Source organism: Pseudomonas sp. FR229a, from assembly GCF_030209115.1.
Lineage (GTDB): Bacteria > Pseudomonadota > Gammaproteobacteria > Pseudomonadales > Pseudomonadaceae > Aquipseudomonas > Aquipseudomonas moraviensis_A.
Genome location: NZ_JARVSP010000022.1, coordinates 57,672 through 224,399 on the forward strand (window position 1 = coordinate 57,672; position 166,728 = coordinate 224,399).

A 166,728-nucleotide genomic window follows, 5' to 3' on the forward strand; every position below is an offset into this window, starting at 1 on the left:
TGACCCGCACGCAGAACTATTGCAAGGAAGCGCTGCGACAGGGCCGCGATCACATCGTCGACTATCGCGTCATCACCGCCGACGGCCGCTGCCTGTGGGTGCGCGACATTGTCAGTCTGATCGAGCATGGCCACGAACCGGTGATGCGCGGTTTGATGATCGACATCAGCGAAATCAAGCGCACCGAAGAGGCGCTGCGCCTGTCGGAACAGAAATTCGCCTCGGTGTTCGAACAGTGTCCGGACATTCTGGTAATTGCGCGGCTGTCCGACGGCTGCTTGCTCGAAGTCAACGAGGCCTTCGAAGAGCAGATTGGTCTCAGGGCCGAGGACGTGATCGGCCAAACCGCCACCCACCTCAATATCTGGGGCATTCCCGGCGTCGGCCCGGGCCTGTTGCAGCGCTTGCAGGCTGGCAGCATTCGTAATCTGGAGATGCCCTTTCGCCGCAACAACGGCCAGGTATTCACCGGGTTGATTTCCGCCGAGCCCTTCGACCTCGACACCACCCCGGCGCTGGTGGTCGTGGTGCGCGACATCAGCCAGCTCAAGGAAACCCAACAGCAACTGCAGACCTCGGAAGAGAAGTTTGCCAAGGCCTTTCATGCGTCGCCGGACGGTTTGCTGCTGTCGCGCCAAAGCGACGGCCTGTTGTTGGAGGTCAATGAAGGTTTCAGCCGCATCACCGGTTTCAACAGCGCCATGTCAGTGGATCGGTCAACGCTGGATCTCGGGATCTGGGTCAACCTCAACGAACGCAAACAGATGCTCGACCTGTTGCACCGCGACGGTTTTGTCCGTGACTTCACCTGCCATATCCGTCGCAGTGACGGGCAGATTCGCCTGTGTGAAGTCTCCAGTCGCCCGCTGCCGATCGGCGACGAAGACTGCATGCTGACCATCGCCCGGGACATCACCGAGCGCCATCTCATGCAGGAAAAACTGCAGCAGGCGGCGACGGTTTTCGAAAGCACCGCTGAAGGTGTACTGATCACCGACACCCAGCAACACATCAGCGCGGTCAATCGCGCCTTCACCGAAATCACCGGCTACAGCGAAAGCGAGGCGCTGGGCCACACGCCACGGCTATTGGCGTCTGGGCTGCACGACAGCGCGTTCTACGCGGCGATGTGGCACCAATTGACCGACGAGGGACACTGGCAGGGCGAGATTTCCAACCGGCGCAAGAACGGCGAGCTGTACCCGAGCTGGCTGACCATCAGCGCCGTGCGTAATCGCGACAAGTTCATCACCCACTTCGTCGCGGTATTCGCCGATATTTCCAGCCTCAAGCACGCCCAGGCCAAGCTCGATTACCAGGCTCACCACGACCCGCTGACCGGCTTGCCCAATCGCACTTTGTTCGAAAGTCGCCTGCAAATGGCCTTGACCAGCCAACAGGAAAATGGCGGCCAGGGCGCGGTGCTGTTTCTCGATCTGGACCGCTTCAAGCACATCAACGACAGCCTCGGCCACCCGGTGGGCGACCTGTTGCTCAAGGGCATCGCCGTGCGTTTGAAGGAACAGTTACGAGATATCGACACCGTCGCCCGATTGGGCGGTGACGAATTCATCATTTTGCTGCCGGGCTTGCAGCAAGCCAGCGACGCCGACAACATCGCGACGAAACTGCTCAACTGCTTCGGCGCGCCGTTCCAGGCCGGCGAACACGAGTTCTTTATCAGCGCCAGCATCGGCACCAGCCTCTATCCACGCGACGGTTGCGACGTGGCGACGCTGGTGAAAAACGCTGACGCGGCGATGTACCGTTCCAAAGCCAAGGGACGCAATCGCGTCGAAAGCTACACCCGCGACCTCACCGCCCAGGCCAGCGAACGCATAGCACTGGAACACGAACTGCGCCGCGCCATCGAGCGCGACGAGCTGTTTCTCTACTATCAACCGAAAATCAGCCTGGTCGACCACAGTCTGGTGGGCGCCGAAGCACTGATTCGCTGGCGTCATCCGACCTTCGGCGAAGTGCCGCCCGAGCACTTCATTCCTCTGGCCGAAGAGAACGGCATGATCCTGCAGATCGGCGACTGGGTGCTGGAAACCGCATGCCGGCAGATGTTCGAGTGGAACCGGATTTATCAACCGCTCGGCCCGCTGTCAGTGAACCTCGCCGGAGCGCAGCTGCGTCAACCGAACCTGCTGGTACGCATCGAGCAACTGCTCAAGGAAAACCGCCTCAGGCCGGATTTACTGCAACTGGAAATTACCGAGAATTTCATCATGAGTCAGGCCGAAGAGGCGCTGGCGGTGCTGCACCAGCTCAAACACCTCGGCGTACAGCTGGCGATCGACGACTTCGGCACCGGCTACTCCTCGCTCAGCTACCTCAAACGCCTGCCGTTGGACATCCTCAAGATCGATCAGTCTTTCGTCCGCGGACTGCCCGACGATCCCCACGACGCGGCGATCGTACGCGCCATCATCGCGCTAGGGCGGAGCATGCAATTCACGGTGATTGCCGAAGGCGTGGAAACCCAGGCGCAACAACAATTCCTCGCCGCGGAAGGTTGTGAACAGATCCAGGGCTACATCGTCAGCCTGCCGCTGCCACCGGACGAATTCGCCTCCACGTTTCTGCATGTGACCGTATCGGATTTTTCGGATAGCACAGCCGCGAAACCGTCGCTATAATCCGCGGCCTACTGAGGGCCTATAGCTCAGTTGGTTAGAGCAGAGGACTCATAATCCTTTGGTCCACGGTTCGAGTCCGTGTGGGCCCACCAAATTGAAAAGCCGCGCCAAATGCGCGGCTTTTTTGTGGGCGAGTGGTTGGGTTGCGTCTTGGCGTGCGCAATGTTCGGAAGACCTGACCAGAGCTGTAGGAAAGATCCGAAGCTGCGGTTTTGAGCGGTAAGACGTCTGTTGATGATGTCTTCGCAGGGATACTCTCGAGACGTCGCTGCTTATCAGCGACCGGGGCTTGGAAATCCGTACAAATCAATACGTCCGGCGACAGTAACAATGGAATGGAAAGACCTGATAATTGGCGGACGCAAATACTGCATGGCGCATTTACAACCCTTCGAACTCGCATTTGAAGTGGCTGAGCAGCAGCTGGTTGTCAGGTTTGAATTCGGGTTCCACTGTTTTACCGATGACAAAGGTCACGGCCAGCCACTAAGACACAGGGGAGAAGTTCGGTATTTTTGTGCGGACCGCCACCACTGCAGCAGCCAGATTACGGATTACTTGCACAAACGCTTTTTCAAAGGTCTGGCTGTGCCCTTCTACGTAGAAAACAGTCAGCGCTATTACTGTCTGGACTTGCATGACTACGCGGTCTTTTTTTCTATCAGCAAGCCGCAGCACTCAACGAACCGTCTCAAACTCCGGATCATTTCCGCCTATGAGGTCGCTGAGTGGGGGCGGTCGAAGCTGCCGAAAGGAAAACCACATAACGTCCGCTACATCCTGGAAATGCGAAACGCGGGAAAGTCCATTTGAGAGAAAGCAAAAAGCCCCGACGCATGCACATCGGGGCTTTCTGTAAATCTCAATATCGGCCTGTCCTTTCACGGTTTCCCGCTTATCCCGCTCACTGGCTAGGAGTAGCTTGCGCCACCGAAATCAACACCCTTTGCTTGCAAAGTTCCGGTCTGTGCTGACGTGCCGATGATAGCCCTTGAACCTGACAAGAGCAACCGTCACGGCCGCCAACTCCCCCCCATCAACCGATGGTGCTGCGAGTATGCCCAATGCAATTGACCCTGTAACATCCGTAATCTCACCGCCCCACGCCAATGGAGCCTCCCTTGCCAGACACCCCCCCCCCCACCCTCGACGCAATCGATCGCCAGCTGATCGCCGCGCTGCAAATCAACGCTCGCGAAAGCGTGGCCATGCTCGCCCGTCAGCTAGGCATTGCTCGCACTACGGTGACGTCGCGCCTGGCCCGGCTGGAAAAAGCCAAAGTGATCACCGGCTATGGTGTGCGCCTCGGTCAGCGCGTGGTCGATGGTGGCTTGCAGGCCTACGTCGGGATCAAGGTGCAGCCGCGCTCCGGCAAGGATGTGTTGCGGCGCTTGAGTGCGATGGCGCAGGTGCAGCAGTTGTGTGCGGTGAGTGGCGAGTTTGATTATGTGGCGTGGTTGCGCACTGATTCGCCGGAGCAGCTGGACCAATTGCTGGATCAGATTGGCAGCGTTGATGGGGTCGAGAAGACCACGACGTCGATCATTTTGAGCAGCAAGATTGATCGGGGGCAGCCGGTTTAAGGTTTTGATCGAGGTTCTCGGGTGAATTTCAGAGCCTCTCCGCGAGCAGGCTCGCTTCCACATTTTGGTCGGTATGTAGTCTCAGCTCGTCATATTGATCGCTAATCTGGCAAAACGACGACACATTGCGTCTTATTAACGCGCTCCACGCTCCCTAGAATGGCTGGCATCTTTTCCTATACTCAGACGCGAATCCTGCGTCGGGTCGCCAACAAGGTCAGCCATGAACACGAACAATCGTCATCCTGCAGACGGGAAAAAACCAGTCACCATTTTCGGTCCGGACTTTCCGTTCGCGTTTGACGACTGGATCGAGCATCCGGCGGGTCTGGGCAGCATTCCTGAGCACAATCACGGCGCTGAAGTGGCGATTGTCGGCGCGGGTATCGCCGGGCTGGTAGCCGCTTACGAGCTGATGAAGCTCGGTTTGAAACCGGTGGTTTACGAGGCGTCCAAACTCGGCGGCCGTCTGCGCTCGCAGGCCTTCAACGGCACCGATGCCATCGTCGCCGAACTCGGCGGTATGCGCTTTCCGGTGTCTTCCACGGCGTTCTACCACTACGTCGACAAGCTCGGCCTCGAAACCAAGCCTTTCCCCAACCCGCTGACCGGCGCTTCGGGCAGCACCGTGATCGATCTGGAAGGCGAAACCTATTACGCCGAAAGCCTGAAGGATCTTCCTGCATTGTTCCAGGAAGTTGCCGACGCCTGGGCGGATGCGCTGGAAGCCGGTTCGCAGTTTTCCGATATTCAACAAGCCATTCGCGACCGGGATGTGCCGCGTTTGAAAGAACTGTGGAACAAGTTGGTGCCGCTATGGGACGACCGGACCTTCTATGACTTCGTCGCCACCTCGAAAGCCTTCGCCAAACTGTCGTTCCAGCACCGTGAAGTGTTCGGCCAGGTCGGCTTCGGCACTGGCGGCTGGGATTCGGACTTCCCCAATTCGATGCTGGAAATCTTCCGCGTCGTGATGACCAATTGCGACGATCACCAGCACCTGGTAGTCGGCGGCGTCGAGCAGGTGCCGCAAGGCATCTGGCGTCATGTGCCGGAACGCTGCGTACATTGGCCGGCCGGCACCAGCCTGAAATCCCTGCACCGTGGCGCGCCGCGATCCGGTGTGAAGAAAATTGCCCACGCGCCGGAGGGCCGTTTCGCCGTTACCGACAACAACGGTGACACCCGTGAATACGCCGCTGTGCTGACGACTTGCCAAAGCTGGCTGCTGACCACGCAGATCGAATGCGACGAAACCCTGTTTTCGCAGAAGATGTGGATGGCCCTCGACCGCACGCGCTATATGCAGTCATCAAAAACCTTCGTGATGGTCGACCGGCCATTCTGGAAGGACAAAGACCCGGAAACCGGCCGCGACGTAATGAGCATGACCCTCACCGATCGCCTGACCCGTGGCACCTATCTGTTCGACAACGGTGACGACAAGCCGGGGGTGATCTGCCTGTCGTACTCGTGGATGAGCGACGCGTTGAAAATGCTCCCGCATCCGGTGGAAAAACGCGTCGAACTGGCCTTGAACGCGTTGAAAAAGATCTACCCGAAAGTCGACATCGCCGCACGCATCATCGGTGATCCGATCACTGTGTCGTGGGAAGCCGATCCGTATTTCCTCGGAGCCTTCAAAGGCGCCCTGCCCGGCCATTACCGCTACAACCAGCGCATGTACGCGCACTTCATGCAGGACGACATGCCGGCCGAGCAGCGCGGAATCTTCATCGCCGGCGACGATGTTTCGTGGACACCGGCATGGGTCGAAGGCGCGGTGCAGACATCACTCAACGCGGTGTGGGGCATCATGAAACATTTTGGCGGCTCGACACATAAAGAGAACCCGGGCCCGGGTGATGTGTTCAAAGACATCGGCCCTATCGCCCTGCCCGAGTAAGAGGATTCCCCGATGCGCGTAGCCGTTTACCAATGTCCACCGTTGCCACTGGATCCCGTCGCCAACCTGCATCGCCTGCACCAGGTGGCGATGGAGGCCAAAGGCGCCGACCTGCTGGTGCTGCCGGAGATGTTCATCACCAGCTACAACATCGGCGCCGAAGCGGTCAGCACGCTGGCCGAGGTTTATAACGGTGAATGGGCGCAGCAGATCGGGCGCATCGCCAAGGCTGCGGGTCTGGCAATCGTTTACGGTTACCCGGAGCGCACCGCCGACGGGCACATCTACAACGCCGTGCAACTGATCGACGCCCACGGCGAGCGCCTGTGCAATTACCGCAAGTCGCATCTGTTCGGCGACCTTGACCGGTCGATGTTCAGCCCCGGCGAAGCAGAGTTGCCGGTGGTTGAGCTGAACGGCTGGAAGCTCGGTTTCCTGATCTGCTATGACCTGGAGTTCCCGGAAAACGCTCGTCGTCTGGCCTTGGCCGGCGCCGAGCTGATTGTGGTGCCGACGGCAAACATGATTCCGTTCGACTTCGTCGCCGACGTCACCGTGCGCGCCCGCGCCTTCGAAAACCAGTGCTACGTGGCTTACGCCAATTACTGTGGGCATGAAGGCGATATTCAGTACTGCGGGCAAAGCAGCGTGGCCGCACCGGACGGCAGCCGCATCGCCCTGGCAGGTCTGGACGAGGCGCTGATCGTCGGTGAACTGGACCGACAACTGATGAATGATTCACGCCAGGCCAACCGCTATCTCAGCGATCGCCGTCCCGAGCTTTACGGCGCGCTGAACCGTCGCTAATCCGCTAGCATGGGCACTTCACTGTTCTGGAAGTGCCCATGCCTGCACCGACTCGTCCCCTCCCCCACACTGAAATTCTGGCTAATGGCTTGCGCGTGACCCTGCGCCACGTGCCCGGCCTCAAGCGCAGCGCTGCCGTATTGCGCGTAGCGGCCGGCAGCCATGACGTGCCGTTGGCATGGCCGGGGCTGGCGCATTTTCTTGAACACCTGCTGTTTCTCGGCACCGAGCGTTTTCCGACAAACGAAGGGCTGATGGCCTACGTGCAACGTCACGGCGGGCAGGTGAATGCCAGCACCCGCGAACGCACCACGGACTTTTTCTTCGAACTGCCCGTGCCGTTGTTCGGCGCAGGGCTTGAGCGTCTGTCAGACATGCTCGCCCGGCCGCGTATGAATCTGGACGATCAACGGCGTGAACGGGAGGTGCTACAGGCAGAATTCGTCGCCTGGTCGCAAGATCCGACCGCACAGCAGCAATTTGCCTTGTACGACGGTTTACCAGAGCAGCACCCGTTGCGCGGGTTTCATGCGGGCAATCGGCGCAGCCTGCAGGTGGATTCGCCGGCGTTTCAAACGGCACTGAAGGGTTTCCATCAAAGGTTTTATCGCACCGGGCAAATGCACCTGAGTCTGGTTGGGCCGCAGAGCGTCGATGAGCTCCGAGAGCTGGCGCAGCAATTCGCAGCGGTGTTGCCGGTTGGGGATAAAGTTGCCCAAGCCACACCGCTACCGCTGACAGTGAAAAGTTATCAACAGGTCGGCGCTCACGCGAACCTGTTATGGGCCTTCGACGACTTACCCGAGTCATCCGCGGAGGCGATGGCCTTTCTCTGTCATTGGTTGAACAGCGCAAAACCTGGTGGGTTGCTCGCGTACCTGCATCAACAGAATCTGGCTGACAGCCTGAAAGCCGTGCCGGTTTATCAATTTGCTGGGCAGGCGTTGCTGCATCTGCAACTCAATGCCGGTGGCGACCGCTTGCATGCCATCAACGAACAGCTGCTGGACTGGCTGAGCTTCTTCGCCCAGCAGGACTGGACGCCATTGCGCGAGGAGTACGCCGCCCTGCTTCAGCGCCAACAACACGTCAGCGGAGCTTTGCAACTGGCGCGGTTCGACGTTGAGCAGCAAGCATTCGGCCTGTCCGAATCGGGTGCCGCCGCACTTGAGCACATTCTTCGCGAAATCGGTGTTGTGGATAACTTCAGCAATCATTGGCGCCTGCCCGCGGCCAATCCTTTCCTGCGGGCCAGTGAACCGCTGGCCAACGCTGGTCTGATTCGCGGCCAGACCAGCGCCCACCGTGGCCTGCGCACGTTCGCCCAGGATCGCTCGCGCAGCCGCCGGGAACGCTCGCCGATGCATTTCAGTCAGGCGTTGCCGGACAACAGCGATGAAGGCGTAATTTATCTGCGTTGGCAGGTCGAGGCGGCGGCCAGCGCTGATCTGCGTTCACGATTGCAACGCAGTCTGCGCCAGACACGACAGGATGCGTCAGAGGCCGGAGTGGATCTGTCTTTCAGTGCTGCGGGCAACCAATGGCTGCTGAAAATGACGGGGCTGCAAGAATCCATGCCCAGCGTCCTGGAGTATGCGCTGAAATGTCTGACGACTATTGACGCCGATTCGCCGCGCGACGAGACACAGATACCCTCGATGCCGCTGCGCCAATTGCTTGAAGCGTTACCGCAAACGTCCCTGCCCACGATTGAAGCCAGCGATGACGCCAAACGCCTGTGGACAACTTCGCGCTGGGACGGCCTCGCCCTTGGGCTCGACCAACCAACCCAATCAGCCATGGGCCTGGCGCTCAGCCGCATTCCCGGCACGCCCGACAATCAGCTGCCGATTACTCTGCACAACAATGCCGAGTACCGCTGGAGCCGAATCGACACGGCCTCCACCGAACATGCCTTGCTGCTCATCTGCCCGACCGCCAGCCATGACATCGCTGATGAAGCCGCTTGGCGCCTGCTCGCACAGCTGTGCCAGACGGCGTTCTACCAGCGCCTACGCGTCGAACTGCAATTGGGTTACGCCGTGTTCAGTGCGTTGCGCCAGTTGCACGGGACGACTGCGATCGTCTTCGCCGTGCAGTCGCCTGCAACCCCGGTGGTCACCTTGCTTGAACACATTCAGGATTTCCTCAACGGCGTTCCAGCCCTGATCGAAACGCTCGGTGACGCCAGTATCAAGCAGCAGCGCGAAAGCCTCGCCGAGCAATTCAGTGGTGCCACATTAGCCACCAGAGACGCTGCCGAACTCCTGTGGCAGGGCAAACTCGCCGGCCATTCGTCGGATTACCGTGAGCAACTGGTCGCAGCGATCAATCAACTGGATACGCGAGACCTGCTGACCGCTGCGCAACGCCTGATCAATGTCGACGGCGGCTACCATTGCCTGGCCAATGAACCAATGCCCGGCGCGCCGTGGCAGGCGGCAAACTGATCATTACCGAGGCTGCAAGGAGCTTTCTCAAAGATTCACGGGTCATTACGCTGAAATTTTGAGTAACATAGCCGCCTAACTAATTGGAACATCATCGCGCTGCCGTGGACTATACCTATGGATAGCGCTATCCCAACCCACAGAAGGAGACACCTCATGGCCTGGACCAAACCTGCTTACACCGACCTGCGTATCGGCTTCGAAGTCACCATGTACTTCGCCAGCCGCTGAGTTCTGCTTACGCAGGATTGCAGTGCAACGCCTCGGCTCGCCGGGGCGTTTTATTTTCCGCGTTGAAATGATGGAGCGTTCATGTTCGTCCAGATTCTGGGTTCGGCCGCCGGTGGCGGTTTTCCGCAGTGGAACTGCAACTGCGTCAACTGCGCAGGCTTTCGCGACGGCAGCCTGAATGCCAAGGCGCGTACCCAATCGTCCATCGCCATTTCCGCTGACGGCGTGAACTGGGTGCTGTGCAATGCCTCGCCGGACATCCGCGCGCAACTGCAAAGCTTCGCCCCGATGCAGCCAGGTCGGGCCCTGCGCGACACCGGCATCAGCGCGATCATCCTGATGGACAGCCAGATCGACCACACCACCGGCCTGCTCAGCCTGCGCGAAGGCTGCCCGCATCAGGTCTGGTGCACGGACATGGTTCACGAAGATCTCAGCACCGGTTTCCCCCTGTTCAAGATGCTCACCCATTGGAACGGCGGGCTGGACTGGAACCGCATCGAACTCGACCAGAGCTTCACCGTAGCGGCCTGCCCGAACCTGCGTTTCACCCCGCTGCCGTTGCGCAGCGCCGCACCGCCGTATTCGCCGCATCGTTTCGATCCGCATCCGGGCGACAACATCGGTCTGATCGTTGAAGACCTCAACACCGGCGGCAAGCTGTTCTACGCGCCAGGGCTGGGCAAGGTCGATGCGCCGTTGCTGGAAATCATGGCGGGCAGTGATTGCCTGCTGGTCGACGGCACGCTGTGGGACGACGATGAAATGCAGCGTCGTGGCGTTGGCACCCGCACCGGTCGCGAGATGGGCCACCTGGCGCAGAATGGCCCCGGCGGCATGCTCGAAGTGCTGGAGCAGTTGCCCGAGCAGCGCAAGGTGCTTATCCACATCAACAATACCAACCCGATTCTTGACGAAGATTCGCCGGAACGCGCGGAACTGGCGCGGCGTAATGTTGAAGTGGCGTTTGATGGCATGAGTATTGTGTTGTAAGCCGTAGATACCGATGCGCGGCCCTTCGCGAGCAGGCTCGCTCCCACATTTGGAATGCGATCAACCTGTGGGAGCGAGCCTGCTCGCGAAGAGGCCAGTGCAAACAGAAAAGATTTCTAGGGTTGTTCCCCGGAGAACAAACATGACTGATACGCCAATGTCCCCGGCCGAATTCGAAGCGGCCCTGCGCGCCAAAGGCGCCTACTACCACATTTACCACCCGTACCACGTGGCGATGTACGAAGGCCGCGCCACCCGAGAGCAGATTCAGGGCTGGGTCGCCAACCGCTTCTACTATCAGGTGAACATTCCCCTGAAAGACGCGGCGATCCTCGCCAACTGCCCGGACCGCGAGATTCGTCGCGAGTGGATTCAGCGCCTGCTCGACCACGACGGCGCGCCCGGCGAAGACGGCGGCATCGAAGCCTGGCTGCGCCTCGGCCAGGCTGTCGGCCTCGACCCGGATCAATTGCGCTCCCAGGAACTGGTGCTGCCCGGTGTGCGTTTCGCCGTCGATGCCTACGTCAACTTCGCCCGTCGCGCCAGTTGGCAGGAGGCCGCCAGCAGCTCGCTGACCGAACTGTTCGCGCCACAGATCCACCAGTCACGCCTCGACAGCTGGCCGCAGCATTACCCGTGGATCGACCCGGCCGGTTATGAATATTTCCGCACCCGCCTCGGTCAGGCGCGACGCGATGTCGAGCATGGGCTGGCGATCACCCTTGAGCACTACAAGACTCGCGAAGGCCAGGAGCGCATGCTGGAAATTCTCCAGTTCAAACTGGACATTCTTTGGAGCATGCTCGATGCCATGAGCATGGCCTACGAATTGAACCGTCCGCCCTATCACAGCGTGACCGAGCAACGGGTCTGGCATAAAGGAATCACCTTATGAGTTTCGATCGCAGCAAAGTGCCGAACTGGCGCCCAGGCTACCGCTTTCAGTACGAGCCGGCGCAAAAAGGCCATGTGTTGCTGTACCCGGAAGGCATGATCAAGCTCAACGAGACGGCCGCGCTGATCGGCGGCTTGATTGATGGCGAACGCGATGTCGCGGCGATCATTGCCAGACTCGACGAGCAGTTCCCCGGCGTCCCCGAACTCGGTGACGACGTCGAACAATTCATGGAGGTTGCCCGTGAGCAACACTGGCTCACCCTTGACTGATCTGCCGGCAAAACCTGAAATCGGCCTGCCGCTGTGGTTGCTCGCCGAGCTGACCTACCGCTGCCCGCTGCAATGCCCGTACTGCTCCAACCCACTGGATTTCGCCGAGCAGGGCAAAGAGCTGACCACCGAACAGTGGATCAAGGTGTTCCGCGAAGCGCGGGAAATGGGCGCGGCGCAGTTAGGCTTTTCCGGCGGCGAACCGTTGGTGCGTCAGGACTTGGCCGAACTGATCGGTGAAGCCCGGCAGTTGGGTTTCTACACCAACCTGATCACCTCCGGCATTGGCCTGACCGAGCAGAAAATCAGCGACTTCAAGAAGGCCGGGCTCGATCACATCCAGATCAGCTTCCAGGCCAGTGACGAGCAAGTGAACAACCTGCTCGCCGGCTCGAAAAAAGCCTTTGCGCAGAAGCTGGAAATGGCTCGTGCGGTGAAGGCCCACGGCTACCCGATGGTGCTGAACTTCGTTACCCACCGGCACAACATCGACAAGATCGACCGCATCATCGAGCTGTGCATTGCGCTGGAGGCCGACTTCGTTGAACTCGCCACCTGCCAGTTCTACGGCTGGGCGCAGCTCAACCGCGTCGGCCTGTTGCCGACCAGGGAGCAACTGGTGCGCGCCGAGCGCATCACTAACGAATACCGGGCCAAACTGGAAGCCGAAGGGCATCCGTGCAAGCTGATTTTCGTCACCCCGGACTACTACGAAGAACGCCCGAAAGCCTGCATGAACGGCTGGGGCAGCATCTTTCTGACCGTCACTCCAGACGGCACGGCCCTGCCCTGCCATGGCGCCCGCCAGATGCCTGTGCAGTTTCCCAACGTGCGCGATCACAGCATGCAGCACATCTGGTATGACTCGTTCGGCTTCAACCGCTTTCGCGGTTACGACTGGATGCCCGAACCCTGCCGCTCTTGCGACGAGAAAGAAAAAGACTTCGGCGGCTGCCGCTGCCAGGCGTTCATGCTTACCGGCGATGCCAGCAATGCCGACCCGGTGTGCAGCAAGTCCGAACATCACGGCGTGATTCTCAAGGCCCGCGAAGAAGCCGAGACCGCCACTCAAACCATCGAACAATTGGCCTTTCGCAATGAACGAAACTCACGCCTCATCGCCAAGGGCTGAGCCTTTCAGCGCCGCCCAAGCTGTTGCCGCCGGAACCGACTTCGCGGAGCTGCAGCTCGGCGTCCACGGCCTGTTCTGGAATGAATATCGCCCAGAGGATGCCGCATGCCGAATCTGGCATTGGCGCGATGGCTTGGCGAAATGCCTGACGCCGGATGGCTTCAGCGTGCGTAGCCGCGTGTACGAATATGGCGGTGGCGCGTTTTGTCTGACGCCTGACGGCGTGGTTTTCGTCAATGAAGCGGATCAGCAGTTGTACCGACAGCCACTGGGTGGCGAGCCGGTCGCGCTGACGTCCACTGACTGCCGCTACGGTGAGCTGCAATTTGCCGGTGGCCGGGTGTTGGCGGTTGAAGAGCAGCAGGATCGGCATCGGCTGGTGGCGATTGATCTGGCGACCGGAATGCGACAAGTGCTGGCGGAGGGAGCGGATTTCTACGCGGCGCCAACGTTGAGCACGGATGGTAAGCGACTGGCGTGGATTGAGTGGAGCCGGCCGCATCAACCATGGACTTCGACCCGTTTGATGGTCGCTGATGGCGATTTTTCTTCGCCTCGCTGTGTTGCCGGTGAGCAGATGGAGGAGTCGATCCAGCAGCCGCGCTTCGACGCCGGTGGGCGGCTCTGTTGCCTGACGGATCGTAGCGGCTACTGGCAGCCGTGGATCGAAACGTCTGATGGCTTGCGGGCACTGGCCAGTGCCGCGGCCGATCACGCGCCCGCGCCTTGGCAGCTTGGCGGCTGCACCTGGCTGCCCGTCGGTGATCAATTTCTGGCCACTTGGAGCGTGGATGGTTTCGGTCGCCTGGCCCTTGGCGATGAAGATTTCAGTGCGGGCTACAGCCGCTTCCGCCATTTGGCGATGGATCAACAGTTCGTCTATTGCATCGCCGCATCACCGGTCAGCCCGTCGGCAGTGATCGCCATTGATCGCGTCTCTCATGCAGTAAAGGTATTGGCCGGCGGCGTGGCCCCGTTGCCCGCCGAACGCATCAGCCGTCCGCAGACCTTGCGTTATCCCAGCGGCTCGGGTGAGGCGCACGGTTTCTTCTACCCGGCCATGAGCGGTGAAGCGAAACCGCCGCTGGTGGTGTTTATCCACGGCGGCCCGACGTCGGCGTGCTATCCGATGCTCGACCCGCGCATCCAGTATTGGACGCAGCGTGGTTTCGCGGTCGCCGACCTCAACTATCGCGGCAGCAGCGGCTATGGTCGCGAGTATCGGCAAGCACTGCATCTGCGCTGGGGCGAGGTGGATGTCGAGGACGCCTGCGCGGTGGTCGATTACCTTGCCGGACAGGGCTTGATCGATGGCGACCGCGCGTTCATTCGCGGCGGCAGTGCGGGCGGGTACACGACACTGTGCGCACTGGCGTTCAGACAGGTCTTCCGCGCAGGCGCCAGCCTCTATGGCGTCAGCGATCCGGTCGCTTTGGCCCGAGCAACACACAAGTTCGAAGGCGACTATCTGGACTGGCTGATCGGCGATCCCGAACGCGATGCCGAGCGCTACGCCGCCCGCACGCCACTACTGCACGCAGAGAACATCCGCGTGCCGGTGATTTTCTTTCAGGGAGAACTGGACGCGGTGGTCGTACCGCAACAGACCCGCGATATGGTCGCGGCGCTGGAGCACAACGGCATTGCGGTGGAAGCGCATTACTACCCCGAAGAGCGCCACGGCTTTCGCCGCGCCGTCAATCAGGCGCACGCATTGGAGCAGGAGTGGACGTTTTATCGGCGGGTGATGGGGCTGGTTTAGTGAAAACCGTGTCGCGCCTTTCACGAGCAGGCTCTCTCCCACAGAGGACTTGTGTACACCACAGATCCAGTTTGAGAGCGAGCCTGCTCGCAAAAGCTATCTGATAGACGCTACCGGACTCAACGCTTGGCGATGATATACACCGCATGCACGATTCCCGGAATGTAGCCGCACAGCGTCAGCAGAATGTTCAGCCAGAATGCCCCGCCAAATCCGACCTGCAGAAACACGCCCAGTGGCGGCAACAGAATAGCGATGATGATACGAATGAAATCCATGGGGCAGCTCCTGAATGGGGGTTGGCTCACTTGAGCCATACAAGCTAATCGACCTGCGCCGTTCGTCAGGGTTCAGTGCAATAGCTGCTTCAGGCTTAGGCCAGAATTTTCAACCCGTGTTTTTGTACGATACTTAGTAGCTTGAGCGCCATACCGCTGGGATGTTTATCGCCCGATTCCCACTGTTTGACCGTCGATGCACTCGTGTTGAGATAGCGTGCAAACACCGGCTGGCTGACCTTGTTACGCTCGCGTAGCGCTTTGATCTCGTCGGCCGGGATAGCTAAGGGAACCGAAGCCAGACAGGATTCATCGAACTCCCGCATCGTAGCTTTACTGATTGCCCCGACAGCAAGCAACGCCCCGGCCGATTCGTGTATGGATTCAAAGACTTCACTTTTGAATTTCTTACTCATGACATATCTCCACAAATTCCTTCATCGCCAACAAGTCTCTGATCTGCACTTCAGTCAGCTGTGCATAGGCCTTTGCCAACCTACGTAAATCCTTCAACTCAATGGGGGTGATATTGCTTTGATCCTGCTTGGCGAAAAGCACTTGGTAGATCCAGTAATGTCCACCTTTTGCCAAAACAATCGAACGGTGGCGGTTCGCATTCAGTCGTTTCTTCCAAACGCCTCCGCCAAGATCGTCCGCCTGTCCCTGAAGCATTTGATGAAACGCTCTCTGTAGCTCTTCATCGCTGATCCACGCCCTGCTGGCCTGGAGGGCGAATCGTTTGGTCTTGAACAGCCTAAATGACATAGGTATCCCTTCCTGAAACATACCACTCAGTGGTACAGATCGCCAAAACAGTTTTCGCTGATTTTGAGCAGCCCGAGCGAGCATCCCTTGCTGGCGCTCTCTAAAAGACCACCCGCAGTTCGATCTCTCAAGCCCTAAATGCTGGCTGCAAAACCCGGCCACAAAAAAACGCCCCACGCCAAAAGAATCAAGCGTGGGGCGTGCGTTATACCGCGAGACGGTTCGGGTAATCGGTGGGGCAGTTCAGCTCAGACGGCAATGCCCTTGCGGCACTGCAATTGAGCGGTGCGTACTCGCGAGAAAGCGCGGCCCAGGCGCAAAAGCATTTCGTCGATGTTGGCTTTGCTGACAGTGAGGGCCGGGGTGAAACGCAGGCAGTCGGGTTGCACGGCGTTGAGTATCAGGCCTTCGTGCAGCGCAGCGTGAACAACGGCATCGGCGCACTCTGCCGATAACGTCAGCCCATAGAACAGGCCCTGGCCGCGCAGTTCGCCATGGCCGTAGCGGTGCGCCAGTCGCGCAAGGCCTTCGCGCAGATGCCGGCCGTTGTCGTTGACCTGCTGAAGGAAGCTGCGGTCGTGCACGCTGTCGAGTACCACCAGGCCGGCTGCGCTCATCAAGGCGTTGCCGTGATGGGTGCCGCCCAGTTCGCCGACGGCGAAACAGCAGGCCTTGCCCCGCGCCAGCAACGCTGCCAGTGGCAAGCCGCCGCCAAGGCCTTTGCCGAGCACGACGATATCGGCGCGAATGCCGTAGGACTGTTCGGCGAGCAAGGCGCCGCAGCGGCCGATACCGGTCTGTACTTCGTCGAGAATCAGCAGAATACCCAACTCGCGGCACAGTCGCTCGACGCCTTTGAGGTAATGCTCGGTCGCGGGAATAACCCCGGCGTCGCTCTGGATCGGTTCAAGCATGATCGCGACGGTCTGCGCGTCGACCGCTGCGTGCAGGGCCGGCAAGTCGTTGAATGGCACCTGATCATTCGTCGCCAGACTGCGACCATGGCAGCCCTGCTGCGCCATGATGATCCGCGAAGCGCCGCCGCGATGCAGTTGGCCCCACTTGCGTGCCAGTCTGAGCGCCGCCTCACAGGCTTCGCTGCCGCTGTTGAGCAGATAAGCCTGATCGCTGTGGGTGCTGGCACACAGGCGCTCGGCGAGGCTGAGCATGCCGAGATTGTGCAGCTTGAAACCCGGATTGATCAGCGCCTGCGCCTGACTGGCAATGGCTTTGACCAGCGCGGTAGGGCTGTGGCCCAGGCTGTTGGCGCCGCCGGCCTGGGAAAAGTCGAGATAGGCGCGATCGTTGCTGTCCCACAGCCAGGAACCCTGGCCTCGAACGAAGACTTGGGGCGGCCGTTCAACACTGGACATCAGACGAGCGGCATGTAGACGATCGGTCATTGCTGAGGACTCCGCCTCGAATGCAAGGTCATCAAGATCTGGCGTGTGGCGCCGCAAACTGAACAGATTCATCCGCAAATACCTCGCTGGAGGTATTTTGAACTGCCTATGTAAACACTGGCGAAGCGCAGGTCATTCATCGCGTATTTTCGGCCCTGAAAGCCTTGGGATTGCGGTTAGACTAGGCGCACCCGCGTCTGCGGGCCATTTCGATTTCCGAGCTATTTCAATAAGCATTACTTATGGATTTCAAACAACTGCGTTATTTCGTCGCGGTCTACGAAGAGGGTCATGTCGGCCGTGCGGCCGAACGGCTGTCGATCTCGCAGCCGGCACTGTCGCAGCAGATTCGTCAGCTTGAGCAGAACCTCGACGTAACGCTGTTCGAACGCAGCAGCAAACGCTTGCTGCCGACCCTTGCCGCTCACACGTTGTACAACCACGCGTTACCGCTGCTCGATGGCTTGCAGCGGGCGCGCGAGGCATTGGGCAATTTCAAGGGGCAGGCGTTGCGGACCCTGGCGATCGGTGTGCTGCAAACGGTGCACACCAGCCTCGTGCCGCAAATGCTCGAGCGTGTGCGCAAGGCGCAGCCGCATCTGGTGGTACAGATCTATGAGCTGACCGGGCTGGAGATCGAACGGCGCCTGCTCAATGGTTCGCTGGACATCGGCATCAGTTATCTGCCGCCGCGCCAACCCGGGCTGCACGGCATGTTGCTGTACGAGGACGAACTGACGCTGGTCATCCCGGCGGATCATCCCTTGCGTGATTTCAAGAAAGTCTCGATGCGCCAGGCTGCTGAACTGCCGATGCTGCTGCTCGGCGAAGAGTTCCAGATCCGGCAGATCTGGCAGGCACAACTGACCAGCCTTGGACGCCGTCCGCAGGTGCAGGCCGAGCTGAACAATATGCTGGGTATTCTCGACAGCCTGCCGCACACCAAACTGGCAACGGTGTTGCCAGGACGCTCGCAGAAGGAATACGACGATGAAGATTTGCTGTGGAAACCGCTAAGCGAACCACGCGTGCCCCTGAAAGTCGGCCTGGTGTGTCGCGATGTTCAACGCCAACAGGCTTCGTTGGCCCTTTTGCGGACATTGCTTGAAGAGGTCATCGACCGCGAAGTGCAACGGCCGCTGGATCCGCTCGCCTGAAACTTTTCTTCAGGCAAAAGAAAACCCCGCCGAAGCGGGGCTTTGCAGACTGTTTCCCTGACATCCATTTCACTCCGCCACCCTGGCAGAATCCTACGTGTCCGTGTTGTTTACTTTGCGCTTCCTGCGCGACGTCCATGAAATGTAGATTAGCCGTGGATCCAATGTACGCATATGGGAGAACAGCAGCACGTCACGTAAGCAAATGCTTACATGACGCGCGCGGGATCAGAACTGTGCAGCATCGAGCAGGAAAAGCGACTCGCTACCGGCTTTGACCGACGCGCTCAGCGAGTGAATACGCGGCAAAAGGCGGGCGAAATAGAAGCGTGCGGTGCCTAGCTTGCTCGCATAGAAATCGTCCTGCGCTTCCTTGCCCAGTGAGGCCTTGGCCATCAACGCCCACATGTAGGCGTAAGCGGTGTAGCCGAACGCTTGCAAATATTCGACCGAGGCCGCGCCGATTTCGTTCGGATTGTTTTTCGCCCGGTCGAGCAGCCACGCGGTCAGCTCGTCGAGGGTATCGACGGCATCGTTCAGTGGCTTGGTGAACTCGCCAAGATCGGCGCTGGCGGTTGCGGTGAAATGACGGATCTCATCAGCGAACAGCTGGTAGAACGCGCCGCCGCTGCCGACGATCTTCCGCCCGACCAGATCCAGCGCCTGAATGCCGTTGGTGCCTTCGTAGATCTGGGTGATGCGCACGTCACGCACCAGTTGCTCCTGGCCCCACTCGCGGATGTAACCGTGGCCGCCGAAGATCTGCTGGCCGTGAACGGTGGTTTCCAGCCCCAGGTCGGTCAGGAAGGCTTTTGCCACCGGCGTCAGCAACGCGACCAGATCTTCCGCGCGCTTGCGGGTGGTCGCGTCTTCGCTGAACTTGGCGGTATCGAGTTGCATCGCCACGTAAGTGGAAAACGCACGGCCGCCTTCATTCGAGGCTTTCATGGTCAGCAGCATGCGCCGCACGTCCGGGTGGACGATGATCGGATCAGCGACTTTGTCCTTGTTCTGCGCACCGGTCGGCGAACGGCTTTGCAGACGGTCGCGCGCGTATTCAACAGCGTTCTGATAGGAGCGCTCGCCGGTGGCCAGGCCCTGAATGCCTACGCCCAGACGCTCGTAGTTCATCATGGTGAACATCGCAGCCAGGCCTTTGTTCGGCTCGCCGACCAGATAGCCCACGGCTTCGTCGAAGTTCATAACGCAAGTCGCCGAGGCCTGGATGCCCATCTTGTGTTCGATCGAACCGCAGTTGGCCGGATTGCGCGCGCCGAGGCTGCCGTCGGCATTGACCATGAACTTCGGCACCAGAAACAGCGAAATGCCTTTCGGACCCGCCGGGGCGTCCGGCAGTTTCGCCAGCACCAAGTGGATGATGTTTTCGGTGAGATCGTGTTCGCCACCGGTGATGAAGATCTTGGTGCCGCTGACCTTGTAGGAACCGTCGGCCTGAGGTTCGGCCTTGGTGCGAATGATCCCCAGGTCGGTGCCGGCGTGCGGCTCGGTCAGGCACATGGAACCAGCCCAGATCCCGGCGTACATGTTCGGCAGGTACGCGGCTTTCAGTTCTTCGCTGGCGTGGGCATTGATCGACAGGCAGGCGCCGGCGGTCAGCATCGGGTACAGACCGAACGCCAGGCTGGCGGAGTTGACCATCTCTTCGACCTGCGCCGACACGGCTTTGGGCATGCCCATGCCACCGTAGGCCGGATCACCGCCGACGCCGACCCAACCGCCCTCAGCATATGTCTGATAAGCCTGTGGGAAACCGGCCGGCGTGGTGACGACACCATCCGCCCAATGGCAACCTTCCTCGTCAGCGGCACGGCTCAGTGGCGCGATGCTTTTGCTGGTGACCTTGCCGGCCTCTTCGAGAATCGCTTCAACGGTTTCGGCGTCGACGGTCTCGGCCAGCGCCGGCAGCTCGGCCCAGAGTTTGGCGACTTCGAACACTTCATTGAGGACGAAGCGCATATCGCGCAGCGGCGCTTTGTAGTCAGCCATGGCAAACCTCGCAAGATCTAAACAGGTGGTTCGTGGAATGATGTTTTCGTTGATCCGGAGTGTAACCCAACAACTTTTGCGACACATAGGGTCAACCGGTGACTGATTTGTTATTTTTAGTCACCACAAAAAAGATCGCAGCCTTTAGCGGGTCCTACAGATAAAACGCGATCCCCTGTAGGAACTGCCGCAGGTTGCGATCTTTTGCTTTTACCTAAAGCGCAAACGACTCCGCTGGCAAAGTCATCAAGCAATCACTCCCCGCCTCGATCGCCGACTGATGCGCAGCCGTACGCGGCAACAGGCGCTTGAAGTAAAACTCGCACGTCGCCAGTTTGCCCTTGAGGAAATCAGACTCACCCTCGCCTGCGTCCAGCTGCGCCTGCGCGACCAGCGCCATGCGCAGCCACAGGTAGCCAAGGATGATGTAGCCGCTGTACATCAGGTAATCCACGGACGCGGCGCCGACTTCATCCGGGTTTTTCATGGCGGCCATGCCGACCTTCATGGTCAGGTCGCCCCACTGTTGATTGAGCCCGTTGAGTTGCGCGACGAAGCTGCCCAACTGCGCATGGTCGGCGTTCGCTGCGCAGAACTTGTGGACGATTTTGGTGAAGCCGCGCAGCAACTTGCCTTGGCTTCCCAGCACTTTGCGCCCGAGCAAGTCGAGCGCTTGAATGCCGTTGGTGCCTTCGTAGATCGGCGCGATCCGGCAGTCGCGTACCAGTTGTTCCATGCCCCACTCACGAATGAAACCGTGGCCGCCAAACACCTGCATGCCGTGGTTGGTCACTTCCAGCCCGGTGTCGGTCATGAACGCTTTGCAGATCGGCGTGAGGAACGCCAACAAGTCTTCGGCCTCCTGACGTGCCTGGGCGTCGCTGCTCAGGTGCGCGGCATCGAGCATCTGCGCAGTGAAGTAGGTCAGCGCCCGATTGCCTTCGTTGAAGGCTTTCATGGTCAGCAACATGCGCCGCACGTCGGGGTGGACGATGATCGGGTCGGCAGGTTTTTCCGGGGCCTTGGCGCCGCTCAGCGCGCGCATTTGCAGGCGGTCGTTGGCGTATTTGATCGCGCCCTGAAAACTAGCCTCGCCCAGACACAGGCCCTGCATGCCGGTGCCCAGCCGCGCGTGGTTCATCATGGTGAACATGCAGTTGAGGCCCTTGTTCGGCTCGCCGATCAAGTAACCCGTGGCGGCATCGAAATTCAGCACGCAGGTGGCCGAGGCCTTGATGCCCATCTTGTGCTCGATCGAGCCGCAGGAAACGCCATTGCGCTCCCCCGCTTCGCCTGCTGCATCGGGGAGGAACTTGGGCACGATAAACAGGGAAATGCCTTTGGTCCCGGCGGGTGCGTCCGGCAGCTTGGCCAATACCAGATGGATGATGTTGTCGCTCAGGTCATGCTCGCCGGCGGAGATGAAAATCTTGCTGCCGGTGATCGCGAAGCTGCCTTCAGCCCGAGGCACCGCACGGGTCTTGATGATGCCCAGATCGGTGCCGCAGTGGGCTTCGGTCAGGCACATGGTGCCAGTCCACTGGCCAGCGGTGAGTTTGCTCAGGTAGGTGTCTTTCTGCTCGGCGGTGCCGTGGGCGTGGATCGCCGACATCGCGCCGTGAGTCAGGCCCGGGTACATGCCCCACGACGTGTTACTGGAGCCGACCATCTCGCTGATCACCAGCCCCAGCGAACTCGGCAGACCTTGGCCGCCGTAAGCTGGATCGGCCGCCAACCCGTGCCAGCCGGCCTCGACATAGTGTGCGAAGGCCTGCTTGAAGCCTGTAGGCGTTGTCACCACGCCATTGTCGAAATGGCAGCCCTCTTCGTCGCCGCTGCGATTGAGCGGGGCCAGCACGTTCTCGCAGAACTTCGCGCCTTCTTCGAGGATCGCGCTGATCATGTCCGGGCTGGCGTCATGCGCGCCGAGACTGGCGTAGCTGGTGTGGAAGTCGAAGACGTGATCGATCAGAAAGCGCATGTCGCGCAGGGGGGCTTTGTATTCGGGCATGGTGGCTTCTCCGTCAGCAGATTTCACCAACCTACTGCCGGCCATCCCACCCGACAATCACTGTGCGGGCGCTGAATGCGCCGTCATCACTCAACCCGCAGCGGTGTCCATGCGCACCGCGCCACGACGGTTCTGTCCGAATGCCATGACGCAGTTACGCCCGGCGCCCTTGGCGCTGTACAACGCCTGGTCGGCGGACTTGAGCACTTCTTCCGGAGTACGCTGCTCCACGCGTTCGGCGACGCCGATGCTTACCGTCACCGACACGGCCGAGGCCCCGGAACCACTGCGCCGCTGGCGACCTTGCTGGTCATCCTGCGGGCGGTTTTCCTGGTTGCGCAGCTGAATGCTGTAAGACGCGATCGATTCACGGATCACTTCCAGGTGCGGCATGCATTCCTCAAGGGTTTTGCCTGCGAACACCAGGGCAAATTCCTCACCGCCATAGCGATACGCCCTACCGCCACCGCTGATTTTCGACAGCTTACTGGCGACCAGCCGCAGGACCTGATCGCCGACATCGTGGCCGTGGGTGTCGTTGAATTTCTTGAAATGATCGACGTCGCTCATCGCCAGCACATAATTGCGCCCGAGGCGTTGCATACGTTCGTTGAGCGCGCGTCGACCCGGCAGACCGGTGAGTTCGTCGCGGAAGGCCATTTGATAGGCCTCATGCGCAACCGCGGCCGCGATCATCAGCATTACCTGGCTGCACATGATGTTGAGGGTGAACGGCAGAATGAACGTCTTCGGCAGCATCCAGAATACCCCGAGCAAGCCGACCAGTTGCGCCGCGTGCAAGGGACGCGGGTTGCGCCAGTATTGCCAGGCCAGCAACAGGAAGGCCGAGATGAACACCGGGTAGGACAACTGGATCAGGCTCATCCATGCGCCGTGCAGCGCCGGCCAGCGGATCTCCGACAGCCACAGCAGCAGCGCCTGTGGGTAACTTTGTTCCAGGCCCAGCGCCACGCTGCCAAATGCCAGCAGCACAGCGAACCGCGCGACCATGTCCTGAAACAGATGGGTACGTTCCTGCCATGCCGCGAATAGCCCGAACAACAACGGCAGCAACAGGCAGACCAGATGGAACACCACCGCAGCGTCTTCGCGCACCTTGCCGTTGTCGCGGTAAAAATCGGTCTGGGTGTCGAGCAGGAAGTAGGCGATGTACACCGTCAGCATCAGGAACAGTTCGCGCTGACGCCGGTACACCGCGCAATACGCCCCGCCAAGCAGAAGAACCAGGGTCGGCAAGACGTTGAACAGGGACGTGAAGAACACGCTGAGGTCTTTGACGTACGCAGCCGCCAGCCCCGCGAGCAATAACAGCAGTGATGGCAGGAAATGGCTGAAACGTACAGCGGAAGAACGCGGCAAGGGTAAGCTCCGACCCGTCATAGCAAAGAGATGGCATTGTGCCTGCAAAGTGCGGCCAAGCCCATACAATGTGATCCAGATCACACACGGTCTCTGTAACGGCCGGAAGCTCGACTATCTGAGCGATCCGCAAACAAAAAAACCGCTGCCCCCTAGCGGGAACAGCGGTTTTGGCAGACTGCGGTAGGGCTTAGTAGCCCAGTGCGAAGTCCTCTTCCTTCATGTCCATCAGATTGCCAGCGCCCGACAGCATAGTGGCCACGTGCGTACGGGTACGCGGCAGGATGCGCTGGAAGTAGAAGCGCGCGGTTTGCAGCTTGGCGGTGTAGAACGCCTCGTCTGTAGTGCCGGCAGCCAGTTTTTCCGCAGCCAGGCGCGCCATGTCCGCCCAGAAGTAGGCCAGGCAGGCATAACCGGAGTACATCAGGTAGTCCACAGAGGCCGCGCCGACTTCTTCGCGATCTTTCATGGCGGCCATACCGACCTTCATGGTCAGCTCGCCCCATTCCTTGTTCAGTGCAGCCAGCGGCGCGACGAATTCCTGAACGGCTTCGTTGCCTTCGTTGGTCTGGCAGAACTTGTGGACGATCTTGGTGAAGCCTTTCAAAGCCTCGCCTTGAGTCATCAGCACTTTACGGCCGAGCAGGTCGAGGGCCTGGATACCGGTGGTGCCTTCGTACAGCATCGAAATGCGGCTGTCGCGAACGTTCTGCTCCATGCCCCACTCGGCGATGAAGCCGTGGCCGCCGTAGATCTGCACGCCGTGGTTAGCGGCTTCGAAGCCGACTTCGGTCATGAACGCTTTGGCGATCGGAGTCATGAAAGCCAGCAGTGCGTCGGCCTTCTTCTTCTCTTCTTCATCGACGCCGTACTTGACGATGTCGACCTGCTTCGCAGTGAAGTACACCATCGCGCGGTTGCCCTCGGCGAACGCCTTCATGGTCAACAGCATGCGGCGCACGTCTGGGTGAACGATGATCGGGTCAGCCGCTTTGTCCGGCGCTTTCGGGCCAGTCAGCGAGCGCATTTGCAGGCGATCGCGAGCGTATTTCAGACCGCCCTGGAAGCCGATTTCGGCGTGGGCCAAGCCTTGCAACGCAGTGCCCAGACGAGCGGTGTTCATAAAGGTGAACATGCAGTTCAGGCCTTTGTTCGCCGGGCCGATCAGGTAACCGGTGGCGCCGTCGAAGTTCATCACGCAGGTAGCGTTGCCGTGGATACCCATCTTGTGTTCCAGCGAACCGCAGCTCACTGCGTTGCGCGCGCCGATGGTGCCATCGGCGTTCGGCAGGAATTTCGGCACGATGAACAGCGAGATGCCTTTGGTGCCAGCCGGTGCATCCGGCAGGCGCGCCAGAACGATGTGGACGATGTTGTCGGCCATGTCGTGTTCACCGGCCGAGATGAAGATCTTGGTGCCGGAGACTTTGTAGGACCCGTCGGCCTGAGGCTCGGCCTTGGTGCGCAGCATGCCCAGGTCGGTGCCGCAGTGCGGTTCGGTCAGGCACATGGTGCCGGTCCATTCGCCGGATACCAGTTTGGTCAGATAGGCTTCCTGCTGTTCAGGGGTGCCGTGCTCGGAGATGGTGTTCATCGCGCCGTGCGACAGGCCCGGGTACATGCCCCACGACCAGTTGGCTTCGCCAACCATTTCGCTGACTGCCAGGCCCAACGACTCAGGCAGACCTTGGCCGCCATGCTCAACGTCGTGCGCCAGGCTCGGCCAGCCGCCTTCGACGAATTGCTTGTACGCCTCTTTGAAGCCAGTCGGGGTTTTCACGCCGGACTCGCTCCAGGTGCAGCCTTCCAGATCGCCCACGCGGTTCAGCGGTGCCAGTACCTGCTCACAAAACTTGGCGCCTTCCTCGAGGATGGCGTCAACCATGTCCGGCGTGGCATCTGCGCACGCTGGCAGGCTCTGATAGTGCGCTTCGTAGCCGAGCAGCTCGTCACGAACGAAGCGAATATCACGCAAGGGGGCCTTGTAGTCAGGCATAGCGATAAACCTCTGCTGATGTAACCGGGAATGAACGACCGTGTTGAGTTGTTGTGACGGTCAAACAGTTGTTTGAAACATACGTTTACGCCGAAATCTTGTCAAGCGTGGATCTTTTGCCGTTCGTCATCAGCTTTTCCAAACGCCGGAAACGCAAAATCGCCGCGACTTGAAATAAGCCACAGGCGTTGAAGAAAAGATTAGTTGAGCAAGAAGGACTTAAACGAAAAACGCCGCGACAGGGCGCGGCGTTTCGAGGTTTACAGCAGATTCAGTCAGGCGAAGGTATCAATGATCGTCCCCAGCACTTCGTCGGACGCCTTGGCCACCTTCACACCCAGCTCAGCCTGAGTCTTGCCCTGCGACAGCTCGACGATATTGCTGGTCAGATCCGACTCCTGTGCGCGATCCACTCCGCGCAGGCGATTGACCTGCACTTCGGACGACTGGCTGGTCACCGAACGTTCGATGGTAGTGTTGGCGATCTGGCTGGCGGCCTGATCGACGCGGTTCTGCCCCGACTGAATCGAGCTCAGCCCTGCATAAAAAGCCGTGTTGCCGGAGATTTCCATAGTCGTGCCCGTCCCTGCAAAGGATCAATGGTCGCCATTGAAGCAGACGCGCCAGCAAAACACCCGTCAAAAACACTAATGGCACAGTGCCTGTTCATAGGCAAAAACTTAGTCGAGCAAATCCAGTTGCAAATGCTCGGCCACCGCTTCGGCACTCAACGCCTTGAGTTTCGGCACGCGGCCCAGGCACGGCGCGGGGATGCGCTCGGCCAGGGTCGCAAGGTTTTCTTCCAGCCGCGAAGTTTTCGGATCGATGATGTTCGCCACCCACCCCGCCAATTGCAGGCCATCGCGAGCGATCGCCTCGGCGGTCAGCAACGCGTGACTGATGCAGCCCAGCCTTACGCCCACCACCAGAATCACCGGCAGCTTCAGTGCAATCGCCAGATCCGAAATATTGTCCTGATCGGCCAACGGCACCCGCCAGCCACCCGCACCTTCGATCAGGGTGAAATCGGCGTTCATCGCCAGAATCCCGCGCATCGGCACCAGCAGCGATTGCACCGTCAGCGCCACACCGGCTTCGCGCGCTGCCAGATGCGGCGCGATCGCTGGCTCGAACGCCACCGGGTTGACCTGTTGATAAGTCAGTGGCAACGAACATTCGGCCAACAGCGCCAACGCATCAGCGTTGCGCAAGCCTTTGGGCGTGACGTCGCACCCGGAAGCCACCGGTTTGCCCGCCGCTGTGCTCAATCCTGCCGATCGCGCCGCGTGGAGCAATCCGGCAGCGACCGTGGTCTTGCCTACATCCGTGTCGGTTCCGGTGATGAAATAGGCTGCGCTCATAGAGGTTTCTCCAACACGGCGTAGACCGCCTGATAGGTTGCCGGCAGCCCTGACGACTGACGGAACCGCTCATACGCTTCGATCAGCCCGAGAATTCGCGCCCGCCCGGTCAAACCGCCTGGCCGGCCGGGATTCAGATTGTGCGCGCCAAGCGCTTTCAGCTCGTGAGTCAGGCTGCGCACATCCGGGTAATGCAACACGTGCGGCCGATTCTCCAGAGCCACGATGCGCATGCCACTGGCAGCACATAACTGTTCATAGCGGGCGAATTCACGGAAGCGGTTGACGTGCACCAGCCCGTCGACCTGCTGCCAACTCTCACGCAGCTCCGACAGCGTCCCTGTACACAGACTAGCAAACGCAAATATTCCACCCGGTTTCAGCGCACGGAAGGCTTCACCGAGCACCGTTTCGAAGTCGGCGCACCACTGCACCGCGAGGCTGGAGAAAATCAGCTCTAAACTCGCATCCTGCAACGGCAGCCGCTCGGCATCGCCCGCAATGAAATGCTCAGCGCCACCCAACGGCCGTGCGTGATTGAGCATGCCCTCGGCAATGTCCAGCGCGACCCCGCTGCTGCGGGTAAAACGCGAGGCCAGCGCTCGGGTGAAATAGCCAGTCCCGCAACCGAGATCGAGCCACCGCGAGGGCACGAAACCTGTCGGCAAGCGCTCGAGCAACTGCGTGCCGACGTCGCGCTGCAATTCGGCGACGCTGTCGTAACTGGCCGCTGCACGAGAAAAAGACGCCGCCACCTGGCGCTTGTCAGGCAAGCCCCCGGGCAGCACGAGGGACAGATCAGTCATCAGCGCACTCATGTAGAAACGCCTGGATCGCGCCCGCGACTCCATGCGGGTCCTCCAGCAGAAAAGCATGGCTGGCCTGTTCGATCAGGCCAATTTCGATATCCGGCAGCAGCGCATACAACGCGTCCGCCGCTTCTGCCGGGACCAGAGCGTCCTGCCCGCCGAACAGATGAAACTGCGGCCCGCGAAATGCCTGCAGCGCCTGACGCGTGTCCAGTTGCGCGAGCAGTTCCAGCCCCGCCATCAGCGCGGTCGGCGCGGTGGCTGGCGCGCCACCCAGCAGCAAGCGCGACAAGCCACGGGGGTCAGTTGAGCCTTGCGTACACAACAAAGCGAAACGCTTGAGGGTGGGACGCGGGTCGGCTTGGCAACCGGCAAGAAAGGCATCGAAAGTCTCGGCGGGCATCGCGTTCGGCCACTGTTCATGGGCGACAAACGCAGGGTTGCTCGCCAGCGTCAGCACACCGCAGCACGCCTCGCCGCGGCGTGCCGCCAACTCAGAGGCGAGCATGCCGCCCAGCGACCAGCCACCGAGCCAGACTTCCTGGGGAACGCGTGCATCGAGTTCGTCGAGCCAGTCTTCAAGGTTGGCGGAATCCAGCTCCGGCAGCGGCTCGATTTCGACCTGCAAATGTTCGTCGAGGCCACGCAACGCTGCGGCCAGCGGCTCCAGTGGTGATACGCCGAGGCCCCAGCCGGGCAGCAGAATAAGGCGATTACGCATGGCTTGGCTCCAACGACAATCGGGCAAAACAATCCGCCAGTCCTTCCAGCAAGCGTTGCACCTGCGCCTCACTGTGGGCGGCGGTCAGCGTCACCCGCAGTCGCGCACTGCCGGCCGGCACGGTCGGCGGGCGGATCGCCGTGACCATCAGCCCGCGCTCGCGCAGCATCTGCGAAAACAGCACCGCGCGTCCGGCATCGCCGATCATGATCGGCTGGATCGGCGTGAAGCTGTCCATCAGCTCCAACCCGATCTGCTCGGCGCCGTGGCGGAACTGGCGGATCAAGGTCCGCAGGTGTTCACGGCGCCAGTGTTCACTGCGCAACAGCTCCAGACTTTTCAGCGTCGCGCAGGCCAGCGCCGGTGGTTGGCTGGTGGTGTAGATGTAGGGGCGGGCGAACTGGATCAGGCTTTCGATCAACTCTTCGCTGCCGGCGACAAACGCTCCGGCGGTGCCGAAAGCTTTACCGAGGGTGCCGACCAGCACCGGCACATCGTCCTGGCTCAAGCCAAAGTGCTCGACAATACCGCCACCGTTGGCGCCCAACGGGCCGAAGCCATGGGCGTCATCAACCATCAGCCACGCGCCTTTGGCCTTGGCCTCGCGGGCCAGCGCCGGCAGGTCGGCGATGTCACCGTCCATGCTGAACACGCCGTCGGTGATCACCAAAGTGTTGCCAGTGGCTTTCTCCAGGCGCTTGGCCAGGCTTTCGGCGTCGTTGTGCAGGTAGCGATTGAAACGCGCGCCGGACAACAGGCCCGCGTCCAGCAATGAAGCGTGATTGAGCCGGTCTTCGAGCACCGTATCACCCTGCCCGACCAGCGCGGTGACCGCGCCGAGGTTGGCCATGTAACCGGTGGTGAACAGCAGCGCACGCGGCCGTCCGGTCAGATCGGCGAGTGCTTCCTCCAGTGCGTGATGCGGGCTGCTGTGGCCGATGACCAAATGCGACGCACCACCGCCGACGCCCCAACGCTCAGCGCCGGCGCGCCAGGCTTCGATCACCTGCGGATGATTGGCCAGGCCCAGATAGTCGTTGTTGCAGAACGCGAGCAGCGACTGGCCATCGACCACCACGTGCGGGCCTTGCGGAGACTCGAGCAGAGGGCGCTGGCGGTAGAGGTTTTCAGCCCGGCGGGCAGCAAGGCGTGCGGCGAGATCGAAAGACATGCAGGCCTCGATTTTTCAAATGACACAGATCCCCTGTGGGAGCGAGCCTGCTCGCGATAGCGGTCGAACATTCAGCATTGATGTCGACTGAAACACCGTCATCGCGAGCAGGCTCACTCCTACAGGTTTTGCATTTCAACAGCAGTCAGACGGCGGCGTTATAGAACTGCTCGCTACTCTTCTGCTCCACCAGCGCCTGCTCGATCGCCGCCTGGTGAACCTCATCGGAATGCTCTTCGCGGGCTTCCGGCTGGATACCAAGGCGTGCGAACAACTGCATGTCCTTGTCCGCCTGAGGGTTGGCGGTGGTGAGCAGTTTGTCGCCGTAGAAAATCGAGTTGGCGCCGGCAAAAAAGGCCAGGGCCTGCATCTGCTCGTTCATTGCCTCGCGACCGGCCGACAGGCGCACGTGGGATTGCGGCATGAGAATGCGCGCGACGGCGAGCATGCGGATGAAATCGAACGGGTCGATGTCTTCGGCATTTTCCAGCGGCGTGCCGGCGACTTTCACCAGCATGTTGATCGGCACCGACTCCGGGTGCTCGGGCAGGTTGGCCAACTGGATCAGCAGATTGGCGCGATCGTCCAGCGATTCGCCCATGCCAAGAATGCCGCCGGAGCAGATTTTCATCCCCGACTCGCGCACGTAGGCCAGCGTTTGCAAGCGCTCGCTGTAAGTGCGGGTGGTGATGATGCTGCCGTAGAACTCCGGCGAGGTGTCGAGGTTGTGGTTGTAGTAATCGAGGCCGGCCTTGGCCAGCGCTTCGGTCTGCTCCTGATCTAGACGCCCGAGAGTCATGCAGGTTTCCAGGCCGAGGGCTTTCACGCCTTCAACCATCTTCAACACATACGGCATGTCTTTGGCGGAAGGGTGTTTCCACGCTGCGCCCATGCAGAACCGCGTCGAACCAATGGCTTTGGCCCGGGCCGCCTCTTCGAGGACCTTCTGCACTTCCATCAGTTTTTCTTTTTCCAGACCGGTGTTGTAGTGCCCGGACTGCGGGCAGTACTTGCAGTCCTCCGGGCAGGCGCCGGTCTTGATCGACAGCAGTGTCGAGACCTGCACACGGTTGGCGTTGAAATGTGCGCGGTGCACCGTTTGCGCCTGGAACAGCAAGTCGTTGAATGGCTGTACGAAGAGTGCTTTGACTTCGGCCAGAGACCAATCGTGACGCAGGGTGGCGGCGGTGCTCGCGCTCATGGGCAATTCCTTGGTTATGCTTGGGTGGCGCCGGGGAAAACCGAATACCCACAGGCGCTACACGGATGTTCGGCATATTTAAGGAAGAGCGATGCGCTGTCAACCGCAATACCAAGGACAGGTTTACATCTGTTTAAAAAACGTACAGACCTGTTTGCTGTGCGATGAGCCCGCAGAAGCGCAAATGCCAATGTGCGAGGCTTGCGAAACCGAGCTGCCCTGGCTCGGCAGCCAGTGCCAGAGCTGCGCTTTGCCACTGGCTGGAGATGGCCTGACCTGCGGTGATTGCGTGCTAGAGCCGCCGGCGTTCGAACAGGTCGCCGTGCCGTGGCTTTATGGCTTCCCGGTGGACAGCCTGATCACGCGCTTTAAACACAACGCGAAATGGCCGTTTGGCCACCTGCTCGCCGACGTTCTCGGCCAATACCTGCAACATCGTTTCGACGAGGATTTGCTCAGGCCTGATGTGCTGCTGCCGGTGCCGCTGGCGAATAAACGGCTGCGTCAACGGGGCTTCAATCAAGCGGCAATGCTCGCGCGCTGGTTGAGTGTTTCGCTGGACCTGCCGTGCGAAGAACAGGTGCTGCGGCGAGTCATCGACACCGATGCCCAGCAGGATCTGGATGCCAAGGCGCGCAAACGCAATCTGCGTAATGCCTTCGCGCTGGCGCCTGAGGCGCAGGTAAGCGGCCGCCATTTCGCGCTGGTTGACGACGTACTGACCACTGGAGCAACCGCTCAGGCATTGGCGCGGATGTTGATGAATGCAGGTGCAACGCGGGTCGATGTGTACTGCCTGGCCCGTACGCCGAAACCTGGAACCTGAGCCCAACACCATCCTTCTGTAGGAGTGAGCCTGCTCGCGATAGCGGTCGAACGTTCAACATTGATGCTGGCTGGTCCACCGCTATCGCGAGCAGGCTCACTCCTACAGGTTGTGTGTTCGGCTTGACTCATGCGCTGCAAGTGGCCAACGTCCATTTCATCGCCCGAGCCAGAAGCGTTCTGCCATGTCCCTGCCCTCCCTGCTCTCCCAACACATCGTTCGCCGTCCGCAACGCATCGCCCTGCTGCAACACATCGCCGAGCAGGGCTCGATCACCCGAGCGGCGAAGAGCGCAGGGCTCAGTTACAAGGCGGCGTGGGATGCGATCGATGAGCTGAACAATCTCGCGCAGAAACCCTTGGTCGAGCGCGTGGTAGGCGGCAAGGGTGGTGGTGGCGCCAGACTGTCCAGCGAGGGCGAACGGATCCTGCGCCTGTATCAGAAATTGCAGGCCTTGCAGGCGCAGGTGCTGGAAGCGGCGGAAGACGTCAGCGATCTCGATCTGCTCGGCCGGCTGATGCTCAGGACCAGCGCACGCAACCAGCTGCATGGCACCGTCATCGCAATTGAGGCGCAAGGTCGCAATGATTTGATCCGGCTGGAACTGGCCGAAGGTATTTGTCTGGAAGCGCAGATCACCCACGACAGCACCGTGCATCTGGAATTGCAGATCGGCAGCGAAGTGATGGCGCTGATCAAGGCTGGCTGGCTTGAATTGCTCGGCGACGATCAGTCGGCAACGCCCGGACACAATGTCCTGCGCGGCACCATCGAAGCGATCCTCGACGCCGAGGACGGTCCCAGCGAAGTACGGATTTCCCTGCCCAACGGCCACACCCTCTGCGCCTTGGCCGAACCGTTGCACATGCGCCGCCAGAGCCTGGGCGTCGGCGCTCCGGTGCAGGTGCAATGCGCGCCGTCCAACGTGCTGATCGGCACGCCGCTCTGATTCGCCTCTGCAACGAAAGCGTCATCGACCCGCATTAAGGTGTTGGCCATAAACCAAGCAGGGAGCCTGATGTGAGCCTATTAGAAGAAAACCAATCCACTGATCTGGAAAAAATGGTCGGCCTCAGCCGTCGCGGTTTCATCAGCGCCGGTGCGTTGTGCGGCGCGGCGATGTTCCTTGGCGGCAACCTGTTGACCCGCAGCGTCATGGCCGCCAGCGTCAGCGCCGGCAACAGCCGTCTGCTCGGTTTCGAGAGCATTCCGGCCGCGACCACCGACGCCATCAGCCTGCCCAAGGGTTACAAGTCCTCGGTGCTGATCAGTTGGGGCCAGCCGCTGCACAAGAACGGTCCGGCCTTCGATCCGAGCGGCAATGGCACCGCCGCCGCACAGGAAGTGCAGTTCGGCGACAACAACGACGGCATGAGCCTGTTCGCCTTCCCCGACGACAAGAATCGCGCGTTGATGGCGATCAACAACGAATACACCAACTACCGCTATCTGTATCCCCACGGCGGCATGCCGCAGTCGGCCGAAGACGTGCGCAAGGCGCTGGCCTGTGAAGGCGTGTCGGTGATCGAAGTGCAGCGCAGGAACGGCCAGTGGCAGTTCGTCCAGGGCTCGCGCTACAACCGGCGCATCCACGGTAACTCGCCGCTGCGCATCAGTGGTCCGGCCCGCGGCCACGACTTGATGAAAACCGCCGCCGACAAGCACGGCAAGAAAGTTCTCGGCACGTTCCAGAACTGCGCCAACGGCAAGACGCCGTGGGGCACCTATCTGACCTGCGAGGAAAACTTCACCGACTGCTTCGGCAGCAGCAACGCCCAGCAACAGTTCGATGCCGCGCAGAAGCGCTACGGCGTCGTTGCCAGCAGCAAAGACATCAACTGGCACCCCCACGACCCGCGCTTCGACATGGCCAAGAACCCGAACGAACTCAACCGCCACGGCTGGGTGGTCGAGATCGATCCGTTCGACCCGCAATCGACCCCGGTCAAACGCACCGCGCTGGGCCGCTTCAAACATGAAAACGCCGCCCTGGCCGAGACCGATGACGGTCGCGCTGTGGTGTACATGGGCGACGACGAGCGTGGCGAGTTCATCTACAAATTCGTCAGCCGCGACCGCATCAACCACCGCAATCAGAAGGCCAACCGCAACATCCTCGACCACGGCACCTTGTACGTGGCGAAGTTCGATGCCGGTGACGGCAACCCTGACCACCCCAAAGGCCAGGGCCAGTGGATCGAACTGACCCACGGCAAGAACGGCATCGACGCCAGCAGCGGGTTTGCCGATCAGGCCGAAGTGCTGATCCACGCGCGCCTCGCCGCCAGCGTGGTTGGCGCAACACGCATGGACCGCCCGGAGTGGATCGTCGTCAGCCCCAAGGACGGCCAGGTTTATTGCACCCTGACCAACAACGCCAAGCGCGGCGAAGACGGCCAACCGGTGGGCGGGCCGAACCCGCGCGAGAAGAACGTCTATGGGCAGATTCTGCGCTGGCGCACCCACCGCGACGATCACGCCTCCAAGACGTTCGCCTGGGATCTGTTCGTGGTCGCCGGCAACCCGGGCGTGCATGCCGGAACCCCCAAGGGTGGCTCATCCAACATCACCCCGCAGAACATGTTCAACAGCCCCGACGGCCTGGGTTTCGACAAGGCCGGACGCCTGTGGATTCTCACCGACGGCGATTCGAGCAATGCCGGCGACTTCGCCGGGATGGGCAACAACCAAATGCTCTGCGCCGATCCTGCGACCGGTGAGATTCGCCGTTTCATGGTCGGGCCGGTGGGTTGCGAAGTGACCGGGATCAGCTTCTCGCCGGATCAGAAAACCCTGTTTGTCGGGATTCAGCATCCGGGCGAGAACGGCGGTTCGACCTTCCCGGAGCACCTGCCCAATGGCAAGCCGCGGTCGTCGGTGATGGCGATTACCCGCGAGGATGGCGGGATCGTCGGCGCCTGATAATCCGCTTTCGCGAGCAGGCTCGCTCCCACAGAGGATCGCATTTCAATGTGGGAGCGAGCCTGCTCGCGAATAGGCCAGACCAGACACCAACCACCTTCGCGCTGCCATCTGCGCTACCATGCCGAGCCGGACGCAGCAGCCTGCTGCGCGCAGGAGTCAGCATGGCCCACCCGTTTGAAACCCTCACCCCCGATCTTGTCCTGGATGCCGTTGAAAGCATCGGTTTCCTCAGCGACGCGCGCATTCTGGCGCTCAACAGCTACGAAAACCGTGTCTATCAGGTCGGTATCGAAGACTCCGAGCCGCTGATCGCCAAGTTCTACCGTCCGCAGCGCTGGACCAACGAGGCCATCCTCGAGGAACACCAGTTCACCTTCGAACTGGCCGATATCGACATCCCTGTGGTGGCGCCGCTGATCCATAACGGCGAAACCCTGCATGAGCACGCCGGTTTCCGCTTCACCCTGTTTCCGCGCCGGGGTGGGCGCGCGCCGGAGCCGGGCAACCTTGATCAGCTGTATCGCCTCGGCCAGTTGCTCGGGCGCATGCATGCGGTGGGCGGCACCAAGCCGTTCAAGCAACGCGAAGCCCTCGCCGTGGAGAACTTCGGCCATGCTTCGCTGAACACCCTGCTCGAAGGCAACTTCATCCCCAAAAGTTTGCTGCCGGCGTACGAGTCGGTTGCCCGCGACCTGCTCAAACGCGTGGAAGATGTTTACGCCGCCACGCCGCATCAGAACATTCGCATGCACGGCGATTGTCACCCCGGCAACATGATGTGCCGCGACGAGATGTTCCACATCGTCGACCTCGACGACTGCCGCATGGGCCCGGCGGTGCAGGACATCTGGATGATGCTCGCCGGCGATCGCCAGGAGTGCCTGGGGCAGTTGTCGGAATTGATGGACGGCTACAACGAATTCCACGATTTCGACCCGCGCGAACTGGCACTGATCGAACCGCTGCGCGCCCTGCGCCTGATGCACTACAGCGCCTGGCTGGCCCGGCGCTGGGACGACCCGGCGTTCCCGCACAGCTTTCCGTGGTTTGGCACGGAGCGGTATTGGGGCGACCAGGTGCTGGCCTTGCGTGAACAGTTGTCGGCACTGAATGAAGAGCCCCTGAAACTTTTCTGATTCACCCCGCCCCCTGTAGGAGTGAGCCTGCTCGCGATAGCGTCGGGTCAGCCAACATCAATGTTGAATGTCCGTTCGCTATCGCGAGCAGGCTCACTCCTACATTTGTCCGGTGTTCACAAATTCACAACTCACTTGCAGACAAATCTCCTTACAATCCCCTCTTTGTCAGTTGCCTGAGCAAGGATTCTGCATGCAAGCCGCCAACCCGCGTCGCGGGTACATTCTGGGCCTGAGCGCCTACATCATCTGGGGCCTGTTCCCGATCTATTTCAAAGCCATCGCCGAAGTCCCGGCCGTCGAGATCATCATCCATCGGGTGCTGTGGTCGGCGTTGTTCGGTGCGTTGCTGCTGATGGTGTGGAAACACCCGGGCTGGCTGCGCGAGCTGCTCGACAACCCCAAGCGCCTGGCCATTCTGGCCTTGAGCGGCACGCTGATCGCGGCCAACTGGCTGACCTACGTCTGGTCGGTGAACAACGGCCGCATGCTTGAGGCGAGTCTGGGTTACTACATCAATCCGCTGGTCAACGTGCTGCTGGGCATGGTGATTCTCGGTGAGCGGCTGCGGCGCATGCAGTGGGTCGCGGTCGGGCTGGCTGCCATCGGTGTGGCGCAGCAGGTATGGCAGGTGGGGAGTCTACCGTGGGTGTCGCTGGCACTGGCGCTGACCTTCGGTTTTTACGGCTTGATCCGTAAACAGGCGCCGGTCAAGGCGTTGCCGGGGTTGGTCGTGGAAACCTGGATGCTGGTGCCGATCGCGATTGCGTGGTTGCTGTTCAATCAGACGGCGACCAGCGTGCAACCTGCCTTCTGGACTACGTCCGAGGCGTGGTGGCTGGTGGCCGCCGGCCCGGTCACGCTGGTACCGCTGGTATGTTTCAACGCCGCCACCCGCCATCTGCCCTACACCACCATTGGCTTCCTGCAATACATCGCGCCGACCCTGGTGCTGCTGCAAGCGGTGCTGCTGTTTGGCGAGCATTTGTCGTCCAGCACGCTGGTCGCGTTCATGTTTATCTGGGCCGGTCTGGCGGTTTATAGCGTTGATGCGTGGATAAGTCTGCGCCGGCGCGCCTGATCAAAAAACGCACAAACCTCCACAGGCCACGGTTACCGTGGCCTGCATCGTTCCTTCCCAAGCTTATCCACAGCGTGATCCCCGCCGTTTGTGCGCAAGTCACTGAATGTTGGCGGTTTTTTGATCAACGGGCGCAAAGCCACGGCCAGCGTGGCGTGGCGGTCTGTCTCTACAGGTTATCCACAGGCAGGTGCACGTTAAACCTGAATAACCTTCGCAGCGCTTAAACCTCTGTGCGTAACACCAGTTCGACCATCAGATCATCCGCCAGGGTTTCCAGGCGCGCCTGCAACACATCCAGCGACAGGGTCAGCGGCACCGCCAGAATCGCCTCGGCGTGAAACAGCGGCTCGCTGCTCATCGGTGCCGGGCGCACCTCAGTCACCAGCCGTTCCAGATTCACGCCCTGCTCGCTCAACAGCCGGGTGATATCGCGGACGATACCCGGGCGATCATTACCGACCAGTTCCATGGCGATCGGTTTCCACGTGCAGGACTGCTCAACACCGCTTTCGGCAATCAACACACGAATGCCATGTGCCGACAACGCTTGCAAGGCATCGACCAATTCGTCGTAAGCCTCCGCCGGCACGCCCACGCGCAGGATCCCGGCGAACTGCCCGGCCATCCGTGACATGCGACTTTCCAGCCAATTGCCGCCGTGCTCGGCGATGCATTGGGCGATGCGCTCGACCTGCCCGGGCTTGTCCGGAGCGAAAACGGTGAGTACGAGATGGTCCATGGCGCAGCCCTCTTGTCATGACTTTTGTTATCGAAGGGCAAGTATAGGCAAGAGGATTGGTCTGGATGGGCCAACCGCTACGCAGAATCTGTGGCAAGGCAGCCTGAGCAGCACTTATGTGTACAACTTTCGATATTTAGCTGGAACAATCCAATGCTTTTTTGAGAACATCTCGTTCCGCGACGTGACCGCAATGCGTCATGAGGTCGCAGAACGACGTAATTAGTCTGATTTTCACAAGCGCAACTCATCATGTAGTATGCCGCAGCGCGCACTACATAACGCTGGATCGATGTCTGCCCAAGGCCCTTCGCAATCCTGAAAGCCCCGTCAGCAAGGCCTCCAAGCCGTTGATTGGTCCTAGCCCAGCCGCCAGCAATGGCATGTACTGGTCAGCAGGTTTGTGGTTTAAATGGCCAGAAGCTTCATTGTTAAATTGACGAGCTGAAAAGCGAAATAGCTGAGCAGAGTGAGGCAAGCAATGACTGAACACGTTCAAGTCGGTGGCCTGCAGGTCGCCAAAGTCCTGTTCGACTTCGTGAACAACGAAGCCATTCCCGGTACCGGCCTCACCGCCGAACAATTCTGGGAAGGTGCCGACAAGGTCATTCACGACCTGGCGCCGAAGAACAAAGCCCTACTCGCCAAACGCGATGACTTCCAGGCGCGCATCGATGCCTGGCATCAGCAGCATGCCGGCCAGGCGCACGACGCCGTGGCCTACAAAGCTTTCCTGCAAGAGATCGGTTATCTGCTGCCAGAAGCGGCTGATTTCCAGGCGACGACACAAAACGTCGATGATGAAATCGCCCGCACCGCCGGTCCGCAACTGGTGGTGCCAGTGATGAATGCGCGTTTCGCGCTCAACGCCTCGAACGCCCGCTGGGGTTCGCTGTACGACGCCCTCTACGGCACCGACGCGATCAGCGAAGACGGCGGCGCGGAAAAAGGCAAAGGCTACAACAAGGTGCGTGGCGACAAAGTCATCGCCTTCGCTCGTGCCTTCCTCGACGAAGCCGCGCCACTGGCCGCTGGCTCCCACGTCGACTCGACCGGCTACAAGATCGCTGACGGCAAACTCGTCGTGACGCTGAAGGGCGGCAGCAACAGCGGCCTGCGCGATGATGCTCAACTGATCGGCTTCCAGGGCGACGCCAACGCGCCGATCGCGGTGCTGCTCAAGCACAACGGCCTGCACTTCGAAATCCAGATCGACGGCAGCACTCCGGTCGGCCAGACCGATGCCGCCGGCGTCAAAGACATCCTCATGGAAGCGGCGCTGACCACGATCATGGACTGCGAAGACTCCGTGGCCGCCGTCGATGCCGACGATAAAGTGGTGATCTACCGCAACTGGCTCGGCCTGATGAAAGGCGACCTGGCGGAAGAAGTCGCCAAGGGCGGCCAGACCTTCACCCGCACCATGAACCCGGATCGCACCTACACCGCGCCGAATGGCGGTGAAGTGACGCTGCACGGCCGCTCGCTGTTGTTCGTGCGCAACGTCGGTCACCTGATGACCATCGACGCGATCCTCGACAGTCAAGGCAACGAAGTACCGGAAGGTATCCTCGACGGTCTGGTGACTTGCCTGGCGGCGATGCACAACCTCAATGGCAACACCTCGCGGCGCAACACCCGCACCGGTTCGGTGTACATCGTCAAACCGAAGATGCACGGCCCGGAAGAAGCGGCGTTCACCAACGAGCTGTTCGGGCGTATCGAAGATGTCCTGCGCCTGCCGCGCAACACCCTGAAAGTCGGGATCATGGACGAGGAACGCCGCACCACGGTCAACCTCAAGGCCTGCATCAAGGCCGCCAGCGAGCGCGTGGTGTTTATCAACACCGGTTTCCTCGACCGCACCGGCGACGAAATCCACACCTCCATGGAAGCCGGCCCGGTGGTGCGCAAGGCTGACATGAAGGCCGAGAAGTGGATCGGCGCCTACGAAAACTGGAACGTCGATATCGGTCTGAGCACCGGCCTGCAAGGTCGTGCGCAAATCGGTAAGGGCATGTGGGCGATGCCGGATCTGATGGCCGCGATGCTCGAACAGAAAATCGCTCACCCGCTGGCCGGCGCCAACACTGCCTGGGTGCCGTCGCCGACCGCCGCTGCGCTGCACGCGCTGCACTACCACAAGGTCGACGTGTTTGCGCGTCAGGCCGAACTGGCCAAACGTGCCCGCGCCTCGGTGGACGACATTCTGACCATCCCGCTGGCGGTCAACCCGAGCTGGACGCCGGAGCAGATCAAGAACGAACTGGACAACAACGCCCAGGGCATTCTCGGTTACGTGGTGCGCTGGATCGACCAGGGTGTCGGCTGCTCGAAAGTGCCGGACATCAACGACGTCGGCCTGATGGAAGACCGTGCGACGCTGCGTATCTCCAGCCAGCACATCGCCAACTGGCTGCGCCACGGTATCGTCACCCAAGAGCAAGTGATGGAAAGCCTCAAGCGGATGGCGCCGGTGGTCGACCGCCAGAACGCCAACGACCCGCTGTATCGCCCGCTGGCACCGGACTTCGACAGCAACATCGCCTTCCAGGCGGCGGTCGAACTGGTGATCGAAGGCACCAAACAGCCCAATGGCTACACCGAGCCGGTGCTGCACCGTCGTCGTCGCGAGTTCAAGGCCAAGAATGGTCTGTAACTTGGGTTGATGGTTGAAATGAAAAAGGCCCTGATCGAGAGATCAGGGCCTTTTTTGTTTATGTGCTCGGCGTCGGCTTGGCGTAGACGGCGAGATCGATACCCTCACCCCAGCCCTCTCCCAGAGGGAGAGGGAGCCGACCGAGTCGTCTTGCGCCATGCATCGACCTGAAATATCGATGTCGATTATGCATTCGGTTGTGGACGTTCAGGTCAATGAAAGCCTCGAATTCTCCACAATCGGTCCCCTCTCCCTCTGGGAGAGGGCCAGCGTGAGGGGCTTCTAGGGTTCTATGCCCAATTCGTGTTTGACCAGCCCAAGCAGCTTCCCCGTATCAATCGGCTTGAGCAGAAAATCCACCACGCTCAGATGCATCGCCTCGATCGCGTCTTTCACGTCGGCATCGCCGGAGACAATGATGATCGGCATCGCCGCGCGCACCGATTCGCGCACCTGGCGGATCAGGTCGAGGCCATCGACATTGCCCATGCGCAGATCGGTAATCACCAGCCCGATCGAGGGCTTTTGCTCAAGCATTTTCAGCGCGGTTTCACCGCTGGCTGCGGTCATGCAATGAATGCCATCGAGCGCGAGAATCTCCGACAACAGCTCGCGGGCATCCTTGTCGTCGTCGACGATCAGGACACGCTGCGGCGGCAGATCGGGTTCGAGCATTACTGCGCTGAGCGCTTCACGCTCGGCGTCGCTCAAAATATCGTGGTCGGACATGGCGCTCTCTAAATGTTCAATCAATCCCTGGCAAGTCGTCAGACATCGCCGGACAGCGCTTCAATGTGCACTTCGTCGGATTTTTTTCCAAGGGGCTACGACGAGCTTTTCCGAGCTTTTGCGTAGGTTATTTCCGAAAATCGGCCGATGGTGGCAAAACCTAGACTTACGTCCAATGGGCACCCTGCCCGTCGGGGTCGACCATGGCCGCAACGATCCGACAACAACAATTCGAAAAAGACTGCGGTAATGGTTATGAGTAAAGCGGACGCCTTCACCCAGGCAGGGAAAACCGCGGTTTTGCAGAATATTCAGGGCACCCTGCAATTCCTTCAGCGCTTCCCGCCCTTCAATCAGATGGAACACGCCCACCTCGCCTATCTGGTGGAGCAATGTCAGCTGCGTTTTTTTGCCCAGGGCGAGAGCATCATCAAACCGGCCGACGGCCCGGTCGAACACTTTCATATCGTCAAACAGGGTCGGGTGGTCGGCGAACGCCAGCACATCACCAGGCCCGGCACCGAGACCACGTTCGAAATCACCACCGGCGAATGCTTTCCGCTGGCTGCGCTGCTCGGTGAGCGCGCCACCCGCACCGAACATCTGGCGGGCGAAGACACCTTCTGCCTGCAACTGAACAAACTGGCGTTCATCAAACTGTTCGCCCTCTCCAGCACCTTCCGCGACTTCGCCCTGCGCGGAGTCAGCAGCCTGCTCGATCAGGTCAACCAGCAAGTCCAGCAAAAAGCCGTGGAGACCCTGGGCACCCAGTACTCGCTGAACACCCGCCTCGGTGAACTGGCGATGCGTCATCCGGTGACCTGCAGCGCCGACACTCCACTGCGTGAAGCGGTGAAGCTGATGCACGAGCAACAGGTCGGCAGCATCGTCGCGGTGGATGAGCAGAAGGTGCCGCTGGGGATTTTTACTCTGCGCGATTTGCGCCATGTGGTGGCCGAAGGTGTCGGCGATTTCAGCGACGCCATCGAACAGCACATGACCCGATCGCCGTTTTATCTGTCGCCGGATCACAGCGCATTCGATGCGGCGATCGCCATGACCGAGCGGCATATCGCGCATGTGTGTCTGGTCAAGGATCAGCGCCTGTGCGGGGTGGTTTCCGAGCGTGATCTGTTCTCCCTGCAACGGGTCGATCTGGTGCACCTGGCGCGAACCATCCGCAGTGCTCAGCGGGTCGAGCAACTGGTGACCCTGCGCGGCGAGATCGGTCAACTGGTCGAACGCATGCTCGCTCACGGCGCGTCGTCGACGCAGATCACCCACATCATTACGTTGCTCAACGATCACACGGTGTGCCGGGTCATCGAACTGACCCTGGCCGAGAAAGGCGACCCCGGCGTGCCGTTCAGTTGGCTGTGTTTCGGCAGCGAAGGCCGGCGCGAGCAGACGCTGCACACCGATCAGGACAACGGCATTCTGTTTGATGCCCGCGATGCGGCGCACGCGGCGGAAATTCGCGGCAAGCTGCTGCCGATCGCCCAGCAGATCAATCAGAGCCTGGCGCAGTGCGGCTTCGCCCTGTGCAAGGGCAACATCATGGCTGGCAATCCCGAGCTGTGTCTGTCGCGGGCCGAGTGGGCGCGGCGCTTTGCGGCATTCATCCGCGAAGCCACGCCGGAGAATCTGCTCGGCTCGAGCATTTATTTCGACCTGCGGGTGGTCTGGGGCGATGAGCAAGGCTGCGAGCAATTGCGCCGGGGCATTCTCGATCAGGTCGGTGACAACCGTTTGTTCCAGCGCATGCTGGCCGAGAACGCGTTGCGTAATCGCCCTCCCGTTGGGCGTTTCCGGGAATTTGTGCTGGCACGCAAGAACGGCGAGAAGGCTACGCTGGATCTGAAAATCCAGGGCCTGACGCCATTCGTCGACGGCGCCCGTCTGCTGGCGCTGGCCAACGGCATCGACGCCAACAACACCCTCGAACGCTTCCGCCAATTGGTCGATAAAGAAGTCATCGAACCGCTCGACGGCGCGGCGTATGAAGAGGCCTATCACTTCATTCAGCAAACGCGGATGCAGCAGCACCAGCTCCAGACCCGGGAGAACCAGCCGTACTCCAACCGCGTCGATCCCGACAGCCTCAATCACCTCGACCGACGCATCCTGCGCGAATCCCTGCGGCAGGCGCAGCGACTGCAAAGCAGCCTGACCTTGCGGTATCAGCTATGAGCCTGTTTTCCTGGCTGCGCCCGGCCAGTCCCGTAGTGCCGGCCGCGTTTGCGCCGCGACTGGCGCAATTGCCGAGCATCACCGAGCTGAGCGAATGCAGCCTGCGCGAGCAGCGCTGGGTGGTGCTGGACCTGGAAACCACCGGCCTCAACCTCAACAAGGACCGGGTGTTGTCGATCGGCGCCGTGGCTATCGAGGACGGCGCAATCGATTTCCGCCAGCAGTTCGAAAGGACCCTGCAATGTCGGGAATTGAAGCTCAGCCCCAGCGTGCTGATTCATGGCCTCGGGCCAAATGCGATCGCCGCAGGCAGCGACCCGGCCGAAGCGTTGCTGGAGTTGCTGGAATTTGTCGGCGACAGCCCGGTGCTGGCGTTTCATGCGCCGTTCGATCAGCACATGCTCGGGCGTGCGCTCAAGGAGCATCTGGGGCACAAGCTGCAACATGTGTTTCTGGATGTGGCAGATCTCGCCCCGCTGCTGTGTCCGCAGGCGCAGATTCGCGAGGCGGGGCTGGATGAGTGGATCGAGTGGTTCAGGCTTGAAGTGTTCGAACGGCATAACGCGAGTGCCGATGCGCTGGCCACGGCGGAACTGGCATTGATTCTGTTCAGCAGGGCGCGGGCGCAGCAGATATACAGTCCATTGAATCTGCAACAGCGGTTGAGTCAGTGGAAGCGAAGGCAGCAGGCGCCTTCTTTTTAGAAGCACCCTCACCCCAGCCCTCTCCCAGAGGGAGAGGGAGCCGACCGAAGTGTCTCGGGCTTTTCATTTACCTGAGAAATCGAGTCGATTATGGATTCACTGAAGATCGCTCAGGTCGGTGTACCTCCAGAATATCCCCCAATCAGTCCCCTCTCCCTCCGGGAGAGGGCTAGGGTGAGGGTCTGCCCTTGATTCACCACCTGACCAGTGGCCAATTGCTAACCATTCCCACCTCTGCCAGAATCGCGAACTATTCTCGTTAGTTAACATTTCCCAATCGGTGATGTCCGGTGTCGTCAGTGCCCAACCCCCACAGTGAGCTCGTCGGTGCGATGTATCGCGACCATCGCGGTTGGCTGCTGGCGTGGTTGCGGCGCAATGTGGCGTGTCCGCAGCGCGCCGAAGACTTGAGTCAGGACACTTTTGTACGCCTGCTCAACCGCGGCGAATTGCTGACGCCGCGGGAGCCGCGAGCGTTTCTGGTGGCGATCGCCAAAGGCCTGTTGTTCGACTACTTCCGCCGCGCCGCGCTGGAACAGGCCTATCTCACCGAATTGATGCTGATCCCCGAGGGCGAACAGCCATCGGTGGAAGAACAGCAAATGATCCTCGACGACCTCAAGGCCATCGATCGCCTGCTCGGCAAGCTGTCGACCAAGGCTCGCGCAGCGTTTCTGTATAACCGCCTCGACGGCCTCAGCCACGCCGAGATCGCAGGCAAACTCGGCGTCTCGGTGCCGCGCGTGCGGCAGTATCTGGCCCAAGGCCTGCGCCAGTGCTACATCGCTCTTTACGGTGAGCCGACATGACCGCGGCCAGTTCGCGCCCGGTGCCGGCCCATGTGCTGGACGCGGCGATTGCCTGGCAATTGACCCTCGATTCGAGCACCGCGCTGGAACGCGAGGAGTTCGCCAAATGGCACGCGGCCCATGAAGAACACGCGCGCGCCTGGCGCCAGTTGGGCATGCTCGATCAGCGTTTCAGCGTCGCCAAGGGCCCGGCGCGCAGTGCGTTGCTGCAATCGCGCGAAGGCATTCGCCGGCGCGTGCGCAAACTCGGCAGCGGGCTGGCCAGTGTCGTGGCGGTGATCGGTCTGGGCCTGTTCGTGAGTGAGCGCTATCTGCCGCTCGATTACTGGCTCGCCGATCAGCGCACCGCCACCGGCGAACAGCGCACCGTGCGCCTGTCCGACGGCACCCTGCTCAACCTCAATACTCACAGCGCGGTCGACGTACGCTTCGATGACAAGCGCCGTTTGATCGTGCTGCAGGAAGGGGAAATCCTCGTCGAAACCGGGCATGGCGATGCGCGGCCCTTTATCGTCGAAACCCGCGAAGGCAGCATGCGCGCGCTGGGCACGCGGTTTCTGGTCAAGCGCGAGGATGACGGCACGCGCCTGAGCGTATTGCAGTCGGCGGTCGCGGCCCATGCCCAGGCGAACCCGCAAGAACAGATTCTGCGCGAGGGACAGCAGGTGCTGCTGCGCAGTGACGGGCTGAGCTCGATTGCCGCCCTCGCCCCCGGCGCCGATGCCTGGACGCGCGGCATGCTGGTGGTCGACAACGCGCGACTGGGCGATCTCGTGCATGAGCTGGGGCGCTACCGCCGCGGGCATCTCGGCGTGGCGCCGGAGGTGGCCGATCTGCGCATTACCGGCAGCTTTCCGTTGCACGACACCGACAAGGCGCTGAGCGCTTTGCTGCCGACCTTGCCGGTGCAGATCGAGCGGCATACGCCGTATTGGGTCACCGTGGCGAAGGCTGAGGTTAAACCTTAAAAATTCGCCGTCTGTGAAAGGGCTATCGCGAGCAGGCTCACTCCTACAATTGGAATGCGTTCCCTTGTAGGAGTGAGCCTGCTCGCGATGACGGCATCAGCCCCAACACCATTTCCAGCAAAAAAAGAATTTTCATCCCGCCCTATCACTTTTCGATTTTCATCCGGCACACAGGCAATTGAGAAATATTTCCATTCAGGAGCCGCCGTATGTCCCGTTCGCCAGACACCTTGTTGCGCCCCAGTCTGCTGGCTTTTGCCATCGCTTTCGGCACGCCGCTGATCAGCACTGCGTTGCTCGCCGCTGAGCAAACGTCCAGCGTGCGCGCCTACAACCTGCCGGCGGCGCCGCTGTCGACCACGCTGAACCAGATCGCCAGCCAGGGCGGCCTCGCCCTGTCGCTCGATCCGGCACTGGCAGCAGGCAAGACCTCGGCGCCGGTCAACGGCCAGTACGACGCCGCCGGCGCCCTGCGCGCGGCTCTGCGCGGCAGCGGTCTGCAACTGGAGCAAAGCAGCGCCGGCACCTACACCCTGGTGGCGGTGCCTGAGGGCACGCTGGCCCTGCCGGAAACCTCGGTCATCGGCGTGGAAAATCTGGAAAGTGCCTGGGGCCCGGTCGAAGGCTACACCGCGACCCGCACCGCCGCCGGCACCAAGACCGACACCGCACTGGTCGAAGCACCGCGTTCGATCTCGGTGGCGACCCGTCAGCAGATGGATGATCGCAGCGTGCACAGCCTCGATGACGCGGTGCGCTACATGCCGGGCATCACCGCCAGCAGCTACGGCAGCGACACACGTGCCGACTGGCTGCGCGTACGCGGTTTCGAGCCGACCCAGTTCCTCGATGGCCTGCCGCTGCCAAAAGGCGTGTACGCCAACCCGAAGCAGGAAACCTGGAACCTCGACCGCCTCGCCCTGCTCCGTGGCCCGGCCTCGTCGGTGTACGGCCAGACGCCGCCGGGCGGTTTGCTCGACATGGTCAGCCGCCGCCCGAGTGCCGAGGCCAGCAACGAAATCCAGCTGCAGTACGGCAGCGACAACCACCGCCAGATCAACTTCGCCAGCACCGGCAAGATCGATGACGCCGGGCAGTTTCTATACGGTCTCAGCGGTGTGGTGCGCGACAGTGGCACGCAGGTCGACCACGTCGACAACAAGCGCTACAACATTGCGCCGAGCCTGACCTGGAACATCGACGACGACACCCGATTCACCCTGCTGAGCCAGTTCACCCGTGACGACACGGGCATCACCAGCCAGTTTCTGCCGATCCAGGGCACGAAGATCAATTCGCCGTTCGGCGACATTTCCCATCACAAGAATCTCGGCGATCCGGATTGGGAATACTACGACCGCACCTACTATGCGCTGGGCTACGCCTTCGAACATCGGCTGAACGATGTCTGGCAGTTCAAGCAGAACCTGCGCTATACCAAGTCGGACCTGTCGTTCCAGTCGCTGACGCCCGGCTCCTACCCGTTCACCACCGTGGATGAACAGGGCAACGTCGGCCGCACCAGCACCAGCGTCGATGAAGACATCAGCCAGTTTGCCGTGGACAACAACTTCCAGGCCGACTTCGCCACCGGTGATATCCGCCACACCTTGCTGCTGGGTCTGGATCACCAGCGCAACAACACCAACTACACCTCGATTTTCGGTGATGGCCTGCCGACCAACGTGATCACGCCGATCTACGGCCAGCCGATCGTACGTCCGGCGCGCTCCACTGCGTTTTACGACTACAACCAGAAGACCTATCAGACCGGCCTCTACGTGCAGGATCAGATGGCCCTAGATCAGTGGCGTCTGACTCTCGGCGGTCGTGAAGACTGGGTGCACACCAGCACCAAGTTCATCAACCAGAACGATGCGACCAATACCCAGCGCGACAAAAAATTCAGCGGCAATGCGGCGCTCAGCTACGTCTTCGACAACGGCTTCGTGCCGTACCTGTCCTACGCCGAATCCTTCCAGCCGACCACGGGCGCCGATGTCACCTCAACCGGCTCGCTCAAGCCGACCGAAGGCAAGCAGTGGGAACTGGGCATCAAATACCAGCCGCCGGGCAGCAAGACCCTGCTGACCGCCGCCGTGTATGACCTGACCCAGAAGAATGTCGCGGTGAGCACCTTCGTCAACAACGTCTCGGTGACCAGTCAAACGGGTGAAGTGAAGGTCAAAGGTCTGGAACTCGAAGCCGTATCCGATGTGACCGATAACCTCAAGGTCATCGCCGCCTACACCCTGGCCAAGTCCGAAGTGCAGAAAGGCGTCGACAAGGGCAACCGTCTGCAACTGATGCCCAACCAGCAAGCCTCGCTGTGGACCGACTACACCTGGCACAGCGGCGTGCTTGACGGTTTCGGTGTGGGTGCCGGCGTGCGTTACACCGGCAACACCTACGGCGACAAGGCCAACACCTGGCTGGGCAAGGCCGATGCCTATACCGTGTTCGACGCCAGCGTGCATTATGATCTGGGCCGTCTGGACAACAGCCTTAAAGGTGCGTCGCTGGCAGTGAACGCGACCAACCTGTTCGACAAGGACTACATTTCCACCTGCGACAGCTTCTACTGCTACTACGGCGACCAGCGCAGCGTCGTCGCCAGCGCCACTTACAAGTGGTAAGCCGGTGAGCTGAAACAGGCCCTGTTACCAGGCCGTCCGCACCGGGCGGCTTTGGTGTTTTTGAAGGTCATGCAATGAAAAGTAAAACCATCCGCCGCTGGTCGTTCATCCACACCTGGACCAGCCTGATCTGCACGGTGTTTCTGCTGATGCTGGCACTGACCGGTCTGCCGCTGATTTTCAGCCACGAGATCGATCATCTGCTGGGCAACGCCCCGGAGCTGCGCGAGATGCCGGCCGACACGCCGCAACTCAACCTGCAGCAACTGGTCGATGCCGCGCAGAAACATCGCCCCGGCGAAGTCATGCAGTACTTCGGTTATGACGACGAGGACCCGAACGCGGCATTCGCGATCATGGCGAAAACTGCCGACACCGAGCCGAACGCTTCGCACACCTTCATGCTCGACGCACGCACTGGCGAAGCGCTGGAAACCCCGTCGGCCAACGGTGGTTTGATGCTGTTCATCCTGCGCCTGCACGTCGACATGTTTGCCGGGCTGCCGGGCAAGCTGCTGCTGGCGTTCATGGGCCTGCTATTCGTCGTGGCCATCGTCTCCGGCACGGTGCTGTACCTGCCGTTCATGCGCCGCTTGAAATTCGGCACCGTGCGCCAGGACAAGTCGACCAGGCTGCGCTGGCTCGATCTGCACAATCTGATTGGCGTCGTGACCCTGACCTGGTGCCTGGTGGTGGGCGTGACGGGAGTGATCAGCGCCTGCGCCGATCTGCTGATTGCCGCCTGGCGCAACGACGCACTGACCACCCTGATCGCACCGTATCGCGACGCACCACCGCTGACGCAACTGGCCCCGGCCACGCGCTTGCTCGACATCGCCGAGCAAGTCGCCCCGGGGATGAAGCCGGATTTCATCGCCTTCCCCGGCACACGCTTTTCCAGCGAGCATCATTACTCGGTGTTCATGAAGGGCGGCACGCACCTGACTTCGCACCTGCTGACACCGGTGCTGATCGATGCCACGACCTTGCAGGTCACCGCCGTGGCCGAACGGCCGTGGTACATGGACGCCATGGGCATGTCGCAGCCACTGCATTTTGGTGACTACGGCGGCATGCCGATGAAGATTCTCTGGGCGACGCTGGATGTGCTGACGATCATCGTTCTGGCCAGTGGTGTGTATCTGTGGGTGGTGCGGCGCAAGGCGACCAGGCCTGTGCTGGAAACGGCGGAGGCCTCGGCATGAAGCCGCGTCAGTCGAGTTTCTGGAAAGTCTTCAGCACACCGATCGTCATCGCCCTGCTCAGTGCGGCAGGGCTGTTTGCGGCATTGCTGGGGGACGGGATCTGGGATGCGTTGAGCTGGGTCGGCCTTGGCGTGCCCGCATTTCTGGCCACAAGAGGCTTTCTGCCGCGAAGCTGAAATCCTTGTAGGAGCTGCGGAACGCTGCGATCTTTTGCTTTCAAAAGCAGAATCAAGATCAAAAGATCGCAGCGTTCCGCAGCTCCTACGGCTAATCTCCTGCTCTTCGCCGACCACCGAGGTTCATCCATGTCCGCCCCCAGCATGACCCTGTACCACAACATCCTGTCGCCCTTCGTCCGCAAGGTCATGGTGCTGCTGCACGAAACCGGTCAACAGGATCGTGTCGCGCTGCAGGACTGTGTGCTCAGCCCGGTCAGCCCGAACACGGCGCTGATCGCCGACAACCCGTTGAGCAAAATCCCCGCCCTGCGCCTGGCCGACGGCAATGTCATCCATGACAGCCGCGTCATCCTTGAGTACCTCGACCAGCAGCATGTCGGCAATCCGCTGATCCCCCGCGAAGGCGCGGCGCGCTGGCGGCGGTTGACCCTGGCGTCGATGGCCGACGGGATCATGGACGCCTCGGTGATGGTGCGTTATGAAACCGTTCTGCGCCCGGTGGAAAAACACTGGGACGAATGGCTCGACGCCCAGCGCGACAAGATCCGTCGCGCACTCGCCGTACTGGAGAACGAGGCGATTGCCGAGCTGACCAGCCATTTCGATGTCGCGGCGATCAGCGTGGCCTGCGCATTGGGCTATCTGGACCTGCGCTTCCCGGACATGGACTGGCGCGCGGCCAACCCGCAACTGGCCAACTGGTATTTCGAAGTGAGTCAGCGGCCGTCCATGCTGGCGACGATGCCCAAGCCTTAGAGCTGCGCTGCCTGTTCCGGCCTCTTCGCGAGCAGGCTCGCTCCCACAGGATGGATGCCATACCCGAATCCCTTGTGGGAGCGAGCCTGCTCGCGAATGCACCACCTCGGTTCTGGCGGCAGCGCTGCAAAAATCAGCGTCAGCAACACCGCTACTTCCCTGCGCTCAGCTCTCAACCCGCTCATCGCATCGCCTCCACATCAAACTCCAGCGGCTTGGCCGACTTCGCGCCAATCCCGTACCAGTCCAGTTTGCGCGTCAGCACCATGAACACCCCGAGCAGACCGAACAGCATCAGCGAGCCCATCAGCAGCGCGTAATCCTCGGCGCTGAGCAATCCGTACAACAGGCCATACAGCGCCGCCAGCCCGGCCGAAAAACTCAATCCATGCCGCGCACTGCGCAACACGTGGCTGACGTAGAAACCGATCAACAGCACGCAGCCACTGGCCGACAACAGATACGCCAGAGCAAAACCGATGTGTTCCGACAGCGACAACAGCAGCAGGTAAAAGAACGCCAGTGCGACACCGACCAAGGCATATTGCACCGGGTGCACCGCCAGGCTCTTGAGCACTTCGAAGAGGAAGAAACCGGCGAAGGTCAGGACGATGAACAACAGCGCGTATTTGATCGCCCGATCGCTTTTGAGGTACTGATCCACGGGATCGATGAAACTGACGCCGAAGCTGCGTCCGTTGAGTGCGTCACAGTCGCCAGCGACACAACGCTCCATTGCCTCTTGCAGGTTGGTGGAGAAGAACGAGGTCTGCCAGTCGGCGCTGAACCCCTGATCGTTGATCTCGCGCTTGGCCGGCAGGAAGTTGCCGACGAAGCTGGGGTGCGGCCAATTGGCAGCGAGGCTGACGCTGCTGGTCTTGCCCACCGGCACCACGCGCAGCGAGCCGGTGCCTTGCAGGCGCAGGTCGAAGCCGAATGTCAGTTGCGTGGCTTTACTGGCGTCGAGGGCCGGGAGGGTCACATGCACGCCCTCACCAATCCAGGCCACTTCGCTGCCGGGCACGAAATCCAGCTGCTGACCGGCGAGCTCGAGTTTCAGCGCGTTTTCGATGCCGCGAATGTCGCTGATACCGACGGCGAGGAACGGTGCGTCGAATTGATAATCGGCAAAATTCTCCTTGATGCCCAACTGTGCCGGCAGGGAAAAATGCCCGTCGATACGGTTGTCGGCGTGGAACAGCCGCGCCTCGTAAATCCCACGTTTGCGCAACTCGGTCTGCACCTGGCCGTCGAGTTCGAAGCGCTCCGGCAGAAAGTACAGACGCCCGCGCGCCTCGCTGATGTCCTCGTAGCGCTTGTTGGTTTTTTCGTTGGTCTTCCAGGTGCGCACAATCTTGCGATAGGGCACCACCATCACCGGCCCGGTCAGTTGCTGGCTGTAACTGGAACTGCGGGCGATGTCTTCGAGCACACCGTCGCGCAGTTGCTGACGCTCATCGATGATGCCGTCGATCATCAGCAACGGGATCAGCAACAGCAGGATCAGCAAGGCAATCGCGCCGAGCTTGATGGTCAGATTCTTGTTCATGGGACTCTCCCTGTTTGGATGGGAGGAGTCTGGCGATGCGGTGTGGAGGGAATGTGTGGGGAATATGGAGATTGTGTGGAAACACATGCCCTGTGGCGAGGGAGCTTGCTCCCGCTCGGCGACGCAGTCGTCGCAACCGGTGTCGGTAATACACCGGAATAAACCGAGGTGTATGGATTGGGGGCTGCTTCGCAGCCCAGCGGGAGCAAGCTCCCTCGCCACATGGATCATGTTCAAGGCAGGCGCAACGATACCTCAACACCATTTTCGACATTGCCAATGCGCATCGCCCCGCCATGCAACTTGACTACTTCCTCAACGAAGTTCAGCCCTAACCCGGTGCTCTTGCGCCCGCTGTCCGGGCGCGGCAGCGAGTAAAAACGCTCGGTCAATCGCGGCAAGGCGTAATCGGGAATCGCCGTGGTCTGGTTGAACAGGCGAAACTCGACCTGCTCGCCAACCCGCTCGGCACTCAAGCGCAACAGGCCCTGCGTCGGGGTGAAATCCAGTGCGTTTTCCAGCAGGTTGCCCAAGGCCTGACGCAGCAGAAACGGCTCGCCAATCAGCAGCAGTTCCTCGCCGATCGTTTGCTCGATACGCAGGTGCCTGCCCTCGATTCGCGCCGCCTGCGCCTTGAGCAGTTCTGCGACCAACAGCGCCAGCGGCACTGCCACCCGTTCCTCCAGCCCTTGGCGCTGCTCGACCTGCGCCAGATTGAGCAGGCGCTCGATCAACTGCTGCATTCGCGCGCTTTCGCTGTCGATGTTGGCGACAAAACGCAAACGCTGGACGGGCGGCATATCACTTTGCAGCAACTCCGCCGCACCTCGAATCGCCGCCAGCGGACTTTTCAATTCATGGGTCAGGGTGTGCACATAGCGCTCGACGTAGGCCTTGCCTTCGAGCTGCGTGCGCATCTGCTCGACCGCCATGGCCAATTGCTCCAGTTCGCCGCCGCGATAGTGCGGCACTTCCACACGTCGACCTTCGCTCACCGCGTGGGCATAACCGGTCAACCGGTGCAGCGCACGACTCAGCCACCACGACAGCAACGCACCGAACAGCAGACCGAGGCCGATCAGCCCGGCGCCGTAAAACAGCAAGCGCCGCTCGGTGCGATCGACATAGGGCTGCAGCGAGCTGTTGGGCTTGGCCACGGTGACCACGCCGATGATCTTGCCGTTGTCACGGATCGGCGCGCCGACGTGCATCACCGAGGAATTCGCGTCGTCAGGATCGCTACGGCTGGAGCGCGCACCGTACTCGCCGCGCAGGGTCAGGTAGACGTCGTTCCAGCGCGAATAATCCTGGCCGACGGCGACGCCGCTGGAGTCGAGCACGACGATGCCTTTGGCGTCGGTAACGTAGATGCGATGGTTGACCTGATTCTTCGGCAAGCCCCAGATCGTCGCTTGCGGCTGCCGCTCGCCATAGGCGCGGAGCAGTTGCGGCCAGCGGTTCTCGCTGAGGGTGCCGGCCTTGAAATCGTCACGGAGGATTTCCGCCATCAGGTTGGCGGTATCCACCAGCGTCTCTTCGGTGGACTGACGCACGCCGGGGCGGATTTCTTCCATCACCGTGTTAAGGACGAAATAGCCGGTCAGGCCGACAAACAGCACGTACACCAGAAAGATCCGCAGGCCCAACGACATCAGCTGTGCACCGGGCTGTAGCTGTAACCGAGGCCGCGATGAGTCTGGATCGGCTCGGCCTCGGCGCGCACCAGGCGCAACTTGGCGCGCAGGCTTTTGATGTGGCTGTCGATGCTGCGCTCGTAACCGGCATCAGCGGCAACGCCCAGCGCATCAAGCAATTGCTCGCGGCTGAACACTCGTTCGGGTTGTTCGAGCAGGCATTGCAGCAGACGGAATTCATGGCGGGTCAGGCTCAGCGGCTGGCCGCGATAGCTGATCTGCACGCGTTCGGGATCGATGCGAAACAGCGTTGCGCCTGCTTCCGGGGTCGGGCGCGGCGCCATGCGCTTGAGGATGGCTTTGACCCGCGCCGCCACTTCACGCGGGCTGAACGGTTTGACGACGTAATCGTCGGCGCCGATCTCGAGGCCGACCACACGGTCGATCTCGGCATCGCGCGCGCTGAGAAACAGCACCGGCACTTCAGTGAAGCGCCGCAGCTGCTTGCAGGTTTCGAAGCCGCTGATGTCCGGCAGGCCGATATCGAGAATGATCAGGTCGGCCGGGGTCTGCCGCTGATGCTCCAGCGCCGCCGCGCCGAGGCTCAGCCACGTGGTTGTGAAGCCCTCGCCCTGCAAGGCAAAAATCAGCGTGTCGGCAATCGCCGCTTCGTCTTCGACAATCAGGATGTGCGGCATGGCGTCCGAGCCCGTGGCAGGTAATGCGCGAACGGTGCCCCAAGCCCGGGGTTACGTCAATCGGACCACTTAGCAGTCAGGCTTGTCGGCGGTGTAACGCCGCGCCGGATTGACCGCCGCGCCGAACTCGCGCAAGGCCTTGGCGCCGATCAGCAGCGGGTAGTTGAAGTGGCTGCGGTCGGTCAGGTTGACCTCCACGGTGCGCTTGACGTTACCCAGGCACAGTTCCAGATCGACCACCGGGCGCTTGGCGACATCGCTGCTGTCGCGCTCGTCATCGTCCTCGTCGGAACGGCTTTTGATCTTGCTGATGCGCGCGACCTTGTGTTCGAAAACCTTGTTGCTGGCGTCCTTGGTGGCGAGGCGGAAACGCACCCAGTCTTCGCCATCGCGGGTGAAGGTCTCGATGTCCTTGGCCGACAGCGAGGCGGTCAGCGCACCGGTGTCCATCTTGGCCTTGAGCACTTCGCCGCCGATTTCCGGCAGCGCGATGTATTCGTAGCGACCGTACAGCGTCGGTTCGGCAGCCATGACCGGCAGCGTGACGAGGGCAAACAGAGCAAGGAGGGATTTCACGTAAGGGGCTTCCTGAAAGAGTGGGCTCAGCGCCAGATTCTAGACCGCGCAAATGTGCGGAAGTTGGAGTAGCGCCAACCTCTGTGGCGAGGGAGCTTGCTCCCGCTCGGCGACGCAGTCGTCGTAAAGCCTGATTTGCGACTCTACTGGCACACCGAAGCGCATGTGCCTGGGGCTGCTTCGCAGCCCAGCGGGAGCAAGCTCCCTCGCCACAGGGTTGCGGATCAGCGCTGAAGACTAACGCTTTAAAAGTGAAACATTCGTCAGCGCCGATTTGGCCTGTCGCGCGAAGCTGCTTATCATGGCCCGCCCCTGCCACTTCATAGAGTTGCTTATGCGCCGCCTGCTCACCGGCTGTTTGGTCACCCTGCTGTTGTTGCTCAACACCCTGATTCTGATCGGGCCGTTGATGGTGTTTGCCCTGCTCAAGCTGATCGCGCCCGGGCGCTGGCGTGATTACGCGTCGTGGGCGGTGATGTGGATTGCTGAGACCTGGGCCGAGATCGATAAGCTGATCTTCCGGCTGTGCATCCCGACGCAGTGGGACATTCGCGGCGGCGACGATCTGCGCCGCGACACGTCATATCTGGTGGTCAGCAACCATCAATCCTGGGTCGACATTCCGGCGCTGATCCAGACCCTCAACCGACGCACGCCGTTCTTCAAGTTCTTCCTCAAGAAAGAGCTGATCTGGGTGCCGTTTCTCGGCCTGGCGTGGTGGGCGCTGGATTACCCGTTCATGAAGCGCTACACCAAGGCCTTTCTGGCGAAGAACCCGGAACTGGCGGGCAAGGATCTGGAAATCACCAAAGCCGCTTGCGAGCTGTTCAAGCGCCAGCCAGTGACGGTGGTGAATTATCTCGAAGGCACCCGCTACACCCTGGCGAAAAGCACCCAGCAGGACTCACCGTTCAGCCACCTGCTCAAACCCAAGGCCGGCGGTGTGGCGTTCGTGCTGGCGGCGATGGGCGAACAGCTCGACGCGATGCTCGACGTGACGGTGGTGTATCCGCAGGAGAAGATTCCGGGCTTCTGGGACCTGATCAGCGGCAACGTGCCGCGGGTGATCATCGACATCAAGACCCGCGAACTCGACCCGGGGCTGTGGCAGGGCGATTACGAGAAAGATCCGGCGTTCCGCCAGCGCGTCCAGAACTGGGTCAACCAGCTCTGGACCGAGAAGGATCAGCGCATCGTCGCGTTGCGCAACGAGCGCCGCTGACTCAACTGCCGGTGCCGGTGCCCCAGATGTTGCCGAGGCTGCTCAACAGCGAACCGCCGACGCCCTGCTGACCGAGGTATTGCAGGAGCACCGGGGCAAACTGGCCGATCATGCCGCTGTCCATGCCCAGCGCGCTGAACGCGTTGTTCAGGTCGTTGCTGTCTTTGACATTGCCCAGCGCATTTTCCAGGCCAGCGGACTTGCCGGACGAACCGAGCAACGCCCCGAGCGCCGCCAGATTGCCGCTGCCACCGGACAATTTGTCGATGCCCGGCACTTCCTTGGCCAGTTGCGAGTAGTCGGTACTGCTCAATTGATTCTTCGCCAGCCCGAGCATCGCGCTGGTGCCGCCTACGGCCTGCTCCGGCGTGACATCCAGCGCACTGAGGGCGCTGAGCAAACCGGCGGTCTCCGAGGTCGGCGCCGCAGCGGCCGCCTTGTCACCACCCTCCATCCCCGAAACCACACCGGCCACGTCGTTCAAACTGAAACCGGCAAATACCGGCCCGGCGGCCAGGGTCAGGAGCGATGCCAAGGCAAAACCGCGTGAAATCTTCATTCAGACATCCTCTTGCGCTGTAAAAACCGCCCGCAGAATGGGCAGTAAAACTGCCGGTTTGACCGGGGATCCGGTGGCATGTTCCGGGCTGCAGGTCCATTCTCAGCCACGGCTCGTCGAGAAAATGTGAAACGCGCGACCATAAAAAAACGGCGACCCTGAGGTCGCCGTTTTACGTTTCGGAAAAACCCTACGCCGCACTAAACAACTTGTGCGGGTCGATCACAAACTTCTTCGGCACACCCGCATCGAACTCGCCATAACCTTCCGGCGCCTGGTCGAGGCTGATCACTTGCACGCCCACCACTTCGGCGATATTGATGCGATCCCACATGATCGCCTGCATCAGTTGGCGGTTGTACTTCATCACTGGGGTCTGACCGGTGTGGAAGCTGTGCGACTTGGCCCAGCCCAGGCCGAAGCGAATGCTCAGGCTGCCCATTTTCGCAGCAGCGTCCACGGCGCCCGGATCTTCGGTGACGTACAGGCCCGGGATGCCGATCTTGCCGGCAACGCGCACCACGCCCATCAGTGAGTTGAGCACGGTGGCCGGAGCCTCGGCCTTGACGCCATCGTGGCCGTGGCCGCGGGCTTCGAAACCGACGCAGTCCACCGCGCAGTCGACTTCAGGTTCGCCCAGCAGTGCGGCGATCTGTTCGTGCAGCGGGGTGTCCTTGGACAGGTCGACGACTTCAAAGCCCTGGGCCTTGGCGTGGGCCAGGCGGATGGTGTTGACGTCGCCGACGATCACCACCGCCGCACCGAGCAAACGTGCAGAAGCGGCTGCGGCCAGACCGACCGGACCGGCGCCGGCGATGTAAACGCTGCTGCCCGGGCCGACGCCGGCAGTGACCGCGCCGTGGTAACCGGTCGGGAGGATGTCGGAGAGGCAGGTCAGGTCACGGATTTTCTCCATGGCCTTATCGCGGTCCGGCAGTTTCAGCAGGTTGAAGTCGGCGTACGGCACCAGCACGTATTCAGCCTGGCCGCCGGTCCAGTCGCCCATGTCGACGTAGCCGTATGCGCCGCCGGCACGGGCCGGGTTGACGGTCAGGCAGACGCCGGTATGTTGCTCTTTGCAGGAACGGCAGCGCCCGCAAGCCACGTTGAACGGAACGGAGACCAGATCGCCGATCTTCAGGTTCTCGACGTCAGAGCCCTTTTCGATCACCTCACCGGTGATCTCGTGGCCCAGCACCAGACCGGTCTGCGCCGTGGTCCGGCCGCGCACCATGTGCTGGTCGGAGCCGCAGATGTTGGTGGAAACCACTTTGAGAATGACCCCGTGCTCGATCTTGCGACCGCGCGGGTCCTGCATTTTCGGGTAGTCGATTTTCTGTACTTCGACCTTGCCAGCGCCGAGATACACCACACCACGATTGCCAGACATGCTTTCACCTCGCTGTTGTTTTTATGGAACTGCGCTGCCCCGGTTGGGCGGCGCGTTGAGTGCTCGGGTATTGCTTGTTGGTCTTGCGTTGTCAGTTATGGCCCCTTCGCGAGCAGGCTCACTCCTACATTGGAATGCGTACCCCTTGTAGGAGTGAGCCTGCTCGCGATAGCTATCTAAAGAACGACCGTACGATTGGCGTTGAGAAACACCCTCCGCTCAATGTGATACCCAACGGCCCGCGCCAGCGTCAGGCCTTCGATATCGCGCCCCTTGGCGATCAGATCCTCGGGATAATGACTGTGGTCCACCGCCTCGACGCCCTGGGCGATGATCGGCCCTTCATCGAGGTCGTTGTTGATGTAGTGCGCCGTTGCGCCAACCAGTTTCACGCCCTTGTTGTAAGCCTGGTGATAAGGCTTGGCGCCCTTGAAGCCCGGCAGCAGCGAGTGATGAATGTTGATCGCCTTGCCGTCGAGCTTGCGGCACAGCTCCGGCGACAGCACCTGCATGTAGCGGGCGAGGATCACCAGTTCGGCACCGGCCTCTTCAATCACCTGCCAGACCTGACGCTCCTGCGCCGGTTTGTCATTGGGGTCGAGAGGGAAATGGTAGTAGGGAATCTGGTGCCAGTCGGCCAGCGGTTTCAGATCCGGATGGTTGGACACCACCGCCGCCACGTCCATCGACAACTGGCCGATGCGCTGGCGGTAGAGCAAGTCATTGAGGCAGTGATCGGCCTTGGAGACCATGATCACCACTTTCGGCCGGTAGTTCGGCGCGGTCAGCTCGAAGAGCATGCCGAACGCCTGCCCTCGCTCGGCAAGGCCTGCGCGGAAAGATTGCTCGTCAAAACCGTCCGGCTGGCGGAATTCCACGCGAATGAAGAAGCGCCCGGAGAGGCGATCATCGAACGAGTGGTGCTCGGTCACATAACAGCCCTGCTCGAACAGAAAACGCGTCACCGCGTCCACCGTGCCGAGGACGCTGGGGCAGTCGGCGGTCAGGATCCATGTGTCTGGGGCGCGGCTCATGGTGCGGTAACTCCTGTTTTTTGTGCGGGGTGTCAGGGTTTTCCCCTCACCCTAGCCCTCTCCCAGAGGGAGAGGGGACTGACCGTGGTGCTCTTTCGAGCTACACCGACCTGAAATATCGCGGGTGAATATAGATCACAAAAACACCCGAGATCGGCTCCCTTTCCCCCTCGCCCCCTTGGTGGCGGTCCGACGTTTCGGGAGGGCTGGGGTGAGGGGGTAGCTCTTGATCTTTCAGGCCTGGACGCTAAGCCCGTACTCAGCCGAAGCATCCTGCAACCACAACCACCAGTAATCCGAGAAGCTGCGACGAATCAGCAATTCCCAAGTGTCTTCGGCGGTATGACGAATCATCAGCTGCGACTTGGCGAACACCGTGCCCACCGCTTTACCGACCGGGAAGTTGTTCGGGTGCACGTCGTAGCTGGTGGATTTCATCAGTACCTGACGCACGTTCGGGCCGCTCAGTTCGAGGATCTGCTGGCCGCCGCTGACGTTGACGATCGCAATGTGCAGATCGCCCAGCGCTTCGCGCAGTTTCTGCTCGGCAGCGAATTCTTCCCCGCTCGGCACGATCAGCAGCCACTCGTCCGGGCCCATCCATTGCAGGCTGGTTTCGCCTTTGACGATCACGCTCAGAGCGCCGGGCAATTCAATGCCGAGCGCCTTGTGCACACCGGCAGCGAACGCTGCATCGTGACCATCGCCACGAATGGTCAGGTGGCCGAGGAGTTTCTTTTCCCGCACGATCACCCCGGCGTTCTTGCGGCCCTTGCCGACCAGGCTGGCGAGGTCGGCATGGTGCAGCGACGACTCGGCACGGGCACCGGTGGTCGGGCGTTGTTGGTACACGTTGGCTGTGGTCATAAAGCACCTTTGCTGAATTCTGACTTGAGCCCTGTGTAGGCAGATCTACCGCTATCGCGAGCAGGCTCACTCCTACAAGGGGTACGCGATCACCTGTAGGAGTGAGCCTGCTCGCGATGAAGTCACCGCGGTGCGACTGCACTCCCCAGGAGCCGAACCATCAAATATTCTGGCGATCACCCTTCGGATCGAAGAACACCGAAGAAACGATTTCCGCCTCGATCACGCTGCCATCGGCCAGCGGTGCAAAGACCCGCTCGCCCATGCGCTTGAGACCGCCCTTGACCACACCCATGGCAAACGAATAACCGAGGGAGTTGTGTGCGTAGCTCGAGGTGACGTGGCCGACCATGGTCATCGGGATCGCCTGCTTGGTGTTGAACACCAGTTGCGCACCTTCCGGCAGCCATTTGGTCGGATCGACCGGTTTGAGGCCCACCAGCTGCTTGCGCTGATCCTTGACGCAATCTTCGCGGTTCATGCCGCGCTGGCCGATCCACGAGAACGGTTTGGTGCGACCGACACACCAGCCCATGTTCAGGTCGTCCGGGGTCATCGACCCGTCGGTGTCCTGACCGACGATGATGAAACCCTTCTCGGCCCGCAGCACGTGCATGGTTTCGGTGCCGTACGGGGTCAGGTTGTACTGCTTGCCGGCCTCGACGATTTTCTCCAGCACGCCCATCGCGTAGTCAGCCTGCACGTTGACTTCGTAAGACAGCTCACCGGTAAACGAGATACGAAACACCCGTGCCGGCACGTCGCCGACCAGACCTTCTTTCCAGGTCATGAACGGGAACGCTTCGTTGCTCAGATCAATGTCAGTCACGGCGCTGAGCAGCTTGCGGCTGTTCGGCCCGGACAAAGTCATGGTCGCCCAGTGGTCGGTGACCGAAGTGAAGTACACCTTCAGGTCCGGCCATTCGGTCTGGTGATACAGCTCCAGCCACTGCAGTACGCGCGCGGCGCCGCCGGTGGTGGTGGTCATGACGAAATGGTTGTCGGCCAGACACGCGGTCACACCGTCGTCGAAGACCATGCCGTCTTCCTTGCACATCAGACCGTAGCGAGCCTTGCCCACATCGAGCTTGGTCCAGGCGTTGGTGTACACGCGGTTGAGGAACTCGCGGGCATCCGGGCCTTGAATGTCGATCTTGCCGAGGGTCGACGCGTCGAGCAGGCCGACGCTGTCGCGCACGGCTTTGCATTCACGCTTGACCGCCGCGTGCAGGTCTTCGCCGTTTTTCGGGAAGTACCACGGACGCTTCCATTGACCGACGTCTTCGAATTCGGCGCCGTTCTTCACATGCCAGGCATGCAGCGCGGTGTAGCGCACCGGTTCGAAGATGTGCCCACAGTGCCGACCGGCCACGGCGCCGAAGGTCACCGGCGTGTAGTTCGGACGGAACATGGTGGTGCCCATCTGCGGGATGGTCACGTTCAGCGAACGGGCGGCAATGGCCAGGCCGTTGACGTTGCCGAGCTTGCCCTGATCGGTGCCGAAGCCCAGCGCGGTGTAGCGTTTGACGTGCTCTACCGACTCGAAACCTTCGCGAGTTGCCAGTTCGATGCCACCGGCGGTGACGTCGTTCTGGAAGTCGACGAATTGCTTCGGTGCACGCGCCGAGTTCTTCTCGTGCGGCACCTGGAACAGTGCCAGGGTTGGCTCTTCGAGACGGCTCAGGGCTTTCGGCAACACGCCTTCGACGGTCTGGAAACCGGCTTCGGCGGCAGCGCGCACGCCACCTTCGAAACCGTCGGCCAGCGAATCGCCGAGCGCGTAGACGCCGTTGATACCACCGACGCACACGCGTTTCTGCGGTGCTTCACCCGGTACGAAACCGAGAATGTCTTCACGCCAGACCGGTTTGCCGCCGAGGTGCGAGGCCAGGTGGACCACCGGGCTGTAACCGCCGGAACTGGCAACCAGGTCGCAGTCGAGCCATTCGCCCGGGCTGGTCACGGCGTGTGCCTTGACGTCAATCGCGGCGACGCGGGCAGCGGTCACACGCTTGCTGCCACGCACTTCGATGACGGCGCTGCCGGTGAGGATGCGAATGCCTTTGGCGCGCGCCTCTTCGACCAATGCACCGCGCGGATTGCTGCGTGCATCAGCGATGGCGACCACTTGCAGACTGGCATCGAGCCAATCCAGAGCGACGCGATAGGCGTGGTCGTTGTTAGTGCTGAGGACAAGTTTTTTGCCCGGTGCGACGCCGTAGCGACGCACGTAAGTCGACACCGCGCCGGCGAGCATGTTGCCCGGCACATCGTTGTTGCCATACACCAGCGGACGCTCGTGGGCGCCGGTCGCCAGTACGACACGCTTGGCGCGGACGCGGTGGATGCGCTGACGCACCTGACCGATCGGCGCGCGGTCGCCGAGGTGATCGGTAAGGCGTTCGTGAATGGTCAGGAAGTTGTGGTCGTGGTAACCGTTGACCGTGGCGCGCGGCAACAGCAGCACATCCGGGGTGTTCTTCAATTCAGCGATGACACTGGCAACCCACTCCATCGCCGGTTTGCCGTCGAGACTTTCGCGGGAATCGAGCAGGCTGCCGCCGAACTCTTCCTGCTCATCGGCAAGAATCACGCGAGCACCGCTGCGCGCAGCGGCCAGGGCAGCGGCGAGACCGGCCGGGCCGGCGCCGACGATCAGCACGTCGCAGTGCTGGTTCATGTAGTCGTAGGTGTCCGGATCGTTCTCGGTCGGCGAACGGCCGAGGCCGGCGGCCTTGCGGATGTATTTCTCGTAGGTCATCCAGAACGATTGCGGGTACATGAAGGTTTTGTAGTAAAAACCCGGCGGCATCAGCTTGCCGCCGACCTTGCCGAGAATGCCCATCATGTCGTTGTTGACGCTCGGCCAGCCGTTGGTGCTGGTAGCAACGAGGCCCTGATACAACGCCTGTTGCGTGGCGCGCACGTTGGGAATCTGCGTGGCTTCAGTGGCACCGATCTGCAGCACCGCGTTCGGCTCTTCGGAACCGGCGGCGAAGATGCCGCGAGGACGCGAATACTTGAAGCTGCGGCCGATGATGTCGACGCCGTTGGCGATCAGGGCAGCGGCCAGCGAGTCGCCTTCATAGCCTTTGTAGGTCTGGCCGTTGAAGGTGAAGCTCAGCACTTTGTTGCGGTCGATCCGTCCACCATTGGACAGGCGATTGGTCTGGCTCATACCTTCTCTCCCAGCGCCGTCGTGGCTGTTTTCGCAGTGCCAGCCTTGTCGGTGAATTGCGGCTTCTCGCCGATCTTGTAGCTCTCGAGAATCTCGTAGGTCACGGTATCGCGAGTGACGTTGAAGTACTGGCGGCAACCGGCAACGTGGTCCCACAGCTCATGGTGCAGACCACGCGGGTTATCACGGAAGAACATGTAGTCGCCCCACTCTTCATCGGTGCAGGCGTTCGGATCCAGCGGCCGCGGGATGTGGGCCTGGCCGGATGCGTGGAATTCCTCTTCGGAGCGCAGTTCGCCGCAGTGAGGACAGAAGATGTGCAACATAGGGATTTCTCCTGTTAGTGGGCGACGGCAGCAGCGCCGTGTTCGTCGATGAGCGCGCCGTTGTGGAAACGGTCGATGGAAAACGGTGCGGCCAGCGGGTGCATTTCCCCCTTGGCCAGACTCGCGGCAAACACGTTGCCCGAACCCGGTGTGGCCTTGAAGCCACCGGTGCCCCAACCGCAGTTGAAGAACATGTTCGGCACCGGCGTTTTCGAGATGATCGGGCAGGCGTCCGGGGTGGTGTCGACGATGCCGCCCCACTGGCGGTTCATGCGTACCCGGGACAACACCGGGAACATCTCGACGATGGCCTGAATGGTGTGTTCGATCACTGGATACGAACCACGCTGGCCGTAACCGTTGTAGCCGTCGATACCGGCGCCGATCACCAGGTCGCCCTTGTCGGACTGGCTGATGTAACCGTGCACGGCGTTGGACATGATCACGCTGTCGATAATCGGCTTGATCGGCTCGGACACCAGCGCTTGCAGCGGGTGGGATTCGATCGGCAGGCGGAAACCGGCAAGCTTGGCCATGTGCCCGGAGTTACCGGCAGTGACCACACCGACGCGCTTGGCGCCAATGAAACCCTTGTTGGTTTCAACGCCGATGCACACGCCGTTTTCCTTGCGGAAACCGATCACTTCGGTCTGCTGGATCAGGTCCACACCGAGGGCATCGGCGGCACGCGCGAAGCCCCAGGCCACGGCATCGTGACGGGCGACGCCGCCGCGACGTTGCACGGTCGCGCCCATGATCGGGTAGCGGGTGTTCTTCGAGCAGTCCAGGTACGGAATCTCGTCAGCCACTTGCTTGGCGTCGAGCAGTTCGCCGTCGACGCCGTTGAGGCGGTTGGCGCTGATCCGACGTTCCGAATCACGGATGTCCTGCAGGGTGTGGCACAGGTTGTAGACGCCGCGCTGGGAGAACATCACGTTGTAGTTGAGATCCTGCGACAGGCCTTCCCACAATTTCATCGCATGTTCATAGAGGTGCGCCGACTCGTCCCACAGGTAGTTGGAACGCACGATGGTGGTGTTGCGCGCGGTGTTACCACCGCCCAGCCAGCCCTTCTCGACCACGGCGACATTGGTGATGCCGTGCTCCTTGGCCAGGTAGTAGGCCGTCGCCAGGCCGTGCCCGCCGCCGCCGACGATGACCACGTCATAGACTTTTTTCGGCGTGGGCGTGCGCCACATGCGCTGCCAGTTTTCGTGGTGGCTGAGCGAGTGTTTGAACAGGCCGAAGCCGGAATAGCGTTGCATAGTCATTACTCCAGAACCGACTCAGCGATAAACCGGGAAGTCTGCGCACAGGGCCGAGACCTGCTGGGCGACATTGGCCTCGACATCGGCGTCGCCGAGGTTGTCGAGGATGTCGCAGATCCAGCCGGCGAGGGTTTCGCACTGGCTGACCTTGAAGCCGCGAGTGGTCACCGCCGGAGTGCCGATGCGCAGGCCCGAGGTGACGAACGGCGACTGCGGGTCGTTCGGCACGGCATTCTTGTTGACGGTGATGTGCGCGCGGCCCAGTGCAGCGTCGGCGTCTTTGCCGGTCAGGCCCTGACGGATCAGGCTGACCAGGAACAGATGGTTGTCGGTGCCGCCGGAGACCACATCGTAGCCGCGCTTGATGAACACGCTGGCCATCGCCTGCGCGTTGTCGATCACTTGCTGCTGATACGCCTTGAAGCCAGGCTCCAGCGCTTCCTTGAAGCACACCGCTTTACCGGCGATGACGTGCATCAGCGGGCCGCCCTGGGCGCCGGGGAATACCGCGGCGTTGAGCTTCTTCTCGATCTCTTCGTTGGACTTGGCCAGGATCAGCCCGCCACGCGGACCGCGCAGGGTCTTGTGGGTGGTGGTGGTGACCACATCGGCGTACGGCAGCGGATTCGGGTACAGACCGGCGGCAACCAGACCGGCCACGTGGGCCATGTCGACGAACAGCAGCGCACCGACCTTGTCGGCGATCTGGCGGAAGCGCGGGAAGTCCAGTGTCTTCGAGTAAGCCGAGAAACCGGCAACGATCATTTTCGGTTTGCACTCGACGGCCAGACGCTCGACTTCGTCGTAGTCGATCAGCCCGGTGTCGGTGTTGATGCCGTACTGCACGGCGTTATAGAGCTTGCCCGAGGACGACACTTTCGCGCCGTGGGTCAGGTGACCACCGTGAGCCAGGCTCATGCCGAGGATGGTGTCGCCTGGCTGGATCAGCGCCAGGTACACGGCGCTGTTGGCCGAGGAGCCGGAGTGCGGCTGGACGTTGGCGTAATCGGCGCCGAACAATTGCTTGGCGCGCTCGATGGCCAGTGCCTCGACTTTATCGACGTGCTCGCAGCCACCGTAGTAGCGCTTGCCCGGATAGCCTTCGGCGTATTTGTTGGTCAGGCCGCTGCCTTGCGCTTCCATCACGCGCTTGCTGGTGTAGTTCTCCGACGCGATCAGCTCGATGTGATCTTCCTGACGTTGCTCCTCGGCATTCATCGCCGCCAGCAGTGCATCGTCGTAACCCTGGATCTGGTCTTGCTTGCTGAACATCGCGTCTCTCCCAGCGGCATCTGTGCGCCATTCGTCTCGGTAAGGCACCGGCAGTGATGGCAGTGCCCTTTGATGCGATGGTATGACCGGCGCAGACAGCTCAAATGCCTGCGGACGCCACGCAAAGGTGCGTTTACGACATGGCTGGAAATGACTGCAGAATGCGTTCCCCTGTAGGAGCTGCCGAACGCTGCGATCTTTTGACTTTGACTTTGAAGATCAAAAGATCGCAGCCTTCGGCAGCTCCTACAGGGGTTATGCGATCAACTGGCGGGCGGCGAGGAGCAAGAGAAAATGCGCGGGATAGAGTGTGTAAGCCCAGCGCCGCATCGGTGGTGGCCGGACATGTCGCCCATGTCGCAACAGGAACATTCCAAGCATCGGCGCAAACAGACACGTCGCCAGACCGAGCATCGCCACGCTGTTGCCGAACCGCGCCGATTCGAGCAGCACTTGCCATTGGTTCGCAGCCAGACAAACCAGCCCGGGCAACAGACTGAGATACCACGGCCGGCGAAAGACCAGCAGCATCGCCAACGGCAGCAGCACGCCGAAGAAACCGAACATCAGTCGTTCTGAAAAAACCATTGCGACCACCAGCGCGGCCAGTGCGAGCAATCGCGACACTGACGCAGAGTCCTGCCAAGCGCGCGCCACCAGCAGGCCCAGTGCCAGCGTCGGCATCACGTTCAAGGTGTCAGGTTCGGGTATGTACAAGCGATAAGGAATTTCGCTGACGGCGCTGAACAGCAAGAGCCAGCCCAGATAGCGCCACTCCATCCTCCGCGAACCGTCGCGTGCCAGGTTCGCCGCCATCGCCAGGCAAAACCACGGAAATGCCAGGCGCCCGGGCACATACAGCCAGTCGACGGAGAAGCCGACATATCGCAGGTGATCGAGCAACATGCTCAGCAGCGCCAGCCACTTGAGCAGATCCAGGGCACCGTCGCGTTGGCTCAGGTGCATAATCGGCCCATAAACTGGTAATTTTCTGCACCCGACATCACATGTGCTCCCCGGAAGATCTTCGGTAAAGTGCGCATCCTCATTGACCACGAGCCTTCACAAGAGTCTCGATTACGGAAGCCGGCCATGACCGACAAGAGCCAACAATTCGCCAGCGACAACTATTCCGGTATCTGCCCTGAAGCCTGGGCCGCCATGGAGCAGGCCAACCACGGCCACCAGCGCGCTTACGGCGACGATGAATGGACCGCGCGCGCGGCCGATCATTTCCGCAAACTGTTCGAAACCGACTGCGAAGTGTTCTTCGCCTTCAACGGCACCGCCGCCAACTCGCTGGCCCTGTCGTCGCTGTGCCAGAGTTACCACAGCGTGATCTGCTCGGAAACCGCCCACGTTGAAACCGACGAATGCGGCGCTCCGGAATTCTTTTCCAACGGCTCGAAGCTGCTGATCGCCGGCACTGAAAACGGCAAGATCACCCCGCAATCGATCCGCGAAGTGGCGCTCAAGCGCCAGGACATCCACTACCCGAAACCGCGCGTGGTAACCCTGACCCAGGCCACCGAAGTCGGCAGCGTCTACACCCCGGAAGAAGTCCGCGCGATCAGCGTCACCTGCAAGGAGCTCGGCCTGCACCTGCACATGGACGGCGCACGCTTCTCCAACGCCTGCGCGTTCCTCGGCTGCTCGCCTGCCGACCTGACCTGGAAGGCCGGCGTCGACGTGCTGTGTTTCGGCGGCACCAAGAATGGCATGGCAGTCGGTGAAGCGATCCTGTTCTTCAACCACAAACTCGCCGAAGACTTCGACTACCGTTGCAAGCAGGCCGGGCAACTGGCATCGAAAATGCGCTTCCTGTCGGCACCGTGGGTCGGCATTCTGGAAAACGACGCATGGCTCAAATACGCCCGCCACGCCAACCACTGCGCGCAACTGCTGGCAGAGCTGGTCAGCGACATTCCCGGCGTCGAGCTGATGTTCCCGGTGCAGGCCAACGGCGTATTCCTGCAACTGTCCGAGCCGGCAATCGCCGCCCTGACCGCGAAGAACTGGCGCTTCTACACCTTCATCGGCAAAGGCGGCGCACGCTTCATGTGCTCGTGGGACACCGAAGAGGAGCGCGTGCGCGAACTGGCGCGCGATATTCGCGAGGTGATGTCGGCCTGATCCCAAACCGGCGGATTGATCGCAAAAGCGATGCCCCTCACCCTAGCCCTCTCCCGAGGGAGAGGGGACTGATTGGGGGATGCTCAAGGATTACGCCGACCTGAACGTGAAGTGTTGAATCCATAATCGACTCGGTGTCTCAGGTCGATGCAAAGCGACAGACACCTCGGTCAGCTCCCTCTCCTTGGAGAGAGGGGACTGATTGGGGGATGCTCAAGGATTATGCCGACCTGAACGTGAAGTGTTGAATCCATAATCGACTCGGTGTCTCAGGCCGATGCAAAGCGACAGACACCTCGGTCAGCTCCCTCTCTTTGGAGAGAGGGGACTGATTGGGGGATGCTCAAGGATTATGCCGACCTGAACGTGAAGTGTTGAATCCATAATCGACTCGGTGTCTCAGGTCGATGCAAAGCGACAGACACCTCGGTCAGCTCCCCATCCTTGGAGAGAGGTGACTGATTGGGGGATGCTCTAGGATTATGCCGACCTGAACGTGAAGTGTTGAATCCATAATCGACTCGGTGTCTCAGGTCGATGCAAAGCGACAGACACCTCGGTCAGCTCCCTCTCCTTGGGGAGAGGGCTGGGGTGAGGGGCGAGCCGGACGCAGCCCCTTCGCCTCACTCAGAACTCGATCCGCACGTCGCCTTTGGGCACGCTGCAGCACGACAGGATGAACCCCTCGGCCTCATCCTCCTCGGTAATCCCGCCGTTGTGCTCCATCTCCACTTCGCCGCCCAGCTTCATCACTTTGCACGTGCCGCAAATGCCCATGCCGCAGGCTTTCGGGATCATCAGACCGAGCTTGGCGGCTGCTGCGTGCACGGTTTCGCCCGGGCCGACGCGGATGCTTTTGCCGGACGCGATGAATTCGACCTGATGCAGATCCGCCGCGTCGACTTGCGGTGCATCGGCGGCTTGTTCGGCTTGCTCCACTGCGTCGGCACGCGCTTCCGGTGGCGTGGCGCCGAAGGATTCTTCGTGGTAGCGCGACATGTCGTAGCCAGCCGCTTCCAGCAGGCGTTTGACTGCGGTCATGTACGGCGTCGGGCCGCAGCAGAACACTTCGCGCTCGAGGAAGTCCGGAACCATCAGTTCGAGCATCTTGTGATTCAGATAACCGCGATAACCGGCCCAGGGCTCACCGAGGCCATGCTTTTCACAGATCAGGTGCAGGCTGAAGTTGTCGATCCGCGACGCCATGTGCTCGAGTTCGCGGTGATAAATGATGTCTTTCGGCGAGCGTGCGCTGTGCACGAAGGTCATGTCGACGTTGGCGTTGGTGTCGTAGAACCAGCGCGCCATCGACATGCACGGGGTGATACCGACGCCGCCGCTCAGATACAGGACTTTCGGACTCGGGAAGTCGATGGCGTTGAACAGCCCGACCGGGCCGTGCACTGCCAGCTCCTGACCTTCATGCAGGGTGTCGTGCAACCAGTTCGAGACCTTGCCGCCCGGCACGCGCTTGATCGTCACCGAAAAGCTGTACGGCACCGACGGCGAGCTGGAAATCGTGTACGAGCGCATGATCGGCTGGCCTTCGATTTCGAGCTCGAGGGTGACGAACTGCCCCGGTTTGAAGAAGAACAGGATCGGCTGGTCGGCCATGAAGCAGAACGTGCGCACATCCCAGGTTTCCTGGATGACTTTGACGCAACGGACAATGTGTCGGCCATTGGCCCAGGTCTGGGTGGTGACCGGATTCAGGAAGCTGTTGGACATGCTGTTCTCCACGGCCGACTGTCGGCCTCATGTCGGCGATTCTGCGTATAGCGCAGAGCGCGCGTTTACCTATCCGCGACATTGACATACTTATCGCGACCAGCCCTTGAACACCGGGGCTTGCGCGTCGGGAACAGATTGCACCATGTCGCGCATGGATAAGGTTCCGCCCAGCGCCGGCCCCACACTCGCCCCAACACAAGACGACTTCTTTACACCTTGCGTAGCAACCGTTTTTGCAGCACACCTGATCAGCCACTTTCGCCGGCCACGCAGAGGGCCATGAGGATTACATCGATGGACGTCACCGCAAAAATCAGCCTGGGCGATCCGCTGGAACCCGCACGCAAGGCCACCGCGCAAATGCTCCAGGAGCGCGAGCGCACCTTTTCCCTGCCGCAACCGTTCTACAGCGACGAGCGGCTGTTCGATATCGACATGCAGGAGATCTTCCAGAAGGAATGGTTGATCGCCGGCATGACCTGCGAGATCCCGGCCAAAGGCAATTACCTGACCCTGCAGATCGGCAAGAACCCGATCATTGTCATTCGTGGCGCCGAGGGTGTGGTGCATGCGTTCCACAACGTCTGCCGCCACCGTGGCTCGCGCCTGTGCACCAGTGAAAAAGGCAAGGTCGCCAAGCTGGTCTGCCACTACCACCAGTGGACCTACGAGCTGGACGGTCGCCTGCTGTTCGCCGGCACCGAGATGGGCGCCGACTTCGACATGAAGCAGTACGGCCTGAAGCCGGTGAACGTGAAAACCGCTGGCGGCTACATCTTCATCAGCCTGGCGGAAAACCCGCCGGCCATCGATGACTTCCTGTCGACGCTCAACCATTACATGGAACCGTACGACATGGAGAACACCAAGGTGGCGATCACCACCACCTTGATGGAGAAGGCCAACTGGAAACTGGTGCTGGAAAACAACCGCGAGTGCTACCACTGCAACGCGTCGCACCCGGAACTGTTGAAAACCCTGCTGGAATGGGACGACGTCACCGACCCGCGCGCCGATCAGGCGTTCAAGGACCACGTTGCCGCGTCCGCCGCTGCCTGGGAAGCGGAAAAGATCCCTTACGCCCACGCCAGTTTCGGCCTGCGCAACCGCATCGTGCGCATGCCGCTGCTCAAGGGCACCGTGTCGATGACCCTCGACGGCAAACAGGGCTGCGCGAAGTTGATGGGCCGGATCAAGAACCCGGATCTGGGCTCGATGCGCATCCTGCACCTGCCGCACTCGTGGAACCACTGCATGGGCGATCACATCATCGTCTTCACCGTGTGGCCGATCAGCGCCCAGGAAACCATGGTCACCACCAAATGGCTGGTGCACAAGGATGCGGTGGAAGGTGTCGATTACGACGTCGAGCGCATGCGCCAGGTGTGGGACGCGACCAACGATCAGGACCGGCGTCTGGCTGAGGAAAACCAGCGCGGGATCAACTCCACCGCTTACCAGCCGGGGCCTTACTCCAAGACTTATGAGTTTGGCGTGGTCAACTTCGTCGACTGGTACAGCGAGCGGATGCTGAACAACCTCGGCGCTGAGCCTGCACCGTACCTCAAAGGCGTCCCGGTCCAGGGCTGATCAAGATCAAAAGATCGCAGCCTTCGGCAGCTCCTACAGGTGGAATGCATTCCAACTGTAGGAGTGAGCCTGCTCGCGATGGCGCCCTGACATTCACCCAATTATTTGGATGACCACCTCACACTGCCATCCTCCCCAATAAACTCCTCGAAAATCTCCTCCCCCACCAACCTGATTTTCGCGTACCCATTCAACACCCGCAGCGGATACGCCGGGTCGTTGGCGTCCTGAGTCTCCGACCACAACACCCGCGAATGCCCGTTCAGCTCACTGGAATTGCCATAGGGAATCGCCCCGTGCCCGGCACAGCGCGCATGCAGACCGCCCAGCTGCGCATAGACGATGCCGTTGTGCAGATGCCCCCAATACCAATAATCCGGCTCGCGCCCCAGCGCATCGCACACCGGTTGATACAGCGCCGTCTTGTGGTGCCCGGAAATATCGAAGCCCTGATGATGACTGAGCACCATGAGTTTTTTGCGTTTCGGCAGGCCTTTCATCCACTGGATCTGCGGCTCGTTCAAGGTGCCGTCCATGTACAGATTCATCGCATCAGACGCATAGGCAGAATCCAGCCCGACCACCAGCCAGTCATCATTGATCAGGGCAAAATAACTGGTGCCCTGTTGCCCGGGAAATTGCCTGGCCAGTTCCTTGAAGTAGCCATGGGCGCCGCTGTACATCTCGTGGTTGGAGTTGAGGGTGAACGAGCCGTGTGAGCCCATCGGCCAACCCGCCATGTCGACGTCTTCCTGGGAATGACTGCCGGCGTAATACACATCGCCCAAATGAATGGTGAAATCGGCCTGGGCCAGTTGCATCTGGTTGGCCACCGACACCGCCGGCGCATGGCTGTCGAACGGTCCGGTGCCCCAGTCGCCGGCAATCGCCAGGGTCACGTCGCGATCCATCTGCACCACCGCCGGGTCAGTGCCGAACGTTGCGTGATGGCGCAGGTTTTCGATCCACTTCAGCAGCGCCTCGCTCCACAGCAGATCGAGCAGTTCCCACTTGCGACACCCGAGCAGGCTGCCGTCCTTGAGCACCCGGGTCGCCAGTTGATCGGTGGACTGCGGCAACGGCGTGGCATTGCCGATGCGCAGGATCGACAGACCATGGGCCAACTCCCACGGCACCGCCGGTTCGTCAGTCGGCAATTCGCCGTTTTTCAGCACGTAATGCGCCTGATCGTGGCCGCGCTGCAACAGCTTGATGATTGCCTGAAATTCCTGCGGCTCCAGCTCGCTGATGAGCTTCATCCAGGCCATTTCCATGCGCGTGAACAAGCCGTGAATACGCAATTTGACCTTGTCATATTCGTGTTCCAGATGACTGACCAGTGACATGGCGTAATCCTCTCTCCGTAGGGGTTCACAGGGTTTTCATGAATTCGATCAATGCGCGTTTGTCGTCGTCCGACAAGGTCGTGCCGTACAGGTGACCGCTGTTGTGGTTGCCCTCCAGGCGCGTGTCGTATTTGAAGTCCGCCGAGGCTTTGGCCTGGGCGCCGCTGGTGACGAAACCGACGTTGACCGGGTCGTAGATGTCCGAACCGGTGATGAACACCTGCGGACGTTTTTCCGGCGGTTGCAGCAAGTCCCACAACGTCGGTACCGAACCGTTGTGCAGGTAGGGCGCACGCAACCAGATGCCGTCGGTGGGCGTGTTGCTGTAGCTCTGGGTCTTGCGATACGCGCCGAAATCGAACGGCGGCTTCTTGAAGGTGTGGAATGCCGTCACCAGACCGGTGGTGAACGAGTCGAGCCGGTGCGGATCGGTGCCGAGCTGGTCGATATCGGTGGTGACCTGGCCGGTATCGGCACGACCAAAATCATGACAAGCCGCGCAGTTGGCCTCCCAGATCGGCTTGCCCTGGGCAACCCTGGCCTGATCCAGCGCCCACGGCCACGCCGGTGCCTTGTGCCCGAGCAGCCAGTTGGTCACGCGGTTGAAGCTGGGCGGCAGCACCGATTCCGGCGTCGCACCCACGGCCATCGCCGCGGCGTAATTGCGTTCGTGGATCTTGTTGTTATTGCCGTCCCAGTGCAGGTACATCGATTCCCTGGGTTTCTGGTTCCACACTTGTGGCAGGTCGACGGTGCCGATGGTCGAGTCATCCGGGAAGCCGAACACCACCATTTTCGTCGGATTGAAGGTGTCGGTGCGGCCTGGGCCCTGTTGCGGACGCAGCTTCTGCCAGGCGTAGGCCTGCTTCTGCTTGAGCAAGGCGCTTTTGGCCATCGGCATGATCAAGTAGCGGTTGTAGAGTTGCTCGAAGAAACCCAGCTGGAATTTTCCGTTGATCGCCGCCATCACCGCGTCGGTGGTGAATTTCGGATCACTGGCGCAATCGTAGGCAAACCACTGGAAGGCTTGCAGTTGCAGAGTGTTGGCCGGCGCGCTCGGCACGTTGACGGCGACGTCGCTGGCATTGGCGCGGTAGGAACCGGTGTGGCACAGCGCACAGTTCGGCTCGACGGTCGGGTAGCCGATCTGCCGCTTGGCCATGCCGATCGGCAGATCCTTGCCGTTTTCGAACAGGAAGCCGAACACCTCCCAGCCACCGGGTCTGGGCATTTTCTCCGGGCACATCTGCGGCAGCACGGCGAACAGGTAATAGGGGATGCGCGCTTCGATGCCCAGACCAATAGCGGCATATTTGTAGTGGTCTTCGTCCGACGCGTATTGCTGCTCAGGCACGACGCGGAGCATCTGATACCAGGTTTCATAACCAATGAAGCCCAGCACCGCGACCACGATCAGCGTGCCGACCTTGAAGGCGTGACTCTGCCATCGCCGCCGCCACGCCGCGCGCCATTCGCGACAGCCATCGCACAGCAGCGCCCATGGTCGGTTCGCCGGCGTGGTGCCGAGGTAGAGCAAAATGCCGAGGATCAGAAAGAAACTCAGATCGCCCATCAACATCGGCACGAACAGCGAGCCCTGGGTGCTGGTGTTGATCAGGTAAATCCAGAAGATCACGGCGATCAACCGCGTCAGCACGCACAGCCAGGAATGCACCACGTAGCGGGGCGCGTTGAAGCCCGACGGCATGTAGAACACGCTGATGCCGACCAGCAGCATCCCGGCGTTTTCCAGCCACGGGTCAGAGAGTTGCGGCGGCAGTCCGACCACCGATGTCAGCAAGCCCGGCGCGAACAGCGCGGGGATGGCGAACACCATGTTCATCGCAATGCCGATCCAGATGAAGCGTTGAAACCAGCGGATGTAGCTGTCCATGTCATCCATTTCCTTGTGCAGACCCTAGAAAGAAATACACAGCCTGATCGGCCACTGTGGCGAGGGAGCTTGCTCCCGCTGGGCTGCGAAGCGGCCCCAAAACCTGAGAGCGCGGTTTTCCTGAAACACCGCATCTGCCGGGTTTACGACTGCTGCGCAGCCGAGCGGGAGCAAGCTCCCTCGCCACGAGCGACTTCATCAGCCGAGGGCCGTTTTCTCCAGGTGCTCAAGGATGATCGGGTAGACATCGACCACCGCGTTCTTGCCGAACATGCAGTCGATATGGCCGTAGCCCGGCACCACCTGCCGGCTGTAGCGCTCCGGCCCGTTGACTTCGCACACTCGCTGGTAGGTCTTGAGCGTACTTTCCGGCAGATAACACTGGTTGTCGGCGCCGCTGATAAAGCAGATCGGCATGGTCAGCCGATCGAAGTGCGGCATGTACACATCGTTGCCTTTGAAATCCACCAGATGTCCTTTGCGCACGATCAGCGCCAGATGTTCGAAGGTCTCGATGTTCGATTCGCCGAACAATTCGTGCAGGTTGTCGTGCAGGGTTTCGTTGAGGGTGTCGTGGCGATACAACGACGCGTACATGAAGGTGATGCGGTGACACACCGGGTTGGTGCAGTAACCCTGCGCCTCGATCCGCGCGTAGCCGTTGAGGGCCTTGTCGTAGAGTTTGTTGAACCAGTTTTCCTTGCTGTCGGCGTAAGCGGTCATCGACTTGATACCGATCGCATCGAGCATCCCCGGCAGGTGCAATCCGGCTTTCAAACCCGTCGCGGTGGCGACCACGGTGTCTGCGGCAATTTGTGAGCAGACCACCGAACGCACCCCCTGCAAACCGGCGAGCAGCGACATGAAGAAGGTCGTTGCGCCGTAGCAATGCACCACGCATTGCACATCACGGGCGTGGGTTTGCTGCTGTATCTGCGCGATGGCCGCCTTGAAGTCGTATCGGGCGATCTGATCGCCGTTCCACTCCTTCTTGCTCGCCGGCAGCAAAATGCTCACGCGAAAATCCAGCAACCACACGTCGTAATCGTGCTTGCACAGGTATTCCAGCAGATTGGTCTGGATGGTATCGGTGGAAAAGATATTCGACCCCACACCCAAGCCATGCACCAGCATCACCGGTCCCTTGCTCCCGGCCTGGTACCGAGTCAGACGCAGTTCGACGCCATCCTCGGTGGGGAAGAAATGCACTGCCGGGACGGGGGCATCCAATGGTCGTTTCAGCCGTGGCGGCGCGTCGGGGTTGAAGTAGATATCGCCGGCAAACACCCCGCCGTAACTTTCCCAGAGAATCCCGGCGAAGAACTTGCCGAACCGTGCCAGGCCTTCGATGCGCTCGCGCTCATTGCGTGCATTGAGCACTTTCATGGTGGTCATCTGCTTGGCGAAATCGGTCGGGTGAATGTGCATCACTCCCGAGCCGATCACTTCGCCCGACTTGTCCGGCCCGCGATACAGCGTCACGTACAGGGTGCTGGTGTCGTGCCAGATATTCAGCACGCCGTTATCTTCCGGTACGGTTTTGAAGGCGCTGAAGAAATAGTCGTTGCCGTCCTCGGCGGTCAGTTTCATGTCGTACTTCATGTGACGCGTATCGACCTGTTGCTCGAATTGCTCGAACAGGTTGAACACGCCGTTGCTGGCGGTCAGCGGTTGCGGTGACAGTGCCGGGGCATTCACCGTGCCGACGATGGTCGCCGCGTGTTCCGGCTCCCTGATCATCCGGTTCATGTCGCTGGCGGTGATCGTCAGGGTGAAGTCGATCGGCGAGTTGTCCGCCTCTCCGCGCTTGGCCGCTGCTTCATAAACTTTCAGGTCGGTGCTCTGCGCCGCCGTGAAGGCCCGGGAGAAATAGCCCTTCATGGTTTCCGTAAACTGCACGCCGAGGGTGGGCGGCGCCACCGGTTTGCGCGGCGCAGAAGGCAATGTGTAGTCGATCTGCCAGCCACGGTCGGCGGCGAGCAGGCCCATGTTGCGCTCACTCACCGCAGAGATGGTCAGCAGCGGATTGACCGCCAGCGAGGTCGGAATCACCGCGCCATCGGTGACGTAGAGATTGGCGTAAACATCAGTGCCGCTGGCACCGCTGAACACCTGGCCCTTGTGATTGACCACGCCTTGCGCCGCGTCTTCACCCATCACGCAACCGCCCAGCGGGTGTACCGAAACGATGCTGTGCTTGAGCAGTTTGGTCCAGATCGGGTTCTCCACCCAGACCCCGCCCAATGCCTTGGTGCTCTGGTGCAAACGCTCGTTGCCGAGTTTGAAATTCTCCTGCTCGCCAACACCTGGCCAATCGATGCGCAACTGATCCTTGCTGTCGAGGACCATCCGCCCCTGCCCGCTGTCATGGCTCATGATCAGGTAGGTCTGCATGTTGTGCAGTGCGCCGTAATAAGGGCCGCGCAGGAAGCTTTCGGCTTCACGTTCCTTGTACTTCAACTTGCCACTGAAGCTCTCGTCAGTGGCCACGCCGATCATCTCGGCAAACCCGGCCATCGCCGGCACCATCGGCCGCCCGAGGGCGCCAGGAATCGAGCCTTCCTCGATGACCATGCGGCTGCGCCAGTCGCCTTCGGTGCGCATGTCGATGACCGAGGTGATGCACGGGCCGACCGGATGCAGTTCCTTGGCCGGGTGCGCACCGAAACCGATGCCGTTGATGGTCTGCTCACAGTTGTGGCCGAAGCCGAGGATGTCGCCGTTGCCGCTCATGTTCTCGCCGAGTTGGCCGGACATCACCACGCCTTTGTCCCGGGAACGCAGGAGGATTTCGGTTGAACCGAGCGTGCCGGCAGAGACCACAACGATGTCGGCCTTCACGAACAGGGTCGGTGCACTGAACATCTCGCGACCACTGTCCAGGTACTGGAAATGCACGATCCAGCCGTCGCCATCACGCTCCAGATGCCGCACTTCGGCCTGACAGAAAATCTCCGCGCCGTGATTCCAGGCGTCCGGCAGATAGTTCATCAGCGTGGTGTTCTTGGCTTTGTTGTTACAGCCCGAAACGCAGTCGCCGCACTGGTTGCACGGCAGTTGCTCGACGCCGACATGGTTGAGGTTGTTCGGCAGCTTGTCGAAAGTCACGTTGATCGGCGGCTTGTAGAAATGCGCGCCCTGCTGGAGGTAGTCGGCGGACTTCCTGTTGGCGTCGAGTTTCGGCAGGTTCGGTGCAGTGCTTGGGTAAGGGTTGGGCTTGAGCATCTCCCGGGCGCGGGCGTAACCGTCCTTGAGCAACGTATCACGGTGTTCCCGCACCGCTTGCGGCCAGCGCGGATCGTCGAATACGCCGGGCTCCGGCTCAAGGGCAACATTGGCATTGATCAGCGACGTGCCGCCGAGGCCGCAACCGACCACGACGTTTTGCTGGGCGTTCACGTGCAAATCGAACAACCCGGTACGCGAACCGATATGCCCGTCCGGGTCATGCACCTGCAGTTCCTCGGTGGCGGCGATCATGGTGTTGGGGTATTCGCCGGGCTGGATTTCCCGACCGCGTTCGAGCAGGCACACACGCTTGCCGGCACGGGACAGGCGCGAGGCAGCAATACCGCCGCCGTAGCCTGAACCAATGACAATCACATCGTAGTGTTCCTTGATCTCGCTGAGAGGCGTTGCGATCCGTGTCATGAAGTGATTCCTCTAATCAGGCAGATGGGGCAACTCTGCGGTTGCCTGCAATCAATGGGCGAACGGGTACCTGGCCACCGGAGAAATTCCGGCGACAGCACAGCGGTCTGGCGGGTCTGGCGGATGTGGCGCGCTACAGGCGAGCGTGCTGATTGGCAGCGCGTCGGAGCGTGCGCTTGCGTGGCGAGGGCGGGGGGCGGTGCGGCTGGCTATCCATCATGCGTTCTCCCAGAACCTGATGTGGATAAATGACGGCTGTCCTTGTGCCATTGCAGTGAAGACAGCACAGGAATCGAAGTCAAGGCAACTTCTTAGAACTGTATGAAATGTAATCAATTGCCATTTGGACTAAGCCGGCCGGGGCTTGCAAGGCTTGGCGAACAAGTTATCCACATAGCCACCCACAGCAAATGGGGGTAACTGTGGATGAGCCAAAAATTATCGTGCTGATTTACAAAGAAAAATCGTGACTTATTCAGAATCATGGTTTCTGGAAACGATTGATCGTTTTTTGATCATGCCGCTGTAAACCTCGGCTATCAAGGCCTGTAGCGGGTAGCGAACACGTTATCCACAGATGCACCAACAGAGAACGGGGGTAACTTCAGTCTACCTGTGGAAAAACAGAGGTGACTGGGGAAAAGCCTTTGGCAGGCGAAGCCTTAGCGGTCTGAAAGCCTCACTTGATCAATAATTGATCATATCTCTGTAAGCCCCGTTACACATGGCCTACAGCGGATAGCGAACATCTTATCCACAGAAGCGCCAACAGAGATTGGGGGCAACTTGCTGAGTTATCCTGGCGAAAAAGCCCTGAAAATCCGTGACTTAGACTGGTTGTTTTTTGATCGCAGGGCTGCAGGGCTTGATCGGCGTGGGGTGTGGGGATGGGCGAACACGTTATCCACAGATCGACCAACAGGGAATGTGGGTAAAACGCTACCCTCACCCCAGCCCTCTCCCGAGGGAGAGGGAGCCGACCCAGGTGTATCGGAAAAACGCAGCGACCTGCGACCTATGCGGTGACCTTAGTTAGATCAAACCTGAGTTCGCGGAGATCTTTCAGGTCGATGTAACGCTTGAGCACGCCACCGTAGGTCCCCTCTCCCTCCGGGAGAGGGCTAGGGTGAGGGGCTTTTCAGCGGACGACGCCCTCTTCAATCAGCAGCTTGAGGATCGCTTCGGCGCCGGCCTGGGCAGTCACACCCTTGAGCACCTGCCCACCGCCACCACTGGCTTTGGCCGTCGCCGCTTTCATCCGGTCGGCGCCGCTTTTGGCCTTGATCACCTTCAAACGCTTGGGCCGTGGCTTGGCCGACTGCAACGTGGCGACGGCCATCAACGCGTCCTCCACCACTTCAACTTCATCTGCTGCCAATTCGCCCCGCCGTGCCGGGCCATATGCACTCTGCCGAGGCTTCGGCGCGGCGTTATCCACAGTGGCCAGAAACGGCAATTTGACCTTCAGGCGCCGCCGCTGCCCACGCGGCAAGGCTTGCAGGACCAGCGCCGAACCGTCATTGATCGACTCGACCTGCGCCAGGCCGACCACCAGTGGCCAGCCCAGACCTTCCGCCAGCAGGAACGGCAACATCCCCGAGCCTTCACCGGTTTCCGCCTGACTGCCGGTCAGCACCACTTGCGCCCCGGCATCGCGCAGGTACGCGGTCAGCGCCGGCAAAGCGTCGGCGCCAACCGGTTGTTCCAGCACATGCAGCTGTTCCAGCCCCATGCCCAGATAGGCACGCAGTGCCGGTTCGGCGATGTCGCCGGCGTGCAGCACTTGCAGGTTATCCCCAGCCAGTTGCAGACCCAGTTCCACTGCGCGGGCATCCTGATCGGCGCGGCGCGGGCGGCCCGAAGTGGGGTGGGCGCCGATGGAGACGAGGCTGATCACGTTGGTGCTCATAACTGTTTTCCTTATGCCGCGTCGCGTCGGCCGTCGTTGCGGTAGGCCTCTACCGCCTCGATCAGGGCCTGCAGAATCTCTGCGCTTTCGCCAATCACCGAGAGGTCGGCGCGTTTGATCATGTCGCAACCCGGATCAAGATTGATCGCCACAACCTTGTCGCAGGCACCGATGCCTTGCAGGTGCTGGATCGCCCCGGAGATACCCACCGCGACGTAGACTCGCGCGGTGACCCAGGTGCCGGAGGCGCCGACCTGGCGATCGCGGGCCATGAAGCCATCGTCCACCGCCACCCGCGAAGCGCCTTCGGTAGCGCCGAGGGCTGCCGCCGTTTCATGAAACAGCGCCCAGTCCTTCACGCCATTGCCGCCGGAGAAAATGAACTCGGCCTCGGCCATCGGGATCGCCGCCGGATCCACCGCCACCGCGCCGAGATCTTCGATTCGCGACAGGCTGCGCGCGACACCTGTGGATAACTCCACCGGCAACGCTTCGTGACGGGTTTCGCTGACCGGTTCTGCGCATTCGGCGGCGGCGAGAATCAACCGCGCCACCGGGCGCGCCAGGTCCTGCAACCCGGCACCGGCGCGGCCGATGCACTCCTGATCCTTGACCTGCCAGACCCGTGTAGCCGGGCGCTCGCCCAAGGCTGCGGCAAAGCGCCGACCGAGTTCACCGCCACCGCTGCGGCTGTCCGGCAGCAACCAGTGACGCGGATTGAACTGGTTATCCACAGCGCGCAAACCCTGCACTCGTTGTTCCGGTGCATAACCGCTGAAATGCTCGCCTTCGAGCACCAGCAGGCGATCGACGCCAGCGGTTTCGAACGTGCTTTCCTTGTGCTCACCGAAGACCACAGCGAGCACCGCGCCGTCGGTGCCGGCCAACTGATGAGCGAGGCCGAGCAGATCGCGATCGTGGCTGCTCAGGCGGCCGCCGACCATATCCGGCACCACGCTGATATAGAACGCCGGAGCCGATACCTGATGCAGCGGCAATTGCACTTCCACCGTGGCCGAGCGTTTGACCGCCCCACCCTGTTGCGCGCCGCTGCGGTCGATCCGCTTGAAGCCGTTGGGGCCGATAAAACCCATGCCGTGGGGATTCTTGCGGATGACGCCATTGGGCCCCATCCAGCTGTGTTGCGCCGGTTGCATCGCCGCGTGCAGCGGATGCAGACGGTTACGCGCGATCCATTCGGCGCGCGGGTCGCGGCGGATAATGTCGCTCATCAATGCACCTCCGCAGGTTCACGTTTGGCCGGCGTGGCAGGCTTGCCTGGCGCGGCGTCTTCGAGCAGCGCGTCGGCCACCAGTTCGGCGATGTCCTTGATCAGCGGACGCGGTTCGACCACGCCTTCGAGCATCGCCGTGCACTGTGGACAACCCACCGCCACCAGCTCGGCGCCGGTTTCGCGGATGTCTTCCATGCGCATGTCGGGGATGCGCTGTTTGCCCGGAATGTCGGTGATCGGCGCGCCACCACCGCCGCCGCAGCAGCGCGAGCGGAAACCGGACCGTTGCATCTCTTTGACTTCGATGCCGAGCGCACGCAGCACTTCACGCGGTGCTTCGTACTCGCCGTTGTAGCGGCCCAGGTAGCACGGATCGTGATAGGTCACGCTGTTGCCTTTGTGCTGCCCGAGGTTGAGCGCGCCGGCCTGAATGATCTCGGCCATGTAGGTGCTGTGGTGCTGCACCAGGTAGTTGCCATCGAAAGCGCCGTACTCGTTTTTCAGCACATGGAAACTGTGCGGATCGCAGGTGACGATGCGGTTGAAGCTGTATTTGGCCAACGTCTGGATGTTGCGCTTGGCCAGCAACTGGAATGTCGCTTCGTCGCCCAGACGCCGCGCCACATCACCGCTGTCGCGCTCTTCGAGGCCGAGCACGGCGAAGTCGATTTTTGCCGCTTTCAACACTTTGACGAAGGCGCGCAAGGTGCGCTGGTTGCGCATATCGAAGGCGCCGTCGCCGACCCAGAACAGCACGTCGGTGGATTTCTTTTCGCTGAGCAGATTGAGGTTCAGATCCGCCGCCCAGTTCATCCGCCCGCCCGGGGCGAAACCGCCGGGGTTGTCGGTGGCGATCAGGTTTTCGAGGACTTCGGCGCCCTTGTTCGGCGTCGCGCCTTTTTCCAGGGTCAGGTGACGGCGCATGTCGACGATCGCGTCGACGTGCTCGATCATCATCGGGCATTCCTCGACGCAGGCACGGCAGGTGGTGCACGACCAGAGGGTTTCGGCGTCGACCAGACCGTTGACGATCGGTTGATGCGGATTGCCGCCATGCTCGCCAATCGGTTTGCCTGGATACGGGCTGCCGGCGAATTTGGCGTCGGTGCCGCCAGCGAGGCCGACGACCATGTCCTGAATCAGTTTTTTCGGATTCAGCGGCTGGCCGGCAGCGAAAGCCGGACAGGCCGCTTCGCACTTGCCGCACTGCACGCAGGCGTCGAAACCGAGCAACTGGTTCCAGGTGAAATCCTTGGGTTTTTCCACGCCCAGCGGCGCATCGGGATTGTTCAGGTCCAGCGGTTTCAAACCGGTCGAGCGACCGCCGCCAAAGCGTTCCGGACGGCGATGCCAGGCCAGGTGCAACGCACCGGCAAAGGCGTGTTTCATCGGCCCGCCCCAGGTCATGCCGAAGAACAGTTCCGTCACGCCCCACAACACGCCAACGCCGAGAATGGCTGCAAGCACCCAACCACCGAAGTTCGCCGGCAGGATCCCGGCCACTGGCAGGGTCACCAGGAAAAACGACGCCGAGAACGCCAGCAGGCTTTTCGGCAGGCGCATCCACGGGCCTTTCGACAGCCGCGCCGGCGGGTTGCGCCGACGCAGATAAACGAAGATCGCGCCGGCGAACATCACCGTCGTCATCAGCAGCAAGGCGTAGCCGAGGATACGGTTATGCAGGCCGAAGCCGTGAACCAGAATGGCCAGCACAATCGACGCCACCGCACCGCCCGCCGTGGCGACGTGGGTGTTGGCGATGTATTTGTCCCGCGCCACGACGTGGTGCAGGTCGACCATGTAGCGCTTGGGCATGGCCAGCAGACCGCCAAGCAGATCGACCTTCGCCGCCCGCCCCCGGCGCCACATGTTCATCCGCCGCAACGCGCCGAGGACAGCGAGGCCCAGAGCAGCGAACAACAAAATTGGAAGAAGGGTGTTCAACATGGTGAAGCTCCCAAAGACCTCGGGGTCATTTGTGCGCTGGCAAGAGCAACGCACCTACCTGTGGCGAGGGAGCTTGCTCCCGCTGGAGTGCGAAGCGCTCCCACTACCGTCGCCGGTATATGCCTGATACACCGTGACTACAGATTTAGGGCCGCTTCGCAGCCCAGCGGGAGCAAGCTCCCTCGCCACAGGTGATCGTGGTGATGCCGTCAGAAATCCTTGCACAGTCGCAGGGCGTCATAGATCGCGGCGTGGGTATTGCGCTGCGCCACGCAGTCGCCGATGCGGAACAGCAAGTAGCCGTCACCCGCCTCGCTCAGCGAAGGCTGCGGCTGGATCGCGAACAGCGCTTCGACGTCGATCTGGCCCTTGTTGCGCGAGCCCTCTTTGAGCGCGTAGTAGATTTCCTCATCCGGACGCACGCCGTTTTCGACGACCACCTGATCGACCACCCGCTCCTCTTTCGCGCCGGTGTATTCGTTCTCCAGTACCGCGATCAGCTTGTCGCCTTCGCGGTAGACCTTCTCGAGCATCATGTCGCCGGTCATGATCACTTCTTTCGGGTACATGCTGCGGTAGTAGGTCGGGAACGACGTACCGCCGATGGCCACGCCCGGCTTGATGTCGTCGGTGACGATCTCGACCTGGCTGCCCTTGTCGGCGAGGAAGTCGGCGACCGACATCCCGGTGAACTCGCAAATGGTGTCGTAGACCAACACGTTCTTGCCCGGCGCGACTTTGCCGTCGAGCACGTCCCAGCTGCTCACCACCAGCCCTTCGGCCGCGCCCCAGTGTTCGTTCTGCTCGAGATACGGATGACCACCGACCGCCAGCACCACGACATCCGGACGCAGGTCCATGATCGTATCGGCGTCAGCCGCCGTGCCCAGGCGCAGATCGACTTTCAACCGCGCCAGCTCCAATTGGAACCAGCGGGTGATGCCGGCAATCTGATCGCGCTGCGGCGCTTTCGATGCAGTAGTGATCTGCCCACCGATGAATTCTTTCTTCTCGAACAAGGTCACGTCGTGGCCACGTTCGGCCGCCACACGCGCAGCTTCCATCCCGGCAGGGCCGGCACCGACCACTACGACTTTGCGTTTCGGCCCAGTGGATTTCTCGATGATGTGCGGCACGCCCATGTATTCACGGGACGTCGCGGCGTTCTGGATGCACAACACATCGAGACCTTGATATTGGCGGTCGATGCAATAGTTGGCGCCGACGCACTGTTTGATCTGGTCGATCTGGCCCATCTTGATCTTGGCGATCAGGTGCGGGTCAGCGATGTGCGCGCGGGTCATGCCGACCATGTCGACGTAACCGCCCTCGAGAATCCGCGTAGCCTGGTTCGGGTCCTTGATGTTCTGTGCGTGCAGCACCGGCACCTTGACCACTTCCTTGATTCCGGCGGCCAGATGCAGGAACGGCTCCGGTGGATAACTCATGTTCGGAATCACGTTGGCCAGGGTGTTGTGCGTATCGCAACCCGAGCCGACCACGCCGATGAAATCGAGCATGCCGGTGTCGTCGTAATACTTGGCGATCTGCTTCATGTCCTCGTGGGACAAGCCGTCCGGGTGGAACTCGTCACCGCACAGGCGCATGCCGACGCAGAAGTCGTCACCGACCTCGGCACGCACGGCTTTGAGCACTTCCAGACCGAACTTCATCCGCCCTTCGAAGCTGCCGCCCCACTCGTCGGTGCGCTTGTTGACGCGCGGGCTCCAGAACTGGTCGATCATGTGCTGGTGCACGGCCGACAGCTCGACGCCGTCGAGGCCACCGGCCTTGGCCCGGCGCGCAGCCTGGGCATAGTTGCCGATCACCCGCCAGATCTCTTCCGGCTCGATGGTCTTGCAGGTTGCGCGGTGCACCGGTTCACGGATGCCCGACGGCGACATCAGCGTCGGCCAGTTGAAACCGTCCCAGCGCGAGCGGCGGCCCATGTGGGTAATCTGAATCATGATCTTGGCGCCATGCTTGTGCATGGCGTCGGCCAGATTCTGGAAGTGCGGAATGATCCGGTCGGTAGACAGATTGACCGAGCTCCACCATTCCTGCGGGCTGTCGATCGCCACGACGGACGAACCGCCGCAGATGGCCAGGCCGATGCCGCCCTTGGCCTTCTCTTCGTAATACTTGACGTAGCGGTCGGTGGTCATGCCACCGTCCGTCGCGTAGACCTCGGCGTGCGCGGTGCTGAGCACGCGGTTGCGGATGGTCAGTTTGCCGATCTGGATCGGCTGGAACATTGCTTCGAAAGCCATGGCACGGTCCTCGGCTTACAACGGCTTGACGATGAACAAGCCGTCATCGTGGCCCTCTTCGGAGCCTCCGTAGACTTGCTCGGCCACAGTACGGATCTTGCTGCCACGGGCTTCGAGAATCTGGTCCATGGCACCGGCAAACCAGCCGGTGAACATGTAATCGACCTTGCGCCCGACCTTGCCGTAGACATAGACGAATGCCGAGTGCTCGAGCTTGACGCTGGCGGTGCCCTTGTCGAGGTCGATGTCCTGAATCTTGAACAGGCCCCAGCCGCGTTGCGACAGGCGCTTCATGTAGTGCTCGAACACCGCGACGCCTTCCAGGCCGTGGCATTCGGCTTCCTTTTCACACCAGTGCCAGGCGGATTTGTAGCCTGCCTTGTAGAGGATTTCCGCATAGGCTTCGGCGCCCAGCACTTCCTCGATGCCCATGTGGTTGTTGACGAAGAAATGCCGCGGCACATAGAGCATGGGCAGGGCGTCGGAGGTCCAGACACCGGTCTCGCTGTCGACTTCGATAGGCAATTGCGGGGCGATCTTGGCCATGGAAACTTAACTCCAGAAAAATTATGGTTCAGTAGTGGCCGCGGCCCTCACCCCAGCCCTCTCCCGCAGGAGAGGGGGCAGTTCGGCGGCGGTCGTGAAAGCGTTATTCGCCCCAGACGTCTTTGAGGACGTTCACCCAGTTCTCACCCATGATCTTGCGCACCACACGTTCGGAATGACCGCGCTTGAGCAGGGTTTCGGTGAGGTTGGGGAATTCGCCGACGGTACGGATGCCCAGCGGGTTGATGATCTTGCCGAAGCTGGTCAGGCGGCGGGCGTAGCCCTTGTCGTGGGTCAGGTATTCGAAGAAGTCCTGGCCGTGACCCTGAGTGAAATCGGTGCCGATGCCGATGGCGTCTTCGCCAACGATGTTCATGGTGTATTCGATGGCTTCGGCGTAATCGTCGATGGTCGAATCGATGCCCTTGGCGAGGAACGGCGCGAACATGGTCACGCCGACAAAACCGCCGTGGTCGGCGATGAACTTCAGCTCTTCATCGGACTTGTTGCGCGGGTGCTCTTTGAGACCCGACGGCAGACAGTGGGAATAGCAGACCGGTTTTTTCGATTCGAGGATGACCTCTTCGGAAGTCTTGGAACCGACGTGGGACAGGTCGCACATGACGCCAACGCGGTTCATTTCGGCGACGATCTCGCGACCGAAACCCGACAGGCCGCCGTCGCGTTCGTAGCAACCGGTGCCGACCAGATTCTGGGTGTTGTAGCACATCTGCACGATACCCACGCCGAGCTGCTTGAACACCTCGACATAGCCGATCTGGTCTTCGAAAGCGTGGGCATTCTGGAAGCCGAAGAGGATGCCGGTCTTGCCCTGTTCCTTGGCGCGACGGATGTCGGTGGTGGTGCGCACCGGCATCACCAGGTCGCTGTTTTCACGGATCAGTTTCTGGCTGGCAGCGATGTTGTTCACGGTCGCCTGAAAGCCTTCCCACACCGACACAGTGCAGTTGGCTGCCGTCAGACCGCCCTTGCGCATGTCTTCGAACAGCTCGCGGTTCCATTTGGCAATGATCAGACCGTCGATAACGATGCTGTCGGCGTGTAATTCGGCTGGGCTCATCAGGCGTCCCCTTATTGGCGATTCGTGCGCCGAATCGTCTGCCGGCGCTTTGGGGCCAGCATATGCCTCGGTGCCGGGGCGACCGGGTGCAAAAACGACAGGGGAATTGCCGAAAGCGTCAATCCGCGACAAAGGGTCGTCAGCCGCCCTCCTCGGCCGGCTGTTCAAGCCCGCGCGCTTGCGCCAGAATCTGCCGCAGCCTGCACCTACCCACGGATTAGAGCGACCCCAATGAAATCGATCTTCCTCGCCCTGGCACTGATTGCGACCGGCGCCCACGCCGCCGAAGAATCCGAGAACAACCCGTGCGACGCGGTGGAAAACGACATCCAGACCCTGGAATGCTCCGCCTACAGCCGCACCACCGCCGAAGACCTGCTCAAAGACAACTACGCCAGCCTCAACGAACGCATGCAGACCGCGTACGGCAAGAACCCGACGCAACTGGCCGACATCACCGCCAAACTGAAAACCGCCCAGCAGCAATGGCTGAAAACCCGCGATGCCGATTGCGCGGTGGAAGCCTTCCCGGCGACGGCGGGGAGCAAAGCGTTCACCATTGCGCAGAATGATTGTGTGGCGCGGATGAGTGACGAGCGGTCGGAGTTTTTGGAGTCGATTGGGCAGGAGTGATCGAAATTTTAGAAGGCTACCGCGGCCTCATCAACGGAACTTCTTGCTGAACCATTGCTATCGGGCCGACACGCTTCGCTTTGATAGCGAAGAATGACGCGCCCACGCAACATGCCGACACGCCTTGTTTATTGGTCACTGGAAAAATATAAGCAAAGATTAGCGAATCTTATAAAAGACTTATATTCTTCTATGAACAGCATCCACTGGACTCGCAAAGCTGTTAAGCAGCTTTTGAAATTGCATTCCGTGCACCAAGGGAAGGTTCGCGACGCCGTCACGGCGCTTGCCGACATGCCCGATGTTGGCAACGTAAAAGCATTGGTTGGTCATGACTACGCTTACCGGCTGCGTGTCGGCAATTATCGAATCATGTTCGACTGGGATGGCGCAATCAAAGTGGTCAGTATTCAAGAGGTCAAAAAACGTGATGAACGCACCTACTGACGTTCAAATAATCAATGACGCTGAGGGTAACCCTGCATTCGTGGTTATCCCCTACGCTCAATATGTCGCGCAGAAAATACAGCCCGATCTGATTCCCCATGAGGTGGTCAGCCGTATCGTTGACGGCGCAACACCGATCCGCGCATGGCGCGAACATCTCAACCTGACTCAGGAAGAAGTGGCGAAGCGCATGGGCATCTCGCAACCGGCGTTTGCCCAGCAGGAGACAGTCGCCAAGCCGCGCAAGGCCACCCGCGAGAAAATTGCCGCCGCGTTCGGCATCACCGCCAGTCAGCTTGAGCTATAGGCTGCCCTTTTTACCCAAAGGAATTCCCATGAACATCTGCGGCATTGAAATCAAAGGCAGCGAAGCGATCATCGCCGTGGCTGCGCTCGACGGTTCGACGTTGAGCCACATCCCTCTCGCCACGAAAAAGATCGCTCTCGATGATGATGACGAGGCGGCGAACGTGCGGCGGTTCGCGGCGCAGGTGGCGTCGTTCGTGCGGGAGAACTCGGTGGACCGGATTGCGATCAAGAAGCGCAGCAAGAAGGGTGAGTTTGCCGGTGGGCCGACGACGTTCAAGATTGAGGGGGTGTTTCAGTTGCTCGATGGTTGTGAGGTGACGCTGTTGTCGCCGCAGACGATCAATGCACAGGCCAAGAAGCACAATTTCGAGCTGCCGGGGACGTTGAACAAGTATCAGCATGAGGCTTACAAGGCGGCGTGCTCGGCGTTGGTGAAGAAATAATGTCGATCGAATTGTAGGAGTGAGCCTGCTCGCGATAGCGGTGGGTCAGTCCCACACATGTGAGCCGATAGACCGCTATCGCGAGCAGGCTCACTCCTACAGGGGTTTTGTGTGCATTCACTCAGGCCTGCGCGGTACGCCGATCCTCGCGCGGGCAACGGGCAAATCTGGCGCGATAGCTGCGGGTGAAGTACGACGGTGATTCAAACCCGCAGGCAATGCTGACCTCAAGCACGCTCATGCCGGTCTGACGCAACAGCTGCCGGGCTTTTTCCAACCTCAACCGCAGATAGAAATTGCTCGGCGTGTCGTTCAGGTGCAGGCGAAACAAGCGCTCCAGCTGCCGTCGCGTCACCTTGATCGACTCCGCCAGTTGCAGCGTGCTCAGCGGCGGTTCGCTGTGCTGCTCCATTTCGCCGATCACCTGCACCAGTTTCTTGTTGCTGATGCCGTAGCGTGTGGCGACTTCCATGCGCTGATGGTCTTTGCGCGGGCGGATGCGCCCGAGCACAAACTGCTCGCTGACCTGAATCGCCAGTTGCGGGCCATGGGCCTGGGCGATCAGATCGAGCATCAGATCAATCGACGCCGTGCCGCCCGCCGAAGTGATCCGCCGCCGGTCGATCTCGAACAGTTCCTGAGTGACGCTGAGCTGTGGATAAGACTCCTTGAACGCATCGATCGCCTCCCAGTGCAGGGTCAGGCGATGGCCATCAAGCAGACCCGCTTCGGCGAGAACGAAGCTACCGGTGTCGATCGCGCCGAGGGTCACGCCGTCCTTGTCCATCCTGCGCAACCAGTGCTCCAGCGTCGGCGTGATGGATTTCAGTGGTTCGAATCCGGCCACCACCAGTAACGTCGCGCCTTTTTTCAGCGGTTCCAGAGCCGCATCGGCGTTGACCGACATGCCGTTGCTTGCCAGTACCGCGCCGCCATCGGCGCTGAGCACATGCCAGCGGTACAGCTCGCCACGAAAGCGGTTGGCCACCCGCAGCGGTTCGATCGCGGAGATAAAGCCGATGGCGGAGAACCCCGGCATCAGCAAAAAGTAGAAATCCTGGGACATGGGCGCACTCGGTTGGCGGACGCGTGGCTCGTTGATACGCCGAATGTCGGCGGCGTTCAAGCGTGCAGGTCGCTACAGTGCAAATGCCAGTCGCCGCAGTGCGCTTTCACGGGCGTATAGCTGCGTAACTTGGCATCACCGGCGCGCAGATGCCGGGAACCACAATAATCGAACTGCCGAGGAACCCGACATGAAACGACTGATCAGCAGCTGCGTTCTTGCACTCAGCGGTACCGCTTTCTTCAGCACCGGCGTGATGGCGGCCGAACCGGCCTCCTGCAAGAACGTACGCATGGGTGTGGTCAACTGGACTGACGTGATCGCCACCAGTGCCATGACCCAGGTCCTGCTCGACGGCCTCGGCTACAACACCAAACAGACCAGCGCCTCCCAGCAGATCATCTTCGCCGGGATCCGTGATCAGCGCCTGGACCTGTTCCTCGGCTATTGGAACCCGTTGATGACGCAGACCATCACACCGTTCGTCGAGGCCAACCAGGTGAAAGTGCTCGAGGCACCGAGCCTGAAAGATGCCCGCGCCACCCTCGCCGTGCCGACGTACCTGGCCGACAAGGGGCTGAAAACCTTCGCCGACATCGCCAAATTCGAGAAGGAATTGGGTGGCAAGATCTACGGCATCGAGCCAGGCTCGGGCGCCAACACGCAGATCAAAGCGATGATCGCCAAGAACCAGTTTGGTCTGGGCAAATTCCAGCTCGTCGAATCGAGCGAGGCCGGCATGCTCGCCGCCGTCGATCGCGCCGTGCGCCGCAAGGAAGCCGTGGTGTTCTTCGGCTGGGCGCCGCACCCGATGAACGTCAACATTCAGATGACCTATCTGACCGGCAGCGAAGATGCCCTTGGCCCGGACGAAGGCATGGCTACGGTGTGGACAGTCACTTCACCGAAATACGCCGAGCAGTGCCCGAACATCGGCCGCCTGCTGACCAACCTGACCTTCACCGCCGAAGCCGAGAGCCGAATGATGCAGCCGCTGCTCGATCACAAGGATGCCTTCGAGTCGGCCAAGCAATGGCTCAAGGATCACCCCGAAGACAAGCAGCGCTGGCTCGAAGGTGTGACGACTTTCGATGGCAAACCGGCCGCTGAAAATCTGCAACTGACCAGCAAATAACCTTGCGCTCAAAAGCCCCCTCACCCTGGCCCTCTCCCAAGGGATAGGGAATTTAACGACGCTTCGCAGCCCCGCCACGGGCTGCGGACAGACCCATCACGCCTGAAGGAAACGCACCATGAACCACGACGTCATCATCACCTGCGCACTCACCGGTGCTGGCGACACGACCGCCAAGAGCCCGCATGTGCCGGTCACCCCGAAACAGATCGCCGCTGCGGCAGTGGAAGCGGCCAAGGCTGGCGCCACCGTGGTGCACTGCCATGTGCGCGATCCGCAGACCGGCAAGTTCAGCCGTGACGTGGCGCTGTATCGCGAAGTGATGGAGCGCATCCGCGAGGCGGACGTCGACATCATCGTCAACCTCACCGCCGGGATGGGCGGCGACCTGGAAATCGGCGCTGGCGAGCAGCCGATGGAATTCGGCCCGAACACCGATCTGGTCGGCCCGCTGACCCGTCTCGCCCACGTTGAAGAGCTGCTGCCGGAAATCTGCACCCTCGATTGCGGCACGCTGAATTTCGGCGACGGCGACACCATCTATGTCTCGACGCCGGCACAACTGCGCGCCGGCGCCAAGCGCATCACCGAACTGGGCGTGAAAGCCGAGCTGGAGATTTTCGACACCGGGCATCTGTGGTTCGCCAAGCAGATGATCAAGGAAGGCTTGCTCGACAACCCGCTGTTCCAGCTCTGCCTGGGCATCCCGTGGGGCGCGCCGGCCGACACCACCACCATGAAAGCCATGGTCGACAACCTCCCCGCCGATGCGGTGTGGGCGGGCTTCGGCATTGGCCGCATGCAGATGCCGATGGCCGCGCAAGCGGTGCTGCTCGGCGGCAACGTGCGGGTCGGGCTGGAAGACAACCTGTGGCTGGACAAAGGCGTGCTGGCGACCAATGGCCAATTGGTTGAGCGCGCCACGGAGATCCTCAGCCGCCTCGGTGCCCGCGTGCTCACGCCGGCGGAAGGCCGCAAGAAAATGGGCCTGACCCAGCGCGGCTGATCCCATCACCCATTCCACCTGTAGGAGCTGCCGAAGGCTGCGATCTTTTGCCTTTGATTTTTAGAAGCAAGATCAAAAGATCGCAGCCTTCGGCAGCTCCTACGGGGTCCTCGACTATCAGGGAATACCTATGCGCTTTATCACCGAAATCAAAACCTTCGCCGCCCTCGGCAGCGGTGTCATCGGCAGTGGCTGGGTCGCCCGCGCCCTCGCTCATGGCCTCGACGTGGTGGCCTGGGACCCGGCGCCCGGCGCCGAAGCGGCGTTGCGCCAGCGCGTGGCCAATGCCTGGGGCGCGCTGGAGAAGAACGGCCTGGCGCCGGGCGCTTCGCAGGATCGCCTGCGCTTTGTCGCAACCATCGAGGAATGCGTGCGCGACGCCGATTTCATTCAGGAGAGCGCCCCCGAGCGGCTGGAACTGAAACTCGATCTGCACAGCAAAATCAGCGCCGCCGCCAAGCCCGACGCCTTGATTGGCTCAAGCACTTCAGGCCTGTTGCCCAGCGAGTTCTACGAGAGTTCGACGCACCCTGAACGCTGCGTGGTCGGGCATCCGTTCAACCCGGTCTATCTGTTACCGCTGGTGGAAGTGGTCGGCGGCAAGCACACCGCGCCTGAGGCGGTTCAAGCGGCGATGCACGTCTACGAATCTCTTGGCATGCGTCCGTTGCATGTGCGCAAGGAAGTGCCGGGGTTCATCGCCGATCGCTTGCTTGAAGCGCTGTGGCGCGAGGCGCTGCATCTGGTCAATGACGGTGTGGCGACGACCGGCGAGATCGACGATGCGATTCGTTTTGGCGCCGGCCTGCGTTGGTCGTTCATGGGTACATTCCTGACTTACACCCTGGCCGGCGGCGATGCCGGCATGCGCCACTTCATGTCGCAATTCGGCCCGGCGTTGCAGTTGCCGTGGACGTATCTGCCAGCGCCGGAGCTGACCGATAAGCTGATCGATGATGTGGTCGATGGCACCAGTGAACAGTTGGGCCGCCACAGCATCTCGGCGCTGGAGCGCTATCGTGATGACTGCCTGCTGGCGGTGCTCGAGGCGGTGAAGACCACCAAAGAGAAGCATGGGATGAGTTTCAGCGAGTAATGCGTATGGCATGACACTGCTGCCCTCACCCTAACCCTCTCCCTGAGGGAGAGGGGACTGACCGAGGTGTTTTTGCAAGCTACGCCGACTTGCACCTCTGAGTCGAACTCTGGACTTGAAAAGCTCGAAAATCGGCTCCCTTTCCCCCTCGCCCCCTTGGGGGAGAGGGCTGGGGTGAGGGGGTTGCTCTTGATCTTCACCCATCAACTGCGGGAATCGAAACCATGCCCCACCTCACCACCTACCAAACCACCATCATCCCCGACTGGGTCGACTACAACGGCCACCTGCGCGATGCCTTCTACCTGCTGATCTTCAGCTATGCCACCGACGCGCTGATGGATCGCCTGGGCATGGACAGCAACAACCGCGAGGCCAGCGGCCATTCGCTGTTCACCCTCGAGCTGCACCTCAATTACCTGCACGAAGTGAAGCTCGATACCGAGGTCGAAGTGCGCACGCAAATCATCGGCCACGACAGCAAGCGTCTGCACCTCTACCACAGCCTGCACACAATCGGCGAGGAACAGGAACTGGCCGGCAATGAACAGATGCTCCTGCACGTCGACCTCACCGGCCCGCGCTCGGCGCCGTTCAGCCCCGACACGCTGCATCGCCTGCAAGCGATCGTCGCTGAGCAGACCGACCTGCCCGCTCCCGCTTACATCGGCCGCGTGATCGCGCTGCCACCTGCCCGGTAAATTCCTCCATCGTCAAGGAGCCGCCATGAACACCGCCGTCGCTGTTGCCGATTTTCGTACTTATCCGTTGATCAGCGCGCTACGCGGCGTGCAGGGTCTGGCGGATCGCGTTGTCATCGAATGGGCTGACAGTCGTGTCAGCCCGTTTCACCACGTATGGCTGCGCGACAATTGCCCGTGTGATCGCTGCGTCTATAGCGTCACCCGCGAGCAGGTCTTCGAGAGCGTCGATGCCGCCGAGGATCTGCAACCACTGGCCACGCGCATCGACACCGACGGCTGCCTGCGCATCGACTGGCAGGATGGTCACCTCAGCCGCTTCGATCCGGGCTGGTTGCGCGCTCACGCCTATGACGACGAGTCCCGCGCCGAACGCCTGGCCGGCAAACCTCAGAGCCGTCTGTGGCATAGCGATCTGCAGTTGCCGGTGTTCGAGTACGCCGCACTGATGAACGACAACGCTGCGCTGCTGCAATGGTTGCTCGCCGTGCGTGACATCGGCCTGACTCAAGTGCGCGGCGTGCCCACCGAGCCGGGCTCGCTGAAGCTCATTGCGCAGCGGATTTCCTTCATCCGCGAAAGCAATTTCGGCGTGCTGTTCAATGTGCAGTCCAAAGCCGACGCCGACAGCAACGCCTACACCGCCTTCAACCTGCCATTGCACACGGATTTGCCGACTCGCGAGCTGCAACCTGGGCTGCAATTTCTGCACTGCCTGGTGAACGATGCCGAGGGTGGCGAAAGCATTTTCGTCGATGGTTTCGCGATCGCCGACGCCTTGCGTCGAGAGGATCCGCAGCTGTTTCAGGCCCTGTGTGAAATCCCCGTGGAGTTTCGCAACAAGGACCGCCACAGCGACTATCGCTGCCTGGCGCCAATCATTGCTGTGGATGCGTTGGGGCGTGTGGCGGAAATTCGCATGGCGAACTTTTTGCGCGGCGCGTTCGATACATCCGTGGCGCAGATGCCGTTGCTGTATCGAGCCTATCGACGTTTTATCGCGATGACCCGCGAGCCGCGGTTTCGGCTGGTGCAGCGGCTCAATCCGGGAGAGTTGTGGTGCTTTGACAACCGCCGCACGCTGCATGCGCGCAATGCCTTTGACCCAGCCACCGGGGCGCGGCATTTCCAGGGGTGCTATGTCGACCGGGATGAGTTGTTGTCGCGGATCCTGGTGTTGCAGCGTTAGCCCGCTACAAGATCGCAGCCTTCGGCAGCTCCTACAGGGCAACGCATTCCACCTGTGGGAGCGAGCCTGCTCGCGATAGCGTCAGCGGGAACAACCAATCTCTGACTGATTCACAGAAAAAAAAACTCCGATCAAGCCGTGACAGGATCGGAGCTGAGGAGGGTACTGTTGAGGAGCTGCCAGGCGAGGGTGACCAAACCTTCGTGAAGCAAGCTGGAGCCAGTTTGCCTACTCGCCAATCCACTCGGTTAGCCGAAAACGACCTGTTCATAGTCGTCCCGGCCACCGCGACAAAACGCCCTTGCCGCGTCCGGTCGGGGCCACCAGAATCGAGCCAAGACCTCCGTTGCCACAGAAGGATTTGCGTAATGATGTACGCCGATTTGATTGACCAGGAAGATCTGTTGGGCCAGCTCAAGGCCTTGGGTATTCAGGTGCCGAGCGGTACCACCGCCGAGCAGGCCTGTGAGTGCGCAGTACGAGGACTGGATAACGTTCGCGCATTTGAACTGCGCAAGATGGTCAAGGACATGTACACCAGCGGCGCCAGCATCCAGCCGGCGGTGCGTCAGGCGATCGACAAACAGTTGTTACCGGCCCTTTCGGATTACCAGCAGTCCCACAGCGCGTGAAAAACCCCTTCGCGAGCAGGCTCGCTCCCACCCTGGAATGCATTCCGACTGTGGGAGCGAGCCTGCTCGCGAAGAACGATGACTCGGTCTACAGCCTTACGCTGGCAAACGTCGATTCATTGCGCGCCTGACTCAACGCCGACATCGGCCCCGACAGCGGCGACATCACGATCGCCTGCGGCAGCGGCAGCATGGCCACTTGCTGGGTGGTGTTGGAGCCGACGCGCTCGTCACGCGGCGGAATGCCGAAGTACTCGCGGTAGCACTTGGAGAAGTGCGGCGTGGAGACGAAACCACACACCGATGCCACTTCGATGATCGACATCGGCGTCTGCTTGAGCAGTTGCCGGGCGCGGATCAGCCGCAGCTTCAGGTAATAGCGCGACGGTGAGCAGTGCAGGTATTTCTGGAACAACCGCTCCAGCTGTCGACGCGACACCGCGACATACACCGCCAGCTCATCAAGATCGATCGGCTCTTCCAGATTGGCCTCCATCAGCGCGACGATTTCCTGCAGCTTCGGCTGATTGGTGCCGAGCATGTGCTTGAGCGGCACACGCTGGTGATCCTGTTCGTTGCGGATACGCTCGTAGACGAACATTTCCGAAATCGCTGCGGACAGTTCGCGTCCGTGGTCGCGGCTGATCAGGTGCAGCATCATGTCCAGCGGCGCAGTGCCGCCGGAGCTGGTGAAGCGGTTACGGTCGAGGGTGAACAGGCGTGTGCTCATGGCCACGCGCGGGAAAGCTTCCTGCATCGCCGCCAGGCATTCCCAGTGCACGCTGCAGTCGAAGCCGTCGAGCAGACCGGCGCAGGCCAGCGCCCAACTGCCAGTGCACACCGCGCCAAGACGCTTGGACTGGCGCGCCTGGCTTTGCAGCCAGGACACGTGTTCACGGGTCACGGTGCGTTGAATGCCGATGCCGCCGCAGACGATCACGGTGTCCAGTGGCGGGGCTTTGTGCATGGAGGCGTCGGGGGTGATCTGCAGACCGTCACTGGCCCAGACCTGGCCGCCATCGACAGTGAGGGTGCTCCAGCGATACAGCTCACGACCGGACAATTGGTTGGCCATGCGCAGTGGCTCAACGGCGGACGCCAGGGAAATCAGCGTGAAATTGTCCAGCAGCAGAAAGCCGATGGATTGAGGCGCACGGTTCTGGGGTTGGGCCCCGGAGTTGAACGACGTCATCGCGGTATCTCCTCACACAAAGCGGGTGGTGGCCTCAGGCGGAGGCTCTTGTTATTGCCGGCATTCTCACGAGGGAAGCGGGCTTTGTTATGACAGAGCAATTGCCATGCCTGAAATTGGATGGCCATTCAATAACTCCTGAAAACGACCTCGCGACGCGTCTATACGAGACCTCGGATCACGGCATTTCGAAGTGCCATCAAGCGCCTTGACCGCCCTGCCGCGCAGCCTGTGAGCAGATCGGTAGCACTTGTGGGAACGGGCCTGCAGAGGATTTGCACAGAGTGTCACCGCAAGCACGGGCGACCAGCGGTCAGGTAACGACTGATAAGTCACGGCTGATAAAGACGCTTGTCTGATTGCGACGCGCCAAAAGGTGGCGTGATTGGAATGAGGTGTTCATTTGGTGAGCAGTTTTGACTGGTCTGGCATCACACTGAATGCCGTTCATGGGCCACTGTGGCGAGGGAGCTTGCTCGCGCTGGACTGCGAAGCAGGCCCGAAACCAGACTTGCGGTTCTGCAATTGAAATGCATCAAGCTGATTGCGACTGCTGCGCAGCCGAGCGGGAGCAAGCTCCCTCGCCACAATAAATACGCGTCAGCACTCCACGGCGCTGACCGCCAGGCCACCGCGCGAAGTTTCTTTATATTTGTCATGCATATCGGCGCCGGTATCGCGCATGGTGCGGATCACCCGGTCCAGGGAAATGAAGTGTTGACCGTCGCCACGCAGGGCCATTTGCGCCGCGTTGATCGCCTTCACCGCGGCAATCGCGTTGCGCTCGATGCACGGCACCTGCACCAGACCACCGACCGGGTCGCAAGTCAGGCCCAGGTTGTGCTCCAGACCGATTTCCGCTGCGTTGCACAACTGTTCAGGCGTGGCGCCGAGAATCTCCGCCAGCCCCGCCGCCGCCATCGCGCAGGCCGAACCGACTTCGCCCTGGCAACCGACTTCGGCGCCAGAGATGGAAGCGTTCTTCTTGCACAGAATGCCGACCGCCGCCGCGCTGAGGAAATAGTCGACGACGTTGGCGTCGGTCACCGCCTCGCTGAACTTCATAAAGTAGTGCAACACCGCCGGGATGATCCCCGCCGCGCCGTTGGTCGGTGCGGTGACCATACGCCCGCCGGCAGCATTCTCTTCATTGACGGCCAGGGCGAACAGGTTGACCCACTCCATCGCGCTCAGGGTCGAGCCGATGACGTTGGGTTTGTTCAGTTCCTGCAGGCTGCGGTGCAACTTCGCCGCGCGCCGGCGCACGTTCAAGCCGCCGGGCAGAATGCCTTCGTGCTTGAGGCCCTGCTCGACGCAATCCTGCATCGCCCGCCACAGCTTCATAAGGCCGGCGCGGATTTCTTCTTCGCTGCGCCAGACCTTTTCGTTGGCCATCATCAGTTCGGCAACGCGCAGATTGTGCGTCTTGCACAGTTCCAGCAGCTCGACCGCACTGGAGAAGTCGTAGGGCAATTCGGTGCGATCCAGATCAACCACACCGCTGGCCGCTTGCGCCTCATCAACGACAAAGCCGCCGCCGATTGAATAGTAGGTGTCACGGTGCAGCTCACCGAACTCGCCTTCGGCAACCAGGGTCATGGCGTTGGGATGGAACGGCAGGTTTTCATCGATCAGGCGCATGTCCCGGGCCCAGACAAACGGCACCGACAGACGACCATCCAATAACAGCGTATGGGTTTCGCGCAGCGCCTGAATGCGCGGGCCGATCTGCGACGGGTCGATTGCGTCCGGCCACTCGCCCATCAGGCCCATGATCACCGCGTTATCGCTGCCGTGACCGACGCCGGTGGCCGACAGCGAACCGAACAACTGCACCTCCATGCGCCGCACCTGTTCCAGCTGATGCTTGCCGCGCAGCGACTCGACGAACAGCGCGGCGGCGCGCATCGGGCCGACGGTGTGGGAACTGGAAGGGCCGATGCCGATTTTGAACAGGTCGAAAACGCTGATAGCCATTGCTGCAGAGCTCCTGAGAATACCGGTCCGGGCGGCAAAAGCGCCCGCTGGCGGAGCTGCTACGCTCAAGCTGCGATCCGCCGAATGCCGGCATCATCGGGCTTTTGTCGGCGCGCACGGCGTCTGACACCGACGCACTCATGTCCAGCAGCGTCGTTACGTTTTCGCCCCGCAAATACGCCGCTTTTATGCAGTTGTGCAGGTCATCGGAGGCGGAAAAAAGCTGTAAGCGACGTCACCGACACTGGAAGCGACCATCCCTGTACTGGATACGACCCTCCCTGTAGGCGTCAGATTTTCACTGGTACATGATCGGGATGACTCGATTGCCAGGCGCTGCGGTAGAGCTGTCTTACGAACGCCACCAACCGCAACCCATAAGTGCGGTGGTCCACAGTCGGAACACTGCCAAAAAAAACACCAAGGAGTCCATCCATGAAAGGTTCCCCGTCGTTGTTGTTGGCCGCCCTGCTGAGTCTGCCGTTACTGGCGCAAGCCGCAGAACCGGCACAGTGCAGCCTCGTTAACTTCTCCGATGTCGGCTGGACCGACATCACCGCGACCACCGCCACCACTTCCGTCGTTCTCAACGCCCTCGGCTACAAGACCAAGACCACCATGATCTCCGTGCCCGTGACCTACAAGTCGCTGGCCGACGGCAAGAACATGGACGTGTTTCTCGGTAACTGGATGCCGACCATGGAGAACGACATCAAGCCGTACCGCGATGCCGGCACTGTCGACACCGTGCGCACCAACCTCAAGGGCGCCAAGTACACCCTCGCGGTGCCGCAAGCCCTGTACGACAAAGGCCTGCATGACTTCGCCGACATCGCCAAATTCAAGAAAGAGCTCGACGGCAAGATCTACGGCATCGAGCCGGGCAACGACGGCAACCGGCTGATCCAGAGCATGATCGACAAGGACGCCTTCGGCCTGAAAACCGCCGGTTTCAAGGTGGTCGAATCCTCCGAGGCCGGCATGCTCTCGCAAGTCGACCGGGCGCAGAAACGCGACACCGCCGTGGTCTTCCTAGGCTGGGCCCCGCACCCGATGAACAAGCGTTTCAAGATTCAATACCTGACCGGCGGCGACGACTTCTTCGGCCCCGATTTCGGTGCAGCCACCGTGGCCACCAACACCCGCAAGGGTTACGCCGAAGAATGCAGCAATGTCGGTCAGCTGTTGAAAAACCTGGAGTTCACCGTCGACATGGAAAGTGAACTGATGGGCAACATCCTCGACGACAAGATGAAGCCTGACGCGGCCGCCAAGGCCTGGCTGAAAAAGAATCCACAGGTGCTCGAAACCTGGCTCGCTGGCGTGACCACCATTGACGGTAAACCAGGCCTGGAGGCCGTGAAAGCCAAGCTCGCGCCTTGATTCGAGGGGCATCGCTTATGCCGGGCAGGCGTGCCTGCCCGGGCTGTTAATTTCCTTGCATGCGGACGTTCACTACCATGCTGATTGATCAGAAAATACCTCTAGGCCAGTACATCGCGGGCTTCGTCGAATGGTTGACGCAACACGGCGCCAACACCTTCGACGCAATCGCCGTGACACTGGAAACGATGATCCACGGCGTGACGTTTGCGCTCACCTGGTTCAACCCACTGGTGCTGATTGGCCTGATCGCCATCATCGCCCACCTGATTCAACGCAAGTGGGGCCTGACAGCGTTCGTGGTCGCCTCGTTCCTGCTGATCCTCAATCTGGGGTACTGGCAGGAAACCATGGAAACCCTCGCCCAGGTGCTGTTCGCCACCCTGGTCTGCGTGTTGATCGGCGTGCCGCTGGGCATCGTCGCCGCGCACAAACCGATGTTCTACACCATGATGCGGCCGGTGCTCGATCTGATGCAGACCGTGCCGACCTTCGTTTACCTCATTCCTACCCTGACCCTCTTCGGGCTGGGTGTGGTACCGGGCCTGATCTCCACGGTGGTCTTCGCCATCGCGGCGCCGATCCGCCTGACCTACCTGGGCATCCGCGATGTCCCGCAAGAACTGATGGACGCCGGCAAGGCCTTCGGCTGCTCGCGTCGCCAATTGCTCTCAAGGATCGAACTGCCGCACGCCATGCCAAGCATCGCGGCCGGCATCACCCAGTGCATCATGCTGTCGCTGTCGATGGTGGTGATCGCGGCACTGGTCGGCGCCGACGGACTCGGCAAACCGGTGGTCAACGCACTGAACACTGCTGATATTGCGCTGGGCTTCGAAGCAGGCCTGGCAATCGTACTGCTGGCGATCATGCTCGACCGTATCTGCAAACAACCCGACGCCAAAGTAGGGGGTGACGCATGAGCATAATTCGCTTCGAAGACGTCGACGTGATCTTCTCCAAAGACCCGCGCGAGGCACTCAAGCTGCTCGATCAGGGCATGACCCGCAACGAGATCCTCAAGAAGACCGGGCAGATCGTCGGCGTGGAAAAGGCCACGCTGGACATCAACAAGGGCGAGATCTGCGTGCTGATGGGCCTGTCCGGTTCGGGCAAGTCGAGCCTGCTGCGCTGCATCAACGGTCTCAACACCGTGAGCCGCGGCAAGCTGTTCGTCGAGCATGAAAACCGCCAGATCGACATCGCCTCCTGCACCCCGGCCGAGCTGAAAATGATGCGCACCAAGCGCATTGCCATGGTGTTCCAGAAGTTCGCCCTGATGCCCTGGCTGACGGTGCGCGAGAACATCAGTTTCGGCCTGGAAATGCAGGGCCGACCGGAGAAGGAACGCAAAAAACTGGTCGATGAGAAACTCGAGCTGGTCGGCCTGACCCAGTGGCGCAACAAGAAGCCGGACGAACTGTCCGGCGGCATGCAGCAGCGCGTCGGCCTCGCCCGCGCGCTGGCGATGGACGCCGATATTCTGCTGATGGACGAACCGTTCTCGGCCCTCGACCCGCTGATCCGCCAGGGTCTGCAGGACGAATTGCTGGAACTGCAACGCAAGTTGAGCAAGACCATCGTGTTTGTGAGCCACGACCTCGATGAAGCCCTCAAACTGGGCAGCCGCATCGCGATCATGAAGGACGGCCGGATCATCCAGTACAGCGTGCCGGAAGAAATCGTCCTCAACCCGGCGGACGACTACGTGCGGACCTTTGTCGCCCACACCAATCCGCTCAACGTACTTTGCGGCCGCAGCCTGATGCGCACGCTGGACAAGTGCAAACGCATCAACGGCTCGGTGTGCCTCGATCCGGGCGGCGATTCATGGCTGGACCTGGCCGAAGGCAACACCATCAAGGGCGCACGGCAGAACGGCTCGGTGCTGAACCTGCAGAACTGGGCGCCAGGGCAAGCGGTGGAAGGCCTGGAGCGCAAACCGACGCTGGTGGACTCGAACATCGGCATGCGTGACGCGCTGCAGATCCGTTATCAGACCGGCAACAAGCTGGTGCTGCACGATAACAATCATGTGGTGGGGATCCTCGGCGACAGCGAGCTGTATCACGCGTTGTTGGGCAAGAACCTCGGTTAAGGCGGGATAAAAAAAGGGATCGCGGTGAGCGATCCCTTTTTATTGGGTCAGGGAAAAGCCCCTCACCCTAGCCCTCTCCCAGAGGGAGAGGGGACCGATCGGGGGATGCTGCAGATATGCACCGACCTGATCTTGCTTTACCGAATCCATAATCAACTCGATCTCTCAGGTCGATGTATGACGCTAGACATCTCGGTCAGCTCCCTCTCCCTCCGGGAGAGGGCTGGGGTGAGGGCCAGCTTTTGACTTTAGCTATACACCCGGCCAAGAAGCTGCCGATGGCTCTCGAACTGATCCAGCACATCCCGGGTAATCTGCTCCGGCGTAAAGCCCATCAAGTCGTAATCCTGACTGCCATTGTGCAGATACACCTCGGCCCGGTAATAACGCTGGCGCGCTTCATCCGATTGCGCCGATTCGGTCGGAGTCGCCAGATAGCCGTCCAGGCTCACTTCATAAACGAAAGGGTTGCCCTCTTCCATTTCGACCCGCACACCCATGCAACGCTTGGCCTTGCCCAACAGCGTCTGCACTTCAATCCCCTGATTGCGCAATTGTGCGGCCGCATCTTCCAGCGCCGGGGTGACATGTTTGTCCATGAAGCGCTGCACCACCGATTGGCTCGGCTGCAGATCCAGCTGAGTCAGGCGCTCGCTGAAACCACGGCGTCCGCGCTCGGCCAGTTGCGCTTGCTCCTGTTCGATCTGCACGTCCTGGCGCATCGCCTTGTGCAGGCCGAACATGAAGCAGATCAGCACCACCGAGAACGGCAGGCCGGCCAGCACGACCATGGTCTGCATGGCTTCGAAGTTGCCGGCGAACAGCAGGCCAATGGTCACCAGCGTGATCACCACGGACCAGAAGATCCGCAGCCAGTGCGGCGCGTCTTCATCGACGTTACCGCCCTTGCACGACAGGTTCGCCATCATCACCGCGCCGGAGTCGGCCGGGGTCAGGAACAGCACGAAGCCGACGAAGATCGACACACCGATGACGACTTTCGACGCCGGATAATGCTCAAGCAACTGATAAATCGCCATCGACGGCTGTTCCAGCGCCGTCTTGCCCAACTCAACCGCGCCCTGATTCATCACCAGATCCAGCGCCGAGTTACCGAAGATCGACAGCCACGCCAAGGTGAAGCCCAACGGAATCAGCAGCACGCCAGCGACCAGTTCCCGCACGCTGCGGCCACGGGAAATCCGCGCGATGAACATGCCCACGAATGGCGCCCAGGAAATCCACCATGCCCAATAGAACAGGGTCCACAGCCCGAGCCAGCGGTCGGACTTGGCGTTGTCGCCTTCATAGACGTACAGGTCGAAAGTCTTCAACACCACGCCGTTGAGGTAGTCGCCGATGTTCTGCACAAAGCCGTTGAGCAAGTGCAGGGTCGGGCCGAACAACAGGACGAAAATCAGCAGGCCGCTGAACAGCACGATGTTCAGGTTGGACAGGCGACGAATGCCGTTTTCCACACCCGACACGGCAGCGATGGTCGCCACGGTGCTCATGACGATGATGACGATCAGCAGGTTGGTGTTGCTGTGCTCCATGCCGAACAGGTTCTCCAGCCCGGACGACACTTGCAGCGAGCCAATCCCCAGGTTGGTCACCAGACCCAGCAGCGTTACGAACATGCCGAAGCCGTCTACCGCGTGCCCGGCCGCGCCTTTGACCCAGCGCTCGCCGACCAGCGGATACAGTGCCGAACGCAGCGCCAGCGGCTGGTTATGCCGATAGGCAAAATATGCCACGGCCAGACCGACCAGTGCGTAGATCGCCCAGCCGTGCAGGCCCCAGTGCAGGAACGTCAGTTGCACTGCCTGCCGCGCGGCCAGGTTGCTGGCCGACGTGCCTTCCGGCGGATTGAAATAGTGATCCAGCGGCTCGGACGCGCCGAAGTACAACAGCGAAATGCCGATGCCTGACGAGAACAGCATCCCCGCCCAGGCGCCGTAACTGAAATCCGGGGTGTCGTCCTTGCTGCCCAGTTTGAGTTTGCCGTACGAGGAAAACGCCAGACCGACCACGAACACCAGGTAGGCGGCGATCACCACCATGTAGTACCAGCCGAAACTGCGCGACAACCAGGCCTGGGCCATCCCCAACATTCTGCCGGCCTCTTGCGGGGCGATGATCAGAATGGCGGTCAACAACAGAATCAGCGCGGTCGAGGTGTAGAACACCCAACCGTTGACCGTCACCTTCTCGGGCGGGGTCTTTATTAGCGAGGCAGAACTCATGGCACAAATGCTCCAGGCAGTGCGAGAGAAGAACACAAGGCATCACGGAACCCGACCAATCGGTTAGTTGGCAGCCGACCGGCGGGTGATATAAAGACACTCCGAAAAAAGCCCGAACCTGCCGAAATGGCGTTGCGTATTCGCTTTCGTGGCCAGAGGTGCCGGACGTTCATCCGAAACCTGGCCCCGAGCGTCTTGCCCTTTCAACACGTCCTTCGAATCACGAACCGCGCCATGCCCCACGCAGGTTTCGAGCCGTTTCAGGTGTCGGTTTTTATCGTCATCACGCGTAGGAATTTTCTGTAGGCAGCGACGAATTGTCGCAGATCTTATTCTTTGTTGATTGAACGTTCAATCAAAACAAAATAGACTGGCCCTCAATCCGATCGGCGTCATTCGCCCCTCGGAAGGCCTAAGGAGATGTGCAAGATGCCCAAGGTCGGTATGCAACCCATCCGCCGCCAACAACTGATCGAAGCCACTTTGCAGGCCGTCGATCAGGTCGGAATGGTGGACGCCAGCATTGCGCTGATCGCCCGTTTGGCCGGTGTCTCGAATGGCATCATCAGTCATTACTTTCAGGACAAGAACGGCCTGATCGCCGCCACGATGCGGTACCTGATGACCGCCCTCAGCGAGAGCGTCACCGCGCGCCGTCAGGCGCTGGCAGATGACAGCCCACGGGCGCATCTGCAGGTGATCATCGAAGGCAACTTCGACGCCAGCCAGGTCAATGGCCCGGCAATGAAAACCTGGCTGGCCTTCTGGGCCACCAGCATGCACCAGCCGTCTTTGCACAGGTTGCAGCGGATCAACGATCACCGTCTGTATTCCAACCTGTGCTGCCAGTTCCGCCGTGTGCTGCCGCTCGAAGATGCGCGCAGTGCGGCCCGGGGTCTGGCAGCGTTGATTGACGGCTTGTGGTTGCGCGGCGCGCTGTCGGGAGATGCTTTCGACACGGCGCAAGCGCAACAGATCGCTTACGAATACATGGATTTCCAATTGGCCAAGCAGGTGAGCTAGAGCACACAGAAACGCTCAGCCCCTGAACTCCACCGCAGCGTCATCGCGGTGGTCAACGCCAACCACCAATGCACTTGCGAGGACACTATGGCCCGTTTCGAACTGCAAAAACTCTACATCGATGGCGCGTATACCGATGCCGGCAGCGACGCCACCTTCGAAGCCATCAACCCGGCGAACGGTGAAGTCCTCGCACTGGTGCAACGTGCGACCAAGGACGACGTCGAGCGCGCCGTGGTCAGCGCCGAAAAGGGCCAGAAAATCTGGGCCGCGATGACCGCCATGGAGCGTTCGCGCATCCTGCGTCGCGCCGTCGACATCCTGCGCGAGCGCAACGATGAACTGGCCGCGCTGGAAACCCTGGACACCGGCAAATCCTTCTCCGAAACCAAATACGTCGACATCGTCACCGGCGCCGACGTGCTGGAATACTACGCAGGCCTGGTGCCCGCCATCGAAGGCGAGCAGATCCCGCTGCGTGACACCTCTTTCGTTTACACCCGTCGCGAGCCGCTGGGTGTGGTCGCCGGTATCGGCGCGTGGAACTACCCGATCCAGATCGCGCTGTGGAAATCCGCTCCAGCCCTGGCGGCCGGTAACGCGATGATCTTCAAGCCAAGCGAAGTCACCTCGTTGACCACCCTGAAACTGGCCGAGATCTACACCGAAGCCGGCGTGCCGAACGGCGTGTTCAACGTCCTGACCGGCAGCGGCCGCGAAGTCGGCACCTGGCTGACCGAGCACCCGCGCATCGAAAAAATCTCCTTCACCGGCGGCACCGACACCGGCAAGAAAGTCATGGCCAGCGCCTCGGCTTCGTCGCTGAAAGACGTGACCATGGAACTGGGCGGCAAGTCGCCGCTGATCATCTTTGACGACGCCGACCTCGATCGCGCCGCCGATACCGCGATGATGGCCAACTTCTACAGCTCCGGTCAGGTCTGCACCAACGGCACTCGCGTGTTCGTACCGGCGCACCTGAAAGCTGCGTTCGAAGCCAAGATCGTTGAGCGCGTTGCACGCATCCGCGTCGGCAACCCGGAAGACGAAAACACCAACTTCGGCCCGCTGGTCAGCTTCGCCCATATGGAAAGCGTGCTGGCCTATATCGAAAAAGGTAAGGAACAAGGCGCGCGCGTCCTGTGCGGCGGCGGTCGTCTGACCGACGGCGAATTCGCCAAAGGCGCGTTCGTTGCACCGACCGTGTTCACCGATTGCAGCGACGACATGACCATCGTCCGCGAAGAAATCTTCGGCCCGGTAATGGCGATCCTCTCCTACGAAACCGAAGAAGAAGTGATCCGCCGCGCCAACGACACCGACTTCGGCTTGGCCGCCGGTATCGTCACCAAAGACCTGAACCGCGCCCACCGCGTGATTCATCAACTGGAAGCCGGTATCTGCTGGATCAACGCCTGGGGCGAGTCCGACGCGAAAATGCCGGTCGGCGGCTACAAGCAGTCGGGCGTGGGCCGTGAGAACGGGATCAGCTCGCTGAATAACTTCACCCGGATCAAATCGGTACAGGTCGAGCTGGGCGATTACGTCTCGGTGTTCTGATCTGCCGCAACGCTGAAGTCGGGGCCCTTGTGGCGAGAGAGCTTGCTCCCGCCGGGCTGCGAAGCGGCCCCGACTGCAGACACCGCAGTTATCCAGACAGAACTCAGTTGCAGGCTTTGCGACTGCTGCGCAGCCGAGCGGGAGCAAGCTCCCTCGCCACAGCAAGTGGCCACTCGGCAGCCTGACCACATTTAAAGAGGGTGCATTCAATGTCCCAAGAATTCGATTACATCATCATAGGTGCCGGCTCGGCCGGTAACACCCTGGCGACCCGTCTGACTGAAGACGAAGGCGTAACCGTTCTGCTGCTCGAAGCCGGGGGCCCGGACTACCGCCTCGACTTCCGCACGCAGATGCCCGCCGCGCTGGCGTTCCCGCTGCAGGGTCGTCGCTACAACTGGGCCTATGAAACCGATCCAGAGCCACATATGGACGGTCGCCGGATGGAATGCGGTCGCGGCAAGGGCCTCGGCGGTTCTTCGCTGATCAACGGCATGTGCTACATCCGTGGCAACGCCATGGACTACGACGGCTGGGCGAAACTGCCGGGCCTGGAAGACTGGTCGTACCTCGATTGCCTGCCGTACTTCCGCAAAGCCGAAACCCGTGACATCGGCCCGAATGATTACCACGGTGGCGAAGGCCCGGTCAGCGTGACCACACCGAAGGCTGGCAACAACCCGCTGTTCCACGCCATGGTTGAAGCCGGCGTACAGGCCGGTTACCCGCGCACCGAAGACCTCAACGGCTACCAGCAGGAAGGCTTCGGCCCGATGGACCGCACCGTGACGCCGAATGGCCGCCGTGCTTCCACCGCCCGTGGCTACCTCGACATTGCCAAGAAGCGTTCGACCCTGACCATCGTCACCCACGCCCTGACCGACAAGATTCTGTTTGAAGGCAAGCGTGCGGTCGGCGTGCGTTACCTGATCGGCGACGCGCAAGAGCGCGTTGAAGCCAAGGCGCGCAAAGAAGTGCTGCTGTGCTCCGGCGCGATCGCTTCGCCGCAGATTCTGCAGCGTTCCGGTGTCGGCCCGGCGAAACTGCTGGAAAGCCTCGACATCCCGGTGGTTCACGATCTGCCGGGCGTTGGTGAAAACCTGCAGGATCACCTTGAGCTGTACCTGCAATACGCCTGCACCCAACCGGTCTCGCTGTACCCGTCGCTGCTCTGGTACAACCAGCCGGCGATCGGTGCCGAGTGGCTGTTCAACGGCACCGGCATCGGTGCCAGCAACCAGTTCGAGGCCGGCGGTTTCATTCGTTCGCGTCCGGAATTCGAATGGCCGAACATCCAGTACCACTTCCTGCCGGTGGCGATCAACTACAACGGCAGCAACGGTGTGAAAGAACACGGTTTCCAGGCGCACATGGGTTCCATGCGCTCGCCGAGCCGTGGCCGCGTCCAGGTCAAATCCAAGGACCCGCGCCAGCACCCGAGCATCCTGTTCAACTACATGGCTACCGAGCAGGACTGGCAGGAATTCCGCGACGGCATCCGCCTGACCCGCGAAATCATGCAGCAGCCGGCCCTCGACGCGTTCCGTGGTCGCGAAATCAGCCCGGGCATCGAAGTGCAAACCGATGAGCAGCTCGACAAGTTCATCCGCGAGCACGCCGAAACCGCGTTCCACCCGTCCTGCTCGTGCAAGATGGGCACCGACGAGATGGCCGTGGTCGATGGCGAAGGTCGTGTGCACGGCATGCAGAGCCTGCGCGTGGTCGATGCCTCGATCATGCCGATCATCACCACCGGCAACCTCAACGCACCGACGATCATGATGGCGGAGAAAATCGCCGACAAGATCCGTGGTCGCAAACCGCTGCCGCGCAGCAACGCTGCGTACTACGTCGCCAACGGCGCGCCGGTCAAAGGCAAGCCGATGCGGGATATCACCCCGGTTACCCAGTAAGTCGTAAGACCGAGGCGCGACCTTCGCGAGCAGGCTCGCTCCCACATTGGAATGCATTTCAACTGTGGGAGCGAGCCTGCTCGCGAAGGGGCCCTCAGATTCAGCACAAATTCCCCCGCTGCACAGTAAAACCTCCTACACCCCCTCTTCACTTGATCCTACCCCCACGCGGGCCTACTCTAGACCTCGCGCAACCGTTTCACCCTCCCCGCTGTCGCCACGCCGCTACTCCATTACAAGGAGGTTCCCGAATGTTCGATTTCCACCCCCAGCTCAAGCAGCGCTTCGCTGCCTTGCGCACGGGCGCTGAATTTTTTTCCCTGCGGTATGTGCGCGAGTCCGGGCAGTATCTGTCGGTGCGCAAGAACGTCGCCGAACCGCCGAGCCTGCGCCGCGACGAAGGGGCGATGCTCACCGTGCGGGTCAATGGCGTCGAAGCCTACGCGGCGACCAACGATCTTTCGCAACAGGGCCTGCAAGCCGCCCTCGAACGCGCCGAGCAACAGGCCCGCCGCCTCAAGCCGCACGCCTTGCTCGATCTGCGCGAGCAGCCGGTTTCCAGCGACCGCGCTGATTATTTTTCGCCTAACCTCGAACAGCCCTTCCCGTCCCTGAGCGAATGCTTCGAGCTGCTCGGCGCGGAATCCGCCTCGGTGCCCAAGGATGAGCGCCTGGTCAACTGGCAGGTGAGCATCGGCATCACTCACGTCGAGCAGATTTACCTGAGCAGCGCCGGCGCCGAATTGCGTCAGGCCCAGCGCTTTGTCTATCCAGGCCTCGACGTCACGGCCTACGACGGCAACGACAGCCAGACCCGTAGCCTGGGCCGGGAGAATTTTGGCCAACAGGGTGGCGCCGATGTCATCAGCCGTTGCGGACTGGTCGGTGCCGGCCCGCAAGTGGCCGATCAGGCCCTGCAACTGCTGCTCGCGCCGAACACCCCGCAAGGCCCGCGCGATCTGCTGCTGATGCCCGATCAGATGATGCTGCAGATCCACGAGTCCATCGGCCACCCGCTGGAGCTCGACCGGATCCTGGGTGATGAGCGCAATTACGCCGGCACCAGTTTCGTCAAAACCAGCGATTTCGGCAGCCTGCAATATGGCTCCAGGCTGCTCAACGTAACCTTCGATCCGGACATTCCCGAAGAACTCGCCAGCTACGGCCATGACGACGATGGGACCCCGGCCAGCAAACAATTCCTGATTCGCGACGGCCTGCTGCTGCGGCCACTGGGCGGAGCGCTGTCGCAATATCGCGCCGGCCTCGATGGCGTCGCCAACAGCCGCGCCTGCGGCTGGAACCGCCCGCCGATCGACCGCATGGCCAACCTCAACATCGAGCCGGGTGATCAAACGCTGGAGCAGATGATCGGCGGTATCGAGCACGGCATTCTGATGAGCACCAACCGTTCGTGGTCGATCGACGATGCGCGCAACAAATTCCAGTTCGGCTGCGAATGGGGCCAGCTGATCGAGAACGGTGAACTTAAAGGCGTGGTGAAAAATCCCAACTACCGGGCGATTTCCGCGCACTTCTGGAAGAGCCTGCGCGCCGTCGGCGATGCCAACACCGTCAAGGTGCTGGGCACGCCGAACTGCGGCAAGGGCGAACCGAACCAGGTGATTCGCGTCGGCCACGCTTCGCCGGCCTGCGTATTCAGCAACATTGATGTGTTTGGGGGAGACGCCTGATGAGCATTTCGAAGCGTCAGTCCGACGCCTTCAAGGTCATGGTCAACTGGCTGCGCGACAGCGTGCGCGAGCCGGAACAGTTCACGCTCAGCTACGCCGCCGAAGCCTCGGCGTTCGTGCGCTTCAATCACGCCAAGGTGCGCCAGGCCGGGCAGGTGCAACAGGCCAACGTCGGCCTGAAACTGATCAACGACGGTCGCCACGCCGACCTGCAGATCACGCTGTCCGGGGATCAGGAAGCCGATCTGCAACGGCTCGCCGAGGGCCTGCAGCAATTGCGCGAAACCCTGCCGCTGCTGCCGCAGGATCCGTATCTGCTGCTCAATCACAACAGTTGGCAGAGCACGCACGTACAAGCGCATCCGCTGCCGGACACCGAAGATGTCGTCGGGCAAATCTGCGCCGCCGCTGAAGGTCTCGACCTGGTCGGTTTTTATGCTGCCGGTCCGATCAGCCGCGGTTTCGCCAGTTCCGCCGGCGCGTTCGGCTGGCATGAAGCCAACAGCTTCAATTTCGACTTCAGCCTGTTCCATGAAAATGGCGAAGCGGTGAAGGCCAGTTACGCCGGGCACGACTGGAGCGACGAGGGTTTCGCCAGGCGTTTCGCCCAGGCCCGCGAACAGCTTGAGTTTCTCGGCCGACCGTTACGCACCCTGGCGCCGGGTCAGTACCGCGCCTATCTGGCGCCGGCGGCGCTGGAAGAAATCATGGGCATGCTCAGTTGGGGCGGTTTTTCGGCGCAATCGATCGCCAGCAAGAGCAGTCCGTTGCAGAAGCTCTACGTCGGCGATCAGGCATTCAGCCCGTTGCTGTCGCTGGATGAGAAAGTCAGCGAGTCGCTGAGCCCGGCGTTCTCCGCCGAAGGCTATCCGCGCAGCGATCTGCGTCTGATCATCGAGGGCAAGGCCGGGGATCAACTGGTCGGCTCGCGCAGCGCTGCCGAATATGGTCTGGCGGCGAACGGTGCGGGCGGCGGCGAGATGCCCAGCGCGTTGAACATGGCTGCAGGTGATTTGTCGCAGCAAGAGATCCTCAAGCAGTTGGGCACCGGGCTGTACATCAGCAACCTGTGGTACCTGAACTACTCGGACCAACCGGCGGCGCGTATGACCGGCATGACCCGTTTCGCGACTTTCTGGGTCGAGAACGGCGAGATCCAGGCGCCGGTCAGCACCATGCGTTTCGATGACAGCGCCTACAACCTGCTCGGTTCGCAGCTGGAAGCGTTGACCACCGAGCGCGAGCTGCTGCTGTCGGCGAGCACCTACAGCCAGCGCAATACCTCGTCGGCGTTGTTGCCGGGGGCGTTGGTCAGCCGACTGACCTTGACCCTGTAAATCGCCCCCCGGTGAGGGGGGGCACACTCAACTGTGGCGAGGGAGCTTGCTCCCGCTGGGTTGCGAAGCGACCCCAAAACCGGAGCTCACGGTGTTCCAGTAATACCGCGCTGGCCGGATTCACGACGGCTGCGCCGCCGACCGGGAGCAAGCTCCCTCGCCACAGAGTTTCATTCAGACCGACAAGCCGGATTAACCACCTTCAGAGGTTCCATGCCCAACCGCCCGCCTCTCGACGCCATCACCGCACGCTGGTTGCCGTGGGTCGTCGCCATTGCGTTCTTCATGCAGTCCCTCGACGGGACCATCCTCAACACCGCGCTGCCGGCCATGGCCAGCGATCTCGCAGAAGACCCGTTGCGCATGCAGGGCGTGATCATCGCCTACATGCTCACCGTCGCCCTGTTGATCCCGGCGTCAGGCTGGATCGCCGACCGCTTCGGCACCAAGAAAATCTTCTTCGGTGCGATCCTGCTGTTCAGCTTCGGCTCGCTGCTCTGCGCCTTGTCCAGCAGCCTGAGCATGCTCATCGGGGCGCGGGTGATCCAGGGCCTCGGCGGTGCGCTGATGTTGCCGGTCGGGCGACTGGTGGTGCTGCGCGCCTATCCGCGCTCGGAACTGGTGCGGATCATGGGTTTCATCACCATTCCCGGCCTGCTCGGCCCGCTGATCGGCCCGACCATGGGCGGCTGGATGGTGGAATACGTAACGTGGCACTGGATCTTCCTGATCAACCTGCCCGTCGGGGTCATCGGTTGTTATGCGGTGTGGAAATTCATTCCTGACCTGCGCGGCACGGAGCGCACGCGTTTCGATAGCCTCGGCTTTCTGCTGTTCGGCGCGGCGATGATCCTCATCACCATTGCCATGGAAGGCCTTGGCGAACTGCACTTGCCGCACCTGCGGGTGATGTTGCTGCTGTTCGCCGGCATGGCCTGTCTGGCGGCGTACTGGCTGCGCGCCGGGCATATCGAGAATCCGCTGTTCGCGCCGTCACTGTTCAAGACCCGCACCTTCGCCGTCGGCATTCTCGGCAACCTGTTCGCACGACTGGGCAGCGGTGCCCTGCCGTTTCTTGTGCCGTTGTTGCTGCAAGTGGCGTTAGGCTATTCGCCCTCGCAAGCCGGGATGAGCATGTTGCCGCTGGCCGCTGCGGCGATGATCGCCAAGTGGGTCGCCCGACCGCTGATCGAACGCCTCGGCTATCGCATCGTCCTCACCGGCAACACGCTGGCACTGGGGATCATGCTGGCGAGCATGGGCCTGGTCAGCGAGCAGACGCCGTACTGGCTGCTGCTCTGCCTGCTGGCGGTGCTGGGGGCGATCAACTCGCTGCAATTCACCGCGATGAACACCGTGACCCTGATCGACCTCGACGATGCCAGCGCCAGCAGCGGCAACAGTTTGCTCTCGGTGGTCGCGCAATTGTCGCTGAGCCTCGGCGTGGCCTGCGCCGGTGCGCTGCTCGGCGGCTTCACTGCGAAGGTAGGCAACGATGGTGTGGAAACCGTGCTCGGCGCTTTCCAGCTGACCTTCGTTACGGTCGGCGTGATGGCGATGCTCGCGGCAACGATCTTCTCGCAACTGTCGAAGGAAGACGGGCGCCGGGCGAAACGGCCGCAGGAACACATCGAACACTGATTCCGCTGAAGGACTCCCTGTAGGAGCTGCCGAAGGCTGCGATCTTTTGATCTTGTTTTTTAAAGAAAAATCAAAAGATCGCAGCCTTCGGCAGCTCCTACAGGGGAGTGTGGTCCCTCACACAGACTGATCTCCAGTCAGAGAAACTCTGGGGCTGTTCGTCCAGAACTGTCGAGGAAACTGGCACGGGGCTGCTACACTGCGCGACATTTTGTTTTGCAGGCCAGTCCCGTGACCACCATCGCCACCGCTTTTAATACTCTGCCGCTGTCCGCCGCCATGCTGGCTAACCTCGAATCACTCGGTTATGCCCAGATGACGCCGATCCAGGCGCAGAGCTTGCCGGTGATCCTCAAGGGGATGGACCTGATCGCCCAGGCCAAGACCGGCAGCGGCAAGACCGCCGCGTTCGGCATCGGCCTGCTGAACCCGATCAATCCGCGCTACTTCGGTTGCCAGGCGCTGGTGATCTGCCCGACCCGCGAGCTGGCTGACCAGGTGGCCAAGGAAGTCCGTCGTCTGGCCCGCGCCGAAGACAACATCAAGGTCCTGACCCTCTGCGGTGGCGTGTCGTTCGGCCCGCAGATCGCTTCGCTGGAGCATGGCGCGCACATCATCGTCGGCACCCCGGGGCGCATTCAGCAGCACCTGCGCAAGGGTTCGCTGGTGCTCGATGGTCTGAACACGCTGATCCTCGACGAAGCCGACCGCATGCTCGACATGGGTTTCTACGACGCCATCGAAGACATCATCATCAAGACCCCGGAGCGTCGCCAGACCCTGCTGTTCTCCGCGACCTACCCGGTGGGCATCAAGCAACTGGCCTCGAAATTCATGCGCGATCCGCAGACCGTCAAGGCTGAAGCCTTCCACGACGACACGCAGATCGAACAGCGCTTCTACGAAATTTCCCCGGAAGAGCGCATGAGCGCAGTGACCAAAGTCCTGCACCACTTCCGTCCGGCGTCCTGCGTGGCGTTCTGCTTCACCAAGCAGCAAGTGCAGGAAACCGTTGATCACCTGACCGCCAAAGGCATTTCCGCCGTCGGCCTGCACGGCGATCTGGAACAGCGTGACCGCGATCAGGTGCTGGCGATGTTCGCCAACCGCAGCACCTCGGTGCTGGTTGCCACCGACGTCGCAGCCCGTGGTCTGGATATCGATGCGCTGGACATGGTGATCAACGTCGAGCTGGCGCGGGATTCGGAAATCCATATCCACCGCGTCGGCCGTACCGGTCGCGCGGGCGAGAAAGGCATTGCCATCAGCCTCGTCGCGCCATCCGAAGCACACCGCGCGCAAGCCATCGAACAATTGCAGAAAGCGCCACTGAACTGGGATCAGATCGACAACCTCAAGTCCCAGGGGCTGGCACCGCTGCAACCACCGATGACCACCCTGTGCATCGGCGCTGGCCGTAAAGACAAGGTGCGTCCAGGCGACATTCTTGGCGCATTGACTGGCGAAGCGGGCATTCCCGGTGCGCAGGTTGGCAAGATTGCGATCTTCGATTTCCAGGCCTATGTCGCTGTCGAGCGCACCGTGGCCATGCAGGCCTTGCAGCGCCTGAACGACGGCAAGATCAAGGGCCGCTCGTTGCGCGTACGCATTCTCTAAGCGATCTTCCATCCAAAGAAGATCCCCCTGTGGGAGCGAGCCTGCTCGCGAATGCAATCGGTCAGTCGACATCATTGTTGAATGACACAGCGCTTTCGCGAGCAGGCTCGCTCCCACAGTTTGTATTGTAGCGAGCCACCAAGAGGACACCGTTTTGCGCTCTACCGAAGTCGTGATCATTGGCGCTGGCGCGGCCGGCTTGATGTGTGCCCTGACTGCCGCCGGGCGCGGGCGTCAGGTGTTACTGCTTGACCACGCGAACAAGGCGGGGAAGAAAATCCTCATGTCCGGCGGTGGCCGCTGCAACTTCACCAACATGTACACCGAACCGAGCAATTTTCTCTCGCAGAATCCGCATTTCTGCAAATCCGCGCTGGCGCGTTACACCCAGTGGGATTTCATCGGTCTGGTCGGCAAACACGGCGTGCCGTACCACGAGAAGAAACTCGGCCAGCTGTTCTGCGATAACAAATCCAGCGACATCCTCGGCCTGCTGCTCGATGAATGCGATCAGGCCGGCGTCGAGCTGCGTCTGGACACCTCGATCCAGACCATTGAAAAAATCGACAGCGGCTACCTGCTCGACACCACCCTCGGCCAGGTCCAATGCCAATCGCTGGTCATTGCTACCGGTGGCCTGTCGATCCCGACGCTGGGCGCCACCGGGTTCGGTTATCAGGTCGCTAAACAGTTCGGCCATGAACTGCTGCCGACCCGCGCCGGACTGGTGCCGTTCACCATCACCGATCAGCTCAAGGATTTGTGCACAGAGCTGTCCGGCACCTCGGTGGATTGCCTGGTCAGCTGCAACGAGCAGAGCTTTCGCGAAAACATCCTGTTCACTCACCGCGGCCTCAGCGGCCCGGCGATCCTGCAGATTTCCTCGTTCTGGGAGCCCGGCGACACAGTGGGGATCAATCTGCTGCCGGACCACGATGCGGCGACGTGGCTGCAAGAGCAAGTCGCCGAACGCCCGAACAGCGAGTTGAAAACCTTGCTTGGCGAAATCTTCACCAAGAAGATGGCCAATCTGCTGGCGGACAACTGGTTTGCCTCCAAACCGATGAAGCAGTACACCCACGCTGAATTGGCGGAGATTGCCGAGAAGCTTGGCAGCTGGAAAGTTGTGCCGGCGGGAACTGAAGGCTATCGCACGGCTGAGGTGACTCTGGGTGGCGTCGATACCCGCGAGGTTTCGTCGAAGACCATGGAATCGCTGAAAAGCCCGGGCCTGTATTTCATTGGCGAAGTGCTCGACGTCACCGGGCACCTGGGCGGCTTCAACTTTCAGTGGGCCTGGGCCTCCGGCTACGCAGCGGCGCAGTACGTCTGATCGAAACAACACTCCCCGTGTAGGAGCTGCCGAAGGCTGCGATCTTTTGATCCTGTTTTTAAAGATCAAGATCAGAAGATCGCAGCCTTCGGCAGCTCCTACAGTTGTCATGCGTAATGCAGTCAGGAACACTTTTTGCTGTCAGATGTGCTCGGCGCCATTGCGTCGGCGTCATTACTGGCTCAATTTAGCGGCATCGCCTCGGAAGGCCTTCGCACTTCATGTCCTCGACCTCGTTTCGTCAGTCTTTGCGGCGCCTGTGGGCGCTGGATAAATTCAGCTATAGCGTGCGGGTATTCATCGCCCTGACCGGCAGCATGGCGCTGTGCTGGTATCAGGATGAAATGGGCCTGCTGATCCCGTTGTTCCTCGGCATCATCGCCAGCGCCCTGGCCGAAACCGACGACAGTTGGCAGGGCCGCCTCAACGCCCTCGCCGTGACGCTGGTGTGTTTCAGCATCGCCGCGCTGTCGGTGGAGCTGCTTTTCCCCTACCCGATCATTTTCGCCGTGGCCCTGGCGCTGGCCAGTTTCGGCCTGACCATGCTCGGTGCGCTGGGCGAGCGTTACGGCGCGATCGCCTCGGCGACGCTGATTCTGTCGGTGTACACGATGATCGGCGTCGATCAGCGCGGCGGCGCGGTCACCGATTTCTGGCACGAACCGATGCTGCTGGTCGCTGGCGCGGCGTGGTACGGCCTGCTCTCGGTACTGTGGCAGGCGCTGTTTTCCAATCAACCGGTGCAGCAAAGCCTGGCGCGACTGTTCCGCGAGCTGGGTCTTTACCTGAAGTTGAAATCGTCGTTGTTCGAGCCGATCCGGCAGATGGACGTCGAAGCCCGCCGCCTCGAACTGGCGCAACAGAATGGCCGGGTGGTCGCCGCACTGAACACCGCCAAGGAAATCATCCTGCACCGGGTCGGCAACGGTCGACCGGGCTCGAAAGTCAGCCGATATCTGAAGCTGTACTTCCTCGCGCAGGACATCCACGAACGCGCCAGTTCGTCGCACTACCCTTACAACGCGCTGGCCGAGGCGTTCTTCCACAGCGACGTGCTGTTCCGCTGCCAGCGCCTGCTGCGTCAGCAAGGCAAGGCTTGCCGGGCATTGGCGGAGTCGATCCAGATGCGCCAGCCGTTCATTTATGACGCGAGTTTCGCCGAAGCCCTGAACGACCTGCATGCCTCCCTCGAGCACTTGCGCATCCAGAGCAACCCGGCATGGCGCGGCCTGCTGCGCTCGTTGCGCGCCCTGGCGGCCAACCTCGGCACCCTCGACCGCCTGCTCAGCGATGCCAGCAACCCAGACGCCCTGGCCGATGCTACCGACAGCAGCCTGCTCGACCGCTCACCGCGCAATCTCAAGGACGTTTGGATTCGCCTGCGCACGCAACTGACGCCCACCTCGCTGCTGTTCCGCCATGCCCTGCGCCTGCCGCTGGCGCTGAGCATCGGCTACGGCATGGTGCACCTGATTCACCCGTCGCAAGGCTACTGGATCATCCTCACCACGCTGTTCGTCTGCCAGCCGAACTACGGCGCCACCCGGCGCAAACTCGGCCAGCGGATCATCGGCACGGCCATTGGCCTGACGGTGGCGTGGGCGCTGTTCGATCTGTTCCCCAACCCAGTGGTGCAATCGTGCTTCGCCATCGCTGCCGGCGTGGTGTTCTTCACCAACCGCACCACCCGCTACACCCTGGCGACGGCGGCGATCACCATCATGGTGCTGTTCTGCTTCAATCAGGTCGGCGATGGCTACGGGCTGTTTCTGCCACGGCTGTTCGATACCCTGCTGGGCAGTCTGATCGCCGGGCTGGCGGTATTCCTGTTCCTGCCGGACTGGCAGGGCCGGCGCCTGAACAAAGTGCTGGCCAACACCCTGACCTGCAACAGCATCTACCTGCGCCAGATCATGCAGCAATACGCCGCGGGCAAGAGCGACGACCTCGCCTATCGCCTCGCCCGACGCAACGCGCACAACGCCGATGCGGCGCTGTCGACGACGCTGGCGAACATGCTGATGGAGCCGGGGCATTTCCGAAAGGAAGCCGATGTCGGTTTCCGTTTCCTGGTGCTGTCGCACACCCTGCTCAGTTACCTGTCCGGGCTCGGCGCACACCGCGAAACGCAGCTGCCAGCCGAAGTGCGTGAGCATTTGATCGAGGGCGCCGGGGTGAAACTGGCGAGCAGCATCGACGAAATCGCCCAAGGCCTCGCGAGCAAGCAGCCGATTGCGATTCAGAGTGATGAAGAGGAAGCACTGGCCAATGAACTGGAGCAGATGCCGGAGGAGATCGATGAAGGCCAGCGACTGGTACAGACGCAATTGGCGCTGATCTGCCGGCAGTTGGGGCCGCTTCGGACATTGGCGGCGCATTTGATCAAAGACACCAGCGAGGTCAGTGCTGGCTGACATGGCGTCATCGCGAGCAGGCTCACTCCTACAGGGGAACGCATTCCAACTGTAGGAGTGAGCCTGCTCGCGATAGGGCCATCAGCCCCACAATAAATTCCAGCTCAGCCCTCACATTCCATGCCGCCGCAATAACTTCTCGTAGGTCCCGTCAGCCTTCATCGCTGCAATCGCTCGATCAAACCCGGCGACAATCTGCTCATGCTGCGGACTCTTCAGGCTGACCAGTATGTGCAGGCTGTTCTCGCTCAGCGGCTTGGGTAAAAACTCCACCGAATTGCGCACCTTGGCCGATTCCCGCGCAAGGTAATACTTCGCGACGTATTCGTCTTCCAGCGTCAGCTTGACCCGATCGGCCGAGAGCATGCGCACGCCCATGGCGAAGTTGTGCACAGGGACTTTCTGCATCGCCGTGTCGGCATCGAACGGTGCGGAATAGGCATACCCGCGCACCACCGCAATCGGGTAGGTGTGCAGTTGCTCGAGGTTGCTGTAGTCGATGGGCGCATCCTTGCGCTTGAGGAAGCGAATGCGGTTGATCAGGTACTCGCCGGAAAACTGGCCGATCTGCGTGCGCTCGTCGTTGTACCAGGCGTTGACCAGCACGTCGTAACGCCCTTCGCCAATGCCCAGCAACGCCCGCGCCCACGGCACTTGCTCGTAACCGCTGGCATAACCGGCGCGCGCCAGTGCGGTGCTGACAATGTCAGTGGCCAGGCCACCGTTGATCAGCGCATCGTCGGTAAACGGCGGCCAGTTATCGAACACCAGCCGCAGCTTTTGCGCTGCAGCATCCTGGCCGAGCAACAGCAGTCCGATCAAAGCAACGGCTTGAAGCAATCGCAGCATGCTTGAACATCCTCAGCGGGCATCCGCCCGACGTGGTTTCACGTCAAAATCCAAGGCCCCTTACCGGCAAAACCCAAGCATTGAACATTAGCTCATGGGAGCCAGTGCGCAGTGCTCTTGAGCAGATTACACAAAGTCGCAGGCGCCGCGAGAAAGGAATGATGGCATTTTGACCTTTATCACAGACTGTTGCGCCATACAGACATACGGCGCTGCTGCGCTTAGTATCGGGCGACGTATTCAAGGAATCGAAAGATGACAATCGAGTGGATCTGCAAACATCACAGCGATCTGGGCAAAGAGCAGTTGTACGCGCTATTGAAACTGCGCTCGGACGTGTTCGTGGTCGAACAGAAATGCGCCTACCCGGACCTCGACGGCCAGGATCTGGAAGGCGATACCTACCATCTGATGGGTTGGGAGGACGATCAGTTGATGGCTTATCTGCGCCTGCTCGATCCGGAATCCCAGGGTGGTGACGTGGTGATTGGCCGGGTGATCACCGCCCCTGCCGGTCGCGGCAAAGGGCTGGGCCACGCGATGATGGAACAGGCGCTGAAACAGGCCGGGAAGCACTGGCCGCAGGTGCCGATCTATCTGTCGGCGCAGGCGCATTTGCAAGGGTATTACGGCAAATACGGGTTTGAAGTGGCGGGTGAGGAATATCTCGAGGATGGCATTCCTCACATCGGGATGCGTCGCGCCTGAACAGCCCCTCATCCTAACCCTCTCCCAGAGGGAGAGGGGACTGACCTTGGTGTCTTGGGCCATGCGGCGACCTGAAAAACAGTGTCGATTATGGATTCAACAGCATTCGCTCACGTCGGTGAAATTCTACAATTTCCCCCGATCGGCTCCCTCTCCCTCTGGGAGAGGGCTGGGGTGAGGGGCTTTTTCAGGGATACTCAAGAACCGCCTTGATCTGCCGCAAATTGCGCTCGATCCACCCGCGATCAATCGCCCCCCACTCGCGAATCCGATAGCGTCCGGCATGGTTGCGCGCGCCCTCTTCCTGCTCGAATTCACAGATGATATCCAGATCGGCCAGCGCGGCGATGGTGTCCTGCGCCGTACGCCGGGGCATGCCGGTGACTTCGGTCAGCGTCGGCACGCTGGGCGCCAGACCGCTGTCGATCAGATAGGCCACGTAGAGACGGCGGTAGAAACTGCTTTTGGTCTTGCTGACGTCCATCCAAACACTCCCAACGTTAGAAGATCGCAGCCTTCGCCAGCCTGCAAAAGATCGCATTCCAACTGTAGGAGCTGCCGGAGGCTGCGATCTTTTGATTTTTATTGCATATCCCGCCACGTCAGGTACACGCGCAGATCGAATTCGATCTGGTGATACCCCGGCAGCATGTGCTCGCACAGTTTATAGAACGCCTTGTTGTGGTCCGATTCCTTGAAGTGCGCCAGCTCGTGCACCACGATCATATTCAGAAAGTCCGGCGCGGCGTCCTTGAACAGCGAGGCGATGCGGATTTCCTTGTTGGCCTTGAGCTTGCCGCCCTGCACCCGCGAGACCGTGGTGTGCAGACCGAGGGCGCGGTGGGTCAGGTCGAGGCGATTGTCGAACAGCACCTTGTCGATGGCCGGCGCGTTGCGCATGTACTGCTGCTTGAGATCCAGCGCGTAGCTGTACAACGCCTTGTCGCTCTGCACGTCATGGCGTCCCGAGTAGCGCTGATCCAGGTAATCACCCAGCCGCCCTTCGGCGATCAGTTGGCGCACCTGATCCTGCAAACGCTCGGGATAGGCCTGGAGGTACTTCAAGACAGTCATGGACGGGCAGCACGGCTCGGAAAAAGGTGCGCCAGTGTAGCGAATTCAACCGGCCAGCGCGCTCCAGTCGAACGGCTCGGCAAAGCGGACTGCGTCCTCGGCGACCAAGGGTCGCGCAACCAGGAAACCTTGCACGTACTCGCAGCCATGGGCTTGCAGCCACCGGTATTGCTCGACGGTTTCCACCCCTTCGGCTATCACCAGCAGGCCATATTGCTTGCACAGGTCGATGACCATGCGCACCAGCGCAGCATCACGTGGCGAGTCCGGCAGGCGCGCGATGAGGTGGCGGTCGAGCTTCAGCGTGTCCAGCTCCAGATCACGCAGATGCGCCAGCGAGCATGATCCGGAACCGAAATCATCCAGCGCCACGCGCACCCCGAGATGACGCAGCAGCCGCAGTTGCTTGCGCGTCTCGTCCGGGTTTTGCATCAACGCTTCCTCGGTGACCTCGACTTCCAGTTGCCGTGGCTGCAGCCCATGGCGCTCCATGACCTGACGCAACTCGGTGACCAGATTCGGCAAGCCGAACTGGGTGTTGCTCAGGCTCACGCCGAGCACCAGATCCTCGGCGAACAGCGCTTCCCAGGCTTTGCGCTGGCCGGCGCCCCGGTGATAGATCCAGCTGCCGAGGCGGCTGATCAACCGCGCTTCTTCCAGCAACGGCAGAAACAGTCCCGGCGGCACATCGCCGACGCTCGGATGCTGCCAGCGCAGCAACGCTTCGAACCCCCGAGTCTGCCCGCTACCGATCGCCACCTGCGGCTGATAGACCAGATTGAAATCGCGGTTTTCGATGGCCTCGCGCACGCTGTCTTCCAGCATCAGACGCGAGCGTGCGCGGCCGTTCATCTCATGATCATAAAAGCGATATTGCTGACGCCCGGCCCGCTTGGCTTCGTACATGGCAATGTCCGAGGCGCGCAGCAAACCGTCGAGGTTGCGGCCACAGTCGGGATAGGTGGCGATGCCGATGCTGGCGCCAAGGACAATATCCAGACCTTCGATCTGCTGACAGACCGACACCCGCTCGATGAGCTTCTCGGCAATCTTCGCCGCTTGCTCGGGGAATTCCAGATCCAGCAGCGCAGTGAACTCATCGCCGCCCATGCGCGCCAGGATATCGAACGGCCGCAGGCACGCCTTCAACTGTTCGGAAACCCAGCGCAACACGCGATCGCCGGCGTCATGGCCGAGGGAATCGTTGACCCGCTTGAAGCCGTCGAGATCGAGGTAGAGCAACACCCAGCTACTGTCGCTGCGTTCGCCGCGCAACAACAGGTTTTCCACGGTCTGGTAGAAACCCCGCCGGTTGAGCAGGCCGGTCAGAGGGTCGGTCACTGCCTGGAATTCCAGTTGCTGGTGCAAGTGACGCACCACCGACATGTCCAGCACGGTCACCACCATCGCGTGCTGCTCCGAGGATAGCGGCGCGCAGGACAATGCCACCGGCACTTGCTGTCCGGGCGCAGTGCGCAGCAACGCATCGTGCAGGCGCAGAGTTTCGCCGCGCTGGTAGCCGGCGTAGAACTCGGAATCGGCCCACAGCGGAATGTGCGGCTTCTGCAGGAAGTCGAGAAACTCCTTGCCCTCAAGCTCCTTGACCGGCGCGTTGAGCAGCCGCGAAATCGCCGGGTTGGCAAAACGAATCACGCCGTCCTCGCTCAACACCAGAATGCCTTCGGCGGCGTTATCCAGCACCGAGGCATTGAAGGCGCGCGCCACTTCCAGATCATGACTGAGGCGTTGCAGGGCACGGCGATTGCGCTGGTGTTCAAGCAGTGCCTGAACCTTGGGCTTGAGGATTTGCGGATCGAACGGTTTGAACAGGTAATCCACGGCGCCGCTGGCATAGCCCTTGATCACGGCGTCTTGGGATTGTTCGTTGGCGGTGAGGAAAATGATCGGCGTCAACCGCGTGCGCTGGCTGCCGCGCATGAGCCGTGCGACCTCAAAACCGTCCATGCCGGGCATCTGCACATCGAGCAGGACCAGGTCGATGTCGTGTTCGAGCAAAAGATTGAGCGCCTCGAAACCGGAGGCGGCGGTCATCACATGCCAATCCTGACGCTGCAACAACGCGCGCATGCTGATCAGATTTTCGGGGTAATCATCGACGATCAAAAGGACCGAGTTGCCTTCACCTGGCTGGGGTTGCGCGCATTCCATGCTGCTTCTCTTATCGGGACCGGTTGCCGGCAAAACCATAGACGTACTGAGCCTTCACTCTAGTCGCGGAAGCCACAAAGCAGAAGCAGCCGCCACGCCATCATTTGGCCAATGTTCCATCGAGCCGACTAACGGTCGCCGCTACAGCCCCCTAAAACCGGGCAGGATGGCATTTCGACAGGATGTTGACGCCAATCAACTGCCGGACGGGCATTAACAAAAATAGCCGCTACGCTTATAAAGGCGCCCCGAAAAGGCGCGGGCTAGAGCTTCTGGCACCCGCGTTCAGGATGAATCGAGTGGAAGAACCGACATGATCGATCTCGCAACCTGGAATCTCAGCGTTCCCGTTGGCAGCCCGCCATACACCGTCGAAACCGAAAAACTGGTGAAAGGCTTCAAGGATCAATACTTCCATTCCGACACCGGAACCTTGTTTTTCTGGTCCCCGGTTACCGGGTCAAAAACCGAAAACGCCGTCTACCCGCGCACCGAACTGCGCGAGACCTTCAGCAACGGCACCCTGCGCAACTGGTATTACCCGGACGCGGACAACCTGCTGCGTGCAACCCTCGCCGTGAACAAGGTGCCCAGTTCGGGCAAGATCGTTATTGGTCAGATTCACGCTTATGAAAGCCAGAAGCCGATGCTCAAACTTGAGTATCAGTACAAGACAAAGACCGAAACGGGCAACCTGGTCATCAAGGTGCGCATGCGCCCAGATGACGAAGAAAGCCGCGTCATAACCCTCGCCACCGGCGTCAAGCTCGATCGCGAATTCAACTACCTCATCCACTTGAGCCCTGGCGGTGCCCTGGGCGTGAGTGCGGCGGGGTATCAGTGGGATTCACAGATCAGCGCGACCTGGCGCGACAAGCCGTTGTACTTCAAGGCTGGGGTTTATGTGCAGGACAACACCGGGTATACCAGTGAGGGCGGGCAGGTGACGTTTACCAAACTGGATATTGATCACGACAAGTAACCCATTTCGACATCGCAATCCCTTGTAGGAGCTGCCGAAGGCTGCGATCTTTTGATCTTGATGTTTGGCGCCTCTTGGGAACGCCGGAATCAAAGTCAAAAGATCGCCGCCTTCGGCAGCTCCTACCTTTAAACAGCGTTGTTTAGATCTGTCGGCGACTACCTCCGGATGCCTACAACAGCTTGCGTCGTTGCCTACGGGCACACCAGAATCCGCCGGCTTGTGCGCCTGGCGGGCCATCGGGAACTTGATTCGCGTCACTGATATCCAGTAATCGGGTTTAGTATTCCTTGGCTTCAAGCTTGGTGCACAAGCATCTGTTAGTCAGGAATTTGAACGCCTATGCACGTGTTATTGCCGCTCTGGATTGCGAGTTCGACGTTAATCCAGCAGTGATGCCCACGCTTGAAGAGGTAGCGGAAATATTTGTTAATTACGCCCACAAAAAACCCGCCTCTCGGCGGGTTTCTTTTAAATCAGCTCAACACTCAGGCTCTGTTGACCTTAGCGTTCAACTCACCCTTCAGATAACGCTGATGCATCGCCTCCAGCGAGCTCGGCTTGATCTTCGAAGCATTACCCGAAGTAAAGAAAGGGATAGATCTATTTATACGACCTGATCTTTATACCGACTTTATCAACAACCTGAACGGAATATCGCAAATCACTATAAAGAACTGTCATTTCTATCAGGTCACAAAAGTCGGCCTCCACTCTAACCTCATCAACGTGAGACAAAAAACCAAATTCGGACTTACATCCAGCCCGAGCTTAAATCGCGTCCAATAAGGTGAAGGTTATGTTTAATTTCAATGGCAACGTCACTGAGCTGTCCGGTATAGGTGAAACAAATCCCGCCACACTTACATTTGACGACCTAAGCCAACAAGGTGGACAGTTAAAGAATGGCAAAATGCAATATTACGGCCTTAATTTCACCGTTACCGGTAGTTATACCGCGAAGACTTCCCGGTCTTTTAATCTTCAAGCGAAAGCAAAAGCCTCAGATGGAGATGAAAGAGGACATGGCGACAGTTCACTCGCCATCAGCTTGAAATCGTCCGACGGCAACGATAATAACTTGGACGGTACTGTTAAGGTTCTCGCAGGCGGACCGAATGTGGGTAAAACCTACAAAATGAACTTCGCAAGAGGCTAACACCAGAGCGTAAAAAAACCCGCCTCTCGGCGGGTTTCTTTTTTAATCAGCTCAACACTCAGGCTCAGTTGACCTTAGCGTTCAACTCACCCTTCAGATAACGCTGGTACATCGCTTCCAGCGAGATCGGTTTGATCTTCGAAGCATTACCCGCAGTACCAAATGCTTCATAACGTGCGATACACACGTCACGCATTGCAGTCACGGTGGCGCCGAAGAATTTACGTGGGTCGAATTCGCTCGGGTTGGTGGCCATCAGGCGACGCATGGCGCCGGTGGATGCCAGACGCAGGTCGGTGTCGATGTTGACCTTGCGCACGCCGTGCTTGATGCCTTCGACGATTTCTTCAACCGGTACGCCGTAGGTTTCTTTGATGTCGCCGCCGTACTGGTTGATGATCGCCAGCCACTCTTGTGGCACGGAGGACGAACCGTGCATCACCAGGTGAGTGTTAGGGATGCGCTTGTGGATTTCCTTGATGCGATCGATCGCCAGCACATCACCGGTCGGTGGCTTGGTGAACTTGTAGGCGCCGTGGCTGGTGCCGATGGCGATGGCCAGGGCATCGACCTGGGTGCGCTTGACGAAATCAGCGGCTTCTTCCGGGTCGGTCAGCATTTGGCTGTGATCCAGAACGCCTTCGGCGCCGATGCCGTCTTCTTCACCGGCCATGCCGGTTTCCAGCGAACCCAGGCAGCCCAGCTCGCCTTCTACCGAGACGCCGCAGGCGTGGGCCATAGCGACGGTCTGTTGGGTGACGCGAACGTTGTAGTCGTAGTCGGTCGGGGTCTTGCCGTCTTCGCCCAGCGAGCCGTCCATCATTACCGAGCTGAAGCCCAGTTGAATCGAACGCTGGCAGACGTCAGGGCTGGTGCCGTGGTCCTGGTGCATGCACACCGGGATGTGCGGGAATTCTTCGATCGCGGCGAGGATCAGGTGACGCAGGAATGGCGCGCCGGCGTATTTGCGGGCGCCGGCCGAAGCCTGGACGATCACCGGGGAGTCAGTCTTGTCAGCGGCTTCCATGATGGCGCGCATCTGCTCAAGGTTGTTGACGTTGAAAGCTGGAACGCCGTAGCCGAACTCGGCTGCGTGGTCCAGCATCTGGCGCATGCTGATAAGTGCCATTGTGTGTGTCTCTCCCGGTTGAGGGTCGTTGATCGTGCCAGCCTGCCGGAGCGGCGGCGGCTATTCAAGTTAATGCAGATCGGGGGTTGAGGCCCGGTCTGGTGATTCGATAAAGCCAAACCTGTATGTATACCGACCTGTGGCGAGCGAGCTTGCTCGCGCTCGGCTGCGAAGCAGTCGCAGAACCTGCCGACACGGTCATTCAGAAACACCGCACAGCAAGATTTTGGGACCGCTTCGCGCTCCAGCGGGAGCAAGCTCCCTCGCCACAAAGGCGATTGCCACAGCGAATCTGCGGCGTATTCGTTTACTGCGCTTTGCAACCACGGCCAATCAGGTCATTGGTGGCGACCCAGTACACCAGGCCTTCTTCACCCTTGACGTGAAACGCCAGCATGCCATCGCTATACAGCGTGCCCGAGGCGCCCGGCTCTTCTTTCAGGCGATAGACCTGATCACCGCCGCCGAGGCGCACGTCGACTTCCTGCTGGCCGGCATCGGCGTAACGCCACAGCACCTTGGCCTGGCTGTCGCAGGTCCAGGTCGTCCAGTTGTCTGCCGGGGCGGACGACTGAAACAGGTTCAACTGCGCGCAACCGCCCAACAATGCCAACGCCGCAACGGCGATCAAGCCTTTCATCCGTGTTCCTCAACTGGCGACGCTCGCCGCCAGCCCTGAGTTAAAGAGTCAGACCCGTCAAGGACAACCATGTTCCTTGACCGGGGTTTGCGTTTCGTATTTGTCCAGGCCGTCCGGACCCGAGCGCTTGTTCAGCACCGGGTTGGTTTCGGCCTGCCAGTCGGCCTGATAACAGCCCTTCTGCGGCTCGCTCGGTGCTGGCGTCGCGTCGGCCTTCGGGGTACTCCCGCAGGCCGCCAGCGTACCGCTCAGCAACAACAGCGCTAACGACTTGACCATGAAAACACTCCTTTGCCTGGCCAAACGGGCGGCCTCAGGCCTTGGCCCGGCTTTCCAGGACTTCAACGGCTGGCAGCACCTTGCCCTCGACGAATTCGAGGAAAGCGCCACCACCGGTGGAAATGTAGGAGATCTGCTCAGCCACGCCATATTTATCGATCGCCGCCAGGGTGTCGCCACCGCCAGCGATAGAGAATGCCGAGCTCTCGGCGATGGCCTGGGCCAGTACTTTGGTGCCGTTGCCGAACTGATCGAACTCGAACACGCCAACCGGACCGTTCCACAGAATGGTTTTCGACGATTTCAACAGCTCGGCGAAGTTGGCCGCGGTTTGCGGGCCGATGTCGAGAATCATGTCGTCAGCCGCAACGTCGGCGATCAGTTTCACCGTCGCTTCAGCGCTTTCCGCAAATTCTTTGGCGACGACAACGTCAACCGGCAACGGCACACTGACTTTCGCAGCGATTTCACGGGCGGTGTCGAGCAGATCCGGTTCGTAGAGCGACTTGCCGACCGGGTGACCGGCCGCCGCGAGGAAGGTGTTGGCGATGCCGCCGCCGACGATCAGTTGATCGCAGATCTGGCTCAGGCTGTTCAGCACATCGAGTTTGGTCGACACCTTGGAGCCGGCAACGATCGCCGCCATTGGCTTGGCCGGTGCGCCGAGAGCTTTGCCCAGTGCGTCCAGCTCAGCGGCCAGCAACGGGCCAGCGGCAGCGACTTTGGCAAACTTGGCTACACCATGGGTCGAACCTTCGGCGCGGTGAGCAGTACCGAAAGCGTCCATCACGAACACGTCGCACAGGGCCGCGTATTGCTGGGCCAGGTCGTCGGCGTTCTTTTTCTCGCCCTTGTTGAAGCGCACGTTTTCGAACAGCACGATGTCGCCCGCCCTGACCTCGACGCCACCGAGGTAATCAGCCACCAGCGGCACTTCGCGGCCGAGCGCCTTGCTCAGGTAGTCGGCGACAGGTTTCAGGCTGTTTTCGGCAGAGAATTCGCCTTCGGTAGGACGGCCCAGGTGCGAGCAGACCATCACTGCCGCGCCTTTTTCCAGGGCCAGCTTGATGGTCGGCAGCGAAGCCAGGATGCGCGCGTCGCTGGTGACAACACCGTCCTTGATGGGGACGTTGAGGTCTTCGCGGATCAATACGCGCTTACCTTGCAGATCGAGGTCGGACATCTTCAACACGGTCATGGGTCGCACTTCCTACGGTTTTTTTGAAGTTGCTGTTTGCAGATAGTGATCTGCAACGTCCAGCATTCGGTTGGCAAAACCCCACTCGTTGTCGAACCAGGCCAGGATGTTCACCAGTTTGGGGCCGGAAACACGGGTCTGACTGGCATCGACGATGGCCGAATGTGGGTCATGGTTGAAATCACAGCTGGCGTGCGGCAACTCGGTGTAGGCCAGAAGGCCTTTGAGCGGGCCGCTGGTGGCGGCTTCGCGCAGGATCCGGTTGACCTCGTTGGCGTCAGTCGCGGTGGCGGTCTGCATCGTGATGTCGAGGCAGGACACGTTGACTGTCGGCACGCGCACGGCTTTGGCCTGAATTCGTCCGGCAAGTTCCGGCAGCAGGCGCTCGATACCGCGTGCCAGACCAGTGGACACCGGGATCACCGACTGGAACGCCGAACGGGTGCGGCGCAGGTCTTCGTGGTGATAGGCGTCGATCACCGGCTGATCGTTCATCGCCGAGTGGATCGTGGTGATCGACACGTAATCCAGACCGATCGCCTGATCGAGCAGGCGCAGCAGCGGCACGCCGCAGTTGGTGGTGCAGGAGGCGTTGGACACCAGCAGTTCGTCGCCCGTCAGGCAGTCCTGATTGACGCCGTAGACGATGGTGGCGTCGACATCCGCCTCGCTGGCCATCGGCTGCGAGAACAGCACGCGCGGCGCGCCGGCGTCGAGAAAACGCTGACCGTCGGCACGGGTGTGGTAAGCGCCGGAGCACTCCAGCACCAGATCGACGCCCAGCGACGCCCAATCGATGCCTTCCGGGGTGGCACTGCGCAGGACCTTCACGCAGTCGCCATTGATATGCAGACAATCGCCCTCGACCCGCACTTCGCCGGGGAAACGGCCGTGGGTGGAGTCGAAGCGTGTCAGGTATTCGATGCTGGCCATATCGGCCAGATCGTTGATCGCGACAATTTCAAACCCGGCCTTCGCGCCGCGCTCGAACAACGCCCGCAAGACGCAACGACCAATGCGGCCGTAGCCGTTGAGTGCAACTTTGTAAGGACGCGGTTGAGGCATGGGGTTCTCGATAGAATTCGCTAACAACACAACCCCTGTAGGAGCTGACGAGTGAAACGAGGCTGCGATCTCTTGATCTTGTTTTTAAGATCAAGATCAAAAGATCGCAGCCTTCGGCAGCTCCTACAGGGGAACGCGGCGGCCAGGGCCACCGCATTCGTACTGCTTAGTCCTCCAGCAGCTCTTCAGCCTGACCCAGGATGTTTTCCAGGGTAAAGCCGAACTCTTCGAACAATGCCGAAGCCGGCGCCGACTCACCGTAGGTGGTCATGCCGATCACGCGACCTTCCAGACCCACGTACTTGAACCAGAAGTCGGCGTGGGCCGCTTCGATGGCGATACGCGCGCTGACTTGCAGCGGCAGAACCGACTGCTTGTACTCCGCATCCTGTGCATCGAAAGCGCTGGTGCAAGGCATGGAAACCACGCGGACCTTGCGGCCCTGCTCGGTCAGTTTGTCGAAGGCCTGAACGGCCAGACCAACTTCCGAACCGGTGGCGATCAGGATCAGCTCAGGCTCGCCTGCGCAGTCCTTGAGCACATAACCACCACGGCTGATGTTGGCGATCTGGCCAGCATCGCGTTCCTGATGCTGCAGGTTCTGCCGCGAGAAGATCAGCGCCGACGGGCCGTCCTTGCGCTCCAGAGCGTTTTTCCAGGCCACCGCCGATTCCACGGCGTCGGCTGGACGCCAGGTGTCGAGGTTCGGCGTGCTGCGCAGGCTGGTCAGTTGCTCGATCGGCTGGTGGGTCGGGCCGTCTTCGCCCAGACCGATGGAGTCGTGGGTGTAGACGTGAATCACGCGCTTTTTCATCAATGCCGACATGCGTACGGCGTTGCGCGCGTATTCCATGAACATCAGGAAGGTCGCGCCGTAAGGCACCAGACCGCCGTGCAGGGTGACGCCGTTCATGATCGCGGTCATGCCGAATTCGCGCACGCCGTAGTACATGTAGTTGCCGCTGGCGTCTTCAGCGTTGACGCCCTTGCAGCCTTTCCACAGGGTCAGGTTGGAACCGGCGAGGTCAGCCGAGCCGCCAAGCAGTTCCGGCAGCAGCGGACCAAAGGCGTTCAGGGTGTTCTGGCTGGCTTTGCGGCTGGCGATGGTCTCGCCCTTGGCCGCGACTTCGGCAATATAGGCCGAGGCTTTTTCCGAGAAGTCGGCCGGCAATTCGCCGCTCAGACGACGGATCAGCTCGTTGGCTTCAGTCGGGAACGCAGCGGAGTAGGCGGCGAAACGCTGATCCCACTCGGCTTCCACCGCGCGGCCAGCTTCCTTGGCGTCCCACTCGGCATAGATCTCGGCCGGGATTTCGAACGGGCCGTAGTTCCAGTTCAGCGCCTGACGGGTCAGGGCGATTTCCGCGTCACCCAACGGGGCGCCGTGGCAATCTTCCTTGCCCTGCTTGTTCGGCGAACCGAAACCGATGGTGGTCTTGCAGCAGATCAGGGTCGGCTGCGCGCTCTTGCGTGCGGTTTCGATGGCGGTCTTGATCTCTTCCGGATCGTGGCCGTCGACGTTGCGGATCACCTGCCAGTTGTAGGCTTCGAAACGCTTCGGCGTGTCATCGGTGAACCAGCCTTCGACTTCGCCGTCGATGGAGATGCCGTTGTCATCGTAGAAGGCGATCAGCTTGCCCAGGCCCAGCGTGCCAGCCAGGGAAGCGACTTCGTGGGAAATGCCTTCCATCATGCAGCCATCACCGAGGAACACGTAGGTGTGGTGGTCAACGATGTTGTGGCCGGGGCGGTTGAACTGCGCGCCCATGACTTTCTCAGCCAGGGCGAAACCGACGGCGTTGGCAAGACCCTGACCCAGCGGGCCGGTGGTGGTTTCGACGCCCGGGGTGTAACCGAATTCCGGGTGGCCTGGAGTGCGGCTGTGCAGTTGACGGAACTGCTTGAGGTCGTCGATCGACAGGTCGTAACCGGTCAGGTGCAGCAGCGAGTAGATCAACATCGAGCCGTGGCCGTTGGACAGCACGAAGCGGTCACGGTCGGCGAAAGACGGGTTGCTCGGGTTGTGCTTGAGGTAGTCGCGCCACAGCACTTCGGCAATATCTGCCATACCCATAGGGGCACCGGGATGGCCGCTGTTGGCTTTTTGCACGGCATCCATGCTGAGGGCACGAATGGCGTTGGCACGCTCACGACGGCTAGGCATCGCTGATCTCCTGGGTGTGAATAGACTGAAACGGAAAAAAGGAGGGCATTTTCCCTCACCCATGCGCCTCGGGGCAATGACAGATAGTCATCCGCGGGCGTTTTTCCAATCGATAGCGCGGGTTTCGCTTGGTGAAACCTTTCCGCTATTCGTTTGTAGAGACTGCCGTCCGCTGAGAAGTGCCATTTATCGAGCAATATCAAAACTTTTTGATATTGCCCTTGCGGTGCTTTGCCCCCGTCTCTAGACTGCCAGCCCTATGAACCTACGCGTGCCTTCCATTCGCCATGACGATTGCGACGAGCTGGCGGCCCTGTGCAAGGCCGGCGGTGATCCGCTGCGGCTGAATGTCTTGCGCGCGCTGGCCAACGATTCGTTCGGCGTGCTGGAGCTGGCGCAGATTTTCGGCATCGGCCAGTCGGGCATGAGCCATCACCTCAAGGTGCTGGCACAAGCCGATCTGGTGGCGACACGCCGTGAAGGTAATGCGATTTTTTATCGTCGCGCCCTGCCCCACAGCGATTTGCTCGGCGGCAAGCTGCACGCGGCGCTGTTAGAAGAAGTCGACAATCTGGATCTGCCTGACGAGGTGCAAGCGCGCATCGAACAGGTTCACGGCCAGCGTGCCGCTGCCAGTCAGGACTTCTTCGCCCGGGTGGCGGAAAAATTCCGTGCCCAGCAAGACTTGATCGCAGGCCTGCCGCAGTACCGTGACAGCGTGCTGGCCCTGCTCGACAAACTGAACTTCGATGGTGCAGCCACGGCCATTGAAGTCGGCCCCGGCGATGGTGCTTTTCTGCCGGAACTGGCCCGTCGCTTCGGCACCGTAACCGCGCTGGACAACAGCCCGGCGATGCTCGAACTGGCGCGTCAGGTGTGCGAACGTGAACAGCTGGCTAACGTCAGCCTGCAATTGGCCGATGCATTGAACGGCACGAGCCTTATGGCCGATTGCGTGGTGTTGAACATGGTCCTGCACCATTTCGCCGCCCCGGCCGATGCGCTCAGGCACATGGCTGACCTTCTGCAACCGGGCGGTAGCCTGCTCGTGACAGAGTTATGTAGCCACAACCAGAGTTGGGCCAGGGAGGCCTGCGGTGATCTCTGGTTGGGGTTTGAACAGGACGATCTGGCCCGTTGGGCCACCGCTGCGGGACTCGTTCCCGGGGAAAGCCTCTATGTAGGCTTACGTAATGGTTTCCAGATCCAGGTCCGCCACTTTCAGCGACCGGCTGGCGACACTCACCATCGGTAAATTCAGGAAAACATCGAGATGAGCGAATACTCCCTCTTCACCTCCGAGTCCGTGTCTGAAGGACATCCGGACAAAATCGCCGACCAGATTTCCGATGCGGTGCTGGACGCCATTATTGCCCAGGACAAACACGCTCGCGTGGCCGTGGAAACCCTGGTCAAGACCGGCGTGGCCATCGTTGCCGGTGAAGTGACCACCAGCGCCTGGGTCGACCTGGAGCAGATCGTTCGTGACGTGATTTGCGACATCGGCTACACCAGCTCTGAAGTCGGCTTCGACGGCGCGACCTGCGGCGTGATGAACATCATCGGCAAGCAGTCCCCCGACATCAACCAGGGTGTTGACCGCGCCAAGCCTGAAGATCAGGGCGCCGGCGACCAGGGCCTGATGTTCGGCTACGCCAGCAACGAAACCGACGTTTTGATGCCAGCGCCGATCACTTTCTCGCACCAGTTGGTGCAGCGTCAGGCCGAAGCGCGCAAATCGGGCCTGCTGCCCTGGCTGCGTCCGGACGCCAAGTCGCAAGTGACCTGCCGTTACGAAGGCGGCAAGGTTGTCGGCATCGACGCCGTTGTCCTGTCGACCCAGCACAACCCGGAAGTGTCTTACAAAGACCTGCGCGAAGGCGTGATGGAGCTGATCGTCAAGCACGTGCTGCCTGCCGAACTGCTGAGCAAGGACACCCAGTTCCACATCAACCCGACCGGCCAGTTCATCATTGGCGGCCCGGTAGGTGACTGCGGTCTGACCGGTCGCAAGATCATCGTCGACAGCTACGGCGGCATGGCCCGTCACGGCGGCGGCGCGTTCTCCGGCAAGGATCCATCGAAGGTTGACCGTTCGGCTGCCTACGCTGGCCGTTACGTGGCCAAGAACATCGTTGCGGCCGGCCTGGCCGAGCGTTGCGAGATCCAGGTGTCCTACGCGATCGGTGTGGCCCAGCCTACGTCGATATCGCTGAACACCTTCGGCACCGGCAAGATCAGCGATGACAAGATCATCAAACTGGTGCGTGAAGTGTTCGACCTGCGTCCATACGCGATCACCACCATGCTCGACCTGCTGCACCCGATGTACCAGGAAACCGCAGCCTACGGCCACTTCGGTCGTGCTCCGCAGACCAAGACCGTTGGCGAAGACAGCTTCACCACGTTCACCTGGGAAAAAACCGACCGCGCCGACGCCCTGCGTTCTGCCGCTGGCCTGTAAGACCCTGGCTGCATGAAAGCCCCGCACGGTTCGCGCCGTGCGGGGCTTTTTCATGCCTTACGGATTTTTGAGATCTCTGTGGGAGCGAGCCTGCTCGCGAAAGGGCCCTACCCGACGCCACCACGCTCCAGCCCGGAAACAGTTCGCAAAAAAACCGCGCAACGATCTTCAGATCCTCACCTACCCTTCAAGCATCACCCCCGAGCAAGGACGCTCAACGATGCTTTTCACACTGCGCCTGTTGCTGGCATTCCTGCTGGCACTCATCACCCTCGTCAGCCAAGCCAACTGCCCCGACTGGCCCTTACCCCAAGCCCAACGCGAAATCACTACCCTGCAAAACCGGATCGACCAATGGGACGACGCCTATCACCGCGAAGGCCGTTCATTGATCACCGACGAACTCTATGACCAGTCCCTGCTGCGGCTGAATGAATGGCAAGCCTGCTTCAACCAACCCGCATCACCGCAGCCGTTGCGCACAGCGGCCGGCACGGTCACTCATCCCATCACCCACACCGGCCTGGACAAGCTGCACAAAGCTGCAGACGTCGCCAACTGGCTGCGCGATCGCCAGAACGTCTGGGTGCAGCCCAAGGTCGATGGAGTGGCCGTCACGCTGATCTACCGTCAGGGGATATTGCAGCAGGCCATCAGCCGAGGTGACGGTGTCAGCGGTCAGGACTGGACAATTTCCGCGCGTAGAATCGCTGCCATTCCGCAACGCCTGAACCAGCCACAGGATCTGCTGGTGCAGGGCGAACTCTACTGGCGGCTGCAGGCGCACGTGCAAGCGCGATCCGGCAGCGTCAATGCCCGCGCCACCGTGGCCGGCCTTATGGGACGCAAATCCCTCGATGCCGAACAGGCCGCCGGGATCGGGCTGTTTGTTTGGGACTGGCCGCAAGGCCCTGTGCGACTGCCAGAGAGATTGTCCGGACTTCACGCATTGGGGTTCGCCACAACCGAGCCCTACACACAGCCGATCACCCGATTCGAAGACGCGCAAAAATGGCGCGAGCACTGGTATCGCTCGCCGCTGCCCTTTGCCAGCGATGGCGTAGTGCTGCGCCAGAGTCAACGGCCACCCGCCGAACGCTGGCAGGCCAAGGCACCTTACTGGGCGGTGGCCTGGAAATACCCGTTCGCCCAGGCATTGGCGGAAGTGCGCAAGGTGAATTTCAAGATCGGCCGCACCGGGCGCATCACCCCAGTGCTGGAACTGCTGCCGGTCAGACTCGATGACCGCGAGATCAAACGGGTCAGTGTCAGCTCGCTCAAGCGCTGGCAAACCCTCGACATTCGCCCCGGCGACCAGGTGGCTCTCAGTCTGGCCGGGCTGACCATTCCACGCCTGGACAGTGTCGTGTTACGTACCAGCGAACGGCCAGACATCGACATCCCCAACGCCAGCGACTACCACGCCCTGAGCTGCTGGCAACCGACACCCGGCTGTGAAAGCCAGTTTCTCGCGCGTCTGACCTGGCTGAGCGGCAAGCAGGGCCTGGCCATGCAACATGTCGGGCGTGGCACCTGGGAGAAACTTTTGGAAACAGGCCGTGTGAAACACCTGCTGGATTGGCTGACCCTCGATGCCTCAGAGCTTGCTAACATTGCCGGCCTCGGCGAGCGCAGCAGCGCACGTCTGATCGAAATTTTTCGGGGCGCGCGGCACCAGCCGTTCGCTCATTGGTTGAAAGCCCTGGGCATGCCGCCGACCGGACAGGCACAACTGGCTGATTCGTGGCAGGCCCTGGCACAACGCGACACTGAACAATGGCAGGCAGAAGCCGGCATCGGCCCGGGTCGCGCGGCGCAACTGAGCGCATTCTTTCGCGACCCGCAGGTACTGGCTTTGAGCGACACCTTGAAAGCCGCCGGAATCGACGGCTTCTGAACATGCAATCCCCGCCAGGCGGGAACCCAATGGCCGGCCAGACGCTCCAACAGCGCAGTGCCCTCCTACCCCGATTGCCTTTGCACATGGAGCTTTTATGAAATTTCTCGCACCGCTCGCCCTGCTTACTCTTTGCGGCGTCATGGCCGCCCCGGTCATGGCCGAAGAAGACGGCCCGGGCCTGACCGGTTGCGCTGCCAAGAAGCAGGGCATCATCAATCAGATCGAACAGGCCAAATCCCGCGGCAACATGGAGCAGCAGGCAGGTCTGGAAACCGCACTGCGCGAAGTGACCGAACACTGCACCGACGCCGGCCTGAAGAAAGACCGTGAGAACAAGGTGCTTGAGGCCAAGCATGAAGTCAGCCAGCGTCAGGCAGACCTCGACAAGGCCATGAAAAAAGGCGATCCGGAGAAGATCAACAAGCGCAAGGAGAAGCTCGCCGAATCGCGCAAGGAACTTCAGGAAGCGCTGGACGAGATCGACAAGTAATCTGCCGATTCCCTGTGGCGAGGGAGCTTGCCACAAGGGACTCAGCAGGTTCAGGAATCAATGATCCCGAAACTCTTTATGGCATGCACTGCAGGCATCCTCGACTTTCTGCACTGCCGGTCCGAGATTGCTGGCCTTGTAGGGCTGAACCTGGCTGGCGGCTACCAGTTCGCCGGTAGCCGCTTCAAGAGCGCGGGCCAGCTCCTGGAAACGTGCCTGTTTCTGCCAGACATCGTCCTTGGCGCTGGTGTGATCTTCTTCGCGCACCTGCGGAAAATGCTTCCAGGGCTCGCGGGACAACTCATCGAGTCTGACCGCACCCTCGGCAAATTTCGGCCCGTCGAACGCAATGCGCCCACGCAACATGCCGCCGAGGTCTTCGCTGGTCTTGAGCATCTGTTTGAAGATGGCCTTGCGCTGGCCCAGCGGCGAATTCGGGTCGACGCCGCCACAGGCGGACAAGCTCAGGCAGGCCAGCAATACAACAGCAATTCGTTTCAGAGTCATGGTGGCTTCAGGTCGCGGAAATCGGCGGCCAGTATCGTCGGCTCACCGCCAAACACCAATAGCCCTATTAAAAATACGGGTTGTTCGAGCGCATGGAGCACTCGGCCAACCGGCACAGGAATCACTCCATGAACAGCCGCTTCACGGCCTGGCGTCACCCGCTTCTCGTCACCCTGCCAATCCTGGCCGCCCTCGCCGGCTGCACCGGCGGTGACAACGCCGAACCGAAAACCCACGCGCTGGCCACCTATTCCAGCGCAACCTGGGAAGCCTTGCCAGCAGTCTCCGACAGCGATCTGGTCGCCGGTTTCGGCTCGTGGCGCAGCGCCTGCACACGACTCAAAGCCGACGCAGTCTGGGGCCCGACCTGCGCTGCAGCGGCGAATGTGCCGCAAAGTGCTGATGCAATTCGCGCATTCCTCAAGCAGAACCTCGATGTCTACGGCCTGCGCGCCGAGCACGACAACCCCAACGGCCTGATCACTGGCTACTACGAACCGGTCTACCCCGGCAGCCTGACCCCAACCGCAACGGCCAACGTGCCGGTGTATGGCGTGCCCGAAGACATGATCATTGTCTCGCTCGACAGCATCTATCCGGAATTGAAAGGCAAGCGCCTGCGCGGCCGCCTCGAAGGTCGCGTGCTCAAGCCTTACGACGACGCAGCAACCATCGAATCCAAAGGCGTTAAAGCCCCGGTAGTCGCCTATCTGACGGATCCGATGAACCTGCAATTTCTGCAGATTCAGGGGTCGGGCCGGATTCAGACCGAAGACGGCAAACAGTTGCGCATCGCCTACGCCGATCAGAACGGCCACCCGTACCGGCCGATCGGTCGCTGGCTGGTCGAGCAAGGCGAGCTGAAGAAAGAAGAGGTGACCATGAGCGCGATCAGCAATTGGGCCAAGGCCAACCCGACGCGCATTCCGGAACTGCTCGCCAGCAACCCGAGCTACGTGTTCTTCACCCGCAACCCGGACAGCAACGAAGGCCCGCGCGGCTCGCTGAACGTGCCGCTGACCGCCGGCTACAGCGCGGCGGTGGATCGCAAGGTGATTCCGTTGGGTAGTCTGTTATGGCTGTCCACCACCAAACCGGATGGCACACCGCTGGTGCGCCCGGTCGCGGCGCAGGATACCGGCGGCGCGATTGCTGGTGAGGTGCGTGCGGATCTGTTCTGGGGCACCGGCGATGCGGCCGGGCAACTGGCCGGGGACATGAAGCAGCAAGGGCAGATCTGGATGCTCTGGCCCAAAGGAAAAGAGTTACCGCAAGTGCCGCAGGTGGCGGATACACCGAAGCAAAAGTCTTAGGTTCTTCGTGGTCTGATCGGTCGCCTTCGCGAGCAGGCTCGCTCCCACATCTGGAATGCATTTCCATGTGGGAGCGAGCCTGCTCGCGAAGAGGCCGGCAGCAACACCCGATAATCAGATGGACACAAAGAAGAACGAAGCAATCAACGCCATCCCGATAAACCACACCACCGAACGCAGTGCGGCCCAGTCGGCCAGATAGCAAATGATGTACAGCAGGCGACTGGTGATAAACAACACGGCCAGCACATTGACCGTCACCAGCTCCGCAGTCCCGACCAGATGGGCAACGATCACCGCGGCGGCAAAGGCTGGCGTCACTTCAAAGCTGTTCAACTGCGCGGCATGGGCGCGACGGGCGACGCCGTCGACACTGTCGAGAAAATCCCGTGGATCGTAATTGTCCTTCAAGCGGAAACCGCCAGTTGCCTTCGCCACGACCGTGCACAGGTACGGCAGAAAAATCGCGATCAACACACACCAAAGAGCCACCGTCATAACGTCGTCCTTTTTTTCGATTCGAGTAATGGGCGAGCGGTCAGAACTTCATCACCCAGCATGCCGATCAGCACCTGCCCACAGGCTAAGAGCCGTGGCCGGCCGAAAGGTTCTTTCAGGCGGATATTTCACGGCACCGCTTACGGTGAATATGCGATTGCAGAACCGACTGGTCAGAATTGATTCGCCATGTGTCAGCAGCTGTTTATACTGCACCCCACCACGCCGTACTCAGCTGCACACCCAAAAATTCCAATAAAACTGCCTGCTCCGCTTTCCTTGCGAAAACGGTCGCTGGCACGCGTATGCCTGATCAAAGCGTCAAGACTACTGACAGAGACCTTGCGCATGCCCCTCGCTTTGCTTGCACTCGCCGTTGCCGCATTCGGCATCGGCACCACCGAATTCGTCATCATGGGCCTGCTGCCCGATGTCGCCCGCGACCTTGCGGTGAGCATCCCTCACGCCGGCCTGCTGATCACCGGTTACGCCCTGGGCGTGGTGTTCGGCGCGCCGATTCTGGCGATCGGCACCGCCAACATGCCGCGCAAAGCGACCCTGCTGGGCATGACGCTGATGTTCATTCTCGGCAACGTGCTCTGCGCGCTCGCGCCGAACTACGCAACACTGATGGCGGCACGCGTGGTCACGGCGCTGTGTCATGGCGCGTTTTTCGGCATTGGCTCGGTGGTCGCCGCCGGACTGGTTGCGCCGAACAAACGCGCGCAGGCCATTGCGATGATGTTCACCGGCCTGACCCTGGCCAATGTCCTCGGCGTGCCCTTGGGCACAGCGCTGGGCCAATACGCTGGCTGGCGCTCGACCTTCTGGGCGGTGTCGGTGATCGGCATTGTCGCCGCGCTGGCGCAATGGTTGTGGTTGCCCAAACACATCGCGATGGACAAGGCCAACCTCGCCAGCGAATTCAAAGTACTGGGCAAGGCCAACGTGCTGCTGGCGCTGGGCATGAGCGTGCTGGCGTCGACCAGCCTGTTCAGCGTATTCACCTATATCGCACCGATTCTGCAAGACATCACCGGCGTCAGCCCCCACGGTGTGACGGTGATGCTGCTGTTGTTTGGCGTCGGTCTGACAGCGGGCAGCATGCTCGGCGGGCGTCTGGCCGACAGCCGTCTGTTGCCGTCACTGGTCGGCGTGGCACTGGCGGTCGTGGTGATTCTCGCGGCGTTCAGCCAGACCAGCCGTTCGGTTATTCCGGCGGCAATCACGCTGGTGCTGTGGGGAATTTTCGCCTTCGCACTGTGCCCGATTCTGCAACTGCTGATCATCGATCAGGCGCATGAAGCGCCGAATCTCGGTTCGACGCTGAACCAGAGCGCGTTCAACCTCGGCAACGCTGCGGGCGCCTGGATCGGCGGACTGGTGGTCGCCAGCGGCGCGGATCTGGCGGACTTGCCGTGGACCGGGGCGCTGGTCGGGGTGCTGACGGTGCTGACCGCGCTGCTGTTCATTTACCTGCAACGTCGGCGGGCCAGTGCGGTCAATGTGTCTGGCTGATTGTGGTGTGCCAGATGCAGCCCTCACCCTAGCCCTCTCCCAGTGGGAGAGGGGACTGATTGGGGGATGCTTAAGAGCTACGCCGACCTGACCGTGCTTCGCTCATTCCATAATCGACCCGATCGCTCAGATCGATGCACCTCACCAGACACCTCGGTCGGCCCCCTCTCCCTCTGGGAGAGGGCTGGGGTGAGGGCTGTTGAATTTGACTCCGGATTCGGATGTGCCCTCAGCCGCCCCCGCCCCATCAAACCCCTGCGTCCAACCTCCGGTCGCGCTCCATTCACCCTTCATCCAAAGGACCCCGGATGCTTGAACTTGTCGCCGCTTTCATCTGTTTGACCACCCTCCTGACCTTCGTCAATTTCCGCTTCATCGGCCTGCCGCCGACCATCGGCGTGATGGTTACCGCCCTGCTGTTCTCACTGCTCCTGCAAGGCCTCAGCGTGCTCGGTTTTCCGGGGCTCGAAGACCGTGTGCAGCAACTGATCGGCCAGATCGACTTCGGCGATCTGCTGATGAACTGGATGCTGTCGTTCCTGCTGTTCGCCGGCGCCCTGCACGTCAACCTGAATGACTTGCGCAGCTACCGCTGGCCGATCGGCCTGCTGGCTACCTTCGGCGTATTGATCGCCACAGTGGTGATCGGCAGTCTGGCCTTCTACATCTTTGCCCTGTTCGGCTGGCACGTGAGTTTCCTCTACTGCCTGTTGTTCGGCGCCCTGATCTCACCGACCGACCCGATTGCGGTACTCGGCGTATTGCGTACCGCCAATGCTTCAAAACCACTGAAAACCACCATCGTCGGCGAATCGCTGTTCAACGACGGCACGGCGGTCGTGGTCTTCACCGTGCTGCTGGGCATCGCGCAACTGGGCGAAACCCCGACTGTCAGCGCCACGGCCATGCTCTTCGTCCACGAGGCGATTGGCGGGGTGTTGTTCGGTGGGCTGATCGGCTATCTGGTCTATCGGATGATCAAAAGCGTCGAGCAGCATCAGATTACCGTGATGCTGACCCTGGCCCTGGTGATCGGCGGTTCGGCGATGTCCACCGAACTGCACGTCTCGGCGCCGATCGCGATGGTGGTTGCCGGGCTGATCATCGGCAACCTGGGCCGCAACCTGGCAATGAACGACATGACCCGGCGCTATCTGGACGGTTTCTGGGAATTGCTCGATGACATGCTCAACGCGCTGCTGTTTGCGCTGATCGGCATGGAGTTGTTGCTGCTGCCGTTCAACTGGCTGCACATGGCCGCAGCAGGTTTGCTGGCGGTGGCGATTCTGCTGTCGCGCCTGCTCACCGTGGCGCCGGCGATTCTACTGTTGCGCCGCTGGCGCTCAGTGCCCGCCGGCACCATCCGCATCCTGACCTGGGGCGGTTTGCGCGGCGGTGTTTCGGTGGCACTGGCGCTGGCCCTGCCGCTGGGCCCGGAGCGCGATCTGCTGCTGAGCATCACCTACATCGTCGTGCTGTCGTCGATCCTGTTGCAGGGCCTGACCATCGGCAAACTGGTCAAGCACGCGACGCGCAACGAGCCGGCCAGCATGCCTGAGCCAGCCCACCATTGATCATTTCTTGATCGACTGCGGATCCGGCTCTACAGCCTGGTCCGCAGACTCCTTCGGCGCACCACTTTCGCTGCGAATCTGCGCATGACTGATCAGCGCGAAGATGAAACTGCCGCCAATGATATTTCCCGCCAGCGTCGGCGCGGCGAACACCGCCCAGAAATCGCTCCACGGCAATTCGCCGGCAAACACCAGATACGACACTTCAGCGGATCCGACGACGATGTGAGTGAAGTCGCCCAGCGCCATGAAGTAGGTGATGAGGATGATGATCCACATCTTCGCGCTCTCCATGGACGGAATCATCCAGACCATGGTGGCGATCATCCAACCGGAGACGATGCCCTTGGCGAACATCTGACTGGCGCTGTGTTCCATGACCTTGCGGCCGATCTCAAGGAAGGCGACGTCGGTCTTGCTGTCGAAGATCGGCAGTTCCAGCATCACGTACGCAACCAGAATCGTCCCGCAGAGGTTGCCGACCAACACCACGCTCCACAGGCGGATCAGCCGGGCGAAATTCAGCAGCGTCGGCTTGGTCATCACCGGCAGCACGGCGGTCAGGGTGTTTTCGGTGAACAGCTGTTGGCGCGCAAGGATGACTGCGAGGAAACCGGCGCAGTAACCGAAGCTGGCGATCACCTTGAATTCATCGCCCTCGGGCAGACGCGAATTGAGCAAGCCCATGCCCATCAGCGACAGGCCCATGGTCAGGCCGGCGGCCAGCGCCGACCACCAGAGCGCGGCAATGCTGCGTTCCAGTTCCTGGTCGCCCCGGGTGCGGATGATTTCATGCAGAACGGCCGCGCGCGGCGGCTGGCTCTTCTCGACTTCGTGCTGCTCCTTGGCCGAGAGGTCGGGGGTCTTGTCGCTGGTGGGGGTGGTCATGGCGTGGCAACCGGTGGGGGGCGATGTAGCTACGACCGTTGCGCTTCATAGCTGTTCAGTGGCCAGGCGAATCTTCGCTGACCGGGCAAGCGATTTCGCGAGCAGGCTCGCTCCCACAGGGATCACCCGTACCTGTGGGAGCGAGCCTGCTCGCGAAGAATGCGCCGCCGATCTTATTGAACGGCTTCGTCATCCTTGAACTGGTCTTTCACATATTTGATCTCGGTGCGCCCGTGCGGCGCCGGCAGGCCGTCTTCGCCGAGGTTGACGAACACCATCTTCTCGACGGTCAGAATGCTCTTGCGGGTGATCTTGTTGCGCACTTCGCAGGTCAGGGTGATCGAGGTGCGGCCGAATTCGGTGGCGGTGATGCCCAGTTCGATGATGTCGCCCTGGCGCGAGGCGCTGACGAAGTTGATTTCCGAGATGTACTTGGTCACCACACGCTGATTGCCCAATTGCACGATGGCGTAGATCGCCGCTTCTTCATCGATCCAGCGCAGGAGGCTGCCGCCGAACAACGTGCCGTTGGGGTTGAGGTCTTCGGGTTTAACCCATTTGCGGGTGTGGAAATTCATGTTCACTCCTGAGCGCGTGCCGAAAGATGCGCCCATCTTGGCAGACTGATCGGTCAGGCTCCAGGCAGCTGCGACTATGGTCGCCATTGGCGATCTTCATCTGGACGACAGAAACCCTTTGGAAGATCAGCCCGGACGGCTATAATCGCCCCCGTTTCAAAAAACGGTAACGTTCACTGACTACCGTTTTCCCGCCACCTGTCCGAGGGGCGCTGCAGCAGGTTCGACCTGTCAGGCTCGGATGGGGCGTTGACCGGCTCTCGCCGGACACTAAACGCACAACGGCGCCCATTCGCATACATTACGAATGGAGGCTCTTCATGAGCGCTGTCAACACGCCTGCCGATTTTACCGATTACAAAGTTGCCGATATGTCCCTGGCTGCCTGGGGCCGTCGCGAAACCATCATCGCCGAATCGGAAATGCCTGCCCTGATGGGTCTGCGCCGCAAGTACGCCTCGGAGCAGCCGCTCAAGGGCGCGAAAATCCTCGGCTGCATCCACATGACCATTCAGACTGCCGTGCTGATCGAAACCCTGGTTGCTCTGGGTGCCGAAGTACGCTGGTCGTCCTGCAACATTTTCTCCACTCAGGATCAGGCCGCTGCCGCTATCGCTGCCGCCGGTATCCCGGTGTTCGCCTGGAAAGGCGAGACTGAAGAAGAGTACGAGTGGTGCCTGGAGCAGACCATCCTGAAGGATGGCCAGCCATGGGACGCCAACATGATCCTCGACGACGGCGGCGACCTGACCGAGCTGCTGCACAAGAAATATCCGCAAGTGCTCGATCGCGTTCACGGCGTGACCGAAGAAACCACCACTGGCGTGCACCGTCTGCTGGACATGCTGGCCAAGGGCGAGCTGAAGATCCCGGCCATCAACGTCAACGACTCGGTGACCAAGTCCAAGAACGACAACAAGTACGGCTGCCGTCACAGCCTGAACGATGCGATCAAGCGCGGCACCGACCACCTGCTGTCCGGCAAGCAAGCGCTGGTCATCGGTTACGGTGACGTGGGCAAGGGCTCGGCTCAGTCCCTGCGTCAGGAAGGCATGATCGTCAAGGTGTCGGAAGTCGACCCGATCTGCGCCATGCAAGCCTGCATGGACGGTTTCGAACTGGTGTCGCCGTTCATCGACGGTATCAACGATGGTTCCGAAGCGAGCATCGACAAAGCGCTGCTGGGCAAGATCGACCTGATCGTGACCACCACCGGTAACGTCAATGTCTGCGACGCGAACATGCTCAAAGCCCTGAAAAAGCGCGCCGTGGTCTGCAACATCGGTCACTTCGACAATGAAATCGACACCGCTTTCATGCGCAAGAACTGGGCATGGGAAGAAGTGAAGCCACAGGTGCACAAGGTTCACCGCACCGGTGCCGGCAGCTTCGACCCACAGAACGACGACTACCTGATCCTGCTGGCCGAAGGCCGTCTGGTGAACCTGGGTAACGCAACCGGTCACCCGAGCCGCATCATGGACGGTTCGTTCGCCAACCAGGTCCTGGCACAGATCTTCCTGTTCGGCCAGAAATACGCCGACCTGTCGCCAGCGCAGAAAGCCGAGCGTCTGACCGTTGAAGTCCTGCCGAAGAAACTCGACGAAGAAGTGGCCCTGGAAATGGTGCGCGGCTTCGGCGGCGTGGTCACCCAACTGACCAAGCAACAGGCTGACTACATCGGCGTCACCGTCGAAGGCCCGTTCAAGCCGCACGCTTACCGCTACTAAGTAACCGGCTGCTTTATTTGTCGGAATGGCTTGTTGTGGCGAGGGAGCTTGCTCCCGCTGGGCTGCGCAGCGGCCCCAGGATTTTGGGAGCGCTGCGCACTCCAGCGGGAGCAAGCTCCCTCGCCACATACAGGTTTGCTTCTGCAGATGAAACATACCGAAGGCTTTCGTGTTTCCAAGGGTATGACCATGTCCCAAGACCGTCGCTACAGCTTCGAGTTTTTCCCGACCAAGACCGACGCCGGGCAAGAAAAGCTCCTCGCCACTGCCCGTCAGTTGGCCACTTACAATCCTGATTTCTTTTCCTGCACCTACGGCGCTGGCGGTTCGACCCGTGATCGCACGCTCAACACCGTGCTGCAGCTGGAAAGCGAAGTCAAAATACCCGCCGCACCGCACCTGTCGTGCGTCGGCGACAGCAAGGACGACCTGCGCGGCCTGCTCAACGAATACAAGGCCGCCGGCATCAAGCGCATCGTCGCCCTGCGTGGTGACCTGCCGTCCGGCATGGGCATGACCAGCGGTGAGCTGCGTCACGCCAATGAACTGGTGGAATTCATTCGTGAAGAAACCGCTGATCATTTCCACATCGAAGTCGCCGCTTACCCGGAGATGCATCCGCAAGCGCGCAACTACGAAGACGATCTCGCCAACTTCGTGCGCAAGGCCAAGGCCGGTGCCGATAGCGCGATCACCCAGTACTTCTTCAACGCCGACAGCTACTTCTACTTTGTCGACCGTTTGCAGGCGCTGGGCGTGGATCTGCCGATCGTGCCGGGAATCATGCCGATCACCAACTACAGCAAACTCGCGCGTTTCTCCGATGCCTGCGGTGCGGAAATCCCGCGCTGGATCCGCAAGCAACTGGAAGCCTACGGCGACGACACACGAAGCATCCAGAGCTTTGGCGAGCAAGTCGTCAGCGAGATGTGCGAACGCCTGCTGCAGGGCGGCGCACCTGGATTGCATTTTTATTCCATGAACCAGGCCGAGCCTAGCCTGGCGATCTGGAATAACCTGAAGTTGCCGCGGTGAAGCAGCCGCAAGCTTCAAGCTGAAAGCTACAAGCTACAAGCAAGAGCAAGAGATCGCAGCCTTCGGCAGCTCCTACATTGGAATTTCGTATCCCGCAGGAGCTGCCGAAGGCTGCGATCTTTTGCTTTTGAGCCCGCGAAACAGAGCTTGTGCAGGCACTTTCTGGCTCTTTCGGGTTTCTCGTCGTAATCTCCAGCCATGCCTTTGATCACGCAGTTACTCGCCGTGCTGGTTTTTGCTTGCCTGAGCTTCGCCGCTCGGGGCGAGAAGTTGCGTATTGTCACCGAGCCATGGGCGCCCTACGTGTACGAACAGGGCGGGCAGAATCTCGGGCTGGACTACGAAACCACCGCCATCGTGTTCAAACGCCTGGGCATTGAAGTCGAGTGGCAGTTCCTGCCGTGGAAGCGCTGCCTGTCGATGCTCGAAACCGGTCAGGCCGACGGTGCGCTGGACATTTTTCACAGCGCCGAGCGCGACGCCACCCTGCTCTACCCCAGCGAACCGTTGTCCGACGTTGAATTCGTAATGTTCTACGCCAACGATCGACCGCACCCGTTCAGCACCCTGGATCAACTCAAGGGCCTGACCATCGGCACCTCGCCGGGCTATCTGTACAGCGCGGATTTCAGCCAGTCACAGCTGTTCAGCCGGGAGCCGGCGCCAACCCATGAAGCCAATTTCGGCAAACTGGTGCGCGGACGCATCGACCTGCTGATCACCGATCGCCGCGTCGGTCAGCATTTGCTCGATGAGCTGAATATTCGCGATCTGATCACGGAAAACCCGACGGTTATCAGCCGTCAGAGCCAGTTTCTTGCAGTTCGGCGCAATGCCGGCATGGATCTGCTGGTGCAGCGTTTTGGCGCCGAGCTCAAGCGTTTCAAGCGCGAACCGGCCTACGCCGAGCTCAGCGCGCGTTACGGTGCTGCTCCCGTCGACAGCGCTTCTCTGCGCTCGGCCACGGCCAGCGGCAAAACCGTTGAGCAGCAGGAAAGCAGCGCGCAGTGATTGCTCTGTTATACTCCGGCGTTCCCGCCAGGCTCACGCCCGGACGCCCGGAACCGTAACAGGCCTCACGACCCGCTACAGCGCAGCTTTCAGCCCGCGCGAGCGCTCCTGACGAGCCTTCGGAACCGCCGCTGGACCGGACGGGATTGCGTCCTCTTAAACGTGATTCGCGCCAGGCAAGACTCCCATTGGGCCAAGCCCTAACTAAAACAGGATTACTCATGTCCTTTGCTTCCCTCGGTCTCTCCGAGGCTTTAGTCCGTGCCATCGAAGACGCGGGCTATACCGAGCCTACTCCGGTGCAACAGCGGGCCATTCCCGCCGTGTTGCAAGGTCGCGACCTGATGGTTGCGGCTCAGACAGGTACCGGTAAAACCGGCGGCTTCGCCCTCCCGATTCTGGAGCGGTTGTTCCCCAACGGTCACCCGGACAAATCCCAGCGTCATGGCCCGCGCCAACCGCGCGTACTGGTCCTGACCCCGACCCGCGAACTCGCGGCCCAGGTGCACGAGAGCTTCAAGATCTATGCCCGTGACCTGAAATTCGTCAGCGCCTGCATCTTCGGCGGCGTCGGCATGAACCCACAGGTCCAGGCCATGTCCCGTGGCGTCGACGTCCTCGTTGCCTGCCCGGGCCGTCTGCTTGACCTCGCCGGCCAGGGCAGCGTCGATCTGTCCCACGTGGAAATCCTCGTCCTCGACGAAGCCGACCGCATGCTCGACATGGGCTTCGTGCACGACGTGAAGAAAGTCCTCGCGCGCCTGCCGGCCAAGCGTCAGAACCTGCTGTTCTCGGCAACGTTCTCGAAAGACATCACCGACCTTGCCGGCAAGTTGCTGCACAACCCGGAACGCATCGAAGTCACGCCGCCGAACACCACGGTCGAGCGCATCGAACAACGCGTATTCCGCCTGCCGGCCAGCCACAAGCGTGCCTTGCTGGCGCACCTGATTACCGCCGGCGCGTGGGAACAGGTACTGGTCTTCACCCGCACCAAGCACGGCGCCAACCGTCTCGCTGAATACCTGGACAAACACGGCCTACCGGCGGTGGCGATTCACGGTAACAAGAGCCAGAACGCCCGCACCAAAGCCCTGGCCGACTTCAAGGCCGGTGAAGTGCGCATTCTGGTTGCCACCGACATCGCTGCCCGTGGTCTGGACATCGATCAGTTGCCGCATGTCGTCAACTTCGAGCTGCCGAACGTCGACGAAGACTATGTGCACCGTATCGGTCGTACCGGCCGCGCCGGTCGTTCGGGCGAGGCGATCTCGCTGGTCGCGCCGGACGAAGAGAAGCTGCTGAAAAGCATCGAGCGCATGACCAAGCAGAAGATTGCCGACGGCGATCTGATGGGCTTCGACTCCAGCACCATCGAAGCCGAGAAGCCGGAAGCCCGCGAGCGTCCGGACATCCGCAACCCGCGCAATTCCCGTGGTCCACGCGGCGACGGCCCGAATGGCGGCGGCGGTGGCGGTGGTCGCAAGGACAAAGGCAAAGACAAGGGCAAGGAAAAACCGGCTGGTGATCGTGGCGAGCGCCCTGCCCGTCAGCAGAAACCACGTGAAGGCACGCCGAGTCGCGAACAGCGTCCGAGCCAGCCACCGCGTGCAGCGGCTGACCGTGCCCCGGACGAGTTCCTCGACGACGATATCGATAACTTCGGTAACCGCGTTGATTACGTGCCGAAAGCCGCTCCTGCCGGCGGCCGTGGCCGTCGTCCGGGCGCCCCGGCGCAAGGCGCAGGCACTGGCGCACCACGCGGCGGTCAGCCACAGGGTCGCCAGAACGGTCCGCGCAACAGCAACGGTTCGAGCACCGGCACACCACCGGCCAAACGCAGCGGCCCGCGCAATGGCGCACCGCGTGACGGTCAGGGTCGTCGTGACGAATCCGCGCCACGCAACCGCCGCCCGGCCCGTGACGATCAGCCACGTAGCGAACCGGCCGTGCAGAACCCGCGCAGCAACGGCCCGAAGATCATGCACAAGGAATCGAAAGCCGACCGCTTCCCGACGCCTGAGCAGCTCGATCAACTGCCAAGCCGCCCGCGTGGCGAGAAACCGGCACTGCTGACCCGCAATCGCTGAGTTCAAGCCGCAATGAAAAATGCCCCGGTTCGAAAGAGCCGGGGCATTTTTATAAGCGCTGCAAATCGCTTTGCGTAGGAGCTGCCGCAGGCTGCGATCTTTTGATCTTGATCTTCAAAAATCAAGATCAAAAGATCGCAGCCTTCGGCAGCTCCTACAGGGGATCTGTGTTGTGGCAAAAAAAACGCCCCCGGCCTTGCGACCGGGGGCGTTTTTCATGTGGCGGCGAAATTTATTTCGCTTTCACACCTTCGAACGAAACGTACAGCTCGACCGCATCGGACTTCGGACCGAGGTCTTTCTGCTTGCCGAAATCGGAACGCTTGATGGTGGTGGTGCCTTCGAAACCGGCACGGTAGCCGCCCCAAGGATCCTTGCCTTCGCCCAGGAAGGTCGCCTTGACGACAACTGGCTTGGTCACGCCCAGCAGGGTCAGGTCGCCGGTCACGTCAGCCGTGTTGGCACCAGTGGATTTGACGCTGGTGGATACGAAAGTGGCCTTGCCGAATTTGCTGGCGTTGAGGAAGTCCGCGCTGGCGATGTGCTTGTCGCGCTCGGCGTGGTTGGTGAACACGCTGGCAGTGTTGACGTTGAACTCGATCTTGCTGTCTTCAGGCTTGGCAGCGTCGAAGCTGAACTTGCCGTCGATGTCCTTGAAGGTACCGGTGATGAAGCTGTAGCCCAGGTGGCTGATCTTGAAGTCGACGAAGGCGTGCTGGCCTTCCTTGTCTACTACGTAGTCAGCAGCCATTACGTTGGCGGACAGCACGGCAGAACCGATTGCCAGAGCGGCCAGAGTCTTTTTCAACATGCTTTCTTTTCCTTTGAGTCGAGGTTGAATTTCAGGCTTTGCGACCAAGCATTCGGGTGAGGGTCGCATCACGATCGATAAAGTGGTGCTTCAATGCTGCCAACGCATGGAGACCGGAAAAAATTACCAGTATCCATGCCAGCCAGAGATGAATCACCCCAGCGGTATCTGCCTGATCCGGTAGTCCGGAGAGCAGAGCAGGAACTTCAAACAGGCCAAACACCGGGATCCCGACACCGTCTGCGGTGGAAATCAGGTAACCGGCAATCATCACAGCGAACAGCGCCAGATACAGAAACCCATGGCCGAATTTAGCGCCGATGCGGGTCATGCGGCTGTAGCTTTGCAGCGTTGGCGGCGGTGGGCTGATGAAGCGCCACAGCACCCGCAACACCATCACAGCGAGCAGCACCAGGCCGATGCTCTTGTGCAGGTCCGGCGCGTCTTTGCGCCAGGTGCTGTAGTAATCCAGCCCGACCATCCACAGACCCAGCGCAAACAGCCCGAAGACCGCCAGCGCCACGCCCCAGTGCATGAAGATGCTGACCCAACCATAGCGCGAAGAAGAGTTACGTAGCTGCATTGCCCAAATCCTGTGAGAACTGCGAACCAAGACTAGCGAGTTATCTATCGAATTAAAGCGGAAAATTTTGCTTTGAAATATCGAGAAATACGATCAAGAGTCTGCGAGCGGGGTGTTAAGGAAGGATTAAAGGCGATTCCTGCGTGGAGCGCTTGTACAAATGACGGGGGCTGCATTGACCATCGTCATCTCTGCACACGCAGACGGCGAAACTCGCCCCTGATAACTATGTACCGCTGATGCGCAATTCAAACCTGCTCGAATGATGCTTCTTTTCATTATTCAAACAGGCACGAAAACATGGCTCTGCGATATACGCCCTTTCAAGCAAGTGGTTCTTCTGTACTGCCGCCCAATCAAACGATGTCTGCGGGCCAATTCCTGCAATCCGAGAACGGTCGATTTCGTCTGATGCTGCAAAGCGACGGGAACCTCGTGCTCAAGGACGGTGAGGCGATCATCTGGATCGCCGACGCCAATCAACCTTACAGCGCAACTTTGCACCCGAAGAAGATGCGCGAGCCGCTGCAGTTTGTGATCAGCAACAGCGGCTTTCTTTATGACCCCTCCAGGCGACGATTATGGATCGCGGAAAGCACGCATAGCGCCGACAAGTCGCTTTGGTACAACACATACATGACTGTGCAGGACGATGGAAATCTGGTGATTTACGACCAGCGCACGGGCAGTCTGCGCTGGGCGCGTTTCGGTTTCATTCCCGGGCGCCTGCGCAAACCCAAGCAAAAGTGGCTGAGGAAACTGCCGAACGGGACAGAGTTCTTCAAGTGGGAGTTTTAACTGACCAGCCATTCATGGCCGATCAGTTATGAAGTACCGCCGGCGGTTGCAGGCATTCGGCACTGTAGGGGTCTATGTGGCACTTGTGCGCCAGTTCAGAACCATAGCCGCCGGGGAAAAATTGCCCGCTGCTACATCCGGAAAGTGCAATCAAAACCAGTATCGCGATAAGCGTTTTCATAGCATGCCTCCAATTTTTTCCAGCATAAAATTGGCGCGCTCGCAGCCGCTATCACCTGGTTCCGAGTGTTTTGTGGGAAGGCTCCGGTACGCCGGTAAGTCCCGTAACCGGATGACGAAGGACTGAAATGCGGGGCAAAAAAAACGCGACCCGAGGGCCGCGTTTTCATGTGAACAAAGCCTTACTGCGCCTTGGTCTCGGTCGTTGCAGCAGGCTTGGCTGCTGGCTTCTTCGCCGGCTCAGCCTTCTTCGCTGCAGGTTTGGCGGCCGGCTTTTTCGTTTCGGTTTTGGCCGCAGGCTTCTTCGCCGCTGGCTTGGCCGCTGCTTTCTTCGCCGGTTCAGCTTTCACTGGGGCCGCTGTTTTCGGTGCTTCCACCGGAGCTGGCGCAGGGGCCGGGGTCGGTGCAGGCGCTGGAGCGACCGGAGCAGGTGCTGGCTCTGGCGCTTTCGCTGGCTCAGGCTTCTTCTCGTCATCCGAACCGCCAAACAGGTTAGTGAAGAAGTTGCCCTTCTTCGCCGCCACGGCACCCGCCGCGCCTGCCGCTGCTGCAGCCGGCACCACTTTGACCGGTTCGAACGATTTGCCTGCCGCCAGATCTTCCACCTGGCTGGCCGCGCGCTGGCCGGTGCGCAGTGCGCCTTCCAGGGTGCCCGGGTACAAGGTGTCGGTGTGTTCGCCAGCGAACGCTACGCGTTGCAGCGGACGTTCCCACAGGCGCCAGAACTTGCTGATCTGCCCCGGGCCGTAAGCCAGGTAGGCGCCGCCCATCGACGGGTCGGTGCTGTAGCGACGGATTTCATAACCGGTGAACGAGCCACGGGCCTGTGGATAAAACGCGTGCAGACGGATCAGCACCTGGTCGACCATCTGCTTGTCGCCGAACGCTTGCATCACCCGAGCGTTGTCGCCGGACAGGTTGATCACCACGTTGGCGCCACCCTTGAGCGCCGGCTCGATCCAGAGCATGCCCAGGCCGGTATTGCTGTAGATCTCGCCAGACATGCGCGACTTGCTTTCCCACACCGGCGTCTTGAACTTCAGCATGATCTGGTCGCGCCAGCCGTAGTTGGTGCCTTTGATCGCCGCCAGGTGCTGGGCATCCAGCGCCGGGGTCAGGGCGATCTTGTTCAGTGCGCGCAACGGCACCGCCAATACCACGTAGTCAGCCTGATAACCGACGCTGCCGACTTTGACGGTCACGCCGTCCTTGTCCTGGGTAATGGCCGAGACCGGCGAGCTGGTCTTGATGGTCTTGATCTGTTTGACGAAGGCCTGGGCCAGCACCTGGCTGCCGCCGACCAGCCGCGAGGCGCGCAGGTCACGGTCGGAAATGCCCCGATAGACGCGGTTCTGCTGGGCGAAATACAGCAGCGACAGACGCGAAGGTTCGTCGTAGTGGGTGCGAATGTCCTGGTTGATCAGCTGACGCGCGGTGGCCGGCAGGTTCTGCTTGTCGAGCCAGCTCGACACTGTGATCTGATCCAGCGCGTGCAGGGTGGCGGTCGCCGCCGGGTTCTGCGGGTCGTCGATCGAGCGTGCCAGATCGTCGAGGGTGTTCTGGTAGCGCTTGAGCGCATCGGCGGTGGCTGGTTGCTTGGTGGCCAGATCGGCAGCGGAGAAATAATCGCCGTCGATCAGATAGCTCGGGGTACGGACGAATTCCGGCGCCGGCGTGGTGCCGAGCTTGAACGTCGACACGTATTTGTTGAGCACCGGCTGGGTCTTGTCGTTGCCGATCCACTCGCTGGTGGCCATGCCCGAACGACCGCCCAGACTCGGTTTGGCTTCCAGCAGGGTGACCTGCCAGCCCTTGTTCTGCAGCTCGTAAGCGGCAGTCAGACCCGACAGGCCGCCGCCGATCACGATTGCGGTTTTATCCTTGGCCAGCGCCGTAACGCTGAACAGCCCCAACATCACCAGCGCACAGGCGCGCAGCCAACCGACAGACATTCAGCGAACTCCGGAAAAACATGTGGGAAAAAGCAGCTTTGCGAGTCAGACGACTCAAAGAACCGCGAAGAATACGTTAGCCATCAAAACGCCGCCAGCGACGTCTATCGGCTCAGACAAAGTAGCTCAATCGACACAATGGGTTGTTCCCGCGCGATGCATTGCATAGGCTTGCGCGATTGTTCGCCCGCGCCTGACGCGAGCCGCCTCGAGGAGACTGTAAATGGGCCTGAATAACCAGTGGATGCAACGCGATCTCGCGGTGTTATGGCATCCCTGCACCCAGATGAAAGACCACGAACAGCTGCCGCTGATCCCGATCAAGCGCGGCGAAGGCGTCTGGCTCGAAGACTTCGAAGGCAAGCGCTACCTCGACGCGGTCAGTTCCTGGTGGGTCAATGTGTTCGGCCACGCCAACCCGCGCATCAACCAGCGCATCAAGGATCAGGTCGATCAACTCGAACACGTGATTCTTGCCGGTTTCAGTCATCAGCCGGTGATCGAGCTGTCCGAGCGCCTGGTGAAGATGACCCCGCAAGGCCTGAATCGGGTGTTCTACGCCGATAATGGCTCGTCGTGCATCGAAGTCGCGCTGAAGATGAGCTTTCACTACTGGCTCAATCGCGGCCAGCCGAATAAAAAGCGCTTCGTCACCCTGACCAACAGCTACCACGGTGAAACCATGGCGGCGATGGCGGTCGGCGATGTGCCGCTGTTCACCGAGACCTACAAAGCCCTGCTGATGGACACCATCAAGGTGCCGAGCCCGGATTGCTACGGACGTCCCGACGGCATGAGCTGGGAAGAACATTCGCGCAACATGTTTGCCGCCATGGAACAGACCCTGGCGGAAAACCATGACAGCGTCGCGGCAGTGATCGTCGAGCCGCTGATCCAGGGCGCGGGCGGCATGCGCATGTATCACCCGGTCTACCTCAAGCTGCTGCGCGAGGCCTGCGACCGTTACGGCGTGCACCTGATCCACGACGAAATCGCCGTCGGTTTCGGCCGCACCGGCACGATGTTCGCCTGCGAGCAGGCCGGCATCCGCCCGGACTTCCTCTGTCTGTCCAAAGCCCTCACCGGCGGCTACCTGCCGCTGGCCGCGTGCCTGACCACCGACGAGGTCTACAGCGCGTTCTACGACGACTACCCGACCCTGCGCGCCTTTCTCCATTCGCACAGCTACACCGGCAATCCGCTGGCGTGCGCGGCGGCACTGGCGACGCTGGATATCTTCGAGCAGGACAACGTCATCGAGAACAACCGGGCGCTGGCCCAGCGCATGGCCTCGGCGACGGCGCATCTGGTCGATCACCCGAACGTGTCCGAAGTGCGCCAGACCGGCATGGTCCTGGCCATCGAGATGGTCAAGGATAAAGCCACGAAAGAGGCCTACCCTTGGCAGGAGCGCCGTGGTCTGAAGGTGTTCCAGCATGCGCTGGAGCGTGGCGCGCTGTTGCGGCCGCTGGGCAGCGTGGTGTATTTCCTGCCGCCCTATGTGATCACCCCGGAGCAGATCGACTTTCTGGCCGAAGTGGCCAGTGAGGGCATCGACATTGCGACGCGTGACAGCGTCAGCGTCGCGGTACCGAAAGATTTCCATCCCGGTTTCCGTGATCCCGGCTGACTCGGCTACTTGAGATTTGCGGTGTTTGAATTACCGCTTTCGCGAGCAGGCTCGCTCCCACAGGGGGGATGCATTCCAAATGTGGGAGCGAGCCTGCTCGCGAATGAAGTCAACACCGATCCAACTGATTCACATCTTTCCAGAGACCCGAAATGAGACTGTCCCGCTTCTTTATCGACGCCCCGCTGAGCACCGGCGAACACGAACTGCCGGAGGCCCAGGCGCATTACATCAGCCGCGTGCTGCGCATGGCCGAGGGCGATGCCGTGCAGTTGTTCGACGGTTCCGGCCATGAGTTTCGCGGATCGCTGGTAGAAGTCGGCAAGAAGCGCGTCGTCGTGCAGATCGACGAGCAATTCGCCGGGCAGGTCGAATCGTCGCTGCAGATCCACCTCGGCCAGGGCCTGTCACGCGGCGAGCGGATGGACTGGGCGATTCAGAAAGCCACCGAGCTGGGCGTGAATGAAATCACGCCGATCTTCAGTGACCGCTGTGAAGTCCGCCTCAAGGACGAACGCGCCGATAAACGCCTGCTGCACTGGCGCCAGGTAGCGATCAGCGCGTGCGAGCAATGTGGGCGCTCGCGGGTGCCGGTAATTCATCCGCCGGTGTTGTTGGCGGACTGGATCAAGCAGACTGAAGCGGAGTTGAAGCTGGTGTTGCATCCGGTGGCAGAGCCGCTGGTCAGCCATGCCAGACCGGCGACGCTGGCGTTCCTGATCGGGCCGGAAGGTGGCTTGTCAGATACCGAAGTCGAGCAGGCCAACGCCAACGGCTTCCACGCCGCCCGCCTCGGCCCACGCGTGCTGCGCACCGAGACCGCGCCGGTGGTGGCATTGGCTGTTGCACAACAGCTTTGGGGTGACTTTTAGAGTCTCGATTGGAATACGTCCCTGTAGGAGTGAGCCTGCTCGCGATAGCGGTGTATCAGCCACCACTCATTGACTGAACTGACGCAATCGCGAGCAGGCTCACTCCTACAAGGGAATGGCGGTGTTTAGAGGACGTAGAACAGAATCGCGACAAAATGCAGCAAGCTCCCGGCGATCACGAACAGGTGCCAGATGCCATGGGCATGCCGCAAGCGGTGATCCAGGGCAAAAAAGATAATCCCCACCGTATACAGCACGCCGCCCGACGCCAGCCAGGCAAACCCCGCCGCGCCCAGTGCGGCAATCAGCGGCTTGACCGCGACCAGGACGATCCAGCCCATCACCGCGTAAATCACGATCGACAGAATCCGCGCTTCGGAGCGCGGTTTGATCTCTTGCAGAATGCCGATCAGCGCCAGCCCCCAGACAATCCCGAACAGCGTCCAGCCCCACGGCCCGCGTAACGTCACCAGGCAGAACGGCGTGTAGCTGCCGGCGATCAGCAGGTAGATCGAAAAATGATCGACCTTCTTCATGATCGCTTTCTTGCGCCCGCGCACGCTGTGGTAAACGGTCGAGGCGCTGTAGAGCACCAGCAAGGTAAACGCATAAATCGCCACGCTGACAATCTTCCATGGACTGCCGTCGAGGCTGGCGATTACCAGCATCCACACGCCGCCGATAAACGCCGCAATAGCTCCGACCAAATGGGTCCATGCGTTGAGTTTTTCCCCGTGATACATGTATTGCTCACCTCACATTCGTTACCGCAGCGCGCAAGGCTCGGGCCTTGAGCGTAAAAGCGCAAGTTTGCGTTCAACACGATCCCCTGTAGCAGCTGCCGAAGGCTGCGATCTTTTGATCTTCCGTGCACAATCGGCCCATACCAAAAAGAGTCCGCGCCATGCTGATCGACGAAGAATTGACCCTGAAAAAACTCGAGGTGTTCCTCGCCTTCATGCGCACCGGCAACCTCGCCCGCGCCGCCGCCGAATTGCAGACCAGCAACGTCAGCGTGCACCGCGCCATCCACTCTCTGGAAAACGCCCTGCGTTGCCCGCTGTTCAAACACGAGGGGCGCAACCTGACGCCGCTGGAAAGCGCTTACGTGCTGGAAGAGCGTGCGCAGAAGCTGATCAACGATGTGGTCGAAAGCGTGCGCCTGACCCGCGAAGCTGCCGGATTCTCCGCCGAGCGCTTCAAGCTCGGCTCGCTGTATTCGCTCACGGTCAAGACCGTGCCGCAACTGATCATGGGCCTGAAAATCCGTCGCAGCGAACTCAACATCGACCTGATCCTCGGCTCGAACATCGACCTGCTCTACAAGCTGAAAAACATGGAAGTCGACGCGATTCTGGTGTCCCTGGACGACAGCATCAACGACCCCGATTGCGAGCAGATCGCGCTGTTTTCCGACGACATCTTCCTCGCCACCCCGGCGGACTCCAAGTTTGCCCAGCGCGGTGAAGTGGACCTGGCCCAAGTGCGCGATGAAACCTTCATCACCCTGACCCAGGGCTTCGCCACCCATCAGGACGGTGTGCGGGTATTCAAACAGGCGGGGTTCGAGCCGAAGGTGGCGATGCAGGTCAACGACATCTTCACCCTGCTGAGCATGGTCAGCTCGGGCGTGGGTTATGCGTTGCTGCCAGGAAGGATTGCGGCGGTGTATGAGAATCGGGTGAAGCTGATCCCGTTGCAGGAAAAGTACCGCTTGCAGCAACACATTGGCGTGGTGTTTCTCAAGGCCAAGGAGCGCGATCCGAATCTGCTGGCGTTGCTGGCGGAGTGTCGGATGTATGCGAATCGGCAGGGTGGGGTTTAGATCAAGATCAGATCAAGATCAAGAGCTACCCCCTCACCCCAGCCCTCTCCCGCAACGGGGCGAGGGGGAAAGGGAGCAGATTGGGGGCTTTTCAGAACCTGAGTTCGACTCAGGATTTCCAGGTCGATGTATAACGCCAAAACAACGCGGTCAGCCCCTCTCCCCCCGGGAGAGGGCTAGGGTGAGGGGCTCTTGATCTTCAGCCGACAATCGCGCGAACAATGAAGAACAACAGCGACGGCCCCAGCAAACACCCAAGACCGGTGTGAAAGGTAGCCGTCAACGCCCCGTACGGCACCAGGCGCCGATCCGTCGCCGCCAGCCCCGCCGTCACGCCACTCACCGTCCCGGCCAGCCCGCCAAAGACCATCGCCGAGCGGGGATTGTCCAGGCCCATCCAGCGCGCCGCGACCGGGGTGCCGACCATCACCAGAATCGCCTTGATCAACCCGGTGGCAATCGACAGCGCCATCACATCCGAGGTCGCGCCGATCGCCGCACCGGTCACCGGCCCGACGATGTAAGTCACCGCACCCGCGCCGATGGTGGTCATGCTCACCGCGTCGCGATAACCGAAGGTCCAGGCCATGCACGCGCCGACAATGAACGGCAGGATCGTGCCCAGCAGCAGGGCGATCACGCCGATCATGCCGGCCTTCTTCGCTTCGGTGGCCTGCACTTCAAAGGCAGTGGCGACGATGGCGAAGTCGCGCAACATCGCCCCGCCCATCAGGCCGATGCCGGAGAACAGCGTCAGATCGGCCAGGCCTTTCTGCCCGCCGGTCATGGTGCCGCCGACCCAAGCCAGGACCAGACCGATAACAATGGCAATCGCCGAGCCGTGGATACGTCCGAAAGTCAGACGCTTGGAGAGAACCACCGACACCCACATGATCACGCCGACGAAGGCGAAGGCGGTGATCAGCCCATTGTGTTCCAGACCTTTTTCGATGAGATCCCACATGTCAGCGACCTCCTACCGGGGTGCCGACCGGGGAAATTTCCGCCGGTTCGTCGGGCAACGGTTCGCCCTTGTGAGTGCGGCTGATCAGGGCAATCGTGCAACCACAAACCGCCACGGAGCCGATTGCCGCCAGCACCGCCACCGGGCCGCCGTGCAGGGCGGTGACGACATTCTGCTGCGCGGCCATCGCCACCACCACCGGAATGTACATCGCGCCCCAGAAGCCGACGCCCATCTCGCAATCCTTGGTCATGCCGCCGCGCTTTTGCATCCACAAGCGTGCGCAGATCAGCAGGATCATTGCAATGCCGACCCCGCCGACGTTGGATTTGACGCCCAGCAACACGCCAAGCATGTCACCCATGATCACCCCTGCCAGCGTACAGATCGCCAGCAGCGCCACACCGTAAATAATCATTGTTGTAGTCCTCAAAGTGCATCGTCGAATGTTGTTTTTGTTGTTCGAAGCTTGAGTCGGCGGTTTAGAGTTGGCGGCCACCCTCCTCTCGCAACAGCGCTTGCAGGGTGTCGAGGCGGGCACTGTCGAAGGCAGTGACGGTGCCCTGCTCGAACACCCGGCGTGCCAGCCCGCTGAGCACCGCACCGGGCGGCAGTTCAATCTGTAGACGCACGCCGCGCTCGTAGGCGCTTTGCACGGTGCCGCGCCAATCCACCACGCGGCACATGTTGAAGGCGAGGTCGTCGCGCAGCGCTTCCACTTTGGTAACAGGCCGCGCGCGGCTGCCGCTCAGGTATGCGATTTTCGGGGTATTCAGCTCGACCTTGGCGAAGGCTTCGGCGAGCGCCTGCGCCGGTGTTTCCAGCAGCGGGCAGTGCGATGGCACGCTCACCGCCAGCCGTTTCGCCAGTCCGGCGCCACGACTGCGCGCCAGTTCGGCCACCGCTTGCATGGCCTTGTCGCTGCCGGCGATGACCACTTGGTTATCAGCGTTGATGTTGGCCAGATACACCGGCGTTTCTTCGCTGTGCACCTGGGCCAGCAGCGTTTCCACTGTGGATAATTGCAGACCGATGATCGCGGTCATGCCGTAGCCCTGTGGATAAGCCTGCTGCATCAGCTCACCACGCAGGCTGACCAGATGCAGCGCATCGCTGAAACTCAAGGCCCCCGCCACCACTGCCGCCGGATAAGCGCCGATGGACAGCCCGGCGACGTAATCTGCGGTCAGGCCATCCTGCAATAACTGCCGTGAAGCAGCGACCCCGGCGATCAGCAGACAGAGTTGGACCGCCCTGGTCGTGCGCAATGCCTCGGTGGAATCCAGCAGCGAGACATCTTCGCCAAGAACCTCACTGGCCTCGACCAGGGTGTCGCCGGGCAAACGCTGAAGCATGCCCGCCTGCTGCGCGCCCTGGCCGGGAAACACCAGCAGACTGCTCACGCTGCCTGCTCCTGCGGGTTCCACGGATCCATAACCAGACACGCCTGATGGGCAGTTTTCAGCAGCACTCGGGACGAATCACTGGCCCATTCGCGCAAGGCCACCGCACCGAATGGCGTCTGCAATTGCGCGTCGACCCGGCACATGGTTTGATCAAACAAATCGACCAGTTCCCGCGCCTGATCACGACGGATCATCTGCGGCGTACGCAGGATCAAATCGAGATCGCTGGCAGCGTGCATCGCCGCAAAGCCACTGGCCAATTCAAACCCTACGCTGCCGCTGACACCCCAGACCCAACCGCAATCGTCGAGCAGCGGTCGCAGCTGCTGCAGCGCCTGCATCACCGGCAAATCACGCGGGCTGTCGACATGACACAGCGCTTCAGGACTGACCCGCCGGGCAATCGAATCAACCGGCATGAACGCCGCCAGGCGCTGCTCGCGCAAAGCCCCGCGCACACCCACCGCGACAAAACCGGCAGCACTCAAAGCCCGCCGCACCACCACCGGTCGCCCAGCCGCCAGCACCTCGACCGCCCACGCCGGCGCATCTGCCGGCAACTGCGCCGGTGTCATACCCCAGAGCAGATCGTGGGCCAAAGTCAGGTTCACCACTGCGCCCTCAGCAGTTCGCGGACGCGGCTGGAGGCGGCGCGATTACTCGCACCGAGGCGGCCCTTCAAATCACTGCTGGTCACATCGCTGATCGCTTGCTTGAGGCACTCGCTCACCCGCGCCAGATCTTCCGCCGTCGGCTGTTCAATCTGCTGCACCGAGAGAGTTTCCCAAAGCAGACCGAGGCTGGCGTAGCTGTCGATGTCGTAGGCCATGGGCGGCACGCTGGCGGCCAGCGCTTCCAGTTCTTCAACACTGCGCAAGGTCACCCGCGCCGCCGAGGCCTTGCCCATCGCATGGACCATCACGCCGGGGTCGCGCAAAGCAATCAGCCGATTGGCCTGATAACCATGCGCCAGAAACGCCCCGGACATGGCCTTTCCCACCAACAACGCAATCACCGGATGCCCGGCCAATCGCGCACGGGCATAACTGTCCGCCGCGCCAGCCAGGGCCTGATGAATGCCGAGGGCTTCTTCGCGCCGGCCATACGCCTGGCTCGGCACATCGACGATGGCGATGATCGGGCGCTTCTGCGCTTGGTCGCGGTCGGCGCTGATCGCGTCATCCACAGCCTTGGCCAGACCCCAGCCTTCGAGCAAGCCGACTTCGCCGTTTCGAGCGCGAGGGAAACGATTGTCCGGGTCGGCGACCACGGCGATAAAACGTCCAAGCTCAGCGTCGGCCACTTTCAATGACGGCGGCAAACCTTCGATGCTTTCAGCGCCCGTGCTCAAGGCGTTGAACCAGTGCAAACCGCGCAATGAATAACTGCTCATGAGCGCTCTCCTTGATACAGATCGCGAACCACCGACGGTTCGATTTGCTGGTCAGTGTTCAGCTTGCCGAGGCGTTGCAGGAACCACTCGGCGCGCTGGCTGCGCGGCTGTGCCGGCAAGCCTAGCTGGAGCAACTCTCCGACCTGCTGACGAATCTGCGCCACGTCATCGCCGACATAGCGATCCACCAGACCACTGTTGAAACGCTGCTCGCCGCCGGTCACGCTCCACATGAAGGGCCGGTCGCGGGAGTCGTATTCCTCGATCCCGGCTTCCTGCTCGATCACCTGCGGGCCGTTCAGGCCGAGACGTGCTTCTTGGGTCACCAGCAAATAGCTGCACAGCGCTGCGGCAATCGACATGCCGCCGAAGCAACCGACGCTGCCGGCGACCACTCCGACCACCGGTTGGTATTGCTGCAAATCGACAATCGCCGCGTGAATATCGGCAATCGCCGCGAGGCCGAGATTGGCTTCCTGCAAGCGCACGCCGCCGGTTTCCAGCAGCAACACCGCGCGGGTGGCGATGCCGTTGCGGTTGTCTTCGGCGGCCAGTTCCAGCGCGCCGGCAATCTTCGCCCCGCCGACTTCGCCAAGGCTGCCGCCCTGAAACGCGCCTTCAATCGCCGCGATCACTACCGGCAGACCGTCAAGACTGCCCTTGGCGATGATCACGCCGTCGTCGGCCTGGGGCACCACACCCTGGCGTTCGAGCCATGGCGACATCACCCGTTGAAACGGATCGAGCAGTTCGCGAAAGGTCCCGGCGTCGAGCAAGGCTTTCGCGCGCTGCCGTGCACCGAGTTCGACGAAGCTGTGTTTGTTGAGCAACGCTGCGCTGTCAGTCATGGCCGATCTCCTCGAAACCCTGCTCCAGACGCAAGCGCACCACCCCCGGCGTCGCGCCGAAATCGTGGATGTCGATGGCCATCGCCGGCGGCGTGGCGCCCTCGAACATCCGCGCAAACAGGTGTTGCCAGCGCTGCTGCGCGCCGTTGACCGAGGTCTGCACATTGATCGTCAGCTTGCCGGCGAGGCCCGGTTCGATCAGCACTTCCAGATCACCCGAGCCGACACAACCGACCAGCGCCCGCCCGCGTGGCGGCTGCCCGGCGGGGAATTCAAACGATAGGCTTTCCATCAAAACGCTCCCTGAACAATGCCGTCGCGCTCGATGCGATCGAGCAGCAGCGTGGCCGCGAGCAAGTCAGCGGCGCCACCGGGCGAGGCATTCAATGCGATGAGTTGTTGATCGAGTTCGTGCAGGCGCCGGCGACCGCTGAGGCTGGCGCTGCCGCCGGCGTCGAGCACCGCTTGCGCCCCCGACTGCATGGCGTGCAGGCCCGGTTCGCCGGCGCGGTAAAGCACGCAGGTGTCGGCCAGCTCGGTCATGATCGCCAGCAATGCATCGAGCCGGGCATTCTGTTCGCCGTGGCCGTTGGCGCGGCTTTTCTGCAGTTGCGGCAGGCCGCGTTGCAGCACGGACGGAAAGCCCAGCTGCGCTTCCTCGCGGGCACCGCGTGCGCCGTAACGCTGGGCGACTTGTGCGCCGTGGCTGAGCGGTTTCGGTGCGTAGCGGTCGTCGAGCAGTGCCAGGCGTGCGGCACACAAGGCGATGGATTTCGGTTGCAGCGCGGCGGCCGTCACCAACAGTCCCAACGCCCAGATCGCGCCGCGATGGGTGTTGACGCCGTTGGTGGTGACAAGCATGGCTTGCTCGCCTTCACGGCCGATGCGGCCGATCGCTTCGCGCAACGGCAAGCCGACTTCGCCAATGTCCAGCGCTGCCTCGGCCATTTCCTTGAACGCTGGCCACAAGGCCAACGCCGACGCGTGCATCAGGCCCAGGTGCAGATCGGTGTGTGCGCCGTTGCCACGACGATCGACCAGCGCCGGTTTCGGCGACAGATCCGCTTCGTCGATCAGCGCGTCCACTGCCAGATCGGCCAATCGATCAGCCAGTGACAGCGGTTTCGCTTGCAGGTTGAATGCGTGCATTACCAGCTCCTGAATTTGGCGGGCGGGTTATAGAGACCGCCGGACCACTCGACCAGATCGGCCACGCTTTTCGCTGCGAGCAATTCGCGGGTGGCGTCGGTGCGGCGGATGCCAAGGTCTTCGGGCAAGGCGATCAGGCCTTCGCGGCGCATGCGTTCGGTGTCTTTCGGGTTGTGCCGCAGGCCGATGGCGGTAACGCTAGCCACCGCTGCGATCATCGCCTGGCGCTCCTCCAGCGAGCGCGCCTTGTACAGATAGGCAATGCCTTCTTCGGTGAGCAGGTGGGTGACGTCGTCGCCGTAGATCATGATCGGTGCCAGCGGCATGCCGCTTTTCTTCGCCACTTCGACCGCGTCGAGGGTTTCGACGAAGGTCGGTTTGCCGCCCTCCTGGAACGTCTCGACCATTTGCACCACGAGTTTCTTGCCGCGTTCGAGCATCGGTTGCGGCGCATCGTCGTGGCGCATGTCCAGCCACGCCGGGGTACCGTGACGCCGGCCGCGCGGGTCGTGGCCCATGTTCGGCGCGCCACCGAAACCGGCGAGACGGCCACGGGTCACGGTCGAGGAATGGCCGTCGCCATCGACCTGCAATGTCGCGCCGATAAACAGATCCACCGCGTATTGCCCGGCGAGTTGGCAGACCATGCGGTTGGAGCGCAGCGAACCGTCGCGGCCGGTGAAGAACACATCTGGCCGCGCGGCAATGTAATTTTCCATGCCCAGTTCGGTGCCGAAGCAATGCACGCTTTCGACCCAGCCGCTCTCGATCGCCGGGATCAGCGTCGGGTGCGGGTTGAGCGTCCAGTTGCGACAGATCTTGCCCTTCAAGCCGAGGGATTCGCCGTAGGTCGGCAGGATCAATTCGATGGCGGCGGTGTTGAAACCGATGCCGTGGTTGAGCGACTGCACGTTGTGTTTTTCGTAGATGCCACGGATCGCCATCATCGCCATCAACACATGCACAGGTTTGATGTGGCGCGGGTCGCGGGTGAACAGCGGTTCGATGTAAAACGGCTTGTCGGCCACCACCACGAAGTCGACCCACGACGCCGGAATGTCCACGCGAGGGAGTTCGCTGACGTCGTCGACCAACTGGTTGACCTGGACGATGACGATGCCGTCGCTGAACGCTGCCGGCTCAATCAACGCCGGGGTGTCTTCAGTGCTGGGGCCGGTGTAGATGTTGCCGGCACGATCAGCCATGAACCCGGCCGAGAGCACGACGTTGGGGATCAGGTCCACGACGAGGCGGGCGTAGAGTTCGATGTACGTGTGGATCGCGCCGACTTCGAGCAAGCCATCTTCGAGCAACTGGCTGATGCGCAAGCTCTGGGTGCCGGCGAAGGAGAAATCGAGCTTGCGGGCGATGCCGCGTTCGAACAGGTCGAGGTGCTCGGAACGGCCAACGCTGGGCATGATCATGTGCAGGTCGTGGAGCTTGGCCGGGTCGGCCTTGGCCAGCGAACGCGAGAGGAAATCCGCCTGCTTCTGGTTGTTGCCCTCGAGCACCACGCGATCGCCGGGATGGATCAACGCTTCGAGCGCGACGACGATTTTGTCACTGGGCAACACCGCGCCATCGGCCAGCCCGCGCACCTTGTCGAGCCGGCGCTGCTTCTCATCACGCCGCCGCGTCCAGCGCGAGTCAGGGGAAATTGTCGTTGTCATGCTCACTCCACGGGGTTCGCTGTCGTGGAGCCACGTTAGGCGCGTGTGGTGAGGGCATCAATCAAGCTGGGTGGTGAATCATTACGCTGAGCGTAACGTTCAAAAGCTACCCTCACCCTAGCCCTCTCCCGGAGGGAGAGGGAACTGATTGGGGGATGCTTGGG

General features: G+C 61.0%; 141 protein-coding genes, 1 tRNA gene, 2 pseudogenes and 1 riboswitch (1 of these 145 cut by a window edge). Of the genes and pseudogenes, 72 read left to right on the plus strand and 72 right to left on the minus strand.

The genetic code is table 11. From position 1 onward, the window contains the following. From QRN33_RS18200 to QRN33_RS18260, 13 genes are all read left to right on the plus strand, one after another. On the plus strand, window positions 1–2,645 hold the 3' portion of the coding sequence (locus tag QRN33_RS18200; RefSeq protein ID WP_123417890.1) for a bifunctional diguanylate cyclase/phosphodiesterase. The gene continues 1,102 nt to the left of window position 1, outside the view; the window shows 2,645 of its 3,747 coding nt (coding positions 1,103–3,747); its start codon lies off the left edge, out of view; its stop codon occupies window positions 2,643–2,645. A gap of 15 nt (window positions 2,646–2,660) precedes the next feature. Continuing rightward, window positions 2,661–2,737, plus strand: a tRNA-Ile gene (locus QRN33_RS18205). A 238-nt stretch (window positions 2,738–2,975) separates the two neighbouring features. Continuing rightward, entirely contained in the window at window positions 2,976–3,458 is a 483-nt protein-coding gene (locus QRN33_RS18210; protein WP_227973190.1) for a YjaZ family protein, read from the plus strand. A gap of 308 nt (window positions 3,459–3,766) precedes the next feature. Continuing rightward, a complete protein-coding gene (locus QRN33_RS18215) occupies window positions 3,767–4,228 on the plus strand; it encodes an Lrp/AsnC family transcriptional regulator (protein WP_285409475.1) in 462 nt (153 codons plus the stop codon). A 223-nt stretch (window positions 4,229–4,451) separates the two neighbouring features. Next, complete coding sequence (locus QRN33_RS18220; protein ID WP_042606689.1) at window positions 4,452–6,134, plus strand: flavin monoamine oxidase family protein; 1,683 nt, start codon at window positions 4,452–4,454, stop codon at window positions 6,132–6,134. Window positions 6,135–6,146: 12 nt separating this feature from the next. After that, on the plus strand, window positions 6,147–6,941 hold the full coding sequence (locus tag QRN33_RS18225) for a carbon-nitrogen hydrolase family protein (RefSeq protein WP_285409476.1): 795 nt from the start codon (window positions 6,147–6,149) through the stop codon (window positions 6,939–6,941). A 38-nt stretch (window positions 6,942–6,979) separates the two neighbouring features. After that, on the plus strand, window positions 6,980–9,391 hold the full coding sequence (gene pqqF, locus QRN33_RS18230) for a pyrroloquinoline quinone biosynthesis protein PqqF (protein ID WP_285409477.1): 2,412 nt from the start codon (window positions 6,980–6,982) through the stop codon (window positions 9,389–9,391). 156 nt (window positions 9,392–9,547) lie between these two features. Beyond that, window positions 9,548–9,622 carry a pyrroloquinoline quinone precursor peptide PqqA gene (gene pqqA / locus QRN33_RS18235; RefSeq protein ID WP_003444522.1) on the plus strand — a complete coding sequence of 25 codons (75 nt, stop codon included), beginning with the start codon at window positions 9,548–9,550 and terminating at the stop codon, window positions 9,620–9,622. Between the two features lie 81 nt (window positions 9,623–9,703). Further along, complete coding sequence (pqqB, locus tag QRN33_RS18240) at window positions 9,704–10,615, plus strand: pyrroloquinoline quinone biosynthesis protein PqqB (protein ID WP_123417888.1); 912 nt, start codon at window positions 9,704–9,706, stop codon at window positions 10,613–10,615. A 142-nt stretch (window positions 10,616–10,757) separates the two neighbouring features. Next, window positions 10,758–11,510 carry a pyrroloquinoline-quinone synthase PqqC gene (gene pqqC / locus QRN33_RS18245; protein WP_064365278.1) on the plus strand — a complete coding sequence of 251 codons (753 nt, stop codon included), beginning with the start codon at window positions 10,758–10,760 and terminating at the stop codon, window positions 11,508–11,510. After that, complete coding sequence (pqqD, locus tag QRN33_RS18250; RefSeq protein WP_042606684.1) at window positions 11,507–11,782, plus strand: pyrroloquinoline quinone biosynthesis peptide chaperone PqqD; 276 nt, start codon at window positions 11,507–11,509, stop codon at window positions 11,780–11,782. The genes pqqC and pqqD overlap by 4 nt, the downstream gene beginning before the upstream one ends. Then, a complete protein-coding gene (gene pqqE / locus QRN33_RS18255; RefSeq protein WP_502945000.1) occupies window positions 11,775–12,914 on the plus strand; it encodes a pyrroloquinoline quinone biosynthesis protein PqqE in 1,140 nt (379 codons plus the stop codon). The genes pqqD and pqqE overlap by 8 nt, the downstream gene beginning before the upstream one ends. Beyond that, window positions 12,880–14,676 (plus strand): S9 family peptidase, encoded by a 1,797-nt coding sequence (locus QRN33_RS18260; protein WP_285409479.1) that lies wholly within the window; start codon window positions 12,880–12,882, stop codon window positions 14,674–14,676. The genes pqqE and QRN33_RS18260 overlap by 35 nt, the downstream gene beginning before the upstream one ends. A 119-nt stretch (window positions 14,677–14,795) precedes the next feature. Here QRN33_RS18260 and QRN33_RS18265 read toward each other — a convergent pair whose 3' ends face one another. From QRN33_RS18265 to QRN33_RS18280, 4 genes are all read right to left on the minus strand, one after another. Beyond that, complete coding sequence (locus QRN33_RS18265) at window positions 14,796–14,954, minus strand: YqaE/Pmp3 family membrane protein (protein WP_003228885.1); 159 nt, start codon at window positions 14,952–14,954, stop codon at window positions 14,796–14,798. Window positions 14,955–15,049: 95 nt separating this feature from the next. After that, window positions 15,050–15,370 (minus strand): helix-turn-helix domain-containing protein, encoded by a 321-nt coding sequence (locus QRN33_RS18270; RefSeq protein WP_064365282.1) that lies wholly within the window; start codon window positions 15,368–15,370, stop codon window positions 15,050–15,052. Beyond that, complete coding sequence (locus QRN33_RS18275; protein WP_285409480.1) at window positions 15,363–15,719, minus strand: type II toxin-antitoxin system RelE/ParE family toxin; 357 nt, start codon at window positions 15,717–15,719, stop codon at window positions 15,363–15,365. Before QRN33_RS18275 ends, QRN33_RS18270 begins: the two co-directional genes overlap by 8 nt. Window positions 15,720–15,967: 248 nt before the next feature. After that, complete coding sequence (locus tag QRN33_RS18280) at window positions 15,968–17,194, minus strand: aspartate aminotransferase family protein (protein ID WP_285409481.1); 1,227 nt, start codon at window positions 17,192–17,194, stop codon at window positions 15,968–15,970. A 170-nt stretch (window positions 17,195–17,364) separates the two neighbouring features. On the opposite strand from QRN33_RS18280, the gene QRN33_RS18285 reads away from it, so the two are divergent. Next, on the plus strand, window positions 17,365–18,279 hold the full coding sequence (locus QRN33_RS18285) for a LysR family transcriptional regulator (RefSeq protein ID WP_285409482.1): 915 nt from the start codon (window positions 17,365–17,367) through the stop codon (window positions 18,277–18,279). 228 nt (window positions 18,280–18,507) lie between these two features. On the opposite strand, the gene QRN33_RS18290 is transcribed toward QRN33_RS18285, so the two are convergent. The 10 genes from QRN33_RS18290 to bioB form a co-directional block, all read right to left on the minus strand. Next, on the minus strand, window positions 18,508–20,286 hold the full coding sequence (locus QRN33_RS18290; RefSeq protein ID WP_285409483.1) for an acyl-CoA dehydrogenase C-terminal domain-containing protein: 1,779 nt from the start codon (window positions 20,284–20,286) through the stop codon (window positions 18,508–18,510). A 214-nt stretch (window positions 20,287–20,500) separates the two neighbouring features. Then, window positions 20,501–22,297, minus strand: coding sequence for an acyl-CoA dehydrogenase C-terminal domain-containing protein (locus tag QRN33_RS18295; protein WP_285409484.1), 1,797 nt, complete (start codon window positions 22,295–22,297; stop codon window positions 20,501–20,503). A gap of 90 nt (window positions 22,298–22,387) precedes the next feature. Beyond that, entirely contained in the window at window positions 22,388–23,677 is a 1,290-nt protein-coding gene (locus tag QRN33_RS18300; RefSeq protein ID WP_041476719.1) for a GGDEF domain-containing protein, read from the minus strand. 190 nt (window positions 23,678–23,867) lie between these two features. Beyond that, the gene (locus tag QRN33_RS18305) at window positions 23,868–25,673 is read right to left on the minus strand and encodes a phenylacyl-CoA dehydrogenase (RefSeq protein ID WP_042606676.1); all 1,806 of its coding nucleotides are present in this window, start codon (window positions 25,671–25,673) and stop codon (window positions 23,868–23,870) included. Between the two features lie 275 nt (window positions 25,674–25,948). Continuing rightward, window positions 25,949–26,245: a hypothetical protein gene (locus QRN33_RS18310; protein ID WP_042606675.1), complete on the minus strand. Its 297-nt coding sequence runs from the start codon at window positions 26,243–26,245 to the stop codon at window positions 25,949–25,951. A gap of 108 nt (window positions 26,246–26,353) precedes the next feature. After that, window positions 26,354–27,034, minus strand: a complete 681-nt coding sequence (bioD, locus tag QRN33_RS18315; RefSeq protein WP_083353704.1) for a dethiobiotin synthase — start codon at window positions 27,032–27,034, stop codon at window positions 26,354–26,356. Next, window positions 27,031–27,840, minus strand: a complete 810-nt coding sequence (gene bioC, locus QRN33_RS18320; protein ID WP_285409485.1) for a malonyl-ACP O-methyltransferase BioC — start codon at window positions 27,838–27,840, stop codon at window positions 27,031–27,033. The genes bioD and bioC overlap by 4 nt, the downstream gene beginning before the upstream one ends. Further along, on the minus strand, window positions 27,833–28,564 hold the full coding sequence (locus QRN33_RS18325; RefSeq protein WP_285409486.1) for an alpha/beta fold hydrolase: 732 nt from the start codon (window positions 28,562–28,564) through the stop codon (window positions 27,833–27,835). Before QRN33_RS18325 ends, bioC begins: the two co-directional genes overlap by 8 nt. Further along, on the minus strand, window positions 28,557–29,735 hold the full coding sequence (gene bioF / locus QRN33_RS18330; RefSeq protein WP_285409487.1) for an 8-amino-7-oxononanoate synthase: 1,179 nt from the start codon (window positions 29,733–29,735) through the stop codon (window positions 28,557–28,559). Before bioF ends, QRN33_RS18325 begins: the two co-directional genes overlap by 8 nt. A gap of 145 nt (window positions 29,736–29,880) precedes the next feature. After that, window positions 29,881–30,936 (minus strand): biotin synthase BioB, encoded by a 1,056-nt coding sequence (gene bioB / locus QRN33_RS18335; RefSeq protein ID WP_042606670.1) that lies wholly within the window; start codon window positions 30,934–30,936, stop codon window positions 29,881–29,883. Window positions 30,937–31,027: 91 nt separating this feature from the next. On the opposite strand from bioB, the gene QRN33_RS18340 reads away from it, so the two are divergent. The 5 genes from QRN33_RS18340 to rarD all read left to right on the plus strand — a co-directional run bounded on the left by QRN33_RS18340 (window position 31,028) and on the right by rarD (window position 36,904). After that, entirely contained in the window at window positions 31,028–31,762 is a 735-nt protein-coding gene (locus QRN33_RS18340) for a ComFC family protein (protein WP_285409488.1), read from the plus strand. Between the two features lie 184 nt (window positions 31,763–31,946). Then, the gene (locus QRN33_RS18345) at window positions 31,947–32,711 is read left to right on the plus strand and encodes a TOBE domain-containing protein (RefSeq protein ID WP_285409489.1); all 765 of its coding nucleotides are present in this window, start codon (window positions 31,947–31,949) and stop codon (window positions 32,709–32,711) included. 71 nt (window positions 32,712–32,782) lie between these two features. Continuing rightward, window positions 32,783–34,684: a PhoX family protein gene (locus QRN33_RS18350; protein WP_042606667.1), complete on the plus strand. Its 1,902-nt coding sequence runs from the start codon at window positions 32,783–32,785 to the stop codon at window positions 34,682–34,684. Window positions 34,685–34,848: 164 nt separating this feature from the next. Continuing rightward, a complete protein-coding gene (locus QRN33_RS18355) occupies window positions 34,849–35,823 on the plus strand; it encodes a serine/threonine protein kinase (protein ID WP_285409490.1) in 975 nt (324 codons plus the stop codon). A gap of 193 nt (window positions 35,824–36,016) precedes the next feature. Then, a complete protein-coding gene (gene rarD / locus QRN33_RS18360; protein WP_041476730.1) occupies window positions 36,017–36,904 on the plus strand; it encodes an EamA family transporter RarD in 888 nt (295 codons plus the stop codon). A gap of 223 nt (window positions 36,905–37,127) precedes the next feature. Here rarD and QRN33_RS18365 read toward each other — a convergent pair whose 3' ends face one another. After that, window positions 37,128–37,646: a glycine cleavage system transcriptional repressor gene (locus QRN33_RS18365; RefSeq protein WP_016772854.1), complete on the minus strand. Its 519-nt coding sequence runs from the start codon at window positions 37,644–37,646 to the stop codon at window positions 37,128–37,130. A gap of 481 nt (window positions 37,647–38,127) precedes the next feature. On the opposite strand from QRN33_RS18365, the gene QRN33_RS18370 reads away from it, so the two are divergent. Then, complete coding sequence (locus QRN33_RS18370) at window positions 38,128–40,305, plus strand: malate synthase G (protein ID WP_285409491.1); 2,178 nt, start codon at window positions 38,128–38,130, stop codon at window positions 40,303–40,305. Between the two features lie 282 nt (window positions 40,306–40,587). On the opposite strand, the gene QRN33_RS18375 is transcribed toward QRN33_RS18370, so the two are convergent. Next, a complete protein-coding gene (locus QRN33_RS18375) occupies window positions 40,588–41,034 on the minus strand; it encodes a response regulator (protein ID WP_064365296.1) in 447 nt (148 codons plus the stop codon). A gap of 255 nt (window positions 41,035–41,289) precedes the next feature. Here QRN33_RS18375 and QRN33_RS18380 point away from each other — a divergent pair, with 255 nt between their 5' ends. From QRN33_RS18380 to QRN33_RS18415, 8 genes are all read left to right on the plus strand, one after another. After that, entirely contained in the window at window positions 41,290–43,224 is a 1,935-nt protein-coding gene (locus QRN33_RS18380; protein WP_309298211.1) for a putative nucleotidyltransferase substrate binding domain-containing protein, read from the plus strand. Continuing rightward, on the plus strand, window positions 43,221–43,928 hold the full coding sequence (locus QRN33_RS18385) for a 3'-5' exonuclease (protein ID WP_065616532.1): 708 nt from the start codon (window positions 43,221–43,223) through the stop codon (window positions 43,926–43,928). The genes QRN33_RS18380 and QRN33_RS18385 overlap by 4 nt, the downstream gene beginning before the upstream one ends. Before the next feature lie 332 nt (window positions 43,929–44,260). Further along, window positions 44,261–44,737, plus strand: coding sequence for an RNA polymerase sigma factor (locus QRN33_RS18390; RefSeq protein WP_231982541.1), 477 nt, complete (start codon window positions 44,261–44,263; stop codon window positions 44,735–44,737). Next, entirely contained in the window at window positions 44,734–45,705 is a 972-nt protein-coding gene (locus QRN33_RS18395) for a FecR domain-containing protein (RefSeq protein ID WP_285409492.1), read from the plus strand. Before QRN33_RS18390 ends, QRN33_RS18395 begins: the two co-directional genes overlap by 4 nt. A 209-nt stretch (window positions 45,706–45,914) precedes the next feature. Further along, window positions 45,915–48,341 carry a TonB-dependent siderophore receptor gene (locus QRN33_RS18400; protein WP_258639473.1) on the plus strand — a complete coding sequence of 809 codons (2,427 nt, stop codon included), beginning with the start codon at window positions 45,915–45,917 and terminating at the stop codon, window positions 48,339–48,341. Between the two features lie 74 nt (window positions 48,342–48,415). Continuing rightward, complete coding sequence (locus QRN33_RS18405; protein ID WP_064365302.1) at window positions 48,416–49,546, plus strand: PepSY-associated TM helix domain-containing protein; 1,131 nt, start codon at window positions 48,416–48,418, stop codon at window positions 49,544–49,546. Beyond that, window positions 49,543–49,722 carry a hypothetical protein gene (locus QRN33_RS18410; protein WP_285409493.1) on the plus strand — a complete coding sequence of 60 codons (180 nt, stop codon included), beginning with the start codon at window positions 49,543–49,545 and terminating at the stop codon, window positions 49,720–49,722. The genes QRN33_RS18405 and QRN33_RS18410 overlap by 4 nt, the downstream gene beginning before the upstream one ends. Window positions 49,723–49,851: 129 nt before the next feature. Next, complete coding sequence (locus QRN33_RS18415) at window positions 49,852–50,481, plus strand: glutathione S-transferase (RefSeq protein WP_285409494.1); 630 nt, start codon at window positions 49,852–49,854, stop codon at window positions 50,479–50,481. 181 nt (window positions 50,482–50,662) lie between these two features. Here the strand turns inward: QRN33_RS18415 and creD are convergent, their stop codons facing one another. The 4 genes from creD to rloA2 form a co-directional block, all read right to left on the minus strand. Further along, entirely contained in the window at window positions 50,663–52,030 is a 1,368-nt protein-coding gene (gene creD, locus QRN33_RS18420) for a cell envelope integrity protein CreD (protein WP_123417870.1), read from the minus strand. Window positions 52,031–52,263: 233 nt separating this feature from the next. Beyond that, window positions 52,264–53,682 carry a two-component system sensor histidine kinase CreC gene (gene creC, locus QRN33_RS18425; RefSeq protein WP_285409495.1) on the minus strand — a complete coding sequence of 473 codons (1,419 nt, stop codon included), beginning with the start codon at window positions 53,680–53,682 and terminating at the stop codon, window positions 52,264–52,266. Next, complete coding sequence (creB, locus tag QRN33_RS18430) at window positions 53,682–54,362, minus strand: two-component system response regulator CreB (RefSeq protein ID WP_285409496.1); 681 nt, start codon at window positions 54,360–54,362, stop codon at window positions 53,682–53,684. The genes creC and creB overlap by 1 nt, the downstream gene beginning before the upstream one ends. A gap of 69 nt (window positions 54,363–54,431) precedes the next feature. After that, window positions 54,432–54,938 (minus strand): retropepsin-like aspartic peptidase RloA2, encoded by a 507-nt coding sequence (gene rloA2, locus QRN33_RS18435; protein ID WP_285409497.1) that lies wholly within the window; start codon window positions 54,936–54,938, stop codon window positions 54,432–54,434. Between the two features lie 334 nt (window positions 54,939–55,272). On the opposite strand from rloA2, the gene yihG reads away from it, so the two are divergent. Next, window positions 55,273–56,160, plus strand: a complete 888-nt coding sequence (gene yihG, locus QRN33_RS18440) for a 1-acylglycerol-3-phosphate O-acyltransferase, YihG family (protein WP_064365309.1) — start codon at window positions 55,273–55,275, stop codon at window positions 56,158–56,160. A gap of 1 nt (window position 56,161) precedes the next feature. Here the strand turns inward: yihG and QRN33_RS18445 are convergent, their stop codons facing one another. The 9 genes from QRN33_RS18445 to QRN33_RS18485 all read right to left on the minus strand — a co-directional run bounded on the left by QRN33_RS18445 (window position 56,162) and on the right by QRN33_RS18485 (window position 67,020). Continuing rightward, window positions 56,162–56,719, minus strand: coding sequence for a DUF2780 domain-containing protein (locus QRN33_RS18445; protein ID WP_285409498.1), 558 nt, complete (start codon window positions 56,717–56,719; stop codon window positions 56,162–56,164). A gap of 190 nt (window positions 56,720–56,909) precedes the next feature. Further along, on the minus strand, window positions 56,910–58,109 hold the full coding sequence (gene fdhA / locus QRN33_RS18450) for a formaldehyde dehydrogenase, glutathione-independent (RefSeq protein WP_016772834.1): 1,200 nt from the start codon (window positions 58,107–58,109) through the stop codon (window positions 56,910–56,912). 176 nt (window positions 58,110–58,285) lie between these two features. Beyond that, window positions 58,286–59,143, minus strand: a complete 858-nt coding sequence (gene purU, locus QRN33_RS18455) for a formyltetrahydrofolate deformylase (RefSeq protein WP_039757644.1) — start codon at window positions 59,141–59,143, stop codon at window positions 58,286–58,288. 234 nt (window positions 59,144–59,377) lie between these two features. Continuing rightward, window positions 59,378–60,010: a sarcosine oxidase subunit gamma gene (locus QRN33_RS18460; protein ID WP_016772832.1), complete on the minus strand. Its 633-nt coding sequence runs from the start codon at window positions 60,008–60,010 to the stop codon at window positions 59,378–59,380. Between the two features lie 160 nt (window positions 60,011–60,170). Continuing rightward, window positions 60,171–63,188, minus strand: a complete 3,018-nt coding sequence (locus QRN33_RS18465) for a sarcosine oxidase subunit alpha (protein ID WP_042606646.1) — start codon at window positions 63,186–63,188, stop codon at window positions 60,171–60,173. After that, window positions 63,185–63,514, minus strand: a complete 330-nt coding sequence (locus QRN33_RS18470; RefSeq protein ID WP_016772830.1) for a sarcosine oxidase subunit delta — start codon at window positions 63,512–63,514, stop codon at window positions 63,185–63,187. The genes QRN33_RS18465 and QRN33_RS18470 overlap by 4 nt, the downstream gene beginning before the upstream one ends. Before the next feature lie 14 nt (window positions 63,515–63,528). Continuing rightward, on the minus strand, window positions 63,529–64,779 hold the full coding sequence (locus QRN33_RS18475) for a sarcosine oxidase subunit beta (protein ID WP_285409499.1): 1,251 nt from the start codon (window positions 64,777–64,779) through the stop codon (window positions 63,529–63,531). Between the two features lie 21 nt (window positions 64,780–64,800). Continuing rightward, on the minus strand, window positions 64,801–66,054 hold the full coding sequence (gene glyA, locus QRN33_RS18480; RefSeq protein ID WP_042606644.1) for a serine hydroxymethyltransferase: 1,254 nt from the start codon (window positions 66,052–66,054) through the stop codon (window positions 64,801–64,803). Between the two features lie 255 nt (window positions 66,055–66,309). Beyond that, window positions 66,310–67,020 (minus strand): TraX family protein, encoded by a 711-nt coding sequence (locus QRN33_RS18485; protein WP_285409500.1) that lies wholly within the window; start codon window positions 67,018–67,020, stop codon window positions 66,310–66,312. Window positions 67,021–67,146: 126 nt separating this feature from the next. Here QRN33_RS18485 and QRN33_RS18490 point away from each other — a divergent pair, with 126 nt between their 5' ends. Beyond that, entirely contained in the window at window positions 67,147–68,187 is a 1,041-nt protein-coding gene (locus tag QRN33_RS18490; RefSeq protein WP_042606642.1) for a threonine aldolase family protein, read from the plus strand. A 627-nt stretch (window positions 68,188–68,814) separates the two neighbouring features. Here the strand turns inward: QRN33_RS18490 and gbcB are convergent. Next, window positions 68,815–69,915 (minus strand): glycine betaine monooxygenase reductase subunit, encoded by a 1,101-nt coding sequence (gene gbcB / locus QRN33_RS18495; RefSeq protein ID WP_064365314.1) that lies wholly within the window; start codon window positions 69,913–69,915, stop codon window positions 68,815–68,817. A gap of 297 nt (window positions 69,916–70,212) precedes the next feature. Between gbcB and gbca the strand changes: the two genes are divergently transcribed. Next, window positions 70,213–71,508 (plus strand): glycine betaine monooxygenase oxygenase subunit, encoded by a 1,296-nt coding sequence (gene gbca / locus QRN33_RS18500; RefSeq protein ID WP_039757637.1) that lies wholly within the window; start codon window positions 70,213–70,215, stop codon window positions 71,506–71,508. Window positions 71,509–71,609: 101 nt separating this feature from the next. Here gbca and QRN33_RS18505 read toward each other — a convergent pair whose 3' ends face one another. The 9 genes from QRN33_RS18505 to QRN33_RS18545 all read right to left on the minus strand — a co-directional run bounded on the left by QRN33_RS18505 (window position 71,610) and on the right by QRN33_RS18545 (window position 87,386). Continuing rightward, a complete protein-coding gene (locus QRN33_RS18505; protein WP_285409501.1) occupies window positions 71,610–72,854 on the minus strand; it encodes a metallophosphoesterase family protein in 1,245 nt (414 codons plus the stop codon). A 25-nt stretch (window positions 72,855–72,879) separates the two neighbouring features. Continuing rightward, the gene (locus tag QRN33_RS18510) at window positions 72,880–74,748 is read right to left on the minus strand and encodes a c-type cytochrome (protein ID WP_285409502.1); all 1,869 of its coding nucleotides are present in this window, start codon (window positions 74,746–74,748) and stop codon (window positions 72,880–72,882) included. Window positions 74,749–74,946: 198 nt separating this feature from the next. Next, window positions 74,947–78,399, minus strand: coding sequence for a GMC oxidoreductase (locus QRN33_RS18515; protein WP_285409503.1), 3,453 nt, complete (start codon window positions 78,397–78,399; stop codon window positions 74,947–74,949). 1,138 nt (window positions 78,400–79,537) lie between these two features. Further along, window positions 79,538–80,308 carry an electron transfer flavoprotein subunit beta gene (etfB, locus tag QRN33_RS18520; RefSeq protein WP_285409504.1) on the minus strand — a complete coding sequence of 257 codons (771 nt, stop codon included), beginning with the start codon at window positions 80,306–80,308 and terminating at the stop codon, window positions 79,538–79,540. An 11-nt stretch (window positions 80,309–80,319) separates the two neighbouring features. Further along, window positions 80,320–81,540 (minus strand): electron transfer flavoprotein subunit alpha, encoded by a 1,221-nt coding sequence (gene etfA / locus QRN33_RS18525; protein WP_285409505.1) that lies wholly within the window; start codon window positions 81,538–81,540, stop codon window positions 80,320–80,322. Further along, on the minus strand, window positions 81,540–83,489 hold the full coding sequence (gene dgcB / locus QRN33_RS18530) for a dimethylglycine demethylation protein DgcB (protein ID WP_285409506.1): 1,950 nt from the start codon (window positions 83,487–83,489) through the stop codon (window positions 81,540–81,542). The genes etfA and dgcB overlap by 1 nt, the downstream gene beginning before the upstream one ends. Before the next feature lie 209 nt (window positions 83,490–83,698). Continuing rightward, window positions 83,699–85,759 (minus strand): dimethylglycine demethylation protein DgcA, encoded by a 2,061-nt coding sequence (gene dgcA, locus QRN33_RS18535; protein WP_123417854.1) that lies wholly within the window; start codon window positions 85,757–85,759, stop codon window positions 83,699–83,701. A 15-nt stretch (window positions 85,760–85,774) separates the two neighbouring features. Beyond that, window positions 85,775–86,305, minus strand: coding sequence for a 4-vinyl reductase (locus tag QRN33_RS18540; protein WP_039757633.1), 531 nt, complete (start codon window positions 86,303–86,305; stop codon window positions 85,775–85,777). A gap of 103 nt (window positions 86,306–86,408) precedes the next feature. After that, window positions 86,409–87,386 carry a dipeptidase gene (locus QRN33_RS18545; protein ID WP_285409507.1) on the minus strand — a complete coding sequence of 326 codons (978 nt, stop codon included), beginning with the start codon at window positions 87,384–87,386 and terminating at the stop codon, window positions 86,409–86,411. 231 nt (window positions 87,387–87,617) lie between these two features. On the opposite strand from QRN33_RS18545, the gene QRN33_RS18550 reads away from it, so the two are divergent. The 4 genes from QRN33_RS18550 (at window position 87,618) to QRN33_RS18565 (ending at window position 89,218) form a co-directional block, all read left to right on the plus strand. After that, window positions 87,618–88,019: a lysozyme inhibitor LprI family protein gene (locus QRN33_RS18550; protein ID WP_042606632.1), complete on the plus strand. Its 402-nt coding sequence runs from the start codon at window positions 87,618–87,620 to the stop codon at window positions 88,017–88,019. A 192-nt stretch (window positions 88,020–88,211) separates the two neighbouring features. Next, window positions 88,212–88,466, plus strand: coding sequence for a type II toxin-antitoxin system RelE family toxin (locus QRN33_RS18555; protein WP_042606631.1), 255 nt, complete (start codon window positions 88,212–88,214; stop codon window positions 88,464–88,466). Further along, window positions 88,450–88,773 carry a helix-turn-helix domain-containing protein gene (locus QRN33_RS18560; RefSeq protein WP_042606630.1) on the plus strand — a complete coding sequence of 108 codons (324 nt, stop codon included), beginning with the start codon at window positions 88,450–88,452 and terminating at the stop codon, window positions 88,771–88,773. The genes QRN33_RS18555 and QRN33_RS18560 overlap by 17 nt, the downstream gene beginning before the upstream one ends. A 28-nt stretch (window positions 88,774–88,801) precedes the next feature. Then, on the plus strand, window positions 88,802–89,218 hold the full coding sequence (locus tag QRN33_RS18565; RefSeq protein WP_042606629.1) for a DUF3010 family protein: 417 nt from the start codon (window positions 88,802–88,804) through the stop codon (window positions 89,216–89,218). Between the two features lie 121 nt (window positions 89,219–89,339). Here the strand turns inward: QRN33_RS18565 and QRN33_RS18570 are convergent, their stop codons facing one another. Beyond that, on the minus strand, window positions 89,340–90,284 hold the full coding sequence (locus QRN33_RS18570; RefSeq protein WP_285409508.1) for a GlxA family transcriptional regulator: 945 nt from the start codon (window positions 90,282–90,284) through the stop codon (window positions 89,340–89,342). 190 nt (window positions 90,285–90,474) lie between these two features. Here QRN33_RS18570 and QRN33_RS18575 point away from each other — a divergent pair, with 190 nt between their 5' ends. The 6 genes from QRN33_RS18575 (at window position 90,475) to QRN33_RS18600 (ending at window position 96,043) form a co-directional block, all read left to right on the plus strand. Beyond that, window positions 90,475–91,419, plus strand: coding sequence for a choline ABC transporter substrate-binding protein (locus tag QRN33_RS18575; RefSeq protein ID WP_285409509.1), 945 nt, complete (start codon window positions 90,475–90,477; stop codon window positions 91,417–91,419). Between the two features lie 118 nt (window positions 91,420–91,537). Then, window positions 91,538–92,425 (plus strand): 3-dehydrocarnitine:acetyl-CoA trimethylamine transferase CdhC, encoded by an 888-nt coding sequence (cdhC, locus tag QRN33_RS18580; RefSeq protein ID WP_064365326.1) that lies wholly within the window; start codon window positions 91,538–91,540, stop codon window positions 92,423–92,425. 130 nt (window positions 92,426–92,555) lie between these two features. Next, a complete protein-coding gene (locus tag QRN33_RS18585) occupies window positions 92,556–93,521 on the plus strand; it encodes an L-carnitine dehydrogenase (protein ID WP_285409510.1) in 966 nt (321 codons plus the stop codon). Window positions 93,522–93,745: 224 nt separating this feature from the next. Next, on the plus strand, window positions 93,746–94,222 hold the full coding sequence (locus QRN33_RS18590) for a thioesterase family protein (protein WP_285409511.1): 477 nt from the start codon (window positions 93,746–93,748) through the stop codon (window positions 94,220–94,222). A gap of 25 nt (window positions 94,223–94,247) precedes the next feature. Beyond that, the gene (locus QRN33_RS18595) at window positions 94,248–95,411 is read left to right on the plus strand and encodes a gamma-butyrobetaine dioxygenase (RefSeq protein WP_285409512.1); all 1,164 of its coding nucleotides are present in this window, start codon (window positions 94,248–94,250) and stop codon (window positions 95,409–95,411) included. A 368-nt stretch (window positions 95,412–95,779) separates the two neighbouring features. Next, complete coding sequence (locus QRN33_RS18600) at window positions 95,780–96,043, plus strand: hypothetical protein (protein WP_016772808.1); 264 nt, start codon at window positions 95,780–95,782, stop codon at window positions 96,041–96,043. An 88-nt stretch (window positions 96,044–96,131) separates the two neighbouring features. Here QRN33_RS18600 and gbdR read toward each other — a convergent pair whose 3' ends face one another. Beyond that, window positions 96,132–97,235, minus strand: a complete 1,104-nt coding sequence (gene gbdR / locus QRN33_RS18605; RefSeq protein ID WP_007949927.1) for a choline metabolism transcriptional regulator GbdR — start codon at window positions 97,233–97,235, stop codon at window positions 96,132–96,134. A gap of 600 nt (window positions 97,236–97,835) precedes the next feature. Beyond that, entirely contained in the window at window positions 97,836–99,212 is a 1,377-nt protein-coding gene (locus QRN33_RS18610) for an L-serine ammonia-lyase (RefSeq protein ID WP_285409513.1), read from the minus strand. Window positions 99,213–99,647: 435 nt separating this feature from the next. On the opposite strand from QRN33_RS18610, the gene QRN33_RS18615 reads away from it, so the two are divergent. The 3 genes from QRN33_RS18615 to choV all read left to right on the plus strand — a co-directional run bounded on the left by QRN33_RS18615 (window position 99,648) and on the right by choV (window position 102,693). Then, window positions 99,648–100,595 (plus strand): choline ABC transporter substrate-binding protein, encoded by a 948-nt coding sequence (locus QRN33_RS18615; protein ID WP_064365331.1) that lies wholly within the window; start codon window positions 99,648–99,650, stop codon window positions 100,593–100,595. 77 nt (window positions 100,596–100,672) lie between these two features. Then, window positions 100,673–101,518 (plus strand): choline ABC transporter permease subunit, encoded by an 846-nt coding sequence (gene choW, locus QRN33_RS18620; RefSeq protein WP_016772805.1) that lies wholly within the window; start codon window positions 100,673–100,675, stop codon window positions 101,516–101,518. Further along, complete coding sequence (gene choV / locus QRN33_RS18625) at window positions 101,515–102,693, plus strand: choline ABC transporter ATP-binding protein (RefSeq protein WP_016772804.1); 1,179 nt, start codon at window positions 101,515–101,517, stop codon at window positions 102,691–102,693. The genes choW and choV overlap by 4 nt, the downstream gene beginning before the upstream one ends. A 248-nt stretch (window positions 102,694–102,941) precedes the next feature. Here the strand turns inward: choV and QRN33_RS18630 are convergent, their stop codons facing one another. Continuing rightward, on the minus strand, window positions 102,942–104,882 hold the full coding sequence (locus QRN33_RS18630; RefSeq protein WP_231991047.1) for a BCCT family transporter: 1,941 nt from the start codon (window positions 104,880–104,882) through the stop codon (window positions 102,942–102,944). A gap of 486 nt (window positions 104,883–105,368) precedes the next feature. Here QRN33_RS18630 and betI point away from each other — a divergent pair, with 486 nt between their 5' ends. From betI to yccS, 9 genes are all read left to right on the plus strand, one after another. Then, a complete protein-coding gene (betI, locus tag QRN33_RS18635) occupies window positions 105,369–105,962 on the plus strand; it encodes a transcriptional regulator BetI (protein WP_285409514.1) in 594 nt (197 codons plus the stop codon). Window positions 105,963–106,049: 87 nt separating this feature from the next. Continuing rightward, window positions 106,050–107,522, plus strand: a complete 1,473-nt coding sequence (gene betB, locus QRN33_RS18640) for a betaine-aldehyde dehydrogenase (protein WP_042606621.1) — start codon at window positions 106,050–106,052, stop codon at window positions 107,520–107,522. Window positions 107,523–107,731: 209 nt separating this feature from the next. Further along, window positions 107,732–109,435 (plus strand): choline dehydrogenase, encoded by a 1,704-nt coding sequence (betA, locus tag QRN33_RS18645; protein ID WP_065616502.1) that lies wholly within the window; start codon window positions 107,732–107,734, stop codon window positions 109,433–109,435. Window positions 109,436–109,686: 251 nt separating this feature from the next. Beyond that, complete coding sequence (locus tag QRN33_RS18650; RefSeq protein WP_285409515.1) at window positions 109,687–111,129, plus strand: TldD/PmbA family protein; 1,443 nt, start codon at window positions 109,687–109,689, stop codon at window positions 111,127–111,129. Beyond that, entirely contained in the window at window positions 111,129–112,466 is a 1,338-nt protein-coding gene (locus QRN33_RS18655; RefSeq protein ID WP_042606618.1) for a TldD/PmbA family protein, read from the plus strand. Before QRN33_RS18650 ends, QRN33_RS18655 begins: the two co-directional genes overlap by 1 nt. A 213-nt stretch (window positions 112,467–112,679) precedes the next feature. Beyond that, a complete protein-coding gene (mdtD, locus tag QRN33_RS18660; RefSeq protein ID WP_042606617.1) occupies window positions 112,680–114,107 on the plus strand; it encodes a multidrug transporter subunit MdtD in 1,428 nt (475 codons plus the stop codon). Between the two features lie 231 nt (window positions 114,108–114,338). Beyond that, window positions 114,339–115,724, plus strand: coding sequence for an ATP-dependent RNA helicase DbpA (dbpA, locus tag QRN33_RS18665; protein ID WP_024014613.1), 1,386 nt, complete (start codon window positions 114,339–114,341; stop codon window positions 115,722–115,724). Window positions 115,725–115,878: 154 nt separating this feature from the next. Then, entirely contained in the window at window positions 115,879–117,057 is a 1,179-nt protein-coding gene (locus tag QRN33_RS18670) for a BaiN/RdsA family NAD(P)/FAD-dependent oxidoreductase (RefSeq protein WP_285409516.1), read from the plus strand. 221 nt (window positions 117,058–117,278) lie between these two features. Beyond that, complete coding sequence (gene yccS, locus QRN33_RS18675; protein WP_042606615.1) at window positions 117,279–119,471, plus strand: YccS family putative transporter; 2,193 nt, start codon at window positions 117,279–117,281, stop codon at window positions 119,469–119,471. A gap of 111 nt (window positions 119,472–119,582) precedes the next feature. Here the strand turns inward: yccS and QRN33_RS18680 are convergent, their stop codons facing one another. Further along, a complete protein-coding gene (locus QRN33_RS18680) occupies window positions 119,583–120,320 on the minus strand; it encodes a substrate-binding periplasmic protein (protein WP_042606614.1) in 738 nt (245 codons plus the stop codon). A gap of 255 nt (window positions 120,321–120,575) precedes the next feature. Between QRN33_RS18680 and QRN33_RS18685 the strand changes: the two genes are divergently transcribed. Beyond that, the gene (locus QRN33_RS18685; RefSeq protein WP_064365338.1) at window positions 120,576–121,028 is read left to right on the plus strand and encodes a GNAT family N-acetyltransferase; all 453 of its coding nucleotides are present in this window, start codon (window positions 120,576–120,578) and stop codon (window positions 121,026–121,028) included. Window positions 121,029–121,215: 187 nt separating this feature from the next. Here QRN33_RS18685 and QRN33_RS18690 read toward each other — a convergent pair whose 3' ends face one another. The 3 genes from QRN33_RS18690 to QRN33_RS18700 form a co-directional block, all read right to left on the minus strand. Continuing rightward, window positions 121,216–121,512 carry a winged helix-turn-helix domain-containing protein gene (locus tag QRN33_RS18690; RefSeq protein ID WP_016772794.1) on the minus strand — a complete coding sequence of 99 codons (297 nt, stop codon included), beginning with the start codon at window positions 121,510–121,512 and terminating at the stop codon, window positions 121,216–121,218. Between the two features lie 98 nt (window positions 121,513–121,610). Then, on the minus strand, window positions 121,611–122,102 hold the full coding sequence (locus QRN33_RS18695; protein ID WP_285409517.1) for a YgjP-like metallopeptidase domain-containing protein: 492 nt from the start codon (window positions 122,100–122,102) through the stop codon (window positions 121,611–121,613). 45 nt (window positions 122,103–122,147) lie between these two features. Beyond that, window positions 122,148–124,271: a putative bifunctional diguanylate cyclase/phosphodiesterase gene (locus QRN33_RS18700; protein WP_123417838.1), complete on the minus strand. Its 2,124-nt coding sequence runs from the start codon at window positions 124,269–124,271 to the stop codon at window positions 122,148–122,150. Window positions 124,272–124,584: 313 nt separating this feature from the next. Here QRN33_RS18700 and QRN33_RS18705 point away from each other — a divergent pair, with 313 nt between their 5' ends. Both QRN33_RS18705 and QRN33_RS18710 read left to right on the plus strand, forming a co-directional pair. After that, complete coding sequence (locus QRN33_RS18705) at window positions 124,585–125,253, plus strand: polysaccharide lyase family 7 protein (protein ID WP_042606610.1); 669 nt, start codon at window positions 124,585–124,587, stop codon at window positions 125,251–125,253. A 335-nt stretch (window positions 125,254–125,588) separates the two neighbouring features. Further along, window positions 125,589–125,681: pseudogene (locus QRN33_RS18710) on the plus strand (transcriptional regulator); the annotation flags it as partial. A 60-nt stretch (window positions 125,682–125,741) separates the two neighbouring features. On the opposite strand, the pseudogene QRN33_RS18715 reads toward QRN33_RS18710, so the two are convergent. Continuing rightward, window positions 125,742–125,846 (minus strand): annotated as a pseudogene (locus QRN33_RS18715) (class II fructose-bisphosphate aldolase); the annotation flags it as partial. A gap of 206 nt (window positions 125,847–126,052) precedes the next feature. On the opposite strand from QRN33_RS18715, the gene QRN33_RS18720 reads away from it, so the two are divergent. Next, window positions 126,053–126,412 (plus strand): hypothetical protein, encoded by a 360-nt coding sequence (locus QRN33_RS18720; protein WP_123417834.1) that lies wholly within the window; start codon window positions 126,053–126,055, stop codon window positions 126,410–126,412. 64 nt (window positions 126,413–126,476) lie between these two features. Here the strand turns inward: QRN33_RS18720 and fba are convergent, their stop codons facing one another. The 6 genes from fba to tkt form a co-directional block, all read right to left on the minus strand. Next, entirely contained in the window at window positions 126,477–127,541 is a 1,065-nt protein-coding gene (gene fba, locus QRN33_RS18725; protein WP_008081027.1) for a class II fructose-bisphosphate aldolase, read from the minus strand. Between the two features lie 307 nt (window positions 127,542–127,848). Then, window positions 127,849–128,181: an MliC family protein gene (locus QRN33_RS18730; protein ID WP_281925551.1), complete on the minus strand. Its 333-nt coding sequence runs from the start codon at window positions 128,179–128,181 to the stop codon at window positions 127,849–127,851. Window positions 128,182–128,238: 57 nt separating this feature from the next. After that, window positions 128,239–128,460 carry a hypothetical protein gene (locus tag QRN33_RS18735; RefSeq protein ID WP_042606606.1) on the minus strand — a complete coding sequence of 74 codons (222 nt, stop codon included), beginning with the start codon at window positions 128,458–128,460 and terminating at the stop codon, window positions 128,239–128,241. Between the two features lie 34 nt (window positions 128,461–128,494). Then, window positions 128,495–129,658 carry a phosphoglycerate kinase gene (locus QRN33_RS18740; protein WP_285409518.1) on the minus strand — a complete coding sequence of 388 codons (1,164 nt, stop codon included), beginning with the start codon at window positions 129,656–129,658 and terminating at the stop codon, window positions 128,495–128,497. Between the two features lie 12 nt (window positions 129,659–129,670). Continuing rightward, on the minus strand, window positions 129,671–130,723 hold the full coding sequence (gene epd, locus QRN33_RS18745; RefSeq protein ID WP_042606605.1) for an erythrose-4-phosphate dehydrogenase: 1,053 nt from the start codon (window positions 130,721–130,723) through the stop codon (window positions 129,671–129,673). Between the two features lie 166 nt (window positions 130,724–130,889). Beyond that, window positions 130,890–132,887, minus strand: a complete 1,998-nt coding sequence (gene tkt / locus QRN33_RS18750) for a transketolase (RefSeq protein WP_083353740.1) — start codon at window positions 132,885–132,887, stop codon at window positions 130,890–130,892. A 259-nt stretch (window positions 132,888–133,146) separates the two neighbouring features. Here tkt and QRN33_RS18755 point away from each other — a divergent pair, with 259 nt between their 5' ends. From QRN33_RS18755 to QRN33_RS18770, 4 genes are all read left to right on the plus strand, one after another. Beyond that, a complete protein-coding gene (locus tag QRN33_RS18755) occupies window positions 133,147–134,142 on the plus strand; it encodes an ArsR/SmtB family transcription factor (protein WP_042606603.1) in 996 nt (331 codons plus the stop codon). A gap of 18 nt (window positions 134,143–134,160) precedes the next feature. Further along, on the plus strand, window positions 134,161–135,351 hold the full coding sequence (gene metK, locus QRN33_RS18760) for a methionine adenosyltransferase (protein WP_024014624.1): 1,191 nt from the start codon (window positions 134,161–134,163) through the stop codon (window positions 135,349–135,351). Between the two features lie 220 nt (window positions 135,352–135,571). Continuing rightward, complete coding sequence (gene ligB, locus QRN33_RS18765; RefSeq protein ID WP_285409519.1) at window positions 135,572–137,248, plus strand: NAD-dependent DNA ligase LigB; 1,677 nt, start codon at window positions 135,572–135,574, stop codon at window positions 137,246–137,248. Window positions 137,249–137,345: 97 nt separating this feature from the next. Continuing rightward, complete coding sequence (locus QRN33_RS18770) at window positions 137,346–137,741, plus strand: DUF1090 domain-containing protein (RefSeq protein WP_285409520.1); 396 nt, start codon at window positions 137,346–137,348, stop codon at window positions 137,739–137,741. A gap of 57 nt (window positions 137,742–137,798) precedes the next feature. On the opposite strand, the gene QRN33_RS18775 is transcribed toward QRN33_RS18770, so the two are convergent. Beyond that, a complete protein-coding gene (locus QRN33_RS18775; RefSeq protein ID WP_285409521.1) occupies window positions 137,799–138,248 on the minus strand; it encodes a c-type cytochrome in 450 nt (149 codons plus the stop codon). A gap of 128 nt (window positions 138,249–138,376) precedes the next feature. Here QRN33_RS18775 and mltA point away from each other — a divergent pair, with 128 nt between their 5' ends. Next, window positions 138,377–139,561 (plus strand): murein transglycosylase A, encoded by a 1,185-nt coding sequence (gene mltA / locus QRN33_RS18780; RefSeq protein ID WP_042606599.1) that lies wholly within the window; start codon window positions 138,377–138,379, stop codon window positions 139,559–139,561. Between the two features lie 114 nt (window positions 139,562–139,675). On the opposite strand, the gene QRN33_RS18785 is transcribed toward mltA, so the two are convergent. After that, the gene (locus QRN33_RS18785) at window positions 139,676–140,059 is read right to left on the minus strand and encodes an MAPEG family protein (protein ID WP_042606598.1); all 384 of its coding nucleotides are present in this window, start codon (window positions 140,057–140,059) and stop codon (window positions 139,676–139,678) included. A gap of 348 nt (window positions 140,060–140,407) precedes the next feature. On the opposite strand from QRN33_RS18785, the gene QRN33_RS18790 reads away from it, so the two are divergent. Both QRN33_RS18790 and QRN33_RS18795 read left to right on the plus strand, forming a co-directional pair. After that, the gene (locus QRN33_RS18790) at window positions 140,408–141,577 is read left to right on the plus strand and encodes an MFS transporter (RefSeq protein ID WP_042606597.1); all 1,170 of its coding nucleotides are present in this window, start codon (window positions 140,408–140,410) and stop codon (window positions 141,575–141,577) included. A 308-nt stretch (window positions 141,578–141,885) separates the two neighbouring features. Beyond that, complete coding sequence (locus QRN33_RS18795; protein ID WP_116658427.1) at window positions 141,886–143,151, plus strand: cation:proton antiporter; 1,266 nt, start codon at window positions 141,886–141,888, stop codon at window positions 143,149–143,151. Here the strand turns inward: QRN33_RS18795 and QRN33_RS18800 are convergent, their stop codons facing one another. Next, a complete protein-coding gene (locus tag QRN33_RS18800) occupies window positions 143,152–144,039 on the minus strand; it encodes a formate/nitrite transporter family protein (protein ID WP_285409522.1) in 888 nt (295 codons plus the stop codon). Between the two features lie 173 nt (window positions 144,040–144,212). Beyond that, a complete protein-coding gene (locus QRN33_RS18805) occupies window positions 144,213–144,617 on the minus strand; it encodes an acyl-CoA thioesterase (RefSeq protein WP_016772772.1) in 405 nt (134 codons plus the stop codon). Window positions 144,618–144,815: 198 nt separating this feature from the next. Continuing rightward, a riboswitch (S-adenosyl-L-homocysteine riboswitch) is annotated at window positions 144,816–144,914 on the plus strand. A gap of 23 nt (window positions 144,915–144,937) precedes the next feature. On the opposite strand from QRN33_RS18805, the gene ahcY reads away from it, so the two are divergent. From ahcY to rhlE2, 4 genes are all read left to right on the plus strand, one after another. Beyond that, a complete protein-coding gene (gene ahcY / locus QRN33_RS18810; protein ID WP_039757587.1) occupies window positions 144,938–146,347 on the plus strand; it encodes an adenosylhomocysteinase in 1,410 nt (469 codons plus the stop codon). 189 nt (window positions 146,348–146,536) lie between these two features. Continuing rightward, window positions 146,537–147,382: a methylenetetrahydrofolate reductase [NAD(P)H] gene (metF, locus tag QRN33_RS18815; RefSeq protein ID WP_042606692.1), complete on the plus strand. Its 846-nt coding sequence runs from the start codon at window positions 146,537–146,539 to the stop codon at window positions 147,380–147,382. Between the two features lie 198 nt (window positions 147,383–147,580). After that, window positions 147,581–148,393: a substrate-binding periplasmic protein gene (locus QRN33_RS18820; RefSeq protein ID WP_285409523.1), complete on the plus strand. Its 813-nt coding sequence runs from the start codon at window positions 147,581–147,583 to the stop codon at window positions 148,391–148,393. A gap of 221 nt (window positions 148,394–148,614) precedes the next feature. Next, window positions 148,615–150,483, plus strand: a complete 1,869-nt coding sequence (gene rhlE2, locus QRN33_RS18825) for an RNA helicase RhlE2 (protein ID WP_042606593.1) — start codon at window positions 148,615–148,617, stop codon at window positions 150,481–150,483. A 232-nt stretch (window positions 150,484–150,715) separates the two neighbouring features. Here the strand turns inward: rhlE2 and QRN33_RS18830 are convergent, their stop codons facing one another. Both QRN33_RS18830 and QRN33_RS18835 read right to left on the minus strand, forming a co-directional pair. Continuing rightward, window positions 150,716–151,294, minus strand: a complete 579-nt coding sequence (locus QRN33_RS18830) for a YceI family protein (RefSeq protein ID WP_042606592.1) — start codon at window positions 151,292–151,294, stop codon at window positions 150,716–150,718. 31 nt (window positions 151,295–151,325) lie between these two features. Then, entirely contained in the window at window positions 151,326–151,877 is a 552-nt protein-coding gene (locus QRN33_RS18835; RefSeq protein WP_042606591.1) for a cytochrome b, read from the minus strand. A 300-nt stretch (window positions 151,878–152,177) separates the two neighbouring features. Between QRN33_RS18835 and llpB the strand changes: the two genes are divergently transcribed. Beyond that, a complete protein-coding gene (gene llpB, locus QRN33_RS18840) occupies window positions 152,178–152,675 on the plus strand; it encodes a lectin-like bacteriocin LlpB (protein ID WP_123417826.1) in 498 nt (165 codons plus the stop codon). A 22-nt stretch (window positions 152,676–152,697) separates the two neighbouring features. On the opposite strand, the gene QRN33_RS18845 is transcribed toward llpB, so the two are convergent. Together QRN33_RS18845 and QRN33_RS18850 are read right to left on the minus strand one after the other, a co-directional pair. Beyond that, window positions 152,698–152,856, minus strand: a complete 159-nt coding sequence (locus QRN33_RS18845) for a hypothetical protein (protein ID WP_281925574.1) — start codon at window positions 152,854–152,856, stop codon at window positions 152,698–152,700. A 181-nt stretch (window positions 152,857–153,037) separates the two neighbouring features. Continuing rightward, complete coding sequence (locus tag QRN33_RS18850; protein ID WP_285409524.1) at window positions 153,038–154,807, minus strand: flavin monoamine oxidase family protein; 1,770 nt, start codon at window positions 154,805–154,807, stop codon at window positions 153,038–153,040. Between the two features lie 223 nt (window positions 154,808–155,030). Between QRN33_RS18850 and QRN33_RS18855 the strand changes: the two genes are divergently transcribed. Further along, entirely contained in the window at window positions 155,031–156,437 is a 1,407-nt protein-coding gene (locus QRN33_RS18855; RefSeq protein ID WP_042606589.1) for an adenosylmethionine--8-amino-7-oxononanoate transaminase, read from the plus strand. Window positions 156,438–156,589: 152 nt separating this feature from the next. Next, the gene (locus QRN33_RS18860; RefSeq protein ID WP_285409525.1) at window positions 156,590–157,309 is read left to right on the plus strand and encodes a 16S rRNA (uracil(1498)-N(3))-methyltransferase; all 720 of its coding nucleotides are present in this window, start codon (window positions 156,590–156,592) and stop codon (window positions 157,307–157,309) included. A 125-nt stretch (window positions 157,310–157,434) separates the two neighbouring features. Here QRN33_RS18860 and trhA read toward each other — a convergent pair whose 3' ends face one another. Next, complete coding sequence (gene trhA / locus QRN33_RS18865) at window positions 157,435–158,052, minus strand: PAQR family membrane homeostasis protein TrhA (protein ID WP_285409526.1); 618 nt, start codon at window positions 158,050–158,052, stop codon at window positions 157,435–157,437. A gap of 161 nt (window positions 158,053–158,213) precedes the next feature. Here trhA and QRN33_RS18870 point away from each other — a divergent pair, with 161 nt between their 5' ends. Next, window positions 158,214–159,134: a LysR family transcriptional regulator gene (locus QRN33_RS18870; RefSeq protein ID WP_083353748.1), complete on the plus strand. Its 921-nt coding sequence runs from the start codon at window positions 158,214–158,216 to the stop codon at window positions 159,132–159,134. Between the two features lie 199 nt (window positions 159,135–159,333). On the opposite strand, the gene madM is transcribed toward QRN33_RS18870, so the two are convergent. The 9 genes from madM to mdcA all read right to left on the minus strand — a co-directional run bounded on the left by madM (window position 159,334) and on the right by mdcA (window position 166,564). Further along, on the minus strand, window positions 159,334–160,098 hold the full coding sequence (gene madM / locus QRN33_RS18875) for a malonate transporter subunit MadM (RefSeq protein WP_083353749.1): 765 nt from the start codon (window positions 160,096–160,098) through the stop codon (window positions 159,334–159,336). Window position 160,099: 1 nt separating this feature from the next. Continuing rightward, window positions 160,100–160,516, minus strand: coding sequence for a malonate transporter subunit MadL (madL, locus tag QRN33_RS18880; protein WP_042606584.1), 417 nt, complete (start codon window positions 160,514–160,516; stop codon window positions 160,100–160,102). A gap of 64 nt (window positions 160,517–160,580) precedes the next feature. Beyond that, on the minus strand, window positions 160,581–161,501 hold the full coding sequence (mdcH, locus tag QRN33_RS18885; RefSeq protein ID WP_285409527.1) for a malonate decarboxylase subunit epsilon: 921 nt from the start codon (window positions 161,499–161,501) through the stop codon (window positions 160,581–160,583). After that, the gene (locus QRN33_RS18890; RefSeq protein WP_285409528.1) at window positions 161,498–162,118 is read right to left on the minus strand and encodes a malonate decarboxylase holo-ACP synthase; all 621 of its coding nucleotides are present in this window, start codon (window positions 162,116–162,118) and stop codon (window positions 161,498–161,500) included. Before QRN33_RS18890 ends, mdcH begins: the two co-directional genes overlap by 4 nt. Beyond that, complete coding sequence (gene mdcE / locus QRN33_RS18895) at window positions 162,112–162,897, minus strand: biotin-independent malonate decarboxylase subunit gamma (protein ID WP_285409529.1); 786 nt, start codon at window positions 162,895–162,897, stop codon at window positions 162,112–162,114. Before mdcE ends, QRN33_RS18890 begins: the two co-directional genes overlap by 7 nt. Beyond that, complete coding sequence (locus tag QRN33_RS18900) at window positions 162,894–163,745, minus strand: biotin-independent malonate decarboxylase subunit beta (RefSeq protein WP_285409530.1); 852 nt, start codon at window positions 163,743–163,745, stop codon at window positions 162,894–162,896. Before QRN33_RS18900 ends, mdcE begins: the two co-directional genes overlap by 4 nt. Continuing rightward, on the minus strand, window positions 163,738–164,037 hold the full coding sequence (locus QRN33_RS18905) for a malonate decarboxylase subunit delta (RefSeq protein WP_285409531.1): 300 nt from the start codon (window positions 164,035–164,037) through the stop codon (window positions 163,738–163,740). The genes QRN33_RS18900 and QRN33_RS18905 overlap by 8 nt, the downstream gene beginning before the upstream one ends. Then, window positions 164,037–164,894, minus strand: a complete 858-nt coding sequence (locus QRN33_RS18910) for a triphosphoribosyl-dephospho-CoA synthase (protein WP_042606578.1) — start codon at window positions 164,892–164,894, stop codon at window positions 164,037–164,039. Before QRN33_RS18910 ends, QRN33_RS18905 begins: the two co-directional genes overlap by 1 nt. Next, the gene (gene mdcA / locus QRN33_RS18915) at window positions 164,894–166,564 is read right to left on the minus strand and encodes a malonate decarboxylase subunit alpha (RefSeq protein WP_285409532.1); all 1,671 of its coding nucleotides are present in this window, start codon (window positions 166,562–166,564) and stop codon (window positions 164,894–164,896) included. Before mdcA ends, QRN33_RS18910 begins: the two co-directional genes overlap by 1 nt. Window positions 166,565–166,728 lie beyond the last annotated feature (164 nt).

Excerpts from the sequence above, each read along its gene's own strand:
- QRN33_RS18210 (WP_227973190.1), top strand. The coding sequence starts at position 2,976 with ATGGAATGGAAAGACCTGATAATTGGCGGACGCAAATACTGCATGGCG.
- QRN33_RS18220 (WP_042606689.1), top strand. The coding sequence starts at position 4,452 with ATGAACACGAACAATCGTCATCCTGCAGACGGGAAAAAACCAGTCACC.
- QRN33_RS18225 (WP_285409476.1), top strand. The coding sequence starts at position 6,147 with ATGCGCGTAGCCGTTTACCAATGTCCACCGTTGCCACTGGATCCCGTC.
- pqqF (WP_285409477.1), top strand. The coding sequence starts at position 6,980 with ATGCCTGCACCGACTCGTCCCCTCCCCCACACTGAAATTCTGGCTAAT.
- pqqB (WP_123417888.1), top strand. The coding sequence starts at position 9,704 with ATGTTCGTCCAGATTCTGGGTTCGGCCGCCGGTGGCGGTTTTCCGCAG.
- pqqC (WP_064365278.1), top strand. The coding sequence starts at position 10,758 with ATGACTGATACGCCAATGTCCCCGGCCGAATTCGAAGCGGCCCTGCGC.
- pqqD (WP_042606684.1), top strand. The coding sequence starts at position 11,507 with ATGAGTTTCGATCGCAGCAAAGTGCCGAACTGGCGCCCAGGCTACCGC.
- QRN33_RS18260 (WP_285409479.1), top strand. The coding sequence starts at position 12,880 with ATGAACGAAACTCACGCCTCATCGCCAAGGGCTGAGCCTTTCAGCGCC.
- QRN33_RS18265 (WP_003228885.1), bottom strand. The coding sequence starts at position 14,954 with ATGGATTTCATTCGTATCATCATCGCTATTCTGTTGCCGCCACTGGGC.
- QRN33_RS18270 (WP_064365282.1), bottom strand. The coding sequence starts at position 15,370 with ATGAGTAAGAAATTCAAAAGTGAAGTCTTTGAATCCATACACGAATCG.
- QRN33_RS18275 (WP_285409480.1), bottom strand. The coding sequence starts at position 15,719 with ATGTCATTTAGGCTGTTCAAGACCAAACGATTCGCCCTCCAGGCCAGC.
- QRN33_RS18280 (WP_285409481.1), bottom strand. The coding sequence starts at position 17,194 with ATGAATCTGTTCAGTTTGCGGCGCCACACGCCAGATCTTGATGACCTT.
- QRN33_RS18285 (WP_285409482.1), top strand. The coding sequence starts at position 17,365 with ATGGATTTCAAACAACTGCGTTATTTCGTCGCGGTCTACGAAGAGGGT.
- QRN33_RS18290 (WP_285409483.1), bottom strand. The coding sequence starts at position 20,286 with ATGGCTGACTACAAAGCGCCGCTGCGCGATATGCGCTTCGTCCTCAAT.
- QRN33_RS18295 (WP_285409484.1), bottom strand. The coding sequence starts at position 22,297 with ATGCCCGAATACAAAGCCCCCCTGCGCGACATGCGCTTTCTGATCGAT.
- QRN33_RS18305 (WP_042606676.1), bottom strand. The coding sequence starts at position 25,673 with ATGCCTGACTACAAGGCCCCCTTGCGTGATATTCGCTTCGTTCGTGAC.
- QRN33_RS18310 (WP_042606675.1), bottom strand. The coding sequence starts at position 26,245 with ATGGAAATCTCCGGCAACACGGCTTTTTATGCAGGGCTGAGCTCGATT.
- bioD (WP_083353704.1), bottom strand. The coding sequence starts at position 27,034 with ATGAGCGCAGCCTATTTCATCACCGGAACCGACACGGATGTAGGCAAG.
- bioC (WP_285409485.1), bottom strand. The coding sequence starts at position 27,840 with ATGACTGATCTGTCCCTCGTGCTGCCCGGGGGCTTGCCTGACAAGCGC.
- QRN33_RS18325 (WP_285409486.1), bottom strand. The coding sequence starts at position 28,564 with ATGCGTAATCGCCTTATTCTGCTGCCCGGCTGGGGCCTCGGCGTATCA.
- bioF (WP_285409487.1), bottom strand. The coding sequence starts at position 29,735 with ATGTCTTTCGATCTCGCCGCACGCCTTGCTGCCCGCCGGGCTGAAAAC.
- bioB (WP_042606670.1), bottom strand. The coding sequence starts at position 30,936 with ATGAGCGCGAGCACCGCCGCCACCCTGCGTCACGATTGGTCTCTGGCC.
- QRN33_RS18340 (WP_285409488.1), top strand. The coding sequence starts at position 31,028 with ATGCGCTGTCAACCGCAATACCAAGGACAGGTTTACATCTGTTTAAAA.
- QRN33_RS18345 (WP_285409489.1), top strand. The coding sequence starts at position 31,947 with ATGTCCCTGCCCTCCCTGCTCTCCCAACACATCGTTCGCCGTCCGCAA.
- QRN33_RS18355 (WP_285409490.1), top strand. The coding sequence starts at position 34,849 with ATGGCCCACCCGTTTGAAACCCTCACCCCCGATCTTGTCCTGGATGCC.
- rarD (WP_041476730.1), top strand. The coding sequence starts at position 36,017 with ATGCAAGCCGCCAACCCGCGTCGCGGGTACATTCTGGGCCTGAGCGCC.
- QRN33_RS18365 (WP_016772854.1), bottom strand. The coding sequence starts at position 37,646 with ATGGACCATCTCGTACTCACCGTTTTCGCTCCGGACAAGCCCGGGCAG.
- QRN33_RS18370 (WP_285409491.1), top strand. The coding sequence starts at position 38,128 with ATGACTGAACACGTTCAAGTCGGTGGCCTGCAGGTCGCCAAAGTCCTG.
- QRN33_RS18375 (WP_064365296.1), bottom strand. The coding sequence starts at position 41,034 with ATGTCCGACCACGATATTTTGAGCGACGCCGAGCGTGAAGCGCTCAGC.
- QRN33_RS18380 (WP_309298211.1), top strand. The coding sequence starts at position 41,290 with ATGAGTAAAGCGGACGCCTTCACCCAGGCAGGGAAAACCGCGGTTTTG.
- QRN33_RS18385 (WP_065616532.1), top strand. The coding sequence starts at position 43,221 with ATGAGCCTGTTTTCCTGGCTGCGCCCGGCCAGTCCCGTAGTGCCGGCC.
- QRN33_RS18390 (WP_231982541.1), top strand. The coding sequence starts at position 44,261 with ATGTATCGCGACCATCGCGGTTGGCTGCTGGCGTGGTTGCGGCGCAAT.
- QRN33_RS18395 (WP_285409492.1), top strand. The coding sequence starts at position 44,734 with ATGACCGCGGCCAGTTCGCGCCCGGTGCCGGCCCATGTGCTGGACGCG.
- QRN33_RS18400 (WP_258639473.1), top strand. The coding sequence starts at position 45,915 with ATGTCCCGTTCGCCAGACACCTTGTTGCGCCCCAGTCTGCTGGCTTTT.
- QRN33_RS18405 (WP_064365302.1), top strand. The coding sequence starts at position 48,416 with ATGAAAAGTAAAACCATCCGCCGCTGGTCGTTCATCCACACCTGGACC.
- QRN33_RS18410 (WP_285409493.1), top strand. The coding sequence starts at position 49,543 with ATGAAGCCGCGTCAGTCGAGTTTCTGGAAAGTCTTCAGCACACCGATC.
- QRN33_RS18415 (WP_285409494.1), top strand. The coding sequence starts at position 49,852 with ATGTCCGCCCCCAGCATGACCCTGTACCACAACATCCTGTCGCCCTTC.
- creD (WP_123417870.1), bottom strand. The coding sequence starts at position 52,030 with ATGAACAAGAATCTGACCATCAAGCTCGGCGCGATTGCCTTGCTGATC.
- creC (WP_285409495.1), bottom strand. The coding sequence starts at position 53,682 with ATGTCGTTGGGCCTGCGGATCTTTCTGGTGTACGTGCTGTTTGTCGGC.
- creB (WP_285409496.1), bottom strand. The coding sequence starts at position 54,362 with ATGCCGCACATCCTGATTGTCGAAGACGAAGCGGCGATTGCCGACACG.
- yihG (WP_064365309.1), top strand. The coding sequence starts at position 55,273 with ATGCGCCGCCTGCTCACCGGCTGTTTGGTCACCCTGCTGTTGTTGCTC.
- QRN33_RS18445 (WP_285409498.1), bottom strand. The coding sequence starts at position 56,719 with ATGAAGATTTCACGCGGTTTTGCCTTGGCATCGCTCCTGACCCTGGCC.
- fdhA (WP_016772834.1), bottom strand. The coding sequence starts at position 58,109 with ATGTCTGGCAATCGTGGTGTGGTGTATCTCGGCGCTGGCAAGGTCGAA.
- purU (WP_039757644.1), bottom strand. The coding sequence starts at position 59,143 with ATGAGCCGCGCCCCAGACACATGGATCCTGACCGCCGACTGCCCCAGC.
- QRN33_RS18460 (WP_016772832.1), bottom strand. The coding sequence starts at position 60,010 with ATGACCACAGCCAACGTGTACCAACAACGCCCGACCACCGGTGCCCGT.
- QRN33_RS18465 (WP_042606646.1), bottom strand. The coding sequence starts at position 63,188 with ATGAGCCAGACCAATCGCCTGTCCAATGGTGGACGGATCGACCGCAAC.
- QRN33_RS18470 (WP_016772830.1), bottom strand. The coding sequence starts at position 63,514 with ATGTTGCACATCTTCTGTCCTCACTGCGGCGAACTGCGCTCCGAAGAG.
- QRN33_RS18475 (WP_285409499.1), bottom strand. The coding sequence starts at position 64,779 with ATGCAACGCTATTCCGGCTTCGGCCTGTTCAAACACTCGCTCAGCCAC.
- glyA (WP_042606644.1), bottom strand. The coding sequence starts at position 66,054 with ATGTTCAGCAAGCAAGACCAGATCCAGGGTTACGACGATGCACTGCTG.
- QRN33_RS18485 (WP_285409500.1), bottom strand. The coding sequence starts at position 67,020 with ATGCACCTGAGCCAACGCGACGGTGCCCTGGATCTGCTCAAGTGGCTG.
- QRN33_RS18490 (WP_042606642.1), top strand. The coding sequence starts at position 67,147 with ATGACCGACAAGAGCCAACAATTCGCCAGCGACAACTATTCCGGTATC.
- gbcB (WP_064365314.1), bottom strand. The coding sequence starts at position 69,915 with ATGTCCAACAGCTTCCTGAATCCGGTCACCACCCAGACCTGGGCCAAT.
- gbca (WP_039757637.1), top strand. The coding sequence starts at position 70,213 with ATGGACGTCACCGCAAAAATCAGCCTGGGCGATCCGCTGGAACCCGCA.
- QRN33_RS18505 (WP_285409501.1), bottom strand. The coding sequence starts at position 72,854 with ATGTCACTGGTCAGTCATCTGGAACACGAATATGACAAGGTCAAATTG.
- QRN33_RS18510 (WP_285409502.1), bottom strand. The coding sequence starts at position 74,748 with ATGGACAGCTACATCCGCTGGTTTCAACGCTTCATCTGGATCGGCATT.
- QRN33_RS18515 (WP_285409503.1), bottom strand. The coding sequence starts at position 78,399 with ATGACACGGATCGCAACGCCTCTCAGCGAGATCAAGGAACACTACGAT.
- etfB (WP_285409504.1), bottom strand. The coding sequence starts at position 80,308 with ATGAGCACCAACGTGATCAGCCTCGTCTCCATCGGCGCCCACCCCACT.
- etfA (WP_285409505.1), bottom strand. The coding sequence starts at position 81,540 with ATGAGCGACATTATCCGCCGCGACCCGCGCGCCGAATGGATCGCGCGT.
- dgcB (WP_285409506.1), bottom strand. The coding sequence starts at position 83,489 with ATGTTGAACACCCTTCTTCCAATTTTGTTGTTCGCTGCTCTGGGCCTC.
- dgcA (WP_123417854.1), bottom strand. The coding sequence starts at position 85,759 with ATGGCTTTCGAAGCAATGTTCCAGCCGATCCAGATCGGCAAACTGACC.
- QRN33_RS18540 (WP_039757633.1), bottom strand. The coding sequence starts at position 86,305 with ATGGCCAAGATCGCCCCGCAATTGCCTATCGAAGTCGACAGCGAGACC.
- QRN33_RS18545 (WP_285409507.1), bottom strand. The coding sequence starts at position 87,386 with ATGAGCCCAGCCGAATTACACGCCGACAGCATCGTTATCGACGGTCTG.
- QRN33_RS18550 (WP_042606632.1), top strand. The coding sequence starts at position 87,618 with ATGAAATCGATCTTCCTCGCCCTGGCACTGATTGCGACCGGCGCCCAC.
- QRN33_RS18555 (WP_042606631.1), top strand. The coding sequence starts at position 88,212 with ATGAACAGCATCCACTGGACTCGCAAAGCTGTTAAGCAGCTTTTGAAA.
- QRN33_RS18560 (WP_042606630.1), top strand. The coding sequence starts at position 88,450 with ATGAACGCACCTACTGACGTTCAAATAATCAATGACGCTGAGGGTAAC.
- QRN33_RS18565 (WP_042606629.1), top strand. The coding sequence starts at position 88,802 with ATGAACATCTGCGGCATTGAAATCAAAGGCAGCGAAGCGATCATCGCC.
- QRN33_RS18570 (WP_285409508.1), bottom strand. The coding sequence starts at position 90,284 with ATGTCCCAGGATTTCTACTTTTTGCTGATGCCGGGGTTCTCCGCCATC.
- QRN33_RS18575 (WP_285409509.1), top strand. The coding sequence starts at position 90,475 with ATGAAACGACTGATCAGCAGCTGCGTTCTTGCACTCAGCGGTACCGCT.
- cdhC (WP_064365326.1), top strand. The coding sequence starts at position 91,538 with ATGAACCACGACGTCATCATCACCTGCGCACTCACCGGTGCTGGCGAC.
- QRN33_RS18585 (WP_285409510.1), top strand. The coding sequence starts at position 92,556 with ATGCGCTTTATCACCGAAATCAAAACCTTCGCCGCCCTCGGCAGCGGT.
- QRN33_RS18590 (WP_285409511.1), top strand. The coding sequence starts at position 93,746 with ATGCCCCACCTCACCACCTACCAAACCACCATCATCCCCGACTGGGTC.
- QRN33_RS18595 (WP_285409512.1), top strand. The coding sequence starts at position 94,248 with ATGAACACCGCCGTCGCTGTTGCCGATTTTCGTACTTATCCGTTGATC.
- QRN33_RS18600 (WP_016772808.1), top strand. The coding sequence starts at position 95,780 with ATGATGTACGCCGATTTGATTGACCAGGAAGATCTGTTGGGCCAGCTC.
- gbdR (WP_007949927.1), bottom strand. The coding sequence starts at position 97,235 with ATGACGTCGTTCAACTCCGGGGCCCAACCCCAGAACCGTGCGCCTCAA.
- QRN33_RS18610 (WP_285409513.1), bottom strand. The coding sequence starts at position 99,212 with ATGGCTATCAGCGTTTTCGACCTGTTCAAAATCGGCATCGGCCCTTCC.
- QRN33_RS18615 (WP_064365331.1), top strand. The coding sequence starts at position 99,648 with ATGAAAGGTTCCCCGTCGTTGTTGTTGGCCGCCCTGCTGAGTCTGCCG.
- choW (WP_016772805.1), top strand. The coding sequence starts at position 100,673 with ATGCTGATTGATCAGAAAATACCTCTAGGCCAGTACATCGCGGGCTTC.
- choV (WP_016772804.1), top strand. The coding sequence starts at position 101,515 with ATGAGCATAATTCGCTTCGAAGACGTCGACGTGATCTTCTCCAAAGAC.
- betI (WP_285409514.1), top strand. The coding sequence starts at position 105,369 with ATGCCCAAGGTCGGTATGCAACCCATCCGCCGCCAACAACTGATCGAA.
- betB (WP_042606621.1), top strand. The coding sequence starts at position 106,050 with ATGGCCCGTTTCGAACTGCAAAAACTCTACATCGATGGCGCGTATACC.
- betA (WP_065616502.1), top strand. The coding sequence starts at position 107,732 with ATGTCCCAAGAATTCGATTACATCATCATAGGTGCCGGCTCGGCCGGT.
- QRN33_RS18650 (WP_285409515.1), top strand. The coding sequence starts at position 109,687 with ATGTTCGATTTCCACCCCCAGCTCAAGCAGCGCTTCGCTGCCTTGCGC.
- QRN33_RS18655 (WP_042606618.1), top strand. The coding sequence starts at position 111,129 with ATGAGCATTTCGAAGCGTCAGTCCGACGCCTTCAAGGTCATGGTCAAC.
- mdtD (WP_042606617.1), top strand. The coding sequence starts at position 112,680 with ATGCCCAACCGCCCGCCTCTCGACGCCATCACCGCACGCTGGTTGCCG.
- yccS (WP_042606615.1), top strand. The coding sequence starts at position 117,279 with ATGTCCTCGACCTCGTTTCGTCAGTCTTTGCGGCGCCTGTGGGCGCTG.
- QRN33_RS18680 (WP_042606614.1), bottom strand. The coding sequence starts at position 120,320 with ATGCTGCGATTGCTTCAAGCCGTTGCTTTGATCGGACTGCTGTTGCTC.
- QRN33_RS18685 (WP_064365338.1), top strand. The coding sequence starts at position 120,576 with ATGACAATCGAGTGGATCTGCAAACATCACAGCGATCTGGGCAAAGAG.
- QRN33_RS18690 (WP_016772794.1), bottom strand. The coding sequence starts at position 121,512 with ATGGACGTCAGCAAGACCAAAAGCAGTTTCTACCGCCGTCTCTACGTG.
- QRN33_RS18695 (WP_285409517.1), bottom strand. The coding sequence starts at position 122,102 with ATGACTGTCTTGAAGTACCTCCAGGCCTATCCCGAGCGTTTGCAGGAT.
- QRN33_RS18700 (WP_123417838.1), bottom strand. The coding sequence starts at position 124,271 with ATGGAATGCGCGCAACCCCAGCCAGGTGAAGGCAACTCGGTCCTTTTG.
- QRN33_RS18705 (WP_042606610.1), top strand. The coding sequence starts at position 124,585 with ATGATCGATCTCGCAACCTGGAATCTCAGCGTTCCCGTTGGCAGCCCG.
- QRN33_RS18720 (WP_123417834.1), top strand. The coding sequence starts at position 126,053 with ATGTTTAATTTCAATGGCAACGTCACTGAGCTGTCCGGTATAGGTGAA.
- fba (WP_008081027.1), bottom strand. The coding sequence starts at position 127,541 with ATGGCACTTATCAGCATGCGCCAGATGCTGGACCACGCAGCCGAGTTC.
- QRN33_RS18730 (WP_281925551.1), bottom strand. The coding sequence starts at position 128,181 with ATGAAAGGCTTGATCGCCGTTGCGGCGTTGGCATTGTTGGGCGGTTGC.
- QRN33_RS18735 (WP_042606606.1), bottom strand. The coding sequence starts at position 128,460 with ATGGTCAAGTCGTTAGCGCTGTTGTTGCTGAGCGGTACGCTGGCGGCC.
- QRN33_RS18740 (WP_285409518.1), bottom strand. The coding sequence starts at position 129,658 with ATGACCGTGTTGAAGATGTCCGACCTCGATCTGCAAGGTAAGCGCGTA.
- epd (WP_042606605.1), bottom strand. The coding sequence starts at position 130,723 with ATGCCTCAACCGCGTCCTTACAAAGTTGCACTCAACGGCTACGGCCGC.
- tkt (WP_083353740.1), bottom strand. The coding sequence starts at position 132,887 with ATGCCTAGCCGTCGTGAGCGTGCCAACGCCATTCGTGCCCTCAGCATG.
- QRN33_RS18755 (WP_042606603.1), top strand. The coding sequence starts at position 133,147 with ATGAACCTACGCGTGCCTTCCATTCGCCATGACGATTGCGACGAGCTG.
- metK (WP_024014624.1), top strand. The coding sequence starts at position 134,161 with ATGAGCGAATACTCCCTCTTCACCTCCGAGTCCGTGTCTGAAGGACAT.
- ligB (WP_285409519.1), top strand. The coding sequence starts at position 135,572 with ATGCTTTTCACACTGCGCCTGTTGCTGGCATTCCTGCTGGCACTCATC.
- QRN33_RS18770 (WP_285409520.1), top strand. The coding sequence starts at position 137,346 with ATGAAATTTCTCGCACCGCTCGCCCTGCTTACTCTTTGCGGCGTCATG.
- QRN33_RS18775 (WP_285409521.1), bottom strand. The coding sequence starts at position 138,248 with ATGACTCTGAAACGAATTGCTGTTGTATTGCTGGCCTGCCTGAGCTTG.
- mltA (WP_042606599.1), top strand. The coding sequence starts at position 138,377 with ATGAACAGCCGCTTCACGGCCTGGCGTCACCCGCTTCTCGTCACCCTG.
- QRN33_RS18785 (WP_042606598.1), bottom strand. The coding sequence starts at position 140,059 with ATGACGGTGGCTCTTTGGTGTGTGTTGATCGCGATTTTTCTGCCGTAC.
- QRN33_RS18790 (WP_042606597.1), top strand. The coding sequence starts at position 140,408 with ATGCCCCTCGCTTTGCTTGCACTCGCCGTTGCCGCATTCGGCATCGGC.
- QRN33_RS18795 (WP_116658427.1), top strand. The coding sequence starts at position 141,886 with ATGCTTGAACTTGTCGCCGCTTTCATCTGTTTGACCACCCTCCTGACC.
- QRN33_RS18800 (WP_285409522.1), bottom strand. The coding sequence starts at position 144,039 with ATGACCACCCCCACCAGCGACAAGACCCCCGACCTCTCGGCCAAGGAG.
- QRN33_RS18805 (WP_016772772.1), bottom strand. The coding sequence starts at position 144,617 with ATGAATTTCCACACCCGCAAATGGGTTAAACCCGAAGACCTCAACCCC.
- ahcY (WP_039757587.1), top strand. The coding sequence starts at position 144,938 with ATGAGCGCTGTCAACACGCCTGCCGATTTTACCGATTACAAAGTTGCC.
- metF (WP_042606692.1), top strand. The coding sequence starts at position 146,537 with ATGTCCCAAGACCGTCGCTACAGCTTCGAGTTTTTCCCGACCAAGACC.
- QRN33_RS18820 (WP_285409523.1), top strand. The coding sequence starts at position 147,581 with ATGCCTTTGATCACGCAGTTACTCGCCGTGCTGGTTTTTGCTTGCCTG.
- rhlE2 (WP_042606593.1), top strand. The coding sequence starts at position 148,615 with ATGTCCTTTGCTTCCCTCGGTCTCTCCGAGGCTTTAGTCCGTGCCATC.
- QRN33_RS18830 (WP_042606592.1), bottom strand. The coding sequence starts at position 151,294 with ATGTTGAAAAAGACTCTGGCCGCTCTGGCAATCGGTTCTGCCGTGCTG.
- QRN33_RS18835 (WP_042606591.1), bottom strand. The coding sequence starts at position 151,877 with ATGCAGCTACGTAACTCTTCTTCGCGCTATGGTTGGGTCAGCATCTTC.
- llpB (WP_123417826.1), top strand. The coding sequence starts at position 152,178 with ATGGCTCTGCGATATACGCCCTTTCAAGCAAGTGGTTCTTCTGTACTG.
- QRN33_RS18845 (WP_281925574.1), bottom strand. The coding sequence starts at position 152,856 with ATGAAAACGCTTATCGCGATACTGGTTTTGATTGCACTTTCCGGATGT.
- QRN33_RS18850 (WP_285409524.1), bottom strand. The coding sequence starts at position 154,807 with ATGTCTGTCGGTTGGCTGCGCGCCTGTGCGCTGGTGATGTTGGGGCTG.
- QRN33_RS18855 (WP_042606589.1), top strand. The coding sequence starts at position 155,031 with ATGGGCCTGAATAACCAGTGGATGCAACGCGATCTCGCGGTGTTATGG.
- QRN33_RS18860 (WP_285409525.1), top strand. The coding sequence starts at position 156,590 with ATGAGACTGTCCCGCTTCTTTATCGACGCCCCGCTGAGCACCGGCGAA.
- trhA (WP_285409526.1), bottom strand. The coding sequence starts at position 158,052 with ATGTATCACGGGGAAAAACTCAACGCATGGACCCATTTGGTCGGAGCT.
- QRN33_RS18870 (WP_083353748.1), top strand. The coding sequence starts at position 158,214 with ATGCTGATCGACGAAGAATTGACCCTGAAAAAACTCGAGGTGTTCCTC.
- madM (WP_083353749.1), bottom strand. The coding sequence starts at position 160,098 with ATGTGGGATCTCATCGAAAAAGGTCTGGAACACAATGGGCTGATCACC.
- madL (WP_042606584.1), bottom strand. The coding sequence starts at position 160,516 with ATGATTATTTACGGTGTGGCGCTGCTGGCGATCTGTACGCTGGCAGGG.
- mdcE (WP_285409529.1), bottom strand. The coding sequence starts at position 162,897 with ATGAGCAGTTATTCATTGCGCGGTTTGCACTGGTTCAACGCCTTGAGC.
- QRN33_RS18900 (WP_285409530.1), bottom strand. The coding sequence starts at position 163,745 with ATGACTGACAGCGCAGCGTTGCTCAACAAACACAGCTTCGTCGAACTC.
- QRN33_RS18905 (WP_285409531.1), bottom strand. The coding sequence starts at position 164,037 with ATGGAAAGCCTATCGTTTGAATTCCCCGCCGGGCAGCCGCCACGCGGG.
- QRN33_RS18910 (WP_042606578.1), bottom strand. The coding sequence starts at position 164,894 with ATGCACGCATTCAACCTGCAAGCGAAACCGCTGTCACTGGCTGATCGA.
- mdcA (WP_285409532.1), bottom strand. The coding sequence starts at position 166,564 with ATGACAACGACAATTTCCCCTGACTCGCGCTGGACGCGGCGGCGTGAT.